The sequence below is a fragment of the Rhodococcus sp. 320_ES genome, from assembly GCF_059691855.1.
In genome coordinates this window covers 1111054-1341739 of the sequence record NZ_JCAWAG010000001.1, presented here as the reverse complement: position 1 = coordinate 1341739, position 230686 = coordinate 1111054, and the positions used below count along the sequence as shown (strand labels likewise).

193 protein-coding genes, 1 tRNA gene, 6 pseudogenes and 1 riboswitch (2 of these 201 running past the window's edge) are annotated in these 230686 nt (G+C 67.0%); of the genes and pseudogenes, 101 read left to right on the top strand and 99 right to left on the bottom strand.

Annotation, left to right across the window (positions count from 1 at the left end; genetic code table 11):
• Positions 1–1145 carry the 5' portion of a flavin monoamine oxidase family protein gene (locus tag AC59JP_RS06535; protein ID WP_497324799.1) on the bottom strand. It extends 190 nt beyond the left edge of the window, so only the first 1145 of its 1335 coding nucleotides appear in the window; its start codon is at positions 1143–1145; the stop codon falls past the left edge of the window.
• An 11-nt stretch (positions 1146–1156) separates the two neighbouring features.
• A complete protein-coding gene (locus AC59JP_RS06530; protein WP_497324798.1) occupies positions 1157–1702 on the bottom strand; it encodes an Rv1733c family protein in 546 nt (181 codons plus the stop codon).
• A 117-nt stretch (positions 1703–1819) separates the two neighbouring features.
• On the opposite strand from AC59JP_RS06530, the gene AC59JP_RS06525 reads away from it, so the two are divergent.
• Positions 1820–3100 carry a sensor domain-containing phosphodiesterase gene (locus AC59JP_RS06525; RefSeq protein ID WP_497324797.1) on the top strand — a complete coding sequence of 427 codons (1281 nt, stop codon included), beginning with the start codon at positions 1820–1822 and terminating at the stop codon, positions 3098–3100.
• A gap of 9 nt (positions 3101–3109) precedes the next feature.
• Here AC59JP_RS06525 and AC59JP_RS06520 read toward each other — a convergent pair whose 3' ends face one another.
• Together AC59JP_RS06520 and AC59JP_RS06515 are read right to left on the bottom strand one after the other, a co-directional pair.
• Positions 3110–3400, bottom strand: coding sequence for a DUF3263 domain-containing protein (locus AC59JP_RS06520; RefSeq protein ID WP_497324796.1), 291 nt, complete (start codon positions 3398–3400; stop codon positions 3110–3112).
• 191 nt (positions 3401–3591) lie between these two features.
• Entirely contained in the window at positions 3592–5433 is a 1842-nt protein-coding gene (locus AC59JP_RS06515; RefSeq protein ID WP_497324795.1) for an NAD(P)/FAD-dependent oxidoreductase, read from the bottom strand.
• Between the two features lie 191 nt (positions 5434–5624).
• Between AC59JP_RS06515 and AC59JP_RS06510 the strand changes: the two genes are divergently transcribed.
• The 10 genes and pseudogenes from AC59JP_RS06510 to gcvP all read left to right on the top strand — a co-directional run bounded on the left by AC59JP_RS06510 (position 5625) and on the right by gcvP (position 15820).
• Positions 5625–6671 carry a 2,3-butanediol dehydrogenase gene (locus AC59JP_RS06510; protein ID WP_497324794.1) on the top strand — a complete coding sequence of 349 codons (1047 nt, stop codon included), beginning with the start codon at positions 5625–5627 and terminating at the stop codon, positions 6669–6671.
• Between the two features lie 44 nt (positions 6672–6715).
• Entirely contained in the window at positions 6716–8017 is a 1302-nt protein-coding gene (locus AC59JP_RS06505; protein ID WP_497324793.1) for a GAF domain-containing protein, read from the top strand.
• A gap of 11 nt (positions 8018–8028) precedes the next feature.
• Positions 8029–8637: an NUDIX hydrolase gene (locus AC59JP_RS06500; RefSeq protein WP_497324792.1), complete on the top strand. Its 609-nt coding sequence runs from the start codon at positions 8029–8031 to the stop codon at positions 8635–8637.
• 49 nt (positions 8638–8686) lie between these two features.
• Positions 8687–9268: pseudogene (locus tag AC59JP_RS06495) on the top strand (CDP-alcohol phosphatidyltransferase family protein); the annotation flags it as partial.
• 33 nt (positions 9269–9301) lie between these two features.
• The gene (gene gcvH / locus AC59JP_RS06490; protein WP_497324899.1) at positions 9302–9778 is read left to right on the top strand and encodes a glycine cleavage system protein GcvH; all 477 of its coding nucleotides are present in this window, start codon (positions 9302–9304) and stop codon (positions 9776–9778) included.
• A gap of 208 nt (positions 9779–9986) precedes the next feature.
• Positions 9987–10481, top strand: a complete 495-nt coding sequence (gene garA, locus AC59JP_RS06485) for a glycogen accumulation regulator GarA (protein ID WP_497324791.1) — start codon at positions 9987–9989, stop codon at positions 10479–10481.
• A complete protein-coding gene (ftsR, locus tag AC59JP_RS06480; RefSeq protein WP_497324790.1) occupies positions 10478–11209 on the top strand; it encodes a transcriptional regulator FtsR in 732 nt (243 codons plus the stop codon). Before garA ends, ftsR begins: the two co-directional genes overlap by 4 nt.
• Positions 11210–11328: 119 nt before the next feature.
• The gene (locus tag AC59JP_RS06475) at positions 11329–11802 is read left to right on the top strand and encodes a bifunctional nuclease family protein (RefSeq protein ID WP_188545177.1); all 474 of its coding nucleotides are present in this window, start codon (positions 11329–11331) and stop codon (positions 11800–11802) included.
• Positions 11803–12059: 257 nt separating this feature from the next.
• The gene (locus AC59JP_RS06470) at positions 12060–12629 is read left to right on the top strand and encodes a MerR family transcriptional regulator (protein WP_229746022.1); all 570 of its coding nucleotides are present in this window, start codon (positions 12060–12062) and stop codon (positions 12627–12629) included.
• Positions 12630–12643: 14 nt separating this feature from the next.
• Positions 12644–12755, top strand: a riboswitch (glycine riboswitch).
• 182 nt (positions 12756–12937) lie between these two features.
• Positions 12938–15820, top strand: coding sequence for an aminomethyl-transferring glycine dehydrogenase (gene gcvP, locus AC59JP_RS06465; protein WP_497324788.1), 2883 nt, complete (start codon positions 12938–12940; stop codon positions 15818–15820).
• Positions 15821–15830: 10 nt separating this feature from the next.
• Here the strand turns inward: gcvP and AC59JP_RS06460 are convergent, their stop codons facing one another.
• The 11 genes from AC59JP_RS06460 to AC59JP_RS06410 form a co-directional block, all read right to left on the bottom strand.
• Positions 15831–17594 (bottom strand): substrate-binding domain-containing protein, encoded by a 1764-nt coding sequence (locus tag AC59JP_RS06460; protein WP_497324787.1) that lies wholly within the window; start codon positions 17592–17594, stop codon positions 15831–15833.
• A 3-nt stretch (positions 17595–17597) separates the two neighbouring features.
• Positions 17598–19772 carry a malate synthase G gene (locus tag AC59JP_RS06455; RefSeq protein ID WP_497324786.1) on the bottom strand — a complete coding sequence of 725 codons (2175 nt, stop codon included), beginning with the start codon at positions 19770–19772 and terminating at the stop codon, positions 17598–17600.
• A 65-nt stretch (positions 19773–19837) separates the two neighbouring features.
• Positions 19838–20734, bottom strand: a complete 897-nt coding sequence (locus AC59JP_RS06450) for a 3-methyladenine DNA glycosylase (RefSeq protein WP_497324785.1) — start codon at positions 20732–20734, stop codon at positions 19838–19840.
• Complete coding sequence (locus tag AC59JP_RS06445; protein WP_497324783.1) at positions 20731–21819, bottom strand: hemolysin family protein; 1089 nt, start codon at positions 21817–21819, stop codon at positions 20731–20733. The genes AC59JP_RS06450 and AC59JP_RS06445 overlap by 4 nt, the downstream gene beginning before the upstream one ends.
• A complete protein-coding gene (locus AC59JP_RS06440; protein ID WP_497324782.1) occupies positions 21812–23188 on the bottom strand; it encodes a hemolysin family protein in 1377 nt (458 codons plus the stop codon). Before AC59JP_RS06440 ends, AC59JP_RS06445 begins: the two co-directional genes overlap by 8 nt.
• Positions 23189–23437: 249 nt before the next feature.
• On the bottom strand, positions 23438–24874 hold the full coding sequence (locus AC59JP_RS06435; protein WP_497324781.1) for a GuaB1 family IMP dehydrogenase-related protein: 1437 nt from the start codon (positions 24872–24874) through the stop codon (positions 23438–23440).
• 28 nt (positions 24875–24902) lie between these two features.
• A complete protein-coding gene (locus tag AC59JP_RS06430) occupies positions 24903–25787 on the bottom strand; it encodes a DMT family transporter (protein ID WP_497324898.1) in 885 nt (294 codons plus the stop codon).
• Positions 25784–27232: an NADP-dependent phosphogluconate dehydrogenase gene (gene gnd / locus AC59JP_RS06425; protein WP_497324780.1), complete on the bottom strand. Its 1449-nt coding sequence runs from the start codon at positions 27230–27232 to the stop codon at positions 25784–25786. The genes AC59JP_RS06430 and gnd overlap by 4 nt, the downstream gene beginning before the upstream one ends.
• Before the next feature lie 110 nt (positions 27233–27342).
• Entirely contained in the window at positions 27343–28920 is a 1578-nt protein-coding gene (locus AC59JP_RS06420; RefSeq protein ID WP_497324778.1) for a DEAD/DEAH box helicase, read from the bottom strand.
• Positions 28921–29198: 278 nt separating this feature from the next.
• Complete coding sequence (locus tag AC59JP_RS06415; protein WP_497324897.1) at positions 29199–30149, bottom strand: M56 family metallopeptidase; 951 nt, start codon at positions 30147–30149, stop codon at positions 29199–29201.
• An 81-nt stretch (positions 30150–30230) separates the two neighbouring features.
• Positions 30231–30614, bottom strand: coding sequence for a BlaI/MecI/CopY family transcriptional regulator (locus AC59JP_RS06410; RefSeq protein ID WP_497324777.1), 384 nt, complete (start codon positions 30612–30614; stop codon positions 30231–30233).
• 117 nt (positions 30615–30731) lie between these two features.
• Here AC59JP_RS06410 and AC59JP_RS06405 point away from each other — a divergent pair, with 117 nt between their 5' ends.
• A complete protein-coding gene (locus tag AC59JP_RS06405; protein WP_497324776.1) occupies positions 30732–32015 on the top strand; it encodes an alpha/beta hydrolase in 1284 nt (427 codons plus the stop codon).
• The gene (locus AC59JP_RS06400) at positions 32012–34558 is read left to right on the top strand and encodes a bifunctional lysylphosphatidylglycerol flippase/synthetase MprF (RefSeq protein ID WP_497324775.1); all 2547 of its coding nucleotides are present in this window, start codon (positions 32012–32014) and stop codon (positions 34556–34558) included. Before AC59JP_RS06405 ends, AC59JP_RS06400 begins: the two co-directional genes overlap by 4 nt.
• Here AC59JP_RS06400 and AC59JP_RS06395 read toward each other — a convergent pair.
• Genes AC59JP_RS06395 through AC59JP_RS06385 form a run of 3 tightly spaced genes read right to left on the bottom strand, consistent with a single transcriptional unit; the run spans position 34536 to position 37947 of the window.
• Complete coding sequence (locus AC59JP_RS06395) at positions 34536–35393, bottom strand: ABC transporter ATP-binding protein (RefSeq protein WP_497324774.1); 858 nt, start codon at positions 35391–35393, stop codon at positions 34536–34538. The genes AC59JP_RS06400 and AC59JP_RS06395 overlap by 23 nt on opposite strands.
• On the bottom strand, positions 35390–36466 hold the full coding sequence (locus AC59JP_RS06390) for a FecCD family ABC transporter permease (RefSeq protein ID WP_497324773.1): 1077 nt from the start codon (positions 36464–36466) through the stop codon (positions 35390–35392). The genes AC59JP_RS06395 and AC59JP_RS06390 overlap by 4 nt, the downstream gene beginning before the upstream one ends.
• A gap of 14 nt (positions 36467–36480) precedes the next feature.
• Positions 36481–37947, bottom strand: coding sequence for a FecCD family ABC transporter permease (locus AC59JP_RS06385; protein ID WP_497324896.1), 1467 nt, complete (start codon positions 37945–37947; stop codon positions 36481–36483).
• 173 nt (positions 37948–38120) lie between these two features.
• Between AC59JP_RS06385 and AC59JP_RS06380 the strand changes: the two genes are divergently transcribed.
• From AC59JP_RS06380 to AC59JP_RS06340, 9 genes are all read left to right on the top strand, one after another.
• The gene (locus AC59JP_RS06380; protein WP_497324772.1) at positions 38121–38879 is read left to right on the top strand and encodes a hypothetical protein; all 759 of its coding nucleotides are present in this window, start codon (positions 38121–38123) and stop codon (positions 38877–38879) included.
• Positions 38880–39074: 195 nt separating this feature from the next.
• Positions 39075–39503 carry a PaaI family thioesterase gene (locus AC59JP_RS06375; protein WP_497324771.1) on the top strand — a complete coding sequence of 143 codons (429 nt, stop codon included), beginning with the start codon at positions 39075–39077 and terminating at the stop codon, positions 39501–39503.
• 26 nt (positions 39504–39529) lie between these two features.
• On the top strand, positions 39530–40765 hold the full coding sequence (locus AC59JP_RS06370; protein WP_497324770.1) for a DUF6986 family protein: 1236 nt from the start codon (positions 39530–39532) through the stop codon (positions 40763–40765).
• A 115-nt stretch (positions 40766–40880) separates the two neighbouring features.
• A complete protein-coding gene (locus AC59JP_RS06365) occupies positions 40881–41183 on the top strand; it encodes an urease subunit gamma (protein ID WP_497324768.1) in 303 nt (100 codons plus the stop codon).
• 7 nt (positions 41184–41190) lie between these two features.
• Complete coding sequence (locus AC59JP_RS06360; protein ID WP_497324767.1) at positions 41191–41502, top strand: urease subunit beta; 312 nt, start codon at positions 41191–41193, stop codon at positions 41500–41502.
• Entirely contained in the window at positions 41502–43223 is a 1722-nt protein-coding gene (locus AC59JP_RS06355) for an urease subunit alpha (protein WP_497324766.1), read from the top strand. The genes AC59JP_RS06360 and AC59JP_RS06355 overlap by 1 nt, the downstream gene beginning before the upstream one ends.
• A 28-nt stretch (positions 43224–43251) precedes the next feature.
• On the top strand, positions 43252–43896 hold the full coding sequence (locus tag AC59JP_RS06350; protein ID WP_497324895.1) for an urease accessory protein UreF: 645 nt from the start codon (positions 43252–43254) through the stop codon (positions 43894–43896).
• 39 nt (positions 43897–43935) lie between these two features.
• Positions 43936–44640 carry an urease accessory protein UreG gene (ureG, locus tag AC59JP_RS06345; protein WP_497324765.1) on the top strand — a complete coding sequence of 235 codons (705 nt, stop codon included), beginning with the start codon at positions 43936–43938 and terminating at the stop codon, positions 44638–44640.
• 1 nt (position 44641) lies between these two features.
• The gene (locus tag AC59JP_RS06340; protein ID WP_497324763.1) at positions 44642–45316 is read left to right on the top strand and encodes an urease accessory protein UreD; all 675 of its coding nucleotides are present in this window, start codon (positions 44642–44644) and stop codon (positions 45314–45316) included.
• 64 nt (positions 45317–45380) lie between these two features.
• Here AC59JP_RS06340 and AC59JP_RS06335 read toward each other — a convergent pair whose 3' ends face one another.
• Complete coding sequence (locus AC59JP_RS06335) at positions 45381–46916, bottom strand: NAD(P)/FAD-dependent oxidoreductase (RefSeq protein ID WP_497324762.1); 1536 nt, start codon at positions 46914–46916, stop codon at positions 45381–45383.
• 167 nt (positions 46917–47083) lie between these two features.
• Here AC59JP_RS06335 and AC59JP_RS06330 point away from each other — a divergent pair, with 167 nt between their 5' ends.
• Positions 47084–47956, top strand: a complete 873-nt coding sequence (locus AC59JP_RS06330) for an LLM class F420-dependent oxidoreductase (RefSeq protein ID WP_497324761.1) — start codon at positions 47084–47086, stop codon at positions 47954–47956.
• 12 nt (positions 47957–47968) lie between these two features.
• On the opposite strand, the gene AC59JP_RS06325 is transcribed toward AC59JP_RS06330, so the two are convergent.
• Positions 47969–48985, bottom strand: a complete 1017-nt coding sequence (locus AC59JP_RS06325; protein ID WP_497324760.1) for an LLM class flavin-dependent oxidoreductase — start codon at positions 48983–48985, stop codon at positions 47969–47971.
• 110 nt (positions 48986–49095) lie between these two features.
• Here AC59JP_RS06325 and AC59JP_RS06320 point away from each other — a divergent pair, with 110 nt between their 5' ends.
• Positions 49096–49752: a GNAT family N-acetyltransferase gene (locus AC59JP_RS06320; RefSeq protein WP_497324759.1), complete on the top strand. Its 657-nt coding sequence runs from the start codon at positions 49096–49098 to the stop codon at positions 49750–49752.
• A gap of 117 nt (positions 49753–49869) precedes the next feature.
• Here the strand turns inward: AC59JP_RS06320 and AC59JP_RS06315 are convergent, their stop codons facing one another.
• Positions 49870–50568: a FadR/GntR family transcriptional regulator gene (locus AC59JP_RS06315; protein ID WP_497324758.1), complete on the bottom strand. Its 699-nt coding sequence runs from the start codon at positions 50566–50568 to the stop codon at positions 49870–49872.
• 192 nt (positions 50569–50760) lie between these two features.
• On the opposite strand from AC59JP_RS06315, the gene AC59JP_RS06310 reads away from it, so the two are divergent.
• From AC59JP_RS06310 to AC59JP_RS06295, 4 genes are all read left to right on the top strand, one after another.
• Entirely contained in the window at positions 50761–52131 is a 1371-nt protein-coding gene (locus AC59JP_RS06310) for an SLC13 family permease (RefSeq protein WP_497324757.1), read from the top strand.
• Positions 52132–52247: 116 nt separating this feature from the next.
• On the top strand, positions 52248–53447 hold the full coding sequence (locus tag AC59JP_RS06305) for a CaiB/BaiF CoA transferase family protein (protein ID WP_497324756.1): 1200 nt from the start codon (positions 52248–52250) through the stop codon (positions 53445–53447).
• Complete coding sequence (locus tag AC59JP_RS06300) at positions 53444–54946, top strand: carboxyl transferase domain-containing protein (protein ID WP_497324755.1); 1503 nt, start codon at positions 53444–53446, stop codon at positions 54944–54946. The genes AC59JP_RS06305 and AC59JP_RS06300 overlap by 4 nt, the downstream gene beginning before the upstream one ends.
• A 134-nt stretch (positions 54947–55080) precedes the next feature.
• Entirely contained in the window at positions 55081–55788 is a 708-nt protein-coding gene (locus AC59JP_RS06295) for a GAF and ANTAR domain-containing protein (RefSeq protein WP_497324754.1), read from the top strand.
• 7 nt (positions 55789–55795) lie between these two features.
• Here AC59JP_RS06295 and AC59JP_RS06290 read toward each other — a convergent pair whose 3' ends face one another.
• Complete coding sequence (locus tag AC59JP_RS06290) at positions 55796–56455, bottom strand: TetR/AcrR family transcriptional regulator (RefSeq protein ID WP_497324753.1); 660 nt, start codon at positions 56453–56455, stop codon at positions 55796–55798.
• A 72-nt stretch (positions 56456–56527) separates the two neighbouring features.
• On the opposite strand from AC59JP_RS06290, the gene AC59JP_RS06285 reads away from it, so the two are divergent.
• Entirely contained in the window at positions 56528–57676 is a 1149-nt protein-coding gene (locus AC59JP_RS06285; RefSeq protein ID WP_497324752.1) for an FAD-dependent oxidoreductase, read from the top strand.
• Between the two features lie 59 nt (positions 57677–57735).
• The gene (locus tag AC59JP_RS06280; RefSeq protein ID WP_497324751.1) at positions 57736–58299 is read left to right on the top strand and encodes a dihydrofolate reductase family protein; all 564 of its coding nucleotides are present in this window, start codon (positions 57736–57738) and stop codon (positions 58297–58299) included.
• Positions 58300–58305: 6 nt separating this feature from the next.
• Here AC59JP_RS06280 and AC59JP_RS06275 read toward each other — a convergent pair whose 3' ends face one another.
• The gene (locus AC59JP_RS06275) at positions 58306–60504 is read right to left on the bottom strand and encodes a sensor domain-containing protein (RefSeq protein WP_497324750.1); all 2199 of its coding nucleotides are present in this window, start codon (positions 60502–60504) and stop codon (positions 58306–58308) included.
• Positions 60505–60726: 222 nt separating this feature from the next.
• On the opposite strand from AC59JP_RS06275, the gene AC59JP_RS06270 reads away from it, so the two are divergent.
• From AC59JP_RS06270 to AC59JP_RS06260, 3 genes are all read left to right on the top strand, one after another.
• Positions 60727–62361, top strand: coding sequence for a cation:proton antiporter domain-containing protein (locus AC59JP_RS06270; protein ID WP_497324749.1), 1635 nt, complete (start codon positions 60727–60729; stop codon positions 62359–62361).
• A 97-nt stretch (positions 62362–62458) separates the two neighbouring features.
• Entirely contained in the window at positions 62459–63490 is a 1032-nt protein-coding gene (locus AC59JP_RS06265; protein ID WP_497324748.1) for an ABC transporter substrate-binding protein, read from the top strand.
• A 180-nt stretch (positions 63491–63670) separates the two neighbouring features.
• Positions 63671–64300: a class I SAM-dependent methyltransferase gene (locus AC59JP_RS06260; protein WP_497324747.1), complete on the top strand. Its 630-nt coding sequence runs from the start codon at positions 63671–63673 to the stop codon at positions 64298–64300.
• A 9-nt stretch (positions 64301–64309) separates the two neighbouring features.
• Here AC59JP_RS06260 and AC59JP_RS06255 read toward each other — a convergent pair whose 3' ends face one another.
• Positions 64310–65137 (bottom strand): MerR family transcriptional regulator, encoded by an 828-nt coding sequence (locus AC59JP_RS06255; protein ID WP_497324746.1) that lies wholly within the window; start codon positions 65135–65137, stop codon positions 64310–64312.
• A gap of 150 nt (positions 65138–65287) precedes the next feature.
• Here AC59JP_RS06255 and AC59JP_RS06250 point away from each other — a divergent pair, with 150 nt between their 5' ends.
• The 3 genes and pseudogenes from AC59JP_RS06250 (at position 65288) to AC59JP_RS06240 (ending at position 68023) form a co-directional block, all read left to right on the top strand.
• Positions 65288–65632 (top strand): nuclear transport factor 2 family protein, encoded by a 345-nt coding sequence (locus AC59JP_RS06250; RefSeq protein ID WP_497324745.1) that lies wholly within the window; start codon positions 65288–65290, stop codon positions 65630–65632.
• Positions 65629–66468, top strand: a pseudogene (locus tag AC59JP_RS06245) (SDR family NAD(P)-dependent oxidoreductase). Before AC59JP_RS06250 ends, AC59JP_RS06245 begins: the two are co-directional and overlap by 4 nt.
• Before the next feature lie 135 nt (positions 66469–66603).
• Positions 66604–68023, top strand: a pseudogene (locus AC59JP_RS06240) (phytoene desaturase family protein).
• 16 nt (positions 68024–68039) lie between these two features.
• On the opposite strand, the gene AC59JP_RS06235 reads toward AC59JP_RS06240, so the two are convergent.
• Both AC59JP_RS06235 and AC59JP_RS06230 read right to left on the bottom strand, forming a co-directional pair.
• Positions 68040–68243 (bottom strand): helix-hairpin-helix domain-containing protein, encoded by a 204-nt coding sequence (locus tag AC59JP_RS06235; protein ID WP_497324744.1) that lies wholly within the window; start codon positions 68241–68243, stop codon positions 68040–68042.
• Between the two features lie 14 nt (positions 68244–68257).
• Complete coding sequence (locus AC59JP_RS06230; RefSeq protein ID WP_497324743.1) at positions 68258–69007, bottom strand: TetR-like C-terminal domain-containing protein; 750 nt, start codon at positions 69005–69007, stop codon at positions 68258–68260.
• Between the two features lie 125 nt (positions 69008–69132).
• Here AC59JP_RS06230 and AC59JP_RS06225 point away from each other — a divergent pair, with 125 nt between their 5' ends.
• From AC59JP_RS06225 to AC59JP_RS06210, 4 genes and pseudogenes are all read left to right on the top strand, one after another.
• On the top strand, positions 69133–70101 hold the full coding sequence (locus AC59JP_RS06225) for an enoyl-CoA hydratase/isomerase family protein (protein ID WP_497324741.1): 969 nt from the start codon (positions 69133–69135) through the stop codon (positions 70099–70101).
• A gap of 342 nt (positions 70102–70443) precedes the next feature.
• On the top strand, positions 70444–71199 hold the full coding sequence (locus AC59JP_RS06220) for an alpha/beta fold hydrolase (RefSeq protein ID WP_497324740.1): 756 nt from the start codon (positions 70444–70446) through the stop codon (positions 71197–71199).
• Positions 71192–72415: an FAD-dependent monooxygenase gene (locus AC59JP_RS06215; protein WP_497324738.1), complete on the top strand. Its 1224-nt coding sequence runs from the start codon at positions 71192–71194 to the stop codon at positions 72413–72415. The genes AC59JP_RS06220 and AC59JP_RS06215 overlap by 8 nt, the downstream gene beginning before the upstream one ends.
• A 5-nt stretch (positions 72416–72420) precedes the next feature.
• Positions 72421–72537 (top strand): annotated as a pseudogene (locus AC59JP_RS06210) (SDR family oxidoreductase); the annotation flags it as partial.
• Between the two features lie 425 nt (positions 72538–72962).
• Here AC59JP_RS06210 and AC59JP_RS06205 read toward each other — a convergent pair.
• Positions 72963–73322: an Rv2640c family ArsR-like transcriptional regulator gene (locus AC59JP_RS06205; RefSeq protein WP_497324737.1), complete on the bottom strand. Its 360-nt coding sequence runs from the start codon at positions 73320–73322 to the stop codon at positions 72963–72965.
• Positions 73323–73423: 101 nt separating this feature from the next.
• Here AC59JP_RS06205 and AC59JP_RS06200 point away from each other — a divergent pair, with 101 nt between their 5' ends.
• From AC59JP_RS06200 to AC59JP_RS06165, 8 genes and pseudogenes are all read left to right on the top strand, one after another.
• Positions 73424–73879 (top strand): ArsI/CadI family heavy metal resistance metalloenzyme, encoded by a 456-nt coding sequence (locus AC59JP_RS06200; protein ID WP_497324736.1) that lies wholly within the window; start codon positions 73424–73426, stop codon positions 73877–73879.
• Between the two features lie 16 nt (positions 73880–73895).
• A complete protein-coding gene (arsB, locus tag AC59JP_RS06195) occupies positions 73896–74954 on the top strand; it encodes an ACR3 family arsenite efflux transporter (protein WP_497324735.1) in 1059 nt (352 codons plus the stop codon).
• The gene (locus AC59JP_RS06190) at positions 74944–75369 is read left to right on the top strand and encodes an arsenate-mycothiol transferase ArsC (RefSeq protein ID WP_497324734.1); all 426 of its coding nucleotides are present in this window, start codon (positions 74944–74946) and stop codon (positions 75367–75369) included. The genes arsB and AC59JP_RS06190 overlap by 11 nt, the downstream gene beginning before the upstream one ends.
• A gap of 110 nt (positions 75370–75479) precedes the next feature.
• On the top strand, positions 75480–76997 hold the full coding sequence (locus tag AC59JP_RS06185) for an acetyl-CoA acetyltransferase (RefSeq protein WP_497324733.1): 1518 nt from the start codon (positions 75480–75482) through the stop codon (positions 76995–76997).
• A gap of 78 nt (positions 76998–77075) precedes the next feature.
• The gene (locus tag AC59JP_RS06180; RefSeq protein ID WP_497324732.1) at positions 77076–77273 is read left to right on the top strand and encodes a hypothetical protein; all 198 of its coding nucleotides are present in this window, start codon (positions 77076–77078) and stop codon (positions 77271–77273) included.
• Positions 77274–77397: 124 nt separating this feature from the next.
• Positions 77398–78978: a DUF2207 family protein gene (locus tag AC59JP_RS06175; RefSeq protein ID WP_497324731.1), complete on the top strand. Its 1581-nt coding sequence runs from the start codon at positions 77398–77400 to the stop codon at positions 78976–78978.
• 65 nt (positions 78979–79043) lie between these two features.
• Positions 79044–79303, top strand: a pseudogene (locus tag AC59JP_RS06170) (dihydrofolate reductase family protein); the annotation flags it as partial.
• On the top strand, positions 79209–79667 hold the full coding sequence (locus AC59JP_RS06165; RefSeq protein ID WP_497324730.1) for a GGDEF domain-containing protein: 459 nt from the start codon (positions 79209–79211) through the stop codon (positions 79665–79667). The pseudogene AC59JP_RS06170 and the gene AC59JP_RS06165, both read left to right, overlap by 95 nt.
• On the opposite strand, the gene AC59JP_RS06160 is transcribed toward AC59JP_RS06165, so the two are convergent.
• From AC59JP_RS06160 to AC59JP_RS06150, 3 genes are all read right to left on the bottom strand, one after another.
• A complete protein-coding gene (locus tag AC59JP_RS06160) occupies positions 79618–81090 on the bottom strand; it encodes an amino acid permease (RefSeq protein WP_497324729.1) in 1473 nt (490 codons plus the stop codon). The two genes, AC59JP_RS06165 and AC59JP_RS06160, sit on opposite strands and share 50 nt — an antisense overlap.
• A 147-nt stretch (positions 81091–81237) precedes the next feature.
• Positions 81238–82233, bottom strand: coding sequence for a phytanoyl-CoA dioxygenase family protein (locus tag AC59JP_RS06155; protein ID WP_497324728.1), 996 nt, complete (start codon positions 82231–82233; stop codon positions 81238–81240).
• The gene (locus tag AC59JP_RS06150) at positions 82224–83036 is read right to left on the bottom strand and encodes a class I SAM-dependent methyltransferase (RefSeq protein ID WP_497324727.1); all 813 of its coding nucleotides are present in this window, start codon (positions 83034–83036) and stop codon (positions 82224–82226) included. Before AC59JP_RS06150 ends, AC59JP_RS06155 begins: the two co-directional genes overlap by 10 nt.
• 73 nt (positions 83037–83109) lie before the next feature.
• Between AC59JP_RS06150 and AC59JP_RS06145 the strand changes: the two genes are divergently transcribed.
• Both AC59JP_RS06145 and AC59JP_RS06140 read left to right on the top strand, forming a co-directional pair.
• Positions 83110–83970, top strand: coding sequence for a class I SAM-dependent methyltransferase (locus tag AC59JP_RS06145; protein WP_497324726.1), 861 nt, complete (start codon positions 83110–83112; stop codon positions 83968–83970).
• An 81-nt stretch (positions 83971–84051) separates the two neighbouring features.
• Positions 84052–84480, top strand: coding sequence for a VOC family protein (locus AC59JP_RS06140; RefSeq protein WP_497324725.1), 429 nt, complete (start codon positions 84052–84054; stop codon positions 84478–84480).
• 4 nt (positions 84481–84484) lie between these two features.
• On the opposite strand, the gene AC59JP_RS06135 is transcribed toward AC59JP_RS06140, so the two are convergent.
• On the bottom strand, positions 84485–86869 hold the full coding sequence (locus tag AC59JP_RS06135) for an ATP-binding cassette domain-containing protein (protein ID WP_497324724.1): 2385 nt from the start codon (positions 86867–86869) through the stop codon (positions 84485–84487).
• A 49-nt stretch (positions 86870–86918) separates the two neighbouring features.
• On the bottom strand, positions 86919–87251 hold the full coding sequence (locus AC59JP_RS06130; RefSeq protein ID WP_497324723.1) for a hypothetical protein: 333 nt from the start codon (positions 87249–87251) through the stop codon (positions 86919–86921).
• A 154-nt stretch (positions 87252–87405) separates the two neighbouring features.
• Between AC59JP_RS06130 and AC59JP_RS06125 the strand changes: the two genes are divergently transcribed.
• The gene (locus AC59JP_RS06125; RefSeq protein WP_188545130.1) at positions 87406–87750 is read left to right on the top strand and encodes an RNA polymerase-binding protein RbpA; all 345 of its coding nucleotides are present in this window, start codon (positions 87406–87408) and stop codon (positions 87748–87750) included.
• Positions 87751–87851: 101 nt separating this feature from the next.
• On the opposite strand, the gene AC59JP_RS06120 is transcribed toward AC59JP_RS06125, so the two are convergent.
• The 7 genes from AC59JP_RS06120 to AC59JP_RS06090 all read right to left on the bottom strand — a co-directional run bounded on the left by AC59JP_RS06120 (position 87852) and on the right by AC59JP_RS06090 (position 108053).
• On the bottom strand, positions 87852–101375 hold the full coding sequence (locus AC59JP_RS06120; protein WP_497324722.1) for a non-ribosomal peptide synthetase: 13524 nt from the start codon (positions 101373–101375) through the stop codon (positions 87852–87854).
• A 257-nt stretch (positions 101376–101632) separates the two neighbouring features.
• The gene (locus AC59JP_RS06115) at positions 101633–102397 is read right to left on the bottom strand and encodes a polyprenol monophosphomannose synthase (RefSeq protein ID WP_497324721.1); all 765 of its coding nucleotides are present in this window, start codon (positions 102395–102397) and stop codon (positions 101633–101635) included.
• Positions 102394–103980: an apolipoprotein N-acyltransferase gene (lnt, locus tag AC59JP_RS06110; RefSeq protein WP_497324720.1), complete on the bottom strand. Its 1587-nt coding sequence runs from the start codon at positions 103978–103980 to the stop codon at positions 102394–102396. The genes AC59JP_RS06115 and lnt overlap by 4 nt, the downstream gene beginning before the upstream one ends.
• Entirely contained in the window at positions 103977–105554 is a 1578-nt protein-coding gene (locus AC59JP_RS06105) for an amidohydrolase (protein WP_497324718.1), read from the bottom strand. Before AC59JP_RS06105 ends, lnt begins: the two co-directional genes overlap by 4 nt.
• A gap of 46 nt (positions 105555–105600) precedes the next feature.
• Positions 105601–106116, bottom strand: a complete 516-nt coding sequence (locus AC59JP_RS06100) for an FxsA family protein (RefSeq protein ID WP_497324717.1) — start codon at positions 106114–106116, stop codon at positions 105601–105603.
• Between the two features lie 84 nt (positions 106117–106200).
• Positions 106201–106860: a response regulator gene (locus AC59JP_RS06095; RefSeq protein ID WP_497324716.1), complete on the bottom strand. Its 660-nt coding sequence runs from the start codon at positions 106858–106860 to the stop codon at positions 106201–106203.
• A gap of 23 nt (positions 106861–106883) precedes the next feature.
• The gene (locus AC59JP_RS06090; protein ID WP_497324715.1) at positions 106884–108053 is read right to left on the bottom strand and encodes a sensor histidine kinase; all 1170 of its coding nucleotides are present in this window, start codon (positions 108051–108053) and stop codon (positions 106884–106886) included.
• Between the two features lie 41 nt (positions 108054–108094).
• On the opposite strand from AC59JP_RS06090, the gene AC59JP_RS06085 reads away from it, so the two are divergent.
• Genes AC59JP_RS06085 through AC59JP_RS06075 form a run of 3 tightly spaced genes read left to right on the top strand, consistent with a single transcriptional unit; the run spans position 108095 to position 111802 of the window.
• The gene (locus AC59JP_RS06085) at positions 108095–108862 is read left to right on the top strand and encodes a TSUP family transporter (RefSeq protein WP_497324714.1); all 768 of its coding nucleotides are present in this window, start codon (positions 108095–108097) and stop codon (positions 108860–108862) included.
• 10 nt (positions 108863–108872) lie between these two features.
• Entirely contained in the window at positions 108873–110417 is a 1545-nt protein-coding gene (locus AC59JP_RS06080; protein WP_497324713.1) for a TldD/PmbA family protein, read from the top strand.
• Positions 110414–111802, top strand: a complete 1389-nt coding sequence (locus tag AC59JP_RS06075; RefSeq protein ID WP_497324712.1) for a metallopeptidase TldD-related protein — start codon at positions 110414–110416, stop codon at positions 111800–111802. The genes AC59JP_RS06080 and AC59JP_RS06075 overlap by 4 nt, the downstream gene beginning before the upstream one ends.
• A gap of 36 nt (positions 111803–111838) precedes the next feature.
• Here AC59JP_RS06075 and AC59JP_RS06070 read toward each other — a convergent pair whose 3' ends face one another.
• Complete coding sequence (locus AC59JP_RS06070) at positions 111839–112237, bottom strand: PPOX class F420-dependent oxidoreductase (protein ID WP_497324710.1); 399 nt, start codon at positions 112235–112237, stop codon at positions 111839–111841.
• 87 nt (positions 112238–112324) lie between these two features.
• On the opposite strand from AC59JP_RS06070, the gene AC59JP_RS06065 reads away from it, so the two are divergent.
• Positions 112325–114082: a TIGR03767 family metallophosphoesterase gene (locus AC59JP_RS06065; protein ID WP_497324709.1), complete on the top strand. Its 1758-nt coding sequence runs from the start codon at positions 112325–112327 to the stop codon at positions 114080–114082.
• Between the two features lies 1 nt (position 114083).
• Here AC59JP_RS06065 and cobN read toward each other — a convergent pair whose 3' ends face one another.
• On the bottom strand, positions 114084–117686 hold the full coding sequence (gene cobN / locus AC59JP_RS06060; protein ID WP_497324707.1) for a cobaltochelatase subunit CobN: 3603 nt from the start codon (positions 117684–117686) through the stop codon (positions 114084–114086).
• 148 nt (positions 117687–117834) lie between these two features.
• Between cobN and cobG the strand changes: the two genes are divergently transcribed.
• From cobG to cobJ, 3 genes are read left to right on the top strand one after another with little or no spacing between them, the layout of a single operon-like run.
• Positions 117835–118962 carry a precorrin-3B synthase gene (gene cobG / locus AC59JP_RS06055; RefSeq protein ID WP_497324706.1) on the top strand — a complete coding sequence of 376 codons (1128 nt, stop codon included), beginning with the start codon at positions 117835–117837 and terminating at the stop codon, positions 118960–118962.
• 23 nt (positions 118963–118985) lie between these two features.
• Entirely contained in the window at positions 118986–119612 is a 627-nt protein-coding gene (locus tag AC59JP_RS06050) for a precorrin-8X methylmutase (protein ID WP_497324705.1), read from the top strand.
• Complete coding sequence (gene cobJ / locus AC59JP_RS06045) at positions 119609–121102, top strand: precorrin-3B C(17)-methyltransferase (RefSeq protein ID WP_497324704.1); 1494 nt, start codon at positions 119609–119611, stop codon at positions 121100–121102. Before AC59JP_RS06050 ends, cobJ begins: the two co-directional genes overlap by 4 nt.
• Here cobJ and AC59JP_RS06040 read toward each other — a convergent pair.
• The 4 genes from AC59JP_RS06040 to dprE2 are packed head-to-tail and all read right to left on the bottom strand — an operon-like array spanning position 121053 to position 124550.
• The gene (locus AC59JP_RS06040) at positions 121053–121814 is read right to left on the bottom strand and encodes a cobalt-precorrin-6A reductase (RefSeq protein ID WP_497324703.1); all 762 of its coding nucleotides are present in this window, start codon (positions 121812–121814) and stop codon (positions 121053–121055) included. The genes cobJ and AC59JP_RS06040 overlap by 50 nt on opposite strands.
• A 59-nt stretch (positions 121815–121873) precedes the next feature.
• Positions 121874–122623 carry a precorrin-4 C(11)-methyltransferase gene (gene cobM / locus AC59JP_RS06035; RefSeq protein ID WP_497324702.1) on the bottom strand — a complete coding sequence of 250 codons (750 nt, stop codon included), beginning with the start codon at positions 122621–122623 and terminating at the stop codon, positions 121874–121876.
• Positions 122620–123807 carry a precorrin-6y C5,15-methyltransferase (decarboxylating) subunit CbiE gene (gene cbiE, locus AC59JP_RS06030; protein WP_497324701.1) on the bottom strand — a complete coding sequence of 396 codons (1188 nt, stop codon included), beginning with the start codon at positions 123805–123807 and terminating at the stop codon, positions 122620–122622. The genes cobM and cbiE overlap by 4 nt, the downstream gene beginning before the upstream one ends.
• Positions 123804–124550: a decaprenylphospho-beta-D-erythro-pentofuranosid-2-ulose 2-reductase gene (dprE2, locus tag AC59JP_RS06025; RefSeq protein ID WP_497324700.1), complete on the bottom strand. Its 747-nt coding sequence runs from the start codon at positions 124548–124550 to the stop codon at positions 123804–123806. The genes cbiE and dprE2 overlap by 4 nt, the downstream gene beginning before the upstream one ends.
• A gap of 30 nt (positions 124551–124580) precedes the next feature.
• Between dprE2 and AC59JP_RS06020 the strand changes: the two genes are divergently transcribed.
• The gene (locus AC59JP_RS06020; RefSeq protein WP_497324699.1) at positions 124581–124982 is read left to right on the top strand and encodes a PPOX class F420-dependent oxidoreductase; all 402 of its coding nucleotides are present in this window, start codon (positions 124581–124583) and stop codon (positions 124980–124982) included.
• Here the strand turns inward: AC59JP_RS06020 and AC59JP_RS06015 are convergent.
• Positions 124979–125731, bottom strand: coding sequence for a maleylpyruvate isomerase N-terminal domain-containing protein (locus AC59JP_RS06015; protein ID WP_497324698.1), 753 nt, complete (start codon positions 125729–125731; stop codon positions 124979–124981). The genes AC59JP_RS06020 and AC59JP_RS06015 overlap by 4 nt on opposite strands.
• Positions 125728–126840 (bottom strand): M24 family metallopeptidase, encoded by a 1113-nt coding sequence (locus tag AC59JP_RS06010; protein ID WP_497324697.1) that lies wholly within the window; start codon positions 126838–126840, stop codon positions 125728–125730. The genes AC59JP_RS06015 and AC59JP_RS06010 overlap by 4 nt, the downstream gene beginning before the upstream one ends.
• A 35-nt stretch (positions 126841–126875) precedes the next feature.
• Here AC59JP_RS06010 and AC59JP_RS06005 point away from each other — a divergent pair, with 35 nt between their 5' ends.
• Positions 126876–127826, top strand: a complete 951-nt coding sequence (locus tag AC59JP_RS06005; protein ID WP_497324696.1) for a 5'-3' exonuclease — start codon at positions 126876–126878, stop codon at positions 127824–127826.
• Between the two features lie 9 nt (positions 127827–127835).
• Here the strand turns inward: AC59JP_RS06005 and AC59JP_RS06000 are convergent, their stop codons facing one another.
• The 7 genes from AC59JP_RS06000 to pafA form a co-directional block, all read right to left on the bottom strand.
• A complete protein-coding gene (locus AC59JP_RS06000; protein WP_497324894.1) occupies positions 127836–128573 on the bottom strand; it encodes a DUF4333 domain-containing protein in 738 nt (245 codons plus the stop codon).
• 52 nt (positions 128574–128625) lie between these two features.
• The gene (locus AC59JP_RS05995) at positions 128626–131346 is read right to left on the bottom strand and encodes a DEAD/DEAH box helicase (RefSeq protein WP_497324695.1); all 2721 of its coding nucleotides are present in this window, start codon (positions 131344–131346) and stop codon (positions 128626–128628) included.
• Between the two features lie 61 nt (positions 131347–131407).
• On the bottom strand, positions 131408–132367 hold the full coding sequence (gene tatC, locus AC59JP_RS05990) for a twin-arginine translocase subunit TatC (RefSeq protein WP_497324694.1): 960 nt from the start codon (positions 132365–132367) through the stop codon (positions 131408–131410).
• Between the two features lie 21 nt (positions 132368–132388).
• On the bottom strand, positions 132389–132658 hold the full coding sequence (gene tatA / locus AC59JP_RS05985; protein ID WP_497324693.1) for a Sec-independent protein translocase subunit TatA: 270 nt from the start codon (positions 132656–132658) through the stop codon (positions 132389–132391).
• Between the two features lie 98 nt (positions 132659–132756).
• On the bottom strand, positions 132757–133719 hold the full coding sequence (locus AC59JP_RS05980) for a helix-turn-helix transcriptional regulator (protein WP_497324692.1): 963 nt from the start codon (positions 133717–133719) through the stop codon (positions 132757–132759).
• Entirely contained in the window at positions 133716–134714 is a 999-nt protein-coding gene (locus tag AC59JP_RS05975) for a helix-turn-helix transcriptional regulator (protein ID WP_497324690.1), read from the bottom strand. The genes AC59JP_RS05980 and AC59JP_RS05975 overlap by 4 nt, the downstream gene beginning before the upstream one ends.
• 24 nt (positions 134715–134738) lie before the next feature.
• On the bottom strand, positions 134739–136097 hold the full coding sequence (pafA, locus tag AC59JP_RS05970) for a Pup--protein ligase (protein WP_497324689.1): 1359 nt from the start codon (positions 136095–136097) through the stop codon (positions 134739–134741).
• 163 nt (positions 136098–136260) lie between these two features.
• On the opposite strand from pafA, the gene AC59JP_RS05965 reads away from it, so the two are divergent.
• Positions 136261–137703 carry a bifunctional phosphatase PAP2/diacylglycerol kinase family protein gene (locus AC59JP_RS05965; protein WP_497324893.1) on the top strand — a complete coding sequence of 481 codons (1443 nt, stop codon included), beginning with the start codon at positions 136261–136263 and terminating at the stop codon, positions 137701–137703.
• On the opposite strand, the gene prcA is transcribed toward AC59JP_RS05965, so the two are convergent.
• From prcA to dop, 4 genes are all read right to left on the bottom strand, one after another.
• Entirely contained in the window at positions 137679–138431 is a 753-nt protein-coding gene (prcA, locus tag AC59JP_RS05960; RefSeq protein WP_497324688.1) for a proteasome subunit alpha, read from the bottom strand. The genes AC59JP_RS05965 and prcA overlap by 25 nt on opposite strands.
• Complete coding sequence (gene prcB / locus AC59JP_RS05955; protein ID WP_497324892.1) at positions 138428–139228, bottom strand: proteasome subunit beta; 801 nt, start codon at positions 139226–139228, stop codon at positions 138428–138430. Before prcB ends, prcA begins: the two co-directional genes overlap by 4 nt.
• Positions 139229–139266: 38 nt before the next feature.
• Positions 139267–139461 (bottom strand): ubiquitin-like protein Pup, encoded by a 195-nt coding sequence (locus AC59JP_RS05950; RefSeq protein ID WP_497324687.1) that lies wholly within the window; start codon positions 139459–139461, stop codon positions 139267–139269.
• Positions 139462–139555: 94 nt separating this feature from the next.
• The gene (gene dop, locus AC59JP_RS05945; protein ID WP_497324686.1) at positions 139556–141055 is read right to left on the bottom strand and encodes a depupylase/deamidase Dop; all 1500 of its coding nucleotides are present in this window, start codon (positions 141053–141055) and stop codon (positions 139556–139558) included.
• Positions 141056–141120: 65 nt separating this feature from the next.
• On the opposite strand from dop, the gene AC59JP_RS05940 reads away from it, so the two are divergent.
• Entirely contained in the window at positions 141121–141627 is a 507-nt protein-coding gene (locus AC59JP_RS05940; RefSeq protein ID WP_497324685.1) for an NUDIX domain-containing protein, read from the top strand.
• Positions 141628–141649: 22 nt separating this feature from the next.
• Here AC59JP_RS05940 and arc read toward each other — a convergent pair whose 3' ends face one another.
• Positions 141650–143413: a proteasome ATPase gene (gene arc / locus AC59JP_RS05935; protein WP_497324684.1), complete on the bottom strand. Its 1764-nt coding sequence runs from the start codon at positions 143411–143413 to the stop codon at positions 141650–141652.
• Positions 143414–143624: 211 nt separating this feature from the next.
• On the bottom strand, positions 143625–144503 hold the full coding sequence (locus AC59JP_RS05930) for a tRNA (adenine-N1)-methyltransferase (RefSeq protein ID WP_497324683.1): 879 nt from the start codon (positions 144501–144503) through the stop codon (positions 143625–143627).
• A 65-nt stretch (positions 144504–144568) separates the two neighbouring features.
• Here AC59JP_RS05930 and AC59JP_RS05925 point away from each other — a divergent pair, with 65 nt between their 5' ends.
• Both AC59JP_RS05925 and AC59JP_RS05920 read left to right on the top strand, forming a co-directional pair.
• Positions 144569–145468, top strand: a complete 900-nt coding sequence (locus tag AC59JP_RS05925) for a RecB family exonuclease (protein WP_497324682.1) — start codon at positions 144569–144571, stop codon at positions 145466–145468.
• Positions 145465–146376, top strand: coding sequence for a thioesterase family protein (locus tag AC59JP_RS05920; RefSeq protein WP_497324681.1), 912 nt, complete (start codon positions 145465–145467; stop codon positions 146374–146376). Before AC59JP_RS05925 ends, AC59JP_RS05920 begins: the two co-directional genes overlap by 4 nt.
• Here the strand turns inward: AC59JP_RS05920 and hisG are convergent.
• Genes hisG through metH form a run of 4 tightly spaced genes read right to left on the bottom strand, consistent with a single transcriptional unit; the run spans position 146373 to position 151828 of the window.
• Positions 146373–147224, bottom strand: coding sequence for an ATP phosphoribosyltransferase (hisG, locus tag AC59JP_RS05915; RefSeq protein WP_497324680.1), 852 nt, complete (start codon positions 147222–147224; stop codon positions 146373–146375). The two genes, AC59JP_RS05920 and hisG, sit on opposite strands and share 4 nt — an antisense overlap.
• A 48-nt stretch (positions 147225–147272) precedes the next feature.
• Positions 147273–147554 carry a phosphoribosyl-ATP diphosphatase gene (locus AC59JP_RS05910; protein ID WP_497324679.1) on the bottom strand — a complete coding sequence of 94 codons (282 nt, stop codon included), beginning with the start codon at positions 147552–147554 and terminating at the stop codon, positions 147273–147275.
• 4 nt (positions 147555–147558) lie between these two features.
• The gene (locus AC59JP_RS05905; protein WP_497324678.1) at positions 147559–148218 is read right to left on the bottom strand and encodes an HAD family hydrolase; all 660 of its coding nucleotides are present in this window, start codon (positions 148216–148218) and stop codon (positions 147559–147561) included.
• 40 nt (positions 148219–148258) lie between these two features.
• Positions 148259–151828, bottom strand: coding sequence for a methionine synthase (gene metH / locus AC59JP_RS05900; RefSeq protein ID WP_497324677.1), 3570 nt, complete (start codon positions 151826–151828; stop codon positions 148259–148261).
• A gap of 168 nt (positions 151829–151996) precedes the next feature.
• Between metH and AC59JP_RS05895 the strand changes: the two genes are divergently transcribed.
• The 9 genes from AC59JP_RS05895 (at position 151997) to AC59JP_RS05855 (ending at position 164833) form a co-directional block, all read left to right on the top strand.
• Positions 151997–152878, top strand: a complete 882-nt coding sequence (locus AC59JP_RS05895; protein ID WP_497324891.1) for a PAC2 family protein — start codon at positions 151997–151999, stop codon at positions 152876–152878.
• Positions 152875–154035 carry an MFS transporter gene (locus AC59JP_RS05890; protein WP_497324676.1) on the top strand — a complete coding sequence of 387 codons (1161 nt, stop codon included), beginning with the start codon at positions 152875–152877 and terminating at the stop codon, positions 154033–154035. Before AC59JP_RS05895 ends, AC59JP_RS05890 begins: the two co-directional genes overlap by 4 nt.
• Before the next feature lie 56 nt (positions 154036–154091).
• On the top strand, positions 154092–154436 hold the full coding sequence (locus AC59JP_RS05885) for a molybdopterin oxidoreductase (protein ID WP_497324675.1): 345 nt from the start codon (positions 154092–154094) through the stop codon (positions 154434–154436).
• Entirely contained in the window at positions 154436–156919 is a 2484-nt protein-coding gene (gene nirB / locus AC59JP_RS05880; protein WP_497324674.1) for a nitrite reductase large subunit NirB, read from the top strand. Before AC59JP_RS05885 ends, nirB begins: the two co-directional genes overlap by 1 nt.
• Positions 156916–157230: a Rieske (2Fe-2S) protein gene (locus tag AC59JP_RS05875; RefSeq protein ID WP_497324673.1), complete on the top strand. Its 315-nt coding sequence runs from the start codon at positions 156916–156918 to the stop codon at positions 157228–157230. Before nirB ends, AC59JP_RS05875 begins: the two co-directional genes overlap by 4 nt.
• A gap of 157 nt (positions 157231–157387) precedes the next feature.
• Positions 157388–158926 carry a DUF2397 domain-containing protein gene (locus tag AC59JP_RS05870; RefSeq protein WP_497324890.1) on the top strand — a complete coding sequence of 513 codons (1539 nt, stop codon included), beginning with the start codon at positions 157388–157390 and terminating at the stop codon, positions 158924–158926.
• The gene (locus AC59JP_RS05865) at positions 158923–160236 is read left to right on the top strand and encodes a DUF2398 family protein (protein WP_497324672.1); all 1314 of its coding nucleotides are present in this window, start codon (positions 158923–158925) and stop codon (positions 160234–160236) included. Before AC59JP_RS05870 ends, AC59JP_RS05865 begins: the two co-directional genes overlap by 4 nt.
• Positions 160237–160244: 8 nt before the next feature.
• Complete coding sequence (locus tag AC59JP_RS05860) at positions 160245–164393, top strand: TIGR02680 family protein (RefSeq protein WP_497324671.1); 4149 nt, start codon at positions 160245–160247, stop codon at positions 164391–164393.
• A 77-nt stretch (positions 164394–164470) separates the two neighbouring features.
• A complete protein-coding gene (locus tag AC59JP_RS05855; RefSeq protein WP_497324670.1) occupies positions 164471–164833 on the top strand; it encodes a glyoxalase superfamily protein in 363 nt (120 codons plus the stop codon).
• A 28-nt stretch (positions 164834–164861) separates the two neighbouring features.
• Here the strand turns inward: AC59JP_RS05855 and mshC are convergent, their stop codons facing one another.
• On the bottom strand, positions 164862–166118 hold the full coding sequence (gene mshC / locus AC59JP_RS05850) for a cysteine--1-D-myo-inosityl 2-amino-2-deoxy-alpha-D-glucopyranoside ligase (protein WP_497324669.1): 1257 nt from the start codon (positions 166116–166118) through the stop codon (positions 164862–164864).
• Positions 166119–166216: 98 nt separating this feature from the next.
• On the opposite strand from mshC, the gene AC59JP_RS05845 reads away from it, so the two are divergent.
• Positions 166217–166690: a MarR family winged helix-turn-helix transcriptional regulator gene (locus tag AC59JP_RS05845; protein ID WP_497324668.1), complete on the top strand. Its 474-nt coding sequence runs from the start codon at positions 166217–166219 to the stop codon at positions 166688–166690.
• On the opposite strand, the gene AC59JP_RS05840 is transcribed toward AC59JP_RS05845, so the two are convergent.
• The 4 genes from AC59JP_RS05840 to AC59JP_RS05825 all read right to left on the bottom strand — a co-directional run bounded on the left by AC59JP_RS05840 (position 166641) and on the right by AC59JP_RS05825 (position 169783).
• Positions 166641–167453, bottom strand: coding sequence for an SCO1664 family protein (locus tag AC59JP_RS05840; RefSeq protein WP_497324667.1), 813 nt, complete (start codon positions 167451–167453; stop codon positions 166641–166643). The two genes, AC59JP_RS05845 and AC59JP_RS05840, sit on opposite strands and share 50 nt — an antisense overlap.
• Before the next feature lie 2 nt (positions 167454–167455).
• Positions 167456–168052, bottom strand: a complete 597-nt coding sequence (locus AC59JP_RS05835; protein WP_497324666.1) for a DUF3090 domain-containing protein — start codon at positions 168050–168052, stop codon at positions 167456–167458.
• Positions 168053–168151: 99 nt separating this feature from the next.
• Positions 168152–168865 carry a histidine phosphatase family protein gene (locus AC59JP_RS05830; RefSeq protein ID WP_497324665.1) on the bottom strand — a complete coding sequence of 238 codons (714 nt, stop codon included), beginning with the start codon at positions 168863–168865 and terminating at the stop codon, positions 168152–168154.
• Positions 168866–168937: 72 nt separating this feature from the next.
• Entirely contained in the window at positions 168938–169783 is an 846-nt protein-coding gene (locus tag AC59JP_RS05825) for an undecaprenyl-diphosphate phosphatase (protein ID WP_497324664.1), read from the bottom strand.
• Between the two features lie 163 nt (positions 169784–169946).
• Here AC59JP_RS05825 and AC59JP_RS05820 point away from each other — a divergent pair, with 163 nt between their 5' ends.
• Positions 169947–170879: an aldo/keto reductase gene (locus AC59JP_RS05820; RefSeq protein WP_497324662.1), complete on the top strand. Its 933-nt coding sequence runs from the start codon at positions 169947–169949 to the stop codon at positions 170877–170879.
• Here AC59JP_RS05820 and AC59JP_RS05815 read toward each other — a convergent pair.
• Positions 170876–171241, bottom strand: coding sequence for a hypothetical protein (locus tag AC59JP_RS05815; protein ID WP_497324661.1), 366 nt, complete (start codon positions 171239–171241; stop codon positions 170876–170878). The two genes, AC59JP_RS05820 and AC59JP_RS05815, sit on opposite strands and share 4 nt — an antisense overlap.
• A 167-nt stretch (positions 171242–171408) precedes the next feature.
• Here AC59JP_RS05815 and AC59JP_RS05810 point away from each other — a divergent pair, with 167 nt between their 5' ends.
• The 3 genes from AC59JP_RS05810 to AC59JP_RS05800 are packed head-to-tail and all read left to right on the top strand — an operon-like array spanning position 171409 to position 173747.
• Positions 171409–172416, top strand: coding sequence for an NHL repeat-containing protein (locus tag AC59JP_RS05810; protein WP_497324660.1), 1008 nt, complete (start codon positions 171409–171411; stop codon positions 172414–172416).
• Positions 172417–172431: 15 nt separating this feature from the next.
• A complete protein-coding gene (locus AC59JP_RS05805; RefSeq protein WP_497324659.1) occupies positions 172432–172671 on the top strand; it encodes a DUF5703 family protein in 240 nt (79 codons plus the stop codon).
• Positions 172672–172673: 2 nt separating this feature from the next.
• A complete protein-coding gene (locus AC59JP_RS05800) occupies positions 172674–173747 on the top strand; it encodes a quinone-dependent dihydroorotate dehydrogenase (protein ID WP_497324657.1) in 1074 nt (357 codons plus the stop codon).
• On the opposite strand, the gene AC59JP_RS05795 is transcribed toward AC59JP_RS05800, so the two are convergent.
• Together AC59JP_RS05795 and AC59JP_RS05790 are read right to left on the bottom strand one after the other, a co-directional pair.
• Positions 173744–174274, bottom strand: coding sequence for a YbhB/YbcL family Raf kinase inhibitor-like protein (locus AC59JP_RS05795; RefSeq protein WP_497324656.1), 531 nt, complete (start codon positions 174272–174274; stop codon positions 173744–173746). The two genes, AC59JP_RS05800 and AC59JP_RS05795, sit on opposite strands and share 4 nt — an antisense overlap.
• A 15-nt stretch (positions 174275–174289) precedes the next feature.
• Positions 174290–175615: pseudogene (locus tag AC59JP_RS05790) on the bottom strand (M20/M25/M40 family metallo-hydrolase); the annotation flags it as partial.
• 241 nt (positions 175616–175856) lie between these two features.
• On the opposite strand from AC59JP_RS05790, the gene AC59JP_RS05785 reads away from it, so the two are divergent.
• The 6 genes from AC59JP_RS05785 to AC59JP_RS05760 all read left to right on the top strand — a co-directional run bounded on the left by AC59JP_RS05785 (position 175857) and on the right by AC59JP_RS05760 (position 182651).
• Positions 175857–175942: transfer RNA gene (locus AC59JP_RS05785), tRNA-Leu, on the top strand.
• Positions 175943–176019: 77 nt separating this feature from the next.
• Complete coding sequence (locus AC59JP_RS05780; RefSeq protein WP_497324655.1) at positions 176020–177444, top strand: SDR family NAD(P)-dependent oxidoreductase; 1425 nt, start codon at positions 176020–176022, stop codon at positions 177442–177444.
• A 15-nt stretch (positions 177445–177459) separates the two neighbouring features.
• Complete coding sequence (locus tag AC59JP_RS05775) at positions 177460–178956, top strand: glutamate-cysteine ligase family protein (protein ID WP_497324654.1); 1497 nt, start codon at positions 177460–177462, stop codon at positions 178954–178956.
• A gap of 41 nt (positions 178957–178997) precedes the next feature.
• On the top strand, positions 178998–180272 hold the full coding sequence (locus AC59JP_RS05770) for a saccharopine dehydrogenase family protein (RefSeq protein WP_497324653.1): 1275 nt from the start codon (positions 178998–179000) through the stop codon (positions 180270–180272).
• Positions 180273–180304: 32 nt separating this feature from the next.
• Complete coding sequence (locus tag AC59JP_RS05765) at positions 180305–181579, top strand: CoA transferase (protein ID WP_497324889.1); 1275 nt, start codon at positions 180305–180307, stop codon at positions 181577–181579.
• A 13-nt stretch (positions 181580–181592) separates the two neighbouring features.
• Complete coding sequence (locus AC59JP_RS05760) at positions 181593–182651, top strand: nucleoside hydrolase (RefSeq protein WP_497324652.1); 1059 nt, start codon at positions 181593–181595, stop codon at positions 182649–182651.
• An 18-nt stretch (positions 182652–182669) separates the two neighbouring features.
• Here the strand turns inward: AC59JP_RS05760 and meaB are convergent, their stop codons facing one another.
• Genes meaB through AC59JP_RS05745 form a run of 3 tightly spaced genes read right to left on the bottom strand, consistent with a single transcriptional unit; the run spans position 182670 to position 187922 of the window.
• Positions 182670–183782, bottom strand: coding sequence for a methylmalonyl Co-A mutase-associated GTPase MeaB (gene meaB / locus AC59JP_RS05755; RefSeq protein WP_497324651.1), 1113 nt, complete (start codon positions 183780–183782; stop codon positions 182670–182672).
• Complete coding sequence (gene scpA, locus AC59JP_RS05750; protein WP_497324650.1) at positions 183739–186030, bottom strand: methylmalonyl-CoA mutase; 2292 nt, start codon at positions 186028–186030, stop codon at positions 183739–183741. The genes meaB and scpA overlap by 44 nt, the downstream gene beginning before the upstream one ends.
• The gene (locus AC59JP_RS05745; RefSeq protein WP_497324649.1) at positions 186027–187922 is read right to left on the bottom strand and encodes a methylmalonyl-CoA mutase family protein; all 1896 of its coding nucleotides are present in this window, start codon (positions 187920–187922) and stop codon (positions 186027–186029) included. The genes scpA and AC59JP_RS05745 overlap by 4 nt, the downstream gene beginning before the upstream one ends.
• A gap of 154 nt (positions 187923–188076) precedes the next feature.
• Between AC59JP_RS05745 and AC59JP_RS05740 the strand changes: the two genes are divergently transcribed.
• The 3 genes from AC59JP_RS05740 to AC59JP_RS05730 all read left to right on the top strand — a co-directional run bounded on the left by AC59JP_RS05740 (position 188077) and on the right by AC59JP_RS05730 (position 189942).
• Complete coding sequence (locus AC59JP_RS05740; protein WP_497324648.1) at positions 188077–188775, top strand: TVP38/TMEM64 family protein; 699 nt, start codon at positions 188077–188079, stop codon at positions 188773–188775.
• Positions 188776–188854: 79 nt separating this feature from the next.
• A complete protein-coding gene (locus AC59JP_RS05735) occupies positions 188855–189445 on the top strand; it encodes a hypothetical protein (RefSeq protein ID WP_497324647.1) in 591 nt (196 codons plus the stop codon).
• The gene (locus tag AC59JP_RS05730) at positions 189442–189942 is read left to right on the top strand and encodes a hypothetical protein (protein WP_497324646.1); all 501 of its coding nucleotides are present in this window, start codon (positions 189442–189444) and stop codon (positions 189940–189942) included. Before AC59JP_RS05735 ends, AC59JP_RS05730 begins: the two co-directional genes overlap by 4 nt.
• Here the strand turns inward: AC59JP_RS05730 and AC59JP_RS05725 are convergent.
• From AC59JP_RS05725 to AC59JP_RS05715, 3 genes are read right to left on the bottom strand one after another with little or no spacing between them, the layout of a single operon-like run.
• Positions 189939–191123, bottom strand: a complete 1185-nt coding sequence (locus tag AC59JP_RS05725) for an SPFH domain-containing protein (protein WP_497324645.1) — start codon at positions 191121–191123, stop codon at positions 189939–189941. The genes AC59JP_RS05730 and AC59JP_RS05725 overlap by 4 nt on opposite strands.
• A 7-nt stretch (positions 191124–191130) precedes the next feature.
• A complete protein-coding gene (locus AC59JP_RS05720) occupies positions 191131–191562 on the bottom strand; it encodes an NfeD family protein (protein WP_497324644.1) in 432 nt (143 codons plus the stop codon).
• Between the two features lie 9 nt (positions 191563–191571).
• A complete protein-coding gene (locus AC59JP_RS05715; RefSeq protein ID WP_497324643.1) occupies positions 191572–192411 on the bottom strand; it encodes a DUF3097 domain-containing protein in 840 nt (279 codons plus the stop codon).
• A 106-nt stretch (positions 192412–192517) separates the two neighbouring features.
• Between AC59JP_RS05715 and AC59JP_RS05710 the strand changes: the two genes are divergently transcribed.
• The gene (locus AC59JP_RS05710) at positions 192518–193588 is read left to right on the top strand and encodes a methyltransferase domain-containing protein (protein WP_497324642.1); all 1071 of its coding nucleotides are present in this window, start codon (positions 192518–192520) and stop codon (positions 193586–193588) included.
• 54 nt (positions 193589–193642) lie between these two features.
• Positions 193643–194458, top strand: coding sequence for an Rv1486c family protein (locus AC59JP_RS05705; protein WP_497324641.1), 816 nt, complete (start codon positions 193643–193645; stop codon positions 194456–194458).
• A gap of 21 nt (positions 194459–194479) precedes the next feature.
• Here the strand turns inward: AC59JP_RS05705 and AC59JP_RS05700 are convergent, their stop codons facing one another.
• The 8 genes from AC59JP_RS05700 to AC59JP_RS05665 form a co-directional block, all read right to left on the bottom strand.
• Entirely contained in the window at positions 194480–195541 is a 1062-nt protein-coding gene (locus AC59JP_RS05700) for a ferrochelatase (protein WP_497324640.1), read from the bottom strand.
• 31 nt (positions 195542–195572) lie between these two features.
• Positions 195573–196397: an NADH-dependent enoyl-ACP reductase InhA gene (gene inhA / locus AC59JP_RS05695; protein ID WP_497324639.1), complete on the bottom strand. Its 825-nt coding sequence runs from the start codon at positions 196395–196397 to the stop codon at positions 195573–195575.
• A gap of 53 nt (positions 196398–196450) precedes the next feature.
• Positions 196451–197194 carry a 3-oxoacyl-ACP reductase FabG1 gene (fabG1, locus tag AC59JP_RS05690; protein WP_497324638.1) on the bottom strand — a complete coding sequence of 248 codons (744 nt, stop codon included), beginning with the start codon at positions 197192–197194 and terminating at the stop codon, positions 196451–196453.
• Between the two features lie 61 nt (positions 197195–197255).
• Entirely contained in the window at positions 197256–198251 is a 996-nt protein-coding gene (locus AC59JP_RS05685) for a VWA domain-containing protein (protein WP_497324637.1), read from the bottom strand.
• A complete protein-coding gene (locus tag AC59JP_RS05680) occupies positions 198248–199204 on the bottom strand; it encodes a DUF58 domain-containing protein (RefSeq protein WP_497324636.1) in 957 nt (318 codons plus the stop codon). Before AC59JP_RS05680 ends, AC59JP_RS05685 begins: the two co-directional genes overlap by 4 nt.
• Entirely contained in the window at positions 199201–200388 is a 1188-nt protein-coding gene (locus AC59JP_RS05675) for an AAA family ATPase (protein WP_497324635.1), read from the bottom strand. Before AC59JP_RS05675 ends, AC59JP_RS05680 begins: the two co-directional genes overlap by 4 nt.
• Before the next feature lie 104 nt (positions 200389–200492).
• Complete coding sequence (locus AC59JP_RS05670; protein WP_497324634.1) at positions 200493–201962, bottom strand: NlpC/P60 family protein; 1470 nt, start codon at positions 201960–201962, stop codon at positions 200493–200495.
• A gap of 610 nt (positions 201963–202572) precedes the next feature.
• Positions 202573–203094: an Rv1476 family membrane protein gene (locus AC59JP_RS05665; RefSeq protein WP_497324633.1), complete on the bottom strand. Its 522-nt coding sequence runs from the start codon at positions 203092–203094 to the stop codon at positions 202573–202575.
• A 313-nt stretch (positions 203095–203407) separates the two neighbouring features.
• Here AC59JP_RS05665 and AC59JP_RS05660 point away from each other — a divergent pair, with 313 nt between their 5' ends.
• Positions 203408–206203, top strand: a complete 2796-nt coding sequence (locus tag AC59JP_RS05660; RefSeq protein WP_497324888.1) for an aconitate hydratase — start codon at positions 203408–203410, stop codon at positions 206201–206203.
• A gap of 79 nt (positions 206204–206282) precedes the next feature.
• Entirely contained in the window at positions 206283–206858 is a 576-nt protein-coding gene (locus AC59JP_RS05655; RefSeq protein ID WP_497324632.1) for a TetR/AcrR family transcriptional regulator, read from the top strand.
• 4 nt (positions 206859–206862) lie between these two features.
• Here AC59JP_RS05655 and AC59JP_RS05650 read toward each other — a convergent pair whose 3' ends face one another.
• Together AC59JP_RS05650 and AC59JP_RS05645 are read right to left on the bottom strand one after the other, a co-directional pair.
• Positions 206863–207087: a helix-turn-helix domain-containing protein gene (locus tag AC59JP_RS05650; RefSeq protein ID WP_497324630.1), complete on the bottom strand. Its 225-nt coding sequence runs from the start codon at positions 207085–207087 to the stop codon at positions 206863–206865.
• Between the two features lie 131 nt (positions 207088–207218).
• Complete coding sequence (locus tag AC59JP_RS05645; RefSeq protein WP_497324629.1) at positions 207219–208850, bottom strand: ABC-F family ATP-binding cassette domain-containing protein; 1632 nt, start codon at positions 208848–208850, stop codon at positions 207219–207221.
• 103 nt (positions 208851–208953) lie between these two features.
• On the opposite strand from AC59JP_RS05645, the gene AC59JP_RS05640 reads away from it, so the two are divergent.
• The 3 genes from AC59JP_RS05640 to ku are packed head-to-tail and all read left to right on the top strand — an operon-like array spanning position 208954 to position 211813.
• Positions 208954–209724, top strand: coding sequence for an SDR family oxidoreductase (locus tag AC59JP_RS05640; protein WP_497324628.1), 771 nt, complete (start codon positions 208954–208956; stop codon positions 209722–209724).
• Complete coding sequence (locus AC59JP_RS05635) at positions 209664–210869, top strand: lycopene cyclase family protein (protein WP_497324627.1); 1206 nt, start codon at positions 209664–209666, stop codon at positions 210867–210869. The genes AC59JP_RS05640 and AC59JP_RS05635 overlap by 61 nt, the downstream gene beginning before the upstream one ends.
• Before the next feature lie 2 nt (positions 210870–210871).
• Positions 210872–211813 carry a non-homologous end joining protein Ku gene (gene ku / locus AC59JP_RS05630; protein ID WP_497324626.1) on the top strand — a complete coding sequence of 314 codons (942 nt, stop codon included), beginning with the start codon at positions 210872–210874 and terminating at the stop codon, positions 211811–211813.
• Between the two features lies 1 nt (position 211814).
• Here ku and AC59JP_RS05625 read toward each other — a convergent pair whose 3' ends face one another.
• Genes AC59JP_RS05625 through AC59JP_RS05590 form a run of 8 tightly spaced genes read right to left on the bottom strand, consistent with a single transcriptional unit; the run spans position 211815 to position 218833 of the window.
• Positions 211815–212435, bottom strand: a complete 621-nt coding sequence (locus tag AC59JP_RS05625) for a hypothetical protein (protein ID WP_497324625.1) — start codon at positions 212433–212435, stop codon at positions 211815–211817.
• 1 nt (position 212436) lies between these two features.
• Positions 212437–212772 carry a metal-sulfur cluster assembly factor gene (locus tag AC59JP_RS05620; protein WP_497324624.1) on the bottom strand — a complete coding sequence of 112 codons (336 nt, stop codon included), beginning with the start codon at positions 212770–212772 and terminating at the stop codon, positions 212437–212439.
• A complete protein-coding gene (gene sufU / locus AC59JP_RS05615) occupies positions 212769–213236 on the bottom strand; it encodes a Fe-S cluster assembly sulfur transfer protein SufU (RefSeq protein ID WP_497324623.1) in 468 nt (155 codons plus the stop codon). Before sufU ends, AC59JP_RS05620 begins: the two co-directional genes overlap by 4 nt.
• Before the next feature lie 2 nt (positions 213237–213238).
• Positions 213239–214528, bottom strand: coding sequence for a cysteine desulfurase (locus AC59JP_RS05610; RefSeq protein WP_497324622.1), 1290 nt, complete (start codon positions 214526–214528; stop codon positions 213239–213241).
• Entirely contained in the window at positions 214525–215298 is a 774-nt protein-coding gene (sufC, locus tag AC59JP_RS05605; RefSeq protein ID WP_497324621.1) for a Fe-S cluster assembly ATPase SufC, read from the bottom strand. The genes AC59JP_RS05610 and sufC overlap by 4 nt, the downstream gene beginning before the upstream one ends.
• A gap of 24 nt (positions 215299–215322) precedes the next feature.
• Positions 215323–216507, bottom strand: coding sequence for a Fe-S cluster assembly protein SufD (gene sufD, locus AC59JP_RS05600; protein ID WP_497324620.1), 1185 nt, complete (start codon positions 216505–216507; stop codon positions 215323–215325).
• Between the two features lie 5 nt (positions 216508–216512).
• Positions 216513–217976 (bottom strand): Fe-S cluster assembly protein SufB, encoded by a 1464-nt coding sequence (gene sufB / locus AC59JP_RS05595; protein ID WP_497324619.1) that lies wholly within the window; start codon positions 217974–217976, stop codon positions 216513–216515.
• Positions 217973–218833, bottom strand: a complete 861-nt coding sequence (locus tag AC59JP_RS05590) for a helix-turn-helix transcriptional regulator (RefSeq protein WP_497324618.1) — start codon at positions 218831–218833, stop codon at positions 217973–217975. Before AC59JP_RS05590 ends, sufB begins: the two co-directional genes overlap by 4 nt.
• 122 nt (positions 218834–218955) lie before the next feature.
• On the opposite strand from AC59JP_RS05590, the gene mptB reads away from it, so the two are divergent.
• Genes mptB through AC59JP_RS05570 form a run of 4 tightly spaced genes read left to right on the top strand, consistent with a single transcriptional unit; the run spans position 218956 to position 223396 of the window.
• A complete protein-coding gene (gene mptB / locus AC59JP_RS05585) occupies positions 218956–220629 on the top strand; it encodes a polyprenol phosphomannose-dependent alpha 1,6 mannosyltransferase MptB (protein WP_497324887.1) in 1674 nt (557 codons plus the stop codon).
• Entirely contained in the window at positions 220626–221582 is a 957-nt protein-coding gene (locus tag AC59JP_RS05580) for an ABC transporter ATP-binding protein (RefSeq protein ID WP_497324617.1), read from the top strand. The genes mptB and AC59JP_RS05580 overlap by 4 nt, the downstream gene beginning before the upstream one ends.
• Positions 221579–222379: an ABC transporter permease gene (locus AC59JP_RS05575; RefSeq protein ID WP_497324616.1), complete on the top strand. Its 801-nt coding sequence runs from the start codon at positions 221579–221581 to the stop codon at positions 222377–222379. Before AC59JP_RS05580 ends, AC59JP_RS05575 begins: the two co-directional genes overlap by 4 nt.
• 48 nt (positions 222380–222427) lie before the next feature.
• Positions 222428–223396, top strand: coding sequence for a COX15/CtaA family protein (locus AC59JP_RS05570; RefSeq protein WP_497324615.1), 969 nt, complete (start codon positions 222428–222430; stop codon positions 223394–223396).
• 628 nt (positions 223397–224024) lie between these two features.
• On the opposite strand, the gene AC59JP_RS05565 is transcribed toward AC59JP_RS05570, so the two are convergent.
• Entirely contained in the window at positions 224025–224411 is a 387-nt protein-coding gene (locus tag AC59JP_RS05565) for a hypothetical protein (protein WP_497324614.1), read from the bottom strand.
• Positions 224412–224446: 35 nt separating this feature from the next.
• Here AC59JP_RS05565 and AC59JP_RS05560 point away from each other — a divergent pair, with 35 nt between their 5' ends.
• Complete coding sequence (locus AC59JP_RS05560) at positions 224447–225412, top strand: quinone oxidoreductase family protein (RefSeq protein ID WP_497324613.1); 966 nt, start codon at positions 224447–224449, stop codon at positions 225410–225412.
• A 51-nt stretch (positions 225413–225463) separates the two neighbouring features.
• On the opposite strand, the gene AC59JP_RS05555 is transcribed toward AC59JP_RS05560, so the two are convergent.
• On the bottom strand, positions 225464–226690 hold the full coding sequence (locus AC59JP_RS05555) for a cysteine desulfurase-like protein (RefSeq protein WP_497324612.1): 1227 nt from the start codon (positions 226688–226690) through the stop codon (positions 225464–225466).
• A gap of 227 nt (positions 226691–226917) precedes the next feature.
• Here AC59JP_RS05555 and AC59JP_RS05550 point away from each other — a divergent pair, with 227 nt between their 5' ends.
• Positions 226918–228180, top strand: coding sequence for a GNAT family N-acetyltransferase (locus AC59JP_RS05550; protein ID WP_497324611.1), 1263 nt, complete (start codon positions 226918–226920; stop codon positions 228178–228180).
• 30 nt (positions 228181–228210) lie between these two features.
• Here AC59JP_RS05550 and AC59JP_RS05545 read toward each other — a convergent pair whose 3' ends face one another.
• A complete protein-coding gene (locus AC59JP_RS05545; RefSeq protein WP_497324610.1) occupies positions 228211–229197 on the bottom strand; it encodes a heme o synthase in 987 nt (328 codons plus the stop codon).
• A 285-nt stretch (positions 229198–229482) separates the two neighbouring features.
• Between AC59JP_RS05545 and tkt the strand changes: the two genes are divergently transcribed.
• On the top strand, positions 229483–230686 hold the 5' portion of the coding sequence (gene tkt / locus AC59JP_RS05540) for a transketolase (RefSeq protein ID WP_497324609.1). It continues 896 nt past the right edge of the window; only the first 1204 of its 2100 coding nucleotides appear in the window; it begins with the start codon at positions 229483–229485; the stop codon falls past the right edge of the window.

The following is a 230686-nucleotide window of genomic DNA, read 5'->3' as shown; positions in this document are numbered from 1 at the left end:
CCCACGGACGGGTAGGAATAGGAGCCACGCGAGAACGGGTCGTCCTGCCAGCGCGTGACGTCAACGCGGTCCGGCGGTACGACGGCGTCTCCGTACAGTTCGCGGAGCGCGCTCAGGACGGAATCGCCGATCCGAGCGTCGGACCAACTCCTGGTCGCTCGGGCGCAGGGACCGGCTGCGAACGTCAGGAGGGTGGGCGACCCACCTTCCGCGCTCACGTCGTACCAGGAATGCCACCACCGGCCGGCATCACCCTGACGACGAAGGGCGTACACGCCGTCGTCCCAGAACTTGACGGGGAACCGGAGGAACACCTTCTCGAACGCGTTCATCTCGAGACGATCGAGGGCGCGCGCCATGGGATCCGGAAGCGCCGGTTCGATGACGAAATCCGGGGACTTCAGTACTCCGATCGGGACGGTGACGACGATCCGCGACGCATCGAAGACGCCCCGATCGGTCTCGACGGTGCCGCCGGTCGTCGACCACGAGATCCGCGTCGCCCGATGCTCCAGGCGTACGTCGAGTCCTTCGGCGAGATGCGCGGCGAGTTCGTCGTACCCGTCCGGAAACACCACCTCGTCGCCGGAGATCGCGTCGTCGTCGAGGCCGTGTGCGTCGAGGTCGTCGATGCACACACCCAGTTGTTCCTCGGTTCGGTGCTGCATGTACTCCCGCACACGGGCTCGCCGGCTCTCGTCCCAATCGCAGTGCGACAGAGCGGTTTCGACGCAGTCGGCGTACGACGTTCCGAGCTCGGAATCGGCGACGACTTCGGCCAGAATCCGGTCGACGGTGTGGACGTCCGACGCGAACTCACGGGCGTCGTCGTCGCCCAGTCGAGCGCCCGTCGGCGAGAAGTAGACGATCGGCCTACCGTCCGGCTGAAAGCTGCCGACCGTGAATTCCGTGGTGCGCAGTCCGAATGCATCGGCTGCGTCGGCCAATGGATTGTCGTCGATTCCGTGTATCCACGACGCGCCGTAATCGAGCACGTCACCGCCCCGGCGTACCGAGTGCAGGCGACCGCCCACCCGGTCGCGTGCCTCGAGAACGATCACGCGCCGGCCGGCTCCGGCCAGAAGGCGTGCCGCTGTCAGACCGGCGACACCGGCACCGATCACGATGGTGTCGACGTCCGTCACGCTGACGAACGCTAGCCGATGCGGCCGTAGAACAGTGCGATGTCGTGGTCCCACTGGCGATCGCGCTGCTCGTCGAAGCGACGACGCACGGCCATCCGGGCAGCGACGTAGACGGCGACCGTCAACGCGAGTAGTACGAATCCCGCGACGGTTGCCATCACACCCGCGCTTGCCGGGGCGGGTCGCTGGGAGACGGGTGCGCCGGTGGAATCGACGGTCAGCGGGACCTTCGATCCGGCCGGAGTGTTGGCCGGGACGGTGATCGTCCCCGTGCGCTCCACGCCGTTCCACGTCCAGCGAGCGGCCACGGTGGTCGAACCGTACGAACCGATGGCCGTCGAGCTGGGCGTCGCAGCACGGGTGGCTGCATCGGTCTGCGCGGTGACCCGACTGACGACAGGCGCCGGCGCGGATGTCGCGCTCGACTGACTGCCCATCCAGATCGACCCCCACACCACGGCGAGGGTTCCGACCACCACCGCGGTCAGAGTGAGGGCGCGCAGAACGCGCGCTTCGACGATGTCGACCCGTCGTGTGAGTGGTGGTTCCGCGCGCATGATCCCTATTCGAAACCACGACGTTTCAGGATGCTCGCCTGTGCGTCCCGAATTGCGCGAACCGAGTAACCTCCTTCGGGGTGGTCGGGTACTTGGGGTTGTCGAGGAGGTACACGGGTGCGCACCGACGACCACCGGCGCAGTGAATCCGCTCGCGAATACCTCGATTTCTCCGCCGTGACGCCCGCCCTGGAAGCAACGGTCGAAGTGACGGCCAAGTTGATGAACTTCCCGATCGCTCTCGTCAACATCATCGACGAGGACGACCAGTTCACCCTGGTCTCCTACCGCGCGGACGGCCTGCAGGGTTCGGTGGTGCCTCGCTCGCGCTCGGTCTGCTCGGTGGCGATCGAGACCGGACTCCCACTCGTCGTGGCCGACCCTCGCAGCTCCGATCCGGCCATCGTCGAGATGGCCGCGCGGATGGACGCCGCGTCCTACGGTGCGTACGTGTCGGTGCCGCTCACCGGGCGTGAGTCGCTGCCGATCGGAACTCTGTGCGTGTTGGACACCGTGCCGCGCGAGGCCGCCGCCGACGACTACGAGCTTCTGCGTCAGCTGGCCGTGGTCGTGGAGGAGCAGTTGGACGCCCAGAGGCGCCGCGACCGCATGCCCGTGGAGGCGGCGAGCGTGGGCGAACTGAAAGCGGCACTCGAATGCGGTGCGATCGTCCCGTGGTACGAGCCCATCGTCGACCTCGCCTCCGGTCGTGTGGTGGGAATGGAGGCGCTGGCTCGGTGGCACCACCCCGAGCGAGGGGTGCTGCGTCCGGGCGACTTCATCGCGCAGATCGAGGACAGTCACCTCATCGTCGACCTCGACCTCGCGATCCTGGAGAACAGTGTTGCCGACTTCGCGTCGTGGTTGCACCTGGATCCCGATCTACGGTTGTCGGTCAACGTGTCCGGGGTTCACTTCGGCCACGAGGACAGCGTCGGTCGCATCGCGGCGGTGGCCGAGGCTGCGGGCGTCGATCCACGTCGTGTAATACTCGAGATCACCGAAACCGCAATGGCCACAACGAACTCCAAGGTCGAGGCGAAGTTCGTGGCGGAGCTGCGCGAGCACGGCTTCGTGGTCGTGCTGGACGATCTCGGGGGCGGGTGGGCGCCGATGGACAGGTTGCTCAGCGTGCGCGTCGACGGGTTCAAGATCGACCGATCCATCACCCTCGCATTCGGAACCACAGTGGGAGAGGCCCTCGTCCGGGCGATGGCGGGTTTCGCCGCTGATCTGTCGATGATGCTCGTGATCGAGGGCATCGAATCCAGCGAACAGGCCGCTGTTGCCGCACGGTGGGGGTGCACGTGGGGGCAGGGGCATTACTGGTCGCCGGCCGTACCCGCGATCGCAGTGCCTGCCATGGTGGCCGCGCTCGACAGACTCGTCGTGTCGTAGGCGAGAGAGCTACTCGCCCAACCACAGACGCTTGCGGCAGACGGTCAGCATGTCGGCCACCACCGCGGGATCCATTCCGTTCTGCGTGGGGCCCTTCAGCAGTTTCTGCAGGCGACCGAAGAATTCGCCGGAGGACAGGCCGAACTCGACGAAGATGCTCTCCGCCGCGCCGCCTCCGAACGGGTACCACCGCTGACCGAAATCGATCAGCGCTGCGTCGTCGGCGAGCGACGACGGTTCCGAACCGGAAGCGGTCGGCTCGAAGTCGGATGGGATCAGCAAGGGGTCCGGTCGTGACACGCAGTCAAGTATCACCGGTATCGATGCCGATGAGGCGTTCCCCGGTAAACGCCCGATGAACTGGGGTAACGACTTCGTACCGACCGGTACGGACAGCCCGCACCGCGCCGAAGAGTCGAGCAATCGGTTTGAATGGCAACCGGACTCGGCCGCGAGCCCCGGAACCATCCCGGAGCTCGCGGCCGCCGCGCTCACGCCGTGTGGTGCACTTCCTGCAGCCCGTACACCGGAGTCGGAATTCCTTCGTACCGAGCCTTGATCTGCAGAGCCAGATACAGCGAGTAGTGGCGCGACTGGTGCAGATTGCCGCCGTGGAACCACAGGTTCTCCTGCTGCGTCGGCTTCCACATGTTGCGCTGCTCGCCCTCCCACGGCCCCGGGTCCTTGGTGGTGTCCGAACCCAGGCCCCAGCACTTTCCGACCTTGTCCGCGGTCTCCTGATCGACGAGATCGGCGACCCATCCGTTCATCGATCCGTAGCCCGTGGCGTAGACGATGAGGTCGGCCGGCAACTCGGTTCCGTCGTCCAGCACGACACCGGTCTTGCTGATCCGCTCGACCTGTCCGGCCATCAGCTTGATCTTGCCGTCCGCCACCAACTCCGAGGCGCCGACGTCGATGTAGTAGCCCGACCCGCGCCGCAGGTACTTCATGAAGAGCCCGCTGCCGTCGTCGCCGAAGTCGTGCTGGAAACCCGCCTTCTCGAGCCGGTCGTAGAAGTCTTTGTCCTGCTCCGCAATTCGTTGATACACCGGGATCTGGAACTCGTGCATGATGCGGTAGGGCAGCGAGGCGAACGTCAGGTCGGCCTTCGCGGTGGTCATGCCCGACTCGACGGCGCGCTCGGAATACAGGTCACCCAACGCGATTTCGCAGAGGGAGTCGGACTTGACGATGTGGGTCGAGGACCGTTGCAGCATGGTCACGTCGGCGCCGGTTTCGTACAGGGCCTTGCAGATGTCGTGTGCCGAGTTGTTCGACCCGACGACGACCACTCGTTTGCCCACGTACGCGTCGGGGCCGGGGTGTTCGCTCGAATGGTGCTGCTCACCCTCGAATTCGTCCATGCCGGGGAAATTCGGCACGTTCTTCTTCCCGGACATTCCGGTGGCCATCACCAGTTGCTTGGGCCGCAGAATCACCTCCTCGCCGTCCCGATCGACGACGACGGTCCATTCCTTCTTCTGCTCGTCGTAGGTGGCGGATTTCGCGGTGGTCTTGGTCCAGTACGGAACCTCCATCACCTTCGTGTACATCTCGAGCCAGTCGCCGATCTTGTCCTTGGGTGCGAAGACCGGCCAGTTCGGCGGAAAAGGAAGGTATGGCAGATGGTCGTACCAGACCGGGTCGTGCAGGCACAGAGACTTGTACCGGCCGCGCCACTGATCGCCGGGCCGCTCTGCGCGGTCCACCACGATGGCGGGAACACCCAGCTGCCGGAACCGCGCTCCGAGCGCGATCCCGCCTTGCCCGCCGCCGACCACCAGGACGTACGGCTGCGTTCCGTATCCCAGGTCCTTCTCCTCGGCTTCCTTGCGTTCGGCCCAGCTCTGGGTGTCGGCGTTCGATCCATGCACCGCACCCTTGATGCGTGAGGCGCCCAGTCGTTCCTCGAAGCCTTTCAACTCCTGCATGGTCGTCAGGAGCGTCCAGGCGAGGTCGTCGCCGGAGTCGGGGTCCGCGACCAGCCGCAGGTGGCCCTTGCCGCGGCTCGTGGCGGTTTCGAACTCGATCCAGGCGGAGACGACGCCGTCGGCTTCGTCTGGTTCCTCCGTGGTGTGAAACCCGCTGGGGTCGGTGTCGCCCAGTCGGTGCGTCAGCAGGTCGGCGACGCCGTCACGGCCTTCGACGGTCTTGATGTTCCAGGTGAACGTCACGAGGTCGCGCCAGAAGCTGTCGACGGCGAACATGCCGGCGGCTCGGTCGACGTCACGCGCTTCAAGAGCCCTCTCGAAGTCCGCGAGCCAGGTGTCGACGCGCTCCTGTGGAGTGCGGGTCCGTGCGGTCTCGATGGGATCCATCGTCTGGGTCATGCGTGCTCCCTCGTTGTTCGTGTGCTGATGATCTGTGACCCAGCACACTCCCCGTAGGAGGCGGCGTCGAGAGTTGCAACGGGTTGCAGCCGGCCCGACCTTCGCCATTGCAACGCGCTGCAACCCTGGCGGCTGTGCGGCGGGTCACATAGACCTGCGTACATACCGAATCGAGTCAGGAGCGAGAACCGATGCGCGCAGCTGTGTACTACGGACCGAACAAGCTGGAGATCACCGATGTCCCGGAACCCTCACCGGGCGCAGGGCAGGTCAAGGTGAAGGTGGGGTTCAACGGGATCTGCGGAACCGACCTCCACGAGTACTACGCGGGTCCGATCTTCATTCCCACCTCGCCGCACCCGCTGACCGGTCAGGAGTTGCCGTTGGTGATCGGGCACGAGTTCTCCGGAACGATCACCGAACTCGGATCCGGTGTGACCGGTATGGCGGTGGGGGACAGGGTTGCCGTCGAACCGCTGTACCGCTGCGGTCGGTGCGGACCCTGCAAGGCGGGCAACTACAACATCTGTGCGCAGATCGGCTTCCACGGATTGATGTCCGACGGCGGGATGGCCGAGTACACCGTGGTTCCGACCGACATGATTCACCTCCTGCCCGATTCCGTCTCCCTCGAACTCGGCGCCCTCGTGGAGCCGATGTCCGTCGCGTATCACGCAGCGACACTGGGCGATCCGAAGCCGGAGGACACCGCGATGGTGTTCGGCGCCGGCCCCATCGGCATCGGCCTGTGGTTCGCTCTGCGCGGCAAGGGAGTCGAGAACGTGTACGTCGTCGAACCGTCTCCCACGCGCCGAGCGTCGATCGAAGCGCTCGGTGCGTCGACCCTCGATCCCACGTCTGTCGACGTGCCGGCGTTCATCGCGGACCGGACCGACGGCCGCGGGGCGGACGCGATCTACGACGCCGCCGGCGTGCAGCCTGCGGTCGAGACCGCACTGGGATGCATCGGCGCCCGCAAACCTGTGGTGAGCGTGGCGATCTACGAGAAGCCGCTCACCACACCGCTGCAGAAACTGGTGATGAACGAATCGAGAATTCAGGGCTCGCTCTGCTACACCTCGGCCGACTACGAGGCGGTGATCGATCTGATGGGTCGAGGCCACTACGACACCGCCGGATGGGTCGAGACGATTGCTCTGGACGCGGTGATCGACGACGGTTTCGAGGCCCTTCACGCCGGAACCAAGATGAAAGTGCTGGTCGATCCCTCTGTCTGACCGATTCTTGCGCAGCCATGTGACCGAGCGCACACTCGGTGACGATGACTGAGAGCGCAAGCCCGGAGCCCGCGGTAGCGGCGGGCGAGGACCCCCGCCGCTACGCACGAATATTGACGGCGGTCTACGACGCGACGATGGCCGGCGACCGAACCCCGGCCAGACCGCGGGACGTGATCGGCGACTCCTGGCAGCGGCTGCGATCGCTCGGCGTCGATCCGGATCAGGCGCAGCCCCCGGACGAGATCATGGATGGATTCGACCTCGAGGTTTCGCGCCGAGAGTCCGGTCTCGAGGACATACTCGACGGGCTCACCGGTGGACTGCAGACGTTGACCGAGGGCGGCGACAACATTCTCGTCGTCGCCGACCACACCGGGCGGGTGCTCTGGCGCAGCGGCACACCCTCTGTCCTCACCCGTGCCGACCGGCTCGGGTTCGTCGAGGGTGCCAGTTGGGCAGAGGATTCGGTGGGGACCAATGCCATCGGCACGGCCCTCGTCTCGCGGAAATCGGTCCAGGTGTTCTCCGCGGAACACTTCGTACGCAGTCACCACGCCTGGACGTGCGCCGGCTCGCCCATACGGGACCCGCGGACCGGCCGCGTCATCGGCGCAGTCGACGTCAGCGGGCCCGCCGAGACAGTGCATCCGACGACGCTCGCCCTGATCGACACCGTGTCGCGACTGGCGGAGGCGCAGCTGCGAGAGCAACACCGGACGACCCTCGACCGCTTGCGTTCGGTGGCCGCGCCGATGCTCGCGAGGTCGACCCGGCCCGCTCTCGCCGTCGACCGACACGGATGGGTGGCGGCGGTCGAGTCGGTGCCGACACGCGCCCGGGTCGCGCTGCCCGACGAGGTGTCCGCGGGCACGTCGTGGTTCCCGTCGCTCGGCGTGTGCGACGTGGACCCACTGCCCGGCGGGTGGCTGGTTCGACCCGTCGAGCTCGGCGATGCCGAGGTCGTCGGCGAGAGCGGATCGACGACGCTCGGGATAGACCTGAGAGACCCGAAGCGGACCGTGATCACGATCCGGAGCCCGTTCGGCGACTGGACTCACGAGGCGACTCCGCGACACGCCGAGATTCTGTACGTCCTCGCCACGAACCGGGACGGACGCTCGGCCTCGCAACTGGCGACCGACCTGTTCGGCGATCAGGGTCGGGCCATCACGGTGCGGGCCGAGATGTCGCGACTGCGCAAGTATCTCGCCGGTGTCGTGCTCACCCAGCCCTACCGAATCGACGAGTCCACAACGATCGAACTCGGCCTGCCGGCCGATCCGAGCCGATTGTTGCCCCACTCGACCGCTCCTGCGATCAGAGCGGCGAGATTCGCCCGGTAGAACTGTCTGTCATGGACACCCGACTCGAGCGAGAGGCCGTCACCGCGGCGCTCCGGAACTTCGTCCCCTCCAACGTGGAGGAGCCGTCGGGCCGAGCCGCTGCGGTGGTCGTCGCTCTCGGCGGTGAGCCGGGGGACCGCCGGATGATCCTGACCAAGCGCCCGTCCCGCATGCGCGCGCACCCGGGCCAGTTCGCACTCCCCGGAGGATCCATCGACCCCGGCGAGACGCCCGAGGAGGCCGCGGTGCGCGAGCTCGCCGAAGAAGTGGGCGTCACGGTCGGGACGGATGCGGTGCTGGGCCGGCTCGACGACTACGTGACGCGATCGGGGTTCGTGATCAGACCCTTCGTCGTCTGGGTCGCGGACGCGCAGGACGAGCCGACGGCCAATCCCGACGAGGTCGAGTTCCTGTATTCGGTCACCACCGCCGAGCTCGACGTCGACGCGCGGTTCGTCGCGATCGAGGAGTCGCCGCGACCGGTGATTCAGTGGCCGTTCCGGCAGTCGTTGGTACATGCCCCGACGGGTGCGATCGTGCACCAGTTCCGTGAGGTGGTCCTGGCGGGTCGTCACACGCGGGTGGCCGAGTTCGAGCAACCCGTGTTCGCGTGGCGCTGAGTCGTTCTCGCCTCCCGTCGAAGCGCCCGCGGTATGGCAGGCTGACCGCATGATCGAGCCATCGCAGCCGGACCGGATCGTGACGGTTCCCAATGCGCTCAGCGTGCTGCGATTGCTGGGGATTCCGGTGTTCGTCTACCTGCTGCTCGGTCCCCGAGCAGACGGCTGGGCGCTGGCATTGTTGATGACCATCGGTGCAACCGATTGGCTCGACGGAAAGCTGGCCCGGCTGCTCGACCAAACGTCGCGGCTCGGAGCGCTTCTCGATCCGCTCGTCGATCGAGTGTTCGTCGTGACGACGTTGGTCGCCTTCGCGATTCGCGACATCATTCCGTGGTGGGTCGCGGTGGTGCTGATCGGCCGAGACGCCGTTCTGGGGTTGACGATGTTCGTCTACAAGCGCCGCGGGCTTCCCCCGCCCGACGTCATCTATCTCGGCAAGGCGGCGACCTTCGTCCTGATGTCCGCTCTGCCCATTCTGCTTGCTGCGCAGGGGGATTGGGCGATAGCGGTGGTGGCCGACCCGGTGGGTCACGCACTGCTGGTGTGGGGGACCGGTCTCTACCTCTGGACAGGTGCCCTCTACCTGATCAAGTCGATCAGGGTGGCGCGCGAGATTCCCGTGGCCGGCGGCCCCGCGGCGAAGCAGGGGTCGTCTTGCGGGATGGTGAAGTGCGCCAATACGCTCCCCGATGGGCCGACGGCCCGCGGACATGAACGAAAGGAACTGGTGAGGGTGAGCGAGACCGATATCCCGACCGAGTTGAAGTACACGGCCGAGCACGAATGGGTGCAGCGCACGGGGCCGACCGCGGTGCGGGTGGGTATCACGGACTTCGCACAGTCCCAGCTCGGTGACGTCGTGTTCGTGCAGCTGCCGACCGTCGACGAGGCCGTCGCATCGGGTGAGTCGCTCGGCGAGGTCGAATCGACCAAGTCCGTGTCCGACATCTATTCGCCCTTGTCCGCGAAAGTGGTTGCGGTGAACGGTGAATTGGACGGCGACCCGGAGCTCGTCAACACCGACCCCTACGGCGCAGGCTGGTTGGTCGACCTGTCGGTCGATTCCGAGTCCGAACTCGACGACCTCCTCGAGGCGATGCTGGACGCCGAGGCGTACGCGGCGATCACAGAGGCATAACGTATTGCCGCCGAACTACCTGTAAGCACCGCCATGCATACCCGCGCGCAAGGTACGGTCGGTAGGGTCCTCACGAGTGGTCACGACCGGACCTCGTGTCGCACCGGCATGGTTGACAGAGCACTAGCACGAGTCGGACGACCGTGACCGAGAATGTCCTGAATTGCCTTCCGCATCAGTCGGGGCAGTCAGATCGAGGAGGAGAAACGTGAGCGATAACGGCAACGATGGCGTGTACGGCGAGTCGCCCGCAGAGACGACGTCCGTCTTCCGGGCCGATTTCCTGAACGAGCTGGACAAGGCCGCTCCGTCGAACACCGAAGCTCCGGTGTCGGGTGTCGAAGGGTTGCCCGTCGGGTCGGCTCTTCTCGTGGTCAAGCGCGGTCCCAACGCGGGCTCCCGCTTCCTGCTCGATCAGCCGACCACCTCCGCCGGTCGCCACCCGGACAGCGATATCTTCCTCGACGACGTCACCGTCAGTCGTCGGCACGCGGAATTCCGTCAGGAAGAGGACGATTTCCAGGTCGTCGACGTCGGCAGCCTCAACGGCACCTACGTCAACCGCGAACCCGTCGACTCGGCCGTCCTCGCGAACGGCGACGAGGTACAGATCGGCAAGTTCCGTCTCGTGTTCCTCACCGGTCCCCGTGGCTCCGCGGGCAGCCAGATCGGTGAAGCGTCTGCAGGTGCAGGTAGCCAGTGACGGCGGTCGGGCAGCAGTCTCGCGGAGGGATGTCGATCGGCACCGTCCTCGATCGACTGCGGCCCGACTTTCCCGACGTCACCATCTCGAAGATTCGCTTTCTCGAGGCCGAGGGCCTCATCTCGCCCGAGCGAACGGCGTCCGGTTATCGCCGGTTCTCGATCGAGGACTGTGAGCGTCTGCGCTACGTGCTGACCGCTCAGCGTGATCAGTACCTACCGCTGAAGGTGATCAAGGAACAGCTCGAGGCGATGGACGAGGGGAGCGCCGCGGTGGCGCCCCCGGTGGCCCGTCGACCTCGGACCCTGGCCGTGGCTCCCGGCAGTGTGTCCCCGGACGAGTTCCTCGCGGACCCACAGACCCGGATGAGCAAGGCGGATCTGTTGGAGCGCGCGGGAATCGACGACGCGTTCCTGGCTCAGTTGCGTTCGGCCGGACTGGTGACCCCGGGTCCCGCCGGCTTCTACGACGACGAGGCAGTGGTGTTGGCCCGGACCGCGTCCGCGATGACCGAGTTCGGTCTCGAGGTGCGACACCTGCGTGCGTTCAAACTTGCCGCCGACCGCGAGGCGGGTCTCGTGGCCCAGATCGCCGGCCCGGTGGCGATGAGCCGGGACGCCGGCGCCCGCGACCGCGCCGAAGAGCTCGTTCGCGAACTCGCGGCCCTGTCGCTGATGCTGCACACATCCCTTGTCAAGCAGGCAGTTCGGGGCATGCTCGATCGGTAGACCCTCGGTGAGCACGGGCCGTGAACCCCTGCATCGCCGTCGGTGTGAATAGACTGGAGAGGCGGCCCTAGTGACCGCGAATGACGTCTCGGAGTAACACCAGGTGGGAGGCAGGCGCGATGAGCGAGATGCGCGTGATCGGGATCCGGGTCGAGCAACCGCAGAATCAGCCGGTGCTTCTTCTTCGCGAGTCGGACGGTGATCGGTACCTCCCGATCTGGATCGGCCAGACCGAAGCGAGCGCCATCGCACTCGAACAACAGGGTGTGCAGCCGCCACGTCCGCTGACGCACGATCTGATCCGGGACATCGTGACCGCACTCGGGCATACGCTCAAGGAAGTCCGCATCGTCGACCTCCAAGAGGGCACGTTCTACGCAGATCTGGTTTTCGAGAAGAACATCCGGGTCTCGGCGCGCCCCTCCGACTCGGTGGCGATCGCGCTGCGAGCCGGGGTGCCGATCTTCGCCGAAGAGGCGGTGCTGGCCGAAGCGGGGTTGATCATGCCCGACGAGAGCGAGGACGAGGTCGAGAAGTTCAAGGAATTTCTCGAGTCGGTGTCGCCGGACGACTTCAAGGCCACGGACGGTTGATAACAGTTCAGTCTCACCCTCGACTTGAGGTTGAGGTTTGGGCGTGGCGCGTTGATCCTGGTCGCTCGGACCCCTAGCGTTCGGTCCAGCAAGCGTCGAGGTCGTGCGAAGGACGTGTTGCCGGGTCGGTGGGGCTGTAGTCTTCAACTACTGCGTTCCCCGAGCGCCCGGCGGTACGGAACTCGTTGCCAGGACGCGCAACGGGAGATCCGAGAGGGAGTAATCACGTGGCAGATCAGCCGCAGGAGCCGGAGCAGATGACACTGCTCGCTCCGAACGTCGCCGACGTTCAGCCGGGCTTGTTCCCCGATGACTCCATCCCCGACGAACTCGTCGGATACCGCGTTCCCAGCGCCTGCCAGATCGCCGGAATCACCTACCGACAGCTCGACTACTGGGCCCGGACCGGCCTCGTGGTTCCGTCCATTCGCGGGGCGGCGGGTTCGGGAAGCCAGCGTCTGTACTCGTTCAAGGACATTTTGGTTCTCAAGATCGTCAAGCGACTTCTCGACACCGGCATCTCGCTGCAGAACATCCGCGTGGCCGTTGATCACCTGCGTCGCCGAGGTGTGGCCGACCTCGCTCGCATCACCCTCTTCTCCGACGGCACCACGGTGTACGAATGCACGTCCGCCGAGGAAGTGGTCGACCTCCTCCAGGGTGGGCAGGGAGTCTTCGGAATCGCGGTGTCCGGGGCGATGCGCGAACTCACCGGCACCATCGCCGACTTCCCGGCAGAGCGTGCCGACGGCGGCGAGAGCGAGCCCACACCCGAGGACGAGCTCGCGTCGCGCCGCAAGAACCGGTCCTCACGCAAGACCGGCTAGACTCGACTCTGCGTCGTAGTCGCACGGGAGAGTTCCGTAGCGCGGTGAACATCTGCCGCGGTGCGGACGCCGAAGGAGCAACACCTCTCCGTCAATCTCTCAGGCACCCAGGACCGTGCGGGCCCCGACGCCTCTGGAAAGTGGTGGATCCACCCACCCGCCCACGGTGAAAGGCGCCGACCGAACGGTCGGCAGCCGAATCTCTCAGGCGCCCGGAACCACGGGCAATCGACAGAGGGGGAGGCGCGAACGTCCGCCCGACTGCGGCGATCGTGCGGCTCGTCTCGGTTCGAGGTGTGGAGAACACTATGAGTCAGTCCCCAGTACGCACATTCGTCGATCGTCATGTCGGTCCGGACGCGTCCGACACCGAGAAGATGCTGGCGGTCATCGGCGTCGCAGACCTCGACGAACTCGCCGCGGCCGCAGTTCCGGCCACCATCCTCGACGGGTCCACGGACGGCATCGCCGACGGTCTGGACGTACTTCCGGCCCCGGTCGACGAGCACCGCGCGTTGGCCGAGCTGGCCGAACTCGCGAGCCGAAACACCGTGTCCACGTCCATGATCGGACTCGGCTACTACGACACGCTCACCCCGCCCGTGCTGGTGCGCAACATCCTGGAGAGCCCGGCCTGGTACACGGCCTACACCCCCTACCAGCCCGAGATCAGCCAGGGCCGCCTCGAAGCGCTGCTCAATTTCCAGACCATGGTCTCGGACCTGACCGGAATGGACATCGCCAACTCGTCCATGTTGGACGAGGCGACCGCGGCGGCCGAAGCGATGACTCTGCTGCGCCGGGCGAACAAGTCGAAGTCGCCTCGTCTGGTGATCGACACGGACCTGTTTCCGCAGACGAAGGCAGTGGTGGCGACGCGCGCCGAACCGCTGGGAATCGAACTCGTCGAAGCCGATCTGGCCGACGGGCTGCCCGACGGCGAGTTCTACGGCGTCCTCGCTCAATACCCGGGCGCCTCGGGCCGCGTGCTCGACCTCACCGGCGTCATCGCCGACGCGCACGAGCGTGGTGCGCTCGTCGCCGTGGGCGCCGATCTCCTCGCTCTGACTCTTCTGACGTCTCCCGGCGAGCAGGGCGCCGACGCCTGCTTCGGCACCTCGCAACGCTTCGGCGTGCCGATGGGCTTCGGCGGTCCGCACGCCGGCTACCTCGCCGTGCACTCCGCACGCGCCCGCCAGCTGCCCGGTCGCCTGGTCGGCGTGTCCGTCGACGCGGACGGCAACCCCGCGTACCGGTTGGCTCTGCAGACCCGCGAGCAGCACATTCGCCGCGAGAAGGCGACGTCGAACATCTGCACCGCGCAGGTGCTCCTCGCCGTGGTCGCGGCGATGTACGCCAGCTACCACGGAGCCGATGGACTCACCGCCATCGCGCGACGCGTTGCGAGCCGCGCGTCGAGTATCGGCGCAGGCCTCACAGCGCTGGGTGTCGACGTCGTGCACGAGCACTTCTTCGACACCGTCGTGGCGCACGTGCCCGGTGGTGCTGCCGACGTCGTGGCACAGGCCAAAAGCGCGTACGGAATCGACCTTCGCCTGATCGACGACGATCACGTCGGCATCGCGTGTGACGAGACGACCACGACGCAGACGGTCTCCGACGTGCTCGGCGCATTCGGGGCCGAGTCCACTGTCGACGCGGTGTCTGTCGACGCTGCGTCCGAACCGGCCATTCCCGCCGAGATGGCGCGGACGTCGGACTTCCTGACGCACCCCGCGTTCACCCGGTACCGCACCGAGACCTCGATGCTGCGCTACCTGCGTGCGTTGTCGGACAAGGACATTGCGCTCGATCGAAGCATGATCCCGCTCGGGTCGTGCACCATGAAACTGAACGCCACCGCCGAGATGGAGCCCATCACGTGGCCCGGCTTCAACCGGCTGCATCCGTTCGCGCCCCTGGCAGACGTTCCCGGAATGATGTCGCTGATCGACGACCTGGAGAAGTGGCTCGTCGCGGTCACCGGCTACGACTCCGTCAGCCTTCAGCCGAACGCCGGCAGCCAGGGTGAGTACGCGGGTCTTCTGGCCATCCGCGAATACCACCGCAGCCGCGGGGACGACCAGCGCGTCGTCTGCCTGATCCCGTCGAGCGCCCACGGCACCAACGCGGCGTCCGCGGTCATGGCCGGGATGAAGGTCGTCGTGGTCGCGTGCCGAGAGAACGGCGACGTCGACGTCGAGGACCTGCGTACAAAGGTCGACACGCACCGCGACACGCTGGCCGCGATCATGATCACCTACCCGTCCACGCACGGGGTGTACGAGCACGAGATCGCCGACATCTGCGCGGCGGTGCACGACGCCGGCGGTCAGGTGTACGTCGACGGTGCGAATCTGAACGCTCTGGTCGGCGTCGCCCGTCCGGGCCGATTCGGAGGCGACGTCAGCCACCTGAATCTGCACAAGACGTTCTGCATCCCGCACGGCGGCGGTGGCCCCGGCGTCGGTCCCATCGGGGTCCGGGAGCATCTCGCTCCGTTCCTCCCGGGTCACCCCTCGGTGCCGGGTCTCGTTCCCGGCGAGGGCGGCGGCGCCGGAGCGGTGTCGGCCGCGCCCTACGGCAGCGCCTCGATCCTGCCGATCACCTGGGCCTACATCCGCATGATGGGGGCGACCGGCCTGCGACGCGCGACGCTGACCGCCATCGCGTCGGCAAACTACATCGCCCGCCGGCTCGACGAGTACTTCCCCGTCCTCTACACCGGTGACCGGGCCATGGTGGCCCACGAGTGCATCCTGGACCTGCGGCCGATCACGAAGAAGACCGGCGTCACGGTCGACGACGTCGCGAAACGACTGGCGGACTACGGGTTCCACGCACCCACGATGAGCTTCCCGGTCTCGGGAACGCTCATGGTCGAGCCGACGGAAAGCGAGAGCCTGGAGGAGATCGACGCCTTCTGCGACGCGATGATCGCGATCAAGGGCGAGATCGACCGGGTCGGTTCGGGGGAGTGGCCCGTCGACGACAACCCACTGCGCGGCGCTCCCCACACGGCGCACGCGTTGGTGGCGCAGGAGTGGCCGCACCCGTATTCACGCGAGATCGCCGCCTACCCGCTCGGTACGACTCGGCCGAAGGTGTGGCCGAGTGTGCGGCGCATCGACGGTGTGCACGGCGACCGCAATCTCGTCTGCTCGTGCCCGCCCATCGAGGCGTTCGCCTGATCGGAGCGTCTCACCCTTCCTTCGCGAGCAGGCGGTCGACCGTCGCAGCGAAGGAAGGGTCCGACGACGTCGCCTCCACGAGCTCACCGCCGGTCTGTTGCGCCAGCGTGCGCAGCGTCGCGAGATCGGAGTTCGGCGCCAGGGAGACGACGTCGATGCGCACCGGCCGGGCCGGGTCGGGCCGAACGTTCGTGAGGAACGTCGCCGCCGTCAGCGAGGTGTCGTCGTTGGGGCCGTCGGTGATCAGCAGCAGCGAATTGCTCCGCCCGGCGTCCCAGTTGTCGACGGCCGCACGGTAGGCCGCCTGCACCGACACGTAGGTGGACGTGGCGGTGGCGGGACGCAGCGCGGACAGATCGGATTCGAGCGCCGATCGTCGACCGTCCGCTCCCAGCGGACCTGTCGGCTCCTCGACGCGGTACGCGGTGGTCCCGTCGAGATTGCGGCTGTAGACCCACAATCCGACGTCCGCCGAGTCCGGCCGACGGGCTATGCCCGCCGACAGTGCGCGGGTGGTGTTGGTGAGTCTCGACGCCGAGCCGTCGACGGTCTCCATGGACCCCGAGACATCGAGGAGCACGGTGGTGGTGTTGGGGGAGACGGGGTTCGCGAGAGTCGACGCCACGGCAGCGGACGCGCCGGCCGCAGGTGTCGGTGCAGGTTGTCCGATCGCCACGAACTCGAGTCCGTCGGAGTTGGCCGGCGCGACCGGCCGTCCGTCCGGTCCTGCGACTCGGAAACCGGCCTGCCCCAACACGTTCTGCTGCTGCGGGTTCAGAACGTAGTCCACGAACTCCGCCGAGGCGCTGCTCTGGGTCTCGTCGACGCCGGAGAGCACGACGGCTGGATGGTCGGCGATGGGTGTGGCCCCGGCCGGTCGGTAGACGGAGAGCGTCGAGCCTGCCTTGCGCGCGGCGTAGACCTGCTGCTCCGTGGCGGGGACCGCGTGGAACGTACCTTGCGCAGGATCGGCCTCCGACACGATCTGCGCGAGCGCGGCGGCCGTATCCGCGGGCGGCTCCGCTCGGTCGGCGAGAGCGAGTTGCGACAGACCGGCAACGACCGGCGCGGCGGACGCCTGCTCCGCGGTCAGCGGTTCGGTCGTCGCCCCGGCGAGCCCTATTGCTACCGCGTCCGTCGCGAGAGTCGTTGCGTCGGAACCCGGCCCGGTCGGCAGAGCCATGCGCAGCGCACCCCATCCGGCGAGGCCGATCGAGTCGAGCGAACCGGGGACCCCGGCCAGGCGTGGCAGGTCGGCCCAGCCCGCGGCAGCTCCGCCGAGGGCTGCGGTGAGCTGGGCGGGCGCGGCGAGGACCACCGGGCTCGATGCGAGAGTCTTCGGTGTGCCGTTGACCAGGCCGGTCTTCTCCACCACGGGGGCCGCTGCGGCCGAGCTGCTCGGTATCCACAGCGACGGGCGGGGCCCCGCAGTGGGCGAGTTCGCCAGAATGGCCGACGCCTCGGCCGCCGACGGCGCGCTGGTGACATCGAGCGTGATGCAGTGATCGCGCACCACCGGCGCCGTGTCGTTCCACCGTCCGGCGAGTTCGGTGATTCTGTCTGCGATGTCGGGATCGGCCGACACCTCGACGGTCATCGGCCCCTCGACGCATGTCTGCGCAGCTTCGGCTCCCTGATCGGAGATCTGGTTGCGAAGCTGGAACCATCCGAACACCATCGCGGCAACCACCACGAGAGCGACGACGGCGATGATCGGGCCCTTGCTGACGCCCCGACCTGCTCCGTCGTCGCTCTCGCGGCGGTGTTCGCCCATGATTTACGCGTTTGCGGCTTTGTACTCGCGGCGGCGCGCGTGCAGGATCGGCTCGGTGTAACCGTTCGGCTGCGACGTGCCTTCGAGGATGAGGTCACGCGCCGCGAGGAACGCGATGTTCGAATCGGGGTCGTCGGCCAGGTTGCGGTAGGTGGGATCGCCCTCGTTCTGCCGATCCACCACCGGCGCCATCCGCTTCAAGGACTCGACGACGTCACTCTCGCTCACCACACCGTGACGCAGCCAGTTGGCGACCAACTGGCTCGAAATGCGAAGCGTGGCACGGTCTTCCATGAGCGCGACATCGTTGATGTCGGGGACCTTGGAGCACCCGACGCCGTGGTCGATCCAGCGCACGACGTAGCCGAGGATGGACTGGGAGTTGTTGTCGAGTTCGTTGCGCTTCTCGTCGTCGGTCCAGTCGGTGGACGGAGCCAACGGGATCTCGAGGATGTCGTCGACGGACGCCCGCTTGGACTTCGCTATCTCCTCCTGGCGGGCGAAGACGTCCACCTGGTGGTAGTGCAGCGAGTGCAAGGTGGCTGCGGTCGGCGACGGAACCCAGGCAGTGTTCGCGCCCGCCTGTGGGTGCCCGATCTTCTGCTCGAGCATGTCGTGCATGAGGTCCGGCATCGCCCACATGCCCTTGCCGATCTGAGCCTTGCCCTCGAGCCCGGCGGCGAGGCCGGTGTCGACGTTGAAGTCCTCGTAGGCGGCAATCCACTTCTGCTTCTTCATCTCGGCCTTGCGCACCACCGGGCCCGCGAGCATCGAGGTGTGGATCTCGTCGCCGGTGCGGTCGAGGAAGCCGGTGTTGATGAAGACCACGCGTTCCTTGGCGGCCTGGATGCACGCCTTGAGGTTGACCGTGGTGCGGCGCTCCTCGTCCATGATGCCGACCTTGAGCGTGTTGGCCGGCAGACCCAGAACGTCTTCGACGCGTCCGAACAGTTCGTTCGTGAACGCGACCTCCTCGGGCCCGTGCATCTTCGGCTTCACGATGTACAGCGAACCGGTCCGGCTGTTCTTCAGCTTCGTGTCACCGCTGAGGCTGTGCATGCCCGTCAAGGACGTGAAGACGGCATCGAGGATGCCCTCGGGAACCTCGTCGCCGTTCTTGTCCAGGATCGCGTCGCTCGTCATCAGGTGGCCGACGTTGCGCACGAACAGCAACGACCGGCCGTGCAGCGTCAGCTCGGAGCCGTCGAGTGCGGTGTACGTGCGGTCGGGGTTCATCGTGCGGGTGAAGGTCTTCCCGCCCTTGGTGACTTCCTCGGCGAGGTCGCCGCGCATGAGGCCGAGCCAGTTGTGGTAGCCGAGCACCTTGTCGTCGGCGTCGACCGCGGCAACCGAATCCTCGAAATCCATGATGGCGGTGACGGCGGACTCGAGCACGACGTCCTTGACGCCGGCGGCGTCGGTCTTGCCGATCGAATCCTCCGGGTCGATCTGAAGCTCGAAGTGCAAACCGTTCTGCACGAACAGGATTCCGGTGGGAGCGCCGGCGTCGCCGGTGTAGCCCAGCAGCAGGCTCGGGTCGGCCAGGCCGACCGTCTCCCCGGAGGACAGCGTCACGGCGAGCGCGGACCCGTCGACGACGTACTTGGTCGCGTCCACGTGCGAGCCCGACGCGAGAGGCGCCGTGTCGTCGAGAAACTTGCGGGCGAAGGCGATGACCTTGTCGCCGCGCACCTTGTTGTACGAGGTGCCCTTCTCGGCGCCGTCCGTCTCGGGAATGGCATCGGTTCCGTACAGCGCGTCGTAGAGCGAACCCCAGCGCGCGTTGGAGGCGTTGATGGCGAATCGGGCGTTGAGCACCGGCACCACGAGCTGCGGCCCCGCGGTGGTGGTGATCTCGGTGTCGACGCCGTCGGTGGTGATGTGGAAGTCGGCGGGCTCGTCCTCGAGGTACCCGATTTCCTTCAGGAACGCCTTGTACTCGGACCGGTCGTAGCCCGTGCCCGGGTGCTCGGAGTGCCACGCGTCGAGCTTGCCCTGGATCTCGTCTCGCTTGGCCAGCAGTTCGCGGTTCTTGGGCGACAGGTCGTCGATCACCTTCTCGGTACCGGACCAGAACGCTGCGGAGTCGACACCAGTGCCGGGTAGAGCCTGCTTCTCCACGAAGTCGTAGAGCACCGTGGCCACCTGCAAGCCGCCGACCTGGACGCGTTCCGTCATGAATGCCTCACTTCGCTTCGTTCGTCACGGACGTTGCGCCCGCGCTGGACAGAAGTACATGTTACTTACCGGTAGCCGAGCAGCCGTCGGCAGAGCTGCGACACTTCGTCGCGGAGCGGTGCCGCCGCGGCCGACACCTCGGCCTGGGCCCGAACGTACTCGGCCCGGCCCGCCGCGGTCTCGATTTCGACCGGCGCGTATCCGAGGTCGCTCAGGTCGTAGGGGCTGGCCCGCATGTCGAGCTCGCGCGCCCGCAGGGCCAACTCGAAACACCGGAGAACCAGTTCCGACGGAACCAGGGGACCGAGTTTCGTGCACCACTTGTAGAGGTCCATGTTGGCGTGCAGGCACCCCGGTTGCTCGAGCGGAAGCTGATCCTCCCGGGCCAACTCACGGACGTTCAGCGGAGCGGCCTCGGGCGTGAAGAACCGAAACGCGTCGTAATGGGTGCACTTCAACTGAGCGGCCTCGACGACCCGGTCGGTTCCGGCCGACCCCAGCCGCAGTGGTGCGTCGTGCCGGATCGCGGCCGGATCGCTGCGGTAGACCATTGCCCACTCGTGCAGTCCGAAGCATTTGAGGACCGGCTCGCGTGCCGCGGTGACACGGGTCAGGCGCTCGACGAACTCGAGCGTCGAGCCGCGTCGGCGCAGGAACTCGTCGCACACGCGCACGGCTGTCGGCTCGAAGGACTCGTCTTCCTCGAAGCCGGTGGATCCGACGAATTCGCGAGCGGCCGCGCCGGTGAGGACGGTTCCGAAGCCCGGACTCCACCGGCGGAGCAGTCCAGGTTTCAGGTTGTAATAGGTGAAGAGGAAGTCCAGAACCGGGTGCGCACGTCCGTACTGTCGAGCCTCGGCGTACGACCCCACGAGTGCGTCCACGCGCTCGCGATGGTCGGTTCGCCTGGTGATCCACGCGGCCTCGTCGAGAACCTCGAACTGCACTTCGGTGACGCTCACGACTTCCGCGACCCCGGAACGTAGTCGTCGCCTCGGTGCGTTCCGTCACGCACGGTCCCGACGAACTCCTCCACGACGTCCTCGAGCGCGACGATGCCGATGGTGCCGACGCCGTTCTCCACCACCGCGCCGAGGTGCGCACGCTGGCGTCGCAGGGCGGACAACGCTTCGTCCAGCGGGGTCGAGACGTCGACGATGGGCAGCGGGCGGACGTCCGCCCGCGGAATCACCGAATCCGGGCCGGAGGATTCGTCGACCATCAGATCGAGAACGTCCTTGAGGTGCAGGTAACCGATGAGACCGTCGTTCTCGGCGCGAACCGGATACCGCGAGAAGCCGGTCTCGCGCACGGCCTCCTCGATGGCGCCCAGCGTCGGCCCGGACGGGCCCGTCACGATGGTCCGGGCGATGTCGAGCGGAATGAGCACGTCCCGCACGGTCCGGCCGGTGGTGTCGAGCGCCTGACGCAACCGCCGATGCTCGCCCTCGTCGATCAGACCCTCGGACCGCGACTCGCCGATCATCTCCGACAGCTCGGTCGCGGACACGCTCGAGCTCAGCTCGTCCTTGGCCTCGACGCGCAGGGCGCGCAGGACGAGGTTGGCGCTGATGTTGTAGAAGCCGATCAGCGGGTGCGCCACCTTGAGCCACACGAGATGGATCGGGACGAGCAGCATGGCCGTCTTCTCCGGCCCGGCGATGGCGATGTTCTTGGGCACCATCTCGCCGATGAGAATGTGCAGGACCACCACCAGTGCCAGCGCCAGCGCGAACGCGATGGGGTGCAGGAGCGCCTCGGGGACGTGGACGAGGTCCAGTGGGGCCTCGATCAGGTGGGCCACCGCCGGTTCGCCCACTCGGCCCAGCAGGATCGAGCAGATCGTGATGCCGAGCTGAGCGGCCGCGAGCATCAGCGACAGGTTCTGGCCCGCCTCGATGACCGTCTGTGCGCGCTTCTTACCTTGCGCCACAAGGTTTTCGAGCCGATCGCGGCGAGCGGAGATGAGAGCGAACTCGGCGCCCACGAAGAACGCGTTGAGCAGCAGCAGAACCGCGGCCAGAAGAACGCCGTAGAGATCATTCATCGGTGTCACCTGCCGCCGCGAGTTGCGCGAGCTCGTCCTGCGGAACCGGTCGAATGAGGATGCGATCGATACGGCGACCGTCCATTGCCATGACCGTGGCGATCCATCCACCGCTGCCCTCGGAATCGACGTCCCGCGGCGGCGGCAGAGCGACCTGCTCGCCCTCCTGCGGGATGCGTTCGAACTGCGTCAGCACCAAGCCGCCGAGGGTGTCGTACTCGCCTTCGGGCGCGGTGTAACCGGTGGCCACGTCGACCTCGTCGATGCGCAGCAAGCCCGAGCACAGCCACCCGTCGTCGGTGCGCTGGACGTCGATCTCCGGCTGATCGTGCTCGTCGCGCACGTCACCGACGATCTCCTCGATGAGGTCCTCCATCGTCACCATGCCCGCCGTACCGCCGTACTCGTCGACGACCAGCGCAACCTGCATGCCGTCGGCCCGCACCCGATCGAGCACCGTGTCGCCGTCGAGGCTGGCGGGGACGTTCGGGACGCGCTGGGCCAAGGTGCTCAGCTCCGTGGTGGGGCGTGCGTGCGCGGGAATCGTGAAAGCGTGCTTGATGTGCACGACGCCCAGCGTGTCGTCGAGGTCGCCCTCGACGATCGGAAATCGGGAGAAGCCCGTCCGGGCGGCGACGGCGATGAGGTCGGCGACGGTGTCGGTCGCGGCCAACGTCTCGATCTTGACGCGCGGGGTCATCAGTTCCTCGGCGCTGCGCTCGCCGAACTGCAGCGACCGGTCCACCAGCAGCGCCGTTCCCTCGTCGAGCGAGCCCTGCTCCGCCGAACTTCGAACCAGCGAACCCAGTTCCTGAGGTGACCGCGCCGAGCGCAGTTCCTCCGCCGGCTCGACGCCGAGTCGGCGCACGATCCAGTTGGCGGTTCCGTTGAGTCCGTTGATCGCCCACCGGAAGATCAACGAGAAGCCCGCCTGGAGGCCCGCCGTCGCGCGGGCGGTCTTCAGCGGCGCGGCGATCGCCAGATTCTTCGGCACCAGTTCGCCGAACACCATCGACACCGACGTGGCGATCACGAGCGCCAAGGCCAGGGCGATGCCACCGGCCAGGTCGTCGTCGGCGCCCAGGGCGGTCAGTCCCGGTGTGATGAACTGCGCCAGAACGGGTTCGGCGATGTATCCGGTGATGAGCGTGGTGATCGTGATGCCGAGCTGCGCGCCGGACAGCTGAAAGGACAGCGTCTTGTGCGCGTGCTGAACCTGCCGCGCGCGCCGGTCACCGTCACGCGCGTGCGAGTCGACGGTGCTGCGCTCGAGGGCGGTCAACGAGAACTCGGCCGCGACGAAGATGGCGGTGCCGGCCGTCAGTGCGACGAACCCGACGAGGCTCGCGATGGTGATCAGAACGGTCATCGGTCGTCACCGTGCGCGCAGAGTGACCGGGGCTGGGGTAGATCGCCGGGTTCGGGACCCGGCTCGGTAGAGGACCCCTCCGATGCGGGAGCTGTGAGAGTAGGTGCCGCGGGCACCGTGGTCCTTTCGGTAGAAAAATGCTGCAGATCGAAACAAGTGCACCGACGGCAAAACTGACCGTGCGGTGTGATCACTGTACCGGCGACGACCGACTTCGTGGACGTGCCGGGCCTCTCACCGCGTGTGATGTCACCAACCGGCAGGAAGGGGACGGCCTTCCGCGAAACCTGCTGCCGACTGCACTCCGAGCACGGCGTCGCGGTGCAGCTCTTCGAGCGAGCGCGCTCCCGCGTAGGTGCAGGTACTGCGCACACCGGCGCAGATGTGGTCGATGAGGTCCTCCACGCCGGGGCGTTCGGGATCCAGACGCATGCGCGAGCTCGAGATGCCTTCTTCGAACAGCCCTTTTCGTGCACGGTCGAAGGCGCTGTCGGCGGCGGTGCGGGCCGCAACGGCACGCTTGGACGCCATGCCGAAGCTCTCCTTGTAGGCGTTGCCCGACGAGTCCACCCGAAGGTCTCCGGGCGACTCGTAGGTGCCGGCGAACCAGGATCCGATCATCACGTTGGCTGCGCCCGCGGCAATGGCGAGGGCCACGTCCCGCGGATGGCGAACGCCGCCGTCTGCCCAGACGTGCTTGCCCAGTTCCCGTGCCGCCGAGGCGCATTCACGCACTGCCGAGAACTGGGGGCGTCCCACTCCGGTCATCATGCGGGTGGTGCACATCGCGCCGGGTCCCACACCGACCTTCACGATGTCGGCGCCGGCCTCGATGAGATCGCGGGTGCCCGACGCGGACACGACGTTGCCGGCCGCGATGGGCACGCCGAGACCGAGGTCGGCGACGGACCGAAGCGCCTCGAGCATCTTCTCCTGGTGGCCGTGTGCGGTGTCGAGCACGAGCAGATCGGCACCGGCGTCGACGAGCGCCTTGGCTTTGCTGCCGACGTCGCCGTTGATGCCGACCGCTGCTGCGATGCGCAACCGGCCGTTGGTGTCGGTCGCGGGGCGATAGATCTCGGCGCGCAGTGCCCCGGTCCTGGTCAGAACACCGGCCAGGGATCCGTCGCCGTGAGTGAGGACTGCGAGGTCTTCGTGCCGCTCCTCGAGCAGTTCGAACACTGCGCGTGGATCGGTGTCGACGGGCGCGGTCACGAACGCCGACGTCGCGACGGTGCCCAGCCGGGCGAAACGATCGACGTCGGTGCACGAGTTCTCGGTCACCACCCCGACAGGGCGATCACCGTCCACCACCACGACGGCCCCGTGAGCCCGCTTGTGCATGAGTGCGAGTGCGTCCGAGACCGACGCATCGGGCGCGAGGGTCACCGGGGTGTCCGCGACCAGGTGACGCGACTTCACGAACGCCACGGTCTCGGCGACGGCGCTGGTGGGGAGATCCTGAGGGATGACGACGATGCCGCCGCGGCGCGCGACGGTCTCCGCCATGCGTCGCCCGGAGACAGCCGTCATGTTGGCGACGACGATCGGGACGGTGGTACCGGAACCGTCGACGCTGGAGAGATCGACGTCGAACCTCGACGTCACGTCGGTCCTGTTCGGGACGAGAAAAACGTCGTCGTAGGTCAGGTCGTACGGCGGCTGAGGACCGGGGAGGAATTGCACGTTGTACGAGGGTACGCGGTTCGGGCCGTTATACGGAATCGATCGAATCGACGCCGACGTCGTCCGTGCCCACCACAGCCTGCTCTCGGGAGAGAAGGATCGCGCTCGCGATCATCGCCACGACGGCGGCGCCGACCACGACGAACCCCACCCCGCCGGTGCGCAGGCGTTCGTCGAGAACCGCAATTCCGAGCACCGCTGCGCCGATCGGTTCTCCGACCGTCACCGCGGGGAGGGACGCCGCGAGGGGACCGACTTGAAAAGCCTTCTGCTGCAAGTAGAACCCGGTGACCCCGGATGCGACCAGCGCCCAGGTCTGCCACGCCGAGACGGTCTGCAGCACACCGTCTCCGACCAGGTCGGTGACGTATTTGGTCAGTGCGACGGCCACTCCGAACAGAACGCCGCCGGCCGACCCGAGGAGGAGCGCACGCCAGCGCGGATCTCGACTGGCGAACGCCGCCGCCGTGGCCACGCCGCAGGCGCCCACGACCGCGCCCAGTGGAAGAGCCCATTGAGACCACGGTGCGTCGGTGTTGCCCTCGGTGGGGTTACCGACCGCCAGGAACACGACCAGAGACGCGGCGAGAAGGGACGCGAACACCCACGTCGAGCGGCGCATGGTGAGGCCGGAGAACCGCGCCGACAGGGGGAGTGCGAACAGGAGCATGGACACCAGCAGCGGCTGGACGATCAGGACCGACCCGACCGCGAGCGCGGCGACCTGAACCAGATACCCACCGGCGTCACCGATCAGCCCTGCCCACCAGCGTTTGCTGCTGATCAGTCCGGAGACCAGGGAGCGACCGTCCGGCACCGCGGACGCGGCGCTCTGCTGGGCGACGGCGCCGCACGCGAAGAGCAACGCCGCCACCAGCGAGAGAACGATCGCCGCGATCGGCACCGTCGTCAGGCTTCGACTTCGGACCTGTCGCCGCTCCAGAGCGTGTGGAACTTGCCCTCGGCGTCGATGCGCTCGTAGGTGTGCGCACCGAAGAAGTCCCGCTGACCTTGCGTCAACGCGGCGGGCAGCCGCTCGGCCCGCAGGGCGTCGTAGTACGAGAGTGACGACGCGAACGCCGGGACGGGGATGCCGAGCGATGCGGCCGTGATCACGACACGTCGCCAACTGTCGATGGCGTTCTCGATGGCCTCACGGAAGTACGGCGCCAGAATCAGGCTGGGCAGATCGGCGTCGTCGTCGTACGCATCCTTGATCCGGTTGAGGAACTTCGCCCGAATGATGCAGCCACCTCGCCAGATGGTGGCGAGGTCGCCGGGGTGCAGGTTCCAGTCGTATTCGGCACTGCCCGCGGCGATCTGGTCGAATCCCTGCGCGTACGCCACGATCTTGGAGGCGTACAGCGCGCGGGAGATGTCGTGGGTGAACTGCTCGGCATCGGACGGCTTCTCGGCCATCGAACCCGACGCCAGCCCGACGGCGGCCTTGCGCTGCCCACGCGCACCCGAGAGTGCGCGAGCGAACACGGCCTCCGCGATCCCGGTCACGGGGACGCCGAGATCCAGGGCGGCCTTGACCGTCCAGCGGCCGGTGCCCTTCTGCTCAGCCGCGTCGACGATGACGTCGACAAGCGGCTTGCCGGTCTTCGCGTCGACCTGCTTGAGCACCTCGGCGGTGATCTCCACGAGGTAGCTCTCGAGGTCGCCGGAGTTCCACTCGGTGAAGACGTCGGCGATCTGCGCGGGGGAGTACCCCAGAGCGTCGCGGAAGAGGTTGTAGGCCTCGCCGATGAGCTGCATGTCGGCGTACTCGATGCCGTTGTGCACCATTTTCACGAAATGGCCGGAACCGTCGGGACCGATGTGGGTGCAGCAGGGGGTGCCGTCGACCTTCGCGGAAATTTCCTCGAGGAGGGGGCCGAGTGCCTTGTAGGAGTCGACAGGACCGCCCGGCATGATCGACGGACCGTTCAGTGCACCTTCCTCGCCGCCGGAGATTCCCGCGCCCACGAACAGAAGGCCGCGGTCCTTCATGGCCGCCTCGCGCCGAATGGTGTCGGTGTAGAGGGCATTTCCACCGTCGATGATGATGTCGCCCTCCTCCATCGCGCCGGCCAGCTCCTCGATGACCGCGTCGGTGGGCTCACCCGCCTTGACCATGATCAGCACGCGACGCGGCTTCTCCAGGCTCGCCACGAACTCCTCGATGGTTTCCGACCGAATGAACGTGCCTTCGTCGCCGTGTTTCTTCAACAACGAGTCCGTCTTGGCGATGCTGCGATTGTGGAGTGCCACGGTGAAACCGTGATGGGCGAAGTTGCGGGCGATGTTGGAGCCCATGACCGCGAGGCCGGTGACACCGATCTGGGCGAGCGTGGACGAGTCCGAAGAAGTCATGACTACAGCTTTCCCTGCGAGGCGGGAATTGGAAACTCGGACAGCCCGTAACGAAGAAAAACGGGACATCGGCTGGTGCCGATGTCCCGTTTCTCGTCAACGGTCGATGCTCAGTCGGTGCTTCCCGCTGCGCGAGAGCGGAATCCGCCGGTTCGCACGGGGCTCTCCGACCGGCCCTGGTAGCCGCCGGTGCTGCGACGGTTCTCGTCGCGCCCTTGGTAGCCGCCGGTGCTGCGACGGTTCTCGTCGCGGCCCTGGTAGCCGCCGGTGCTGCGACGGTTCTCGTCGCGGCCCTGGTAGCCGCCGGTGCTGCGACGGTTTTCCTCGCGGCCCTGGTAGCCGCCGGTGCTGCGACGGTTTTCCTCGCGGCCCTGGTAGCCGCCGGTGCTGCGACGCGAGTCGCTACCGAATCGGCTGGGGCCGGTGGGACGTTCGCGGCGCGGTGCCTCGCGGATGGGGTCGCCGGTCGGTGCCTTGGCTCCGGTGATCGACATCAGCTCGGCCGAACCAGGGGCGACGTCGACTGATGTCACCTTCACTCCGGCCATACCGGTCAACTTGCTGATGGTGCGTCGCTGATTCGGCAACGCGATGGCGACGACGGTGCCGGCTGCGCCCGCACGTGCCGTACGGCCTGCGCGGTGCATGTAGTCCTTGTGGTCCGCGGGCGGATCGACGTGCACGACAAGATCGATGCCGTCGACGTGGATGCCGCGGGCGGCGACGTCGGTGGCGACGAGGACCGGCGTGCGGCCGGTCTTGAAGCGCTCGAGCACGCGGGTGCGCTGGTTCTGTGCCTTGCCGCCGTGCAGCGATTCGGCGTGAATGCCCACTGCGCGAAGACGATCGGTGATTCCTTCGCAGCCGAGCTTGGTGCGCGCGAACATGATGGTGCGACCCTCACGCGAACCGATCTCGGCGAGGACGATGTCCTTCTGACCGCGACCGACGTTGAGCACGTAGTGGTCCATCGATTCGACGGCGGCCTTGCTGTCACCGGTGGAGTGTTGCACGTGATCGGCCAGGAACTGCCGGACGAGAGACTGAACCTCGCGGTCGAGCGTCGCGGAGAACAGAAGACGCTGACCGTTCTGCGCGGTCTGGCCGAGGATGTCGCGCACCTCGGGCAGGAAGCCCATGTCCGCCATTTGATCGGCCTCGTCGAGTGCGGTGATCTCGACGTTCTCGAGGACACAGGTGCCCTGGCGCAGGTGGTCGTTCAGGCGGCCGGGCGTTGCGACGAGAACGTCGACGCCGCGTCGCAGCTGATCTGCCTGGCGGGAGAACGGTGTGCCGCCCACGGCGGGACGGACCGTCAGGCCGAGGGCCGACGCGTACGAGGTGAGGGAATCGACGACCTGGAATGCGAGCTCACGGGTCGGAACCAACACCAGGGCGCGGGGGCGCTTGGGGGCCGGTCGATCGTCGCGGCCGGCGAGGCGAGTGAGCATCGGAAGCCCGAAGGCGAGCGTCTTGCCGGACCCGGTCTGGGCGCGCCCCAACACATTTCGGCCCTGAAGGGCGTCGGCGATGGCCATCTTCTGGATCGGAGACGGGACGGTGATCTCGTTGCGGGCCAGTGCGGTGACGATGGCTGCGGGAAGTCCGAGATCAGCGAAGGTGGTCTCGGGGTCGACGAGGACGTTGGGGGTAACGGTGGGAGAAATCGTGGTGTCTGCGCTTGTCAACGCGGTGGTACCTCTCGGGTTGCAGGCGCGTCGCGAAGCAGCGACCTCGTGCGGTCGCGTGAGAGAGACGAGCCAGGGCACTCTTCACCTGGTCATCGATGCGCAAGCTGAGCTCGGGCGCAAATGGAAGGTGTCACAACACTGCAGTACTGATCTGTTGCAGCGCGTTATGTGCCATATCGAAAAATGGACGGTTCGGTTGTGAACCACAGGTAACACTACAGGGCGAGTGCACTTTCGTTCGACTCGTGTGAGCCAGTCGACTATTTCCGGGACCGTCAGCGGGTGAGGAGACGGGATAGTTCGGTGAGCCAGGGGACCGCGACGTAGACGGTGGGCACCACCAGGATTCCGGCTGCTGCGGTGTACGCGGCGATCGACGTGGCCCGGTCGGGGCCGGCGCCGCCGAGGCGCTGCACTCGTACGAGGGTGCTGGGACCGCCCGCCGCCATTGCCCCCTTGGGCGCCGCCGATCCCGCGCATGCGACCAGTGCTCGCGCCAGGGGGCGGGGACCGGTGACCTTGACGGCCGAGTCGTCGGCGAGAAGCTCGACCAGAAGTTGCACGGCGCCCAGCGCGGACTTGCTGCGCACGATCCGCGGGAATGCCTCGTTCACGGCCGTGAACGCCTCGAGCACCAAGTCGTGGCGAGCACGCAGGTGCGAGCGCTCGTGGCTGAGAATGGCCGTGAGTTCGTCGCGGTCGAGGCTGGCGAGAGTGCCCTCGGACAGGACGACACGCTGGCGAAGGCCCGGCAGACAGTAGGCGATCGGTTCGTTCGAATCGAGCACGCGGATGTCGGCGCCCTGGCACCCGGGCGTCGACGCCGATCCGCGGTCCAGCAGATCCACGAGCATCCGGTGGCGTGCGCGCCTGCGACGGGTCCGCACGGCGACGAGAGACGACGCGTAGATCAGTCGAGCGCCGATCACCAGCGTGATCGCGAGAACGACGACGTACAGGGTCCACAGCGGGACGCCGAGGGCGTCGATTTCGGCGGTCGGCGCGGTGGTCGGTCGGCCGTCGGCACCGGGAACGAGCAGCTGGCTCGCGATGGCCAGGCCGGAACTGAACGCGGAGAGCACCGCCGCCAGCGCGATTGCCTGCCAGAGCACCAACGCAGCCCGCGGCGTCCGGTGAGGCCATCGTGCGCGGGCGAGGAGGGCGGGGACGGGCCCGGCGAGGAGGAGCGCCAGCACTGCGAACACCAGCGCTGTCGCCCAGCTCACGTCCTCCATGACTGCTCACTCACTGTCGTGGTCCGGCTGTCGGCTCGCAGTATCCCTACCGGCCTCCGGCCTTTCGTGCGGTTATGCCTCCGGTCGATCCTTGGCTTCGAGTGCGGCCAGCGCCTCGCGGAGCGCGGCGGCTTCGTCCGCTCCCACCTGACCGACGAAGTGCACCAGTGCGGCTGCGCGCCCGCCGGAGCGGTCGGCTTGCTGCAGGGCGTCCACCATCAGAGAGGCGACCAGTTCTTCGCGCCCGTGCACCGGAGCGTACCGATGGGCGCGATCGTCCCGCTGCTGCGTGACCAACGACTTCTTCGCGAGACGCTGCAGGACGGTCATGATCGTGGTGTAGGCCAGCTCGCGGCGTTCGGCGAGTGCCTCGTGGACCTGGCGCACGGTCTGTGGCTCGTCGTTCGACCACAGGTGTTCCATGACTGCACGTTCGAGTTCGCCTAGGCCTGCCATGGAAAGCACTGTACTCAGACTCCGACACAACTGCGTACTACGTGCGGTAGCAGGGACTTCGGCGAGGAATCGCTATCGTGTTGCTGTGGTGGGAGTGCCGTGCTGACGGTTGCAAGAGTGTCGCTCATATCCGGTTGGCTGCCCGTCGTGGCCGCCGTGCTCGGTGTCCTCGGGGTGTGTTGGCTCGTCGCTGTTCGCTCGCGCCGGCACCTCGCTCTCGTCGTTCCCCTCTGCGTGGTGCTCGCAGCGGTGGTCACCGTCGTCGCGTGGTACGTGGTGGAGAAGGTGTGGCGACCGTTCCCGGACCCCATCGAGACCGTCATCTACGTGTGGATCGGTGTGGGACTGTTCGCTCTGTTCCTGCTGGTGCCGCGACTGCTCCGATCACGCGGATGGATCGGGCGCATCGTCACCGTCCTGGCCGTTGTCGCCGTGGTGTTGACGGCTTCTCTGCACGTCAACGCCAAGTTCGACGCGTACCCCACTCTGGGGACGGTCATCGGGGTCTCGGACGAGAACGCCACGGCCTTTGCCGACGTCCCCGGATTTCAACCCGATCCGGTGACGGGTGATCCCCTGGACACCGTGTGGAAGCCGCAGCAGGGTCAGCCCAGCGTAGGGAAGGTGACGTCGGTGGCCATCCCGAACACCGCGTCGGGCTTCACGGCGCGGGACGCGAAGGTCTACCTCCCACCGGCGTACTTCGCGAACCCTCGTCCACTGCTGCCGTTCATGGTTCTGCTCGCCGGGCAGCCGGGATCACCCGACGACTGGTTCAACGGCGGGAAGCTGGCCGAGACCATGGACACTTTCGCAGCTGCGCACGCAGGACTCGCACCCATCGTGATCGTCGCGGACGGCACCGGATCGGAAGTGGCCAATCCGCTGTGCGTGGACTCCCCGCTGGGCAACGTCGCCACCTACCTCGCGAAGGACGTTCCCGCCTGGGCGGTGGCGAACCTGCAGATCGACACGAATCCGAAGCACTGGGCGATCGGCGGCTTGTCCTACGGCGGTACGTGCTCGCTGCAGATGGCGACCAACTACCCCGACGTATACCCGACGTTCCTCGACCTCTCGGGTCAGCTCGAACCCACCCTCGGTGATCGCCAACGCACCCTCGACGCTGCGTTCGGTGGAAACGAGAAGGCGTTCGAGGCGGTCAACCCGGTGGATCTGATGAAGTCGAAGAAGTACCCCGACACCGCTGGAGTGTTCGTGGTCGGAGCGAACGACAACGATTACCGTCCGGGTGTGATGACCCTCCACGCCGACGCACTGGCAGCAGGAATGGACGTGAAGTACCTCGAACTTCCCGGCGCGCACAGCTTCCAGGTGTGGTCCGCCGGACTGGTCCAGGAGTTGGAGTGGTTGTCGCAGCGGATGGGGATCCTGTCGTGAACGCGGTAGTGCTGCGTATCCGTCGGCAACTCGTCCGGCTGGGCGCACTCGTGCGCTTCGGTGCCGTGGGTGCTCCGGTCAGCTTCTCCCTCCTGGCCATCATGTGGATCACCGGCATCGTGGGAATCATCGCCACGGACGATTGGTCGAGGTTCGTGGACCGGCACTTCGCCGTCGGCATCGTTCCGTTCGAGCACGGGCGCCTCTGGACCCCGCTGACGGCGGGCGTTCTGTCCGTCGGCGTCGCATCCTTCGTCTCGGCAACACTGCTGATCGTTCTCGTCGCCGCACCAATCGAGCATCGAATCGGTTGGCGGCGCATGGGGATTGCAATTCTGCTGACCCAGATCGCCGGGTCGCTGCTGGGAGTCGGCGCCGCGGCAGTGGCGAAACTGCTCGACGAGGACTGGGGCTTTCGTCTGCACCTCGGCGTCGCAGTCGGCCCCAACACCTGGATCGTCGGCGCCCTCATGGCGGCGACGGCAGGCATGGACACGTTGTGGCGCAGACGAATTCGCGTCGGCCTATTCGCGCTGCTGATCGTGCTCGCGCTCTTCGGCGGGCATCTCCAGGACGTCATCCGGCTCGCTGCGGCTGTCGTGGGTCTGCTCGCCGGTCCCGCCATCGTCGGAAAATCTCCTCGCGGATCGCGTCTGGCAGGCACTCAACGTGAGGGGCGAGTGCTGGTGGCCCTGGTGGTTGCCGCGACGACGCTGGGACCCTTGCTGGCCGCCTTCTCGCCCGAGGCCGTCGGCCCCTTCGCGGTTCTGCGTGATCTCTTCCGGTCCACTCCGCTGTCCGTGTCGGAAGTGCGCGACATCTGCGCCGACACACCGACCGCCGCGGAGTGCCGACGCGGGCTGCTCGAACTGCGGCTCAGCGGCGTCGGACCCACGATCCTGACCCTGATGCCGTCGATCTTCCTGCTGGTGCTCGCCGACGGATTGCGCCGCGGCCGCCGGTTCGCGTGGGCGGCCTCGGTCGCGGCCCAACTGCTTCTCGTCGTCCTGTCCGCCGCGAACTTCGCGATCCGCTTCATCGAGTCGGGCGACGACCAGTCGATCTTCTACGGTCTGGATTCGCCCACCTTCTATCGCACGGTAGTGCCGTTCCTGACGCCCCTGGCGGTGTTGCTGGTGCTGATCGCGACCCGGAAGTGGTTCGACGTGTCGGCGCCGCGCGGAACGTATCGCCGGTACTGGGCGACGATCGTTCTCGCCGCCGTCGTGCTCGGAGTCGTCTTCGTGGTCGGCGGTCTCCTCGCCGGAGGTGGATTCGACATGCCGCCCGGCGTGTTGGCGCTGATCGCGGAGTTCCCCGACCGCCTCGTGCCGCCGGTGTACCTGCAGTGGCTCGATCCGCAGTTCCTGCCCGACAGCGTCGTCACCACGCTTCTGTACGAGTGGGTGGGTGTGCTGTTCTGGGTCGTCGTCACGGTGGTGACGATCGGGACGTTCGTGAAGCCGGCCTTCGGAACCGAGACCGAAGCGGCCGAGCGAGCGCGCGAACTCCTCTGCGCCAGCGGCGGAAGCGCGCTCTCGTGGATGACCACCTGGCGCGGCAACCGGTACTGGTTCGCCCCCGACGGCCGCAGCTACGTCGCCTTCCGCGTGATCGCCGGCGTCGCGCTGACCACCGGTGGTCCCGTCGGGCCGGCGGATCGTCACCGTGACTCGGTGGTCGGGTTCGCCGAGTTCGCCGCGAGCAACGGGTGGGTGCCGTGCTTCTACTCGGTGACAGGCGACATCCGCGCCATCACGGACGATCTGGGCTGGTCGGGAATTCAGGTGGCGGAGGAGACGGTCCTTCCGTTGCAGAATCTCGCCTTCACCGGCAAGAAGTTCCAGGACGTCCGCACCGCGGTGAACCGCGCCAAGAAGGCCGGTGTCGAGGCCGAGTGGATCAACTTCGGCACGGCGCCGCTGGCGATCACGGACCAGATCACCGCCATCTCAGAGGAATGGGTCGCCGACAAGGGAATGCCCGAAATGGGCTTCACACTCGGAGGGCTCGAGGAGGTCGACGATCCGCAGGTGCGGTGCCTCGTTGCGGTGGACGAACATCGCACCGTGCACGGGGTCACGTCCTGGATGCCGGTCTATCGCGACGGACAGATCGTCGGATGGACGCTGGATTTCATGCGTCGACGGTCGGAGGGCTTTCGTCCTGCGATGGAATTCCTCATAGCCTCGGCCGCGCTGCTCCTGCAAGAGGAGGGGGCGTCGTTCCTCAGTCTGTCCGGGGCGCCGCTGGCCAAGATCGACGACCCGAACGATGCTGCGGACGCAGGTGCGGGCCTGACGCTGTCGACGATTCTCGAGCGACTGCTCGACGTCCTCGGTCGCACACTCGAGCCGGTCTACGGGTTCCGGTCACTGTTGGCCTTCAAGTCGAAGTTCCAGCCCGAGTACGAGCCCATGTACATGACGTTCGCGGACCCGGGCGCCCTGCCCAGCATCGGTAATGCGATCGGGCGGGCGTACCTGCCGGAGGTGTCGTTCGGTCAGAGCGTCAAGCTGATCAGGACGATGCTGGACCGCTGACGGCGACAGCGCCCTTCACGGGCCCGCCCACCGATCCGTAGACGTGGCGGGTGCCGATCGGGACGATCAGGGGGCGGTCCGAGACCGGATCGGCGATGACGGTGGCGTCGAGCCCGAACACGTCGCGCAGAAGTTCCTCGGTGATGACCTCGGCGGGTGACCCGGTCGCGACGATGCGTCCGGCCTGCATGACGACGAGCTCGTCGCTGTACCGCGCTGCGAGATTGAGGTCGTGCAGAACCATCACCACCGTGCGGCCCAGCTCCTCGTGCATCCGGTCGACCAGATCGAGGACCTCCATCGAATGCGCGAGATCGAGGTACGTCGTCGGTTCGTCCAACAGCAGAATGTCCGTGCCCTGAGCGAGCGCCATGGAAATCCACGCGCGTTGCCGTTGGCCGCCGGACAGCTGGTCGATGGGACGGTCGGCCAGGTCGGCGACACCGGTCAGTTCGAGTGCGCGAGCCACCTCGACCTCGTCGTCGCCGGACCACTGTCGGATCCAACTCTGATGCGGATTGCGCCCGCGCGCAACGAGATCGGCGACGCGCAGACCCTCGGGGGCGATCGGAGCCTGGGGCAGCATGCCCAGGATCCGCGCCACCTCTTTGGTCTTCATGGAGTGGATGGCTTTGCCGTCGAGCAGAATCTCTCCGGTTCTGGGCTTGAGCAGGCGGCCGAGCGACCGGAGGAGCGTCGACTTGCCGCACCCGTTCGGACCGATGACCGTGGTGATGACCCCGGTCTTGATCGACAGGTCGAGACCGTCGACGACGATGCGATCGCCGTAGCCCACGCTGACTGCGTTGGCGACGAGTCGTTCGTGACTACTCATGCCGACACCTTTCGATTGCTACGGACGAGAAGGTAGAGGAGGAACGGGCCGCCGAGCGCGGAGGTGACGATGCCGACCGGCAGCTCCACCGGCAAAATCGTTCGTCCGACGAAGTCCGCGAGCAACACCAGTATTGCGCCGCAGAGCGCCGAGCCGAGCAACGGTGGACCGGGCGTGCGCAGCAGCCTCGACGCCATCTGGGGTGCGGCCAGTGCCACGAAGCCCACCGGTCCGGCCACGGCGGTCGCGGCCGCAGCCAACACCACCGCGGCGAAGAGGAAGCCCGCCTGCGAGCGTTGGAGTCCGAGGCCGAGTGATCGGGCGCTGTCGTCGCCCAGCCGCAGAACGGACAGCCTCGTCGAACCGACGAGAAGGGCGCCGCCGACCACCACGACGGTCACGAGGATGGGCCAGACCTGCGCCCACGTGGTGGCGCCCAGCGATCCGGTCAGCCAGACCTGTGCGCGCGTGACGTCGGTGATGTCGGCGGAGACGAGCATCCACCCGATGAGCGCGATGAGAATGGCGTTGACGCCGATTCCGACCAGGACGAGCCGGAATCCGGACACGCCGCCGCGCCAGGAGAGCGAGTAGATCGCGATCGCGGCCAGCAGGCTGCCGATCAGTGCGGCCAGCGGAAGTCCCAGCGTGGCAAGGATTCCCACGAGTGTCCCGCCCCCACCGAGAACGATCAGCGCGACGGCAGCCGCGCTTCCGCCTGCGGTGATGCCGAGCAGATCGGGGCTCGCGAGCGGATTGCGGGAGACGGATTGGGTGACTGCGCCGGACAGGCCGAGAGCAGCGCCGACGAGCAGTCCCGTGAGGCTGCGGGGGAGACGCAGATCCATGACGACGAAGTTCTGAATTCGGGTGCCGCCGCCGAGCAGTACGTCGACCACCTGCGGTACGGACAGTGGATAGTCACCGCGACCGATACCGAGACAGAACACCAGAAACAGCACCACCGTCAGCGCCGCCGTCACGGCGATCATGAGGGGGCGGCGGACCATCGACACCCGGCCCACGCGCAGTGCCGGACGTGTCGGAACGCGGACCCTGTCGGAAACTGTCACTGCCTCGTCAAGTTTCACAACGTCACCAACTTCCGGCGCCTGATCAGTGCGATGAAGAAGGGCGCGCCGACGATGGCCAGAACGATTCCCACCTGAAGCTCGCCGGGGCGAACGAGCACCCTGCCGATCACGTCGGCGAGCACCAGGAGCAGACCACCGAGCAGACCGGCGTAGGGCACCAGCCATCGATAGTCGGGGCCCGTCATCGATCGAGCGATGTGCGGGACGACCAGACCGACGAAGGCGATCGGGCCACACGCCGCTGTGGCGGCTCCGGTCAGCAGCGTGATGGCCACGATGCCGAGCACGCGGGACAGACCGACGTTCGTGCCCAGGGATCGAGCGACGTCGTCACCGAGGCTCAGGCTGTTGAGGCTGGGTGTGCTGGCCAGGGCGATGACGATTCCCACGGCGATGAACGGGAGGACGGTCCACAGGACGTCCGTCCCTCGTCCGGCAACCGATCCGACGATCCAGAAGCGGTAGCCGTCGAGCGTCGTCTGGTCGAGCAGAACGACGGCATTCGTCATGGCCTGCAGAAAGAATGCGACCGCCGCTCCGGCGAGCGCCAGCGTGAGGGGACCGGCTGCACCCGACCCGATCGACGACAGACCGAACACGACGATGCTGGCCACCGCCGACCCCGCGAACGCGAACCAGAGGTAGTCGCCCGGCGACACGAGGCCGAAGAGGTAGATGCCCATGACGACGAAGAACGCGGCGCCGGCGTTGAGACCGAGAAGTCCCGCGTCCGCCAGGGGGTTTCGCGTGTGGCCTTGAATCAGTGCTCCCGCCACGCCGAGTGCGACGCCGACCACGAAGCCGAGTGCGGTACGGGGAATCCGAAGGGAGCGCACGACGGTATCGGTGTCACTACCGGTCGAGGCGAACAGTGCATGGAAAATTTCTGTGAAGGCGAGCGGGCGAGCGCCGATCGCGATGCTCATCGCGGCGACGACGACGAGCGCCACCGCGAGCGCGGTCAGTCCGATCAGGCGACGTCGCCGGACGGCGGCCACGGATCCATCTGGTTCGATCGGTAGAAATTCTTCGTGGGTCGCCGTCGCGCGGCGAACCACCTCGACCCCGGTGGTGCGAAGCGCCAGTGCGCGGCGCACACCGACGGCCGAGCGAGTCTCCTTGTCGCGCAGCACGAGTCCCACGATGTTCTTGCCGACCCCGGAGCCGGTTCTGCCGTCGCGGAAACCGCGGTTCCAGACCAGGGCGCACACGGCGATCACCACGGCGAGGCTGCCGAACACGACGCGGTCGGCTTGGCCGCCTCCGTTGTCCGCTCGCAGCGAGTCGACGACGAGGGTGCCCAGAATCAGGGGTAGCACCACCACCAGAGCGTCGATCGCGTCGGCGGTGAGTGTGAGACGCCGCGGAGCCGGTCCCGTCGGAACGACCGTGATGCCGTACCGGTCGTCCGGGGCTACGTGCGGACCCGACGACGGGTCGGGCAGGGCCGAGTCGGCCACGGATCGTGTCGTCACGCCTGAGCCCTCCTGCCTTGTCGTCGTGTAGTCCCTCCAGGTTACGGAAGGCTAACCAAATGGATCCTGCGGGTCGTCGTTCCGCACTTCGAATTCATCTGTGTATCTAGTCTGGTTAGGCTAACCTACATTCAACCCGGAACGATGGAGGTCGACCGATGACGGCAGTGCACGACACGTGGCTAGCGGAACGGATCGTCGACAAGGCTCTTCGCCAGACGGCCGCGTCCTCGGTTCTGGCGCAGAGCAACACTCGACTGCGCGCTCTCGATCCCGATCACCCACGTGTCTACGCGGTTGCCGACATGAGCACTCAGGGGAAGCGCCGGTGGTGGGCGCTGGCATCCGGGTCGGAGTCCGGACGGATCACCGCGCTGTGTGAACGTGCAGCGCAGGACACGGCTCGGCCGGAAGACGCCGCCGAACACGTGGCCACCGCATTGATCCACGCCGTCGTCGGGCGGTCGGCCGCCCTGCTCGCACTCGAAGCGCGAGTGTGGGACCCCGGAATCGACAATCTGTGGATACACCTCGACAGCGATGTCGGCATCGACTGGACGGGCGTGGCCGACCCCACGCTGCGCGTTCTTCCGGACGATGCGCACGCCGGTCGGCCCGGCGTCGTCACCGTGCCGTGCCTCGAGGCGTTGGTCGTATGGTGCGCGCACCGATGCCTGACGTCGTTGACCGAGATACGCACGGCCCTGACCGAATTCGCTGCCGTGGACAGCGACCGATTCTGGCGGTTGGTCGGCCGCGCTGTGGTCGGCGCGTCCTCGTTCGTCCCCATCCAGGGCGGATCCGATCGACGTGCGGCCTGGCTGCGTGGCCAGGAATTGCTCGACGCGTTCGTCTCCCTCGGGCAACCGGTGCGGGGCGAGTTGCGATCGACGCGGATGACCTGGGCAGTGACTTAGGGCAGCCTGTCCTATATGCTCCACGCAGAACACGAGACGACATCGGACCGGCCGAAGTCCTGAGGGCTGCAGTGACTCACGGTCCTTGCCACGACGGGCCCCGCACGCGAATGCGCCGTGTGGGGCCCGTCGATTTTCTCCTCTCGTAGTGTCGGTCCCGAACAACGTGCCAGTTCTACGGACAAGGGAGACACCATGGCTGACGTTCCGACCGGAGACGCCCTCGCAGAGATGCTCGCGACCGGATTCGACAAGGTGCTCGGACTCTCGTACACCGAGCTCACTCCCGACCGCGTGCGGGCGACGTGGACCGTCACGCCGGAACTGCTGCAGCCGTGGGGAATCGTCCACGGTGGTGTGCACTGCGCGGTCATCGAGTCCGTGGCCAGTGCCGCCGGCTCCGTATGGTTCGGCGACCGAGGTCACGTCGTCGGTGTCAACAACAGCACCGACTTCATCCGCGCCTGCCGATCCGGTGTACTCCGAGCCGAAGCGACTCCGATTCATCGAGGCCGCACCCAGCAGCTGTGGGCCGTGGTCATCACCGACGAGGAGGATCGCCAGATCGCACGTGGGCAGGTGCGCCTGCAGAACATCACCGACACGGCCGCGATCGGCAACTGACTCGGCAGTCTGGGAGACTTCGCCTCGTGATCGACCCACATCTGACCACCGCAGCGCTCGACCGCATCGACGCGATCCTCGATCCCGTCGATCGTCACCTCGAACGTCGGTATCCGGGTGAACGCATCGGCGGCCAGCCCGCGCACACGGTGTACGTCAGCGCCGCGGACGCCACCGACCGCACGACGGACGAGTGGGGTGCGGCCGCGGCGGAGCTGCTCGCCGCCAACACCGACCTGCTGTCGTCGCTCGCTGGAGACCACGTGGTCGAGCGGGTTGCGAACAGGCTGCTGCGCAACCCGATTCAGGATCTGCGTATCGACTTCGAAGACGGATACGGGTGGCGTGGGGATTCCGCGGAGGACGGCCACGCCCGCGCCGCGGGAGCGGTTCTCGCGCACCTCGCTGCGCGCACCGACGGTCCCATCGCGCTCGGAATCAGGGCGAAGGGTCTCGCGCCTCACGAACGCAGGCGCGGCATTCGCACACTCGAACTCGTGCTCGACGGTGCGGGCGGCGTACCCGACGGCTTCGTGTTCACGGTGCCCAAACTCCGTGCGGTGGAACAGGTGACCGCGGTCGTCGCTCTGTGTGAGGAGCTGGAGAAGGCGCACGGCCTCTCCGCCGGATCCTTACGTTTCGAGCTGCAGATCGAAAGCCCGCAAGCTGTGGTCGGAGCGGACGGTACCGCTACCGTGGCTCCCGCCATCCATGCCGCGGACGGTCGGTGCACAGGGCTGCACTACGGCACGTACGACTACAGCGCTGCGTGCGGCATCACGTCGGCTCAGCAATCGCTCGAGCATTCTGTGGCCGACCATGCGAAGAACGTCATCCTCGCCGCCGCCGCGCAGACCGGCGTCTGGATCAGCGACGGATCGACTCAGGTCGTTCCCAGCGGAGATCACGCGCAGGTGACCGAGGCGATTCGACGCCATTTCAGGCTCGTCACCAGGTCGCTCGAGCGAGGCTTCTATCAGGGCTGGGACATGCATCCCGGACATCTCGTCACGAGGTGGCTCGCGACGTTCTCGTTCTTCGGAGCAGCACTCGAGCCCGCAGCCGTTCGATTGCAGGCCTATCTCGACCGGCAGGCCGGCGCCGTGATGGACGAACCCGCCACGGCGCAGGCACTCGCTGCGGTGGTGATGCGAGGACTCGACACGGGATCCTTCGATCCGTCCGCCGTCGCGGCGGTGGCGCCCGCGGTCACACCCGAGGTGCTGCGGGGCTTGCTCGCTCGCCGAACCCCCGAGGACTGACGGTTTCGACCCGTTCGCTTGCACTGTCGGACTGTGCCGTTCGAGTTTTCGTGTCACCATTACCGGTGCGACCCACCGGGTCGGGCACCTTGCGGAACCGAGAAGGAGCGCGCCGATGCGTTTGTCACCGCACGAGCAGGAGCGGCTGCTGTTGAGTTACGCAGCGGAACTGGCTCGTCGGCGGCAGGGACGTGGGTTGAAGTTGAACCACCCGGAGTCCATCGCAGTGATCACCGATCACCTGCTCGAGGGAGCCAGGGACGGCAGATCCGTTGCCGAGCTGATGGTTTCGGGCCGTGAGGTGCTTTCCCGCGACGACGTCATGGACGGCATTCCGGAGATGCTCGTCGAAGTTCAGGTCGAGGCGACGTTCCCGGACGGAACCAAGCTCATCACCGTGCACAACCCGATCACATGAGGCGCGCATGATTCCCGGAGAAGTCATCACCGAGGACGGTGTCATCGAGCTCAATGCCGGTGCGGTCGTCACCGAACTGCACGTCGTCAACGACGGCGACCGCCCGATCCAGGTGGGCAGCCACGTGCACTTCGCACAGTCCAACGCCGCGCTGAACTTCGACCGGGTGGCGGCCCACGGGAAGCGGTTGGACATCCCGGCCGGAACCGCCGTCCGCTTCGAGCCCGGCATCGCGCAGGACGTCGTTCTTGTCGACCTCGGCGGAACCCGAGAGGTGCACGGGCTCAGCATGACACCACCCGGAAAGTTGGATTCCTGATGGCCGAACTGTCACGTTCCCGGTACGCGCAGCTGTTCGGGCCCACGACGGGTGACCGAATTCGCCTGGCCGACACCGACCTTCTCATCGAAATCACCGAGGACCGGTGCGGCGGACCGGGCCGCGCGGGTGAGGAAGCCGTGTTCGGCGGTGGCAAGGTCATCCGTGAGTCGATGGGACAGTCCCGCGCGACCCGCGCCGACGGTGCACCGGACACGGTCATCACCGGCGCCGTGATTCTCGATCACTGGGGAGTGGTCAAGGCAGACATCGGGATTCGTGACGGTCGCATCGTGGCGCTCGGCAAAGCGGGCAATCCCGACACGATGGACGGAGTACACCCGGACCTCGTGATCGGGCCGTCGACCGAGATCATCGCGGGCAACGGCCGCATCGTCACCGCCGGCGCCATCGACTGCCACGTGCACCTGATCGCGCCGCAGCTCATGGACGAGGCACTCGGTGGCGGCATCACGACCGTCATCGCCGGTGGCACCGGACCCGCCGAGGGAACCAAGGCCACGACGGTGACACCCGGTGCGTGGCACCTGGCACGCATGCTCGAAGCGCTCGACGGCTGGCCGATGAACATCGTGCTGCTGGGCAAGGGCAACACTGTCAATCCCGAGGCCATGTGGGAGCAATTGCGCGCCGGCGCATCGGGATTCAAACTTCACGAGGACTGGGGCTCGACCCCCGCGGCCATCGATGCGTGCCTGACGGTGTGCGATGCCGCAGGCGTGCAGGCAGCGTTGCACTCGGACACTCTGAACGAAGCGGGCTTCGTCGAGGACACCTTGGCGGCGATCGCAGGCCGCGGCATTCACGCGTATCACACCGAAGGCGCCGGAGGTGGTCACGCACCGGACATCATCACGGTGGCCGCCCAGCCGCACGTGCTGCCGAGTTCCACCAATCCGACGCGGCCGCACACGGTCAACACTCTCGACGAGCACCTGGACATGCTGATGGTGTGCCACCATCTCAGTCCGTCCATCCCCGAGGATCTTGCGTTCGCGGAGAGTCGAATTCGGCCGTCGACCATTGCGGCCGAAGACCTTCTGCACGACATCGGGGCCATCTCCATGATCGGCAGCGACTCGCAGGCCATGGGACGCATCGGCGAGGTCGTGATGCGGACGTGGCAGACCGCTCACGTCATGAAGAAGCGGCGCGGATTCCTGCCGGGCGACACCCGTGCGGACAACGAGCGGGCCAAGCGATACGTCGCCAAGTACACCATCTGCCCGGCGATCGCCCACGGCCTCGACAAGGAGGTCGGGTCGGTCGAACCGGGCAAGCTTGCCGATCTGGTCCTCTGGGAACCGGCCTTCTTCGGCGTGCGACCGCACGTGGTCCTCAAGGGCGGCATGATCGCGTGGGCGACGATGGGTGACGCGAACGCGTCCATTCCGACTCCGCAACCCGAGTTTCCCCGACCCATGTTCGGGGCCGCGCCGAAGGCGGCCGCCGCCACGTCGCTGCACTTCGTGTCCCCCCAGGCCATCGAGGACGGCCTGGCCGACCGGCTGGCCTGCGATCGAAAGCTCGTCGCGGTCGGCAACGTTCGGCGGATAGGCAAGGCCGACATGCCCAACAACGACGCCACGCCGAGCATCGAGGTCGATCCGGACACGTTCACCGTCCGCATCGACGGCGACGTGTGGACGGAGCAGCCGGCAACGGAACTCCCCATGGCGCAGCGGTATTTCCTGTTCTGATGGTATTTCCTGTTCTGATGAGCCCGGCCTGATGCAGCTGTCCGCTCTGCTCACGCTCGCCGATTCGCGACTGCCGATCGGCGGGCACGTGCATTCCGGTGGCGCCGAGGAAGCGGTGACGTCGGGGGTGGTGCACGACCTCGCGACGGTCGAGGCCTATCTTCTGCGCCGAATTCGATCGAGCGGTGCGGTGGCCGGTTCCATCGCGGCCGCCGTGGCGTCGGGCCTGCTCGATCCGCGCTCGGCCGACTTCGAAACCGACGCTCGTACACCCTCGCCCGCAGCACGATCTGCGTCTCGGGCGCAGGGCCGAGGCCTGCTGAGACTCGCGAAGCACACGTGGCCGCACCGTGACTGGTCGCTGCTGGGGCCACGTCCGCACCTGCCCGTGGTGTCGGGTGTGGTGGCCGAGGTGACCGAGCTGGGCACGCACGAGACGGCTCTGGTTCAGATCTACACCGCCATGACCGGGTCGGCCATCGCCGCCCAACGATTGCTTGCGCTCGACCCAGCCGACGTCGCTGCCTGCACCTTCCGATTGACCGCCGAATGCGATCGGACGGCCGAGGCGGTGGCCGCGCGCCTACCCGAACTGACGGACCTGTCCGATCCTCTTCTCGACTTTCTCGGCGAGAAGCACCTCCAACGTGATCGGCCCCTGTTCGTATCCTGAAGTCCTGCACCGCACGACCTTGTGAGAAAGAGAGTCTCCATGCCTCCGCATCTGATCGACGGCGAACCACATTCCCACGCACACGACCGGCCCAAGCGCACCCGCACGCCGGGCGAGGCATTGCGAATCGGAATCGGTGGACCGGTCGGGTCGGGCAAGACCGCGCTGGTGGCCGCGCTGTGCAGGGAACTGCGAGAAGAGCTTTCGCTGGCGGTTCTGACGAACGACATCTACACCACCGAGGATGCGGACTTCCTTCGTCGGCACGCCGTGTTGCCCGACGAGAGAATCACGGCCGTGCAGACCGGTGGCTGCCCCCACACGGCGATACGCGACGACATCACCGCGAACCTCGATGCCATCGACGACCTCGTGGAGCAGAACCCTCCGCTCGACCTCGTGCTCGTCGAGTCCGGGGGAGACAACCTCACCGCCACCTTCTCCTCGGGTCTGATCGACGTCCAGATCTTCGTGGTGGACGTCGCCGGGGGAGACAAGGTTCCGCGCAAGGGCGGTCCGGGCGTGACGTTCTCGGATCTGCTGGTCATCAACAAGACCGACCTCGCGCCGATGGTCGGCGCCGACCTCACGGTCATGGAACGCGACGCGGCCGCCGCGCGTGAGGACCGACCGACGGTGATGATCTCGCTGACGGAGGACCCGTCGGCGACGAAGGTGTTGCGTTGGGTCCGTGAGCAACTCGCCGTGGTCGCCGAGTCCGACGCGGCGCTCAGCAGCACGTAGGTTGCGTACCGAAGTTCGGGTCGTCGCATCGGCCAGCCGAAGTCCGCGCTTCGTGGCCGTCGGCGGCATCGCTGCTCGCCAGACGGGGCCCGACACCGTCCACCTGATCGGTACCGCCCAGACACCGCTCGGCGGCGACGAGATCTGCGTCGACGTTCGGGTCGAGGCCGGCGCGACCCTTGTGCTGCGCAGCGTGGCGGCCACGGTCGCCCTGCCGTCGCGAGAAGTGGATCTGTCCACCGCCACCTGGCGGTTCGACGTGGCCGACGGCGGATCCCTCGTGTTCGACCCACAACCGACCATCGTGGCGTCCACCGCAGACCACCGGACGGTCACGCACGTGCAGATGGCGCAGTCCGCGTCCGTCGTCCTTCGTGAGCGGGTACGGATAGGGCGATCGAACGAACACGCCGGGCATTGGTCGGGAACGTTGAATGTCGATGTGGGGGACCGGCCGCGATTGCGTCACCGGCTCGAACTCGGTCGCGGCGCGGCCGGACACGACGCACTGTTCGCGCCGGCCGCGCTGATCAGCACACTGCACATCACCGGTGCGGAGACGGAAGACACCGTGCTCGTGGACGGTGATCGCATGGACCGCGCCGGCGTTCGACTACCGCTCGTCGGTGGTGGTTCGCTGACCACCTGGATGGGCGACGATCTGCCGAGTTCCTGAACGCAAACGAAGGCCGACGATGCGGTAATCGCATCGGCGGCCATTCGCCGTTCCTGAGGGTCGGTCAGCCCGCGCGCGTGGCACCCGCGTTGTCGTGTTCGACATCCGTCGGCGCCCCGGACGCAGCGTCCTTCTCGGTGCTGTCGGACTGCTTGTCCTCACCCGCCTTGTCCATCGTCGCGCTGGTATCGCGGTTTCCGGACTTCGACGTCGCGTCGACGGTTCGGGTGGGGACGGCGATACCGTCGAGATTCTTCTCCTTGCCCAACGTGTGCAATTGCTCGATGGCGAGACGCGCGAACACCTGCTGTTCCGTCGACGCCATCTGCGCACGTCCACGTCCGAGGAACGTGACGAACCAGCTGATGATCGTCGTGAGGCGGTTGCGGTAGCCGACCTGATAGAACAGGTGCAGACCGAGCCACGCGATCCACGCGATGAATCCGCCGAACTCGAGCTTTCCGACCTTGGCGACCGCGCTGAAACGCGACACCGTGGCCATCGAGCCCTTGTCGAAGTAGGAGAAGGGCTTGCGCTGCGCCGGATCCTGGCCCGCCAGCGACCCCTTGATCTGTTTGACTGCGTACTTGGCGCCCTGGATGGCGCCTTGCGCCATACCGGGAACGTCCTTCACCGACATCATGTCGCCGACGACGAAGACGTTCGGGTGTCCCTTGACCGTCAGGTCGGGCTCGACGATGACGCGACCGGCACGGTCGACCTCGGTGCCGTCGGACTGATCGGCGAGCTGCTTGCCGAGCGGGCTGGCCTGCACACCGGCCGACCACACCTTGCACTGAGCTTCGATACGCCGCTCCGTGCCGTCCTTGTCCTTGACGGTGATCCCGTCGACGTCGACACCGGTGACCATCGCGTTGAGCTGAACGTCGACACCGAGCTTCTCGAGCCGACGCTGAGCTTTGAGGCCGAGCTTCTGGCCCATCGGCGGGAGCACGGCGGGCGCCGCGTCCAGCAGGATGACGCGGGCGTTCTTGGGGTCGATGTTGCGGAACGCCCCGTCGAGCGTGCGACCCGCGAGCTCGGAGATCTGACCGGCCAACTCCACACCGGTGGGACCGGCGCCGACGACCACGAAGGTCAGAAGGCGCTCGCGCTCCTGCGGATCGTTGGACAGCTCGGCCTGCTCGAACGATCCGAGGATGCGGCCACGCAGTTCGAGTGCGTCGTCGATCGTCTTCATGCCGGGCGCGAACTCGGCGAAGTGATCGTTACCGAAGTAGGACTGCTGTGCGCCGGCGGCCACGATGAGGCTGTCGAACGGGGTCACCGTGACGCGCTCGAGCAGGCGTGACGTGACCGTCTGCGCCTCGAGGTCGATGCTCTCGACGTCGCCCATCAAGACCTCGGCGTTCTTCTGCTTGCGCAGAATGACGCGCGTGGCCGGCGCGATCTCGCCGACGGACAGAATGCCGGTGGCCACCTGGTACAACAGGGGCTGAAAGAGATGGTGCGTGGTGCGCGCGATCAGCGTCACGTCCACGTCTGCCCGCTTCAGGGCTTGAGCTCCGAAGAGCCCTCCGAAACCCGAACCGATGACGACCACTCGGTGTCGCTTGTTTTCGACCGGTTGGACGCTCATATATCGCTCCTACATTACTGGGACTTGTCTACAACGGTAGTCGCCCTGCGTCGCAGCGTCTCGATGAGGCCCGGTCGAGATGGACAAATTGTTCCTCGCACCCGCGGCGAGAGCGCGCCTACTGTCGAGGTCGGTACCGGACCGGCCCGACCGAAGGTGACACAGTCATGCAGCTAGCCATCCACTTCGCCAATTTCACCCTTCCCGGTGGAACGCCGTCCCTCGCGTCCGCGCTGTCCGAGAGCGCCGTTGCTGCGGACGAGGGCGGGTGCTCCCAGTTCACGCTCATGGACCACTGGTTCCAGATGGAAAGTCTTGCCACCTCGTACGACCCGATGCTCGAGGGCTACACCTCGCTGGGCTTCCTGGCGGGACGGACGCAGCGGATCACGCTGGGCCTGTTGGTCACCGGCGTGACCTACCGGTACCCCGGCCTGCTGGCCAAGACGGTCACCACTCTGGACGTTCTGTCGGGTGGCCGGGCCCTGCTGGGTATCGGCGCCGCCTGGTACGAGCGTGAGCACCTCGGGCTGGGCGTGCCGTTCCCACCGATGGCGGAGCGCTTCGAGCGGCTCGAGGAGACCTTGCAGATCTGCAATCAGATGTGGAGCGAGAACGACGGGCCCTTCGACGGCACCCACTACTCGCTGGCCGAGACCATCTGTTCGCCCCAACCGATCAGTTCTCCGAGGCCGCGCATCATGATCGGCGGCAGTGGCGAGAAGAAAACGCTGCGCTTCGTCGCCAAGTACGGCGATGCCTGCAATCTCTTCGCACCGGATCAGCAGACCGTCGCGCACAAGCTGGAGGTGCTTCGAGGCCACTGTGAGACCGAGGGCCGCGACCCGTCGGCGATCGAGAACACGATCATTATCGGCTACGACCCGCTGGAGAACGTCGACACGTTTCTCACCGACATGGAGGGCTACGCCGCACTCGGGATCGACACCGTGTGCGTTGGTCCTGCCGGCGGCGATCCTGCTCGCTGGGTCAGTGAAATGACGGACAAGACCGTGAGCCGTCTCGCGGGCATGGGCTAGGTGTACTGACAGCTAGGCAGCGGGGCTCCACCCGAGTGCCGGCCCGAGACTGCCTGCGATGTCGCCGAGGATCTGCACGTAGTCCTCGTGATCGAAGCTGAAGGGAAGCGCGAAGGCCACCTCGTCGACTTCGAGGTAGCCGGCGTGAGAATGCAGCCGGTCCGCGATCTGCGCGGAAGTTCCGACTATGTCCGGGGAGAAGAGCATGCGCGCCGGCCCGACCGGCGCCGCCGTGCGAGGCAGGCGCGACTCGGCGTAGGCGAGGTACTTCGCACGCTGTGCGGGTGACGCCGAGTCGGTGGGGATGACCACCAAACCCTGTGACACGCGGGCGTTGTCACCGTCGGGGTGGTGCCGACGGAAAGTCGTGATGTGGGACTGCTGAATCTCCGCGAAGTCGTCCGATTCCTCGGCCTTCACGACGCTGCTGGTGAGAAAGTTCAGTCCGTTCTCCCCGGCCCACTGCGCCGACCGCAGACTTGCGCCGCCGTACCAGACGCGGTCCGCCAGACCGACCGCATGTGGCTGTACGCGATCGCTGAACACCTCGATGCCCTCGACGCCGCTGAAATCGCTCACCTTTTCCCCGCGCACTGCGCGCAGGAATCGTTGTACGCGTTCGTAATCGAAGTTCTCGGCGTCTGCTGTGTCGGGGTACAGAGCATCCTTGATCGTGTCCCAATGCATGGGCGGTCCGACGCTGATTCCGGGATTCATGCGGCCACCCGAGAGGAGGTCCACCGTCGCGTAGTCCTCGGCGAGCCGAACGGGGTTCTCCCACCCCATCGGGGTGACCGCGGTACCGAACTCGATTCGGCTCGTGCGCTGCGACGCAGCTGCGAGAACCGCGGCGGGGGAGGAGATTCCGTACTGCAGGTGACGGTGCCGGAGCCAGGCACTGTCGAAGCCCAGTCGCTCACCGAGTTCGATGATCTGCAGGGTCGATTCGTGACCGGCGGCGGGATCGTTCTCGTCGAACAGTCCGATGGTGAGGAATCCCAGCTTGCGGAGCGGCTTCGGCGTGGACACGCCGTTCACTGTAGGGCGACAGCCACCCCGAGGTGCCGACTCGACCTGCCGCGCGGGGAAAGCGGCGCTGCGCTTCTGGTTCGCGGGTGCACTGTTCTACGCTTGCGCCCATGACCGACCACGACCACGCCGCGACGCGCCGCGAGATCACCGATGCCCTGCTCACTGCACTAGAGCGCCGTCACGAGGTGCTCGACGTGATCGTCGAGGCCGACGATCGGCCCAGCGCTGTCGAGTCCATCGCAACGTTGCTCGGCACCTCGCGACTGGGGGGCGAGGCAGTGATGGGAATGTCGTTCGACCAGCTCACCAAGGACGCACGGCGCAAGAACCAGACCGAGCTCGAAGATCTCAACAATCAGCTGAGCTTCACCCTTGCCGAGCGACCGGCCAGCACCGGAGACACCCTGACTCTCGAGGCCTTCTCGGCGGAGTCGGACCGTGACATCTTCGCGGCTCGCCTCGAGGACGTGGGAGCTGCCGGAGACGGACTCGGAGGCGAAGCGGGCGACCTGGACGACGAGATTTCTGCTGCGCTCGCTCGCTTCCATCAGGAAGACGCGGTCTGGTACGTCGCTGTCGAGGGCACCAGGAAGGTCGGCATGGTGTTCGGAGAACTGGTCGACGGTGAAGTGGACCTCCGCGTGTGGATTCATCCCGACCACCGCAAGAAGGGTTACGGCACAGCAGCATTGCGCAAGTCGCGCTCCGAGATGGCCGCCGCGTTCCCGGCCGTGCCGATGGTGATCCGCGCACCCGGAGCCTGACCACGGTCAGCCGCGCAGCGCGCGAAGGCCGTCACGACCCGCAGTCGCTGAAGCGGGTCTGGCACTGCGTGGCGAGATTCGGTCGATCGACCTGATCTCGTTCAGCGCGAACGAAGTTCAGGCACCTTCGGAGCGCAGTATGGCGACGTCGGAGACCATACGAATGTGCTCGGCCATCGCTCGTCCTGCCTCCATGGGCTCCTGTCGCCGTACGGCCTCGGCGATCCGCCGGTGACCTTCGAGCGACGCTCGGGGGCGGTTCGACTGTGACAGCGATTCGATCCGCGTTTCGCGGATGAGTTCCGCGATCTCCCCCATGAGGCGACCGAGCAGAGGGGAGTGCGCTGCTTCGGTGATCGCGCGATGGAACAGCTCGTCCCCCGACACACCTCGCTCGCCCCCACTGATCTCCGACTCCATGACCGTCAGAGCGGCATCGATGGCGGCCATCTCGGCGTCGGACCGGCGTGCCGCGGCGAGCTCGGCGAGCTTCACCTCGAGCGCCTCACGGGCCTCGATGACCTCGGGGAGGCGGTCGGCATGTTCGCGGAGAGCTCGAATTGCCATGTCGCCCACAGGGCGTCGCACGAGGACCGCACCGTCGCCGTGCCGGACCGACAGGATGCCCTGCACCTCGAGTGCCACCAGCGCCTGGCTGAGCGACGCACGACTGACACCGAGTTGGCTTGCGAGTTCGCGCTCGGCAGGCAGGCGTTCACCGGGTTCCATCTTTCGCTGCGCGATGTGGTCGCACAGTTGCTCGACGATCACCTCGTACAGCCGGGGACGGGTCACCGGGCGAATTTGCTCAGCCACTGAATTACTCGCTCTCTCTGCCTCTGTTCCACTCAGCGTATCCGCACATAACAGGTAATCGACACCACATCTGCTCTTGACAGTGAGCCACTTCACTGGTTCAGTTTCAACTGACTCAGTGGACAGTCCAATTTGCCACTGATCATCGGAGCAACCGCTTCGCTGACACCGAACCCGAACCGGAGACTCACGATGTCGACCGAGTTGATCCCCATCTTTGCTTTGGTCGTCATGTTCCTTGCCGCGACCGTGTTCCCCGTGAACATGGGCGCGTTGGGGTTCGTGGCGGCCTTCTTCGTCGGAACCATCGCCGTCGGCATGGACACCGACGACATCATCGGCGGATTCCCGTCCAGCCTCTTCCTCACCCTCGTAGGTATCACCTACCTGTTCGCGATCGCGCAGAACAACGGCACCGTCGACCTACTGGTGCGCGGAGCGGTCCGGCTCGTGGGAGGCCGGGTGGCGCTGATCCCGTGGGTCATGTTCGGGATCACCGGCGTTCTGACGTCGATCGGTGCTCTCGGGCCTGCTGCTGTTGCCATCGTGGCGCCGATCGCTCTCGGCTTCGCTGCTCGCTACAAGATCAACGCGCTGCTCATGGGCATGATGGTGATCCACGGCGCACAGGCCGGCGGATTCTCGCCGATCAGCATCTACGGCGTGACCGTCAACAACATCGCCGAGAAGGCCGGGCTGGTCAACAGCCCGCTCACGCTGTTCCTCGGCAGTCTGCTGTTCAACGCCGCCATCGGCGTCGCGCTGTTCGTGTTCCTCGGCGGCCGCTCCCTGATCGGACGCAGTGTCCACGACGAAGACGGCGTCCGGCCCGACGGCGACAACAGCGGTGTCGGAGGAACCGGCTCCAGAACGGTCATGCGCGGCTTCGGGTCGTCCACCCCGAAACCGTCCGGCCAAGTGGTCACCGTCGAGGACGCGCCGCCGTTGGCCACTGCGGTCAAGGCCATCACCTTCGATCAGATCCTCACCCTCGTCGGACTGGTGTCGCTGGCCGTGTTCTCGCTCGTTCTCGATCTCGACGTCGGCTTCGTGTCGATGACCGTGGCCGTGATCCTCGCTCTTGCGTCGCCGAAGGCTCAGAAAGGAGCGATCAACCAGATCAGTTGGTCCACAGTCCTTCTCATCGGCGGTGTCCTCACCTTCGTCGGCGTCCTGCAGGAAGCCGGAACCGTCGAGTACGTCGGTGACGCGGTGGCCGGAATCGGTATCCCGCTCCTCGTTGCGGTCCTGCTCTGCTACATCGGCGCCATCGTCTCAGCCTTCGCATCGTCCACCGCCATCCTCGGTGTGACCATTCCGCTGGCGGTGCCGTTCCTCCTGGCCGGGGAAGTCGGAGCAGTGGGTGTCATCGTGGCGCTGTCGATCTCGTCCACGATCGTCGATGTCAGTCCCTTCTCCACCAACGGGGCGTTGGTGCTTGCCAATGCGCAGGGCGTCGACAAGGACGTTTTCTACAAGCAGATCCTGAAGTACAGCGCACTCGTCGTGATCGTGGGACCGCTGATCGCCTGGGGTCTGCTGGTCGTGCCCGGCTGGCTCTGACCCTCCTTGTTGACAACTCCTCGACCTTTCGGTTCACTTTAATTGGCTAGGCCAATAAGCCACTAAGCCGGTTTCGACGAATCGGTCGTTCACACCGACAGAAGGAACGTGACGCAATGACACTGAATACGACTGGACGAACCGGACCTCTGCAAGGCACCGTCGTGGTCGACCTCACTCGCGCGCTGGCCGGTCCACACGCTGCGATGATGCTGGGTGACTTGGGCGCCGACATCATCAAGGTCGAGACCCCCAAGGGCGGAGACGACACTCGCGGTTGGGGCCCGCCCTTCGTGACCCCGCGCGACGCCGAGCGTGAGTCCACGTACTTTCTGTCGGCGAATCGGAACAAGCGGTCCATTGCACTCGATCTGAAGACCGACGACGGGCACTCTGCACTCGAGCGCATGATCGAACGCGCCGACGTGCTTCTCGAGAACTTCCGCACCGGTGTTCTCGATCGTCTGGGATTCTCGCCGGAGCGACTCGCCGAGATCAATCCACGTCTCGTCGTTCTCTCGATCAGCGGGTTCGGCCACGACGGACCGGAAGGTGGCCGGTCGGGATACGACCAGATCGCCCAGGGCGAAGCGGGTCTCATGTCGTTCACGGGTTCCTCGCCCACGGACGTGCAGCGTGTCGGTGTTCCGATCGCCGACTTGCTCGCCGGCATGTACGGCGCCTTCGGCGTCCTGGCTGCGTTGCACGAGCGGGAGCGCACGGGACGCGGCAAGGTGGTGCGCACGTCGTTGCTCGCCAGCGTCGTCGGGGTACACGCGTTCCAGGGGACCAAGTGGACGGTGGCCGGTGAGATCGGGACGGCCCAGGGCAATCATCACCCGTCGATCTGCCCGTACGGACTGTTTCCGACTTCCGATGGTGCAGTGCAGATCTCGGTGGGCAGCGAGGGTTTGTGGCACCGGTTCTGCGAGGGATTCGGCATCGACCCCGACCTCGAAGGAATGGCGACCAATCCGCAACGCGTCGACAGTCGCGACGATGTCATCGAGCTCGTGTCGAAGATCTTCCGCACCTACGAGACCGAGCCGCTTCTGACACTTCTCGACGAGATCGGCGTTCCTGCAGGCAAAGTCCGCAACGTGCAGGAGGTCTACGAATGGGAGCAGACGAAGTCGCAAGGTCTGCTCGTCGACGTCGATCACGCAACCCTGGGCAAGGTCACGTTGCCCGGCCCACCGCTGCGGTTCTTCGAGGCCGACGGAACCGAGGTGACCGAGACCCGGCATCTGGCTCCTCCGGTGCTGGGCGCCGACGAGGATCTGGTCCTCGGCTGGCTGAACGAGTCGATCGCATGACCCGGATGACGGCGCTCGAGATTCTCGATCTTGTGATCGATCCCGACAGCTTCGAGTCCTGGGACGTTCCCGCGATCGAGTTCGCCGTCGACGAGCAGTACGCGGCCGAACTGGCCGGCGCGCGGGAGAAGACGGGCCTCGACGAGTCCGTGATCACCGGGTCGGCGACCGTTCGCGGACGCAGGGTGGCAATTCTGTTGTGCGAGTTCTCCTTTCTCGCCGGCTCGATCGGTGTCGCTGCCGGTGAACGGCTGGTTGCCGCCGTGCACCGCGCCACCGCCGAACGGATGCCGCTCCTGGCCCTTCCGACATCCGGCGGCACTCGGATGCAGGAGGGGACGGTCGCTTTCCTGCAGATGGTCAAGATCACTGCGGCCATCACCGCTCACAAGGCAGCCCACCTTCCCTACATCGTCTATCTGCGGAATCCGACGACCGGCGGGGTGTTCGCGTCCTGGGGCTCGCTCGGGCATGTCACCGTCGCCGAACCCGGCGCGCTCGTGGGGTTTCTGGGTCCGCGGGTCTACGAGGCGCTGTACGACGCCACGTTCCCGGTCGGCGTGCAGACGTCGGAGAATTTGCAGGCACACGGACTGATCGACGCAATTCGTCCCCCCGAGCAGCTGGGCGAAATCGTCGATCGGGCGTTGCGCATCATGACCGACATCCCGCGATGCCGAGGACGCTCGTCGGAGCCTCTCGAGTGGGAGATCGAGGACGTTCCGGCGTGGACCTCGGTCCTTGCTTCACGCCGCCAGGATCGCCCCGGGGTTCGGGAACTGTTGTTCAACACCGCCGCAGATGTGTTGCCGCTCAATGGAACCGGACAAGGAGAATCCGACCCCGGCTTGATCCTCGCGCTGGTCCGCTTCGGGCAGATGCCGTGTGTCCTTCTTGGGCAGGATCGCCGAGGGCAGACCGCGGAGACACCACTCGGACCTGCCGCGCTGCGGGAAGCGCGGCGTGGCATGCGGTTGGCCCAAGACCTGCAGCTGCCTCTCGTGACAGTGATCGACACCGCCGGCGCCGCCTTGTCGAAGGAGGCGGAGGAGGGTGGTCTGGCCGGGGAGATCGCTCGGTGCATCGCCGACATGGTCGATCTCGACACCCCGACATTGTCGTTGCTGTTGGGACAGGGGACCGGTGGCGGTGCGCTGGCGTTGGTACCGGCCGACCGTGTGCTCGCGGCCCAGCACGCGTGGCTGTCACCGCTCCCGCCGGAAGGCGCCAGCGCGATCGTGCACCGCGACACCGACCATGCGGCGCTCATGGCGACCAAGCAGGGGGTTCGGTCCCTCGACCTGTTTCGTGCCGGAATTGTGGATCTGATCATTCCCGAACGGCCGGACGCCGCCGACGAGGCGCAGCAGTTCTGCGACCGGGTCGGTGCCGTACTGCACCGTGAGCTCACGGACCTTCTGAATCAGGATCCGTCCATGCGCCGTATCGCACGGGAGAAGCGCTTCGATCGGATCGGCTGCGCGGCGGCGACCGGCTGACCATCGCGCCACGTAGGGTTGGCACTCACGACATCGGCTGGGTCGGCGCTTGACTGCGCCCGGATTTGATTCTAGAAGTGGATCGGCATGTCGAACGAGTTTGCCGTTGCACTGACGACAGGGCGGAGCCCGCGATGAACGACGATCACCCGGCGCCCGAGTTTCATCTCGGTCGAGCGTTGGCGGAGGCCACCCGAACCTTCTTCCAACCGAGCAGCATCGAGAACACCCTGTCCGAGGTCACCCGCAGCGCAACGGCTCTCATCGCGGGCGCCGACTGCGCCGACGTTCTGATCGTCAGCGGCCGTAAATCCTTCATGTCGCACGCTGCGACGAACGAGCTTCCCGAGCGGCTCGATCTGCTGCAGGCCGAGTTGCAGGAAGGTCCGTGCGTGGACGCGGCTCGTCGGGACATTCTCGTGCGTAGCAACGACTTCACGACCGACGAACGATGGCCTCGATTCGGACCGAGGGCCGCGGCGATCGGCGTTCGTTCCAGTTTGTCGTTTCAGCTCTATACCGGTGACGACACTCTCGGAGCCCTCAACATCTTCGCGCGCAACGCGAACGCCTTCGACGACGAAGCCGAAGAAATCGGAGCCATGCTGGCAACGCACGCTGCCGTCGCCCTGTACGCGGCCAAGAAGACCGAGCAATTCGACTCGGCCTTGGCGACGCGTGACGTGATCGGCCAGGCGAAGGGAATGCTCATGGAGCGCTACCGAATCGACGCCCTTCAGGCTTTCGCGTTGCTGTCGAAGTTGTCTCAGGATTCGAACACCCCGGTTGCTGCACTGGCCCGCGAACTCGTGGAGCTGGGGTCGGAAGCGCCGCCGACCTGACCATGGGTCACGTCCTGGTGCTGATTCCGGCGAGGATCAGCTCGAATCCGGCCATGAATTGTTCTCGATCGTCGTGCTGGGGGAGTAGTAACGCGATTCGGCGCACGAAGGGGAACTCGGCCGGATCCAACTCCCGCAGTCGGTCGGCCTCCAGAGTGAGGTGTTGTCGACGGTCGGTTCCTGGCGCCAACACCTTGGCCGCGGCAGCGTACTGGGTCGCGAGGCCCAGAACGTAGCTCATCAACGCGGTGGCGGAGTCGAACTGCTCGTACTCGGGGACACCCATCCGATCGAGTGCCGTTCCGATGCTCTCGAGGATTCGCATCGACGGGGTCTGCAACATGGTCCCGGTCAGCTGGGTTCCGACCCACCGATGGGTGTGAATGGCGTCGTACACGCCGAAGCCGATGCTGCGCAGTGCGTTTCGAGCGTCCAACGATCGGTCGACCTCGGCAAGAGCGCGGGCGACGATCACGTCCGTGGCTTCCGTGAGCAACTCGTCCTTGTTGGACACGTGGTGATATATCGCGCCACTGCCGGTCGACAGGTGCGTCGCGAGGGCGCGGAACGTCAACGCGTCGGCACCTTCTCTGTCGAGAATCTCGATGGCCGCGTCGACGATTCGAGTCTTCGACAACGCGTCCCCGCGCCGTGACCTGGTTGCCATGCCCTTCATCTTGACACAGATGGAACGGCGTTCCAATATGTTGGAACAGCGTTCCAACAAGAGGAGAGCATCATGGATTCATCCATCGCAATCGTGGGAGCAGGTCTGGGTGGCCTGGTCCTCGCACGCGTCCTCCATGTGCACGGCATCGAGGCCACCGTCTACGAAGCGGATGCGTCACCCGACGCGCGCACACAGGGCGGCCAGCTCGACATCCACGAGCACGACGGTCAGATCGCTCTCGCCGACGCCGGGCTCACCGCCGAGTTCCGCGCGATCATCCACGAAGGTGGGGAGGCGACGCGAATCCTCGACCCGCAAGGTCGGGCGCTGCTCGACGAGCCGGACGACGGCAACGGCGGCCGTCCGGAGGTGCTGCGCGGAGATCTTCGGCGAATACTGCTCGAATCCATACCGGACGGCACCGTGCGGTGGGGGCGCAAGCTCGACACGATCCAGGCGCTCGGTGACGGTCGTCATGCGCTGACCTTCGCCGACGGCACCACCGCCACCACCGATCTGCTGGTCGGTGCCGACGGGGCGTGGTCGAAGGTTCGTCCGCTGCTCTCGGACGCAGTACCCGAATATGCGGGAGTGGTGTTCGTCGAGACCTACCTCCACGACGTCGACCGTCGACACCGTGAGGCCGCGGCCACTGTCGGAGAGGGCGCCATGTTCGCATTCGTACCGGGCAAGGGCATCGCCGCGCACCGCGAAGCCGGCAACGTAGTGCACACCTATGTCGAACTGCAGCGTCCGCTCGAGTGGATGGACGCGACCGATTTCGGCGACCGTGACGCGGTGATCGCGGCCCTCGAGACCGAGTTCGACGGGTGGGCGAGTGGACTCACCGCCCTCGTCACCGACAGTGAGACAAACCCCGTGCCGAGGCCGGTGTACACACTTCCGAACGACCATCGGTGGGAGCGGCGTCCCGGAGTCACCCTCCTCGGAGACGCCGCGCACCTGATGCCTCCCTCGGGCGACGGGGCGAATCTCGCGTTGTTCGACGGCGCCGATTTGGCCAAAGCCCTTGTCGCACAGCCAACGGACCTGGACGCAGCGCTGACGCAGTTCGAGTCGGCCATGTTCACACGCAGCGCCTCCGTGGCACTCGAAGCGCACGACACCCTGGATCGATGCCTCGGCGATCGCGCGCCGCACGGACTCGTCGAACTGCTGACCGGCGCTGCTCGGGTCGGCTCCCTCGCCGTCGATTAGTTTCGACTCGCGTCGCGGTCCATTCTGTAGAGTTCGTCCACCGACCAGGGGAGTACACAGTGCGTACATTGATCGTTTCGGCCTTCGTCTCGCTCGACGGAGTGATGGAAGGGCCCGGAGGCGAGCCGGGTTACCGAAACTCTGGGTGGACCTTCAAGGACGTGGAATTCGACCCCGCCGCGTACGAGATCAAGGGCCGGGAGCAGACCGAAGCGTCGGCCATGCTTCTCGGACGCCGGTCCTACGAAGCGTTCGCGCCCGTGTGGCCCACGATGGACGAGTTCGCGCTGTACAACGCGATGCCCCGGTACGTGGTCTCGACGACGCTGCAGGCCGACGACAGCCGTTGGCCTGCAACTATCCTGAGGTCAATCGACGACGTGGCGGCGCTGAAGGCGACCGAGGGTGGCCCCATCTCCGTGCAGGGGAGCGCCCAGCTGGGGCAATCGCTCGCGGACGCCGGCCTGGTCGATCGGTACCACCTTCTCGTCTACCCGCTGCTGCTCGGCGCCGGAAAGCGACTGTTCAGCGAGAGCGACAAGGACACGACCAAGCTGACGCTCGTCGAACACGAGGTCTACGGCAACGGAATTCAGAAGCAGATTTTCGACGTCGTCAAATAGGGGTCGTCATCTCGGGATGCTGCGCAGCGAATCGGTGATCTGCTCGACGGGCGCCGGTCGTCCCAGGAAGAATCCCTGAGCCAGATCGCATCCTGTCGCGGCGAGGGCGTCGAGCTGTTCGCGAGTCTCGACACCCTCGCCCACCACGGTGACGCCGAAGGCCCGAGCGAGCGAGACGATCGCGGTGACGACCGCGCGAGCGCGAGGTGCAGGCAGCCGTTCGATGTAGGACTTGTCGATCTTGAAACTCTGAAACATGGGGTAGCGGTCGAGGTAGGACATCGAGCTGTGCCCCTTACCCATGTCGTCGAGCAACAGCGCTACGCCCATGGCATGCAACTCGGCGACGGTATCGGCTACCCGCTCCGTGTCGGAGACCCAGACGGTTTCGGTGACCTCGAGTCCGAGGGCGTGCGGCGGCAAGCCGGTGTCGTGCAGGATCCGGGCGACAACCGCCGGAAAGGACGGATCGCGAAGTTGGAGCGCGCTGACGTTCACCCGGACTGCGACGTCGCAGAATGTGCGCCACCGGACGGCGTCGGCGCACGCCGTGCGAAGTGCCCAGGCGCCCAACGTCATTGCCAGACCGGTTCGCTCCGCGACCCCCACGAACTCCGTCGGTTCGATGTTCCCGAGCGTGGGGTGCTTCCAGCGCGCGAGAGCCTCGACGGCCACCGTCCGCGCGGTCGCGATGTCCACGAGCGGTTGATACACCAAGGTGAGTTCGTTCCCGGCGAGTGCCCCTCGAAGGTCCAGCGACAGTGACCGAATGCGGTCGGCGTCGTACAGGTCGGTGGGGTCGAAGACCGCGTGACCGCCGGTGCCCCCGTCCTTGGCTCGGTACATGGCGAGGTCGGCTCGGTTGATGAGGTCGTGCCGGGTGGTCGTGGCGTCGGACACCGCGATGCCGATGCTGGCGCTCAGTGGAATCGGCACTTCGTCCGATGCGAACGGAGCCGTGATCGACGACGTGATGTGGCGCGCGATGTCCTCCGCGTGCGAGACGCTGTCCACCCCTTCGCACACGATGAGGAACTCGTCGCCGCCCAACCGTGCGACGGTGTCGTGCTCGCGGGTTGCGGACGTGAGCCGGTCGACGAACCGAACCAGTGCGCGGTCACCCGACACGTGACCCAGGCTGTCGTTGATGATCTTGAAGTCGTCGATGTCGAGCAACAGCAGAGCCACGGTGCTCGACGCCGACCGGGCGCGGTCGAGAGCCGCATCGATGACCTCGTACGCCAGTGTGCGATTCGGCAGTCCGGTCAGCGCATCGTGGGTGCTGCGACGACGGAGTTGGCCCTGGAGGTCGATGCGCCGCACGGCCGCAGAAAGAATGCCGGCCACCGAGTCCAGGAAGGACACCTCCTCGTCGTGATACCACCGGGCCTCTGCGCTGTGGGTGGACAGAACTCCCCACGCCGTGCCCTCCGCCGTGAGGATGGGGACCGCCACCCCGCTTTCGAGACCCAGATCCTTCATCGTCGTCGTGTCGAAGCGCGTCTCGACCGAAATGTCCTGGCACACCACTGCCTCGTGGATCGACAGCGCAAAACCCATGAGCGAATCGCGGCCGGCCGGGATGTCGTCTCTGGATCCGAGCGAACCGTTCGCGGCATCGACATGCAAGAAGGGGTCGTCGGGTGACCGGTAATGGGCAATGGCGGCGTGACCGCTACCGATCAGCGTTGCCGCCGCCGCGGTGGCGGCCACCAGAAGCTGCGGCAGTTCGGCATTCACGGCGATACGGCTCAGCTCCGCGAGTGCCTTCTGCTCCGACGCGTGGCGCCCGGCCTGAGCGGCCGAGGCCGCGATCTCGGTATTTACTCTTTCACCGCTACGTCGGTCGCGAAGCGTCGCCGCAATCAGGTCGGGTTTGCCGTCACCGCGCCGGAGAGCGAATGCCGACACCACGACCGGAATCCCGTCGCCGGTCGGCTGATGCCGAACTTCGCTGTATCCGCGCCATTTACCCCTCGACTCGAGCGCTGCACCGACATCGGACACGACGGTCATTCCGCGTTCGGTCAGGATTCGGGTCGCCGGTATGGCTGTGGCTTCCTGCACGCTCGACAAGCCCAGCATCTCGAGCCCCGCTGGGTTCACCCAGACAATTGCACCGGCAAAGTCCGCAATGGCGACGAAATCGGGTGACGATTCCACCAAGGACCGCAACAGCAGCGGGTCGTCGAGGGGGTCGATCATCGATTCTCCATTCAGAGCGACGTGGTCGACCGGCGCTACACAAACCTAGCAACGCCATTGTGTTTACAGCGGACAATGGACGGAGCCACCGAACGTGTCGATCGGTACGGCAGTCGCACTGTCCGCCCGCGCTGTGAGAAATGCCCTCTGCACGGATAATTGTCCGAATCCGGCACCAGCAGGGACCGGCAACGGCCCGTTCACGATCGGCAGGGGACCCGCATGACGGTTGTGGCACTTTATCTGGTGATCACGTTCGGCCTCGGCGGCCTTGCGATGGCGGTGCGCTTACCGCCCCTGGTCGGATTCCTGACCGCCGGGTTCGCCATCAACGCGTTGAACCTCGAGCAAGTGCCCGAACTCGACACCGTGGCCGATCTGGGTGTGACGCTGCTGCTCTTCGCGATCGGCCTGAAGCTGGACATCAGGATCCTGCTGCGACGCGAGGTCTGGCTCACGACGTCGGCGCACATGGTCCTCAGCGTCGTCTTCGGCTCCGTGGCAATGTGGGTCTTCGCCCTGCTCGGGGTGTCCATGTTGACGGGACAGAACGCGGAAACCATTGCGCTGCTTGCTTTTGCGTTGTCGTTCTCCAGCACGGTGTTCGTGGTCAAAGTTCTCGAGGAGCGGGGGGAGTCGCACTCGCTCTACGGCCGGGTGGCCATCGGCATCCTGGTGATGCAGGACATCGTCGCGGTGGTGTTCCTGACGGCCACGAGCGGCACGTTGCCGAGCCCGTGGGCTCTGTTGCTGGTGGGGTTGTGGCCACTGACCCGCGTGCTCCGCCGAGTGTGGAGCGGCCTCGGGCACGGCGAGATGCAAAGCCTGTTCGGCATCGTCATGGCGTTCGTGCCGGGGTATGCGCTGTTCTCGGCGCTGGGTCTCAAGGGCGACCTGGGTGCGCTGGTGATCGGAGTGCTGCTCGCCTCGCATCCGGCTGCGTCCGAACTGTCCCGATCGCTCTTTCACATCAAGGAACTCTTGCTCGTCGGGTTCTTCGTCTCCATCGGCCTGACGGGGTTGCCCGATCTCCCCACCGTCGGGGTGGCTCTCCTGATGCTCCTGTTCCTACCGTTCAAGGCGGGGGCGTACGTCGGGCTGTTCACACTCATGAAGTTGCGACACCGCACGGCGTTGCTCGCCGGTCTGTCGCTGATGAACTACTCCGAGTTCGGCTTGATCGTGGTCTCGGTCGGGGTGACCTCCGGCTTGCTGGAGCCGTCCTGGCTGGTGGAGATGTCGATTGCGGTGGCGCTGAGCTTCGTTGTATCCGCGCTGGTGAACGGACGCGGTCATCTCATGGTGGAGAAGATGGCAGCGCGACTGCCCGCCCAGAACGAGAAGAACCTGCACCCCGAGGAACGGCCCGGTGACGCCGGCGACGCCGAAGTTGTCGTGATCGGCATGGGGCGAGTCGGCTTCGCTGCCTATCAGAGGTTGACCGACCACTACGGGTTCCGGGTGGTGGGCGTCGACTACGACGGGCCGCGTATCGAACGGCTCGCCGAAGACGGGTTACGCGTGATCGAGGGCGACGCAACCGATCTCGACTTCTGGAACCAGCTCCGACGCTCCGAATCGGTCCGCATTGCGGTACTCGCGATGCCGCGGCACGGTGCGAACGTCACTGCGCTCGCGTGTCTTCGCGAGTCCGGTTTCAGCGGTCGCGTCGCCGCGGTGGCCCGCTACGAGGACGAGGTTCGCTGGGCCACCGAGCACGGAGTCGACATCGCGTTCAACGTGTATGCCGGTGCCGGTTTGGAATTGGCGGATCAGGTGGCCGGGGGACCGGTCGAGGGCGCCGAGGCGCCGTCCGTCACGCGCACCGATGCGCGGGGAGACTCCGAGGTCGAGTGACAGCCGTCCAACAGAAAGCTTCGCGATTTCACCACGAGGCAGCAGGTACTTCTCTAACCTGAAGTGAATTGACTTCAGCTACGAGGAGAAGGCGCGCATGCTCTCGAGACGATCGACCGTTGTAGCCATTGTGGTGGCGGCGCTGACTGCGGTGTCGGCGTGTAGCGCGCCCGAGCCGACCGGCCCTGTCGAGGGAAGCTGGGACGACATCGTCGCCGCAGCAACCAGCGAGGGCACGGTGCAGTTGTACTCCTCGCAGCACCCCGAAAACCTCGCGACGCTCAAGACCGCATTCGAGTCGGCCTACCCGGGCATCACCTTGCAGTTCGTGCGCGGTTCCGACGTCGAGCTGAACCCACGCGTCGAGGCGGAGGCCAAGTCCGGGCGCGGTATAGCCGACGTACACATGACCACCGACCCGGCGTGGATTCGCAATGCTGCGGAGTCCGGGTCGTACTCGACACCGGTAGTCGGGCCCGCGTTCGACGAACCCGAATACGACCGGTCGACGAACATCATGGGGGACTCGATGTTCCTCACCAGTGCCGCTCTGATCGCACTCGGTTGGAATACGAACGCGGTTCCCGGCGGGCTAAAGAAACCTACCGATCTCTTCGATCCGGAACTCCGCGGCCGTGTCGGTGTCGTCAACCCGGCGGGATTCGCCGCCGTCACGGATCAATACCGCTTCTTCGATGCGAACTGGGACCCCGCGTTCAACGACAAGCTCGCCGACATGCAGCCACAGATCTATCCGGGCGTCCTCGCCGTCGCACAGGGCCTCGGATCGGGTGAGATCGCCGCGACGCCCATGGTGGCTCCTTTGATTCGGGAGATTGCTGCCGGTGCGCCTGTCGACTGGGTCCTCCCGGACCCCGCGTGGGGCACCCCGTACTTCTCCCACGTTCTCGCGTCGGCGCCGCACCCGAACGCGGCACAGGTGCTCGCGAACTTCATGGTGGGGACGGCCGGTCAGACCGCGCTGTCCAAGGGGTACGCCAGTGTGCTGCCGGACATCCCGGGGTCGATCGGCCGCGCCGGCGACGTCAAGCTCCCGCAGACCGAGGATCTCGACAGTGATGCACTGGCACAGTTCCAGAAGAACTGGGAAGACCGCTTCATCGGCTAGCCATCATGTCGACGGTGGGTGTGGACAAAATCGGCCGGCAGATCTCGATGACCGATCCAAGATGATCGAGTGCACCGCGTTCACATCTGGAGCGACGCTTCTTCGCTACGAAGCACGCCGCCGATAGGATCGTGCATTGCGAGGGCGACCAGCGCGCCTCCAGGTTCCGGGATGTTGCACATGGGTTTTCAGCAGTTGCGGGACATCGTCGACGATGCGCGATCGCAGGGGGAGTACATCGAGGGTTCCGCGGACGCGACGGAGCTCGCGGCGCTGACGGAGCTCGCTCGTCGCCCGGGCATCAGGCGAGTGGTCGAGATCGGTTTCAACGCCGGATTCTCGTCCCACGCGTTCCTCAGCGCGCACGACGACGTGGTGGTGACATCGTTCGACCTGGGGGAGCACCGCTACGCATCGAGAGCCAAGGATCAGATCGATTCGGACTTTCCCGGCCGTCACACCCTCGTCGTCGGTGATTCGTTGATCACCGTTCCCGAGTTCGCAGAAGCTCACTCCGACAGCACGTTCGACCTGATCTTCATCGACGGTGGCCACAGTCACGAGGTGGCGAGCGCGGACATACGCAACATGAGACGCCTCGCCGGTCGGAACACCCTCGTCGTGATCGATGATCTGCTGCCGCACCGGATGTGGGGCGAAGGCGTTGTCAAAGCCTGGTACGAAGCCGTCGATGCGGGCGATGTCGTCCAGACGGGATTGTTCGCCGATGGGGTAGAGGTGCCCATCGTCGGACCGGACGCCTCCCGCGCATGGGCGGTGGGTCACTACCGCCGACGCCCGGATCAGTAGGCCGAAGACTCAGCGGGTCGTCGGGGTGGTGGAGAAGATCGGCCAGCAGATCTCGGTGGCGGTGAACGTCGTAGGAGCCGACGGTGTTCCGCCGAAGTAGTGCTCGCGGATCGGGCCGGGATTGCTGATCAGGTGCTCGTTCGCGTACACGCCCAGAGCGGCGTAACTGCGATCGATGCCCTCGTGACCACCGGGATGGGTGAGTACCGCGAATTCCGTCTCGGGCAGGACCTCGGCGCGGACGCCCGCAGGGGGCCGGCCGACCAACGGTGCAGGAACGAAAAGTGTGCAGTCACCGCGAGATTCGAGAAAGAGCGCGCGGTCGTAGAGACCGCCGGGAACGATGTCCGACGGAGCGTCGGCACTCGCGCCGAGCGCGCTGCGCAGTGTGTCCACCGACGCCGAGAACCAGCTCCCGAGCTCGGATTCCGCGAGATTGGCGTGGATGGACCACACCGGGAGCGCGGGTTCGTGCCGTACGGTCACCGAGGCGGGAACGTTGATCGGAGACAGCAGTTCGCGCAACGCGCCCACGGTGTCGCGGGTCTGCTGTAGCTGCTCCTCCATGTGTTCGAGGTGCGCGGTGATGATCTCGGCGCGCGCTCCCGCGTCGTCGGTGCTCAGCAGCGCCTTGATGTCGGGTATCGACATTCCGAGTGAACGGAATCGACGAATGATGTGTGCGTGATCCACCTGACCGGTGTCGTAGAAGCGGTAGCCCGTGTACGAGTCGATGTGCGCGGGCTCGAGAATGCCGATCTCGTGATAATGCCGCAGTGCTTTTCTGCTCAAGCTGGTCATCACTGCGAAGTCACCGATCGATACCTGTGTGCTCATCGCGTCCTCCTGTTCGACGGGCGACCTGCGTCTCCGTGCGAGGGCATGGTGCACCTTCCCCCTACGGCAAGGTCAAGGGCACGGTAGGAGATCGGCGACTTGCATTCCGGGACTTGACTTTCCCCTTGGGGGAAGGCTGACGGTTGTCTCATGACCACAGAATGGGACGCACTCCCCAACAGTGTAAAGACGTTCATGACCGCGATCGACAACCGAAAGGGCGACGAAGCACTCCCAACCCTCACCGCCGATGCCGAGGTGACCGACGACGGCCACCACTACACGAGCCGTGACGAAATCGAGGCCTGGCTCGAGTCGGCCGTCGACAACAGCGAGTTCACGTACACATCGAAGTTCGCCGGCGCAACGAGCACCGACGTCGGCGTCGACGTTCGGCAACACCTGGAAGGCGACTTTCCCGGTGGCTCCGTGGACCTGCACTACCGCTTCACGATGGACGGCGCGTTGATCGGCAAGCTGGTGATCGAGCCGTGACGCGCCGCTGGTTCATCACCTGAGGAACACCGGGGAACTTCGGAGTGGCGTTCGCCGAAGCCGCGCTGGAAGCGGGGGACAGCGTGGCGCTCACGTCGCGCCGGCCCCAGGAGTTGGCCACGTGGGCCGAGCCGTACGGTGAGCGAGTTCTTCTCGTGCAGCTCGACGTCACCGACGCCGAACAGGTCCAGCATGCGGTGAGGGCTGCCGAGGAACGGTTCGGCGGCATCGACGTACTGGTCAACAACGCCGGGCGCGGCTGGTTCGGATCCATCGAGGGCATGGACGAGGCGTCGGTGCGAAAGATGTTCGAGCTGAACTTCTTTGCCGTGTTGTCGGTGACTCGCGCGGTACTGCCCGGGATGCGTGCGCGTGGGAACGGATGGGTTGTCAACGTGTCGTCGGTGGCCGGTCTGGTGGCCGCGCCCGGCTTCGGCTATTACAGCGCGACGAAATTCGCCATCGAAGCCGTCACCGAGACGCTGCGGGAGGAGGTTGCGCCGCAGGGCATCTCCGTACTGGCGGTCGAGCCGGGAGCGACTCGCACGAATGCTTATGCCGGCTTCGCCGATGAGCCGGTTGCGGAACCGATTCCGGAGTATCACGGGCTGCTCGAACAAGTCCGGGACCTGTTCGTGGGCATGGACGGTGTTCAGCCGGGCGATCCGCACCGCGGAGCCCGAGCGGTGATCGCGGCGATGGCCCAGGACCCGCCCCCGAAGCGGCTCGTTCTGGGCAACAGCGGCTTCGACGCCGTCACCGACACGTTGGAGACGGCGCTGAAGGACATCCGCTCGAGTGAAAGGGTTTCGCGCAGCACGGATTTCCCGGACTGACGTGCTCCCGCAGGTCAGCGTAGGCGAAGCGCTTTCCTGGTGATCTTGGCCGTCGGCGCCGTCGGCGCCGTCCGCCGGTCCCATGGCCGAACCGCTCACATCCACGTCCACGGCACCTGCGGCAGACTCGGTGTTGTGAAAGCAACAGCAACAGTGGTCGGCAGCGGCCCGAACGGGCTGGCTGCCGCCCTGGCCCTCGCGAGAGCAGGGGCCAGGGTGACGGTTCTCGAAGCTCGGGACGAGATCGGCGGCGGCACCCGCTCTCATCGCCCGTTCACCGCCGCCGACCTCCTGGTCGATCACTGCGCAGGATTTCATCCGATGGCAGTGGGTTCGCCTGCGCTGGCCGGGCTGGAGGAGTTCGGGCTCGAATGGGCGTGGCCGCAGATCGATTGCGCCCATCCGCTTGCCGAGGACGCGGCCGGGCTGCTGTACCGGTCCGTCGAGCGCACCGCCGACGGCCTGGGGGAGGACGGGCGCCGCTGGAAAGCCATGTTCGGCTATACCTCCGGCAAGTTCGGTGTCCTCTCGGCGGATCTGCTCGGCCCTGTGGTGCACGTTCCCCGACATCCGCTGCTGCTGGCCCGCTTCGGTGCCCCCACAGCAATCCCTGCCGCAGCGCTGTCCCGATTGTTCTCCACACCGCAGGGCCGTGCGCTGTGGCTCGGGATAGCGGCACATGCGATGAGACCGCTGACCGAGGTGTTCTCCTCGGCGATCGGTGTCGGCATCGCCACGGCCGGCCATCACAACGGGTGGCCTGTGGCGGTGGGCGGCACCGCGGCCATTTCCCGCGCACTGCAGAACGCGCTGCTCGATCTCGGGGCAACGGTGGAGACCGGCATCACCGTCAGATCCCGCTCCGATCTACCCGCCGCGGACATCACCATGTTCGACACCAGCCCCACTGCGGTGGAATCGATTCTCGGACAGGCGCTACCGAAGAGGACGGCCACTTCCTATCGCGGGTTCCAGTACGGGCCGGCGGCATTCAAAGTCGATTACGCGGTGCGAGGAGGTGCCCCGTGGACGGACCCTCGAGTCGGAACAGCGGGCACGGTGCATGTCGGAGGAACGGCGGACGAAGTCGTCACCGCCGAAGCGGATGTCGCGGCGGGGCGGATGCCGCACAATCCGTTCGTGCTCGTCGGCCAGCAGTACGTGGCAGATCCGAAGCGAGCGGACGGTGACATCGTTCCGCTCTACGCCTACGCGCACGTGCCGACAGGTTCCGATGCCGACCTCACCGACGTGGTGACCGACCGGATCGAACAGTTCGCGCCCGGCTTTCGCTCCCCGTATCGTCGAAACCGTCACCACGACACCGCACGACTTCGCCGACGGCAACGCCAACTTCGTTCGAGGCGACATCCTGTGTGGCGCATCGACTCCGAAGCAGCTATTACTCGGTCCGAGGCCAGGGCGCGACCCTTACCGGACCGGTGCCGCCGGGTATTACCTGTGCTCGGCAGCAACACCCCCGGGCCCGGGCGCACACGGTATGGCCGGGCTGCACGCAGCGCAACGCGCCCTCTCGGACCTGCACAAGCGGTGAGCGGTGGGCTCGATGCCTAACTGGAGGCGGAGTTGCGCGCTTCCTGGAGGCGTCGCACCGCCGACGGACCCACACCGTGCAGGGTCAGTAGTTCTGCCAGGTCGTCCGGAAGGTCCCCGAGAGTCTGATAGCCGGCGTCCACCAGGGCGCCGGTGGCCGGCCGGCCGATCCGCACTCCGTCGAAAATCGGCCCGCGGTCGTTTGTGTGCTGCGCGTTCACAACGGTCGAGTTTCTCACAACGAAGGCGACGAGGTGCCGCCGATCGGAGGCGAATCGTCCTCATCTGGAGTCGCGAAGCGTGGATATCCAGATCGGCTGGCCGCTTCCCAGTTCCGGCGACCGAAGACATGCGATGCGACGGCAGCGTCGGGATCGTCGCCGGCGGCGACGACGAACTTGATCCCCATCGGGATGAACACCTCCGCGACGGGGTCGTCGAACTCGACGAAGTGACCTGCGACTTCCAGGGACACGAACCCGTGAACGATGCTCCACAACTGGGCGGTGATCGCCATGGCGGACTCCGTCACCCGTGGTCGCGCGGCGACGAGTCGCTCGGCGACGCCGACGACCAGGTCGTTGGCGGCAGCGAATGCTTCGGAGTGTCCGCTGCGTGAGCCCGTGTCGGCGACCGGGCGATACGACCGGACGGAGAGCCCGAACATCAGGTCGTAGAGATGTGGATTCCGCGTCGCGAACTCACGGCAGGCCAGCGCCTGGCCGAAGAGGTCGGCGACGGGATCGTCGGTGGGTGGGATCGATGTGAAAGCGTCACGGAGAGCGAGGAATCCACGTTCACGCACAGCATCGATGAGGCCGGGGATCCCACCGAACGTCGAGTACACCATCATCGTCGACATCCCGGTCGCCGCGGCGAGGCGACGCGCCTTGATCTCACCCGGGCCGTCCGTGGCGAGGATGTCGACGGCGGCGCCGAGCAGGCGATCCCGCGCGTCGGGGATCCGGGAGTTCTCGGTCGACATGGCGGCTGACGCTATCACCGGTCCGGATCCGACCGAGTTCCTTGCGAAGAACAAAATAACCAAGTTATTGTATGCGTCGCCACCCGCCGTCACCTCGACGTGGGAGCCCACGAGAGGGGTCAACGATGTCCGATCACTCCGACGGGACGTTGCTGGTCGACCAGCGCGGACCGGTCATGGTCGTCACGATCGACGGGGGCCGACATCAGCTTTTCGGCCTGGAGCTCGCGAATCAGCTCGACGTCCTCATCGAGCGGGCGGGCGCCGATCCGTCGATCCACGCCATGATCCTGACCGGCAAGCACCCCACCCGGTTCGCCAGTCACGCCGACGTCTTCTGGCTGCAGTCCGAGGGTGCCGCGACCCCAAAGCTGAGCCCGACGGTCGCATCGGCACTGATGCGGACGGCGAAGAACGCCGACCGCGGCCGAGTCCTCGAGGGAGTGGTGCGCAAGACGCCCATCTGGGGTGCAGTACAGCTCGACCGGTTGCACGCCACCTTCCTCAAGATGAACTCCAGCGGCGTGGTCGTGATCGGCGCTCTGAACGGATCGGCTCTGGGTCTGGGCGCAGAACTGGCGTGGGCCTGTGATCTCCGGGTCATGGTCGACGACGACTCGGTCATCGGTCAGCCGGAGGTGCTGCTTGGGTTCCCGCCCGGCGGCGGCGGAACCCAACGCCTCGCGCGCCTGATCGGTCAGCACCGCGCGCTCGCGGCGATCATGGAGGGTAAGCCGTTCACCCCGGCGACGGCGCTCGAGATCGGCGCGGTCGACGCCGTCGTGCCGCGTGATCAGTTGATGAAGACGGCGCTCGAGATGGCCGGCCACTTCGGCGCCCGCTCGAAAGAAGCCATCGGGGCCATCAAGCGGTCGATCTACCTCGGCGGCTCCCTGCCGCTCGAGGACGGACTCGTCAAGGAGAACGCCGAGTTCATCTCGCTCATGCCGTCGGCGCGCGCTCAGGAGCTGATGCTCGACTACATGGCGTCCACCGAGGCGCTCGGCGAACTTCCGCTCTACGACCCGGACATCTACGAGCAGGCTCTGGCGGCGGGTTACGTGCCCCGCCAGACCGCAGGCCAGAAGAGGTGACCACCGCGACGAGTCGCCCCTTGTAGAAAAAGGTTGGCGCGCAATGTGTTCCGCCGCCATAGTCGCAACAGATCGAGACACGCGATGACCAACGAGGGTCAACACCAGCGCCGCCCCCATTGATTACTCTCGACGATCAATCCAGCGAATCTGTGTCTTTGTGTGCGAAGAGTCGCCGTCTTAATGTCGAAGACATCACGACGGACGGAGGAATTTCCGAGCGACTGCACGAGATCTTCTGCGGTCTCCCCGACGTCACACCGGTCCGACATCGCCGCGGGCTCAGCCCGCGCCGACGTCCACGACGACCCAGTTCCACACAACGAGGTGAAGGACACCGACATGACCACATTCGTTCTCGTCCACGGCGCGTGCCACGGCGGCTGGACCTGGCGACCCGTCGCCGAGATCCTGCGCGAGCAGGGCCACACCGTCCACACGCCCACCCTGCCCGGACTCGGAACCGAGGACGAGCGGGCCGACGTCCGGCTCGAGCACTCCGTCGCCGCGCTGGTCGACTACATCGAGCACCGGGACCTGCGCGACGTCGTCCTGCTCGGCCACAGCTGGGGAGGCTTCGCGGTCTCCGGAGCGGCGCAACGGATCCCCGACCGCATCAAGCGGCTCGTCTACTGGAGTGCATTCGTGCCTCGCACCGGCGAGTCGCTGATCGACCTGTGCCCGCCCGCGTACGGGGACATGTTCCGCGGGTCCGCGCAGGCGTCGCGTGACAACTCGGTGATGTTCCCGTTCGAGGTGTTCGCCGCGGCCTTCATGCAGGATGCCTCCGAGGACGTACAGTGGGTGGTTCATCCGCTGCTGGAGCGCCAGCCGTTCCACACCATGGACGACTCGCTCGACCTCGAGGACTGGGCCCGACTGGGGTTGCCCTCGGTGTACCTCCTCTCCGATGACGACCTGGCGCTGCCGCCCGGCGAGTTCGGTTGGGACCGTTTCGTGGGACGACTCCCCGAGGGGACCCCTCTGCTGCACACCCCGGGCAGCCACGAGGCGCAGTTGACCACGCCCGAGACGCTCGCCGCTTCTTTCGTCGAGGCCGCAACGGTCGGTATTCCGGTCGCGAGCCGTCATGCATGATCTCCGGGTGGCCATCGTCGGGGCCGGCATCGGCGGGTTGACGCTGGCGCTGGCGCTGCGCCACCACGGGATCTCCTGCGACATCTACGAGAAGACCAGCGAGCTCGGCGAAGTCGGTGCGGCAGTCGCGCTGTCCGCCAACGCGACCCGGTTCCTCGAGGGCCCGTTCGGGCTCGAGGATCAGCTCGAAGTCGTGTGGGCCGACATCCCCGAACTCGTCTACCGCGACGTGCGGTCCGGCACGGTCATCGGCAGGCACTACGGCGGCAACAGCTACCGGCAGCGCTACGGCGCGACCTACGCCGGGATCCACCGCAAAGACCTGCAGTCGATCCTGTCGGGCGCCGTCGGAGACGACTCCATCCACCTCGGCAAAGCCGTCGTAGGGTGCGACGTCGGCAGCGTCGAAGACGGACGGGACGCGGTCCTGACATTCGCCGACGGCACCTCGGTCACGGCGGATTTCATCGTGGCGGCCGATGGCGCGCGATCGGTCCTGCGCCGGATGATGCTCGGCTACGACGACGCGCTGTACTCGGGGAGCTCTGCCTTCCGCGGTGTCGTCGACGGCGAACTTCTCCGCTTGCTGCCGGACCCACACGCGATCCAGTTCTGGATGGGCCCGGGCGGTCACCTACTGCACTATCCGAGCGGTTCCGGTGCGCAGAACTTTTTCCTTGTGCAACGAGGGCCCGCGCCGTGGTCGTCGACCGCGTGGACCGTTGAGGCGACCGCGGACGAACGCGACGCCCTCGTGGCCGACTGGCATCCCGCGATCCGGGAGATGGTCGACGCCGCACCGGTGGGGGAGCGCTGGGCGCTGATGCACCGGCCGCCCCTGGCGCGCTGGAACTACGGGCGCCTCTCACTGCTCGGCGACGCCGCTCATGCGCTGGTACCGCATCACGGACAGGGCGCGAACCAATCCATCGAGGATGCCGTCGTTCTCGCCGACTGCCTTGCCGACGCAACAGATCTCACGACCGCCCAGAGCCGGTACTTCGCGCTCCGCCACGATCGGACGCGGAAGGTGCAGTACGCCTCGATCACCACCGCCGACGTGCTGCATTTACCCGACGATTCACCGCTGCGGGCCGCACGGGACGCCCGGATGGCCGACGCCACGCTGCCCGACCGTCATCTCGACTGGATCCACGGTTTCGTCGCGAGCGACATGGAAAGTGCGCCCCGCACCGCACCCGCCGCCGCGAGCTGACCACCGGACACCAGCTGACCAAGATCGACGACATCGCCCCAATCGTGGAGTTCCTCGTCGACAAGGGATGGTGGATCACCGGTCAGACCATCTTCGCCAACGGCGGTTACACCACCCGCTGAGCAGGCGCGCAATCCGACAGTCAGGTCCGAATTGACATAATGTCGATTATCGGCAAAACGTGGACCAGCCAGAAGTTGCTGGCCGATGGTTCCGGCGGAGTCGGCTCGGTGGCCCGCACGACTCGGGCGGCCACTGTGTGCTCGTCACGCTGCATTCATCGCACACGTGCCGCACCGCGGTTTCGAGCCGCTGAGATTTCGAGCCTCCGATGCAGTCTCGTCCATGCGTCATTCGCGGCGCGAACCGAATCTCGCGCAGGGCTGGTCCGAACGGTTTCGGGCCTCCCAACTCGACCGCTCCTCGCGTTCGAGTTGCTCAACGGCGCCCCCGATCGTCGCCCCTGGTGGTCCACGTTGTCATGGGCCGATTCGTCACTGTGACGTAATGGCATGCGCCGCTGAGGTTTTCGATTCGCGCTGCCGCGTCAGGTACAGCAGTTCGGATCCAGCGCTACGCACAATGCCTGCAAGGCCTCCGGGCGGACCCGATGAAAAACGTTCATGCCACGCCGGTCCGAGGTCACCAACCCGGCCCGTCGCAGTTGGGTCAGATGATGGCTGACCGTGGACTCGGTCAATTCCAGTACGGCGGCCAGTTCACCGGAATTCTCCTCGCCGGCAGCAGAACTGAACAGGTACGACACGATCTTGACTCGCGCCGGATCGGCCAGCGCTTTGAGGCGCACGGCAATCTGTAACGCGTCGTCATCACTCATCGGGCCCGAGGCCACCGGAGCGCAGCACACCGGCGCCGAGGTGTCGATCACAGGTAGCGACTTCGGCATACAGTTACCTTGCCATAAGGATTGACATATATCAAAGAGGTAGACCATGCTGGCGACGTCGTTTGGTTCGACATATGTCTCACAACCTGGAAGGCGTCTCCGTGTCACGTGTCCAGCTCGCTATCAACGTCGACGACCTCGACGCCGCAATTGCTTTCTACTCAACGCTTTTCGGCGCCGAGCCGGCCAAGCGCAAGCCCGGGTACGCGAACTTCGCCATCGCTGATCCTCCGCTGAAGCTGGTGCTGTTGGAGAATCCCGGCGAGGGCGGCAGCCTGAACCACCTCGGGGTGGAGGTGGATTCGAGCAATACCGTCCACGCCGAGATCGCCCGACTGACCGAGGGCGGGTTGTTCACCGACGAAGAGATCGGCACCACGTGTTGCTTCGCCACCCAGGACAAGGTCTGGGTGACCGGGCCAGGTGGTGAGCGCTGGGAGGTCTACACCGTCTTGGCCGACTCCGAGACCTTCGGAACCACGCCGCCGGCACCGTCATGCTGCCGATCGCCGATCTCGTCGAACCGAGCTGGAGAACACGATGACCAACAACGCTGACGCTGAATCACCCTCGATGACAGCACTTTCCACACTCGATCGTCTGCTGCCGGTGTGGATCGGAATCGCCATGGCCGCGGGGTTGCTGCTGGGACGGGCGATCCCGGGGTTGAACACCGCGCTGGAGAAGGTGCAGCTCGGCGGCATCTCGTTGCCGATCGCCCTGGGCTTGCTGATCATGATGTACCCGGTGCTCGCCAAGGTGCGCTACGACCGCCTCGACACCGTCACCTCCGATCGCCGCCTACTGCTCAGCTCCCTGTTGCTCAATTGGGTTCTCGGGCCCGCGTTGATGTTCACTCTGGCCTGGCTGCTCTTGCCCGACCTACCCGAATACCGCACCGGGCTGATCATCGTCGGGCTGGCCCGCTGCATTGCCATGGTCATCATCTGGAACGACCTCGCCTGCGGAGACCGCGAAGCCGCTGCCGTTCTGGTGGCACTGAATTCGGTCTTCCAGGTGTTCATGTTCGCCGTGCTGGGGTGGTTCTACCTATCGGTGTTGCCCGGTTGGCTGGGTCTCCCCCAAACCACGATTTCTGCCTCGCCATGGCACATTGCTGCCTCGGTACTCGTATTCCTGGGTATCCCGCTGGCCGCCGGATACCTCTCCCGGCGCATCGGTGAACGAGCCAAGGGCCGCGAGTGGTACGAGCAGCGCTTTCTGCCGCGCATCGGGCCGTGGGCGTTGTACGGGCTGCTCTTCACCATCGTGATTTTGTTTGCCCTGCAAGGCGATCGAATCACTCAGCAACCCCTCGATGTCGTCCGTATCGCGCTGCCGCTGCTGGCCTATTTCGCGATCATGTGGGGCGGCGGTTTCCTCGTCGGGGCAGTGCTGAACCTGGGGTATCAGCGCACCACCACATTGGCGTTCACCGCGGCGGGCAACAATTTCGAGCTTGCCATCGCGGTCGCGATCGCCACCTACGGTGCCACCTCCGGCCAAGCTCTGGCCGGCGTCGTCGGCCCACTCATCGAAGTTCCGGTGCTCGTGGGACTCGTCTATGTTTCCCTCGCCCTGCGCCGAAAATTTCCCCAGACTGCCGATCCGGGAGCCGCACGTGTCCGATGAATCGTTCGCCGACGCCGCCACGCCCACTGTGCTGTTCGTGTGCGTCGGTAATGCCGGCAAATCCGTGATGGCACAAGGTCTCATGCGCCACCTGGCCGGTGAGCGTGTCCAAGCGCTGTCGGCGGGAACTCACGCCAAGACGTCGGTCAACTTCGTCTCCGTGCAGGTGCTCGCCGAAGTCGGCGTCGACATCGGTAGCCATACGCCCACTCAGCTCACCGCCGCCGCGGTAGACGCCGCCGACCTGATCGTCGTGGTCGGAACCCAAGCTCACCTCGAGCAGGCCGGCACTCCGATCGAGGTCTGGGAAACCGACGAGCCGTCGCTGCGAGGGATCGACGGCATCGAACGAATGCGTCTCGTCCGCGACGACATCGCCGCGCGTGTAAAGGAGCTGCACGATCGCCTCACGTAACCGTGCAACGGATCTCAACTGCCTGCTGTGCGCGAATTCCGCCCTTCCAGGGCACTAATTCGCGCACGGGTGGCGCAGCCGCCCTCGACGTCTGGAATACAGTCGGGCGCATGACTGATCCCCACACGGTCCCGGTGATCATCGGTGTCGGCGACCTGGCACACGGCCGCGCCGGGTCACCCGCCGAACCTCGCCAGCCGCTGGACCTGATCGCCGACGCGGTCGACCTTGCGCTCGCGGACACGGGAATTCAGGACGTCGGGTCTCGCGTCGACGCAATTCACACGGTCAAGACCGCGAGCTGGGCTCACGACGACCTGCCGGCGATGATCGCCGAGAGAATCGGTGCGCACGCCCCACGCACGACGACGAGCACCATCGGCGGACACTGGCCGGCCGCACTCCTGGATCGCATCGGGTCCGACATCGCGAGCGGGGCGTCGGCCGTCGCGCTCCTCGTCGGAGGCGAGGCTCAGGCCTCGGTGCGCGCGCTGACGAAGTCGGGCACCGACCCGGCTTCGGTGGGGTGGGTCGCCGAACCCGGTGGCCCACCAGCCTTTTCGCCCGACGACCTGGGCAGCGCAGCAATGCAGCGGGCCGGCGCCCACACCCCGACCCGCGTGTATCCACTGTTCGAGAACCGCCTCGGTCACGACACGGGCCAGACCCCGGCAGAAACTCTGGAGCGGTCTGCGCAGCTGTACGCGGCGTTCTCCGAGGTTGCCGCGTCGCACCCGGCCGCGTGGTCACCCGTCGCGCGAACCGCCGAGGACATCGCGACGGTCGGCCCGAGCAACCGACGGGTGAGCGACGCCTATCCCCTGTCGATGAACGCAATGCCCTTCGTGGACCAAGCCGCGGCCGTGGTCGTGTGCTCGCTCGCCGTGGCGGTCGAGTGGGGCGTCCCGGACGATCGACTGGTCTACCTCTGGGGTGGTGCCGGCGCATCGGACACTTCAGACGTTCTGGCACGCAACAACTTCGGTGAGTCACCCGCGTTGCACTCCGCAGTCGCGCGAACTCTCGACCGCGCGGGCGTCACCAGTGCGGCACTGTCGCTCGTCGACGCGTACAGCTGCTTTCCGGTCGTACCGAAGCTCCTCGTACGCACGCTCGGGTTGGGGCCGGACACCGTCCCCACCGTGCTCGGCGGGCACTCGTTCTTCGGTGGGCCGCTCAACAGCTACACGTTGCACGCGATCGTGGAGGTGACCCGATTGCTTCGAGCCGGCTCGGCGGACGACGTAGCGCTGGTCCACGCCAACGGCGGCTATCTGACTCACCAGCACACCGTGCTGCTGGCCCGCACGGAGCATCGCGGCGGGTACATCGGTGACCCGGTCCCGGTCGAGATCACTTCGGACGTACCGACTTTGGTTCACGACTACGTCGGTGATGTCGTGATCGACGCGGCCACAATCGAATACGATCGCAGCGGCCTTCCGGCGACGGCGCTGGTGATCGCGCACACTCCGGACGGGCGACGGGTGGCCGGGCATACGGGTCCTGAGGACGCCGCGACCCTGATCGGATACACGGACGACGGTCGGCGGTCTCTCGTCGGCGCCCCGATCCACGTGTCCGATCACGCAGGCTTGCTGGAGATCACGATCGACGAAAGTGCATAGCTCGGGAACATTCCGCCCCTGTGGACCCATCCAAGATGTGTGCGGCAATCGCCGCACTGTCGAGTGAAGGAGATTCACATGAGTATTCGCAAGCTTGCCGCCGGCGCTGCCATGATCGTCGTCGTGACGGGTGGAGCCCTCTCCGCGGGCGCCGGCGCCGCAGCCGCCGGCGCCCTCCCTCCTGGCGCCGCACCTCCGGCGCCCCCGTCGAACTGGTCGTACCCGGTGCTCGGCCCGTACCTTCCGGGCGAAGGTCCGCTGTTCAACCACTTCTGATCCGGTGTGACGATCGGTGGCCGCGTCCGACCGACGCGGCCACCGATCGATCGGGCCCTGCAAGTCCGTCGGAAGACGATGCACGCCCCTGGAAGCGCTTGCCGTCTCTGATTAGCATGCGTGAATGGACATTCCCGGCACGCCCACGCGTCGTTTCCTGGTCTGCCTCTTCGCGTTCGTCGCCGCGATCGGTGTGGTGGGATGCTCGGGCGACTCCTCGGCAGACGACCCGCCGTTCGACCCACTCGTTGCGGGACAACGTATCTACGACCAGACCGGGCGGTCGCTGGACGCGTCGCAGAGAGAGGACGTGCAGCAGCGGCTCGATCGGTTGAAGGAGGAGACCGGCGCCGACGTCATCGCCTACGTCCGGGAAGTGGACGCCGATTCCGACGCCACGCTGAAGCAGGTCGAGCAACTCCAGCAGCAATGGGTCGCGTCGGCGCGCGTGAACCAGGACACCGCCGGGGCCATTCTGATCAACCGGGAGCCCGGGTCGGACGACGAGGCACGGGCCGGAATCTACGTCGGATCCACCTACGACGACGGCAACGTCCCGTCCGACGAGCAGGAGGCGATCGTCGAGGACGCTCTGATCCCACCGCTCCGCGACGGTGACGTGGCGGGCAGCCTCGACGCGGGCATCGAGAGACTGAGTTCGTCCATCCGGAACGGTCCACCGGTCACCGCGCTGGACCGCCTCGCGGCCGGGCCGGGTTCGACCTGGATGCCCTGGACCGGACTGATCGTCTCGCTTCTGGGTATGGCCGGCGTCGTGTCGCTGTACCGGCGGCGGGCATTGCCGTCCATGACGAAGCAGCCACCGACCACGGTGCGCCCGGACCATACGACCGATCCGGCACTGGCGACGGCGCTGGTCCACGGGAGAGCTCAGGCCAGCGGTGTTCCAGCGGCGGTACTGGCGCTCGCCGCGTCCGACGCCCTTGCCTTCGAACAGGACAAGAAGCCCGGAAAATGGGACAAAGGATCGGTCCGAATCAGATTGCTCGACGCCGCGAAAGTGCGCGGCGAGGTGCAGCAATGCGTGTGGAACATGCTGCACGAAAGCGCCGACGCCGACGGCGTCGTGGAGGGCTCCGGCCTGAAGAAAATCGCGAGCGGACCCGGTGCCACGAAAGACCTCGTGGAGGAGCGCTTTCGCTCCGCGGGATGGTTGGCCGAGGGAAGCGGGACCACTCGCACCTGGTTGGCCGTCCTGTCGCTGCTGGGACTGATCCTCACCGTCGGCGGCATTGCACTGGCCACCAATGGGGCTCCGATCATGCTCCTCACGGTGGTTCCCGCTGCCCTCGTCTTCGTCGGGGGACTCGTCGGTTCCATCGCGTTTTCCCGCTTCTCGTCGGCCGGGCGGGATGCAGCGCTTCCGTGGGAGGCCTACCGCGACGGCCTGAAGCAAGCCGGGAAGGACCAACAGGAGACGGTGGATCTCGACGCTGCGCTGCCGGACATCGTGGCGCTCGGATTGGCGCCCACCTTCGCGAAGCAACTCGAGGCGGCCACCGATCCCAGCAGCGAGACCACTCTGCGAGCGTTCGTCGACCCGGCAGGTGCGCAGTACGCGTCGGGACCGGGTGTGCTCCCCTGGGCCGCGTTCTACGGAAGCTTCGGATCCGGATCCGGTGGTGGTTCGGTCACCTCCGGCGGCGGTGCGGGTGGTGGCGGCGGCGCGGCGGGCAGTACCTGACCGATGAGTTTCGGTGTTCGGCCCGGTCGGAGTCGCTGTCATACCGACACGACAGGAGACATGCCATGGGCACCATCACGATCGAAATGTTCACCACCCTGGACCTCGTAGGGCAAGCGCCGGGAGGCCGGAGGAAGATCCGGAGAACGGGTTCCCCTTCGGTGGGTGGCAGGCACCCCTGATCGAGGAAGTGTCCGGCGCCCAGGTCGACGCCGCCTACGACGGCACCGATGCGTTGCTGCTCGGCCGGCGTACGTACGACATCTTCGCCGCCTACTGGCCCACCGCCACCGGTGAATTCGCCGACTTGTTCAATCGCATCCCGGGGCGTCAACGACACCTTCGGCCATCACACCGGCGACGCGGTGCTCATCGACCTCGCTCAGCACCTACGCGCGCTCACCTCGAACTCGTGGGTGGCGGCGCGTCTCGGCGGGGACGAGTTCGCCTGTGTCACCGTGGGCGAGCCCGAGCCCACCCGAAAACGAGTCGACGATCTGGTGGCATCACTCCGGTCGGCCCGGATGATCTCCGGGCTGTCGGTGAGCGTGGGTTCCGCGAGCACAGACCTCGATCACGCCGACTCGGAGCAAGCGATCCTGCTGCTGCTCCGAGTCGCGGACGCGGAAATGTACCGGTTCAAGGACGGTCGTCGGGCGCGGCTCCGCCGAGACTCTGCGCGGGGCTGACCAAGCCGTCCTCGGTCGGTTCTGCGCTCTGGTCTGCGTCTGCCCGGTCTGCGTCGGTCTGCTCGATGGGACCGACGCCGCGGTAGCGATAGACGCCGATTCCGATGACGATCGCGGCCAGGGCCAACGAGACGTACATCTGGCTTCGGGTCTCGGGGAGCACCACCATGCCGATGCAGAGGGCGACGATCGAGACGATCGTGAGCCACGTCAGATACGGGAACAGCCACATCTTCAGCTCCAGCGTCCGGCCTTCGCGTTCGAGCTGTCGACGCATCTTCAGCTGCGACACCGAGATCACGAGCCATACGAACAGCGCGATCGCCCCCGAGGAGTTGACGAGGAAGAGGAAGACGCGGTCGGGTGAGATGTAGTTGAGGCCCACGGTGATGAACCCGACGACGGTCGACACGAGTACGGCTTGGCGCGGGACACCGGCTCCACTGATCGTCGCGAAGCTCTTCGGTGCGTCGCCGCGGCGCGACAGCGAGAAGATCATGCGGCTCGCGGTGTACAGCCCCGAGTTGAGGCACGACAGGACCGAGGTCAGGACGACGACGTCCATGATGGTGCCGGCGGCCGGGATCCCGTACGAATCCATCACGGCCACATAGGGACTCAGGGCGACCGACGCACTGTCCCAGGGAAGAAGGGTGACGACGACGGCGATGGATCCGATGTAGAAGACGAGGATGCGCCAGACGACGGACTTCACGGCGGTCCGCACCGCGGCAGCCGGGTTCTCCGACTCGCCCGCGGCGATGGTGGCGATCTCCGCCCCGAAGAACGAGAAGACGACCACGAGGATTCCGGCGAACACGGCTCCGTACCCGTTGGGGAAGAACCCGCCGTTACCCGTGAGGTTGGACATGCCGGGCGCTTCGACTCCGGGAAGGAGTCCGAGGATGGCCAGCACTCCGAGGCCGAGGAAGGCGACGATGGCCGCGACCTTGATGGACGCGAACCAGAACTCGAATTCGCCGAACGATTTCACCGACGCGATGTTGGTGAGGGTGAGCACGATCATCAGCACGAGCGCCCACGTCCACTGCGGCACACCCGGCACCCAGCGGTTCATGATGACGGCGCCGGCGGTTGCCTCGATGCCGAGCACGATGATCCAGAACCAGGCGTAGAGCCACCCGATGCTGAACCCGGCCCACCGGCCGATGGCGCGGTCGGCGTACGCCGAGAACGACCCGGTCTCGGGGTTCGCGGTGGACATCTCCCCCAGCATCCGCATCACCAGGATCACCACGATGCCGGCGAGCGCGTACGACACGAGAACGCCCGGACCGGTCTCCTGGATCGCAGCACCCGAGCCGACGAACAGGCCGGCACCGATCACGCCGGCGATGGCAATCATGGACAGGTGACGCTTCTTGAGCGTCTGCTGTAGCTCTGCGGGCGGGTTCGCGGCCACTGATGTGCTCCCTCGTGGGTCGAGCACGGTGGCTACCACCGTGCGGTAGGCCAAGTCTGTTGCAGCCGCGCAGCAGGGGGCTCACGCCACTGTGTACAAGAAGCGGCGCGCAGTTGTACGAAACGCCTTCCACAGATGTCTCGAAGGTCAGCCGATCCGGCTGCGTCGACCCACCACCGGGTTGAGCTCGGAGCGTGCCAGGCCACCGGGCTCGACACCCGGAAGGAACTCGCGCCAGGTGCCGCTGATCAATGTCGGCGACTCCACCACTCGCGCGCCGTCGGCGAAATAGGTGGTGGCCAGAGCCCGGCGCGGCTGTGTGGTCAGGTTGGGGCCGGCAGTGTGAAAACACAACGCGGAGTGAAACGACACGTCGCCGATCGCGAACGGCTCCGATTCCACTCCGACACGCAGGTCGGCAAAGCGCTGGGTGACGGCCTCGTCGTAGGACGTACCGACCTTGTCGAACTCCAGGTCGGACACCTTGCTCAGCACGTCGCGGCCGCGGGCGAAGGACAGTGGACCCATCCGGCCGGGGATCGCCGACATCGGCATCCACGCGGTGACCGCCTGCGTGGTCTGCAGCGGGAAGTGTTCGGCGTCGTGGTGCCACGGTGTACGTCCGCAGCCGGGTTCCTTCGACAGCGCATTGTCGTGATAGAGCCGGACTGCCGATTCGTCGAGGAGAGTCGCGGCCACGCCACCGATCCGAGGTGACAGCGCCACCGAACGCATCAGGTCGTCGTGCAGCCACATCTGTTCGAGAGCCGTGAAGCGACCGGACACGTTGTCGCCGTGCTCGGCGCGGAGCAGCTCGTCGAGACGTTCCGCGAGGCGTCGAACCACGGCCGGCGACAGTAAGCCGGGCAGCCGCACGAACGCGTCCCGCGCGAAGGCGTCGATCGCAGTCGCGTGGAGGTCGTAGGGCTCCGCGAGCTCACGTTCGACCTGCTCGTCCGACGCCGGCTCGACGTCGGGAAGGCCGGGGCCATCCACCAGCTCGACGGGCGCGTGGTCGTTGGCGGCCAGCGTGACGTACCAGTCCCACCAGTCCTGATCGTCGCCCGCCCACTCCTGCTCGAGGCCGCCGTCGCGGTTCTGTTCGGGGAGTCGATCGTTGGTCGGCGGGTTGGTCAGAGCCACAGCAAGGCCGCCTCGTGGGAGAATGTGTACGCCCCGGATTTGTCGCGGCAGGACGCCAGGTAGTCGCCCAACACGGGCGCCGCCTCCATTTCGTCCAGCGACACCGAATCGTCGAAGGCGCACCGCTGGAGGAAGCCCTCCGCTACTGCGCGATCCGACGTTCCGGTCGTGTACGTGACGCGCTGATCGCGCACGTCCGCGCCGGCGCGCATCAGCGAATCGCGTACCTGTTCGGCCGTCGTGTAGGGCGTTGCCTCGCGCACGCCGGTCCGGAACGCGTCGTAGAACGCCAGGTAGTGGGACGCTGCGGTGGCCTGCGCGACCAGGCCCAGACCGCCGGGGGCGAGTGCGGCCACGAATCGCTGCGCTGCGTGATCCAGTTCCGCGGGCGGAAGGGCGTAGAGAGCGTGGGTGGCCCACACGACGTCGTATCCGGAGTACTCGTCCGGGAGGTCCTGGAGGGTTGTCACCAGATCGTGTCGGGCCACGAAGGGCGTGGCCAGAACGCTGCGCGCTTCGGCCACCGAGAACTCCGACGGGTCGAGCAGGTCGTAGGCCACGTCGGGAACGGCGGACAGGTCGGTGTAACGGCTTAATGCGGTGGGAAACTTTCCGCTTCCGCAGGCCACGTCGAGCAACGACCAACCGTCGTGTGCGCGTTCGGCGAGAAGGGTGGGCCAGTCGGCGGCCTGAGCGAGCTGACGGTAGTCCTCGGTCGCCAGCGCGTAGAACGCTTCCATGCCTGTGCGGCCGGCCTCGCTCCAGTGCTCGAGACTTCGCTCGGCTGTGTCTCCGCTGCTCACACCGTTCCTCGTTTCTGCTTCGTCGAACCGACCGCGACGCACCGGGAAACGGCGTCGTGGTTCACTCGAACCAATGTCCAACGTAGCCCCGACGCCGTCGTCGGACACCGTCGCCGTACTTCTCGACGATCTGCGCGCCCGGCGGCTGAGCGCGCCGCGACTTCCGGGCCTCGAGCCCGAGACGTACGCCCGCGACCACGCGGCGTTCGAGCGGCTGTCGAATCAGCGCGATCTGATCGCGGATCACCTCGTCGGCCGACTGGCGGAGTTGCCGGACGGACCGGTGTCGGTTCTCTCGGTGGGGTGTGGTGACGGCTCTCTGGACGTCCGCCTCGCCGACGCTCTGTTGCGTGCGGCGCCCGGACGACGGGTGCGCTACGTCGGCATCGATCCCTGGTCCGGGAGCGCCGAGCAGTTCTCGGCGGCCATGGCCGGACTCGGGTCGGCCGAGCTCAGCGTCGAGGTGCATGTCGCATCCTTCGACGAGGCGCCCACGAACGAGCACTTCGACATCGTGCTGTTCGTGCACTCGATCTACTACGTCGTCGACGTCGGGCAGACTCTGCGCGCCGCCGTCGAACTCTTGCGACCGGGCGGTCGGCTGTGGGTCCTCAACGCACCGCTCGCCGCGCTCAATGCGTTGGTCGGAGTGCTGGCCCCGCCTCTCGAGGACCACCGTCAGTGGTTCAGCGCCGACGTGGAGAAAGCCTTCGTCGACGACGACATCACGCTCGACGAGGTGATTTCCCTGGATGCGTTCGTCGACCTCGCATCCGGAAGCGACGACGTACTCGATTTCGCGGTGCAAGCCCGCCTGACCCCCGATTTGCGAGGACCCGTACGGGCGTACCTCGATGCTGTATCCGTGCCCGGCGCCGATGGCGTTATCCGCGTGCCGCATCCGGTCGACGTGTTCACCACCACTCGTCGCTGACCGGTTTCGAATGCGGACCGTCTGCGTCCGCATTCGCCGTTAGAACTGGGTAGTTCCGACCCTACGAACCCGGGAGCGCTCATGCCGTCCACCGACTACCTCCGCGACAACTTTCAGGGCTCTCAGATCGACCACGTCAACGTCACGGTCACCGATGTTCGTGCCTCCACTGCTGTGTGGGAACCGGCGCTCGCGACGCTCGGCATCCGAAAACTGCTCGATTTTCCGGCGCCGGCCGACGGAAGCCGACCTCATATGACCGGTTTCGGGTCGGACCGTAAGCCCTCTTTCTGGCTGGTGGAAGGCGACACGATCGATCCGAACCTCCATATCGCGTTCGCGGCGCCCTCACGCGAGCACGTACGCCGCTTCCATGAGGCCGCGCTGAACGCGGGGGCACGCAACAAGCTCGATCCGGCAGTGCACACCGAGTATCACGAGAACTACTACGGCGGTTTCGTAACCGACCCCGACGGGATCAACCTCGAGGCGGTCTGCCACATCGAGTGACCGGTCATCGCACGTACGCGGCCAGGTGCTCACCGGTGAGGGTCGATTTCGCGGCGACGAGATCGGCCGGCGTTCCTTCGAACACCACTCGCCCCCCGTCGTGACCGGCGCCGGGGCCCAGGTCCACGATCCAGTCCGCGTGCGCCATGACGGCCTGGTGATGTTCGATGACGATCACCGACTTGCCCGAATCGACCAGGCGATCGAGCAGTTCGAGCAACTGCTGGACGTTGGCCAGATGAAGGCCGGAGGTGGGCTCGTCGAGCACGTAGATCTCGCCCTTGTCGGCCATCTGCGACGCCAACTTGATGCGTTGGCGCTCGCCGCCCGACAGTGTGGTCAGCGGTTGGCCGAGCCGAAGATAGCCCAGGCCCACGTCGACGAGTCGAGTCAGGATCTTGTGCGCAGCGGGGAGCTTGCCGTCGCCGTCACCGAAGAAGCTCTCCGCCTCGGCAACGGACATCGACAGCACCTCGCCGATGTTCCTGCCGCCGTAAGTGTAGTCGAGCACCTCGGCCTGGAAGCGTTTGCCTTCGCAGACTTCGCACGTGGTGGCCACTCCGGCCATCATGCCCAGATCGGTGTAGGTGACACCGGCGCCGTTGCAGTTGGGGCAGGCGCCTTCCGAGTTCGCGCTGAACAGTGCCGGTTTGACGCCGTTGGCCTTGGCGAAGGCCTTGCGGATCGGCTCGAGCAGGCCGGTGTAGGTGGCGGGGCTGCTCCGCCGTGATCCTTTGATGGCGGACTGATCGACGGACACGACCCCGTCGAGAGCGGCGACCGAGCCGTGGATCAGCGAGCTCTTTCCGGATCCCGCCACTCCGGTCACCACGACGAGCACGCCCAACGGAATGTCGACATCGACGCTGCGTAGGTTGTGCGCATCCGCTCCGCGGATCTGGAGCACCTCGGTGGCCTCACGCACGGTGGTCTTCAGCGACGCACGGTCGTCGAGGTGCCGCCCCGTCAGCGTTCCGCTGGTGCGGAGCCCGTCGACGGTTCCCTGGAACACGATCTCCCCGCCGTCGGAGCCGGCGCCCGGCCCGATGTCGACGACGTTCTCCGCGATCGCGATCGCCTCGGGTTTGTGCTCGACGACGAGGACCGTGTTGCCCTTGTCGCGAAGCTGCAGCAGCAGGGTGTTCATGCGCTCGATGTCGTGCGGGTGCAAGCCGATCGTCGGTTCGTCGAACACATAGGTCACGTCGGTCAGGCTCGACCCGAGATGGCGAATCATCTTGGTGCGCTGCGACTCTCCACCGGAGAGCGTGCCCGATCGTCGATCGAGCGAGAGGTACCCCAATCCGATCTCGACGAAGGAGTCGAGCGTGTGCCGAAGGCTGGTCAGCAGAGGGGCGACGGATGGTTCGTCGAGTTCGGACACCCAGGCGGCAAGGTCGCTGATCTGCATGGCGCACGCGTCGGCGATGCTGATGCCCGCGATCTTCGACGAGCGTGCGGCTTCGCTGAGTCGAGTGCCGTCGCAGTCGGGGCAGGTCGCGAACGTGACCGCCCGTTCGACGAAGGCCCGGATGTGGGGCTGCAGGGCGTCGACATCCTTGGAGAGATAGGACTTCTGAATCTGCGGTATCAGTCCGGCGTAGGTCAGGTTGATCCCCTCGACCTTGATCTTCGTCGGTTCCTTGTACAGCAGGTCGGCGCGTTCCTTCTTGGTGAACTTGGCGATCGGCTTGTCCGGGTCGAAGTAGCCGCATCCGCGATAGATGCGCCCGTACCACCCCTCCATGCTGTAGCCGGGGATGGTGATCGCGCCCTCGTTGAGCGACTTCGAATCGTCGAACAACGCGGTCAGGTCGATGTCGCTGACCGACCCACGACCCTCGCAGCGTGGACACATGCCACCGGTGACGGAGAACGTGCGCTTCTCGCGGACGGTCTGTCCCGAGCGCTGCACGGTCACCGCGCCGGCTCCGGACACGGACGCGACGTTGAACGAAAATGCTTGCGGTGAGCCGACGTACGGCTTTCCGAGCCGGCTGAAGAGGATGCGCAGCATGGCGTTGGCGTCGGTCGCGGTCCCGACCGTCGATCGCGGATCGGCGCCCATGCGTTCCTGATCGACGATGATCGCCGTCGTCAGACCTTCCAGCACGTCGACGTCGGGGCGAGCGAGGGTGGGCATGAAACCCTGCACGAAGGTGCTGTAGGTCTCGTTGATCATCCGCTGCGACTCGGCCGCGATGGTGCCGAAGACCAACGAGCTCTTCCCGGAGCCGGAGACGCCGGTGAACACGGTGAGACGGCGCTTGGGAATCTCGATGTCGACGTTCTTGAGGTTGTTCACGCGCGCCCCGTGCACCTTGATCAGGTCGTGGGCGTCGGCAGTGTGCGTCTGTGCCGGTGCGGACTTCGGAGACTTCTGTGCCATGGCGGACACCCTAGTAGCGGATTTCGGCGACGACTTCTCGATTTCCGACCTATCTCAGACGTTCGGCGTCCCGTGATCGCTCGACGAGATCGGCGCACAACCGGGCCAGTTCGTCCGCGCCCGCACCCTCCCCGACCGCGGTGGCGACGTCCTCGGCCAGACACCGCACCTCGAAGGCGCGATCCGCCAGCGCGGTGGCCTCGTCGGCCGTGAGAACGACCGCGTCGACGGGCACCGATGTGCCCTTGACCGCGGCGCGTTGTTCGTAGGCGCGCTGACGGCACGATTGCCTGCAGTACCGGCGGCGGCGGCCCATCCCCGAGTCGGGCACGGGCCGGCCGCACCACACGCACGTCGACGGACGCCGACTCCTCCCGGCCATGGTGACCAACCCTAGAGGCCGAGGCGGGTACGATAGCGCAGCAACACTCGCGCCCTGCACCAGCCGCGCTGCGGGAACGATGCACGACGTACCGACGTTGAACACACTGTCGGCGTGTCAGTGCACGCGGGTAACGATCAGAGAGGACTCCACCATGGCAGATCGCGTACTACGAGGTAGTCGACTCGGAGCGGTGAGCTACGAGACCGATCGTGACCACGACCTGGCTCCGCGCAGGATGGCCCGATACCGCACGGACAACGGCGAGGAATTCGACGTACCGTTCGCGGACGAGGCCGAGATCCCGGGAACCTGGTTGTGCCGTAACGGTCTCGAGGGTTCGCTCATCGAGGGCACCGCGCCGGAGGCCAAGAAGGTCAAGCCGCCGCGCACCCACTGGGACATGCTGCTCGAGCGTCGTTCCGTCGAGGAACTGGACGAGCTGCTCAAGGAGCGGATGGACCTGCTCAAGGCAAAGCGCCGGGGCGCCAACGCCTGAGCGCCGGGGCGCCAACGCCTGAGCGCCGGGGCGCCAACGCCTGAGTCGTATGCATACGGAAAAGCCCCTCGGAGAGTGTCTCCGAGGGGCTTTTTCGTGTCCTACCCCGTGCGTCGGGTCAATGCCAGATGCTTCTCGACGACGGGCCCGATCTCGGCGAGCGCGGCCGGTTCGGTCATCGCGACGTGGGCGCATTCGACCGCGTAGTCGAAGATGCCGCCTCCGACGTGCGCACGCCACGCGGACGCGTTGCGAGCGCTGTCGGCCCGATTGACCTCGTCGTCGACGGCGGTGAAGAACAAGACGTCGCCGTCGAACCGGCCCGGCCGGAACGTGTGCGCGAGTTCGGTGCCGTTGACGTACGCGTCGTAGAGACGCTCGAGGGTCTCCGTGGTCAACGCCGCCGCCGGCCCGCCCTGCGCACGCAGTACGTCCGCGGCGTCGGCGACGGTGGGATCGAGTCCCTCCGGCAGTACGTGCCCGGTGAACTCCTCGATCAGATCCCGCACCGACGGTGTGGCCGATTCGAGGTAGCGGTCGGCGAGGACGTAACTGTCGAGCATCGACACGAAGCCGACGACCTCACCGAGCGAACGCAGCTCGACCGCCATGGCGTGTGCGATCAGTCCGCCGAGGGACCACCCGAGCAGGTTGTACGGCCCGTGCGGCTGAATCGAACGAATTTCGCGCACGTAGTGGTGGGCGACGGCTTCGATCGAATCGAAGGGTCCGCTCTCCCCCGAGATCATCGGTGCCTGCAGGCCGTAGACCGGCTGTTCGGAATCCAGGTGCGCCAGCAGACCGGTGTAGCTCCAGGACAACCCGAACGCCGGGTGCACGCAGAACAGCGGTGAGTGCGATCCCTGCGGGCGAATGGGCAACAGTGTCTCGAACGAATCGGCAACGCTGGCAGCAACTTCCGCGCTGGTGAGGTTGCTCGACTCGTCGATGCGCCGAGCCAGCCCGGCGGCGGAGGAGTCCGTGAACAACCACTGCATCGGAACGTCGACGTCGAGGGCGTCCCGGATTTCGGTGACCACCCGAGTGCCGAGCAGCGACGTTCCGCCCAGCTCGAAGAAATTGTCGTCCACGCCGACCTCGTCCACGCCCAGCACCGACGAGAACGCCTGGCAGACCGCGACTTCCGTGGGCGTACCTGCGGAGCGGTAGGAAGTGGTCGCACTGAAGTCGGGTTCGGGCAACGCCGAACGATCGAGCTTGCCGACCGCCGTCAGCGGAAGCGACTCGAGCACGGTGATCGATTGCGGCACCATGTAGCTCGGAACGCGCGACCCGATGTGGCGGCGCAGGGCGTCGACGTCGAGGTTGGCGCCGGTCCGCGGGAGCACGTAGGTCACCAGTGCGGTGTCGCCGGACTCTCGGGCATGTCCCATCGTCACCGAGAACTCGGTGTCCACGTACGAGTCCACGGCGGCGTCGATCTCGCCGAGTTCGATCCGGAAACCGCGAATCTTGACCTGGTGATCGGAGCGTCCGACGTAGATCAGCTCGAGGTCGGAGCCGACTCGCGTCCAGCGCACGAGGTCACCGGTGCGGTACATCCGCTCCCCCGGCTTCCCGCACGGGTCGGCCACGAAGCGAGCTGCGGTCAGGCCGGTGCGGTCGTGGTAGCCGCGGGCGATCTCGGGTCCGGCCAGGTACAGCTCGCCCACGACACCGACCGAGACCGGATTGAGTCGCGAGTCCAGGACCAGCGCGGACACCCCACGAATCGGTCCACCGATCGTGACGGTCTCCCCCGGCGTCATCGGCGAGCCCATGGTGGCCACGATGGTGGTCTCCGTGGGTCCGTACACGTTGTAGAGGTTTCGGCCCGGCGCCCACTTCTCCACCACCTCGGGCGGGCACGCCTCGCCGCCCACGAGAACGTGCGTCAGCGAGGTCGCCGCAGTCGGATCCGCGGTCGCGAGTGCCGCGGTCGTGATGAACGCATGGGTGATGCGCTCGGAGCCGAACAACTCCGACAGTTCCGTGCCGCCGTACACGGCGGGCGGTGCGATCACCAGTGTGGCGCCGGCGCCGTATGCGAACAGCTGATCCATCACGGCCGCATCGAAACTCGGCGTCGCGAAGTGCAGGATCCGTGAATCCGGCTGCACCGAGAACCGATCCTTCAGTTCGGCGGCGAAGTTGGACAGACCCCCGTGCGTGACGACGACACCCTTGGGTGTGCCGGTCGACCCCGACGTGTAGATGACGTACGCGGGGTGCGACAAGGCGAGTGCGCCGGACCGGTCCCGGTCGGTGAGCGGATCGCGGGACTCGCGCTCGAGCGCGAACCGGGTCTCCTCGTCGTCGAGGGCGATCCACGTGGTGGACGTTCCCACCGCCACGGTGTCGCGATGAGCGGTCATCGTGATGCCCAGTGGCGCAGCCGAATCGGTGAGCATGTGTTCGATGCGTGCGCTCGGGTACGTCGGGTCGATCGGAACGAACGCGCCGCCGGCCTTCGTCACCGCGAGCACCGTCGTCACCGATTCGACGGACCGCGTCAGGGCCAGAGCGACGAACGTCTCCGGCCCGACTCCGCGCCGAATCAGCAACCTGGCCAACGCATTCGACCGTGCGTCCAGCTCGGCGTAGGTGAGCGACTCGCCGGCCGATTCCACCGCGACCCGATCCCGTGCGGTCGTCAGAGCCCGCGCGAACGCGACGGGCAGCGTGATGGCCGGATCTGGATCGGTGTCGGCGAGGCACACCGGGGAGAGCTCGCGGTGCTCGCAGCTGCTGAGCAGATCGATGTCGCCCACCGGCTTGGCCGGATTGGACGCAGCGGTGGACAGCACCGCCGCGAACCGTCGCAGCAGGTCCGTGGCAGTCGACCCGTCGAACAGGTCGGTCGAGTAGTCGAGCGCGACGGACAGACCGCCTGCGTTGTCCCGCTCGGTCACGGTGAACTGCAGGTCGAACTTCGCGATGCCTACCTCGATCTCGGCGGCCGACAGCTCGAGGCCTCCCGCGCTCGCCGACGTCACCGTGTCGGTGCGGTGCGAGAGCATCACCTGGAAGAGAGGGTGATGACTGGTCGACCGCGTCGGGTGGAGCACCTCGACCAGCCGTTCGAAGGCGACATCGGGATGCGCGTACGCGTCGAGGTCGACGCTGCGCACGCTCCTCAGCGCGTCCGTCACGGTGGCGGACGGCTCGATGCCGGTGCGCAGGACCAGAGTGTTGACGAACATGCCGATCATGCGGTCCAGCGCTTCGTCGCCGCGGCCGGCAACGGCCGTGCCGATGGAGATGTCGCTGCGGCCGGACAATCGGCCCAGCAGAACGGCGAGGGCGGTGTGCAGCACCATGAACAGGGTCGCGTTCTCGCCCTCTGCGAGGTCGAGCAGACGCCGGTGGACCGCGGGGTCGATGTCGAGGCTGGTGGAGCCGCCTCGGTACGACGGCATGCGCGGGCGGGGCCGGTCGGTGGGAAGGTCGAGCCGGTCGGGTGCCCCGGTGAGCGTCTCGGTCCAGAACGCCAGCTGCGACGCCGCGAGGCTGTCGGAATCGGCTTCGTCGCCCAGGCGATTCTGCTGCCAGATGCTGTAGTCCGCGTACTGCACCGGAAGGTCGGGGAGCGCCGGCACAGCTCCGCCGGCACGCGCGGTATACGCGGCGACGAGATCGGTGGTCAAGGGAGCAAGCGACCAGCCGTCGGCGGCGATGTGGTGAAGCGAGATCACCAGTACGTACTCGGAGCCACCGGTGCTGAGCAGATACGCACGCATCGGCGCCTCGGTGGTGACGTCGAATCCAGCCGACGCCAGTTGGCGCGTGCGGTCGGCCAGGTCGGCCCCCGCGACGGTCTCCACCATCAGGTTCGATTCGATCGTGTCCGCGTCGAGCACCACCTGATGCGGGCCGTCGGCAGAATCCGGGAAGACGGTGCGCAAGCTCTCGTGCCGGCGCTGAAGGTCGGCGATGGCCTCGCCCAGTGCCTCGACGTTCAGGTCGCCGGTCAGGCGTACCGCGAACGGAACGTTGTAGGCGCCGGAAGTGGCGTCGAAGCGGTTGAGGAACCACAGGCGACGCTGCGCGGCAGACAGCGGAATGTGCTGCGGCCGTTCCTGAACCGTCAGGGCCGGTCCCGAACTCACCGCCGAGGTGTCCACCAGTTCCGCGAGGGCAGCCACCGTCGGATGTTCGAACAGTGCCCGAACTCCGACGCGCACGTTCGTCGTCGTGGCGATGCGAGAGACGACCTGCGTGGCGAGCAGTGAGTTGCCGCCCAGCTCGAAGAAGTGATCGCCCCGACCGACGGTGTCGCGATCGACTCCGGTGACGTCGGCGAAGATGCCGGCGACGACGGACTCCATTTCCGTTGCGGGCGTTTCGAACTCGTGCCCGGTGGAGGTGAACACCGGCGCGGGCAGCGCCCGCTTGTCCAGCTTGCCCACGGGGGTGAGCGGCACGGCATCGAGGACGGTGATGGACGTCGGCACCATGTGCGGTGGGAGCACCGACTCGAGCGCAGTCGTCACGGAGTGCGGGGTGACGTCGGCGCCGCCGCGGGCCACGACGTACGACGCGAGTGCCCGTCCCTCGTGAACCACCGTGTGCGCGAACGTGATGTCGTCGATCGCGGTCAAGGCTGCGTCGATTTCACCGAGCTCGATGCGGAACCCTCGCAGCTTGACCTGATCGTCGGCGCGCCCGACGAACTCGAGTTCGCCGTTCGCGGTCCAGCGCACCACGTCGCCCGTGCGGTACATCCGCTCGCCGGCCGAGCCGTGCGGGTCGGCGACGAACCGAGATGCGGTGAGGCCGTGGCGATTCAGATAGCCGCGGGCGAGTCCGATGCCGAGGAGGTACAGCTCTCCCGTCACGCCGGTGGGCACGGGGGCGAGTCGAGCGTCCAGGACGGCGGCGCGGACGCCGCGAATGGGACGACCGATGGTCACGGGGTTTCCGGAGCGGAGCTCGGCGATGCTCGCGACGATGGTCGCTTCGGTGGGGCCGTATCCGTTGAACATGGCGCGACCCTCGGACCAGCGCGCCACCAGGTCGGCCGAGCAGGCGTCACCACCGACCACGACGGTGCGCAGGGTCGGGAGGTCACCGGGAGCGATGTCGACCGTCGCCAGCGCAGCCGGCGTGACGAAGGCGTGGGTGACACCGGCACGCTCGACGAGCTCGGCGAGTTCACGACCGCCGTAGACGTCGGTGGGTGCGATCACCAGTGTCCCGCCGGCGCGGATCGCGAGGAGCAACTCCAACACCGAGGCGTCGAAGCTCGGAGACGCGAAATGCAGCGTCTTCGAATCCGGCGTGACGGAGAACCGTTCCATCTCCTCGTCGGCGAAGTTCGCCAGGCCCGAGTGAGTGACGACCACGCCCTTCGGCACTCCGGTCGAGCCGGAGGTGTAGATGACATAGGCGGGGTTGTCCACCGCGGACCGGCCGGGAACGCCTGCGTCCGAACGGTGTTCGACGTCCGTGCGCACGGCGTGGTCGTCGAGAGCGATCCACTCGATGTCGGCCGGAAGGGTGTCGGCGTGAGCGGTGGTCGTGAGACCGAACGCCGCCCCCGAATCGGTCACCATGTGTGTGACACGCTCCGCCGGGTACGTCGGGTCCACCGGCACCCATGCCGCGCCCGACTTGGTGACGGCGACGACGGCGATCACGGACTCGACCGACCGTGACAGGCCCAGTGCAACAACGGTTTCGGGGCCTGCGCCTCGGTCCGTCAAGAAACGCGCGAGCTGGTTCGAGCGCTCGTCGAGCTCGCGATAGGTGAGCGCAACCTCAGCGTTCGGATCCTGTCCGTGCGACGGGTCGAACGTGACTGCGACGCCCAGAGGGTCGCGACGGGCAACGGTGTCGATCATCGACGCCAGCGTCTCGGCGGACGCGGGCGCGGGGCCGCGCCGGTTCACGAGGTCCGCCCGCTCGTCGTCCGTCAAGAGGTCGATGTCACCGACGACGACGGATTCGTCCGCGGCCACGGCGGTCAGCACGCGCACGAGGCGCGCGGCGACGGCGGCGATGGTCTCGGCGTCGTAGAGGTCGCGCGTGTATCCGAACTGGAACGACAGCGCGTCGCCGCGCTGGGAGACGCGCAGTTCGACGTCGAACTTGCTCTTCTCGATGTCGATCTCGGCCGCCTCGACGCTGAGCCCCGGAAGCTCGACGGCATTGTCTGCGGCCGTGGCGAAGGCCAGGACGACCTGGACCAGCGGGTGACGCCCTGTCGACCGCGTCGGCGACACGGCGTCGACGAGCCGTTCGAACGGCAGATCGGCGTTCGCGAAAGCGTCGAGATCTGCCCCGCGCGTGCGGGTGAGCAGCTCGGCGAAGGTGTCGTCCGGCCGAACCGTCGACCGCAGGACCAGAGTGTTGACGAACATGCCCACGAGGTCGTCGAGGCGTGAATCGCCACGCCCGGCGATCGGTGTTCCGATCGCGACGTCATCGGCGTCGGCGAGACGCGCGAGCAGGACGGCCAGTGCGGCGTGGACCACCATGAACACGCTCGTTCCGGTGCGCGCGGCCACCGCCGACAGACCCTCGATCACGTCCGAGTCGAGGTCGAACGGATGGGTGCCTGCGTCGTAGGTCGGGACGGCCGGGCGCGCTCGGTCGACCGGCAGGGTGATCTCGTCGGGCAGTCCGTCCAAAGCGGTTGTCCAGTACGCCAGTTGCTGCGCGGCGCGCGAGTCGGGGTCGCTCTCGTCCCCGAGCATCGTCCGCTGCCACAGGCTGTAATCGGTGTACTGCACCGGAAGCGGAGACCACTGCGGCGCGTCGCCGGCCGCACGTGCGGTGTAGGCCGTCATCACGTCTGTCGCGAGCGGGCCCAGCGACCAGCCGTCCGCCGCGATGTGATGGACGACGAATGCGAGAACGTGGCGATCCGCACCGATCGCGAACAACGCGGTGCGCAGTGGGGTGTCGGTGGTCAGATCGAAACCGGTCGAGGCGAAGTCGCGGAGGGCCTCCGAGAGATCTGCTTCGGGAACCTCGCGGCGCAGGAGGGTCGGTACGGCGTCGTCGAGGACGTCCTGACGGGGCCCGTGATCGCCGTCCGGGAACCGGGTGCGCAGCGTTTCGTGCCGGTTCACCAGATCGCCGAGTGCTGCCTCCATGGCCTCGATGTCGAGGGCGCCGGTCAACCGGACCGCGAACGAGATGTTGTACGCGCTCGACTCCGCGTCGAACCGGTTGAGGAACCACAGCCGCTGCTGAGCGAGCGACAGCGGAATCTCCGCGGGTCGCTCGTCGGCAGGCACCGCAGCGAGCGGCGTGCGCGAGCCGCTCTGCTCGAGCACGGACAGTCGCGACGCAAACGCCTCCACCGTCGGTGCCTCGAACAGAACGCGCACGGCGACGTCGGTGCCGAGCAGTGCGGACAGCTGCGCGGTGACCCGCGTCGCCATCAGCGAGTTGCCGCCGGATGCGAAGAAGTCGTCGTCCAGACCCACCTCGCTTATGCCCAGAACATCCCCGAAGACCTGAGCGGTCTGCTGCTCCAGTGTGCTCACGGGCGCGCGGTATTCGTGGTTCTCGGTAGCGAACACCGGCTCCGGGAGCGACTTCTTGTCGATCTTGCCGGCGGGTGTCAGCGGCAGGGTGTCCAGGACGGTGATCGACCCGGGAACCATGTACGACGGGAGCGCCGCGGCGACCCGGGCAGTGATCTCGTCGACGCTCACGGGGCTCGACACGCACACGTAGGCGGCCAGTCGGGTGACGCCGGCATCGGAGGTGTGCGCCGTGGTGAACGCGAAGGTGACGGCCGGCTCGCGCAGCAGGATCGCGTCGATCTCGGCCAGCTCGATGCGGTGACCACGGATCTTGACCTGATCGTCGCTGCGTCCGAGGTAGACGATCTCGTGCTCGTCGGTCACCGTGACGACGTCACCGGTGCGGTACATGCGCTCGCCGGTGTCGCTGTAGGGGTTGGCGACGAACCGCGCCGAGGTCAGCTCGGTACGGCCGAGGTACCCGCGTGCGAGGGCGGGGCCCGCGAGGTAGAGCTCTCCGCGCACCCCCACCGGGGTGGGATGCAGTCGGCGGTCGAGCACCAGTGCCGTGACACCGGGCAGAGGCGATCCGATCGTGACCGGCCGGTCGGAATCGAGCGGAGCAGTCATCGTCGCGACGACGGTGGCTTCGGTCGGTCCGTACAGATTGAGCATCGTGCGGCCCGGTGCCCAGCGGGACACCAGATCCGGGTTGCAGACGTCACCGCCGACGCCGACGAACGTGAGGTCGTCGAGGCCCGACGGGTCGCACGTCTCGAGTGCGGCCGGCGTGACGAAGGCGTGGGTGACGCGCTCGCGTCGGAGCAGTGTGGTGAGTTCGGCGCCGCCGTAGATCGTGGCCGGCGCGATCACCACCGCGGCGCCCGCGGCGAAGCCCATGAGCAGTTCCAGCATCGACGCGTCGAAGCTGGGCGACGCGAAGTGCAGGGTTCGGGACTCGGAGGTGATGCCGTACCGCTCCACCTGGGTAGAGGCGAGATCGGCGATGCCGCGGTGGGTCACCACCACCGCCTTGGGGACACCGGTGGATCCGGAGGTGTAGATGAGGTAGGCCGGGTTGTCCACTCGCGCAGCGGATTCGACCGTATCGGTCGATTCGTTGCCGATCGTCTCGGTCTCGATCGACTCGCTGTCGAGTTCGACCCAGTGCACCGCACCGGGCAGGTGGTCGGCGTGCTCGCGCACCGTCAGACCGATGCGCGCGCCACTGTCGTCGATCATGTGCGCGATACGGTCGGCCGGATAGCTCGGGTCGACCGGCACGAACGCTCCCCCGGCCTTCGCCACGGCCCACAGAGCCGTGATCGACTCCACGGATCGGCCCAGCGCGAGCAGCACCAGATCTTCCGGTCCGACACCGTGATCGACGAGGGTGCGTGCGAGTCGCGTGGACCGCTCGTCGAGTTCGCGGTAGGTCAGCGTGCGCGCACCGAAGACCACGGCGTCGGCATCGGGATGCGTGCGCGCCGTGTTCGTCAGCAGCTCGGCCAAGGTCGCGGGCTGCCCGGACGGGCCGCCGCCGAGCGGGGTCAGCGAGCTCGTCTCACGATCGGACAGCAGGTCGATGTCGCCGACTGCCACCTCCGGGTCTGCCCCGACGGTCCCGAGCACGGTGGTCAGCCGGGTGGCCATGGCGGCGATCGTCTCCGCGTCGAACAGGTCGACCGCGTACAGAAACGTCAGGGACAGGCCGGCCGGCCCGTCGGCGGACAGCGATTCCGTCACCGACACCGACAGGTCGAACTTCGCTGTGTCGGAGGCGATCTCGTCGACCTCGACGGTCATCCCCGGAAGCTCGACGTGGGTGGGCGCCGTGTTCTCGAACGACAGCGCGACCTGGAAGAGCGGGTGGCTTGCCGTCGATCGCGTCGTCGACACCGCGTCGACGATGCGCTCGAACGGAACGTCGGCGTGGGCGAACGCCTCGAGGTCCGTGTCCCGGATCTCGCGAAGGTGCTCGGCGAAGCTCACGTGCGGCACGGGTGCCGACCGCAGAACGAGTGTATTGACGAACATGCCGACGACACCGTCGAGGGCGCGATCGCCCCGGCCCGCGATCGGCGAACCGATGGTCACGTCGTCGGCGTCGGCGAGCCGGCCGATCAGGACCGACAGAGCAGCGTGCACGACCATGAACATGCTCGACGAGCGGTCGCCCGCCAGCGCAGTGAGCGACCGGTGCACGTCCGCACCGACGGTTACGGTGTGCCGCGCTCCGCGGTAGGACGGAGTCGGCGGGCGCTGCCGATCGGTGGGCAGGTCGACGACCTCGGGGATGCCGTCGAGTTGCGTCGACCAGTAGTCGATCTGCTTGCGCGCCGCGCTCGCCGGGTCGTTCTCGTCGCCGAGGCTCGCGCGCTGCCACAGGCTGTAGTCCGCGTACTGAACCGGAAGAGGTGCCCAGCCGGGCGCGTCGCCGGCCTTGCGGGCGGTGTAGGCCGTCATCACGTCGGTGGCGAGCGGGCCGAACGAGAAGCCGTCCGCTGCAATGTGATGCAGCACGATCGCCAGGACATGGGTGGGTGCGTCGGCGTCCTCGACACGCAGGAGGGTGACGCGGATCGGGCGGTCGACGGTGACGTCGAAGCCCACCGTCGCGGCCGCGATCAAGCGCACCTGTACGTCGGCCTCGCGCACGTCCTCGACCGCGAGAGCGGCGTCGTCCACGGGGTGGACGACCTGGTGCGGTCCGTCGGCGGAGTCTGGGAAGGTGGTTCGAAGAGACTCGTGGCGCTCCAGCACGTCGCGCAGCGCGGCAGCCAGCGCGTCCCGATCGACTTCGCCGGTCAGTCGGAGGGCGAACGGCATGTTGTACGCCGGGGACGCGGTGTCGAAACGGTTGAGGAACCACAGGCGTTGCTGTGCCGACGAGAGCGGAATGCGCTCGGGCCGCGGGCCGGCCACGAGAGCCGGACGGGTACCGGAATCGGTGTCGGTCGGCAGGCCGACACGCTCGGCCAACGCGGCAACCGACGGAGCCTCGAACAGATCCCGGATGGACACCTCGGTACCGAGGTCGCTGCTGAGGCGCGAAACGACCTGCGTTGCCAGAAGGGAGTTTCCGCCGATCTCGAAGAAGCTGTCGTGAACGCCGGGCTGCGGTACGCCGAGCACCTCGGCGACGGTGTCGGCGATCTGGCGTTCGACGTCGGTGCGCGGCGGAACCGACGGGACTGTCGACACCTCGCGGTGCGGCGCCGGAAGTGCCTTGCGGTCCACCTTGCCGTTCGCGCTGAGCGGCATCTCCTCGAGCACCATGAAGAGGGTGGGCACCATGTAGGACGGAAGCATCTGCGACAGCGCGCCGGTGAGTTCGTCCGTGTCGATGCGGTGGCCACCGACCGACGCCACGTAGGCGACCAGTTCGGTCTCACCTCGGTCGTCCGTGTGCGCCACGGCCACTGCGTGATCGACCGCGGGCTGAGCCATCAGCGCCGACTCGACTTCACCGAGTTCGATGCGAAGCCCGCGAATCTTCACCTGGAAGTCGGTGCGGCCGAGGTACTCCACGACGCCGTCGGCCCGCCACTTGGCGAGGTCGCCGGTGCGATACAGACGCTGGCCGCTGCGGCCGTAGGGGCTGGCGACGAACCGGTCGGCGGTGAGGTCCGGGCGCGCGACGTATCCGCGCGCGAGTTGTGCTCCGGCCAAATACAACTCACCCGGCACGCCGACCGGAACCGGTTCCAGCCGCGCGTCCAGGACGTACAGGGCGGTGTTCCACACCGGTGCTCCGATCGGGACCGTCGTGTCTCCCGGGCGGTACGTGTAGTGGCTGACGTCGACGGACGCTTCCGTCGGGCCGTAGAGGTTGTGCAGTTCGCGTCCGCCCAGCGCGGAGAACCGTGCTGCGGTGTCGGGAGCGAGCGCCTCGCCGCTGCAGAAGACGCGAGCGAGCATCGGCACTGCCTCGGCGGCAGCCGGTTCGGACACGAACGCGCTCAGCATCGACGGCACGAAGTGGGCCGTGGTGATGCTCTTGTCCGCGATCACCCGCGCGAGGTACCGCGGATCACGGTGGCCGTCCGGCGCGGCGACCACGAGACGGGCACCCACCTGCAGCGGCCAGAAGAACTCCCACACCGACACGTCGAACGTCGCCGGTGTCTTCTGCAGAACCGCGTCGGTGTGATCGAGCGGGTACTGCTCCTGCATCCAGATCAGACGGTTCACGATGCCCGAGTGCGGTACGGCAACGCCTTTCGGGCGCCCGGTCGATCCGGAGGTGTAGATGACGTAGGCGGTGTTGTCGCGGCGGAGCGGCGTGAGTCGCTCGTCGTCGGTGATGTCGGTGGTGTCGATACCGTCGAGCGGCACCGTGTCCACGTCGATGCGTGGGGTGGTGCCGGGCAACTGGAGTCCGTCGCGAGTGGACGTCAGAACGCAGACCGGGTCGGCGCTGTCCAGCACGTACGCCACGCGGTCCGCGGGGTGATCGGGATCGAGCGGAACGTACGCACCGCCGGCCTTGACCACCGCGTACATCGAGACGACGAGATCGAGCGAACGGCGCATGGCCAGTCCGACCGTCCGCTCGGGGCCGACCCCGCGGTCGATCAGGACTCGCGCGAGTGCGTTCGCGCGAGCGTCGAGTTCTGCGTAGGTGAGGGTCTCGTCGTCGAATTCGAGGGCGGGCGCGTGCGGCGTGCGCCGTGCCTGGGCCGCGAACAGGCCGGGGAGGGTCTGTGCCACGACACCGTGGGTCGTGTCGTTCCAGGTGTCGAGAACGAGTCGACGCTCGTCGGGCTCGATGACGTCCAGACCGGACACCCGCGACCGGGAACCACGCGTGAGGAAGTTCTCGAAGAAGGCGAGGAATCGACGGTGATGTCCGCGCAATTCGTCGGTGTCGTAGAGGGCGGGGTTGGCCTCGAAGTCGATGTTCAGCCGCTCACCGGCGTCACTGTTGTAGACGTTGAAGGTGAGGTCCTCGATGGGTCCGCTCGAGAGCAGATGCAGGTCGCCCCTCAGATCGCCGAGCTTGACTTGCCAGTCGAACAGCATGATGTTGACCATCGGCCCGAAGAAGCCGCGGTGAATCGACGCGGTTCCGTGGTCACGGCGGATGTCCTCGTGCCGGTACTTCTGATGGCGCAGGGCACCGGTGATGCGCAGCGTCACGGCCTCGACGAGATCGCCGAGGTTGGTGTCGGAATCGATGTGCAGCCTGATCGGAACGACGTTGGAGACCATGCCGCCCGAGCGGCGCAGCACGGCCGTGGTGCGCACCGACACCGGCAGGCTCAGGACCACGTCGGCCGATCCCGTGATGCGGTGCAGGTACGCCGCGAACGCCGCGGCCACGATCGCCGCAGCACTGGCGTCGAACCGTGACGCGGCGTCGGCGAGAAGTTCGTTGACTGTCGAATCCAGGGCTGCGTTCTCCCGCAAGCGATTCGGTTCCGCAGGTGCGGTTCGGTCCGACAGGCCGAAAGAGTCTGCAAGTCCGGAAACCTCTGCGGCCCAATACTCGCGGTCGGTCTCGAACCGAGCGGACTGACGGTACGCACGTTCGGATTCGTAGATCTTTGCCAGCGGAGACGCTGTGCACGTGGCGGATTCGCGGCCCTCGACGGCGTCGGTGTACAGCTCGGCGACGCGGTTCATGGCCGTCATGGCGCCGAAACCGTCGCCGGCGATGTGATGCATACGCGTGTACCAGAGGTAGTGATCGTCGGCGACACGGAGAAAGGCGTTGACGGTCAACGGATCTCGGTCGATGTCGACCGGTCGCCGCATCTCGTCCTGCATCCAGGCCAGGGCATACGCGACCGGGTCCGCTTCGCCGCGAACGTCCAGGTGCGTGGAATGGATGGACGTCTCGGGGTCGATGACCTGGTACGGCTGACCGTCGACCTCGACGAGACGGATACGGCCGGACTGCAATTCGGCCCCCGCTCGATCGCCGACGCGAGCGAGGAGGTCGACGTCGAGGTCACCGCGGATGTCGACGTACTGGGCCACGGTCAGCGGCACTTCCGGCGCCAGCTTCTGTGCGAACCAGAGACTGGTCTGTGCAGGCGAGAGTGGAATCAGGTCCAGTGTCGCTGCGTCGCTTGCGCTCTCGGCGTCGGTGGAGTGGCGGCGGGTGGTGGGATTGTTCTCGGTCTCCGCAGAAGAAGTCACCGTTCGCTCCGTTCGTGGCCGTCGATCGTTTCGGTCGCAGAAACGACGCACACATCGAACGAAAGCAGAACGTGGTGAAAGCTCGGCATGTGCACGAACTTTCGGATCGACCCTCGCAAGAAGGCCAATTCCCCTACGTGTGACGCTCGGTGTCCCCGACCGTGGTCGCACTGTTGTGGGTCATTCGCTTGTCGGGACCGTTTGGATTGGTCCGATCGTCTTCTTCTTCGCTGCCGAGAGCCGAGACGTTACGACCGTCAGCCGCGACGGGACGCTCCGGTGATCTTCTGCCAGCGGTTGCGCAGGCCCCACACCGTGACCTTGAGCAGGGCCTCGCGAACGATGTTGCCGCTCATTTTGGACTCGCCGCGCTCGCGTTCGGTGAATGTGATCGGTACCTCGTCGACCACGAAGCCCTCCTGGATGGTGCGCCACGCAAGATCGACCTGGAAGCAGTAGCCGTGCGATTCGATCTTCTCCAGCGGCAGCTTCTCGAGGACCTCCCGACGGTACGCGCGGTAGCCACCGGTGATGTCGCGCAGCTTGACCCCGAGAGCGAGCCTGGAATAGACGTTTCCGCCGCGGGAGAGCACCTCGCGGTGCTTGGGCCAGTTGACGACGGACCCGCCCGGCACGTAGCGGGACCCCAGTACGAGGTCGGCGCCGGCGTCCACCCGCGCGAGAAGCAGGTGCAGCTGCTCGGGGGCATGGGAGCCGTCGGCGTCCATTTCCACCAGGACGGTGTACGCACGCTCGAGGCCCCACCGGAACCCGGCGATGTAGGCGCCTCCGAGGCCGTTCTTCTCGCTGCGGTGCATGACGTGGATGCGGCCCGCAGCGTCGCCGGCCGCCAGCGAGTCGGCAAGATCGCCAGTGCCGTCGGGGCTGCCGTCGTCCACGATCAGTACGTGGGTGTCCGGGAGTGCGCGATGAAGCCGCTCCACGATCTGCCCGAGATTGTCGATCTCGTTGAACGTGGGCACGATCACCAAGGTGTGATCGCTCGGCTTCTCTGCCGTCATCGCGCGTCCTCTCCTCCGGCCGGTGGCCGGTTCGTTGATGTCCGGGCCGCGCGTCTGGTCGAGACCACGGCCACGGCGCCGGCAAACAGGGCAACGGCCACGAGAACGTATTCCGGAATCGCGCCGAGCCGGGTTGCCAGAGTAATACCCGATCGGACGCCCACCGACGACACGAGGAAATCGGCGTCGAAAAGATTGGTGCGTTCCGTCACGGTGCCGTCCGGTGCGACGATCGCGCTGACACCGGACGTCGCGGCGACGACGACGGTCCGTGAGTGCTCCACCGCCCGCACCCGCGACATCGCGAGTTGCTGATACGTCATCTCGGTGTCGCCGAACGTGGCGTTGTTGGTCGGCACCGCGATGATCTGCGCGCCCGACTCGACGGATTCGTGCAGCGCGCGGTCGAACGCGACCTCGTAGCAGGTGGCGACGCCGACGGCCAGGTCGGCCGGTCCGGACAGGTCGCGGGTGTCGTTGACGTGAACCACCCCGTTGCCCTGCCCGGGCACGAAGTTTCCGGCGGAATCCGCGTAGGAGGAGAAGAGACGGAAGAAACTGCGATACGGCAGGTATTCACCGAAGGGCTGAATGATCTTCTTGTCGTGACGCTCCCCTACGCTCCGCGCGCCGTTCCACACCAGTACGGAGTTGGTGGTCGTCCCGTCGGAGTTGACCAGAACGGCCCCGACCAGGATCGGCGCCCCGATTCGCTCCGACACGGCCGAGATCTCGGTCGCGGCGTCGGCGTTGCGCAGGGGGTCGATGTCGGAGGCGTTCTCGGGCCACACGACGACGTCGGGCCGCGGTTGCCGACCGGCGTCCACCTCGTCGGCCAGGCGCAGCGTCTCCTGGACGTGGTTGTCGAGCACCTTGCGACGTTGGGCGTTGAAGTCCAGGCCCAGCTTGGGAACGCTCCCCTGGATCGCCGCCACGGTGATGGTGCGGTCGCCGTCCGTGGGGCCGGCCAGCGTCGTCCCGACGATCGCCGCGACGACGGGCCAGAACACCGTCACCGCGAGCGCCCCGGCCAGAGCGCGCACGGTGCGACGCTCCGCCGACACGGCGCTGCGAACGAGCGCGGCCAGACCGGTTCCGGTGAGTGCGACGGCGAAGCTCAGCAGCGGAGCGCCACCGAGCTCGGCCACCGGCAACAGCAACGACTGCGATTGACCGAAAGCGAGACGGCCCCACGGGAAGCCGCCGAACGGGACGGAGCTGCGCAGCCACTCGGCCATCGACCACGCCGCGGCAATCCACAACGGCGCGAAGCGCAATCTGGCGACCAGGACGGCGAGGATTCCGAAGAGTCCGACGAACACCGCTTCCGCCACGCACAGAGCGATCCATGGCAGCGGCCCGACGTACACCCCGATCCACGGCAACAGCGGAAGAAAGAACCCCAGTCCGAAGAGGTACCCGTAGAGGAAACCGCCCTTCTTGCTCACCCCCGGCGCGGCGAGTACCGATGCGATGACCGCGATGGCGATCGGGGCGAGAAACCACAGCGGTCTCGGCGGGAACGAGAGGTACAGCAGCCCACCGGATCCGGCCGCGAGGACGAGGCGCAGAAGCACGATCACCGGGCGAAGACCGTCCGTCCGCGGTGGACGGTCCGCAGACAGGTCGGGTCCGTCAGTCCCGCGTCCATGCGCGGAAGCGCCGGAACCCGTGACCGCGGATCGGTGGACCAGCGCTGCACCGAGTCCTTCGGCGCGCTCACGACGAGTTCGTCCGCATCCCACACTGCGTAGGAGGCGGGCGCACCCGGCACCAAGGTTCCGGCCAACCCGTCGCGCACTCCCCCGGCCCGCCACGCGCCGCGCGTTGCCGCGGCGAACGCAGCGCGCGGTGAGATGGCCGATCCGGGTGTGCGGTGGTTGACCGCAGCACGGACGGCCGACCACGGGGACAGCGGTGTGACGGGCGAGTCGGTTCCGAACGCGAGCGAGACGCCCGCCGCGGCCATCATGGCGAGGGGATTGAGCTGCGCGGCCCGGTCGGCCCCCAGCCGCGCCGCGTACATCCCCGTCGGCCCACCCCACACGGCGTCGAAGCCGGGTTGCACACTGGCGATCACTCCGCGGGCGGCGAGCGTGGCGGCCTGGTCCGAGGTGACCATCTCGGCGTGCTCGACGCGGTGTCCTCTCGAGGCGAACGAGGGCCCACCCAGTTCGTCGACGACCGTGCCGACGGCCTCGACCACCGCGGCCATGGCGGCGTCCCCGATGACGTGGAACCCGGCTTGGATTCCGGTGCGGGTGCACGCCGCGAGGTGAGCGGCGATGGCGGCGACATCCAGGTAGCTCGAGCCGGTGTGGTCGGCGTCGGAGTAGGGGCTGGTGAGCCAGGCGGTTCTCGAACCGATGGATCCGTCCACGAACAGGTCGCCGCCCAACGCGTGAGCTCCGGTGTCGGCCAGCAGTGATCGGGCCTCGTCGTCGGTGGCGACGGCCTCACCCCAATAGCCGCGCACCTCGACACCGTGCTCGAGCGCGAGCAGAGCGGCGAAGTCCTCCCGCCCGCTGACGTCGGGCCCCGCGCACTCGTGCACGGCGACGATGCCGTTCTGCGCTGCTGTGTCGAGTGCGACCGAGCGGGCACGTTCCGCGTCACGCGCCGTCATCGCGTCTCGGACCGCACGCCGCACGGCGTGGTGCGCGTCGCCGACCACGGGCGCGTCGTCGACGGGGACACCCGCCATGGTCCGCAGAGCGGTGGAACACGCCGCCGAGTGCGCATCGATGCGGGAGAGGTAGACCGACCGCCCCGGTGCGGCGGCGTCGAGTTCGGCGGTCGTCGGCGCGCGGTGCTCGGGCCACGCCGATTCGTCCCAGTTCTGCCCCCACAGCACGTCGTCGTCGAGCTGCGCCGCGTGCGCGCGCAGGAGATCGAGACATTGTCCGAGCGAGCGGGCGTCGCTCAGGTCGAGACCGCCGAGTGCGAGGCCGGTGGCGGTGACGTGCACGTGGGTGTCGACGAACGCGGGTGCGACGAACGCGCCGTCCAGGCGCACGATCTCGGCGTCCGGATGCAGAGCCAGCGCGGGTCGATCCTCCCCGATCCACACGACGGTTCCGTCGGTGACGGCCATGGCGGTCGCGTCCGGTGCCGCCGGGCTGTAGATGCGGCCGTCGATCAGCAGTTGCGTAGTCACGGGAGTCGAGTCTGCCCGGTGTGCGGACCGGTGCGTGCGCCGCGGGTCAGTCGCGCGGCTTGCGCAGGTCGGGGCCCTCGATCACGGGGTAGGACTCGCGGGTGCGGGGTTCGGTCACGACCTCACCGTCGACGACGACGTGGCCCGACGCGAACGTCGGCCCGAATCGTCCACCCGCGGGAGCGAACCGACCGGCCGCCACGGCACCCCCGAGCCTCTTGCTCCCCACGGCGGCGACGATCGGACGGAGCAGGGCGCGCGTGAGCGGGAAGAGCAGCAGCAGCCCCAACGCGCTCGTGACCAAACCGGGAACCGCCATGAGGATCGAGCCCGCCGCCACCATGCCGCCGTCGGCGAGCGCACCGATCGGCGAGCGACCTGACGCGGACGCCGACCGCAGTTCGCCGAGCACCCGTCGACCCTGCGAGCGGACGAGGAGCAGGCCGAGAACGGACGTGAGCACGACGAGCAGAACGGTCGCCAGAATTCCGATGGTGCTGCCGAGCCACACGAGGGCGGCAATCTCCACCACCACGTAGAGGAAGAAGTACAGCAGTGCCATGACGAGTCCTTTCGCGGGTCTTGTCCGAATCAACGCGCGGCGCCGGCCTTTTTCTCCCGGAGCGGCGGCACTGTCAGCAGATTCTCAGCTGCCCGGGGTGACGACACCCGTCTCGTAGGCGAGGACCACGGCCTGCACCCGGTCGCGCAGATTCAGCTTGGTGAGCACCCGCCCGACGTGCGTCTTCACCGTCGCCTCGGACAGGAACAGCGTTCCTGCGATCTCCGCGTTCGACATTCCCGACGCGATCAGTTCCAGCACTTCCCGTTCGCGGTCGGTCAACGAATCCAGGATCGTCGCGTCGCGGGTCGGAACCGGTTCGTCGGTGATGAATCGGGACAGCAGGCGCCGGGTCACCCGCGGCGAGACCACCGCGTCCCCGGCGGCGACGCTGCGGACCGCCGAGACGAGGTCCTCCGGCGGGGTGTCCTTCAGCAGGAATCCGCTGGCCCCGGCGCGCAGGGCGCCCAGCACGTGCTCGTCCAGGTCGAACGTCGTCATGATCAACACTCGGACAGATTGCTGAGTGGACGTGATGCGCTCGGTCGCGGTGACGCCGTCCACGCCCGGCATGCGCACGTCCATCAGAACCACGTCGGGTTCCAGACGGGCAGCGGCGGCGATGGCCGATGCACCGTCCGAGGCCTCTCCCACGACGGTGATGTCGTCGTGCGCGTCGAGCACCATCGTGAGGCCCATGCGCATCAATTCCTGATCGTCCACCAACAACACCGAAACGGTCACCGCGAGAACCTATCGCGCGCAGATCACGAATCGAGGTCGAGCGGAAGCTCGGCCCGTACGGCCCAGGTTCCGTCGCGCCGTCGTCCGACGCTGAGGTCGCCGCCGAGGACGGCGACTCGCTCGCGCATTCCCAGCACGCCGTTGCCGGTCCCGTCGGTTGCGGAGACCGAGGCACCGTGGCCGCTACCCGAGCCGTCGTCCACGATCTGCACCAGGACGTCGCGCTCGCGGCGTGCGACGACGACCCGTGCACGCGGGGTGCTTCCGCCGTGGCGCAGCACGTTGGTCAGCGACTCCTGGACGAGACGGTGGATGCCGAGCGCGATCGCCGGTGGGAGTTCGTCGATGTCGCCGCTCTGTTCGAGTTGCACGGTCAGCCCGGCGCTGCGCATTCTCTCCACGATCTTCGCCAGCGCTGCGGTGCCGTACTGGGGAAGGCTGTCGTCCGGGTGCTCGGTGCGGAGCAGCGACACCGTTCTGCGTAGTTCCGACAGCGCCTGACGGCCCGTCGCGGAAATGTTGTTCAGCGCCGCTTCGGCGCGGTCCGGATCCCGTCGCAGCGTGTAGGACGCGCCGTCGGCTTGCACGATCATCACGCTGACCGCGTGCGCGACCACGTCGTGGAGCTCGCGTGCAATCCGAGTGCGTTCTGCTGCAACGGCTTCCACGGCGCGCCGGTCACGCTCGTCCTCCGCCACGAGCAACCGGGCCTCGACCTCCCGGTCGTAGGCACGTCGGGCACCGGTGAACTCGGCCGAGATCCACGCCAGCGAATAGGCGAGAAGGGACACCCCGATGTTCTCGACGAGCGATCGGTCCAGCAGCACCGCCGCGAACACGTCCGTGGCCAGCAAGACCACCAGATATAGGGCGCCGGGGAGTCGACCGAGGTAAGCGACCAGCGTGTAGAGCGCGGCGACGGTACCGATCAACCCGAGGTGGGCGGTGTCGTCACCGACCACATGGGACACGATCGCGGCGATCGGCGCCATCGACAGCGCTGCCCACGCCGATGCCAGGGGAAGCCGGCGACGCCACGGGATCGGTGCGCAGATCGCGACACCGACGAGCAGGTACGCAGTCTTGTTGTCCGCGTTGACGGTTCCGATCAACTCCAGTGCGAACAGAACGGCGGCGAGCACACAGTCGGCGACGAACGGCTGTTGCCGAAGCCACAGACTCAGCGCGCGCATGGGGTCAGCCTATTCGGATCACCCTGTGATCCACTGATGTCATGGGCGCTGCCGACTGGTCGATTCTTCTCGTGGCCGCGCTCGCCGCGGGCTGGGTCGACGCGGTGGTCGGCGGCGGCGGGTTGATCCTCATTCCGGCCCTCTTTCTGGTCGCGCCGACCTTGACCCCGCAGGCGGCGCTCGCGACGAACAAACTGGCGGCGGTCGCGGGGACGTCGGCCGCCGTGCTGACGTTCGCGCGACGACTGGCGATGAACTGGCGACTGCTCGTTCCCGCCGGCATCGCGGCAGGGTGCGCGTCTGCCCTCGGCGCGGCGACCGTGGCCTTGATCGACAAGGACGTGTTCGTCCCCGTCATCCTCGTCGTCCTGGTCGGTGTGGCCCTGATCGTCACGTTGCGACCCAATATCGGTGCGGTCTCGACCGCGCCACCGGCCACGCGCCGTCGACTCGCCTTGGTGGTGCCGGCCGCCGCGGTGGTGATCGGCTACTACGACGGTTTGTTCGGGCCCGGTACCGGCACCTTCCTGATCATCACCTTCGCCACCCTGCTCGGAACCGAATTCGTGGCGAGCGCCGCCATGGCGAAGGTTCTCAATCTGGGGTCGAATCTCGGTGCGCTGATCTTCTTCGCGGTCACCGGCAACGTCCTGTGGGCTCTCGGGCTCACGATGGCCGTCGCCAACATCGCGGGCGCAGTCGTCGGTTCTCGAATGGCGCTGACCAAGGGATCCGGGTTCGTGCGCATCGTGTTGCTCGTCGTCGTTCTCGCGCTCGTCGTCCGGTTGGGATGGCAGCAATTCGGCTAGCGTGAGCGCGGTGACCACGAACTCACCGCCGAGGTCCGTCGACGCGGACTTTCTCGCCCTGCCCCTGCGCACTCTGGCCGACGCCGCGCTGACCGTCGCCCGCGCCGCCGGGGCCACACATGCCGACCTCCGCGTACACCGCATCCGGACTCAGTCCCTCCGGCTGCGCGACGGCGCGGTTCAGTCGTCGGTCGAGAGCGTCGAACTCGGTGTGGCGGTACGCGTCGTCGTCGACGGGACGTGGGGATTCGCCTCGCACGCCGAACTCGGCGTCGACGTGGTGATCGAGACGGCGCACCGCGCCGTGCAGGTGGCACGCGCACTTCGATCTCTGAACCGGGACCCGGTGGTGCTCGCTCCGGAACCCGTCTACGAGGACGTCAGCTGGGTGTCCGAATACGCGGTCGATCCGTTCGACGTACCGACTCCCCACAAGATCGCGCTGCTGAGCGAGTTCTCCGCGCGCCTGTCCGCTTCCGACGGTGTCGACCACGTCACCGCGTCGGTGTTGCAGGTCAAGGAGCAGACGTTCTACGCCGACATGGCCGGATCGTCGGTGACGCAGCAACGCGTGCGGCTCCACCCGCAGATCGAAGCGACGGCCGTCGACTCGGCGGCAGGAACGTTCGAATCGATGCGCACGCTCGCTCCCCCGGTCGGCCGCGGCTGGGAGTACCTGGTGGGCACCGAGAACGGGGCCGAGGGTGGATGGGACTGGGATGACGAGCTGGCCCGGATCCCCGAATGGCTCGCCGAGAAGGTCAAGGCGCCGCCCGTGGTGGCCGGCCCGATGGATCTCGTGATCGACCCGACCAACCTCTGGCTCACGATTCACGAATCCATCGGTCACGCAACGGAATACGACCGCGCGATCGGATACGAAGCCGCGTACGCGGGTACCTCGTTCGCGACCCCCGACCAACTGGGCACGCTGCGGTACGGCACCCCGATCATGCATGTGACCGCCGATCGCACCGAGCCGCACGGACTGTCGTCCATCGGATGGGACGACGACGGTGTCGCGTCGCAGAAATGGGACCTCGTTCGCGACGGTGTGTTGGTGGGATACCAACTCGATCGAGTGTTCGCGCCGCGCCTCGGACTGCCACGATCGAACGGATGCGCCTACGCTGACTCGCCGCACCACGTGCCTATTCAGCGGATGGCCAACGTCTCGCTCCAGCCCGACCCGGTGACGGACACGACAACCGAAGATCTGATCTCGCGCGTCGAGAACGGGCTCTACGTCGTCGGTGACAAGTCGTGGTCGATCGACATGCAGCGCTACAACTTCCAGTTCACCGGGCAGCGATTCTTCAAGATCGAGAACGGTCGCCTCGCCGGGCAGGTGCGCGACGTCGCATACCAGGCCACCACGACGGACTTCTGGGGCTCGATGGAGGCCGTCGGCGGACCGTCGACGTGGCGCCTCGGTGGTGCCTTCAACTGCGGCAAGGCGCAACCGGGTCAGGTCGCGGCGGTGAGCCACGGTTGTCCGGCCGCGCTGTTCCGCGGCGTCAACGTACTGAACACGCGAGCGGAGGCGGGAGCATGATCGGGGCACACGAACTGGTCGAGAAAGCGCTCGCGCTCACCACCGTCTCCGACGCCGTCGTCATCGTGACGGACGCCGGCGAAGCCTCCCTGCGGTGGGCAGGAAATTCGATGACCACGAACGGCGTGTCCATCACCCGGTCGTGGTTCGTGGTCGCCATCGTGCGCGAGGGCGCCGAGGCCAGGGTCGGCACGGTCGCCTCCACGAGCACCGACCCGGACGACATCGCCGCCGTGGTCGCGGCCGCCGAGGACGCGGCACGCAGCGCTGAGCCGGCGGACGACGCGATGCCGCTGATCGACGGCTCCGGCGCCGGGCAAGACTGGGGCGCCGGGCACGACTGGGGCGAGGTGGCAGCGCCGACGGGAGTCGACGTCTTCGGCGCGGTCACCGACGACCTCGGTGCCGGATTCGACGGCGCCGATGCGTTGTACGGGTTCGCGTCTCATCGGGTCGCCACGACCTGGCTCGGGACCACCACCGGGCTGCGCCGCCGGTTCGTCGAACCGGTGGGGTCCATCGAGATCAACGGTAAGCGCGGCGGCCTGAACGGCGCGAGCGCCTGGGCCGGCACCGGAACGCGCGACTTCGCGGACGTGTCCGTCTCGTCGCTGCTCGGCGACATCTCGCGACGCCTGGACTGGGCCGCCCGGACGGTCGAGCTGCCCGCCGGACGGTACGAAACGCTTCTGCCGCCGTCCACCGTCGCCGACCTCATGATCTACCTGATGTGGACCATGGACGGTCGGGGCGCTCAGGAGGGGCGGACGGCACTTTCCGCGCCGGGCGGAACGCGCATCGGCGAGCGGCTCGGAACACTTCCCCTCACCCTCTTCAGCGACCCGTCCGCGGCCGGCCTCGAGTACTCACCGTTCGTGGTGGCCGGCTCGTCCAGCGATGCGGTGTCGGTGTTCGACAACGGCATGCCCGCCGAGCGGGTGGACTGGGTGCGCGGCGGCGTTGTGAACGCCCTCGCCTACCCGCGCGCGGCGGCCGCGGAGTTCGGCGCACCCGTTGCCGTGCCCGGCGAGAACCTGATCATGACCGGCGGATCGGGCGCGTCCATCGACGACATGGTGGCACGCACCGAGCGTGGCTTGCTGCTGACGACGCTCTGGTACATCCGCGAAGTCGACCCGACCACGTTGTTGCTGACAGGCTTGACCCGAGACGGCGTGTACCTCGTCGAGGACGGGCGAGTCACCGCCGCCGTCAACAACTTTCGGTTCAACGAGAGCCCGCTCGATCTGTTGCGGCGGGCAACCGAAGCGGGCGCCACGGCCGCGACGCTGCCACGCGAGTGGAAGGACTGGTTCACTCGCACGGCGATGCCGGCGCTGCGGATACCGGACTTCCACATGTCGTCGGTGAGCAAGGCACAGTAGGGGCGGCTCCGCCCCCTGTGCGCGATTTCCGGCCCCCTAGGGACGGAAATCGCGCACAGGGGTGACTGCAATCCCCACCGTGCTCGACTTGCCCTTGAACACCTGACTTGCGGTGACCAGGACACGGCCGACGATGCCGTACTTCGCCATGACCGCCTTGCGCGTCCGTTCGGTGCCGGCGTCGTCGAGAACCCGCGCGGTGGCCTCCTGCGTCGGGCCCACGTTCTTGCCCGCTCTGTCACAGGTGGCGAGGAGGACGCGCGGAGTGTTCCTGATGCGCTTGACCTTCCACGAGTTCGCCTGAGTCCACATCAGCAACTCCCCGTTGTCCAGCGCAGCCCAGATGGGCATGGGCTTCGGGGTGCCGTCCTTGGTGAAGGTGGTCAGCTGAACGTATTTCGCGGTACCGACGTCTCCGAAGGGATTGGTGCTCATGCGCTCAGCCTAGGCGCCGACGGGTACCGAGCTACTACTTCTCTTTCGGCAATCTCGAGACGCGGGTGGTTGTGAGGAGTACTAGTCATGATCGACGAAGGAGGCCTGCCAGCCGTGATCGAGTTTCCCCGACGCACGTTCTTCAAGACCGCAGGGATCGGTGCCGCAGTTCTGCTCGGCGCCACGAAGGGGGTTCCGCGCGCGTTCGCCGAACCGTCGTCCGTGCGGGGCTTCTACCGGGCCGGCACCACCTTGGACACCGTCGGCGTTCCGGCGGCGAGCGGACCGGGCGCCTATCGGTCCCTGGTCGCCGGTCCCGCCTGGCCGCTCGTCGTCCGCACCGAACTCGCTCAGCCACGTGCCGATCGGGATTCCCGCCGCACCGCTCTTGCGTCGATCGTCCAGACGACCGACGTGCATCTCGTGGACGCCCAGAGCCCGGTCCGCGCGGAGTTCGTGCGCACGCTCAATTCGTCGGCGTTCCGCTCGTTCGAGACGATGGGCACGCACGGTGCGGTGTCATTGATCGAGCGCATCAACGCACTCGAATCGGGCCCGTTCTCGGGCCGACGCTTCGACTGCGTGGTCAGCACCGGCGACAACACCGACAACCACGAGCACGCGGAACTGGACTGGTTTCTCACCGTGTTCGACGGGGGCACGCTGACCCCCAACACGGGTGATCCCGCCCGGTACGAGGGCGTGCAGACGTGGGGTTCGACGCTGTACTGGCAGCCCGAGTCGTCGGTTCCGGACGACTTCAAGCAGAAGGGTTTTCCGCAGATTCCGGGTCTGCTCACGGAGGTGCTGCGGCCCATCACCAGTCCTGGCCTGAACACGCCCTGGTACAGCGTTTTCGGCAACCACGACAACAGCGTGCAGGGCACTCTCCCCAGTGGGCTCGACCCGATCACCGCGCTGTACACCGGCACGATCAAGCTCGACGTGCCGACCGCTCAGCCCGACATCGACCGCATCGCCGCGGTGGTGCGCGATCAGCCGACGATGCTGCCCGCCGCTCTGGCGTCGGCGGCCGTGGCGGGGCCCGTGCGGACCGTCACCGGCGATCCGCGCCGTGCCCCGTTCACGATGCGTGAGTACATGGCTGCCCATCTCGCGCCGTCGGGCGGACCGGGGCCGGTCGGACACGGATTCGCGCCCGACGCACCGCAGACGGGCATCACCTACTACTCGTTCGAGATCGCGCCCGGCGTCGTCGGCATCTCGATGGATTCGACCAACCACGCCGGGTTCACCGACGGCTCGATCGGTGCCGGGCAGGCGCGATGGATCGAGAACCTCCTCGTTGCCGGCTCGAGTGCGTACTACGACGCGGCGGGAACGCGCATCACCCACTCGGCGTCGGACACCTTGTTCGTCGCGTTCAGCCACCACACGTCCACGTCTATGGAGCTGCCCATCCCGGATCCGGAGAACCCTGCCGAGCCGCGGTACACCGGCGGCTACCTGCTCGACCTGTTCGGACGGTTCCCGAACCTGGTGGCCTGGGTGAACGGTCACACTCACGACAATCGGGTGTCGCCGCACGCCGGTCCGACCCCGGACCGCAGCTTCTGGGAGATCAACACCGCCTCGCACATCGACTTCCCGCAGAACGCGCGCATCGTCGACGTCTGCGACAACGCCGACGGCACGCTCTCGCTGTTCTGCACGCTGATCGAATCGGCCGCCCCGTACACGGCGAACTTCGCCGACCTGTCGCGTGTCGGTCTGGCGTCCATGTACCGGGAGATGTCCTACAACGATCTCGGACGTGACCCCAAGCGCATCGGTACCGCGGGGGACCACAACGTCGAGCTGCTGCTGGTGTCGCCGTTCGCGTGACTCACGCGCCCTCGAGGTCACCTTCGCTCTCGAGGTACGCCGATCGGAGATCCGCCAGCAGCTGCGGATCGGGCTCGGCCCACAATCCACGTTCGACGGCCTCGAGCAGTCGCTCGGAGATTCCGTGCAGCGCCCACGGGTTGGACGTGGTCATGAACTTGCGGTTCTCTTCGTCCAACACGTATGTCTCGGTGAGCTTTTCGTACATCCAGTCCTGTACGACGCCGGTGGTGGCGTCGTAGCCGAACAGGTAGTCGACCGTCGCCGCCATCTCGAACGCACCCTTGTACCCGTGGCGCCGCATGGCCGTGAGCCAGCGAGGGTTGATCACTCGAGCACGGAACACCCGCGCCGTTTCCTCCGCCAAGGTTCGGGTGCGAACGGACTCGGGCCGGGTGCTGTCGCCGATGTAGGCCTCGGGCGAGGAACCGGTGAGCGCGCGAACGGTCGCGACCATGCCGCCGTGGTACTGGAAGTAGTCGTCCGAGTCGGCGATGTCGTGCTCACGTGTGTCGGTGTTCTTCGCCGCCACGGCAATGCGGCGGTACGCGGTGCGCATGTCGTCGGCCGCGGGAATGCCGTCGAGTCCGCGTCCGTACGCGAATCCACCCCACGTCGTGTAGACCTCGGCGAGGTCCTCGTCGCTCCGCCAGCTCTTGCTGTCCATCAACTGGAGCAGGCCCGCGCCGTATGATCCGGGCTTGGAGCCGAAAATGCGTGTGGTGGCGCGTCGTTCGTCGCCGTGCTCGGCGAGATCGGCCTGCGCGTGCGCGCGAACGAAGTTCTGCTCGAACGGCTCGTCCAGCGCGGCGACGAGGCGCACCGCGTCGTCCAGCATAGCCAGAACGTGCGGGAACGCGTCGCGGAAGAAGCCGCTGATGCGCACGGTCACGTCGATGCGCGGTCGGTCCAGCTCGTCGAGCGGGATCGCCTCGAGCTCGACGACGCGACGAGAGGCCTCGTCCCACACCGGCAGGACACCCAGAAGCGCGAAGACCTCGGCGACGTCGTCACCGGACGTGCGCATCGCGCTCGTCCCCCACACCGAGAGGCCCACGGACTGCGGGTACTCCCCGTGATCGGTCAGGTACCGGTCGAGCAGCGAGTCGGCCATCAGTTGCCCGGTCTCCCAGGCGAGTCGCGACGGAACCGCCTTGGGATCGACGGAGTAGAAGTTGCGACCGGTGGGCAGCACGTTGATCAGACCGCGCAGCGGTGACCCGCTCGGACCGGCCGGAATGAATCCGCCGGCGAGGGCGTGCAGGATGCGGCCTACCTCACCGTTCGTCTCGCGCAACCGCGGAACCACTTCGGTCGCAGCGAATTCCATGATGGCGGCTACCGTGTCGCCGTGTCCGGCGGTCACGGCCGGGACGGCGTCCACCGACCAGTCCGCCGCGGCCATGGCGGCCACGAGCGCCCGCGCATGAACCTCGATCTCGTCGACTCGGTCGCGTACCTCGTCGCCGTCCTCGCTGAGCCCCAACGCTTCTCGCAAGCCGGGGACGCTGCGCTCACCGCCCCACATCTGCCGGGCGCGGAGCATGGCGAGCACCATGTCGATCTCGGACTCCCCGCACGGCGCTTCACCGAGGATGTGCAACCCGTCGCGGATCTGCACGTCCTTGATCTCGCACAGCCAGCCGTCGACGTGCAGAAGCATGTCGTCGAAGACCTCTTCGGCGGGACGTTCCTCCAAGCCGAGGTCGGTGTGCATCTGCGCCGCAGTCATCAGCGTCCAGATCTGCTGACGGATCGCCGGCAGCTTGACCGGGTCCAGCGTGGTGATGTTGGAGTGCTCGTCGAGCAGCTGCTCGAGTCGGGTGATGTCGCCGTAGCTCTCGGCTCGCGCCATCGGCGGGATCAGGTGGTCGACGAGCGTCGCGTGGGCGCGGCGCTTCGCCTGCGTCCCCTCCCCCGGGTCGTTGACCAGGAACGGGTAGATGAGCGGCAGATCGCCGAGTGCTGCGTCGGTTCCGCACGACGCGGACATCGCAAGGGTCTTGCCCGGCAACCATTCCAGGTTGCCGTGCTTGCCCAGATGCACGACGGCGTCGGCGCCGAAACCACCGCGCTCCCGCGGCGCCGCCACCCACCGGTACGCCGCCAGATAGTGGTGACTCGGCGGCAGATCGGGATCGTGGTAGATCGCGATCGGGTTCTCACCGAAACCGCGAGGGGGCTGCACCATGAGAAGAATGTTCTCGAATTGCAGTGCAGCGATGACGATTTCGCCGTCCGGATCGGACGAACGATCGACGTACAGCGAACCCGGTGCCTCACCCCAGTGCGCGTTCACGCGATCGCGGAAGTCCTGCGGCAGCGTGTCGAACCATTCGCGATAGAGCGAGGCGGAGATGCGAACGGGGTTGGACTCCAACTGATCCTGCGTGAGCCAGTCGGGGTCCTGGCCGCCGGCGGCGATCAGGGCGTGGATGAGGGCGTCGCCGTCGTGCGCGGCGAGACCGGGCACCGCGTCCTCGCCGAACTCGGGGCCCATGCGGTATCCGGCGTCGCGCATCGCAGTCAGCAATCGGATGGTGCTGGCCGGAGTGTCGAGGCCCACCGCGTTGCCGATGCGCGCGTGTTTGGTGGGGTACGCCGACAGCATCAGCACCACGCGCTTGTCCTGCGGCTCGATGTGGCGCAGTCGGGCGTGACGTACCGCGATACCCGCGACACGTGCGCACCGCTCGGGGTCGGGGACGTACGTGCTCAGACCCTCGGAGTCGATCTCCTTGAACGAGAACGGAACCGTGATGATGCGGCCGTCGAACTCGGGAACGGCAACCTGCGTCGCCACGTCGATCGGGGTCATGCCGTCGTCGTTCGACGCCCAGGTGGCGCGGCTGCTCGTCAGGCACAGACCCTGCAGAATCGGCACGTTCAGCGCGGCGAGTTCGGCGACGTCCCAGGCCTCGTCGTCGCCTCCCGCGGACGCACCGGCGGGCTTGGTGCCGCCGGCCGCCAAGACGGTGACGACCATCGAGTCGGCCTGCCGCAGCGTCTGCAGCAATTCGGGCGGTGCCGCGCGCAGCGAGGCGCAGAAGATGGGAAGCGGGCGGGCGCCGTGCGCCGCGATGGCGTCGCACAGGGCGTGGATGTACGCGACGTTGCCCGCCAGATGCTGTGCGCGGTAGTACAGGACGGCGACAGTCGGGCCGTCGACCTCGTCGTGCCGCTCGAGCAGACCCCAGACGGGCAGGTGCGCGGGAGGCTCGAAACCGTGACCGGTCAGCAGGACGGTGTCCGACAGGAAGTACGCGAGCTGGGCGAGGTTCTCGGCGCCGCCCTCCGCGAGATAGTTGTGGGCCTCGGAGGCGACGTTGGCGGGAACGGTCGACAACTCCATCAGTGCGGCGTCGGGAGCCTGCTCGCCGCCGAGCATCACCAGCGGAACACCGGACTTCAGGACCGCGTCGACGCCGCGAGACCACATCTGCCGACCGCCGAGGATGCGCAGCACCACAACGTCCGCCTCGGCCAACATCGCCGGAAGGTCGTCGGTGACGCTGATTCGGTTCGGGTTGGCGAGCGAAAAGTCGCCGCCGGAGGCCTTGGCGCTCGACAGATCGGTGTCCGAGGTGGACATCAGCAAGATCACAGGTACTGCCTCCCATGGGGTTTCGCGCCCCGTCGGTCGCTCGCGGTGAGCGGCTCGGGTCTGACTTTCACAGTGGCGCGACCGTGCCGGAATCACACCGGCTTCCGCGCTGCTCTCGGCTGATCCTACGGGTCGTAGTCTGAAATGCATGGAACAGGACAGGACCGTCGCCGACGCGTGCCCTGGCGCGTTGCAGGTCCACCAGGCATCCGACGGCGCCCTGGCGCGGGTGCGGCTTCCCGGTGGAGTTCTGACGCCGACTCAGATGCAGGTTCTCGCGACAGCCTCGACCGAGCTGTCGACCGGCGAGCTGGAACTCACCAGCCGCGGGAACATCCAGTTGCGCGCCGTCACCGATCCCGACGACCTGGCCGAACGGCTCGCGGACGCCGGCCTGTTGCCGTCGGAGACACACGAGCGGGTGCGGAACATCCTCGCGTCCCCACTCGCCGGACGGGTGGGCGGGAAGTCGGTGTCGGGGCTGGTCGACGACCTGGACAGTGCACTGCGAGCCGACGCCGACCTCGCCGACCTGCCCGGGCGCATCCTGTTCACCGTCGACGACGGACGCGGCGACGTCTCCGGCATGGAAGGCGACATCGGCGTCCACGCCACGGGTGAGGACTACGCGCTGATTCTCGCCGGACGCGACACCGGTGTCCGGGTCCCTCGCGCGGGCGCCGTCGAGACGATGATCGACGCGGCGCGCGGATTCCGGGCCGTGCGCACCCGACACTGGCGCGTCTCCGAGCTGCCCGACGTCGAGGCGGTGCTCGCGCACACCGGACACGAGCCGACCGCGGAGCGCATCGATTTCGACGTCGTCGCGGCGGCGCCCGTGGGCTGGTTCGACCAAGACGACGGCAAGGTGGCGTTGGGCGCGGCCCTGGCTCACGGCCTGCTCCCCGCGCGTACCGCCGAGTTCCTGGCCGCGGTTGAGAAGCCGATCATCGTCACGCCGTGGCGATCGCTCGTTCTGGTCGACCTCGACGAAGGGGTCGCCGAGCAGGTCGTGCGGGTGCTCGCGCCGATGGGGTTGATCTTCGACGCGGAGTCGCCGTGGGTGACGGTGAGTTCCTGCGTCGGTTCACCCGGGTGCGCGAAGTCGCACACCGACGTTCGAGGTGACCTGGACGAGGCCGTCCTGAACGGCGACGTTTCGGCAGGCGAACGCCAACACTGGGTCGGGTGCGAGCGGCGGTGTGGCCGCCCCCGCGGAGACGTGACCGACGTGGTCGCCGGACCCGAGGGGTACACGGTGACACCGCCCGCGTGAACCGCTCCCCTAGGGTGAACCGCATGCACGACTACATCAGCGACGGCGCCGAGATCTATCGGCGGTCGTTCGCCACGATCCGAAACGAGGCCGATCTCTCCGCGTTCGCGCCCGACGTGGCGCAGGTCGTCGTCCGCATGATCCATGCGTGCGGTGAGGTGAATCTGGCTCAGTCGATCGCGTTCACACCCGGTGCGGTGAAGCGGGGGCGTGCGGCCTTGGAGGCAGGCGCACCCATCCTGTGCGACGCGACGATGGTCGCCGCCGGAGTGACTCGCCGCCGGCTGCCGGCAGACAACGAGGTCGTCTGCACCCTGAACGCCCCGACGGTCCCCGAGATGGCACAACGGTGGGGAATGACGAGAACCGCAGCGGCAGTGGACCTCTGGGTCGACAAGCTCGAGGGGTCCGTCGTCGCGATCGGAAACGCGCCCACCGCGCTGTTCCGTCTGCTCGAACTGCTCGCCGACGGCGCCCCCCGCCCGGCCGCCATCCTGGGCGGCCCGGTCGGATTCATCGGCGCGGTCGAATCCAAGGAGGATCTGATCGCGTCCGATCTCGGACTCGAGTACGTCGTGGTGCGCGGTCGCCGTGGAGGCAGCGCCATCACCGCCGCCGCAGTCAATGCTGTTGCGAGCGAAGAGGAATGACCGGGAAACTGTGGGGTGTCGGGATCGGGCCCGGTGATCCGGAGCTCGTCACCGTCAAGGCGGCCAGGGTCATCTCCGAAGCGGATGTAGTGGCCTTCCACAGTGCGCGGGGCAACAGCATCGCCCGCGCCACCGCGTTGCCGTACCTGCGCGAGGGCCAGATCGAGGAGCACCTCGTCTATCCGGTGACCACCGGCACGACGGAACACCCGCTCGGCTACGACGGTGCGATCGCGGACTTCTACACGGAGGCAGCCGAGCGACTGGCGGTGCACCTCGAGGCGGGACGCTCGGTGGCGCTACTGGCTGCGGGAGATCCGTTGTTCTACAGCTCTTATCAGCACATGCACATGCGGTTGGCGGATCGGTTCGAGACCGAGATCGTGCCCGGTGTGACATCGGTCAGCGCGGCGTCGGCGGCGCTGCAGGAGCCCCTTGTCGAGGACAAGGAGGTGCTGACGATCTTGCCGGGCACGCTGCCGGTCGCGGAGCTGACTCGCCGCCTGCGCGAGACCGACTCGGCCGCGATCCTCAAACTCGGCCGTACGTATCCGGCTGTGCGGCAGGCGCTTCGGGACTCCGGTCGCCTGTCCGAAGCGCGCTACGTCGAACGCGCATCGACGTCGACCGAGCGCGTCGTCGACGCATCCGACGTGGACGAGTCGTCGGTGCCGTACTTCTCCATCGCCGTCGTGTCGAGCCCGTCGTATGCCCCCGCCCCCGCTGCGGCGGGCGTCGGCGAGGTCGTGGTGCTCGGACTGGGCCCCGGGTCGGACGACTGGACCACTCCGCAAGCGCGAGCGGAACTGGCGAAGGCCACCGACCTCGTCGGCTACACCACCTACATCGACCGCGTGCCCGTGCGGGAAGGCCAGAACCGTCACGCCAGCGACAACCGGGTCGAGTCCGAACGCGCGGAGATGGCGCTCGACCTCGCGAGCCGCGGTGCCTCGGTGGCCGTGGTGTCCTCGGGTGATCCAGGTGTGTTCGCCATGGCCGCAGCGGTTCTCGAGGTGGCGGCCGAGGAACGCTGGCGCCACGTTCCGGTACGCGTGGTTCCCGGCATGACGGCAGCGAACGCGGTGGCGTCGAGAGTCGGTGCGCCGCTGGGCCACGACTACGCCGTGTTGTCCCTGTCGGACCGATTGAAGCCGTGGGACGTCGTGGAGAAACGGGTACGCGCGGTGGCGTCCGCGGACATGGCCATCGCCGTGTACAACCCGGCGTCGAAGACCAGAACGTGGCAGGTGGGCGCACTGCGCGACTTGGTGCTCGAACACAGATCCCCCGAGACTCCGGTGATCGTGGGCCGCGACGTCGCCGGGCGCGAGGAGGAGGTCTACGTGGTGACCTTGGCGGAGCTGGATCCGTCACGGATCGACATGCGGTGCCTGCTCATCATCGGGTCGTCGACGACCGTCGTGGCCGGTGACCGTGTGTTCACCTCGCGTCGGTACGCGTCAGATGGTGCAGAACCTCTGCCGCAGTAGCGAACTGGGCGCCCGTCGAGGTCGACGGTGGACGCTCGATCATCACCACCGGAACGTCGAGCTGCCGCGCAGCGACCAGTTTCGCGTGCGTCATGGCGCCGCCGCTGTTCTTGGTCACCAGGACGTCGACGGCCTGCTCGCACATCAGTCGCAGTTCGTCCTCGAGGTCGAACGGCCCGCGGGCGAGCACCACGGTCGACGAGCGTGGCATCGGGCCCTCGGGCGGGTCGATGGCGCGAATGACGAAGCGGTGAAGCTCGATTCCGGCGAAAGTGGCCACGTCCTGGCGCCCGGTGGTGAGGAAGACCGTGGCCGGTTCCGCAAGTGCGTCGAGGGCTTCGGCCGCAGCGGCCATTGTCGGCACCGGTTGCCACCGATCTCCCGCGACCGGCGTCCACGCGGGCCGGCGCAGAACAGCCATAGGGGTGTCGGTGCGGTCGCACGCACTCACCGCGTGCTCGGAGATGACGGCCGCGAAGGGATGCGTTGCGTCGACGACCTCGTCGATGCGGTTGTCGAGCAACCAGTTCCGAAGTCCGTCGACTCCGCCGAACCCGCCCGACCGGACGGTCCCGGCCGGTAGAGCGGGAGCATCCACGCGACCCGCGAGCGAGTAGACGACGTCGAAGTCCGGGCGGGCGGCGAGGAGGTCCGCGAGTTGGCGCGCCTCTCCGGTTCCGCCGAGGAGCAGGATTCGGCGCGGCGACGTCATCACACGATCATCTCAGAGGGTGTGTCGGTGGTGGTCGTAGGTATCACCCCGTCCGCCGGTCAGTGATCGAGTCGGCGGCGAGCGGCCGAGTACAGGAAGCTGTCGGGGAAACCCTCGGCAGACAACACGCGACCCACCACCACGACGGCGGTTTTGACGACGCCGGCGTCGTGCACCTGTGCGGCGATCGTGGACAGCGTTCCGCGGAGGACGATCTCGTCGGCGCGGCTCGCGAACGCCACCACCGCCGCGGGACAGTCGGCTCCGTAGGACGGGGTCAAGTCCTCGACGATCTGCTCCATCCGGCGCGCACCGAGGTGGATCACCATCGTGGCGCCGCTCCGCGCCAACGACGGCAGGTCCTCGCCCTCGGGCATGTCCGTCGACAGCGTCGACACCCTGGTGAGGACGATCGACTGCGACACACCCGGCACCGTCAGCTCGCGACCCAACGACGCTGCCGCCGCGGCGAACGCGGGCACGCCCGGCACGATCCGATAGTCGACGCCCGCGGCGTCGAGGCGTCGGGCCTGTTCCGCCACCGCGCTGTAGATCGACGGGTCACCCGAATGCAGCCGCGCCACATCGAGATCGGCTCGGTGCGCACGGATCATCTCCTCGACGATGTCGTCGAGCGTCATTCGTGCGGTGTCCACGACCCGCGCGTCGGGTGGGCACATCGCGACCAACTCGGCGGGCACCAGGCTGCCCGCGTACAGGCATACCGGGCTCGCCTCGACGAGCCGTGCTGCGCGCAGCGTCACCAGGTCCGCCGCTCCGGGGCCGGCGCCGATGAAATGGACCGTCACTTCGTCGCCACCCACTGCGCAACGGGGAGCTGTGGTCTGAAGGCCGTGAACGACCCCAACGCGTCGGCCCGGTACACCTGCAGCTTCCGCATGATCCCGCCATGCCTCGAATACCACTGCAGGATCTGGGATTCGGATTCGGCCGTGACCGCGTTGACCACGATGCGACCGCCCGGCGCGAGACGGTCCCAGCACGCGTCGAGCAGTCCCGGTTCCGTCACCCCGCCGCCGACGAACACCGCATCGGGAGGGGCCAGCTCACCGAACGAGTCGGGTGCTCGGCCGTGGATCCGCAACGCCGGGACGCCCAGCCGTGTTGCGTTGGTGGCGATGAATCGGGACCGTTCGGGATGCTGCTCGAAAATGTCGGCGCGGCACGACGAGTGCGTCCTCATCCATTCGATCGCGATGCTCCCGGATCCACCGCCCACATCCCACAACGTCTCCCCCGCCGCCGGCGCCAGCGCGGACAGTGTCTGCGCGCGGATCTCGTTCTTGGTCAGCTGCCCGTCGCCAGTGAATGAACTGTCGGGCAGGCCGGGCACCCTCGAGGTACGGGCTCCGACGACGTCGATCGCGACGACGTTCAGCGGATCCGTCGCGACTCCGTTCCACGACTCGGCCGTCGCGCCCACGATCTTCTCCTCCGGACCGCCCAGTTGCGCCAGCACGGTGACCGTCGATTGTTCGAAACCGTTCCGGCACAACAGATCGACGACGTCGACGATCGAGTGCTCGTCCTGGCTCAACACCAGCACACGCCGACCCCGAGTCAGTACCGGAATCAGCGAGGCCGTCGGGCGCGCAACGAGACTGACCACGTCGACGTCGTTCAGAGCCCACCCGAGCCGGGCGCAGGCCAGCGACGCCGACGAGGGATGAGACAGCACCCGAATGTTCCGCGCACCCAGCATGCGGGCGAGTGTGGTGCCAATTCCGAAGAACATCGGGTCTCCGCTCGCCAGCACGCACTGCCGCGAGTCGACGTGCTCGGCCAGCAGGCCGGCGAGAGCGGGCAGCAACGGACTGGGCCAGGCCACCCGGTGCCCCGCGCACTCGGTCGACGGCACCGAATCGAGTTGTCGAGCCGATCCGTAGAGGACCTCGGCGGACGCCACCGCCTGCTTCGACGCGTCGGCGAGCCCGCTCCATCCGTCGGCGCCGATGCCGACGACGTCGATCATCGCGGCATCCGTCGCCAGATCGCGCGTGGCAGCAACCGCATCACGAAGAACACCGGGCGCAGCCGACCCGGAACCCACACGACATCGCGGCGGCCTTTCAGCGCGCCGACCACGGCGTCTGCGACTTGGCCGGGTGTGCTCGACATGGGAGCGGGGTCCATGTCCTCGGTCATGCGGCCGATCACGAAGCCCGGACGAATCAGGATCAGACGCACTCCGCTGCCGTGCAGTGCGTCGGCGAGTCCGCTGGCGAATCCGTCGAGACCGGCCTTTGCCGAGCCGTAGACGTAATTCGCTCGACGCACGCGCACACCGGCGACGGACGAGAACACCACGATCCGTCCCGACCCCTGACTGCGCAACAACGTTGCGGCATGGGTCAACACGCTCACCTGCGCCACGTAGTCGGTGTGGACCACAGCCACCGCGTGGGCCGCGTCGACTTCCGCCACCGCCTGGTCGCCGAGAATGCCGAACGCCAACACCACGGTGTCCAGCGGACCGTGATCGCGGGCCACCGATGCGAGAACGTCGGCGTGCGTGTCGAGAGCGTCGGCGTCGAACTCCACGGTGTGCACGGCGGCGGCGCCCGCCGCGGTCAGCCGGGCGATCTCGCCAGTGAGCTCGTTGCTCCGCCGCGCTGCCAGCACCACGGTGTTTCCCGGCGCGAGGCGCTCGGCGATCTCGAGGCCGATGTCACTTCGCCCACCGAGGAGCAGAACGGTCGAGGATGCAGAAGTCACCGGCCCAGTGTCCTGGATTATGGTCGGCTCATGGCCTCCACCCCCTCGGATCTGAACGACGACGCCCTCCAGTTCCTGACCGAGCGCCATCTGGCGACTCTGGCCACGTCACGTCCCGACGGAACTCCGCACGTCGTGGCGGTCGGATTCACGTGGGATGCCGAGGCGCGTAAGGCGCGGGTCATCACGATGGAGGGGTCGCAGAAGGTCCGCAACGCCGAGCGCGGCGGGTACGCGGCCGTCACCCAGATCGACGGGCCGCGGTGGCTCACGCTCGAGGGCACGGCCCGCATTCTGCGTGACAGGGACAGCGTGGTCGACGCCGAGAACCGGTACGCCGCGCGCTACCGGGTGCCGCGGGAGAATCCGCGCCGCGTCGTCGTCGAGATCAGCGTGACGCGCGTGCTGGGTTCGCAGTCCCTGCGGAGTTAGAACCGCGCGACGTCGAGCAGACCGTCGACGATCGAGGTGTCCCCGAACGTCTCGACCGCGGTCGGCGGCCTTCGGCGCCACATGATGAGCAGCAGGTCCTGGACCGAACCCCGCAGGGCGACATCGGCTTTGGCGTGCGTCCGCTCGGCGGTCACGCGTCCGTCCTCGATGGTGAGCAGCCACTCCGCGTCGGGCACGTCGGTCCCGTGCAGATGGATCGTGCGTCCCGTCAGACGCGGGTCCATCTCGTCGTGTTTCACCCGGTGCAGCAGTTGCAGCTCGGTGAGCTCGTCGATTCCGTCCGCGCACGATGCCGGATCGGAGTCGACCGGTGGCGGGCCGCCGGCCGCGTGCACGGCGTCGGCCGCGTCGAATCGGTGGACGGTCGCCTCGTGTGCCTGCCGACGAATCCACCACCCGACGGTGGCGGGCCCGACGAAACTCGTTGCCTTCCTTGCGGGATCGAGGTTCTCGAGCCGGTCGAGCAGGCTGTCGAGCGACGACCGGTACTCCTCGAGGCTGCGCGGCCCGTGAGTCAGGGACTCGGCGCGGATCGTGGACAGATCGGCCGTCGGGCCCGCATCGAGAATCGCCGAGACCCACCGGTGCACCTTGCCGGTGTGCCGCACGACGTGCTCGAGCGTCCAGCCCGGCACGGTGGGAACGTGGGCGTCGAGCGCGTCGACAGGCATGGACGCGATGCGTCCGCCCTCGACGCGCAGCGTGGCCAGGAGCGCGTCCGGGGTCACAGAACCGTCAGTCCGTGGGGGCGGTTGTTGAACGACTCGCACCCGCCGGCGGTCACCACCACGATGTCCTCGATTCGGGCGCCCCATTCGCCCGCGAAGTAGATGCCGGGCTCGATGCTGAACGCCATGCCCTCCGTGAGCGGCATCGAGTTGCCCGCCACGATGTACGGCTCCTCGTGCACGGACAGCCCGATGCCGTGGCCGGTGCGGTGGACGAAGTAGTCGCCGAGCCCCTCCTGGATCAGGACGTCGCGACCTGCCGCGTCGACCGATTCCGCCGTGACACCGGGACGGACGGCGTCGACGGACGCCCGTTGTGCCCGTTCGAGAATGGCGTACTTGGCCGCGACGTCGGCGCTCGGCTCACCGATGCTGTACGTGCGGGTCGAGTCGGAGTTGTAGCCGGGCTCGACGGGGCCGCCGATGTCGACGACGACGACGTCGCCGGCTTCGATCACGCGGTCCGACACCTCGTGGTGGGGGTCGGCTCCGTGCGGGCCCGACCCGACGATGATGAACTCGGCGTCGGTGTGACCCTCGGCGACGATGGCGCTCCCGATGTCCGCGGCCACCTCCGCTTCGGTGCGTCCGGCGGCCAGGAACTCCCCCATCCGGGCATGCACTCGGTCGATCGCGGCTCCGGCGCGCCGCAGCGCCTCGATCTCGTCGGCATCCTTCGTCATGCGCAGTTCACGCAGCACGTCGGTCGCGAGAACCGGTGCCGTGCCCAGGCTTTCGGCGAGAGGAATCAGGTGCAGGGCGGGCATGGCGTCGGCGACGGCGGCGCGGGCGGGTGACGGGAGCATCGACGCGACCAGTTCGCGCGGACTCACTCCGTCGACCCAGTCCCTGATCTCGAGACCGAGATCGGCTGCTGCGGATTCGCGGAGCGCGGCGAGCTCGAGGCGTGGGATCACCACGGAGGCGGTGGAACCGTCGGCGGGAATCACGAGCGCGGTCAGTCGCTCGAACGACTGCGCACGAGAACCGATGAGGTACCGCAGATCCGGTCCCGGAGTGATCACGAGCGCGTCGAGCCCGGCCGTCCTCGCCAGTTCGGCGGCACGGCGGACGCGGGAGTCGTACACGGACGAGGAGAAGCGTGTCATGCAGATCAGGCTAGGTGGTTTGACAGTATGGGTCCATGACCGACGACCGCGGCACCGTATTGCTCCTGGACGCAGCCTCACTGTGGTTCCGCGCGTTCTACGCGCTCCCCGAATCCATCACTGCTCCCGACGGTCGGCCGGTGAACGCCGTGCGCGGATTCACCGACATGGTGTCGTCGCTGATCACTCGTACGAACGCGACACGGCTGGTGGTGTGCCTGGATCTGGACTGGCGCCCGACGTTTCGGGTGGACCTGGTGCCGTCGTACAAGGCGCATCGCGTTCTGAAGGAAGTGTCGACGGGGCCGGACACCGAGGAGGCACCGGACACGCTCGGCCCGCAGGTGGACCTGATCATGCAGGTGCTCGACGCAGCGGGCATCGCGGCGGCGGGGGCGGTCGGTCTCGAGGCCGACGACGTGCTCGGCACGCTGGCTGCGCGCGAGCGAACGGACAACGTGGTGGTGGTGAGCGGTGACCGCGATCTGCTGCAGGTGGTGTCCGACGATCCGGTGCCGGTGCGGGTGCTGTACGCGGGGCGCGGCCTGGCGAAGGCAGAACTCTTCGGTCCTGCCGAGGTGGCCGAGAAGTACGGCGTGCCGGAACACCGTCCGGGGCCCGGGTACGCCGAACTTGCTCTGCTGCGCGGTGATTCGTCCGACGGCCTGCCCGGTGTGAAGGGAATCGGCGAGAAGACGGCGTCGACGTTGATGCTGCGGTACGGCTCGCTCCAGGCCCTGATGGACGCTGCCCGCGGGTCGGACCGTGACCTGGCGGCCGGTGTTCGCGCGAAACTACTCGCCGCGCAGGACTACATCGAGGCGGCGCTGCCCGTCGTGCGGGTGGTCACGGACGCGGACGTGACCGTCTCGCGCTCCGACGAACTCCCCGACGAACCCGTGGACAACGATCTCATCGATCGCCTCGGCGCCGAACTCGGAATCGAGAATTCGATCTCGCGACTTCGAAAAGCGTTGGCGCGCTGACTTACTGAGTTATTGCGGCCTGCTGACCTCGTAGGTTCCGCTGTCGTCGGTGAATGTCACCGTGACCTCACGTGCCTGACCGTCCACCGTGAGCGAGCACGTGAACTCCTTGCCCGATTCCACTTTCTGCCCCGACGGGCAGGACACGTCGGTGACGTCGGTGGCGCCGTAGGACTCGGTGACGATCTTCTGAACGCCCGCTTCGGCGGCGGCTTGGTCGAGTTTGTCGCCCCCGACCACTCCTGTCAGCCCGAGAACGGCCGCGACGATCGCGATCAACGCCACCAGTCCGATGATGACGAACAGCGGCGCCTTGGACTTCTTGGCGGGCTGCGGCGCACCTGAGGCGTTCCACTGCTGATTGCCCTGCGGGTAGCCGTACTGCTGGTTCGGTTGCTGGCCGTAGCCCTGCTGCGGGTAGCCCGGCTGGCCGTACTGCTGTGTCGGTTGGCCGTACTGCTGTGTCGGTTGGCCGTACTGCTGTGTCGGTTGGCCGTACTGGGGCTGGCCATACGGCTGCTGACCATAGGGCTGCTGACCATAGGGCTGCTGACCGTAGGGCTGTTGATCGTGCTGCGGCTGCCCGTACTGGGGCTGCTGGCCGTACTGGGGCTGCTGGCCGTACGCCTGCTGACCGGCGTCGGGCGCGGGGGGAAAGGACTTGGTGAGATCCGGGGACGCCTGATTGTCGGCGTCACCCGATCCGGCTCCGCGCCACTGCTCGTTCGGGTCGTACGGGCCGGTCATCGTCGCCTCCAGATAGCCGTTGCTTCGGTCCACGAAATCTTACGTCTGAGCACTATGCGGCATCGACCGCGACAACACCACGCCGAATCGCCGATATGGCCTTGGTGGCGGCGTTCGTCACCTCGTCGTCGGGTGACGCCGACCGAATCTGGTCGAGCAGATCGATCACCTGCCGGCACCACCGGACGAAATCGCCTCCGGACAGCGCGCGACCCTGCTGACCTGCCGCCAACAGAACGTCCTCCAAGGACTCCTTGCGCGCCCATTTGTAGACCGCGACGACGAAGCCGTGGTCCGGCTCGCGGGTCGGGGGCAGCTTGTGCCGAATCTCGTCCGAGCGCAGCTCGCTCCACAGGTGAACGGTGCGTGCGAGCGCATGCCGGATGGCGCCCGTCGGTCCGTGCGGCGGCGCCGATTCACCGTCCTGACGCGACTCGTAGACCACCGACGACACCACGGCCGCGAGCTCCGCGGGCCCGAGGCCCTTCCAGACACCGGCCGCCAGGCACTCCGCCACGAGAAGGTCCGATTCGGAGTAGATACGGCCGAGCTTCGATCCGCGTTCGGTGACCTCCACGTCAGGGCCGTCTGTGAGGTACCCGCGCTCACCGAGCAGAGCGAGAATCCGATCGAACGTCCGCGCAAGCGAATTGGTCGTCGAGGCGACTTTCTGGCGCATCGACTCGGTTTCCCGCTCGAGCCGGTTGTACTTGTCCGCGAGCCGGGCCAGGTGCTCGCGGTCGGGCCACGAATGGCACGGGTGGGAGCGGACCGCGCGCCGCAGTGCACCGAGCTCGCGATCGTCGGCTGCAGTGGAATGCTGGCGTCGCCCGCGCCCCGGTGCGACGATGCCGGTTCCCCGCAGCGCCGACGCCAGGTCCCGGCGCGTGCGCGCGGTGCGGTGATCGACGTGGCGCGGAAGCCGCATGTGGCCGAGAGAGCTGACAGGAGTGGGGAAGTCGGCCGAGGACACCCGTCCGGCCCACTTGTCCTCGGTGAGGACCAGCGGCCGCGGATCGGCGGAATCGGTGTCGATCTCGAGTACCACGGCCAGCCCGGAGCGCCTGCCCGACGGAATGGAGATGACGTCACCGCGCCGCAGCGTCACGAGCGACTCGACCGCATCGTTGCGGCGGTCGGTGCGGCCTTGCTGTTCGAGGGTGCGTTCGCGCGCCTTCAGGCGGGCCTTGAGCATCGTGTACTCGACGAACGGCGAGTCCTCACCGCCCAACTTCTCCAACAGGTCCCGATGCGACTTCTCGTTGCGTTCGATTCCGCGGACGAGGCTCACCACCGACGCATCGGCCTGATACTGCGCGAAGGAACGTTCCAGAAGCTGACGCGACGCCGGGACGCCCATTCTGTCGACCAGATTGATGGCCATGTTGTACGACGGCCGAAAAGAGCTGCGCAGCGGGAACGTTCGGGTGGACGCGAGCCCGGCGACCTCGGTGGGTTCGACTCCGGTCTGCCACAGCACGACGGCGTGTCCCTCGACGTCGATTCCTCGCCGTCCAGCCCGACCCGTCAGCTGGGTGTACTCCCCCGCCGACAGGTTTGCGTGCGTCTCGCCGTTGTACTTCACCAGCCGCTCCAGCACGACGGTGCGCGCCGGCATGTTGATGCCCAGTGCCAGTGTCTCCGTGGCGAACACGGCTTTCACCAGGCCCTTGACGAACAGCTCCTCCACCGTGTGCCGGAAGACGGGAAGCATGCCGGCGTGGTGCGCGGCCAGTCCGCGTTCGAGCGCCTCGCGCCACTCCCAGTAGCCGAGCACTTCGAGGTCGCCGCGCGGGATGTCGGCCGTGTGCCGATCGATGATGTCGGAGATTTCCGAGGCCTGCTCGGGGGTCGTCAGGCGCAGTCCCGAGCGAAGGCACTGGCCCAACGCCGCGTCGCATCCGGCGCGGCTGAAGACGAACGTGATGGCCGGCAGCAACGCCTCTCGGTCGAGCAGCCGAATGACCTCGGGTCGTGGGATGGGCCGAGTTTCCGGCCGACCACCCCGCGACGGGCCGCCGCGTCCCCGCCCGCGCGGCTCCCACGAGCCGATTAGCTCGGCGGCGACGCGTTCCTTGACGTGCCGGGCCAGTTCCTTGTCGACGACGGTTCCCTGCGGCCCGTCCGAGCTCTTCACGTCGAACAGGTCGAACAACCTGTGTCCGACCAGGATGTGCTGCCACAGCGGCACCGGTCGCTTCTCGTCGACGACGACGGTGGTGTTGCCGCGGACGGTCTCCATCCACGCACCGAACTCCTCGGCGTTGCTGACCGTCGCGGACAGGCTCACCAGCCGCACGTCCTCCGACAGGTGCAGGATCACTTCTTCCCACACGGCGCCGCGAAAGCGGTCGGCCAGGTAGTGCACCTCGTCCATCACGACGTGAGAGAGGCCGCGCAGTGCGGGCGACTCCGCGTACAGCATGTTGCGTAGCACTTCGGTGGTCATGATGACGATGGGCGCGTCGGAATTGATGCTCTGGTCACCGGTGAGCAGACCCACGTAACCCTTGCCGTAGCGAGCGACGAGTTCGGCGTACTTCTGGTTGCTGAGCGCCTTGATCGGGGTCGTGTAGAAGCACTTGTTCCCCGACGTCAACGCGAGATGAACCGCGAATTCGCCGATGACGGTTTTTCCGGCGCCGGTCGGCGCGCAAACGAGAACACCGTGACCGTCCTCGAGAGCACTGCACGCGCGTTGTTGGAACGGATCGAGAGGGAACGGCAGGCCCTCCACGAATTCGGTGAGTTGGGGCCCGGCTTCGACTACCACCACTCCAGGTTAGAGGTTCCCGGCGTCAGAGGGTGTCGGAGAGTCGAAGGGTGTCGGAGAGTCAGAGGGTGTCGGAGTAGTCCGCGTCCGCGGTGTGCCGCACCGGAGCCGGGGCCTCGACGGGCGACGCCGATCCGAGAGGTGTTGCGCGAGTGTCCAGCGGTGATGCTTCGTCGTCGGAGAGTGCGCCCCACTCCTCGCCCGCTCGGCGCGCACGCCGCTTGTCGGTGATGCGCGCGATCTGCACGGCGAGCTCGAACAGAACCGTCAGCGCCAACGCGAGCGCCAGCATCGAGAAGGGGTCCTGGCCCGGTGTCGCGATGGCCGCGAAGACGAACAGCGCCATGATCAGTCCCCGGCGCCACGCCTTCAGTTTCGCGTAGCTCAGCACGCCGACCGCGTTGAGCGCCACGATCAGCAGCGGGATCTCGAAGCTGACTCCGAAGATGACCAGGAGGTTGATGACGAACCCGAAGTACTCGGCGCCGCTCAGTGCGGTGACCTGCACGTTGTCGCCGATGGTGAGGAGGAAGTGCAATGCCTTCGACACCACGACGTAGGCGAGGACGGCGCCCATGACGAACAGGACGGCCGCAGCGCTGACGAAGGCGATGCCGTAGCGGCGTTCCTTGGCGTACAGGCCGGGAGTGACGAAAGCCCAGATCTGATAGAGCCAGATGGGGCAGGCGAGCACGACGCCGGCGGTGATGCCCACCTTGAACCGCAGCATGAACTGCTCGAACGGGGCGGTGGCCAACAGGCGGCAGGAACCGTCGTCGGTCAGATACGCGCGGGACTCCGGTGGGAGGGAGCAGTACGGCCCGCGCAGCAGGTCACCGAGACTCTCGATGCCGAAGAGGCTGTGCGAGTACCAGAAGAACCCGACGATCGTCGTGACGAAGATGGCGAGCAGGGCCCAGAGCATGCGGGTACGCAGCTCGTAGAGATGCTCGACGAGGGACATGGTCCCGTCGGGGTTGACGCGTCGCTTGCGCTGCCGCGGATCCAGGGGAATTCGCACCGTGACGTACGCGTGAGCGGATCAGGCCGACTTGGACTCGGGATTGTGGGCGTTACCGGTGGTGTACGGCGCCTCGGCAGGGGGAAGCTGCGCGGGCGGGGTGACGGTGGACGCCTGCTCGGACGGTGCCGAGGTGTCCTTGCCGTCGTTCTGCATCTCCTTGACTTCGCTCTTGAAGATGCGCAGCGAACGACCGAGCCCGCGTGCGGCTTCCGGCAACTTCTTCGATCCGAACAGAACAACGATGACGATCAGAACGATCGCCCAGTGCCATGCGCTCAACGCACCCATAATCAAGACCTCCCAGATCAGATGACACTGATGCTACCGGAGACGGGTCCCCGTGACGTGCTCGCCTTTACGGCCGAAACGGACTGTTCGCACGATGTTCACGTCGCACTCGTATCGAATTCGTCGTACAGGGACAAGGCTTCGGCGGCTCGCGAACCGACCAGATCGACCAGCGTCGACGGTGCGAGCACCTGTACTCCCGCCCCGAATCCGAGGACCAGTCGTGCCATCCAGTCCTCGGTCGCGAAGCGCATGGTGACCTCCACCGATCCGTCTTCGCGGACTGCGGTCTGGGTCATCGGGTAGTAGTCGAGGATCCAGACGTCATCCGGCGCCACCGCCAGTCGCGCGAGTGGCAGAGCCGGATCGTCCCGGAACAGGTCCAGCGCGTCCTTCTCCTCCACCTCGCGCGGCGGCGCAGACGGCTCGTCGCGCTCGGTGGCGGCGTCGATGCGATCGAGCCGGAACAACCGAACACCTTCCGCGCTGCGACACCACGCCTGGAGGTAGCTGTGGTCGTCGACGAGAACGATCCGAATCGGGTCGACGGTGCGCTCGGAGACGACGTCCCGAGAGGCGGAGTAGTAGGTGATGTCGAGAGCGTGCCGCCGCGTGACCGCACCGCGGACCGCGGCGACCGTCGGACTCTCCTCGGCGGCGGCCGCCGTTCCGGCCTTCGACGCCGCCGCGCCCGCTGCCTGTTCGATTTTCGCGATGGCGTGCTGAGCGGCCGACGGGTTCACCATGCCCGGCATCTCGACGAGCGAGCGCAGCGCCACGAGGAGGGCGGTCGCCTCCGTGCTCGTCAGTCGCAACGGCCGGTCTATGCCAGCGGAGAACGTGACCTCGATGCTGTCCTCGGAGAACGACAGGTCGATGAGGTCACCGGGCCCGTATCCCGGCAAACCGCACATCCACAGCTGATTCAAGTCGTCCATCACCTGTTTGGTGGAGACGCCGAGCTCGGCCGCGGCGTCCGCTGCGCTGATGCCCGGATTGGCGATGAAGTACGGAACCATGTTCAGCAGCCGCGCCAGGCGCGACGACAACCTCGCCGTCATGCCGACCTCGAATCACGATGCAGTGCAGCAGAAGTCAGCTTCTCTCGGACGTCCGCGCGCAGCTCGGCGGGGTCGAGCACGACCGCGTCTGCGCCGTGACCGGTGATGACGCGCGCGATCCATTCCCACGACCGGACGGGGATGCGCACGACGACTCCGCCCCGGCCTCCGACGGACCTGCGTCCGTCGTCGGTGCCGAGTCGGCGCAGCTCCGCAGCTCGGCCGTCGGCGACCCACACGTGCGCCTCCCCCGCCACGTCGCCCGTACTCGCGACGCGCTCGACGATGGCCTGCAGATCGACGCCGTCGGGCTTCTTCACGCTGCCCGACTTTCCGAGCGCGGTGACATCGTCACCGATGCGCGACAGCCGGAACGTCCTCACTTCGGCCCGATCGACGTCGTGGCCCACGAGATACCAGCGGCCACCGTGCGTGACCACACCCCACGGCTCCACCGTGCGCGTGACCCAGTCGGACGTCGGCGACGAGCGGTGCGCGAAGGTGACGGCGCGTCCGTCGTCGATCGCGGTCAGGAGTTTGCCGAGGGCCGGTTCCGACCCGCGGGTGCGCGCGGGCACGGCCGTGATCGAGGCCGGGAGCTCCTCGGAATCGACCTGGACACCCGCCGCGCGCAGTTTGAGCAGAGCGCTCTGCGCGGCGGACGTCAGCTCGGGCGACTCCCACAGCTGGATCGCGACGGCAACTGCCGCTGCCTCGTCCTGCTCGAGGTCGATCTCGGGAAGTTCGTACGCGTCGCGGTTGATGCGGTAGCCCTCGACCGAGGAGAACTGCGAGGACATCGAGGTCTCCAACGGGATACCGAGATCGCGCAGTTCGTTCTTGTCGCGCTCGAACATCCGACTGAAGGCGTCGTAGCTCGCGGATTCGGAGTACCCCGCCACGGAATCGCGAATGCGTTCCGCCGTGAGGTACTGACGCGTCGACAGCAGGCAGATCACCAGGTTCATCAGCCGTTCGACTTTGGAGATTGCCACCACGAAACCTTAGCGGTAGCGAACTCACATGGAGGCGATGAGCCGTTCGACGCGCTCGTCCACCGACCGGAACGGGTCCTTGCACAGCACGGTGCGCTGAGCCTGGTCGTTGAGCTTGAGATGGACCCAGTCGACCGTGAAGTCCCGGCCCGCTTCCTGCGCCGCCGTGATGAATTCACCGCGCAGCTTTGCGCGTGTCGTCTGCGGCGGCGTGGTGACGGCCTCGTCGATCTGCTCGTCCTCGGTGATGCGCTTCGCAAGACCCTTGCGCTGCAGCACGTCGAAGACTCCGCGGCCGCGCTTGATGTCGTGGTACGCCAGGTCCAGCTGCGCGATCTTCGGATCCGACAGCTCCATGTCGTACCGGTCCTGATAGCGATCGAAGAGCTTGCGCTTGATGACCCAGTCGATTTCGGTGTCGACCTTGGCGAAATCCTGCGCCTCGACGGCGTCGAGAGTGCGTCCCCACAGATCGACGACCTGCTCGATCTGCGCATTGGGCTCACGCGTCTTCAGGTGCTCGACGGCGCGGGCGTAGTACTCGCGCTGGATGTCGAGCGCGCTCGCCTGCCGCCCGCCCGCCAAACGAACCGGACGCCGTCCCGTCAGGTCGTGGCTCACTTCGCGGATGGCTCGAATCGGGTTGTCGAGAGCGAAGTCTCGGAACGACACTCCGGCCTCGATCATCTCCAGAACCAGGGCGGCGGTCCCGACCTTGAGCATGGTGGTGGGCTCGGCCATGTTCGAGTCGCCCACGATGACGTGCAGGCGGCGGTACTTCTCGGCGTCGGCGTGCGGCTCGTCGCGCGTGTTGATGATGGGGCGCGAGCGCGTGGTCGCGGACGACACGCCTTCCCAGATGTGTTCGGCGCGCTGCGACAGGCAGAAGGTTGCGGCCTTCGGCGTCTGCAGAATCTTCCCGGCTCCACAGATGAGCTGACGGGTGACCAGGAACGGCAGCAGAACGTCGGAGATGCGCGAGAACTCTCCGGCGCGCACGACCAGGTAGTTCTCGTGGCAGCCGTACGAATTGCCCGCCGAGTCGGTGTTGTTCTTGAACAGGTAGATGTCGCCGCCGATGCCCTCTTCGGCGAGACGCTGCTCGGCGTCGATGAGGAGGTCTTCGAGTACCCGCTCGCCCGCGCGGTCGTGCGTGACGAGCTGAACGAGGCTGTCGCATTCCGCGGTCGCGTATTCCGGGTGCGAGCCCACGTCCAGATACAGGCGAGCGCCGTTGCGTAGGAACACATTGGAACTGCGTCCCCACGACACGACTCGCCTGAAGAGGTAGCGAGCAACCTCGTCCGGGCTCAGCCGGCGATGACCGTGAAAGGTGCACGTGACACCGAACTCGGTCTCGATACCCATGATTCGTCGCTGCACACTTCGACAGTACAACGGTGTGTCACGGTGCATCGGTCGGAAGCGAGCGCGCGTCGCCCACCGAGGCACCGCATAGGCTGGCCGCGTGACGCTTCGAACCTCGGGCCCCCGAAATCTGACGCCTCGAGCCCTGGCTCGGCGTACCCGCACGGCGGACCTTGCGATGGTGCGCGCGATCTCGCGATCGCGCCCCCTGCTCGGGGACACGGCACTGCGACGACTGTCCGACAGCGCGAACCACAGCAAGCTCTGGTTCACCGTCGCTCTGGTGCTCGCAGCGTCGGGCGGATCGAGGCGACGCGGCGCCGTGCGAGGAATATTGTCGGTGTTCGGCGCGAGCGGGTTGGCCAACGGTCTGCTCAAGCCTCTGTTCCCACGCGATCGCCCACCCGTCGATTCGGTGCCGGTGTTGCGTCGTGTCCTCGATCCGCCGATGTCGTCGTCGTTCCCGTCCGGACACTCGGCGTCGGCGGCGGCTTTCGCCGCAGGCGTTGCCATCGAGTCTCCCGCTGCCGGTCTGGCCATCGCCCCGCTCGCCGCTGCCGTGGCCTACTCGCGGGTGCACGTGGGTGTGCACTGGCCGTCCGACGTGATCGCCGGCGTCGCACTGGGCACGGGCGTGGCGCTGTCGACTCGTCGCTGGTGGGCCGTCCGGTCCGACGACCCGGCCGAACTCGCGCACGGAGGGCACGCGCCCGCTCTGAAGGGCGGCGAGGGCATGGTGATCCTCGTCAATCCCAGTGCCGGCATTCGGGACTCGGATCAGAACACCGCAGGGATCGTCGCGACGCTGGAGGAGCGTCTGCCGAAGGCCGTGTGGTTCGAGCCCGACGTCGACCGCGACTTCGCGGAGCAGCTCGTCGAACGCATCGGCACCGACACCCTGGCTCTCGGGGTGTGCGGCGGCGACGGGACCGTCGCGACCGCCGTCGGTGTGGCCATCGACAAAGGGCTGCCTCTCGCGGTGTTCCCCGGCGGAACGCTCAACCACTTCGCACGCGACACCGGACTGGTCGACGTCGAGGCCTGTGCCCGCGGAATCGAGTCCGGTGCAGCGGCGAACGCCGACATCGGCCACGTCAGCGTCGACGGCGAGCCGGGCCGATTCTTCATCAACACCGCGAGCATGGGCGGTTACCCCGACTCGGTGCTGTTGCGCGACGAGTGGGAACCGAAGATCGGCAAGTGGCCCGCAGCCGCCGCAGCGATGATTGCCGTACTGGCCAGTGCGAAACCGCTCGTCGTCAACATCGACGGGAGACTCGAATCGGTCTGGATGATCTTCGTGGGCAACGGAAAGTACGCCCCGGCGGATCAGGTACCCATGTCCAGACCGTCGATGTCCGGCGGCGTTCTCGACATTCGGTACCTGCGGGCGAACATGAAGCTCTCGCGCACTCGACTGTTGTTCGCGGCCCTGACCGGAACGCTGGGGTCGTCGCCCACCTACACGCACCTGCGCAAGCAGTCGATTCGCGTCGAGGATCTGCAGACGACGCTGACGGTGGCCGTGGACGGCGAGGTGTACGGCGAAGGCCGGACGTTCGAGTTCGACGCCCGGCCTTCGCTGTTGACGCTGTATCAGCCCGTCGGCAACAAATCCTGAAGCGCAGCGCCGGTGATCCGCCGGAACGCGCGACGCGGACGGGTCTGCTCGAGCACGGCAACCTCGAGTGCGGACACCTCGAGGATGCGCTTCTCCGGAGCCGTCTCACCGTTGCCGCCCCCGTTGGCGGGGACCGGCGCCGGTGCCGGTGACGTTCCGTCCTGCAACGCATTGACGGCCAACGCCACGGCGGCACCGAGGTCCAGACCGGTGCGGTACTGCTCCTTCAGCGCGGTGGAAATCGGTTCGGTGGCACCGCCCATGACGACGAACTCGGTCTCGTCGACGATCGACCCGTCGTAGGTGATCCGGTAGAGCTGCGACAGCGGCGGGTCGCCCGGGTTGCCCACCTCGGCAACGCAGATCTCGACCTCGTACGGCTTGAGCTGCTCGGTGAAGATCGTCCCGAGTGTCTGCGCGTACGCCTTGGCGAGCGACCGGCCGGTGACGTCGGCGCGGTCGTACGTGTAGCCCTTGGTGTCCGCGTGCACGATGCCCGCGCGGCGCAGATTCTCGAACTCGTTGTACTTGCCCACGGCCGCGAATCCGAGCCGGTCGTAGAGCTCGCTGACCTTGTGCAGCGCCGACGACCTGTTCTCGGCGACGAACAGGACACCGTCGGCGTACGTCAGCACGACCACACTTCGGCCGCGCGCAATTCCCTTGCGCGCGAGCTCCGAGCGATCGCGCATGATCTGTTCGGCAGATGCGTAGTACGGCATCGTCATCGCAGGTCACCCCCTCGGTTCGCACGGTCGGCCAAGACGGCGCGGGCCACTGCTTCGGTCCGCGACTGCGGCGCGAACTCCGCTCCCCCGGCACCGATGATCACGGCGGTCGGATAGATCCCGCGGACGATGTCCGGCCCGCCGGTGGCGGAGTCGTCGTCGGCCGCGTCGTAGAGCGCTTCGATGGCGACCCGAAGACCGTCGTCCTCGGACAGGCCGGGCGAATATAGCTTCTTCATCGCTGCCTTTGCGAAGAGCGAACCCGAGCCGACGGCGTGGTAGCCCGACACCTCCTCGTAGTGACCACCCACGACGTCGTAGGACACGATCCGGCCGGCCTTGCGGGCGTCGGCGGCGTCGAGGTCGTAGCCGACCAGCAACGGCACCACGGCGAGTCCCTGCATGGCGGCGCCGAGGTTGGCGCGCACCATCGACGACAACTTGTTGACCTTGCCGTTGAAGGTCAGGGACACGCCCTCGATCTTCTCGTAGTGCTCGAGCTCGACCGCGAACAACCGCACCAGTTCGATCGCCATGCCCGCGGTGCCCGCGATGCCGGCGGCCGAGTATTCGTCGGTGATGTAGACCTTCTCGACGTCGCGGCTGGCGATGAGATTGCCCATCGTCGCCCGGCGGTCGCCGGCGATGATCACTCCACCGTCGAAGGACAGCGCCACGATGGTGGTGCCGTGCGGCGCGATGTCCGAATTACCGGCTGCTTCAACGGCATTCATGAAACGATTTTCCGGAAGCAGTTCGGGTGCGTTCTTGCGCAGATGGTCCGTGAACGACGACATGTTCGAGCCGAAGGGCAACGCGAATTCCCGCTCCGCCGTCACTGGCCGCCCTTTTGCACGTAGGCGCGCACGAAGTCCTCGGCGTTCTCCTCGAGGACGTCGTCGATCTCGTCGAGCAGATCGTCGGTCTCCTCGGCGAGCTTCTCGCGTCGTTCCTGGCCCGCCGCACCGTCGCCACCGGTCGCGTCATCGTCGTCGCCCCCGCCGGAACGTGTGGTCTGCTCTTGTGCCATCGCCGATCTCCTTGTCCTACTTCGACCCGCAGACAATTTGCGCGAGCGGAATCCTCAGCCTACCGAGCCGGGCAGCCCGGAGGGGCGCAACACGTCAGTTGGTGAGCTGATCGACCAGTTCGGCGGCCGAATCGACCGAGTCCAGCAGTGCTCCGACGTGGGCCTTGCTCCCCCGCAACGGTTCGAGCGTCGGGATGCGCACCAACGAGTCGCCGCCGAGGTCGAAGATGACCGAATCCCAACTGGCCGCCGCGATGTCCTGACCGAAACGGCGAAGACACTCGCCGCGGAAGTAGGCACGCGTCTCGGTCGGCGGGTTGGAGATCGCGTCCAGCACCTGCTGCTCGGTCACCAGTCGCTCCATCGAGCCACGGGCGACGAGGCGGTTGTAGAGGCCCTTGTCGAGGCGAACGTCCGAGTACTGCAGGTCCACCAGATGCAACCGCGGCGCGGACCACCCGAGGTTCTCGCGATTGCGAAAGCCCTCCAGCAGACGCAGTTTCGCGGGCCAGTCGAGCAGGTGGGCGCAGTCCATCGGATCCCGCTCGAGCAGATCCAGGATCATCGCCCACTTCTCGATGATGTCGCTGACCCGCGGGTCGTCCTCGCCGCGCGACTCGAAGTACTTCGTCACCCGCTCGAGGTAGATCCGCTGCAGCGCAAGGGCGGTCAGTTCGCGGCCGTCGACCAGCGCGACCGTCTGGCGCAGCGTCGGGTCGTGACTGATCAGGTGCACGGCCGTGACGGGCCGCGCGAGCTGCAGATCGCTGAGATCGACGCCGGCCTCGATGGTGTCGAGCACCAGCGCCGTGGTGCCGACCTTGAGGTAGGTGGCCATCTCGGCGAGGTTCGCGTCACCGATGATGACGTGCAGTCGGCGGTACTTGTCCGCGTCGGCGTGCGGTTCGTCGCGGGTGTTGATGATCCCGCGTTTCAGGGTGGTCTCGAGTCCCACCTCGACCTCGACGTAGTCCGAGCGCTGCGACAGCTGGAATCCGGCCTCGTCGCCGGCCTGACCGATGCCGACTCGTCCCGAGCCGGTGATCACCTGACGCGACGCGAAGAACGGGGTCAACCCGGTGATCACCGCGGAGAAGGGCGTGTCCCGCGACATCAGGTAGTTCTCGTGCGTTCCGTACGACGCACCCTTGCCGTCGACGTTGTTCTTGTACAGCTGCAGCCGAGGGGCGCCCGGAACGCTCGACGCGTGGCGCGCGGCCGCTTCCATGACCCGCTCGCCGGCCTTGTCCCAGATGACGGCGTCCATCGGGTCCGTCACCTCGGGGGCGGAGTACTCCGGGTGTGCGTGGTCGACGTAGAGCCGTGCGCCGTTGGTGAGGATCATGTTCGCGGCGCCGACCTCGTCGGCGTCGATCACGGGGGCGGGTCCGCTGAACCGCCCGAGATCGAACCCGCGAGCGTCCCGCAGCGGCGATTCGACCTCGTAGTCCCATCGGGTGCGCTTGGCCCGCGGCACTCCGGCCGCTGCGGCATAGGCGAGCACTGCCTGGGTGGACGTCAGGATGGGGTTGGCCGAGGGTTCCGTCGGAGACGAGATTCCGTATTCGACCTCGATGCCGATGATCCGCTTCATCGCTCGAGCCTAGGCGATCGACCGGCGCGGGCTGCGGGCCCGACCCCTTCTGACACGATGCAGGGATGGACGAGACCGTTGCAGTGTTCGACGAGGCCGGAGCGGTCGTCGGGTCGGCGCCGCGCTCCCGCGTCTATCGAGAGGGGTTGTGGCACGGCAGCTCTGGGGTGCTTCTGCGGTCGACCGACGGCCTGCGCGTGTACGTACATCGCCGCACGAGCACCAAGGCCGTGTTCGCCGGAATGCACGACTGCATCGCCGGCGGGGTGATGGATCCCGGTGAAACGCCGCTCGACACCGCGCGCCGCGAGTTCGCCGAGGAATTGGGCGTCACCGGGTGCGACCTGACACCGTGCGCCACGGCTGCGTGGAGCGGACACTCGGGCGATCGCATCCTGCGCTGCCACCTCTTCGCGTTCGAGGCGTTCTACGACGGTCCGGTGCACCACCAGTCCACCGAGGTCGCCGAGGGGTGGTGGTGGACGAACGCCGAACTCGCAGCGCACCTCGCCGACCCCGAGTGGCCGTTCGTTCCCGACACACGAGAACTGCTCGCCACCCTCGAGTGGTGACGAGCAGTTCTCGGCGAAAGATCTACAGGTACTGGCCGGTATTGGCCTCGGTGTCGATGGCGCGGCTGGCGCTCGCGTTCTTGCCGGTGACCAGCGTGCGGATGTAGACGATCCGCTCGCCCTTCTTGCCGGAGATACGCGCCCAGTCGTCGGGGTTGGTGGTGTTGGGCAGGTCCTCGTTCTCGGCGAACTCGTCGACGATGGAGTCGAAGAGGTGTCCCACCCGCAGACCGCGGTTGCCCGACTCGAGCACCGACTTGATCGCGTACTTCTTGGCGCGGTCGACGATGTTCTGAATCATCGCGCCCGAGTTGAAGTCCTTGAAGTACAGGACCTCCTTGTCACCGTTGGCGTAGGTGACCTCGAGGAAGCGGTTCTCGTCGGTCTCGGCGTACATGCGGTCCACGACGCGTTCGATCATGGCCTTGATGCACGCAGTGCGATCGCCCGAGAACTCGGCGAGGTCGTCGGCGTTGATCGGCAGCGTCTCGTCGAGGTACTTGGAGAAGATGTCCAGCGCGGACTCGGCGTCCGGGCGTTCGATCTTGATCTTCACGTCCAGTCGACCGGGTCGCAGGATGGCCGGGTCGATCATGTCCTCGCGGTTGGACGCGCCGATCACGATCACGTTCTCCAGGCCTTCCACACCGTCGATCTCGGCGAGAAGCTGCGGAACCACGGTGGTCTCGACGTCGGACGACACGCCCGATCCGCGGGTCCGGAAGATCGAGTCCATCTCGTCGAAGAACACGATGACCGGAGTGCCCTCGGATGCCTTCTCGCGAGCACGCTGGAAGATCAGCCGGATGTGACGCTCGGTTTCGCCCACGAACTTGTTCAGCAGCTCGGGACCCTTGATGTTGAGGAAGAACGACTTCGCTTCCTTGGGATCGTCACCCTTCGCCTCGGCGATCTTCTTCGCCAGCGAGTTGGCAACGGCCTTGGCGATGAGCGTTTTTCCGCATCCGGGAGGCCCGTACAGCAGAACACCCTTGGGCGGGCGCAGCGAGTACTCGCGGAAGAGGTCCTTGTGCAGGAACGGGAGTTCGACGGCGTCGCGGATCTGCTCGATCTGGCGACCGAGGCCGCCGATGTCCTCGTAGCCCACGTCCGGGACCTCTTCGAGCACCAGGTCCTCGACCTCGGCCTTGGGAATGCGCTCGAACGCGTACCCGGCCTTGGTGTCGACCAGCAGGGTGTCGCCAGGCCGCAGGCGACGCGACGGGCCGTCCAGATCGTCGTCGAGTCGCTCGTCGTCCGCCATCTCCTGCAGCGGCTGGGCGAGCCAGACAACTCGCTCCTCGTCGGCGTGACCGACGACCAATGCGCGACGCCCGTCGTCGAGGATCTCGCGCAGTGCGCTGAGCTCGCCGACCCGCTCGTACTCCATCGCCTCGACGATGGTCAACGCCTCGTTCAGGCGGAGCGTTTGGCCGGGACGCAGAATCGACGTCTCGATGTTCGGCGAGCACGTCAGGCGCATCTTGCGGCCGGAGGTGAAGACGTCGACCGTCGAATCGTCGTACACCTTGACCAGAACGCCGTAGCCGCTCGGGGGCGCTCCGAGACGATCGACCTCCTCGCGGAGAGCGATCAACTGCTGACGCGCTTCCTTCAGCGTCTCCATGAGCTTGGTGTTGCGGATGGACAAGGAGTCCACGCGCGACTCGAGGTCACGAACACTGTCGGGTGAGTCGGACAGTTGGCGGCGAAGAACAGCAGCCTCGGCGCGCAGGGCCTCCAGCTCCGCTCGCGCGGCAGCATCCGATTTGTCTGTAGGGCTCATTGCGACTCCTCCCAGTACCGACGACACAAGTGCTGCGCCAACAACACTAGTGCGATTCGTTCAACGCTACCGGTCGAAACCGATCGGTGCGTGACGACCGTCCGTGGCGGTCGCGACGACTTGCGTTCGTAACACGCTCATTTCCCGGTAACCAAGGCTTTTCCGGTGGCCGGGTAGAGAAGATTCGGTGCAGTGAGTGTTCCGGACCGGCTTACGCCGTGGCGGGTGGGGTCTTGCCTGCGCGGCGTTGCGGTTTGGGTGTCACCGTTCCCTCGGCCAGTCGGCGCACGCTCACCAGAAATGCCGTGTGCCCCTGCATCCGGTGCTCCGGACGCACGGCCAGGCCGACGACGTGCCATCCGCGCACGATCGACTCCCACGAACGGGGCTCGGTCCAGCACTCCTGCTCCCGCAGCGCCTCGACGACCTTGGACAACTGCGTGACCGTCGCGACGTAGACCAAGAGGACTCCGCCGGGAACCACGGCGCGAGAGATCGCGGGCAGCGCGTCCCAGGGCGCCAGCATGTCCAGCACGGCGCGGTCGACCAGACCTTCGTGTGTCGCGACGTCGAAGTCGGCGACGTCGCCGAGCACGAGCTCCCAGTTGTCGGGCCGTCCGCCGAAGAATTGCTCGACGTTGCGCACCGCGTGTTCGGCGTGGTCGTCGCGCACCTCGTAGGAGATCACCTTGCCGGTCGGTCCGACCGCCCGCAGCAAGGAGCAGGTCAATGCACCGGACCCGGCGCCCGCCTCCAGAACGCGAGCGCCCGGAAACACGTCGCCCTCGTGCACGATCTGAGCGGCGTCCTTCGGATAGATCACCTGCGCGCCGCGAGGCATCGAGAGCACGTAGTCCACGAGGAGTGGGCGCAGGGCGAGGTAGGGCGTGCCGTTGGTCGACTTGACCACGCTGCCCTCGTCGACACCGATCAGGTCGTCGTGCCGGATCCCACCGCGATGGGTGTGAAACTCCTTGTTCTCCTCCAGGTTCACGGTGTAGTGACGGCCCTTGGCGTCCGTGAGTTGCACACGGTCACCGGCGCGAAACGGTCCGGTGGGTCGAGTGCCGTTGGTCGGCTGCACGGGCATCTTCTTTCCGTTCGTGGAACTGCGGTCGGGTCGCGACGCGCCGGTAACACTATGGGAGTGACGCGATGTTGTCGGACCGCGGGCATAGTGTGCCCACCGTGAGTACAGCAGTGGTCGACCTCGAAACTCCGGTTCGCCGCCGCCCGGCGCTGTCACCGTCGCGCGCGGGAGATTTCAAGCAGTGCCCGTTGCTCTACCGTCTGCGCGCGGTGGACCGCATTGCCGCGCCACCGTCGCGCGCTCAGCTCAAGGGCACCCTCGTGCACGCGGCTCTGGAGGCGCTCTACTCGCTTCCCGCGCCGCAGCGCGTGAGCGATCGCGCAGTGGCCCTCGTCGACGAAGCGTGGCGGACCATGCTCGCGGACAACGAGTTCGCGCGTGAGGTGGTGCCGGCCGAGGAGTCCGAAAAGTTCTTGACCGAGGCCAGGAACCTGGTCACCGGCTACTACGAACTCGAGGACCCGACCCGCTTCGAACCGCAGTCCTGCGAAATGCACATCGAGACCGAGCTGGAGAACGGCGTGGTGCTTCGTGGGTTCGTCGATCGGATCGATGTCGCCCCCACCGGGCAGGTTCGGGTGGTCGACTACAAGACCGGGCGCGCGCCGCGTGAGATGAGCGAATCCAAGGCGCTGTTCCAGATGAAGTTCTACGCGCTCGTCCTCCTGCGCACCCGTGACGTGGTGCCGACCCAGCTTCGGTTGCTCTATCTCGCGGACGGTCAGATCTTGACCTACTCCCCCGACCGCGACGAGCTGCTGCGTTTCGAGCGCACCCTTACCGCGATCTGGACGGCGATCCTGGAAGCCGGCCGCACCGGCGATTTTCGGCCCAAGACGTCGCGGCTCTGCTCGTGGTGCGAGCACAAGGATCTGTGCCCCGAGTTCGGTGGTACGCCCCCGCCGTACCCGGGGTGGCCGCAGGCGCCGGCGGAGGATGCGGTGTTCGAGGAGCCGCTCGAATGAACAGCGGGCAGGCCGGAGGCCGGTCGGAATTTAGCGGGCAGGCCGGAGGCCGGTCGGAATTTAGCGGGCAGGCCGGAGGCCGGTCGGAAGGCACAGGCCAGCTGTCCTATTTCGTTCCGGTGGAGCCGGTGCGGGAGGGATTCGAACGATTTCTCGCGACGTCGCACACGGTGAGCGTGTGGGCCGACACCATGCAGCACGGCGCACCCCCGTCGGCGCTTCTCACCCGCGCTCTGGAGCGGTGCTCGCCGCGGCCCGGGCAGCGGCTGAGCCGGATCACGGTGGAGATTCTCGGCCCGGTTCCCGTTGCGGAGATCGAGGCTCGGGCGTGGGTGGAGCGGCCCGGATCACGGGTCGAGATGCTGGCCGCAGAACTGATCGCGCGGCGGCCCGACGGATCCGACCGCGTCGTCGCTCGCGCAACGGGCTGGCGAATAGCGCTGTCGGACACGGCAACTGCCACGCACGACGCCGACCCGGCGCTCAGGCCCGGACCCGACGACTGCGAAGCCGGGTGGGGCTTCGCATCCGATTGGCACGGCGGATACCTCGACTCCCTCGAGATGCGTGGATCGCAAGCGCCCGACGCCACGCGGGGACCCGGCCGCGTGTGGGCCAAGCCGGTCGTGGCGCTGGTGGACGGCGAGGGATACACACCGCTCACCAGGCTGATGTCCGTCGCGGACATCGCCAACGGTGTCGGTGCCCGTCTCGACGCCGGTACGTGGACATTCCTCAACACCGACCTCTCGGTGCACCTCTACCGCGAGCCCGTCGGCGAGTGGACGGGCGTGCAGTCCGAGACGTCGATCGGACCGGACGGGGTCGGGATGTGCTCCGCCGTCCTTCACGACGAGGTGGGGCCGGTCGGCAGATCGGCGCAGATTCTCGAAATCCGCAGGCGTTAGAACGCCCGGCAGGACCGAATGTCCGACGCGAGAATGGCTTTGGCACCGAGGTCGGCAAGCTGGTCCATCACCGCGTTGTGTCCCTTGCGCGGAACCATGGCGCGGATGGCCACCCACGCCTCGTCGGCCAACGGCGAGAGCGTCGGCGATTCGAGCCCCGGTGTGATCAATACGGCCTCGTCGAGGATGGTCCGCGGGCAGTCGTAGTCGAGCATCAGATACTGCTGCGCGAACACCACGCCCTGGATACGGGCGATCAGCTGATTGCGCGCACGGTCGTCGGCGGGCGCCCCGACCTGTTCGATCAGCACCCCCTCGGAGTCGCACAGCGACTCGCCGAAAGCAACCAGGTTGTGCTGACGCAGCGTGCGGCCCGAGCCGACGACGTCGGCGATCGCGTCGGCCACGCCGAGCTGAATCGAGATCTCCACGGCGCCGTCGAGACGGATGACCGTTGCGTCGAGCCCCCGCTTCGCCAAGTCGGCCTTGACCAGATTCGGGTACGAGGTTGCGATCCGAAGTCCCGCGAGATCCTCCGGCGCCCAATCCTTTCCGGCCGGAGCGGCGTATCGGAAGCTGGAGCGACCGAAGCCCAGGGGCAGCCGTTCCGACACCGGCGCACCCGAATCGAGTGTCAGGTCACGCCCGGTGATGCCGAGGTCGAGTTCCCCCGATCCGACGTAGATGGCGATGTCCTTGGGACGGAGGAAGAAGAACTCGACGTTGTTCGACGGGTCGAGGACGGTGAGGTCGCGTGAATCGGTGCGGCGGCGGTATCCGGCTTCGCTGAGGATCTCGGCGGCGGATTCGGACAGCGAACCCTTGTTGGGAACGGCTACGCGGAGCATGGGTGAGTCCTTAGGGTGTCGGTCAGGTAGGCAGAGTCAGGGCGTGTGTCACAGATGTCGGTAGACATCGTCGAGCGACAGACCCTTGCCCACCATGAGCACCTGCACCCAGTAGAGAAGCTGCGAAATCTCTTCGGCGAGGGCGTCATCGCTCTCGTGCTCGGCGGCGATCCACACTTCACCGGCCTCTTCCAGAATCTTCTTTCCCTGCGAATGCACGCCGGCGTCCAGCGCAGCCACCGTTCCCGAGCCTTCGGGTCTGGTTGCGGCGCGGTCCGTCAGTTCGGCGAACAGGCTCTCGAAGTTCTTCACGGGTGGTGATTGTTCCACGGTCTCAGACCAGGGCCGCCTGCAGGTCGGACAGGGTCAGCCCGTCGAGCGTGGTGCGGAAGGTGCGTCGAGCACCCTCCGGAACATCTACGTCGGAGGGAACCACGACTACCGCGCAGCCCGCCGACGACGCGGATTCGGTTCCGGTCGGCGAGTCCTCCACCGCCACGCAGTGGGCCGCGTCGACCCCGAGCAGAGCCGCCGCGCGCAGGTAGGGGTCGGGAGCGGGCTTGGTCTCGGCAACCTCGTCGCCGCACACCGTGGCGTCGAAGTAGTCGCGGCCGATCGTGTCGAGCGCCATTTCGGTCAGGGCGCGCTCGGTGTTGGTGACCAGCGCGCACTTGAGACCGGCTTCGCGGACCAGATCGAGGGCATCCTGCGCGCCGGGCCGCCACGGCAGACCTTCGCCGAAGAGTTCTGCGACCCGCGCGTTGAGCCATCCAGCGCTGCCCGCGAGGGCCTCGTCGGTGGCTTCCACCCCGACGTGCGCGTACACCTTGCGCAGCGCCCCCATCATCGAGTTTCCGAGCGTGCTCTCCCGGACCTCGGGGGTCAGATCCTTGCCGAGGGCCGAGGAGAGCTCGAACACCGCGATGTCCCAGAGCTTTTCGGAATCGAGAAGCGTCCCGTCCATGTCGAACAGGACGGCAGTCAAATCAGACATCGAAGCTCTCAGACATTGAAGTTCTCAGACATTGAAGTTCTCAGACATTGAAGTATTTGGCCTCGGGGTGGTGGAGGACGAAGGCGTCGGTCGACTGCTCCGGGTGCAGCTGCAGTTCCTCGGACAGCTTCACTCCGATGCGTTCCGGCTCGAGCAGTGCGACCAGCTTGGCGCGGTCCTCGAGGTCGGGGCACGAGCCGTAGCCGAACGAGTAACGGGCGCCGCGGTATTCGAGCTTGAAGAACCCGTCCACCTCGGCGGGATCGTCCTCGGCCACCTTGTGGCCACCGGGAAGCAGAAGCTCTTCGCGTACGCGGCGGTGCCAGTACTCGGCGAGCGCCTCCGTGAGCTGAACCCCGATTCCGTGGACCTCGAGATAGTCGCGGTACGAGTCGGCGGCGAACAGCTCGTTCGCGAAATCGGCGATGGGCTGGCCCATGGTGACCAGGTTCATCGGCAGCACGTCCACCTGACCCGTCTCGCGGGCACGTTCACGGGATCGAACGAAGTCGGCGATGCACAGGAACCTGCTGCGGTCCTGGCGCGGGAAGGTGAACCGCAGGCGCTCTGGTGCGTCGGGCTCGGGCGACTCGAGCACGATCACGTCGTCGCCCTCGGACACGCACGGGAAGTATCCGTAGACCAGCGCAGCGTGCGCGAGGATCCCGTCGGTGCTCAGTCGGTCGATCCAGTAGCGCAACCGGGGCTTGCCCTCGGTCTCGACCAGATCCTCGTAGGACGGGCCCTCACCCGCACGCGCGCCGCGCAGGCCCCATTGCCCCAGGAACAGGGCACGCTCGTCGAGAAGGTTCGAGTACTCGGCCAGCGAGACGCCCTTGACGATGCGGCTGCCCCAGAACGGCGGTGTCGGCACGTCCAGGTCCGCGGCGACGTCGGACCGTTCCGGAATCTCGACCTTGACTTCCTCGGCCTTGCGCTTGGCCGCGATTCGCTGCGAACGTTCGTGACGCTCCTTGCGCTCGGCCGTCTTCTTCTTGGCAGCGAGCGCCTCCGGGCTGTCGGGGGCCGGCCCCGATCCCCGCTTGGTGCTCATGATGGAGTCCATCAGGCGCAGACCCTCGAAAGCGTCACGGGCGTAACTGACTTCACCGTCGTAGACCTCCGAGAGGTCGTTCTCGACGTAGGAGCGAGTGAGCGCAGCACCGCCGAGCATCACCGGGAACTGCTCGGCCACGCCTTTGGCGTTGAGCTCGATGAGGTTTTCCTTCATGACGACCGTGGACTTCACGAGCAGTCCGGACATGCCGATGACGTCGGCACGCTTGTCGATGGCGGCTTCGAGGATGGACGAGATCGGTTGCTTGATACCGAGATTGACGACCTCGTAGCCGTTGTTGCTCAGGATGATGTCGACGAGGTTCTTTCCGATGTCGTGAACGTCGCCCTTGACGGTGGCGAGCACGATACGACCCTTGCCGTCCTCGTCGCTCGCCTCCATGTGCGGTTCCAGATGCGCGACAGCGGCTTTCATGACCTCGGCGGACTGCAGCACGAACGGCAGCTGCATCTGCCCCGAGCCGAACAGCTCGCCCACGGTCTTCATCCCGGACAGCAGCGTCTCGTTGATGATCTCGAGGGGCGGCTTCTCCGTCATGGCCTCGTCGAGATCGTTTCCGAGTCCCTCGCGCTCGCCGTCGACGATGCGGCGCTCGAGCCGGTCGAACAAAGGCAGACCCGCCAGTTCCTGAGCGCGCGACTCGCGTGCCGACGCGGCCGACACGCCTTCGAACAGCGCCATCAGCTTCTGCAGCGGGTCGTAGCCCTCGCGGCGGCGGTCGTACACCAGATCGAGGGCGGTCTCGCGCTGCTCGTCCGGAATCTTGTTCATCGGCAGGATCTTCGACGCGTGCACGATCGCGGTATCCAGCCCGGCCTCGGTGCACTCGTGGAGGAACACCGAGTTCAGGACCTGGCGCGCAGCCGGGTTCAGGCCGAACGAGATGTTGGAGATGCCGAGCGTGAAATGCACCTCGGGGTGCGATTCATGCAGTCGCCGAATGGCTTCGATGGTCTCGATGCCGTCTCTGCGCACCTCTTCCTGGCCCGTGGAGATCGGGAAGGTGAGGGCGTCGATGATGATGTCCGACTCGGGCAGACCCCAGTTCTCGGTGATGTCGGTGATGAGCCGCTCGGCGATGCGCACCTTCCAGTCCGCCGTGCGCGCCTGTCCCTCTTCGTCGATCGTCAGTGCGACGACTGCTGCGCCGTGCATCTTGACCAGACGCATGATCTTCTGGAACCGCGAGTCCGGACCGTCGCCGTCCTCGTAGTTGACCGAGTTGACCGCGCTGCGGCCGCCCAGGTGCTCGAGTCCGGCCTGCAGCACGGCGGGCTCGGTGGAGTCGAGCATGATCGGCAGCGTCGACGAGGTGGCCAGGCGGCTCGCGAGCGCGGACATGTCCGCCGCGCCGTCGCGCCCGACGTAGTCGACGTTGAGGTCCAGCATGTGCGCACCGTCGCGGGTCTGATCCTTCGCGATGTCGAGGCACTTCTGGTAGTCCTCGGCCAGCATGGCGTCACGGAACGCCTTGGAGCCGTTGGAGTTGGTGCGCTCGCCGACCATCAGAATGCTGTTGTCTTGATCGAACGGCACAGCGGCGTACAGCGAGGAGACCCCGCGCTCGGGAACGGGCGAGCGATCGGCCTTGCGTGCGTCGTGCACGGCGTCGGCCACCTGGCGAATGTGCTCGGGCGTGGTGCCGCAGCAGCCGCCGACGAGCGACAGACCGAACTCGGTGACGAATCCGCTGAGCGCCTGCGCCAATTCCTCGGGCTGCAGCGGGTATTCCGCACCCTTCGGGCCGAGTTGCGGCAGACCGGCGTTCGGCATGACCGAGACGGGGATGGTGGCGTGCTGGGAGAGGTGGCGCAGGTGCTCGCTCATCTCGGCAGGCCCGGTGGCGCAGTTGAGTCCGATCAGGTCGACGCCGAGCGGCTCGATGGCCGTCAGTGCGGCGCCGATCTCGCTGCCGAGAAGCATCGTTCCGGTGGTCTCGACGGTGACGTGGGTGATGATCGGCAGTCGCCGACCGAGCTTCTCCATTGCGGCCTGGCTGCCGAGCACGGCCGCCTTGACCTGGAGCAGATCCTGGCACGTCTCGATCAGGATGGCGTCGGCGCCGCCGTCGATCATGCCCAGCGCGGCCTCGGTGTACGCGTCGCTGAGCGAACGGAAGCCGGCGTGGCCGAGGGTGGGCAACTTGGTTCCGGGACCCATGGACCCGAGGACGAAGCGGCCCATTCCGTCGCGACCCGGGCCCATCTCGTCGGCGACCTCGCGGGCGAGGCGGGTGCCCTTCTCCGACAGCTCACGGATGCGATCCGAGATGTCGTAGTCGGCGAGGTTGGGCAGGTTGCAGCCGAACGTGTTGGTCTCCACGGCGTCGGCGCCGGCTTCGAAGTACGCGCGGTGGATGTGGCGAAGCACGTCCGGCCGGGTGTCGTTGAGGATCTCGTTGCATCCCTCGAGGCCGAGGAAATCGTCCAACGTGAGGTCTGCGTCCTGCAGCATGGTGCCCATGGCGCCATCGCCGATCACAACGCGCTGTGCCAGCGCATCGAGCAGGGCGGAGTGGAAGTCTGCAGGCATGGCCTCCAGCGTAGTGGTCACGTCGGACACTGGGCCTCGTCGGTGGGGCGCGGGTCGTAGGCTGGGCGGGTGAGTGAGCCAGAATCGCCCCGAGTCGAGTCCACGCCGGACCCCGAGTCCGTGGATGTCGAGCCTGTGGAGACTTCGTCCCCGGACCCTGCGACCTCGATCGACGAATCGGACGACGACGCGATCCTGCCGTCACTGCGCAAGCCTGTCCTGGTCGCGGCGTTCGAGGGATGGAACGACGCGGGCGATGCAGCCAGTGGCGCGGTCGAACACCTCGAATTGATCTGGGACGCCAATCCGTTGGCCGAACTCGACTCCGAGGACTACTACGACTACCAGGTCAACCGCCCGACGGTGCGCCAGGTCGACGGCGTCACCCGTGAGATCGAATGGCCGTCGACCCGCCTGTCGGTGTGTTCTCCGCCCGGAAGCGACCGCGACGTGGTGCTGCTGCGCGGGATCGAGCCCAACATGCGCTGGCGCAGCTTCTGCGACGACCTCCTCGAGTTCATCGACCAGCTCGGCGTCGACACGGTCGTCATCCTCGGCGCGCTGCTGGCCGACACGCCGCACACGCGCCCGGTCCCGGTGACCGGAACCGCCTACAGCACCGAATCGGCCGAACAGTTCAACCTCGAACAGACGCGCTACGAAGGACCCACCGGCATCACCGGTGTGCTCCAGGACGAGTGCGTCAAGGCCGGAATCCCGGCCGTGTCGCTGTGGGCCGCGGTGCCCCACTACGTCTCCCAGCCCCCCAACCCCAAGGCCACGGTCGCGCTCCTGCAGCGCGTCGAGGACGTTCTGGACATCGAGGTCCCTCTCGGTGAACTGCCGACGCAGGCCGAGGACTGGGAGGAGGCGGTCACCGAGATGACGAAGGACGACGACGAGATCGCCGAATACGTGCGCACCCTGGAAGAACGAGGCGACGCCGAGGTGGACATGTCCGAAGCTGTGTCCAAGGTCGACGGGGACGCTCTCGCGGCGGAGTTCGAGCGCTACCTCAGGCGCCGGGGTCCCGGCAGCTTCGGCGTGTGACGAGTCCGCTCCGGTCACGTCTGCAGGTTTCTGCCCTCTACCTCGGCGGATTTCTCGGACCGTTCGGCGGCGCGGTCGTCGCGTCGATGCTCCCGGAAATGGGTTCAGGGCTCGGCGTGTCGCCGGGTTCCGCCTCGTCTTCGCTGACCGCGTATCTCCTTCCGTTCGCCCTGACGATGCTGGTGTCCGGCACGCTCGGCGCTCGCTGGGGCCGGCTGCGCACCGTGCGCCTCGCCTACGGCGTCTACCTCCTCGCGTCGATCGCGTGTGCCGTCGCGCCCGGTCTCGGGTTTCTCCTCGGCGCCCGCGTGGTGCAGGGATGCGCCAACGCGTTCACCACTCCCCTGCTTCTCGCGACACTCGCGATGATCACGCCCAAGGCTCGGCTGGGACGGGTGCTCGGCACGTTCGGCGCGCTGCAGGCGGCGGGTCAGACGAGTGCACCTCTGGTGGGCGGCATCGCCGCCGAATTCGACTGGCGTTACGCCTTCGTCGTGCTCGCGGTGGTGTCGGCGCTGCTCGGTGCCATCGGCTTGCCCGCGCAGGCGGCGGCCCCGGCTTCCGCAGCACCGGAACGACTGCGCGACGCGCTGACGGCGCGTGTGCTGCGTATCGGGGTGGTGGCGCTGCTGGGGTGGGGCGCCCTCGGCGGTCTGAGTTTCCTGCTGGCGTTTCGCGCCGAGGACGATTTCGGTCTGTCGCCCGGGCTGCGAGGCCTGCTGCTGACCGGATTCGGTGCGGCCGGGATCCTGGCCGCACGGCCCGTCGGCGCGCTCATCGACCGCATCGGGCCGCGGCGCACCATCGTGGTCGGCGCGGTGGTCGGTGCGGCACTCGTCGCCGCAGCCGGGACCCTGAACGTGGTGATCCTGGTGGGATTCGTGTGGGCCTTGGCGGGCGTGGCGTCGCAGTTCGTCCTGGTCGGGGTCAACGCGGCCGTGCTCGGGTCGTCCGGCCCGAACCGCGGGGGCTCGGTGTCGGTGGTGCAGTCGTTCCGGTTCACCGGTGCGGCGCTGGCGCCGTTGGCACTGACCCCGGTCTACAACGCTCACCCGGCAGCGGCGTTCCTGTTCCCGGCGATGTTGCTCGCGGTGGCCGCCCCGCTCGTGATGCCGTCTCCTGACACCGGGGCGGCGGGCCTCGAGAGGTCTTCCTGACGTCGCTGTAACCCGGCCGCAGCGTTCCCGTCACCGCGCCCACGGACAGTCGTGCCATGGCCAGCACACCGCAATTCCTCCAGGGCGTCTTCTCCTTCACCGGCCACGGGCTCGGCAAGCCGGAGCCCATCGACTCGATGTCCTACGTCGTGCCGCCGGGACTGACGGCGCAACCCCTCTACTTCCGCGGGGGCAACTCCTCCGACGAGCTCATCGTGGTGACGTTGACGCGCGACGGCGAATCGATGCGCGTGTTCCCGATGGGCGCCAAGAGCAGCGTCAACGTTCCGCTGCGCGTGGTCGAGGACGTCGATCCCGACACGACCCTGGAACTGGTGGTCGCCGCTCCCGAAGGCTGCTCGGGCGAGGTCGTCGTCGACTTCGGCATGGTCACCTTCTGATGTCTCGCCAACGACTGCTCGTCGTCGGCAACGGCATGGCCGGTGCCCGCACGGTCGAGGAGATCTTCGCCCGCGGGGGCGCCGAGAAGTTCGACGTGACGATGATCGGCGACGAGCCGTACGGCAACTACAACCGAATCATGCTCTCGCACGTGCTGTCCGGCGAAAGCTCTATCGACGACGACGATCTGATGCTCAACCCCATGGCCTGGTACCGCGAGAACAACGTGACGTTGTTCGTCGGTGACCGCGCGGTCAAGCTCGATCGCTTCGCGAAGGCGGTCACGTGCGAGAGTGGCCGGATCGTCGAGTACGACGTGCTGATCATCGCGACGGGAAGCAACACCTTTTTCCCGAACATGGACGGTCTGCGTGAGCCCGACGGCCGACTTGCCAAGGGCATCTTCGGTTTTCGCACCATCGAGGACACCAACGGCATGCTCCAGATGGCGCTGTCGGGCGACGACGTGCGCGCCGTCGTGATCGGCGGCGGGCTCCTCGGCCTCGAAGCGGCGTACGGCTTGCGTACTCAGGGTATCGACGTGGACGTGGTCCACTCCCCCGGACATCTGATGAACCAGCAGCTCGACGAGCGCGGCGGTCGGGTGCTGCGCAACAAGATCGAGGGGCTCGGCGTCGGCGTCCACACCAACAAGCGCACCACCTCGGTGTTGCGGGCCGAGGACGGTTCCGTGGCCGGCGTGGGGTTCGCCGACGGCACCACCCTGCCCGCGTCCATGATCGTGGTGACGGCGGGCATTCGGCCCAACGTCGAGCTCGCCCGCGGCGCCGGGCTGGTGATCGAGCGCGGCATCGTCGTGGACGATCAGATGCGTTGCGAGGACGAAGGGTCGATCTTCTCGGTCGGCGAATGCTGCCAGCACCGCGGCGAGGTCTACGGTCTGGTCGCGCCGCTGTGGGAACAGGCGGCGGTGCTCGCGGACGTCCTAACCGGCGCGAATCCCGCTGCCGCGTATCACGGTTCGCGCCTGACGACCAAGCTCAAGGTGGCAGGAGTCGACGTCGCGGCCATGGGTGTGAAGGGCCCGGAGCGCGACACCGACGAATTCGTCCAGTTCTACGAACCACGCAGCGGCACATACAAATCCGTGGTGGTCCGCGACAACAAGCTGATCGGCGCCATGCTGCTCGGCGACATCAGCAAAGTCAGCTTCCTGACCCAGGCGTTCGACGAGAAGGTGCCGCTTCCCGACGAGCGCATCTCGATGCTGTTCGACATGGGCACGCCCAGCGCCGAGACCGGTGCGGCCGAACTGTCGGACGACGTGAAGGTGTGCAACTGCAACGGCGTCACCAAGGGCGACATCGTGGCGTGCGTCCACGGCGGCGCCAAGACACTGGCCGACGTCGTGGCGAAGACCCGCGCAGGCAAGGGATGTGGCTCGTGTAAGGGCCTGGTCGGAGACGTCGTCGCGTGCGCGGCAGGCGGTGCACTCGAGGTCGACCCCGCAGCGAACTGGTACGTCCCGTCGATCCCGATGACCAAACCCGAACTGATCGACGCCATTCGCGAGCGTGATCTTCGCTCGGTCTCACAGGTGTTCGCCGAGCTCTCGACGGACGGCGTAGAGGACGTCGCGTCCAAGATGCCGCTCGCGTCGCTGCTGCGCGTGGTGTGGGGTCCGGACTGGGTCGACGAGCGAGGCGCGCTGTTCATCAACGACCGGGTGCACGCGAACATTCAGCGCGACGGGACGTTCTCCGTCGTCCCGCAGATGATGGGCGGCGTCACCACCCCGGATCAGCTGCGCACCATCGCCGACGTGGCGGACAAGTACAACGTTCCGCTGGTGAAAGTGACCGGCGGACAACGCATCGACCTGCTGGGCATCAAGAAGGAAGACCTGCCCAAGGTGTGGGGCGACCTCGACATGCCGTCCGGCTACGCGTACGGCAAGAGCATGCGAACTGTCAAAACCTGTGTGGGAAGCGATTTCTGCCGGTTCGGGCTCGGTGACTCCACCGCTCTCGGGATTGCGATCGAGCAGCGTTTTCAGGGTCTCGAGACGCCGGCCAAGCTCAAGATGGCGGTGGCCGGCTGCCCGCGCAACTGTTCCGAGGCGCTGTGCAAGGACTTCGGTGTGGTGGCCGTCGGAGACGGGCGGTGGGAAATCTACGTCGGTGGCGCCGCGGGTGCTCACATCCGCAAGGGCGACCTGCTGGCCACCGTCGACTCACCGGAGAAGGTTCTCGAGATCGCCGGGCGCTTCATGCAGTACTACCGCGAAGACGCGAAGTGGCTCGAGCGCACGTACGCCTGGGTTCCACGCGTCGGGCTGGGGGAACTGCAGGCCATCTTGATCGACGACCGCGACGGCATCGTCGCCGGTTTGGACGAGCGGATGCAGAGTTCCATCGACGGGTACACCGATCCGTGGAAAGAACGGGCCGCGCCCAAATCGCCCGCCCAGTTCCAGCCGTCGTTGCCGCTTCTCCCGCTGCCTCAGGTTCCGGTCCGATGAGCGCGGCAGTGGCAATGCCCGTCGGGCACGTCACCGACCTCACGCCGGGCGAGGGCCGGACGTACGTCGTCGACGGCCGGCAGATCGCGGTCTTCCTTCTCGGCGACGGAACGGTCCGGGCCACGGCCGCTCTCTGCCCCCACAAGGGCGGACCGCTGGCCGACGGGCAGATCGACGGGAGGGTCGTCATGTGCCCGCTGCACCAGTACCAGTTCTCGTTGACCGACGGCCACTGCACGTCGGACGGAATCGCGTCGGTGGACGTCTACGAGGCCTCGGTTTCGGACGGTCAGGTCTTCGTCAGGCTCTGAGGTGTTCGTCGAGCGCTGAGGTGTTCGTCGAGCGCTGAGGTGTTCGTCGAGCGCTGAGGTGTTCGTCGAGCGCTGAGGTGTTCGTCGAGCGCTGGGGTGGACCACCTACCCTGTTCGAGTGACCGCATCAGCCGACTCTTTTCTCGTCGACGACCGGATGCGGCTCTTCTCCTTCGCCACCGCGGAGAAGCGGTCGGACTACCTGCGTGTTCTCCGGGCGTTCGAGCAGGCGCGCACCGGGTACGTCGTGCTGCTCCACGCCGGCGAGGTGGCCGACCTCGTGTCCGGCGACGATCTGACGCGCATCGAGATCGCGCCTCTGCTCGAGCAGTTGCACTCCTGGGGCGTTCTCGAGCGCAGCTACGACGGCACCCGCGCGGCCACGCTCGCCGAGTACCGCAACCGCCACTACGTCTACCAGTTCGCCCGAGTCGGCTATCAGGCGTATCGCGCCGTCGAGGACGTTCTCGCGGCCCGGCCGGAGGACTCGTCGCTGTCTCGACTCGTGCTGCCGGAAATCCTGGCCGATCTGGACGACCTCGCCGCCGCGAACGCCGAGGGCAATGCCGACCTGGTCTATCGCAAGCTCAACCGTCTCGATGCCGCGCTCGGCGAGATGGCAATGCGCGCAGCGCATTTCTACCTCTCGCTCGGTGATCTCGTGCGGACCACCGAAGTCACCCCCGAGTCGTTTCTCACCCACAAGGACGCACTGCTCTCGCACATGCGCGAGTTCAGCCTCGACCTCGCACGGTTCGCGCCCAAACTCGCCGACGCCATCGGCCGGGTCGAGGCCACCGGCGTCGACGCGCTGCTCGACCGCGCCTCGCGGAGCGACGAGCGCGTCTTCATGACCCCGGACGAGCGTCGGGACGACTGGGAATCGCGGTGGACCGGTCTGGTCCACTGGTTCGTCGACTCCGCGGACGGCGCAGGCACGACTGGCGGGCAGGCCGGAGGCCGGTCGGGAACGACTGGCGGGCAGGCCGGAGGCCGGTCGGGAACGACTGGCGGGCAGGCCGGAGGCCGGTCGGGAACGGAGGCGGACCGACTGTCCGAGGGGACGATGAGCGCCATCGCGGCGGTGCTGTCGTTGCTTCGCCGCGTCACCGAGACCCGTAAGGGCGGCGTGAGCCGCGAGTCGCAGCTCCGCCACCTCGCTGGCTGGTTCGCGTCCACGCCCACCGAGGATGCCGCCCACGCACTGTTCGGGGCGGTGTTCGGGCTCGGCCGACCGCGGCACCTGTCGATGGCGCACCCCGACGACGACATCATCCCCGCCAACCGATCCTGGTGGGACGCCCCGCCGGTCGAGATCGCGCGCACCCTCGCCGAGACCGGCCGTACCCCGGCAACCGGTGCGCCGGCACGGGTGCAGCGCAACGATGCCGGTGTGCGACGCCTCCGTGAGAGCCAGCTCGAGGACCAGCGTCGACGCGCCGCTGCAGCGTCCTCGCTTGCCGCAGGCGACGTCTACGAGCGGGTCCTGACGGACGAGGAGACCGAGGTACTCCTGCGGCTGCTCACTGCAGCCATGTCCGCGCGTGTCCCGACGGTCGGCCGAGTGACCGACTCGTCGGCCACCGATTCGGGTGTGAAGCTGATCGTCTCGGACGGTGCCGGATACTCCGCGGTGCGCACCCGACGCGGGGTTCTGCACCTGGGCGATCAGCGTGTGCGGGTGGAACCGCTGTGAGGGCCCGCAGCATTCCGAGTCTGGCGCTCGATTCCTATCAACGCGCGGCGCGGGTGGCGTTGTCGAATCACCTTCTCACCCGCACCTATCCGGATCGCATTGCGCTGCCGCTGCTTCGGCGCTGGGCCACCGAGTTGCGCGAGGACATGCTGGAGCTGTTCGGCTACAAGCTCGAGGTCACCGAAACCACCGCGCGCCTCTATCCCGTACAGGATCGGCTGGACCCGACGCAGCCCGCGAAAACCTCGACCGACCGCGTCTTCGACCGTCGCCGCTACGCATTCCTCGCGTTGGCGCTGGCCGCACTCGGCCGGGCCGGCGACCAGATCACGTTGTCCGAGTTGGCCGATCACGTCGCCTCCGAGGCCTCCCAGGTGGTTGGAGTGGACCTCGACACCGAGCGCGCGGCCGATCGTGACGCGTTCGTCGACGCCGTCGGTTGGCTCGCTGCCCGCGGCGCCATCCGCCTCGCCGACGGCGACGCCGGTGGTTGGGTGAGCAATCCCGATGCGGGCGAAGCGTTGTACGACATCGACCGGTCCGTGGTGGTGGCGTTGTTCCGCCCGCCGCGGGCGCTGCAACATCTCCGCAGCGCAGCCGCCCTGCTGTCGACTCCGTCAGACGATCCCGGCGACATCGCCCGGCGCGCCCGACGCGCTCTGGTCGAACAACCCGTGGTCTACACCGCCGGCGGGCTCGACGCACGCTCGATCGACGACGTTCAACTTCTGACGGGCCTCGTGGTGGAACGCCGAGCGGAGGGCCTGGCGTTGATCGACACCTCGGGGCGGTTGTCCGACACCAGATTTCCGTCGACGGGCACCGTCGCGCAGGTCGCGCTGCTCCTCGCCGGTGAGATCGCCGATCGTGTCCTCGATCCGGACGCATCCGACGCGCGTGAGTACTCGGTCGACCTCGATCCGACGGCAGACCTGGTCGCCGCGCTGGACGGCGCCATTCCCGAAGCCGGCGTCTTCGACAGTCTGGTGGACGATCCGGACGACCCGGATGCGATCGACTCTGCGGGTGCCACGCTGTCGCAGGAGGAACAGCGACACCCGTTCGTGGCCGATTCGTGGATCGCCGACACCGTCGACGCGCTCGTCGACACCTACGGTCGCACGTTCGCCGCGCAGTGGCAGTCGGACCGCGCGGGTGTCCGCGCCGCGGCGGTTGCGCTGCTGGCCAAGCTGTCCCTCGTTGCCCCCGCCCCCGGTGGCGTGGTCGCCCTGCCCGCTCTCGCTCGTTATCGAGGCGTGGTCGTGACCGTGCGGGAACGCGTTACCGAGCCAGATCTGTTCGAGGAGTGAGACAACCGATGTCGACACGCAGCAGCCGCTTCCGTCCCACCCGAGCGGGGATCGTGAACCTGTGGGACTACCGCGATCAGGAGTTCTCGTTCGCCGACGGCAGGCTCGTTCTGCGCGGTCCCAACGGTTCCGGCAAGACCAAGGCGCTCGAGGTGCTGTTCCCGTTCGTGCTGGACGGTCGGATCGAGCCACGTCGGTTGAATCCGTTCGCCGGCGAGGAACGCACCATGAAGTCCAACCTGCTCTATCGCGGGCAGGACTCCGCACATTCCTACGTGTGGATGGAATTCGCCCGCGGTGACATGAACGATCCGGAGGCCGTGACCGTCGGAATCGGCATGCGCGCCACCAAGTCCGTGGACAAGGTGACGCGGTGGTACTTCGTCGCCGAAGGCCGTGTCGGCGTGGACTTCTCCCTGCTCGGATCGGACGACCGGCCGCTGACGAAAAAGCAACTGGCAGAACAGATCGGCACCGACTCCATCGTCGATCGTCCGCTCGACTACCGCGCGGCGATCGACGCCCGCCTGTTCGGGCTGGGCGCGGAGCGCTACGACCAGCTCATCAACTTGATCCTCACCCTGCGCCGCCCACAGCTGGCGAAGAACCTCGACCCGAAGGGTCTCTCCCGCGCACTGTCGGACGGACTGCGCCCCCTCGACGAGCATCTGGTGCTCGAGGCCGCGCGCTCGTTCAGCGACATGGAAGAGGTCGGAAGAGCGCTCGACGGACTGGTGCAGGCAGACCAGGCGGCAAAACGGTTCGTCGGCGTCTACTCCAAGTACATTGCCGTGCAAGCGAAGACGGATGTGGATCAGGTCACCCGCCGACTCGAGGCCGTCGACCATGCCACCGTCGCACTGTTCGCCGCGAAAGCGTTGCGCGAGCGACGGCGCATCGAGCGGGTGGAGGCCGAGCACCGCTTCGACGCCGCTGAGCGCGCGCTGGATCTGGCGCTGGCCGATCAGCAGACATTGCAGCGCTCGTCCGCCTACGAGGGCAAGCAGCAGCTCGACGACCTCGCCGACGCCGTGCGGGGCCTCGAGGTGTCCACGCAGCAGCAGGTCGAGAAAGCCCGTAAGGCAACAGAATCCGTCGATATCCGGCAGCGTGAGGCCGCCGAGGCGTCGACGAAGCTGCGCGTGGCCACCGCCGCCATCTCGCGTGCCGAGGACCAACTGCTCGCCGCCGCCGAAGACGCGGGCATCGCGTGGACGGCCCTGCCTGCGGACGCGCGCACCGAGCAGATCACTGCAGCCGTGCGTGGGCACGCCGAGGAGCGCGACGGTGACGTCCGGGCGGTCCGTGCCGCGATGTCCGTGGTGGACCGGGCAACAGCCGACCGCACCCGGACGGAGCGGTCGGCAACCCGGGCGCACGAACTGCACGACGCAGCGGCGATCGCCGTGCACCAGGCCGAGGTGGCCGTCGAGGCCGCGCGTGGGGCCTGCGCCGCCGACCTGCGCGCATGGTGGTCCGCCCACTCCGAGATGTTCCACTCGCCGTCACTGCTGGGCATGCTCGACGATGCCCTCGCCGTGGTCGGTGAGGACGACGCACCCACGCTCGCCGACGTGGTGAGCGAGGCGACACGCGACCCGCTCGACCAGCTGCGCGCCGGGGCTCAGGATGCGCAGCGCGAGATGGACACGGCCACAGCACGACTCGCCGAGTTGGCGTCCGAACGTGCGTCGATCGCCGAGAGTCACGACGACGCGCCGCCCGCGTTCGCGGCGCGCACCGCCGATCGGTCCGACCTGACCGGTGCTCCGCTGTGGCGTCTCGTGCGCTTTGCCGACGGCGTGTCCGAATCCGACGCGGCAGGCCTCGAAGCAGCACTCGAGGCGGCGAACATTCTGGACGGCTGGGTCACCGAGACCGTGCCCGGCGGCGCAATCTCCGATCAGTTCCTCACGGCCACGGACGCTCCCGCGTCCGGTCGCACCCTCGCCGATGTCCTCGTCGTGGAAGACGACATCGACGTGCCCACCGAGTTGGTACACGGCATTCTGCGGTCCATCTCGCTCGACGATCGAGGTGCCACTGTTCGCGTGGGAGTCGACGGAACGTTCGCCCAGGGCGTGCAACGCGGAGGTCACCTCAAGCCGGCAGCCGAATACATCGGCGCCACCGCACGAGCGCAGCGCCGAGCTGCCCGCATCGCGGCGATCGACACACTGACGCAGGAGATCGAGGAGAAGCGGGCCGAGTACTCACACCTCGCCGCGGACGCCCGCGACCGTATCGACGGCATCCGGCGAGCCGCGAAGTCGCTGCCCCGAACCACGTCGATCACCCACGCACTACGCAGTCTCGTCGACGCGTCCGGGGCACTGCGATCGACCACCGAGGCCGTCGCATCCGCCGATCGCGAACTCGACGTGGCCGTGGCCGAACTCTCCGCGGCCGAGCGGACGTTGCGCAGCGAAGCACTCGCGCACCGGGCACCGCATCGAGCGCGTGACCTCGACGCACTCGCCGCAGCCATCCGCCACTTCGAGAACATGGGTTCGTCGATCCTGCGGTACCGCAGCGACCTCGACCGTGCCTCGGAGCGCGGACGCGAGGCGCAGGCACGGCTCGACGAAGCTCGTTCCGTCGCCGAGGAATTGATGGAGGAAGCGGCGATCGCCGAGTCCGGGTATGAGCAGCAGGTCGGCAAACTAGAAACCTTGCGCGACACGATCGGGGCCAGCGCCGACAAGATCGACGCCGAGTTGGCAGCCGTCCGCCTTCGCATCGAAGAGTGCAAGAAGGAACAGCGCGCCGCCACGAAGGCCGATCGAGAGGCCGGTGAAGCGATCGGCAAGGCCGAGGGCGGGCACGAAACGGCCGTGGCCGGACTCACCACCGCACTCACCGAGACGATCGCCGACGCCGGTCGGCTGGCTCCGTATGCGCACCGCGACATCCTGGCGATCGTCGGTGCGGCGCAGGACTGCACGTGGCCCGCAAGCGATGCCGCCTGGTCGACGGTCGAGCAGTTGCTTTACCGGACGGAGGCGGCCGAGGGACCCGACGACGCGCCCGACGTCCTGCCGGCCGAAGTGCACCGGCTGCTGCGTGAGTTGGCGGCGGCCACCGACGCGGTGAAGGTCACCGATGCGTCGAGGAAGTCGACGCGTAGTGCGTTGACCGCAGCTCTGCAGGAGTTCGACGCGCAGCTCGCGGCCTCCGGCCAGGACTTCCGGCTCAGCTGGGACGCGGTCGACGGCGTCACCGTCGTGCGTGTGCAGGACGAGCAGGGATACTCGAGCATCGCGGACTTCGCCGATCGCATCGACGCGGCTCGGCGCGATCAGGAAACCCTGCTCACCGACGCCGAGCGCCGCATCCTCGAAGATGCGCTGCTCACCGGTCTCGCGCAGCAGATTCACGAGAGAACGGTCGACGCCAAGGAACTCATCGCGCGCATGGGATCGGAGATGAAGGCACGTCGAATGTCCTCGGGCAACACGATCGGCGTGCACTGGGTTCTGGCCGACACGTTGGACGACGACGCGCGTGCGGTGTCCAAACTGCTCGACCGCGACGCCTCGGCGCTCGGGCCCGACGAACTGTCGTCCATGCGGGCGCACTTCGCGTCGCAGATTCGGACCGCGCGCGCGGCGCATCCGGAGCGCTCGTATCCCGAGATCCTCACGTCGACACTGGATTACCGACAGTGGCGGGTCTTCGCGTTCACGCTCATCGGTGGTGACGGATCCGAGGACCGGCTCACGGTGGCGCGGCACAGCGCCCTGTCCGGCGGCGAGCAGTCTGTGTCGCTTCACCTTCCGCTGTTCGCCGCCGCGCACGTCATGCTGTCCTCGGCGGACCCGCATTCGCCTCGGCTGCTCGCGCTGGACGAGGCATTCGCCGGTGTCGACGACAACGGCCGGAGCGAATTGCTCGGTCTGAGTGTGCAATTCGATCTGGACCTGTTCATGACCGGTTACGACCTCTGGATCACGTACGCCGGCGTGCCCGGATGCGCGCACTACGATCTCGCGCACTCGACGGCCGAGAACACCGTCAGCGCAGCGCTTCTGGTGTGGGAGGACGGATCACTGCTCGCCGAGCACGACGGCTCGGACCTCGCTGCGGCTCTGGGATCCCCGCGGCGGCGCCGGGTGCCGACGCCGACGTCGGGTGGGCTCGACTTCGCCGAAGTGTGACAATGCTGAAGTATGACAGCGCAGAGGTATGACAGCGCAGAGGTATGACAGCGCTGAAGTCTGAGTAGCGTGTGCGCATGAGCATCGGAGCAGCAGTGCCGATCGTCCGCATCTTCGACGAGGCGATCGCGCGGAAGTTCTACGTCGACTACCTCGGTTTCACCGTGCAGTGGGAGCACCGGTTCGAGCCCGGACTTCCTCTCTACATGCGCGTCGCCCGCGACGCTTGCGTTCTGGATCTGTCCGAGCACCACGGCGACGGCACGCCGGGCACCGTGCTGTGGATCCCGGTCACGGACGTCCGAGAACTCCACGACCAGGTGCATTCCCGACGCCACCTGTTTTCGCTCCGGCCCGGAATCGATCCCGACGGGCCCGGCGGACCCACGATGGAGGTACCCGACCCGTTCGGGAACAGTCTCAGATTCGCTCAGCCCTGAAGCTGAAACTCCCTGAAGCCCAAACCCCCTAGAGCTGAACTCCCAGCAGCGCATCCACCGCGTCCGCGACCAACGTCGGCGCTCCGCTGTCCGAGCCGCCCGTCGACAGCGCATGCCGGGCCCACGCGTCGACGGCGTCGAGCGCTTTCGGAGAATCCAGGTCGTCGGCGAGGTGCTGACGCACCCGGGCCACCGTCTCGTCCGCGGACTGCGCCGACTCGAGCGCGATTGCTTTGCGCCACAATGCGACGCGCTCCTGCGCGGCCGCGAGCACCTCGTCGGTCCACTCACGGTCCTGTCGGTAGTGGCCCGAGAGCAGGCCGAGCCGGATCGCGGCGGCGTCGACTCCGGCGGCACGCAGTTTCGACACCAGAACCAGGTTGCCCAGGCTCTTCGACATCTTGGTTCCGTCGAGGCCGATCATTCCCGTGTGGACGTAGTGGCGCGCGAAGCGGTCCGCCCCCTGCGCAGACTCTGCCGCTCGAAGAGCCTCGGCGTGGGCTGCGGAGAACTCGTGGTGCGGGAAGATGAGGTCGCTGCCGCCGCCCTGGATGTCGAACCCGAACCCGATGCGGTTCAACGCGATTGCAGCGCACTCGATGTGCCAGCCGGGGCGCCCCGGGCCGAACGACGACGGCCAGGATGGCTCGCCCGGACGTTCGGCCTTCCAGATCAGAGCGTCGAGTGGGTTGCGCTTGCCGGGTCGGTCGGGATCGCCACCACGCTCGGCGAAGAAGTGGTCCATCGTCTCGCGGTCGTAACCCGATTCGTAGCCGAACTGCTCGGTGGCGTCGGCTCGGAAGTACACGTCGGGGTTCTCGGCGTCGTCGACGACGTATGCGGCGCCGGACGCCACGAGCTTGTTTACGAGCTCGGTCACTTCGTTCACCGATTCGACGGCTCCGATGTAGTCACGCGGCGGAATCACGCGCAGCGCGGTCATGTCCGAGCGGAACAGGTCGGTCTCGCGGTTTCCGAGGGCAACCCAGTCCTCGCCGTCGCGCTCGGCTCGCTCGAAGAGTGGGTCGTCGACATCGGTGACGTTCTGGACGTAGTGCACGTCGTGGCCTCGGTCGCGGAGGACCCGATTGACGAGGTCGAAGGTCACGTAGGTGGCGGCGTGTCCGAGATGCGTCGCGTCGTACGGGGTGATCCCGCAGACGTACATCGACGCGACGGGACCGGGTGTGACGGGCCTGACAGCACGGTCGGCGGTGTCGTACAGCCGAAGCGGAGGACCTTCGCCGGGAACGGAAGGGACAACGACTTCGGGCCACGACTGCATGGCGCGAGCCTAATCGAGACACCTCCGCGGTCCGGCGCGGGCGTCGCGCAAAGGACGAGCGGCCCTGCCACTACGCTGTGACACGAAACGAGGTGGCCATGACGAGCGAGGTCGACGGGTTCGACGAGTGGCCGACGGGTCGACTGCTCTCGACTGCCGCGCGTCTGGTCGAGCAATCGTGGAGCGAGCTGCTCGAGTCCCACGGCGTCACGCACGCGGGTTTGATTGCCCTGCACACGATTCGCAACGCGTCGCTGTCGCAGCGCGACATGGCACGGGCGAGCCGAGTCACCGATCAGACCATGAGTCGGACGGTGGAGAAATTGGCTCGTTCGGGGATGGTCGAGCGCAAGAGCGACCCGAGCGACGACCGTCGAGTCTTGGTATCCATCACAGACAGCGGCCGAGAGATGCTGGCGACGGTCATCGCATCCGAGCGGGAGGACAGCGCGCTTCATTCCGTGTCCGACCCGGACGCTCTGCGTGATCAGCTGCTGCAGCTCGTACGCGACCTGTCGGGTTCTAGAAAGCCGGCCACGGAATCGGGCGGTGTCGGTCCGGCTTCGGCATGACCGGCCGTGCGATCAACGTTGCCGTCCGCGCGATCAGGGCGTCGATCTCGTTGTCGGTGATGTGCGGGGCGAGCGTGTCGGCGAAGCCGGTGCCCAATTTCTCCGCGAAGGCGACGACGTCGGCCATCGCCCCGTCGTCGATCGCGCGGCCCGCCCAGCCCCACAGCACGGTGCGCAACTTGTCGTCGGTGTGCATGCAGATGCCGTGATCGACTCCGTACACCGATCCGTCCAGACCTTCGAGAACGTGCCCGCCCTTGCGGTCGGCATTGTTGACCAGCACGTCCAGCACCGCCATCCGCTGTAGACGCGGGTCGTCGGCGTGCACCAGCGACACCTCGTCCCCCACGTCGTCGTAGGCCTGCAGGACGGGGATGTATCCGCTGGGAATCATGTCGGGTCGGCACAGGTCGACCATGTCGATGCCCTCCCCGCGCTCCGGATGGTGCTCCGCGGTGTCGATCCATCTCTGCACCATGCCGGGTCCGAACGGTCCGTCGCGCAGGACCGTCGTCGGCACGACGCCCCAGCCGAGCGCCTCGGACACGAGGTAGGACGACACCTCGCGACCGGCCAGGGTGCCGTCCGGAAAGTCCCACAGTGGGCGTTCTCCGCGCACCGGCTTGTAGACGCACCGAAGCGGTGCCTCCTCGTCGGGGCGAGCGATCTCGCAGACGAGGGTGGCGTTGCTGGCGGTGGTGACCTGCCCGACGATGGCCAGTTCTCCGGTGGTCAGCAGATCGGTGTCCGAGGCTCCGCTCAAGATCAGTTCTCGTCGCCGAATTCGGTGGATTCGTCGCCGAGGACCGTTCCGCGGCGATATCCGTTCGTGCGGACACACATGTGTCCGGACGGGGTCAGCGGCTCACCGCACAGCGGGCACGGTGGGCGACCGGCTGCGATCACCCGTTCGCTGCGCGTCGCGAACTCGCGGGCCTGCTCCGGGCTCAGGAACACGCGGACGGCGTCGGGGCCTTCGTCGGTGTCGTCGAGGACGACGGACTCGTCGATCTCCGTCTCGGTGATCGCGAGCAACTCGACCACGACGGCGTTGGCGTCGGCGTCCCACCCGAGTCCCATGGTGCCGACCCGGAACTCGGCGTCGACCGGCATCACCAGCGGGTGGACGTCGCGCGGTTCGATTTCCTCCGGCGGCACGTCCGTGCCGAATCGGCGGTGAACCTCTTCGAGAAGAAGCCCGACCCGATCGGCGAGCACCTGCACCTGCTGCTTCTCGAGTGCGACGCTGACGATGCGAGTCTCGTGGACCGCCTGCAGGAAGAACGAGCGATCACCCGGCTCCCCCACCGTTCCGGCGACGAAACGATCAGGAGTGCGAAATACGTGAATCGCGCGGGACATGAGCACCTCCCTTGATCGCGCCGACGTTCGGAACTGTCATACCCATTATCCGCAGTATTGCGCGTGGCGGACGGTCGACGACGCAGACGGGGCCCGGAATCAGACTTCTCCGCCGGGCACGGCGTCGGACGAGGAGCGTTCCGGCTGGTCAGCGGCGGGCTCGGAGTCGGTCGGCGCGGTTTCGCCAGGAACGAACGCCGACAGATCCCCGCCCGTGTCACCCACTCGGTGCACGAAAGGACGCGTCTCGGTGTAGCGCACGATGCTGATGGACGCCGGTTCGATCATGATCCGCTGGAACTCGTCGAGATGACATCCCAACGCGTCGGCGAGCACCGACTTGATGACGTCACCGTGCGAGCACGCCACCCACAGAGCGTCGCGGCCCAACTCCTCGGCGAGTCTGCGGTCGTGGTCGCGGATGGCCTTGACGGCCCGCGCCTGCACGTCGGCCAATCCTTCTCCGCCGGGAAAGACGGCGGCCGACGCATGCTGCTGCACGACCTTCCACAGCGGCTCGGTGACCAGTTCCTTCAGCCCGCGTCCGGTCCACTCCCCGTAGTCGACCTCCACGATCCGGTCCTCGACCGTGGGCTCGAGCTCACGCGCCGTGGCCAGCGGCGCGACCGTCTGCTCACACCGAAGAAGAGGCGAGCGCACGATGGCGTCGATCCGGAGGCCGTCGAGCCGCTCGACGACCCGTTCGGCCTGAGCCACGCCCGTGACGTCGAGTTCGACGCCCGGGGTGCGGCCGGCCAGCGTGTGGGCCGTGTTGGACGTGGACCGCCCGTGCCGCAAAAGGATGACCGTCATGCTCCCAGCGTAATGACGACCGGCCTCCGGCCTGCCCGGAGGCCACGACCGGCCTCCGGCCTGCCCGGAGGCCTAGGTGGCGGCCACGACTCCCGTGCTCAAGAGGACGAGCACTGCTGCGCCGACGACGATGCGGTAACCGACGAACCAGTAGAGCGAGTGATTGGCGACGAACTTGAGCAGCCACGCGATGGAGGCGTAGCCGAGCACGAACGCGATGATCGTGGCCACGATCAGCTGCGCGCCCGACGCGTTGAGTCCCTCTCCCGCCGGCTCGAACGCGTCGGGAAGCGAGAAGAGGCCTGACGCCGTGACGGCGGGAATGGCGAGAAGGAACGAAAACCGAACGGCCGCTTCACGAGTGAGGCCCATGAACAGGCCCGCGCTGGACGTCGCTCCCGACCGGGACACACCCGGGATGAGCGCCAGACACTGCGCGGCGCCCATGACCAACCCGTCGCGCGTCGTCAGCTTCTCGATCGGCCGCGTCTGCCGACCCACCTTTTCCGCCACCGCGATGACGAGGGCGAAGACGATCAGCATCGTCGCGATGACCCAGAGATTGCGTGCGCCCGTGCGGATCTGGTCCTTCAGCAGATACCCGAGCAGACCGATCGGAATGGTGGCGATGATCACGTACCACCCGATGCGGTAGTCGAGGTTGCCGCGCTGCGACTTGTCGAACAGACCGCGGAACCACGCCGCGACGATGCGTCCGATGTCGCGGGCGAAGTAGATGAGCACCGCCAGCTCGGTGCCGAGCTGCGTGACGGCGGTGAACGACGCGCCCGCGTCGTCACCGAAGAACACCTGCGAGACGATCCGCAGGTGCGCCGAGGACGAGATCGGCAGGAATTCGGTGAGGCCCTGCACCGCCCCCAGAACGAGTGCCTGCAGCCAGGTCATGGACTCGATCACGCGCGTGGCCCCGTTTCGGATCGGGCCGGTGCGGTTCCGGTCGGAGCAGTGCGGCAGCAGCAGGAGGTGGTCACGGAGCGTGACCGTACTAGGGTTCTGCCGTCGGCGACCATCGCGGTGTGCAGGGGAACGGGACGAATACGACGATGATGTGGAAACGCCCATGATTGAACGGACGGTCGGACGCAGCGGCCTACGTGTGTCCAGGCTCGGACTCGGAACGGCCGACTGGGGCCGCGGTGTCGACGGCGACGGCGCCGCTGCGCAACTCGCCGCGTTCGTGGAGGCGGGCGGCACTCTGGTCGACACGTCGCCCGCGTACGGCGACGGCCGCGCGCTGCGTGTGCTCGCCGAGATCGTCGACGACGTCGTGCCACGCGTAGACCTCGTGATCAGTTCGGATGCCGGGGTGTCCACGCGCGACGGTGTCGCGCACACGGATTGCTCGCGGCGCGGGCTGCTCGACGTGCTCGATTCGACCCTGCTCGAGCTGGGTACGGACCACCTTGACCTGTGGAACGTGGCCGCGTGGGATCCCGGTACGCCCACCGAGGAGATCGCGGCCACCCTGAACTACGCCGTCACGTCCGGACGAGTGCGCTACGTCGGGGTTCGCGGATACCTCGGGTGGCAGTTGGCCACCGCGTGCGGCGCCGGCGGGTCCGTCGTGCCCGTCGCCGCGCAGGCGGAGTATTCGCTGCTGGCGCGCGACGTCGAGGACGAACTGATTCCGGCCGCCCAGCATCACGGCGCCGGCATCCTGGCGGTCCTGCCTCTGGCGGGCGGCGTCCTGACCGGCAAGTACCGCGACGGGATTCCGGCGGACTCGCGCGGAGCCGACGATGCGCGCGCTCCGGGCATCGAGCGGTACCGGACCAGAAGCGCGGCGAATGTGGTGGAAGCGGTTGCCACCGCCGCGGACGGGCTCGGCACGTCGCCCTTGGCCGTGGCGCTCGCCTGGGTTCGCGACCGGCCGGGCGTGTCGTCGGCCGTGGTCGGTGCACGCGACATCGGTCAGCTGACCGGAGTCCTGGCCGCCGACGATCTCGAGCTGCCCCCCGCCATCGTGTCCGCGCTGGACGACGTGAGCAGCTAGCCCGGATCGATCACGGAGCCGATGCGGGAGAGCACCGCGCGGATGCTCGACCCGTCGTTGGCGGGGCCGTCGACCGGCGTCGCCGACGCCACGGCGTCACGCACCGCGCCGACGAGGCTGCGTTCGTCGGCGAGATCGAGATCGACGACGGACACTTCCGCGGTGGCCTCGACGTCCCGTTCGTCGGGAACGGCCGAGGCGAGGTCGGCGCGATAGACGTCGACGAACATTCGATTGCCCCGTACCCGGAACGCATAGGTACGCCCGTCCTCGGTGTCGCCGAATCCGTGCGCGTACGCGCCGACCGAGATGTCGTCGACGGTGAACACGGGCGATGCGTCGGAGTGCTGGTGCTTCTCCACTTCTCTGCCCTCCCGATTCCTCGACTCCTGTCGACCCCCGACGCTACCGGCCGGTGCTCCCCGACCGCGCCCGCGCCACTCGTGGATGATCGAATTGATCCGCCCGACCCTGTAATGCCGACCCTGTAATGCCGACCCTGTAATGCCGACGAAAGTAGTGGACCCGAATGTTGTCACCAGTTGCCCGCCGTCACGCGATCACGGTCGGTCTTCTGGTTGCCGTCGCGGCCGGCTGCTCGTCCGGTGACGGCGGAACGAACCTCAACGTTCGCGAACCCGAGACTGCCGCAACGTCTCCCGAGGTGACGACAGCGCCTGCCGGCGTCGTGTCCGAGGCCGGAACGTCCGTCGATTCCATCACGTTCGACGCCGACTCGCGTACCGTCGCCGCCTTGACCGGCGATCGCACGACGCTGCTGCTGCAGTCCGCGTCGGGCGCCGATTCCCCCCCGCGGACGATCACGCTGCCCGAGGCCGGCAACTCTGTGACGGCGGACCGGGACGGAGCGGTACTTGTCACGACGAATTCGGGTGTGCTGCAAGTCGATTGCGCGTCCGGCGCGGTACAGGACATCACGGTCGACGGCGGCGCACTGTCCGCTGCGCCCTTCGAGGACGGACTGGCGGTCGGCAACGCCAGTGGTGAGATTCACATCCTGGATTCGTCCGGCGCGATCACGAAGACGATCGGCGGACTCGCGTCGGTGGACGCCCTGTCGTCGATCGACGGCCAGCTGACCGCTCTGGACACGAAGCAGACCTCGGTGACGTCGATCGACGCGGACGGCGGCGCCCTCGGACCGGCCTTGCGCGCCGGTGAGGGCGCGACCAATCTGGCGTCGTCACCGGACGGGCGCATCGCGGTCACGGACACGGCCGACGGCGAACTCCTCCTGTTCACCGACGACGACCTCATCCTGCGCCAGCGTTTCCCCGTCGCCGGGTCCCCGTTCGCAGTGGCCTTCGACACCACGTCGGGCGTCATCTGGGTGACGTCGACGAGTACCAACGAGGTGGTGGGGTACGACGTCTCCACCGGGCTCGGAGTCGAGACGGCCCGCTTCCCGACGGTTCGGCAGCCCGACTCGCTGGCCGTCGACTCGCAATCGGGCGATCTTTTCGTAGGCTCGTCCGACGGGCAAGGAATCCAACGTATCCAGTCCCGCAGTGAATGACGAGGTGACGAACAGATGAGCAGCGCCAAACGCACCCTGCCCTCGGGTTGGGAAAGCACATCCGACGACTGGGAATACGTCCCCTTGCGGCTTCCGCCGGACGTCACGCGAGTGAGCGCCTCGATGCGCCTCGCCATCTCCGCGGAGTTCGGCGGGTGGGAGCTCTCGCGGGTTCGGCTGTACACCGACGGCAGCCGCCGAGTGTTGCTCAAGCGGCGCAAGACGGCCACGCACGTGCCCGAACCCGGAATGTGAGCATGTCCCCGTACCAGTTGCTGCTCAGGGCAATGTTTCTCCTTCCGCCCGAACGTATTCACCACCTGTCGTTCACCGCGATGCGGTGGGTCACTCGGCTCCCTCCGACACGTGCCGTCGCGTCGCGAGTTCTCGTGTCCCGCGACCCTCTGCTGGCCAGCACCGTCTTCGGAGTTCGGTTTCCCTCCCCCGTCGGTCTCGCGGCGGGGTTCGACAAGGACGCCACGGGGGTCGACGCGTGGGGTCCACTCGGCTTCGGCTTCGCCGAAATCGGCACCGTCACAGCGCACGCGCAACCCGGCAATCCCCAGCCGCGCCTGTTTCGCGTCCCCGCGGACCGTGGCCTGATCAACCGCATGGGATTCAACAACCACGGTGCCGCTGCCGCCGCCGGCCGGTTGAGCCGCCGCCGCGGCGACGTCCCGATCGGCGCGAACATCGGCAAGACCAAGGTGACCCCACCCGAGGGTGCGGCCGACGACTACACCACCAGCGCTCGGCTGCTGGGTCCCGTCGCCGACTTCGTGGTGGTCAACGTCAGTTCGCCGAACACGCCGGGACTGCGTGACCTGCAGGCCGTCGAGTCGCTACGGCCTCTGCTGGCCGCGGTGCAGTCCGTCGTCGACAAGCCCGTTCTGGTCAAGATCGCCCCCGACCTCAGCGACGACGACATCGACGCCGTCGCGGATCTGTCCGTCGAACTGAATCTGGCCGGAATCGTGGCCACGAACACCACCATCGCCCGCACCGGTCTGCGCACGGCCAAGGCCGACGTCGACGCCATGGGCGCCGGCGGGCTGTCGGGCGCACCCGTCGCGGCGCGGTCCCTCGAGGTGCTGCGGCGCCTGCACAGTCGCGTCGGCGGGCGCATCGCGTTGGTGTCCGTCGGCGGCATCGAGACGGTCGATCAGGCCTGGGAACGCATCGAAGCCGGCGCATCCCTGATTCAGGGATACACCGGCTTCGTCTACGGCGGACCGTTCTGGGCGCGTCGGCTCAACGCGGGAATCGCGCGGCGTGCTCGTGCCGCCGGCTTCCGATCGTTGAGCGACGCGGTGGGGTCGGGCGCCCGCTAGTTCTGCTCGTACGTCCCGACGATCACCGCGCGTGCGATGGCGTGCGAGAAGAGGTTGAACCCCAGGTAGGCGGGGGTGGCCGTCTCGTCGATTCCCAACGACTCGACGTCGACGGCGTGGACCGCGACGAAGTAGCGGTGCGGACCGTGACCGGCGGGCGGAGCGGCGCCGATGAAGCGCGCCACGCCGGCGTCACCCTTCAACGTGATCGCGGACGTGGGCAGGCCGGTGCCGTGGTCGTCGCCCGCACCCGCGACCAGCGACGTGGTGGACGCGGGAATGTCCGCGACGGCCCAGTGCCAGAACCCGGAGGCGGTGGGTGCGTCCGGGTCGTAGACGGTGACGGCGAAACTCTTGGTTCCCTCGGGGAATCCCGACCAGGTCAGCTGCGGCGACTGGTCGTGCCCGCCGGCGCCCATGATTCCGCTGACCTGATCCTCTCTCAGCGGCCCGCCGTCGGTGATGTCCTCGCTCGTGAGCTCGAAGGACGGAAGATCGGGTAGCGCGGCGTACGGGTCGTACGACATGACGAATCCTTTCGGTCAGCTGTGCATCAGAAAATGCGCGAACACCTTGGTGCCGAACACCAAGGAATCGGTGGGTACCCGTTCGTCGACTCCGTGGAACAACGCCGCGAAATCGAGATCCGGCGGAAGCCTGAGCGGGGCGAATCCGAAGCAGCGGATGCCCAGCTTGGCGAACGCCTTCGCGTCGGTGCCCCCGGAGAGCATGTACGGGACGGTGCGCCCGTTCTCGTCGTGGGCGAGGATCGCGTCGTTCATGGCGTCGACGAGGGCGCCGTCGAACGTCGTCTCGTAGGAGTCGAGGTCGGTGATCCATTCGCGTTCGACGTGCGGGCCGATCAGCTCGTCGACCTCCTTCTCGAACGCTGCTTTCCGGCCCGGCACGATCCGGCAGTCGACGACGGCCGTCGCGGTCTGCGGGATGACGTTGGCCTTGTATCCGGCGGAGAGCATGGTCGGGTTCGCCGTGTCGCGGAAGGTGGCTCCGACGATGCGCGCAATGCTGCCGAGCTTGGCGAGCATCCCGTCGATGTCGGGCGACTCGGGATCGAAATCGATACCCGTCTCGTCCGAGACGGCGGCCAGGAACTCGCGCACGGAGTCCGACATGACGAGCGGGAACGTGTGATTGCCCAGTCGGGCAACGGCTTCCGCGAGGTAGGTGACGGCGTTCTCATCGTGGAGGAACGATCCGTGACCAGCTCGGGCCTTGGCGGTCAGGCGCATCCACGCCAGGCCCTTCTCGGCCGTCTCGACGAGGTAGAGCCGCTTCTCGGTGCCGTCCGGACGCGCGACGGTCAGCGAGAAACCGCCGACCTCACCGACCGCCTCGGTGACTCCGTCGAACAGGTCGGGGCGGTTTTCGACAAGCCAGTGCGAGCCCCACGTGCCGCCCGCTTCCTCGTCCGCCAGGAATGCGAACACCAGATCGCGCGGCGGGACCGTTCCGGACGATTTGAACTCGCGAGCTATGGCGAGTGCCATGCCGACCATGTCCTTCATGTCCACCGCGCCGCGGCCCCACAGGTAACCGTCCTCGACGGCCCCGGAGAACGGGTGCACGCTCCAGTCGGCGGGTTCGGCGGGAACGACGTCGAGATGTCCGTGTACGAGAAGCGCTCCACGTGTGGAGTCGGCGCCCTTCAACCGGGCGAACACGTTGCCGCGCCGCGGTTGTCCGGACTCGACGTACTCGGTCTCGTAACCGACCGCCTCGAGTTGGGCGGCAACCCACTCGGCGCACTCCTTCTCGCCGACCGTGGTGGCCAGCTCACCGGTGTTCGAGGTGTCGAAGCGGATGAGGGACGCGACCAGATCGACGACTTCGTCCACCGCCGCGGTAGGAGTGGAGCCTGCGGAACGACTCGGTTGATCTGGAGTGGAGCCTGCGGAACGACTCGGTTGATCTGGAGTGGAGCCTGCGGAACGACTCGGTTGATCGGTGTCAGTCACTCGTCTTTCCTACCAGGGCCCTGTGTGCCGTGCGTGCGACGTGCGGTTTTGTCTCGTGGGCAGTGATCGGCTAATGTTTGCCGTCGCACCGAGAAATCGGAGCGGCAGTTGCTGTTTGCGTGCAAACAGTGATGTCCGAGTGGCGGAATGGCAGACGCGCTAGCTTGAGGTGCTAGTGTCCTATTAACGGACGTGGGGGTTCAAGTCCCCCCTCGGACACGCACAGACCCCGATTCTCGCCGGAATCGGGGTCTTTTCTTTTGTCGTGACAGTGTTGCCGTGAGAGCCGAACGGAAGTGAGCAGCGTGACCATCGATCCGGACGATCTCGAGGTCTGTATCCGGGTACTCGCTCAGGCATCCGAACTGCACGACGAGCACCCCGATTCCGTTGCGCTGCAACGTGCTACGGCCCAGTTGTTCAAGTCGATCAAGAAGCGTCGCCGTATCGAGTCGCGCACCAAGGTCTCCGAAGCCGATCGGTCCGTCATCGCGAACACGGCCACGGGATCGCCCGAGCGCATCGACGACGAGACCGCCGGATTGGCGTTGACCTCCGGCGCGACCGGAGCGACGGCGGGCACGCTGCTGCGTGCTCGTCCCTGCTACATCTGCAAACAGCGTTACACAGTGGTCGACGCGTTCTATCACCAGTTGTGCCCGGCGTGCGCAGAGCTCAATCGAGACAAGCGAAACGCCCGGACGGACCTGACCGGGCGACGCGCGCTGCTCACGGGCGGCCGCGCGAAGATCGGCATGTACATCGCGTTGCGCCTCCTTCGCGACGGGGCGCACACCACCATCACCACCCGCTTCCCGGCCGACGCCGTGCGCCGGTTCACCTCCATGCCCGACAGCGCCGACTGGTTGCATCGACTGCGGGTGGTCGGCATCGACCTCCGTGATCCGGCGCAGGTGGTCTCGCTCGCCGACTCCGTCGCGGCGTCGGGCCCCCTCGACATCCTGATCAACAATGCGGCGCAGACCGTGAAGCGTTCCGCCGGATCGTATTCCGCGTTGATCGACGCGGAATCGCCACTGGTGTTGGAGGAAACGCCCGTCGAGGTGCTGACGTTCGGCAACACGAGCGACGCGCACCCCGCCGCGCTGGCGGGGTCCGTTCCGACCACTGCGCTCGAAGCGGTCTCGGCGCTGGCATTGGTGGCCGGCTCGGCGTCGCCGGAGCGCATCGAGATGGGCGTCGCCATCGACGCCGGTGGACTGGTGCCGGATCTCGCCGACACCAACAGTTGGGTTCACACCGTCGATCAGGTCGATCCGATGGAGCTGCTCGAGGTCCAGCTCTGCAACTCCGTTGCGCCGTTCATTCTGGTCTCGCGCCTGCGTCCCGCCATGGCCGCTGCGCAGGCCCGGCGCAAGTACGTCGTCAACGTCTCGGCAATGGAAGGGCAGTTCGGGCGCGGATACAAGGGGCCCGGGCACCCGCACACCAACATGGCCAAGGCTGCGCTCAACATGCTCACGCGCACCAGCGCCGGAGAGATGCTGTCCGACGGCATCCTCATGACTGCCGTCGACACCGGGTGGATCACCGACGAGCGCCCCCATCCGACCAAGATGCGCCTGGCGGACGAGGGTTTCCACGCACCGCTGGACCTGGTGGACGGGGCGGCCCGCGTCTACGACCCCATCGTGCAGGGCGAGGCCGGGCACGACATTCACGGCAAATTTCTCAAGGACTACGCCCCTTCGCCCTGGTAATGGTGAGATTGGCACATGGGCGATGAAGTCGAAGCACGGACATTCAGTCGTCAGGACCGACAGGAATTCCGGCGCAAGGTACAGCGGTGCCTGGACGCACTCGCGACGATGCTCGCGAACGACGAATTCAGTGTCGACGAGCCACGACTGGGTATGGAAGTCGAGCTGAACCTGGTCGACGACACGATGAAACCGGCGATGGCCAATGCCGCCGTACTCGAAGCCATTGCCGACCCCGACTTCCAGACGGAGTTGGGGCAGTTCAACATCGAGATCAACGTGGCGCCGAAACCGCTGAGCGCCAGCAACATGCGTTTTCTCGAGGCGGGACTGCGGGCATCGTTGGACTCTGCGGACGCACGCGCGAAGGAATCGGGCAGCCGACTGGCGATGATCGGCATGCTCCCCACGCTGACCGAAGAGCACTTCGCCCGGCACTGGTTCTCGTCCAATCCCCGATACGAATTGCTCGATCAGCAGATCTTCGCGGCGCGAGGCGAGGACATCGAGCTCTCCATATCGGGTGTTCCGCTGAATGACGAGATCAGCGTCGAAACCCTGAACATCATCTGCGAGACCATTCTTCCGGAGGCGGCGTGCACTTCTGTGCAGTTGCATCTGCAGGTCGCGCCGTTGGACTTCCCCTCGTACTGGAATGCGGCGCAGGCGCTTTCGGGCGTTCAGATCGCACTGTCGGCCAATTCGCCGTTCTTCGCCGGCAAGGCGCTGTGGCACGAGAGCCGCATCCCGATGTTCGAGCAGGCCACCGACACCAGGCCACAGGAACTCGTCAATCAGGGTGTGCGGCCCCGAGTGTGGTTCGGCGAGCGGTGGATCACCTCCATTTTCGACCTGTTCGAGGAGAACTCGCGTTACTTCCCCGCGCTGCTTCCCGTCGTCTCCGAGGAGGACCCCGTTCAGGTCCTCGCCGACGGGGGAACCCCGAAACTGACCGAACTCCGCATGCACAACGGCACCGTCTATCGCTGGAACCGGCCTGTCTACGACACGTCCGACGGCGGCCACCACATTCGCCTCGAGAACCGTGTGCTGGCCGCCGGTCCCACCGTCGTCGACATCATGGCCGACGCCGCCTTCTACTACGGAACGGTGCGCGCGCTCGTCGACGCCGACCGGCCGGTCTGGTCGCAGATGTCGTTCGACGCGGCCGAGGAGAACGTCCACGCCGCAGCACGCGGCGGTTTCGACGCCCGGCTCTACTGGCCCGAGGTCGGCTGGGTGGGCCCGCAGGAACTCGTCCTGCGCCGTCTGCTCCCCCTGGCCGACGCGGGCCTGCAGGCGTACGGAGTCGACGCGGACGTCCGCGATCGCTACCTCGGTGTCATCGAAGCCCGGTGCCTGGCGAGGCAATCGGGATCGGTGTGGCAACGAGCGTCGGTCGCAGCCCGAGAGAAAGCGGGAGACGATCGCCCCACGGCGCTCGCGGGCATGCTCGCCGAATACCTCGACCGCATGCACCAGGGCGATCCGGTGCACACCTGGACGGTGTGAGCGGCCGAAAGCCCGGGTTTCGAAGGACGTAGGGTTGGTGAATGGCTTCTTCCGAACAGCCCACGTCCGCTGCACAACGTCGCCGAGATTTCGACGTCATCGTCTACGGGGCCAGCGGCTTCGTCGGGGCACTGGTCGCCAAGCACCTGGCCGGCGCTGCACCCGAGGGAACTCGCATCGCACTCGCAGGGCGCTCGCAGAGCAAACTGGTGTCGGTCCGATCCACCCTCGGGTCTACCGCTGCCGACTGGCCGATCCTCGTGGCCGAGGCAGACGACACCGTTGCCCTCGACGCGCTTGCGGGCAAAGCGCAGGTGGTGATCACGACCGTCGGTCCCTACGCCAAATACGGCAAGGCACTGGCACATTCGTGCGCCGCAGCCGGAACGGACTACGTCGACCTCACCGGTGAGGTGCTCTTCGCCCGTGAAAGTGCCGACGAGAACCACGAGTTGGCGCACTCGACCGGCGCGCGCATCGTCCACTCGTGCGGGTTCGACTCCATCCCGTCGGACATCGGCGTGTTCGCACTCTACGAGAAGGTGAACCAGGACGGCGCCGGTGAACTCACCGACACCACGCTGGTCGTCACGTCGATGAGCGGTGGCGTCAGCGGTGGCACCATCGACTCGCTGCGCGGACAGATCGACGAGATCACGGCCAGCAAGAAGGCCCGGAAGATCGCGGTCAGCCCCTACTCGCTCAGCCCCGACCGCTCGATCGAGCCCGATCTCGGCCGCCAGAACGATGCGCCGATCATGAAGGGCTCGTCGATCCACCCGTCGCTGAAGGGCTACAAGGCACCGTTCGTGATGGCGTCGTACAACTCTCGGGTGGTCCGGCGGTCCAACGCCCTTCTCGGGTACGCGTACGGCAAGACGTTCAAGTACAACGAGGTCATGAGCGTCGGATCGTCGCCGCTGTCCCCCGTGCTCGCCGGTGCCGTGGCCGCCGGACTCGGCGCGGTCGTGGCCGGGCTGGCGTTCAAGCCCACTCGCTTCGTGCTCGACAAGGTGCTACCCAAGCCGGGCGAGGGGCCCAGCGAGAAGACCCAACAGAAGGGTCATTTCACCGTCGACATCTACACGACCACCACCACCGGTGAGCACTACGTCTCCCGCGTGAAGGCCAAGGGCGACCCCGGTTACGCGGCCACCGCGATCATGCTGGGCGAATCCGCACTCGCCCTCGCGCTGAACCGTGACCAGCTCCCCGGCCTGGGCGGCGGGGTGCTCACTCCCGCAACCGGTATCGGTGACGCCCTGATCACCCGTCTGCGAGACGCGGGAGTCGAGGTCTCGGCCCGAAAGGTGTAGTGGTGCACGAGCTTCTGCTGTCCGACTACGAGATCGCGCTCGACACGTCGAGCTCGATCTCGGTCGCGTCGGCGGCTCGTCCCTACCTGTCGGCACGCTTGCCCGTGGCGGCGCTGGCGACGGGATCGGTGGCCGCCTTCTGTAGCGCCGTCGATCGCTACCGGGCTGTTCGCGAACTCGACACGGCGCCATGGCGTCTCGACCCCGCCCGCATCTCAGCCTCCTTCTCCGGTGACAAGATGCTCCGAATCGACGGCGAACCGGTGAACGCTTTTGCCGAGCTCTCGGGCTTCTTCCCCGCGGCCGACGGATGGGTGCGCACCCACGCGAACTATCCGCACCACCGCAGCCGACTGTTGGAGGCTCTCGGTCTGCGGCACAGAGCATCTCGGGACGATCTCGCGACCGAGCTCGAACGCCGTTCGGGCGCTGACGTGGAGGATACGGTCATGGCGGCCGGCGGGCTCGCAGTGCGGGTGCGGACCGAACAGGACTGGGCCGCGTCCGAACCGGGGCGGCGTTCCGCATCGGGACCCCTGGTGTCTCGGACCATGCGACCCGACTTTCGCGATCCGTACGGTCCGCCTCAGGCCACGACCGTCTCGCCGCTGGCGGGCATTCGCGTACTCGACCTGACCCGAGTCATCGCCGGCCCCGTCGCGACCCGGGCGCTGGCGCTGCTCGGCGCGTCCGTGGTGCGCGTCGACCCGCCCCACCTGTCCGAGATCGCCTGGCAGCACCGCGAGAACGGCCAGGGCAAGCGTTCGACCCTTCTCGATCTCCGTGATCCGGACGACCGTCGACAACTCGACGCTCTCATGAGCGGCGTCGACATCGTGGTCACCGGTTACCGCCCCGGTGCACTGGATCTTCGGCTCGCGCCCGGGGTGGTCCACGGGCGAGTCAGTGCATGGGGCGAGCGCGGATCCTGGTCGCATCGGCGCGGGTTCGACAGCCTCGTCCAGGCGGCGTCGGGAATCGCGTCGATCGAGGGCACACCGGGAGCGCTTCCCGCCCAGGCGCTCGATCACGCCAGCGGATACCTGCTCGCCGCGGGTGTGGTGGACGCGCTGGCGGCGCAGCTTTCCGACGGGATCGGCCGCGACGTGACGGTGTCGCTGGCCCGTACCGCCGCGTGGTTGCTCGCCGCGCCCGGGCGAGCCGAGAACCCACCGTCCGCGGTTCTTCCCGACGACGACACCGTCTGCACACACGGCGCGATCACGGCGGCCAGACCCGCGCTCGCCGAATACGACGACTACCCGTTCCCCAGTCACGACTGGGGATCCGACGACGCGCGGTGGTGACACAATCGCTCGGGTGACCACGTTTCCGCAGAAGTTGATCGTCGACGTCGACACCGGAATCGACGATTCGCTCGCGCTTCTCTACCTCCTGGCCAGCCCCGAGGAAGCCGAGATCACCGTCCTCGCCTGCACCGCCGGCAACGTCCCGACCGCGCAGGTCACCGAGAACAACCTGCGCTGGCTCGACCTCTGCGGCGCACCGCTCATCGAGGTGGCGGTCGGCGCGGACGGACCGCTCGTGGCCCCGCTGATGACCACCGAGGACACTCACGGGCCGCACGGCATCGGGTACGCCGAACTCCCGGCCTCGTCGCGAACGGTCTCCGATCGCACCGCAGCGCAGGCGTGGGTCGCCGCCGTCCGCCAATACCCCGGAGAGATCGTCGGACTGGTCACCGGCCCCCTGACCAATCTCGCCCTCGCCGTCCGGTTGGAGCCCGATCTGCCGAAGTTGCTGCGGCGCTTGGTCGTCATGGGCGGATCGTTCGATCACCCCGGAAACACCACGCCCACGTCGGAATGGAACGTCGCGGTGGACCCCGAGGCGGCGAAGGAAGTCTTCGACGCCTTCTCCGTGGCGCTGCACCCGCCGATCGTGTGCGCACTCGGGCTTACCGAAACCATCGAGATGAAGCCCTCACACGTCGAGCGCCTGGCCGAACTGGCCGGCAGTCAACCGATCGAAACACTCTCCGCCGCAGACGAACCGGGTGTTCGCTCGACCGCGTCGAACCCGGTGGTGCGCCACTTCACCGACGCGGTTCGGTTCTACCTGGAGTTTCACCAGGCCCAGGGCGAGGGCTACCTCGCGCACATGCACGATCCGTTCGCCGCGGCGCTCGCCCTGCACCCGGAGTTCGCCGAGTACGAGCCCGCCACGGTCGACGTCGAGCTGACCGGAACCCTCACGCGCGGAACGACGGTGGCCGATCGGCGCGGTTTCTGGGGGCGCACACCCAACGCCGCGATCGCGGTGCGGACGGATCCCGACGCCTTCTTCGACCATCTGCTGGGGCGGGTCGGGGCGTTCGCGGCGCGGAGGTTTCCAGCCGACCAGCCCCTTCCCGACTGAGGGGCACATTCAGTCGATCTAACGGTGTGAGGGTGCCCCCGAGTCGGAAATGGGTCCGGTGTCGGACACAGGTCCGGTGTCCGACGAGGACGACGGACCGGTCCCGTCGAATGCCTCCACGATCTCCTTCGCCGCCAGCGCCGCGGTGAGTGTCCCCTTGGCCACACGCGCCTCGACGTCGTCGCGAATCTTCTTGACCGCTTCGTTTGTCGACAGTCTGCGCAGCAGTTGATCGTTGACCATCGTCCAGGTCCACTCGATCTGCTGCCGCCGACGCTTCTGCTCGAACTCACCCGCGTCCGCGAGTACGCGCTGGTGCTCGAGCACCGTGTCCCAGAACGTGTCCAGGCCGGTGCCTTCGATGGCGCTCATGGTCAGGACCTTCGGCTTCCAGAGCGCGTCGTGCGGGTAGATCAGGCGAAGCGCACCCGCGAGTTCGCGTGCGGCACCTTTCGCTTCGGTGAGGTGTTTGCCGTCCGCCTTGTTCACGGCCACCACGTCGGCGAGCTCGAGTACGCCTTTCTTGATGCCCTGCAACTGATCTCCCGTGCGGGCAAGGGTGAGGAAGCAGAAGCAGTCCACCATCCCCGCGACGGTGATCTCGGACTGACCGACGCCCACCGTCTCCACCAGGATCACGTCGTAGCCGGCGGCTTCGAGCAGGACGATGGTTTCGCGGGTGGCCTTGGCGACGCCGCCGAGCGTGCCCGACGTCGGCGACGGCCGAATGTACGCCTCGGGCGCGACCGACAGGCGGGCCATGCGGGTCTTGTCACCCAGAATGGACCCGCCCGTGCGAGTGGACGACGGGTCGACGGCGAGGACGGCGACGCGATGTCCGGCCGCGATGAGCTGCATCCCGAGGGCGTCGATGAACGTCGACTTACCCACGCCGGGTACGCCGGTGATGCCCACGCGGTGCGCTCCCCCGGCCTCGGGAAGCAGCTCGAGCAGCAGCTTCTGCGCCAGGTCACGATGGTCGGATCGGGTCGATTCGACCAACGTGATGGCACGCGCCAACCCGGATCGTTCGTTGGCGCGCACCGACGCGGCCAGGTCGGCGATGTCGATGGCGCGTGTGGGACGGTCAGACACCGGAAACAGACGGGAGGACCGGAGGCCGGCCGACATGTCCAGCCCCGTGTCCCAGCGATTCGGCGAGCTTCGTGACCAGGTCGGCTGCGGCGTCCGCGATCACCGTGCCGGGCGGGAAGATCGCGGCCGCGCCCGCGTCGTAGAGGGCATCGAAGTCACCGGGCGGGATGACGCCGCCCACCACGACCATGATGTCCGGCCGTCCGACGGCGGCGAGAGCGTCGCGGAGCGCCGGAACGAGGGTGAGGTGTCCCGCGGCGAGCGACGACACCCCGACCACGTGCACGTCGTTGTCGGCGGCCTGGTTCGCGACCTCTTCCGGCGTCTGGAACAGCGGACCGACGTCGACGTCGAAGCCGATGTCGGCGAAGGCGGTGGCGATGACCTTCTGGCCGCGGTCGTGTCCGTCCTGGCCCATCTTCGCCACGAGGATGCGCGGACGTCGTCCTTCGTCCTCGGCGAAGCGTGCGACGAGTTCGCTGGCGTGTGCCACGTTCTTCGCCTTTCCTGCCTCGTCGCGATATACCCCGCTGATCGTACGGATTTCTGCCTGGTGGCGGCCGTACACCTTCTCGAGTGCATCGGAGATCTCCCCGACGGTGGCCATGGCCCGCGCTGCGTCGACCGCCAGGGCGAGGAGGTTGTTCTCCATCCCGCCCTCGGTGGACGCGGCCGCACGGGTCAACGCCGCCAGTGCCGCTTCGACGGCGTCCGAATCACGCTCGGCGCGCAGGCGTTCGAGCTTGTCGATCTGCTCCTTGCGCACCTTGGAGTTCTCGACCTTGAGCACTTCGATGCTGTCCGGCTCGTCCGGCACGTACTTGTTGACTCCGACCAGCGGTTGGATCCCGGAGTCGATGCGGGCCTGCGTCCGCGCGGCGGCTTCCTCGATCCGCAGCTTCGGGATGCCCTCGCTGATCGCCTGCGCCATTCCGCCGGCTTCCTCCACCTCCGCGATGTGTGCGCGGGCGCGGTCGGCGAGCTGGGCGGTGAGCCACTCGACGTAGTACGACCCGCCCCACGGATCGATCGGGCGGGTGGTTCCCGATTCCTGCTGCAGCAGAAGCTGAGTGTTGCGCGCGATCCGCGCGGAGAAGTCGGTGGGCAGCGCCAGCGCCTCGTCGAGGGCGTTGGTGTGCAACGACTGGGTGTGCCCCTGCGTCGCGGCCATGGCCTCGATACAGGTACGCGGGGCGTTGTTGAACACGTCCTGCGCGGTGAGCGACCAGCCGGATGTCTGCGAATGTGTGCGCAGCGAACGCGATTTCGGGCTCTTCGGGTCGAACTTCTGCACCAATTCCGACCACAGCAGGCGACCGGCGCGGAGCTTGGCGACCTCCATGAAGAAGTTCATTCCGATCGCCCAGAAGAAGGACAGGCGCGGGGCGAACGTGTCGATGTCCATACCCGCGTCGAGGCCCGCTCGGATGTACTCGACGCCGTCGGCGAGGGTGTACGCGAGTTCGAGATCGGCTGTCGCACCGGCTTCCTGGATGTGATAGCCCGAGATCGAGATGGAGTTGTACTTCGGCATTCGCGCGCTGGAGTACGCGAAGATGTCGGAGATGATGCGCATCGACGGCTTGGGCGGATAGATGTAGGTGTTGCGGACCATGAACTCTTTGAGAATGTCGTTCTGAATGGTCCCGGCCAGCTTCTCCGGCCCGACACCCTGCTCTTCCGCGGCGGCCACGTACAGCGCGAGGATGGGCAGGACGGCGCCGTTCATGGTCATCGAGACCGACACGCTGCCGAGGTCGATGCCGTCGAAGAGCTGACGCATGTCGTAGATGGAATCGATTGCGACACCGGCCATTCCGACGTCACCCTGCACGCGCGGATGGTCCGAGTCGTACCCGCGGTGCGTCGCGAGGTCGAACGCCACGGACAGGCCCTTCTGACCCGCGGCGAGGTTGCGACGGTAGAACGCGTTGGATTCCGACGCCGTCGAGAAACCGGCGTACTGACGAATGGTCCACGGCTGGTTCACGTACATCGTGGGATACGGGCCGCGGACGAACGGCGCCTCGCCCGGGTAGGAATCGACCGGGTAACCCGCCGCGGCCACGGCGTCGCGGTCGGCGCCCGCGTACACGGACTTGACGTCGATACCCTCCGGTGTCGACCACGTCAGTTGCTCGGCCGTGTAGCCGTTCGCGGCGGCGCCCGCCGCGACGTGGGCGTCCACCTCGGCGGCGGTGGGTGACGGCGTCACCGGTTCGCCCGGCTCCGCCAGAGGGACGTCGGCGAAACTGCCGATCGTGTGCCCGATACGCCGATTCATGCCGGACTCCTGTCGAACGTGCTGGTCAGTTGGTCCATGAGTTCGGTCAACGCGGCGACGGCGTCGATCTTCGCCGTCAGATACCCGTCGGGTCGACCGTCGTCCGGTGCATCGGCGAAGACCTTCTCCGGGCCGGCGAGGAGGACGCGGTCGATGCCCGCGTTCCGGAGGGCGCGCACGGCGTCGACTCCCTCGTCCGCGTAGCGGCGGTCGGTGCCGCACAGGACGGCGATGGACGCGCCGGATTCGCGGGCGGCCGCGCCGAGGTCGGTGACCGCTCCGGGGTCGAGGGCCTCGATACCGCCGGAGGCCAACAGATTCGACGCGAACGTCGTGCGGACGTTGTGCTCGGCAACAGAACCCAGCGGAGCGAGGAAGATCTGCGGTCGTGAACCGGTCTGCTCGAGCACGCGGTCGCTGCGGTCTCGAAGCGCTTCGAACTGAGCGGCGTAGCGAGTCGTGCCGGCAGCCGGTGCAAGACCCTCGGGCAGCGCCTTCTCGGCGAGGTTCGGGAACTCGTTCACGCCGGTGACCGCGGTGCGGCGATGGGCGATGTCGGATGCGCGCTTCTCGCGTGTCGTCTCCACCGCGGTGTGCACGAATCCCGACTCGAGTGCCGCTGCGTATCCGCCCTCGGACTCGACGGCCTGCAACACCGACCACGCGGCCGCGGCCATCTCGTCGGTGAGGTCCTCGACGTACCAGGAGCCGGCGGCGGGATCCATCACCCGACCGAGGTGGGACTCCTCGAGCAGAAGCAGCTGCGTGTTGCGCGCGATGCGGTTGGAGAACGATCGCGACACCCCGAGAGCACCCGCCGGGAGCGACACGTCGAACGGAAGAACCGTCACGGAGTCGGCGCCGCCGACACCCGCGCCGAACGCTGCCAGGGTGGTGCGAAGCATGTTCACCCACGGATCTCGCTGCGCCATCATCGCGGCCGAGGTGACGGCGTGCTGTGGCGCGTTGCCGCTGCCGGGGGCGCCGCACACCTGCGCGACGCGCGCCCAGACTCGGCGGGCGGCGCGGAACTTGGCGATCGTGTCGAACTGACCGTCGGTGGCGGCCAGGCGAAACTCGATCTGGGACAAGGCCTGTGCGGCGCTCAGACCGGCGGCGGTGAGACTGCGGAGATACTCGAGTCCCGCAGCGGCGGCCAGGCCCACTTCCTGCGCGTCGGCGGCTCCCGCCTCGTGGAACACGGTGCCGTCGACGGTGATGGCGCGGACGGTCTCCGTTCGTTCGGAGGCTTTCTGCGCCAGCGCGATGGCGTACTCGACCGTGACGCCGGCCGAGTCGGCGAACCGGTCGGTGAGTGGCGACGCCGCCAGGCGAACGTCGACGGCCGAGCGATCGGCGATGTCGTCGGCCGAGTCGAGGTGATTCAGGAGCGCGTCCGCGAAGTCGACCAGTCGCTCACCGGCGTCGAGGGTGATCGGAGCGAGGTCGAGCAACACTCCGCCCAAAATCCTCGGGAGGTCGGCGGGCTCGACGGAATCGACACCGAGCCACAGTGCGCTGATGCCGTTCTCGAGGCCGTTCAGAATCAGGGAGTTGATCGCCGTGGGGTCCGCCTCCCCCACTCCGACGCTTCCCGCGACCAACCAGCCGCGAGCGACGTCGCGCGACGCGTCACGTCCACGGACGAAGGGAAAGGACCCGGGTAGCGGAACTTCGGGGCGGGCATCGCGAGGCCCGTAGAGGGCATTGATCGTGATGCCGTCGTAGGTCGTCGATGCGAGCAGTGATTCGGGGTGCTCCGGAAGGGTGTTCGCATCCACGCGACGGGATTTCGCGAGAACCCCCGCCACCGCTCCCTGCCACGCCGTGAAGGCCTCGTCCCCGTCCGAAATGTTGCCGTCGACACCTGTTTCCGGAGTGCTGTCCGCCATCGTTCCCTCTCGCCGAGTGACGCCTGTGTCCCGAGGCACCGTTCTCGTGATGCTAACCGCACCGATCGCTCGTTATCGTGAGGATCACCTCATCTTTCTGAGACGCCGGTCACATGTGACGGCGCTCGGCCGCTCGGCGGTACCGTTGAACCTCGTGAGCAGCGCGAGGACCCGGAAGTACGGACGAGGACTCCTTGCGATCGTGTTGGTGGCGGGGTTCGTGGCGGTCGCCGTTCTGGTGCCGCATCCGACCGTGGAGCAGTTGCGCGCGTGGGCGGCGTCGTGGGGACCCGGGTTTCCCATCGCGTTCTTCGTCGCGCACGTTCTGTTGACCATCACGCCGATCCCTCGGACGATCTTCACCATCAGCGCCGGTGTGCTGTTCGGCGCTGCGCTGGGCCTGCTCATCGCGGTGGCCGCCACCACCATCAGCGCAGTGCTGGCGTTGCTCCTGGTGCGGTGGGTCGGTCGCGACATCGTGGCTGCCCGTCTGACGCACCCCGCCCTCGCATCGGTCGACGCCAGACTCGCTCGTCGCGGGTGGTTGGCCGTCGGCTCTCTGCGCCTCATCGCCCCGGTTCCGTTCTCTGTCGTGAACTACTGCGCCGGGGTGTCCGCGGTTCGCGTGGTGCCGTTCGCTCTGGCCACTCTCGTCGGTGTCGTTCCGGGAACGATCGGGATCGTTCTGCTGGGAAATGCGCTGAGCGGACACACCGATCCGGCGTTGCTCGTCGTGTCGGGACTGTGCATCGCGCTGGGCGTGGTGGGTCTGGTGGTCGACGCTCGAACACCGGTCACCGCCCTCCCGTTGGCCGAGGCCACCGTGACCAGTCCGTCAAGTTCGGATGCTTGATTGGCCAGTATCCAGTTCCCATCCTTGCGTCAAGTCCAGATGCTTGATTACTGATTATCAAGTCACTAGACTTTACGCCATGTTCGTTCTGACCGTCGATCAACGTCGCAGTAGACGCGACATCGACCGCGTTCCCGACCTGCTCGACCGATACGCGACACGTCCGCTGAGTCGACGGTTCGAACGAACCGCCGGTGACGAGGTACAGGCAGTCTCCGACGATCCCGACCTCGTCGTCGACATCGCCCTGGACCTCGTGGACGACGGGTCGTGGAGCGTCGGCATCGGAGCGGGCAGTACCGAACAACCCTTGCCGGACGTCACCCGAGCCGGTCGAGGCGCGGCGTTCGAGGCGGCCCGCGACGCCGTGAACCGCGCGAAGACCGCCCCCGGGGCCATCGCTGTGGCCGGACCCGACGACGACACCGCCGCGGACGCTCAGGCCGTCCTGACGTTGCTGGCAGTACTGATCACACGCCGTTCCGACGAAGGCCGGTCGGCCGTCGCGACCATGCGGACCGCAGCCTCCCAGGCGGCCGCCGCGATCGAACTCGGCATCACCCGCCAAGCGATGTCGCAGCGACTGTCCGTCGCCGGCTGGCAGGCCGAACTGTCCGGACGAACCGCCGCCGTCAGACTTCTCGCCCGAGCAGACGGAGTTTCCTCGTGATCGTTACCGCACTCGTCGCCCTGGTCGTCGCAGCGTTCGCTCCGCTGCTGCCGGTCCGCCCGCTCCCCTGGCTGGGAAGCGCGATCGCCGCAGTCGGGACCGCCGTGGCCGGGGCCGTGGCCGCCGCGCTACCGAACCCGGTGACCGGTGTGCCGCTCGTTCTCGCTCTGGTGCTGTCGGTGATCGCGTCGGCGACCGGCGGGGTGCCCCTGGTTCCGCTCGCTTTCGGAATTGCGCGCCGACAGGACTCGGCCGGCCCAGAACCCGCTGTGCTGCACGGAGGTCTGGTCATCGGGGTTCTCGAGCGACTCGCCGTCGCCGTCTCCGTGATCAGCGGTTGGCCCGAGGGCATCGCCGTCGTGCTGGCAGTGAAAGGTCTTGCGCGCTACCCGGATGTCCGCGATGCACACGCGTCGGAACACTTCATCATCGGCACGTTCACGAGCGTGCTGTGGGCCCTTGCCTGCAGCGGTGTCGCTGCAGGCATCGCGCACTAGTTCTCGGGTTCCGGATCCACGGGCGCAGAGGTGGACGGAGCCGGCGCGGCCAGTTCGCCGACCGACGGCGAGTGTCCCAACGACGTGTCGACGGGCTTGCGCGCCACCGCTTCCGCCGCAGCAACCGCCTGCGCGATCACCGGATCGGTCTTGGTGTCGAACCAGCTCGCGACCTCGTCCGAGTCGTCCTCGGGCTTGGACCGAACATCGCCGTGATCACTCGGTTCGAACCGGAACACGCCGTCGTCGCCCTTCGCGCCGAGGTTCTTCGCGAAACCCTTCAGCGCGTCGCCGAAATCGCTGGGAACGATCCACGTCTTGTTGGCCGTACCTTCGGCCATCTTCGGCAGCGTCTGAAGGTATTGGTACGCGAGCAGTTCCGGTGTGGGCTTGCCGGCCTTGATGGCCTCGAAGACCTTCTCGATCGCCTTCGCTTCGCCTTGCGCCTGAAGGTATTTCGCAGCTCGTTCACCCTGTGCACGAAGGATGCGTGACTGCCGCTCGCCCTCGGCCGCGAGAATGGCGGCCTGCTTCGCACCTTCGGCGGAGAGAATTTGGCTCTGCTTCTCACCCTCGGCGGTCTTGATCGACGATTCGCGATGGCCCTCGGCCGTAAGGATGGTGGCGCGCTTCTCGCGGTCCGCCTTCATCTGCTTCTCCATCGATTCCTGGATCGACGGCGGCGGATCGATGCTCTTGAGCTCGACGCGCGCGACGCGCAGACCCCACCGGCCCGTCGCCTCGTCGAGCACTCCGCGAAGCTGACCGTTGATCGAATCACGCGATGTCAGAGTCTCTTCCAGCGTCATGCCGCCGACGACGTTGCGCAGCGTCGTGGTGGTGAGCTGCTCGACACCGACGATGTAGTTGCTGATCTCGTACACCGCCGCCTGCGGGGTGGTGACCTGGAAGTAGACGACGGTGTCGATGGAGACCGTCAGGTTGTCCTGGGTGATGACGGGCTGCGGCGGGAAGGACACGACCCGTTCGCGCAGATCCACTTTCGCGCGGACCCGATCGACGAACGGGACGAGGAACGCCAATTGACCCGAGATCGTTTTCGAGTACCGGCCGAGTCGTTCGATCACCGCCGCTTCCGCCTGCGGCACGAGGGTGACGGATTTGGCCACCACCACGACCACCAGAAGCACGATTACTGCGAGGACGATCAATGCCACCATGCGCTGTTCACAGACCTTTCCATACGACGGCGGTAGCGCCGTCGATCTTCATCACGGTCACGGTCGATCCTGCTGTGTACGTTTCGCTGGAATCGAGCGCTCGCGCCGTCCAGACGTCGCCGCCCAGTTTGATCCGACCGGAGTGACCGCCGACGTCTTCCAGGACGACGGCGGATTTACCCGTCAGCGCCTCCATCCCCATCGGCACAGCGGGCGGAGCCGCGAACTTGCGCAACAACACCGGGCGCACGGACAGGATCAGCAGGGCGGACAGCGCCGCGAACACGATCGCGTCGCCCCATACCGGCAGGTCGGTCACGGCGGACACACCAGCGGTCCCGAGTGCACCGCCCGCCAGCATCAGCAGGAAGAAATCACCCGTCAGCGCTTCGCCGGCGGCCAGCAACACCGCTCCGACAAGCCAGATGATTGCGACCACGTCTCCACACTACGTCGGCGAACCGTCCGGTTGGGTCACGAAATCGACAAGGCGTTCCACCGCACCGATCAGCGGAGCCTCGAGATCGCGAAAGCTGTTGACAGCGCCGTACACTCGCCGCCAACCGTCCTGTGGCGAACCCCACCCGAGCGCGCGGCACACGCCCGTTTTCCAGTCCTCGCCGCGCGGTACCCGAGGCCAGGAATCGATACCGACGGCCGACGGACGCACTGCTTCCCACACGTCGATGTACGGGTGACCCGTCACGGCGACGTGAGGTCCCAGCGATCGCGTCAACGCCGATTCCTTCGATCCGTCGACCAGATGGTCGACCAGCACGCCCACCCGCCGACCCGGCCCCGGTGAGAACTCGGCCAGCCGGTCCGCAAGGTTGTCCAGACCTTCGAGATGCTCGACGACGACGCCCTCCACGCGCAGGTCGTGGCCCCATACACGTTCGACGATGGCGGCGTCGTGAATGCCCTCCACCCAGATTCGGCTCGGCAGCGCCACCCGTGCACGCAGTCCCTCGACCTTGGTGGAACCGGACGCCGATCTGCTCGGCGTGCGCGCCGGAGCCGCCTTCGGTCGAACCAGGGTCACCGGGCTGCCGTCGAGGAGAAACGCCGCCTCCCGCATCGCGAACAGCCGAGTCCTGCCGCGGCCGTCCTCGAGCCGCACGAAGTCGCCGTCGTACGTGCGCTCGAAACCCACGACCGCGCCGCAGTAACCCGTGTCCGCGTCCTCGACCACCAGATCCCGCTCGGCGGCGACCGTCGGGTACTGCTTCTTGGCCTTGCGCGGATGTCCGGAAAGAATGTCTGCGCTGTACGGGTCGCGGAAAGTCACGAGGGTCGACGCTAGGTCAGTCCTTCCGGATCGGGCGTGACGCCACGCCGATCGAACTACGCTCGCGACCGGTGGGCCTCGTCTCGCCGGAGAAGGAGCCTCACCCATGACCACGTCGCAGCACGGGCTCACCACGGACGAGTTCGCGGACAAAATCTTCGACGTCGTCCGCGGTGCGGCGTCGGCCCAGGCGCTCTATCTCGGTGACCGGCTCGGGTGGTACCGCACGCTTGCGGACGAGGGCCCGTTGACGGCCGCCGAGCTGGCCGACAGGAGCGGCACCGACGCCCGATACGCCCGCGAATGGCTCGAGCAGCAGGTGGTGTCGGGTGTGCTGGCCGCCGACACCCACCAGGATCCGATTCGATTCGAACTGCCCCGAGCCCACGCCGCGGTTCTGGTGGACACCGAGAGCACGCAGTTCATGCTTCCGCTGGCACGTCTGTTCGCCGCTACCGGAGTTCGCCTTCCCGATCTGGTGCACGCATACCGCACCGGCGGAGGCGTCTCGTGGGCGCAGCTGGGCGACGATGCACGCGAGGCACAGGGCGCGATGAACAAACCCGTCTTCGCGACGCAGCTGACGTCCGAGCTGCTGCCACAGATTCCGGATCTGCATCGGCTGCTCACCGCCGGCGCGTCGGTGGCCGACATCGGCTGCGGCGAGGGATGGGCATCCATCGCTCTCGCCGTCGGCTACCCGTCCACGCGAGTGCGCGGAATCGACGTCGACGCACCGTCCATCGCGGCGGCGACACGCAACGCGGCGGCGGCCGGCGTCGACGAGCGGGTCACCTTCGACGTCGCCGACGCGTCGGACTCGGCCGCCGGGGCCTACGACGCCGTATTCGCCTTCGAGTGCATCCACGACTTGCCCGACCCGGTCGCCGTCCTGGCCGCCATGCGTCGCATGGCAGCGCCCGGCGCCCCGGTGATCGTGATGGACGAGCGCACCGCGGACGTCTTCACCCCCGACGCCGGACCGGTGGAAGAGCTGCTCTACGGCTACTCGATTCTGTGCTGTCTTCCGGACGGTATGTCGCACCCGGACACCGTCGCGACCGGAACGGTGATGCGCGCCTCGACACTGGATTCGTACGCCCGCTCGGCCGGCTTCACGGGTGCGACCGTTCTCCCGATCGATCACGACTTCTTCCGCTTCTACCGCCTGCAGTAGCGCTCTCTCGGCCGTCACGACCTGTGGCGGGCCGAGGACCTATGCTGGACTGTTGTGCCTTCATCTGCTGCCAGCCTCGCCCTGTGGACCGGTTCCTGGCTCGGGGGCGGCTCCTCACCCGACGACGTCATCGACGCCGTCTGCGCCCGCGCCCCGATGAACCTCGTGGTCGCGGGAGACGTCGTCACCGCCGACCGGTGCTCGCTGCCCTGGCCCACCCCGCGCGACCTCGGTGTCACCGAACTGCTGAGAGTCGTCCGAGAAGCGGCGACGTCCGCCGGTCCGGACGCCACGGTTCGACTGGTACTGCCCGCGCCCGGCGACGTGCGCGGGCTTCCCGTCGGCTCCGACTTCTCGACTGCCGCGGTGTTGTCGGGCGAAGGCGTGCTGGTCGGCGCGCCAAGCGTCGGCGGAATCGGCATCGTGCCGTCGGTCGAGGGCCCGGATGTGCTGCGCTGGACCGTGTTCGCGACGGACGTACCCGAGTTCGTACCGGATGCGTCTCTTCGCGAGATCGAGTACTCGATGCGGGAGACCGTGCGCGACGCCGCGCTGGCCCTGACTCGTCAACAGACCGTGGGAAGCGCCGCGGCGTCCGTCGATGCGCGGTCGGTCATCGACGCCCACATCGAGGAGGCGAACCGCCACGCCTATCCGCCGATGGACGAGCGCATCACTCGCATCCTCGACTCCGCCGATCGAGTGGCGGCCATTCTCGCTGTGGCAGAGAAGAGTTCACCGGCTCAGGGAACGACCGGGTCCGACGCGCTGGCCCGCGAGGAAGTGTTGAGACCGCTGTACGCCGCGGTGCGATCCGCCCGTCTCGTCGCCGTCGGGTCGGCCATCGACGACGCGCTCGAGCGACGTTGAAGACCTGGCTGCACTGACTGGTCAGCTGCGAGACGGCCTCTTGGCCGGTTCGCAACACCCGACGTTGCACGGCGATCCGTCCAGCGTGGTGCCGTAGGCGGGTTCGGAGCCCAGCCGCTTCGGAGTGCCACCGGTGTATTCCTCGACCAGAGTCCGCACGAGTGTGGCGAAACGCGGATCGTCGCCGGGGGTGCCGACCCGCACGTAACTCATGCCGAGTTCGGCTGCCTTCTCCGCGGCCTCGGTGTCGAGGTCCCACACCACCTCGAGGTGGTCGGAGACGAAACCGACCGGGCACACCAGCACTGCCTCGACTCCCGTGGCGGAGAGGGACTCGAGGTGATCGCAGATGTCGGGATCGAGCCATGGAATCTGCGGCGGGCCCGACCGCGACTGCCACACGAGGTCGAAGTCGTCGCCGCCGGCCGCCGCCGCGCAGAGCCTCGAAGCCTCGGCGACCTGGCGGCTGTAGAGCCGACCGCCGTCGCTCGGCGGTCCCGCGGTCGCGTCGGCCGAGACGGGTACGGAGTGTGCGGTGAACACCAATCGTGCACTCTCGCGGTGTTTTACGGGCAGACGACTGCGTGCAGCGACGATGGCATCGGCGAAGGACTCCACCAACAGGGGGTGGTCGTAGTACTGCCGGATCTTGCGCAGCGTCGGTGCGCCCGGCCCGTACGCCTCGCGCGCCCGAGCGATGTCCTCGTGATACTGCCGGCATCCGGAGTAGCCGCCCCAAGCCGATGTGGGGAAGACCAGAGCCGATCGGATGCCGTCCCTGGCCATCTCGGCGACGGTGTCCTCGACCATCGGGTGCCAGTTGCGGTTGCCGAAGTACACCGGCAATTCGATTCCGGTCAAAGCGAATTCGGCTTCCACCGCGGCAATGATCTCGCGGTTGAGCCGGTTGATGGGCGAGACCCCACCGAAGTGCATGTAGTGCTCGGCGACCTCGTCGAGGCGTTCCGGCGGCACCCCTCGACCGCGCGTCACGTTCTCCAGGAACGGCCTGACGTCCTCCGGTTTCTCCGGCCCCCCGAACGAGAGCAGGAGGAGCGCGTCGAAACCGGAGGGCGTAGTCATGCCTCCATTGTGCAGTGCCGGTTGTCAGGCCCTACATGTCGTCGGGGAACCAGGTGTTGTGGCTCGCGCCGCCGTCCACGTACACGATCGATCCCGTGGTTCCAGGCAGCCAATCCGACAGCAACGCGCAGATCGACTTGGCGACGACGGTCGGGTCGTCCACGTTCCACCCGATCGGCGACGCGCCGTCCCAGTACTCGTTGAGCTGGTTCATCTTCGTGGCATCACCGGTGGCGGTTCCGGCGATCGCCTTGGCCGCCAGAGTCTTGATCGGCCCTGCCGCAACGAGATTGGACCGAATTCCCTTGGCCTGTCCGACCTCGCGGGCGACGTACCGGTTCACCGATTCCAGGGCCGCCTTGGCGACGCCCATCCAGTTGTAGAACGGCATCGCCGTGCGCGGGTCGAAGTCCATGCCGACGATGGACCCACCTTCGTTCATCACGGGGAGTACGGCGCGAGCGAGCGACGCGTAGGTCCACGCCGAGATCTGGAACGCCGACGCGGCGTCGGGTCCCGGTCCTTCGAGGAACGGCTTGGCGTCCGGCCCCATCAACGTCCGGGGTGCGAACGCGATGGAGTGCAGAACACCGTCGATGCCCTCGGGCGCCACCGCCGTGATCTTTTCGGCCAGCGCTCCGAGGTGCTCCTCGTTGGTCGCGTCCAGCTCGATCGCCGGCGGAACCTCCTTGGGCAGGCGCTGGGCGATTCGGTCGATCAGCCGCAGCCGATCGAACCCGGTGATGATCACCTTGGCGCCCTGCTCCTGGGCCATGGCTGCCGCGTGGAACGCGATGGACGCATCGGTGATGATGCCGGTCACCAGGATCGTCTTGCCTTCGAGAATTCCGGTCATGAAAAGCGTCCCTCTTTCGAATCAGTATGAGTCAGAACAAAATCGGTGAGGGCTCAGTGGCCCATGCCCATGCCGCCGTCGACGGGAATGACCGCGCCCGAGACGTACGCCGAGTCCTCGGACGCCAGGAAGCTGACGACCGCCGCGACGTCCTCCGGCGTGCCGAGACGCTTGAGCGGGATGTAGTCGCGCGCCATGGTGCGGAGCTTCTCGTCGAGATCGGCCGTCATGTCGGTCTCGATGAAACCGGGTGCGACGACGTTCGCGGTGATGGAACGCGACCCCAACTCGCGGGTGATGGATCGAGCCATACCGACCACACCGGCCTTGGACGCGGCGTAGTTGATCTGTCCGGGGCCACCGGCCATGGCCACCACGGAGCCGAGGAACACCAGACGGCCCCACCGTGCCCGCAGCATCGCGCGGTTGGCTCGCTTGGCGACGCGGAACGCACCGGTCAGGTTGGCGTCGAGCACGCGGGTGAACTGCTCTTCCGTCATACGCATCAGCAGCGTGTCGTCGGTGATGCCGGCGTTCGCCACCAGAACTTCGACGGGACCCTGATGCTTCTCGACCTCGGTGAACGCGGCCTCGACGGACTCGGAGTCAGTGACATCGCACGTCACGCCGAACAGGCCCTCGGGTGCACCCGAGCCGCGGTGGGTGACGGCGACCTTGTGTCCGTCGGCGGCGAGGCGCCGCGCCACGGCGAGACCGATGCCTCGATTTCCGCCCGTGACGAGGACCGATCGGGACACGAAGTCGGGCTTGAGTGCCGTGGGCTGCTCCGGGGGCATAGAAAAAGTCACCTTTGCTGTAGCTGGTTCGAATAATCTCGGGAGATGTTACCGACGAGTGTCAGGGAAGTCGCTGACGCAGGCCCAACGCTGTGACAACTCCTGCCGCGGTCAGCAGAACTCCAGCGATCAACCAAGGTCTCGAGGCATCGCCCTTGGTGATCTCGAATCCGATCTGCTCCTCGAGCGTGTCGTAGACGCTGCGGAGTTCCTCCAGGCTCGACGCGGTGAAGAAGTTGCCACCCGAGAGGTTGGCGATCTCCTTGAGCGACGGATCGTCGACCGGGACCGGGACCCGTTCGGTGTTGCCCTGGTCGTCGGTGATGTCGACCGTGCCGTACGACGTTCCGAACGAGATGGTCGAGATCGGAATGTCCTTCGTCTGGGCCTCACGAGCTGCGGTGTATCCGCCACGCGGATCGTCCGGACTCTCCGGCACGGTCTGTTTGCCGTCGGACAGCAGCACGATGCGGGCAGGTGGCGCCGCATCTCCCCCGCCCAGGACGGCGCCGAGGGTGTCGATGGACTGCATCGCCGTGAAGATCGCTTCACCCGTCGCGGTGCGCTCGGCGAGTTGCAACTTGTCGATCGCGCTCTTCACCGCGTCTCGGTTCGTCGTGGGTGAGACCAGCACGGACGCCGTGCCCGCGAACGCCACCAGGCCGAGGTTGATGCCGGGAGTCAGCCCGTCCGCGAACGACTTTCCGGCTTCCTGGGCGGCCACGAGCCGATCCGGCGCGACGTCCGTCGCCTCCATGGACAGCGACACGTCGATGACCAGCATGACCGTTGCTCGGTTGCGTGGGACTCGCTGATCCGCGGTGGGACCTGCCAGCGCGACGGTGAGGAACATCAACCCGGCGAGGATCAGCGCGGTCGGCGCGTACCGGGAGATGCCGAGGCGGCGAGGCGCGACCTTCTCGAGCAGGTCCATGTTCGTGAAGCGCATCGTGTTGCGCTGCCGACGGCGAGCGGCGAGAACGAACCCGATCGCCATCGCCACGACAACCACCAGGAACAGCAGCCACCACGGTGAGGAGAAATCTCGAAAGCTCATGCGCCGGAACCGATGCTGTGTCGACGGCGCGAGACGAATCGGACGACGTCGGCGATCCAGTCACCGTCCGTGCGCAGGGTCATCCGAGGGCAATTGCACTGCCGCAGCACGCGTTCGACGTCGTCTCGGTGGTCGGCGGCCGCGCGGGCGAAGTCCGCACGCAACTGCGGGGTGGTCGTGAACTCGCGCGTGCGTCCGGATTCGGGGTCGTGCAGGACGATGTCGCCCACGTCGGGGAGTGTCAGATCGCGCGGATCGAGCACCTCGACGGCCAGCAGGTCGTGCCGCGCTGCGATGGCGCGCATCGGGCGCTCCCAGTCCAACGGCCCGAGGAAGTCGCTGATCACCACGGCCATCCCACGGCGCCGCTGCGGGCGGCGCAGCGAGTCGATGGCTCCGGCCAGGTCACCTCGCACACCGTCGGCGGCGTGGGGAGTCGTCGCGATTCGCCGCAACATCGACTGGGTGTGCACGCGTCCACCGCGGGCAGGAATGCGAACCACGTTCTCGCCGTTGGCAATCACCGCCCCGATGCGGTTTCCGCCGCCGCTCGTCAAATGCGTGATCGCAGCTGCAGCGGCGACGGCGAGGTCGCGCTTCTCGCACCCGGTGGTCCCGAAATCGAGACTGGCCGACATGTCGACGATCAGCCACGTCTCGAGTTCACGATCGGCGACCGATTGCCGTACGTGCGGGTGCGTGGTCCGAGCGGTGACAGACCAATCCATCTGCCGGACGTCGTCGCCGGGCTGATACTCGCGAGCATCCCCCGGTTCCGAACCCGGACCGGGAATCAGACCGAGGTGGTCACCGTGCAACACCCCGTCGAGCCGGCGTCGCACCGTCAACTCCAGCGTGCGGAGCGCGGCAGCGAGGTGCGGGTCCTCCAGCGACCCGGACCGGAACGAAGGTGGTCCGCCGCGACCGCGCCGTGGCTCGTCCGCGGACGTCACCGCGTCGGATCGGAGGCCGGGGTCTGCTTCTGCATGGCCGGTTGCTGGTGGGGACCGTTCGGTGCTTGCGGACCGTTCTGCTGATACCCGTTCGTCGGACCCTGCTGCTGAGGACCCTGCTGCTGAGGACCCTGCTGCTGGGGAGCCTGCTGCTGCGGCGGACCTTGCGGGCTGGGCGGAACCGGCTGCGCGCCGACCTGGGGCAGACCGACCGTCTGCAGAATCCGGGTGATCACCTGTTCGGGCGTCACCTCGTCGGCGAGGGCGTCGTACGACAGCACGAGACGGTGACGCAGAACGTCGGGAATGACCTCCAGGACGTCCTGCGGCACGACGTAGTCGCGACCACGGACGAACGCCAGAGCGCGCGAGGCCGCGATGATGCCGAGCGTCGCGCGAGGTGACGCTCCGTACGCGATCCAGCCGGCGACGTCGGTCAACCCGAGTTCCTCCGGCGTTCTGGTCGCGGCGATGACCCGCACGACGTAGTCGACCAGGGCGTGGTGGACGAACACCGTCGCGGCGACGTTCTGCAGACGCACCAACTCGACCGGATCGAGGATCTGCTTGGGCGTGGGCGGGGCGACACCCATGCGGTAGACGATCTCGCGCTCCTCCTCCACCGACGGGTAGTCGACGATGATCTTGAAGAGGAAGCGGTCGCGCTGAGCTTCGGGCAGCGGGTACACGCCCTCGTTCTCGATGGGGTTCTGCGTCGCCATGACCAGGAACGGATCGGGCATAGGGAAAGTGCGGCCACCGATGGACACGTGCCGCTCGGCCATCACCTCGAGGAGCGCGGACTGCACCTTGGCCGGGGCGCGGTTGATCTCGTCGGCCAGAACGAAGTTGGCGACGACCGGTCCGAGTTCGGTGTCGAACTCCTCTCGGCCCTGCCGGTAGATGCGCGTACCGATCAGGTCGGTGGGCACGAGGTCCGGGGTGAACTGCACGCGCGAGAAGGAGCCGCCGACGACAGTCGCGAACGTTTCGACGGCCAGCGTCTTCGCGACGCCCGGTACGCCTTCGAGGAGAACGTGTCCTCGCGCGAGCAGCCCGACGAGAATGCGCTCGACCAGTCGGTCCTGCCCGACGATGACCCTCTTGACTTCGTAGATGGCTTTCTCGAGAGTCTGTACATCGCTCGCGAGGTCAGCCGAATCGCCGTCCCGTGAAGTCACCAAGAATCCACCGCTTTCTCACCTGGGCCGAACATGTGTGCCGTATCTCGCTCCACTATTCCAGGTGTCGCGCAGTAGAGGTTCTACCGGCGTGGTCCGAGGGGAACTCAGTCCACCATTCGCACGACGTACGGCGTCATGCCGCTGTAGCGCACCGGCGAGACTTTCACCACGTCACCGGACTGCGGAGCCTCCAGCATCTTGCCGTCGCCGAGGTAGAGCGCCACGTGCTGACTGGCGTTCGGACCGTAGAAGATCATGTCGCCGCGCTTCATCTGGGCGGACGGGATCTGCGTTCCGGCGGTGTACTGGTAGCCGGTGTAGTGCGGCAGTTTGATGCCGAGCCCGCCGAAGGCGTACATCATCAGGCCCGAGCAGTCGAAGCCGACTTTGTTGTAGTCGCCGTAGCTGTCCGCAACACCGCCGTCCCGGATTCCCTTCGTCGGACCGTTCGCGTTGCCGCCGCCCCAGGAGTACTGAACTCCGAGCTGGGACATGCCGCGGTCGACGACCAGCTCGATGGCGGCACTGCCGGTCAGCGATGTGTCGACCTTGGCCGTCGTACTGGGCTTGGTCGTGCTGGGCTTGGTGGTGGTCGACGGGGTCGAATCGATATCGGTGTGGCTTCGCTCGTCGGCGGCCAGTGACGCGGCGAGCTGGTTGGCGGCAGTCTCCGCGGCGACGCGGGTCGCCGCTGCGGCTGCTGCCTCCTTGGCGGCTTGCTGCGCGGCGGCGATAGCAGCCTGCTCGGCCTGACGCTGCTGATCCCACTGGTTGTACTGCTCGCGCTGCCCTTCGAGGCCCGCGGCGGAACTACGAGCCTGATCGAGCTCGGCCTGTGCGTTGTTGCGGTCCGTCTCGATGGCGGCCTTCTGTGCCGCTTGCTCCTGCTGAGCTGCGACGGCGGCCTCGATGGCGTTCTGCGCCTCGGCCTTCTTGGCGTCGGCTTCCGCGGCGGCCTGGTCGGCCTGCTGCTTGCTCGCGCGGGCGGCCGAATCCTTGTTGGCTTGATCGGTACGCGCTCGCTGCAGGTTGTCGAGAACCGAATTCTGCTTGGACGCAAGCAGTTTGAGAATCTGAGCGCGATCGAGAACGTCCTGCGGCCCCTGCGCGCCGAGCAGCGACGTGATGCCCGCCGATCCGGTGCCCTTCACGTAGTCACTCACCGCGAACTGGTCGAACTTCTGCTGGGCCGCCGCGATCATGGTTCCCGCGTCGGCGAGCGCCTGCTGCGCCGCCGAGACGACTGCCGCAGCGACATCGGCCGCGTCGCGCGCATTCTGCAGGTCGACGAGAGCCTTGTTGACCTCTTCACGCTTGATCGCGACCTGATCGTCCAGCGCTGCGAGCTGCTGGTTGGCCGACGCCACGAGGTCGATGAGCTGGCCCACTCGGCCGGCCTGACTGTCGACCGCTGCGCCTGCGGCGGCGAGGTCGGAATCGGACGGATTGGGCGGTGGAGGCGGTACGGCTGACGCGAGGTTCGGGGTGGCGGTCACGATCGCTGCGATCATGCCCAGGCCGAGCAGTATCTGCACGCCACGGCGCTTGACCCCGCCAGTGGTACTTCGCCTCACGTATGTCTCCCTCGGTTTCGCGCCGCGGCCCCACCCGCGCCTGACGCAGGGAAGAACCCGCAGACCGAAACCAGCTCCGGAAACAACCGCACGAGCCGCATGAGCCCCACAGGTGTTTCCGGTCCCTCTGCGACACTCCTTCCCCAAGCAGTGCCATGCGAACCGTACGACACTTTGCACTCTTACGGAACTCCAGTCACAAATAACATCAAAGTAATTTCATGCGCAACTACTGCCTCGAGCTGCGGTTATGTGCCGAAATAGTCCTTTGGACTTTTTCCGGAGCGGCGCTGTGGGAGGTCCGGTTCGTGACGTTTTCTGCTGGCCGAGGCTTTGTCGGCTATTTGTGCACTCCGATTTGCTCCGGGCACGGCCGATTGCGAGCGCCTCAGGCAATCCGTGGTGCACGGAGTTGGAGCACCGCCGATTGCGGGTGCGCGAATGCTGAGCGTCAGCCGCTCGCGGGATTGCAGGCGCTTCGCGGGCTATGCGGCCGAAGCGTCGCCCAACGACCGCGCCGCCCTACGTGCACTCCCGTTCGCCCCAAGCACCGCCGATCGCGCGGGCCTCAGGCAATCCGAGGTGCCCGAACCTCAGGAAACCCCGGAGCTCAGGAACGCCCACCCGCAAATCGCCGCACGTGCGCGGCATAGGTGGCCGCCACTACGACGGCGACGATGAGGATCAGTACGACGGTGTATCCGGTCCACGGCGTGCCCGGGCCGGTGATCTCGTCGACGAAGTTGTCCGCTGCCACGACCGGGTTCCCGACGTAGGTCCGGTCCTGGCCTGCTTCCAGTACGACGCGGCTGATGCTGTCGCTGAACGACCCGACCTGCCCGGGACTGAGCACCAGGACGGTGCCGCCTTCGGATGCGCCGACCTGTGTCGCGAGGTCGCGGAGCTGCGAATCCTGACCCGGGTCCCGGTCCACCACCACGATGGACAGTGGTATTCCGTCGCTTTCGGCGCGGGCGACAGCGGCCGCCAGTCCGTCGACATCGGCTGCGGGGGCGGAGATCGAGTCGTCCTGCACGTCCGCGATCACTTCGGCGACGTTCACGCCGGCGGGGATCACGGCCGACACGGGCGTTGCCGCGGCGGTGGGCAGTGCAAGAAACGGTGTCGACATCGTCCATCCGTGATGTGAAGTGGGCCGGTGATGCCCAGACCCTACGTGACGGCTCGGACCGCGCCGGACCGACTCGCGCGAGTTCTCAGGTGCGTTGCGGAAGCGCTGTGGTTACGTGAGGATTCGAGAGGTACGCGCGTCGAAAATCTCACAGGACAAGCGTACTGTTAGAATCTGTAAGCGAGACACGGCGACGCTGCCGAACCCGAGAGTCCGCGACTCTCCGCGGCGGTGCGCACCGTTTCGTTAGGCCGTCGACACAGCCCCGTCGATGGCAGCCCTGAAGACGAGTGGAGCTGACGTGACCGCAAGTATCGATTCCTACGGTGCCAAGGGAACACTGGAAGTCGGTGAGAACTCCTACGAGATCTTCCGACTCAGTGCCGTACCGGGTACAGAAAAGCTTCCTTATGCGCTCAAGGTTCTCGCCGAGAACCTGCTGCGCACCGAGGACGGCGCAAACATAACCAAAGACCACATCGAAGCCATTGCACACTGGGATCCGTCCGCGGACCCGAGCATCGAGATCCAGTTCACGCCGGCCCGCGTGATCATGCAGGACTTCACCGGCGTTCCGTGCATCGTCGACCTCGCCACGATGCGTGAGGCCGTCACCGCACTCGGCGGCGACCCGGAGAAGGTGAACCCCCTCGCTCCCGCCGAGATGGTCATCGACCACTCGGTGATCATCGACGTGGCGGGCCGCGCCGACGCGTTCGAGCGCAACGTCGAGATCGAGTACTCGCGCAACGGCGAGCGCTACCAGTTCCTGCGCTGGGGCCAGGGCGCGTTCGACGACTTCAAGGTCGTCCCGCCCGGCACCGGCATCGTGCACCAGGTCAACATCGAGCACCTCGCTCGCACCGTCATGGTCCGTAACGGTCAGGCCTACCCCGACACCTGTGTCGGCACCGACTCGCACACCACCATGGTCAACGGCCTCGGTGTGCTCGGCTGGGGCGTCGGCGGCATCGAGGCAGAGGCGGCCATGCTGGGCCAGCCCGTGTCGATGCTCATCCCGCGCGTCGTCGGCTTCAAGCTGACCGGCGAGATCAAGCCGGGCGTCACCGCGACGGACGTCGTCCTCACGGTCACCGAGATGCTGCGTAAGCACGGCGTCGTCGGCAAGTTCGTCGAGTTCTACGGCAAGGGCGTGGCCGAGGTTCCTCTGGCGAACCGCGCGACCCTGGGCAACATGAGCCCCGAATTCGGTTCCACCGCAGCCATTTTCCCGATCGACGACGAGACCGTGAAGTACCTCGCGTTGACCGGGCGCAGCGAGGAGCAGCTGGCTCTGGTCGAGGCGTACGCCAAGGAGCAGGGCCTGTGGCACGACTCCGAGCACGAGGCCGAGTACTCCGAGTACCTCGAACTCGATCTCGGTGACGTGGTTCCGTCCATCGCCGGACCGAAGCGCCCGCAGGACCGAATCCTGTTGTCGGACGCCAAGACTGCGTTCCGCAAGGACATCCACAACTACGTCGGCGGCGAGGATCTCGACGGCGATCACAAGTCGAAGCTCGACGAGAACCTCGACGAGAGCTTCCCGGCATCGGATCCCGCGACGCTGTCCTTCGCGGACGACGACGCGGTGCCGCTGCACTCCGCGGCCAACGGCGCCGAAGGTCGGCCGTCGAAGCCGACCAAGGTGATGTCGGACGAGAAGGGCGAGTTCGTGCTCGACCACGGCGCCGTGGTGATCGCGTCGATCACCTCGTGCACCAACACGTCCAACCCGTCGGTCATGCTCGGTGCGGCTCTGCTCGCCCGCAACGCCGTCGAGAAGGGCCTCACGTCCAAGCCGTGGGTCAAGACTTCCATGGCACCGGGATCGCAGGTCGTCACCGATTACTACGACAAGGCCGGCATGTGGCCGTACCTGGAGAAGCTCGGCTTCTACCTCGTCGGCTACGGCTGCGCGACGTGCATCGGTAACTCCGGCCCCCTCGACGACGCCATCAGCAAGGCGATCAACGAGTCGGACCTGACGGCCACCGCGGTGCTCTCGGGCAACCGCAATTTCGAAGGCCGCATCTCGCCGGACGTGAAGATGAACTACCTGGCCTCGCCGCCGCTGGTCATCGCCTACGCACTCGCCGGAACGATGGACTTCGACTTCGAGCACGACGCCCTGGGTCAGGACGGCGACGGCAACGACGTCTTCCTGAAGGACATCTGGCCGTCGGCCAAGGAGATCCAGGAGACCATCAACTCCTCGATCACGCAGGAGATGTACGTCAAGGGCTACGCCGACGTCTTCAAGGGCGACGAGCGCTGGCGCGGACTCCCCACCCCCGAGGGCAAGACCTTCGAGTGGGCGGAGGATTCCACCTACGTGCGTAAGCCCCCGTACTTCGACGGCATGCCGAAGGAGCCGACTCCGGTCAGCGACATCAAGGGTGCACGCGTTCTCGCGCTGCTGGGCGATTCGGTCACCACCGACCACATCTCACCCGCCGGAAACATCAAGGCGGGCACCCCGGCGTCGCAGTACCTCGACGCCAACGGCATCGACAAGAAGGACTACAACTCCTACGGGTCGCGCCGCGGTAACCACGAGGTCATGATTCGTGGCACCTTCGCCAACATCCGTCTCCGCAACGAACTGCTGGACGACGTCTCGGGCGGCTACACCCGCGACTTCACCCAGGAGGGCGGCCCGCAGGCCTTCATCTACGACGCGGCGCAGAACTACCAGAAGGCCGGCATCCCGCTGGTCGTGCTGGGCGGCAAGGAGTACGGATCCGGCAGCTCGCGTGACTGGGCGGCCAAGGGCACCTCGCTCCTCGGCGTCAAGGCGGTCATCACCGAGTCGTTCGAGCGCATCCACCGCTCGAACCTGATCGGTATGGGCGTCGTGCCGCTGCAGTTCCCGGCCGGCGAATCCGCCGCCTCGCTGAAGCTGAACGGCACCGAGACCTACGACATCGTCGGTATCGAGAAGCTCAACGAGGGCACCACCCCGAAGACGATGAAGGTCACCGCGACGAAGGAAGACGGCTCGACCGTCGAATTCGACGCCGTGGTCCGCATCGACACCCCCGGTGAGGCCGATTACTACCGCAACGGCGGCATCCTGCAGTACGTCCTGCGCAACATGATCGCCTGATCGTTCGACCCCGGAACGCGCACGACCATCCGATCGCGATGGTCGTGCGCGTTCTGCGTAGTGCCGGAAGGAGGAACCCATGCCCAAGGTGAGCGAGGACCATCTGGCCGCTCGCCGTAGCCAGATTCTCGACGGAGCGCGCGCGTGCTTCGCCGAGTTCGGATACGACGGTGCCACCGTGCGTCGCCTCGAGGAGGCGACCGGGCTCTCGCGCGGGGCGATCTTCCACCACTTCAAGGACAAGGACGGTCTGTTCCTGGCCCTCGCCCGCGACGACGCTCTCCGCATGGCCGACGTCGCGGCCAATCAGGGCCTCGTCCAGGTCATGCGCGACATGCTGGCGTCGCCCGAGCAGTTTCACTGGCTCGGGACGCGTCTGGAAATCGCGCGACGACTGCGCACCGACGCCGAGTTCCGCGCCAGCTGGTCGGAGCGCTCGGCAGAGCTACAGGACGCCGTGCTGCATCGCCTCGAACGTCAGAAGACGGCGGGGCGCCTGCGCGACGACGTCCCGACGGAAGTGTTGCTCGGCTACCTCGACCTGGTCATGGACGGGTTGGTGGCCCGCATGGCGACCGGGCAGGGATCGGAGAACCTGTCGGCCGTGCTGGATCTGGTCGAAGCATCGGTGCGGACGCAAGCGTCGCGGACGTGACGGCTCAGGCCTTGCGGCGGTTCGCTCCCCCGCGTTTGCGCAGTTCCACATCGGTCTCGGCCAGCACGTTGTGCACGAAGCCGTAGGAACGCCCCATCGACTTGGCAATCGACCGAATGCTCTCGCCGCCCTCGTAGCGGCTCTTGAGCTCGTCGTGCAGACGATCGCGCTGGGCGCCGGTGATGCGGGCACCCTTGGTCATCGAGGTCGACTGGTTGGTCTCTGCCATGGTGCCTCCAGTCCGTAGGTCCGTCGAAAACGACAGAAACCGACGCCTGCCCGGCTTCTGGTCTCCAGCCCAGGTTAGAGCGCACACCAGGATGTGGGCAGCATTTTGGGACAATTCACACCCATCCCTGGTTATGCCAGCGTGATGAGCTCCAGGTAGTCCTGCGACCAATGGTCTTCGCTGCCGTCGGGAAGAAGAATGACGCGCTCGGGAGAAAGAGCCTCCGCGGCGCCGGGATCGTGTGTGACCAGCACCACAGCGCCCTTGTAGCTGCGCAGTGCGTCCAATACCTGCTCACGCGAGATGGGATCGAGGTTGTTGGTCGGCTCGTCGAGCAACAGGACGTTGGCCGCCGAAGACACGAGCCCCGCCAGCGCGAGTCGTGTCTTCTCACCACCGGACAGGGTGCCCGCCGGCTGCTCGAGTTGCGGCCCGGTGAACATGAAGGCCCCGAGCAGCGAGCGAAGTTCCTGCTCACCGGTGTCGGGCGCGGCGTGTCGAATGTTCTCCCACACGGTCGCCATGTCGTCGAGGGTGTCGTGTTCCTGTGCGAAGTATCCGACGCGCAGACCGTGGCCGGGCACCAGTTCGCCCGCGTCCGACTGCTCGGCGCCGGCGAGAATGCGGAGCAGAGTGGTCTTGCCCGCACCGTTGAGTCCGAGAACGACCACTCGGCTGCCGCGGTCCACCGCGAGGTCCACGCCGGCGAAGATCTCGAGCGAGCCGTACATCTTGGTGAGGTTCTTGGCCATGAGCGGTGTCTTGCCGCACGGAGCCGGTTCGGGGAAGCGAATGTGCGCGACGCGATCGGAGACGCGTTCGGCATCGAGTCCGGCCAGAAGCTTGTCGGCTCGCTTCGCCATGTTCTGTGCCGCAACGGCTTTGGTCGCCTTCGCACCCATCTTGGCCGCCTGGATGCGCAGCGCTCCCGCCTTCTTCTCGGCGTTCGCGCGCTCGCGGCGTCGACGCTGCTCGTCGGTGGCACGGGCGTCCAGGTATTTCTTCCAGTTCATGTTGTAGACGTCGGCTTCACCGCGGACGGCGTCGAGGAACCAGACGCGGTTCACCACGTCACCCAGCAGTTCCACGTCGTGGCTGATCACCACCAGCCCACCTTCGTGGCTCTGCAGGAATCCGCGCAGCCAGGTGATGGAGTCGGCGTCGAGGTGGTTCGTCGGCTCGTCGAGCAGCAACACGGTTCCCGAACGCCCGCCGCTGCCGTCGGACGCGGCGAAGAGGATCCGCGCCAACTCGACGCGTCGGCGCTGACCACCGGACAACGTACGAAGCTGCTGGCCCAGGATGCGATCCGGAAGGCCGAGGCTGTTGCAGATACGAGCCGCTTCGCTCTCGGCGACGTATCCGCCCAGCGAGGAGAACCGCTCCTCGAGCTCGCCGTACTTGCGCACGGCTTTGTCCAGCAACGCCTCGTCGGCGACCTCCGCCATGAGCGCCTGCTGCTTCTCCATGTCGTGCAGCAGTGTGTCGAGCCCACGGGCCGAGAGCACCCGGTCCTTGGCCAGCATCTCGAGGTTGCCCTCACGGGGGTCCTGCGGCAGGTAGCCGAGCTCGCCGGTCCGCACGACCTCCCCCGCGTACGGCTCACCCTCTCCCGCCAGGACGCGCAGCGTGGTGGTCTTTCCGGCACCGTTACGACCCACCAGACCGATCCGGTCGCCCGCCTGGATGCGCAGGGCCGGGCCGGGTGCGGACAGAAGCGTCCGTACGCCGGCACGAACCTCCAGGTCGGTGGCGGTGATCACTAAAGGGTTCTCCCAAAAGGTCGGAAACTAAAGCAACTTCGAATTTTACCGCGCCGCGCAAGCCGCTTCTCCCACTCTGCAGTGACTTGGCTAACCTTTGGCCATGACTGGAGAACAGGACCTCGCCGGACGAGCCGCGCTGATCACGGGCGCGAGCCGCGGCATCGGCAAGGCCATCGCAGCACAGCTTCTGGCCCGCGGCGCGGCCGTGACGATCACGGCGCGCAAGCCCGAACCGCTCGAGGAAGCAGCCGCCGATCTCCGCGCCGGCGTCGACGGTGGTCGGGTGCTGGCGATCGCAGGCAACGCGGCCGACGAACAGGCGCGAGCCGAGGCCGTGGACCGCACCGTCGCCGAGTTCGGATCGCTGGACATCTTGATCAACAACACGGGTATCAATCCCGTCTACGGCTCGCTGATGGAGGCCGACCTGGCCGGTGTCAGCAAGATCTTCGAGACGAACGTCGTCGCCACCTTGGGCTACATCCAGCAGGCGCACCGCGCATGGATGGGCGAACACGGCGGCGCCATCGTCAACCTGGCCAGCGTCGCGGGGCTGCGCTCCACCGGTGTCATTGCCGCGTACGGCGCCTCGAAGGCCGCGTTGATCCGCCTGACCGAGGAACTCGCCTGGCAGCTCGGACCGAAGATCAGGGTCAACGCCGTCGCCCCGGGCGTGGTGAAGACCAAGTTCGCCGAAGCGCTCGTCGCGGCCGGCGAGGACGAGGTGTCGAAGGGCTATCCCATGAAGCGCCTCGGCACGCCCGAGGACGTTGCGTCCCTGGTGGCGTTCCTCGCCTCCGACGACGCGTCGTGGATCACCGGCGAGACCGTGCGCGTCGACGGCGGTCTGCTCGCGACCGGGTCCCTCTGATTTCGTCCACCACGATCGTCGACCTCGCGGTTGTCGGCTGCGGCCCGGCGGGGCGCGCACTCGCCCACCGCGCGCTGGTACACGGCGCGTCGGTGGTCGTGGTGGATCCGCACCCCGATCGTCGCTGGACACCCACGTACGCGGCGTGGAGCGACGAGCTCCCGGCGTGGCTCCCCGCCGCCGCTCGGTCGACGGAAACTGCGACTCCCTCGGTGTGGGGCACGAGACCGCGCGTGCTCCACCGCCCCTACACCGTGCTCGATACCGCGGCACTCCAGGACCAACTTGTTCTCGACGGTGCCCAGCGAATCGCTTCCAGCGCAACGGAATTGACGCCGGAGCGCATCACGCTCGCGGATGGAACCACCATCCGTGCTCGTGTGGTGATCGACGCGCGCGGCACCCCACCCGGCGCGGGGATACCGGAGCAGACCGCCTACGGCATCGTCGTCTCGCCCGACGTCGCTCGCCGGGTGTCGGACGACGCTTCGGCATGGATCATGGACTGGCGCACCGACAACGGCACGACCGGCGCGGCATTGCCCAGCTTCCTGTACATCGTGCCGCTGAGCAACGATCGAGTGCTGCTCGAAGAGACGTGCCTGATCGGCTCGCCCGCACTCGATTTCGCAGTACTGCGCACCCGCCTCACGGCGCGGCTGTCCGGTCGCGGATACGAGGTCACGGGAGACGAACCCGTCGAGCGGGTTCGGTTCGCGGTTCGGCCGCCACCCGGCGACCGTTCCGGGGTGCTCAGGTTCGGCGCTCGCGGCGGGTTGATGCACCCGGCAACGGGTTACAGCGTGGCGGCATCGCTGTGTCTCGCCGATTCGATGGCCATCGACATCGCCGACGGGCGTATGCCGCGAGTCGGCTCGCGTCGAAGTTCCGCGGTGTCGAAGTTGCGCTCACTGGGTTCGTCGGCGTTGACCACGCTCCCCCACGACAGCGTCGCCACCTTCTTCGACGCGTTCTTCGACCTCCCGATCGAGCGACAACGGGCGTACCTGTCGGGGCGCGACGACCTGATCGGGGTCGGCGTGGCCATGGCGTCGCTGTTCGGGGGTATCGACACTTCGTCACGATTGGCGATCGTTAGGGCCGTGGGTGGTGGCAAACTGCTGACCCGTACACCAAGATTGTGATCATGCGGTCAATCTGGAAAGGCTCCATCGCCTTCGGTCTCGTCAACGTGCCGGTGAAGGTGTACACCGCGACCGAGGACCACGACATCAAGTTCCACCAGGTCCACGGCAAGGACGGCGGCCGGATCAAGTACGACCGCAAGTGCTCCGTGTGCGGTGAGTCGGTGCAGTTCGCGGACATCGACAAGGCGTACGAGTCGCCCGACGGTGACCGAGTGATCCTCACCGACGAGGACTTCGCGAAGCTCCCGGCGGCCGAGAAGCACGAGATTCCGGTACTGGAGTTCGTCCCGACGGACCAGATCGATCCGATCCTCTACGACAAGAGCTACTTCCTCGAGCCGGACTCCGCATCGCCCAAGGCGTACGTCCTCCTACGCGAGACGCTCGACGACACCGAACGCACGGCGCTGGTGCACTTCACTCTCCGACAGAAGACGCGTCTGGCCGCGCTGCGGGTGCGCGACGACATTCTGGTCATCCAGACTCTGCTCTGGCCGGACGAGGTACGTGCCGCCGAATTCGGATCCCTCGACGACGCACCGAAGCCGCGCCCGCAGGAACTGAAGATGGCGTCGACGCTCGTCGAGAGCATGTCGTCGGACTTCGATCCGACCGAGTTCACCGACGACTACCAGCTCGACCTGCGCAAGATGCTGGAGGAGACCATCGAGAACGGCGGCGAGAAGGTGGTGCACGCCGAACGCGACGACGAGGACGACTCGGGCGAGGACGCCGAGGTGGTGGATCTCGTTGCGGCGCTTCAGCGCAGCGTCGAAGCAGCCGGCCGCAACACCAAGACCGAGGGCAACACCACAGCCGCCACCGAGAAGGCGCCGGCCAAGAAAGCTGCTGCGAAGAAAGCTCCGGCAAAGAAGGCAGCCGCGAAGAAGGCACCTGCCAAGAAAGCGGCCGCGAAGAAGGCGGCGCAGAAGAGCGCGTGATCTAGTCGGCAGCAGCCTTTGCACGTCCGCGCTGGAAGAAGTCCGCGAGAGCACCTTTCTCGCCGACTTCGTCGATGGACCGGGCTGCGCCGAAGGAGGCGTTCCAGAACGTTCCGCTGCGCGGCGTCCACGGAGACACGTAGGCGTAGGGGCGTGGGGACGACGCGTCGCCCGGCGAGACACCGAAGGTGACCTCGCCGACACTGACGGCGAGGTCGAAATGCTCTGGCCACAACACGGGCGTCTCGTCCGGGGCAAACGATCGCAGTGCGCTGTCGCCCTGCTCGAGCCACTGGGCGATCAACGCGGCGCACTCCGCATCGAGTTCGAGCGGGTCGTCGTCGCCGAGTTCTGCCGTCGGCTCGTACAACGACGGCGGCTGCGCCGTGATCCCTGCAGCCGCGGCCACGGATCGGATCGACCCGGACAGCGGTATCCGCCCGTCCGCTGTCACGAGATCCGTCCCGTCGACGCCGATCGACGACGACACTCCGCGAAAGCCGCGCGGGCTGACTTCGAGACGAATCGTTCCCGACTCGGCGTACTGCGGTCCGGCGATCAGACGCTCGGCGACGGCGTGCAGCGACTTCCGCGTGGTGTCGAGAAGCTCGTTGTCCACCACGTCAGATGGTGAAGCCGAGTGCCCGCAACTGCTCGCGTCCGTCGTCGGTGATCTTGTCCGGGCCCCACGGCGGCATCCAGACCCAGTTGATCTTGAGTTCGTTCGCCAGACCGCTGCGAACCAGAGCGGTACGCGACTGGTCCTCGATGACGTCGGTCAGCGGGCAGGCCGCCGACGTGAGCGTCATGTCCAGCGTGACCACGGCGTCGTCGTCGATGTGGATGTCGTAGACCAGGCCGAGGTCGACGACGTTGATGCCGAGTTCGGGGTCGACGACGTCGCGCATCGCCTCCTCGAGGTCCTCGAGCACGTTGTCGGTGGTGGGTGTGTCGGTCATGTCTGTCCTCCGGTCAGGTCGAGCTCGTTCACCGTGAAAGTCTGCAGGGTGGCGTCCTTGAAGGCCATCCACCCGAGCAGGGCACATTTGACCCGTGCCGGGTATTTCGCGACGCCGGCGAAAGCGATACCGTCGCCGATCACGTCCTCGTCGCCCTCGACGGTTCCGCGGCTGCCGATCATCGCGTTGAACGCGTCGACGGTGGCCATCGCGTCAGTGACCGACAATCCCGTGACCTGGTCGGTGAGTACCGAGGTCGACGCCTGGCTGATCGAGCACCCCTGGCCGTCGTAGGAGACGTCGGTGACGATGCCGTCCTCGATCTGCACACGCAGAGTCACCTCGTCACCGCAGGTGGGATTGACGTGGTGCACTTCCGCGTCGAACGGTTCACGCAGGCCGCGCCCGTGCGGGTGCTTGTAGTGATCGAGGATCACCTCTTGATACATCTGCTCCATGCGCATGTTCAGACCTCCCCACTGACCCGACCGGCCTCCGGCCTGCCCGCCGTCCCGAAGAAACTCTGGGCGCGGCGGATCGCATCGGCCAGCACCGAGATCTCGTCGACGGTGTTGTAAAGAGCGAACGATGCTCGCGCCGTGGCTGCGACACCGAAGCGGCGATGAAGCGGCCACGCGCAGTGGTGTCCCACGCGGATGGCGACGCCTTCGTCGTCCAGGATCTGACCGAGGTCGTGGGCGTGAATGCCGTCGACCACGAACGCGACGGTGGCACCGCGAGCGGTGTCGTCCGTCGGACCGATGATGCGCAGCCCGTCGATGTCGCTCAGCGCCGCAACGGCTTCGACGCCGAGGGTGTGTTCGTGCTCGGCTACGGCGTCCATGCCGATCGCGTTCAAGTAGTCCACTGCGGCGCCCAGCCCGACGACCTGCGACGTCATCGGCACACCGGCCTCGAATCGCTGCGGCGGCGCGGCGAAGGTGGTCGCTTCCATCGTGACGGTCTCGATCATCGATCCACCGGTGATGAAGGGCGGCATGGCGTTCAACAGTTCGCGGCGGCCGTACAGCACGCCCACCCCGGACGGACCGAGCATCTTGTGTCCGGAGAACGCCGCGAAGTCGACATCGAGCGCGTGGACGTCGACCGGCATGTGCGGCACCGACTGGCACGCGTCGAGAACGACCAGTGCGCCGACGGCGCGCGCCCTGCGAACCAGCTCCTCGACGGGCGCGACGGCGCCGGTGACGTTGGACTGGTGGGTGAACGACACCACGCGAACGCGATCGCTCAACTCGAGCGAATCGAGGTCGATGCGGCCGTCGTCGGTCACGCCGTACCACCGCAGAACTGCGTCGGTGCGACGCGCAAGCTCCTGCCACGGAACAAGATTCGCGTGGTGCTCGAGCTCGGTGATCACGATCTCGTCACCGGGCTTCAGCGACTTCCCGAACCGGTCGTCCGCGAGCACGTAGGTGACGAGGTTGAGCGATTCGGTCGCGTTCTTGGTGAACACGATCTCGTCGGTGTCCGCGCCCACGAACGCGGCGATCTTCTCGCGCGCGCCCTCGTAGGCGTCGGTCGCCTCCTCGGCGAGTTGGTGCGCTCCCCGATGGACGGCGGCATTGCACGTGGTCAGGAAGTGGCGTTCGGCGTCGAGAACCTGAACCGGTCGCTGCGATGTCGCACCGGAATCGAGGTACACCAACGGCTTGTCGTCCCGCACGGTCCGGCCGAGGATCGGGAAATCGGCGCGGATGCGTGCGATGTCGAGCGTCGCGGCGCCGGCCGTCATGCCGGAGTCTCGGCCTTGGTGAAGCGCTCGTAGCCGTTGGTCTCGAGCTCGTCGGCGAGCTCGGCGCCACCGGACTCGACGATCCGACCCGCAGAGAACACGTGCACGAAGTCGGGCGCGATGTAGCGCAGGATTCGGGTGTAGTGCGTGATCAGCAGGATGCCGCCGCTCTCGCGTTCCTTGTACCGGTTGACGCCTTCGGAGACGACGCGCAACGCGTCGACGTCGAGGCCCGAATCGGTCTCGTCCAGAATGGCGATCTTCGGCTTGAGGAGTCCGAGCTGGAGGATCTCGTGGCGCTTCTTCTCGCCGCCGGAGAAGCCTTCGTTGACACTGCGATCGAGGAACTCGGGCTTGATCTCGAGCTCACCCATCGCCTCTTTGGCTTCCTTGACCCAGTGCCGCAGCTTGGGCGCCTCACCGCGCACGGCGGTCGCCGCCGTCCGCAGGAAGTTCGACATCGAGACACCGGGAACCTCGACGGGGTACTGCATCGCCAGGAACAGACCGGCGCGAGCGCGCTCGTCGACGCTCATGTCCAGCACGTTCTCACCGTCGAGGGTGATGGTGCCGGAGGTGACGCGGTACTTCGGATGACCGGCGATCGCGTAGGACAGCGTGGACTTGCCGGATCCGTTGGGACCCATGATCGCGTGCGTCTCGCCCGACGACACCGTCAGGTTCACGCCGGTGAGGATCTCGATGTGCTCGCCGGCAACGTCGGCATTGGCCACGTCGACGTGCAGATCGCGAATTTCGAGGGTGGACATGAAAGTTCCTTTACGTTGGTTCGGTCAGACGCCGGTGAGGGCGAGTTCGGCTTCGACGGCGAGTTCGAGTCGCTCGCGGATGGCCTCGACCGGGATCTTCTGGATGATCTCGTGGAAGAAGCCGCGCACGACGAGCCGTCTGGCCACGTCCTCGGGGATACCCCGGGCGCGAAGGTAGAACAACTGCTCGTCGTCGAATCGGCCTGTGGCGCTGGCGTGTCCGGCACCGACGATCTCGCCGGTCTCGATCTCGAGGTTCGGCACCGAGTCGGCGCGAGCGCCGTCGGTCAGAATGAGATTGCGGTTGAGCTCGAACGTCTCGGTCGCCTCGGCAGCAGCGCGGATGACCACGTCGCCGATCCACACGGTGTGCGTGTCGGGCTTCTTCGACGCCGGATCACCTTGCAGCGCACCCTTGTACACCACGTTCGACTTGCAGTGCGGCGCCGAGTGATCGACGAGCAGGCGCTGTTCGAGGTGCTGACCGTCGTCGGCGAAGTACAGACCCTGCAGGTCCGCGTCGCCGCCGGGTCCGGCGAACTTGACCACAGGAGTCAGGCGGACGAGGTCGCCGCCCAAGCTCACGGAGAAGTAACGCAACGTGGCGTCGCGTCCCACATGGGCGTGATGCGCGGCCACGTGCACCGCGTCGTCGGCCCACTCCTGCAGTGCGACCACGACCAGCTGGGCGCCGTCTGCGATCACGAACTCGACGTTCTCCGCGTAGGTGCCGCTTCCGCGCTGCTCGAGCACGACGGTCGCCTTCGCGAACGCCTCCACCCGAATCTGGATGTGGCCGAAGGCGGTCACGCCCTCGCCGGGCCCGTCGACCGACACGGTGACAGGTCCGTCGAGCTCGGCTTCCTTCGCGACCGTCACGACGGTCGCTTCGGTGAACGACGTGTACGCCTGCGCCGCAACACGATCCATCGGAACGCCGGCGGTGCCGAGTCGAGCGTCGTCGCGGCCGACCACCTCGACGGTGACCGACGGGTCCTCGGACACCGTCACCGAAGCTGCACCGTCGGCAACAGCCGAACCGTCGTGCAGGCCGCGCAGACGCCGCAGCGGGGTGAACCGCCAGATCTCGTCGCGGCCCGACGGGACCTCGAATGCGTTCACGTCGAACGAGGTGAACTGCGCACCCTTGTTCGCGACGATGTCCCTCTTGTTTTCGGACGCAACTGCGCCCTCGACACCAGAAGTCATGGGGTCTAGCCCACCGACCCTTCCATCTGAAGCTCGATGAGCCGGTTGAGCTCGAGCGCGTATTCCATCGGCAGTTCCTTGGCGATGGGCTCGACGAAGCCGCGCACCACCATGGCCATGGCCTCGTCCTCGGTCATTCCGCGGCTCATCAGGTAGAACAACTGATCGTCGCTCACCTTCGAGACGGTGGCCTCGTGACCCATCGTCACATCGTCCTCGCGGATGTCCACGTACGGGTACGTGTCGCTGCGGCTGATCTGGTCCACCAGCAACGCGTCGCACTTCACGGTCGAGCGTGAGCCGTGCGCGCCCTTGTTGATCTGGATCAGGCCGCGGTACGACGTACGGCCGCCGCCGCGGGCGACGGACTTGCTGACGATGTTCGACGACGTGTTCGGTGCGAGGTGCAGCATCTTCGAACCGGTGTCCTGGTGCTGGCCCTCACCCGCGAACGCCACGGACAGAACTTCGCCCTTGGCGTGTTCGCCGGTCATCCAGACCGCCGGGTACTTCATGGTGACCTTGGAACCGATGTTGCCGTCGATCCACTCCATGGTGGCGCCCGCCTCGGCCTTCGCCCGCTTGGTCACCAGGTTGTAGACGTTGTTCGACCAGTTCTGAATGGTCGTGTAGCGGCACCGGCCGCCCTTCTTGACGATGATCTCCACGACCGCCGAGTGCAACGAGTCGGACTTGTAGATCGGCGCGGTGCAGCCCTCGACGTAGTGCACGTACGCGCCCTCGTCGACGATGATCAGCGTCCGCTCGAACTGGCCCATGTTCTCGGTGTTGATGCGGAAGTAGGCCTGCAGCGGAATGTCGACGTGGACGCCCGGCGGGACATAGATGAACGAGCCACCCGACCACACCGCGGTGTTCAGTGCGGAGAACTTGTTGTCGCCGGCCGGGATGACCGAGCCGAAGTACTCCTTGAAGATCTCCGGGTGCTCGCGCAGACCGGTGTCGGTGTCCATGAAGATGACGCCCTGCTGCTCGAGGTCCTCGCGGATCGAGTGGTAGACGACCTCGGACTCGTACTGAGCCGCGACGCCGGACACCAGCCGCTGCTTCTCGGCCTCGGGGATGCCGAGCTTGTCGTACGTGTTCTTGATGTCGGCGGGCAGGTCGTCCCAGGTCGCCGCCTGCTTCTCGCTGGAGCGCACGAAGTACTTGATGTTGTCGAAGTCGATGCCGTCGAGATCGGAACCCCAGTTGGGCATGGGCTTGCGATCGAAGGTCTTCAGTGCCTTCAGTCGCGTCTCGAGCATCCAGTCGGACTCGCTCTTCTTCTGCGAGATGTCACGCACGACTGCTTCCGAGAGTCCGCGCTTGGCGCTGGCGCCGGCCACGTCGGAGTCCGACCAGCCGTACCCGTAGGTGCCCAGTGAGGCGATGGTTTCGTCCTGGGTCAACGGCGCTGCCGGGGTCGGCGATGCCTGGGGGGTGACCTGGTCTGGTGTGACGGTCATGCGTGCTCCTTCCGGAGGCGTTGCTGAGATTCATGGCTGCGAGAAATCCGACGCTGGGCGCTACGACGGGCTGGTGCGGTGGAGCTGGTTACATCTGGTCCGGCTACATCAGGTGCAACGCCGGACCCGACCTGGATATTCGATTCGGCCGAGGGAATACCGAGTTCGGTGGAGCCGAGCGGCACGTGCGTGGTGCATGCACAGTCGCCGTTCGCGATGGTTGCCAATCGCTGGACGTGCGTTCCGAGAAGTTCGGCGAACGCCTCACGCTCGGCGGTGCACAGCTCGGGAAACTCCGAGGCGACGTGCGATACCGGGCAGTGGTGCTGGCAGATCTGAACGCCGGTTCCGACGTGGCGCGTCGACGCCGCGAACCCGGCGTCGGTGAGGGCCTGCGAAATTGCGTCCGCAGTGGCCTCGACCGAACCGGGCGAGTCACCGTCGGCCGGAACCACGTCGGCCACGATCGACTGGATACGCCGACGAGCGAACGTCTCGATGGCGCCGTCTCCGCCGATCTCCCGCAACTGCCGCATCGCGGCGCCTGCGAGATCGTCGTACGAGTGTCCCAGCCGAGAGCGACCGGTGGCGGTGAGCTGGAAGAGCTTGGCCGGTCGGCCGCGACCCTTCTGCAACCGTCCGGGGGTGACCGTCGAGCGGGCCTCACCTGCGTCGATGAGCGCGTCGAGGTGCCGACGCACGCCTGCCGCACTGAGGCCGAGCTTGACCCCGATGTCGGACGCGCTGACGGGTCCGTCCTCGAGGAGAAGGGTGACGATGGCGGACCTGGTCTGGCCCTCCGGCGCAGCAGAGGACGCACCGGTGGACCGGTCCGTCGAGTCGGCTGTCGTTTTCACAACACCAGTGTGACGGAATTGCTGCAGGTCTTCCAGCAAGGGGACCCTGGCCTGATCGGGCGGGAAGTTCGTTTACGCTCCGACACGTGCCTCCACCCGCCGACGATCCGAGCGCTTCCGCGCTGACGCGGTATCGAAGGTGGGCAACGACACAGGTGCGCCGCGTTCTCGGTGTCGACGACACCCGGCCCCATACGACCGTCGCGGTCCTCAACACCGTGGAGCCGGACCGCCCCGGCCTCGACGCCGCCGAACACGTCTCGTTGCGCAACGTTCGGCTGTTCGGCGCGGTCGGTTCGGTGATGATGGCCGTCGGCGCTCTCGGCGCCGGTGCCCAACCGGTACTGCAGAATCCGCTCCAGGGCGTGCGCGTGCTGGGACTGTTCGCGCGAATCCCGACGTCGGCGCTGTCGGTGACGATGATCGGCACCGTCATGGTGGTGCTGTCCTGGCTGATGCTCGGACGCTTCGCCGTCGGGTCGTTCCGCGGCGGGTCACCTCGACGACTGAGCCGCTCGCAGCTCGACCGCACGCTGCTGCTGTGGATCCTTCCGCTGTCGGTGGCACCACCGATGTTCAGCAAGGACGTCTACTCCTACCTCGCCCAGAGCGAGATCACCGCGCGCGGACTGGATCCGTACGTGCTCGGCCCACGCGAAGCGCTGGGACTGGACAACGTTCTCACCCGGACGGTGCCCACGATCTGGCGTGACACGCCGGCGCCCTACGGCCCGTTGTTTCTGTGGATCGGGCGCGGCATCACCTGGCTCACCGGCGACAACATCGTCTTCGGCATCTTCCTGCACCGACTCGTAGCACTGGGCGGCGTGGCGTTGATCGTGTGGTCGCTCCCCCGCCTCGCATCGCGGTGCCGGGTGTCCAGCGTCGGCGCGCTGTGGTTGGGCGCGGCGAACCCGCTGCTCCTCTTCCACCTCGTCGCAGGTATTCACAACGAAGCACTGATGCTTGGCCTGATGCTCGCCGGCATCGAGTTGGCCTTGCGCGCAATCGAATCCACCGCACCGATCCGCGGCCCGTCGCTTGCGCTGCTGATCGGCGGCGCCGCGCTGATCGCCCTGTCCGCGACGGTGAAGATCCCGTCCCTGCTCGCTCTGGGATTCGTGGGTATGGCCTTGGCCCGGCGGTGGGGCGCAACCGCCAGATCCGTTCTGCTGTCGGCGTCGCTGCTGGCCGGTGTCGCGGCCGTGGTGATGCTGGTGATCAGTTTCGCGAGCGGACTCGGCTTCGGCTGGGTCAACACCTTGAACACCGCGAGCGCGGTGCGGAGCTGGATGTCGCTTCCCACTCTGCTCGGCATGGGAACCGGCCGCGCGGGCGTACTACTGGGCATCGGGGACCACACGACCGCCGTGCTGAGCCTGACTCGGCCGATCGCATCCGTCGTCGCCGGCGTGATCGCACTGCGCATGCTGATCGCCGTGCTGCGCGGTCGCCTACATCCGGTCGGCGCGCTCGGCGTCTCGCTCGGTGCCCTGGTCCTGCTGTTCCCGGTCGTTCAGCCTTGGTATCTGCTCTGGGCGGTCACTCCCCTCGCGGCGTGGGCCACTCGGGCGGAATTCCGCGTGCCCGTCATCTGCTTCTCGGCGTTCGTGAGCGTGATCCTGATGCCGAACGGCAGCGAGTACCAGCCTTTCGTGATCGTCCAGGCGGCCATCGCCACCATCCTGACTGTGATCGCACTCATAGCTCTGACTCGAAACCACCTGCCGTGGCGTGCACCCGATGGGGCGGAAACGGAGCACCCCAGGTCGGGCGCCTACTCTGGATCAATGTGACCGCACCACCTCTCTCCTCCTCCACCACAGTGACGACCCCTGCGGTGGCGTTGCGCGGGGTGCGTAAGAGCTACGGGGACGTCGCCGCCGTCGACGGTCTCGATCTCGTCCTCGAACGCGGGCGTGTCCTCGCGCTTCTCGGCCCCAACGGGGCGGGAAAGACCACCACCGTCGAGATGTGCGAAGGGTTCGTCTCGGCGGACTCGGGCGAGGTCCGCATCCTCGGTCTGGACCCGGCCACCCAGTCCGCGCAGCTGCGTCCGCGCATCGGCGTCATGCTCCAGGGCGGCGGCGCGTACCCCGGCTCTCGTGCCGGTGAAATGTTGCGGCTCGTGGCGTCGTACTCGGCCGACCCGATCGACCCCACCTGGCTGTTGGCCAGACTGGGCCTGACCGACGCGGTTCGAACCCCGTACCGCCGGCTCTCCGGTGGCCAGCAGCAACGACTGTCGCTCGCCTGCGCGCTGGTCGGTCGACCGGAACTCGTGTTCCTCGACGAGCCGACCGCCGGACTCGACGCTCAGGCGCGACTGCTGGTGTGGGACCTGATCGACGCTCTGCGCCGCGACGGGGTGAGCGTGCTGCTGACGACGCACCTGATGGACGAGGCCGAGCAACTCGCCGACGACCTGGTCATCATCGACCACGGCAAGGTCGTCGCCTCCGGAACTCCGAGCGAGCTCACGAGCCGCGGTGCCGAAGGTCAGCTGCGATTCTCGGCGCCCGCCGGACTGGATCTGACGCTGCTGCAGACCGTGCTGCCCGAAGGGTTCGACCCGATCGAGGCGTCGCCGGGGAACTATCTTCTCGAGGGCACCATCGACCCACAGGTTCTCGCGACCGTGACGTCGTGGTGCGCCCGACTCAACGTGCTCGCCACCGACCTACGCGTCGAGCAGCGCAGCCTCGAGGACGTCTTCCTCGAACTCACAGGACGGGAGCTTCGAGGGTGACCACGACCCGCCGAGCGGACGGAGTGGACAACCGATTCGAGCCGGGCACGTTCTCGCCCGACCCGCGACCGGCTCCGCGAACGTCCATGCTGATCGCGCAGTCCAAGCTCGAACTGACGCTGCTTCTGCGCAACGGTGAGCAACTTCTGCTGACCCTGTTCATCCCGATCACCTTGTTGATCGGCCTGTGCCTGCTCCCGTTCGGCGAATTGGGAACCGACCGCGTCGACACCGTCGTGCCGGCCGTGATGACCGTCGCCGTGATGTCGACCGCGTTCACCGGCCAGGCCATCGCCGTCGGGTTCGACCGGCGATACGGCGCACTCAAGAGACTCGGTGCCACCGCGCTTCCCCGCTGGGGAATCATCGCGGGCAAGTCGATCGCCGTGGTCATCGTGGTGGTTCTGCAGTCCGTGGTGCTCGGGGTCATCGGTGCGGCGCTGGGATGGCGGCCCGAAGCGGGCGGCCTCGCTCTCGGTGCGGTGATCATTGCTCTGGGCACGGTGACCTTCGCCGCCATGGGCCTCCTGCTCGGCGGAACCCTGCGGGCGGAAATCGTTCTCGCCCTTGCGAACATCCTGTGGTTCGCGATGCTGGGAGCCGGCAGCGTCATCTTCGCCACCGACGCGCTCCCCGCGGGAGTGCACACCGCGGCTCGGCTGATTCCGTCCGGCGCACTGGCCGAAGGGCTCGAGCGGGCCGTCGGCGGTTCGGTTGACGTGTTCGCGATCGTCGTCCTCGCCGTGTGGGCGCTCGTATGCGGATGGCTCGCGACGCGCAAGTTCAAGTTCGTCTAGGACGGGTCCACTACACGGCGTAGTTGGCCGGGGATCTACCATCGAGTCGTGCTGTATCGAGGGTTTCTGTCCGTGGTCGACCGCCTCCCGCTGCCCTCGCTCCGGGTGCAGAAGATCATCGCGTTCGTTGTGATCGTGACCCAAGGCGGTATTTCGGTGACCGGCGCGATCGTGCGCGTCACGGCGTCCGGCCTGGGTTGCCCCACCTGGCCGCAGTGCTTCCCCGGCAGCTTCACCCCGATCGGCGTCTCCGAGGTGCCGGTGATCCACCAGGCCGTGGAGTTCGGAAACCGACTGCTGACGTTCGCCGTGGTGCTCGCTGCAGCGGCCATCGTTCTGGCCGTCACGCGTGCGCGCCGGCGCCGGGAAGTACTCGTCTACGCGTGGCTCATGCCCGGTGGCACCGTGCTGCAGGCCGTTCTCGGTGGAATCACCGTTCTGACGGGTCTGCTCTGGTGGACCGTCGCGGTGCACCTGCTCGTCTCCATGCTCATGGTGTGGCTGGCCGTGGTGATGTACAGCAAGATCGATCATCCGGACGACGGCATCGCCGTGGCAGCCATCCCTGCGCCCCTGCGACTGCTGACTGCGCTGACCGGCGTCGTCCTCGGATTTCTTCTGGTCGCCGGAACGATGGTGACCGGCGCCGGGCCGCACGCCGGTGACGCGAGTATCGACAAGCCCGTCCCCCGCCTCGAGGTGGAGATCACCACGCTGGTGCATCTGCACGCCGATCTGCTGATCGGATACCTGGCGCTGCTGGTTGCCCTCGGATTCGGGTTGTACGCAGTCGGGGCCCCGGATCGAGTGAAGACGCGCCTGAAAGTCGTCGTGGTCCTGGTGATCGTGCAGGCTGGAGTCGGTGTCGTGCAATACATCACGAACGTTCCGGCCGCGCTGGTCGCCGTCCACGTAGCGGGCGCTGCGCTCTGCACCGCCGCAACCGCCGCGCTCTGGGCCGCGGGCCGCACGCGGGAGGCCGTGCCGGTGGACGAGAGGGCGCGGGCGGCGTCGTAGGGGCTTGTCTCTTTCGGAGTTTCGGGCACCTCGGATCGCTTCGGGCACTCGCGATCGGCGAGGCCTGGAGCGAAACGGGGTGCACGAAGCGGAGCCGTACGGCAATTCGAGGTGCGCCGAGCGAATGGGAGTGCCCGGAGCCCTGGGCACCTCGAATAGCTACACGCATCCGCAATCGGCAGTGCCCGAAGCGAACCGGCGTGCACGAATCGGGGCCATACCGCGGTCGGCAGTGCCCGAGGCGAAACGGGGTGCACGGAGCGGGGCCGTAGGACAATTCGAGGTGCGCCGAGCGAATGGGAGTGCCCGGAGCCCTGGGCACCTCGAATAGCCGCACGCATCCGCAATCGGCAGTGCCCGAAGCGAACCGGCGTGCACGAACCGGGGCCATGCCGCAATCGGCAGTGCCCGAAGCGAACCGGCGTGCACGAAGCGGAGCCGTACGGCAATTCGAGGTGCGCCGAGCGAATGGGAGTGCCCGGAGCCCTGGGCACCTCGAATTGGCCCACGCATCCTCAATTGGTGTCGCCCGGATCGAACCGGGGTGCACAAACCTAGGCGCGAACGCAGTCAGCGTTGCCCGAAGCGATCCGGGGTGCACGTAACGGTGCGCACCCCGCAAATGCAGCTAGCTGATCGGCTCGTTCCGCGCCTTCGGGAACTTCTTCTGCTTGGCGACCCATCCGGCCATCTGCGCGAAGTGGCCCTTTCGCGGCGTCACCACGCTGGTGAGATCACGATCCCACTCCGCGATCTCCACGCTGTCGATGCTCTCCACGACGTTCTGCGCCGTGGTCAGATCGGGAGCCACGCGATCACCGAGGATGCCGTCCGACCCCACCAGGGTGATGCGGACACCAGCGCGGCCCATCGGCTGCAGCACGGCCTTGGCCGAACCACCATGTGCCGCAACGAAAGACGTGATCGAACTCACCAGGTGCTTCGGCGGTGCCGCGGTCTCCGTATCGGTTCCCGGCTCGCCGAGGTCGGAGTTCTCGATGCTGTGGGTGGTCATGGCCAAACTTTACCGTGGCGTGCCAGACTCGATTCATGCACGCTGTCGTCGTAAACCGCACCGGTGGTCCCGAAGTTCTCGAGTACACGGAGGTGCCGGATCCCCAGCCGGGTGACTCCGACTTGCTTGTGAAGGTCGACGCGGCCGGCATCAACTTCATCGACACCTATTTCCGGCGCGGTATGTACCCGCGCCCGCTCCCCTACACCGTCGGCGACGAGGGCTCGGGCGTCGTGGAGTCGGTCGGATCGCAGGTATCGACGTTCACGGTGGGCGACCGCGTTGCCTGGTCGGCCGCGCCCGGTAGTTACGCGGACAAGGTCGTGGTTCCGGCCGACAAGGCACTGCGAGTGCCCGATCACGTGTCGGCGCCGGAGGCCGCATCCGTACTGCTCCAAGGAATGACCGCCCACTATTTGGCGAATTCCACCTATCCGATCCAGTCGGGTGACGTCGTTCTGATCCACGCCGGCGCGGGCGGCACCGGATTACTGCTCACACAGTTGGCTGAGGCCAAGGGGGCGACGGTGATCACCACCGTGTCCACCGACCAGAAGGAAGAGCTGTCCCGTGGCGCCGGCGCCGATCACGTGCTTCGGTACGACGCGGACGTGGCCGAAGAGGTTCGCAAACTCACCGACGGCGAAGGCGTGCACGCCACGTACGACGGTGTGGGCAAGTCGACGTTCGAGGCGTCACTGGCGGCGACTCGCATCCGCGGCACCGTCGCCTTGTTCGGCGCAGCCAGCGGACCGGTACCACCCTTCGATCTTCAGCGCCTCAACGGCCTCGGCTCGCTCTTCGTCACGCGACCGACCTTGGCGCACCACGTGCGGAACAGGGAAGAGCTGGAATGGCGCGGCGGCGAGGTGCTGGGTCTGCTCGCCGACGGAACGCTGTCGGTGCGGGTCGGGGCGCAATACCCGCTGGCAGAAGCGGCTCGGGCTCACACCGATCTGGAGGCGCGGGCGACGACGGGGTCGATCGTTCTGACTCCGTAACTCTCGCGAACGCTTCTCACGGACCTCTGGAATGTCCGAAAAAACCCCGACTCAGCCCCGCACGACCGTCGACAACGCCTCGAACAGTCGGTCGATGTCCTCGTCGGTGCTGTAGGGCGCAAGCCCTACCCGGACTCCTCCGTCGGCAGTCAACCCCAGGTGACGAGTGGCCTCGTCGCAGTAGAACGCCCCCGCGCCCACCGCGATTCTCTGTTCGCCGAGCCGAGCGGCAATGGTCGCCGCAGACACTCCGTCGACAGTGAACAGCAAAGTCGGCGTTCGATTCTGCGCACGTGAGTACATGCGTACGCCCGGTAGTTCACCGATACCCTGCTCGATCCGTGTGCGCAGCCGGCCCTCGTGCCGGTCGATCAGAGACATCGCCGCGAGAAGTGCGCTGCGCCGATTCTGTTGTGGCGCAACAGCAGCGACGAAGTCGATCGCGGCCGTGACACCGGCCAGCTGTTCGTAGGGAAGCGTGCCGAGCTCGAAGCGTTCCGGTACCGCGTTGCTCGACGGTTCGAGCTTCTCGGGCCGCAAACTTTCGAGCAGATCACGTCGACCGGTCGCAAATCCGCAATGAGGTCCGAGCAACTTGTACGGAGAGAAGGCGAAGAAATCGGCTCCCATCGCCTCGACGTTTACGGGGTGATGCGCCGTGTAGTGGACACCGTCGACGTACACCAGGGCGCCGACCCGGTGAGCCATCTCGGCTATGGCCGCCACGTCGGGAATGGTGCCGATGAGATTCGACGCCGCCGTCAACGCGACGAGCCGGGTCCTCTCCGACAGCAATTCTGCCACTGCCTCAGGGGTCAGCTCGCCGGTAGCGGGGTCGAAATTTGCCCATCTGAGGACAGCGCCGACGCGGCGAGCCGCCTCGATCCACGGCCGCACGTTGGAATCGTGGTCCAGGCGGGTCACGACCACCTCGTCGCCCGGTTGCCAGTCCTTGCTGATCGCCTGCGCCAGGTGGAAATTGAGCGCGGTGGCGCTGCGTCCGTGGATCACCAGATCCGACTCGACCCCGAGGAGGTCGCCCACGGCTGACCGGCAATCCAAGACGATTCGGTCGGCGTTGCGCGCGCCGACAGACGTGACTCCGCGGTTGGACAGTGGCGACATCAGTGCCTGCGCCATCGCGTCGCCGACCGGCGTCGGGGTCTGCGTACCGCCGGGACCGTCGAAGAAGGCCCACGAGTCGATAGCCAGCGAGGGGAAGAAAGACCGCAGGCGGTCCACATCGAGGTCCACTCCTGTTGCCGCGAACTCCTCCACGGTTTCCTCCTACCTTGCCGCGCCGTGGTGCCCCGGCCGACCCGTGCCACCACGTTCATATGACCGAAGGCCCCGAGTCAGCCTCCGTCAGTGACTATGCCGCAACGTTTCGAGACGACGGGACCGGGTCAGGCACGATTTTCGTGACGTCATGGACCGACGCCGTTACCTCGTCCGGCCCCTAAACCGGTGGCGCTCGGCGTCGACAGCGCCCTAACGTCGCGGTGATGACGACCGAACTCAGAACGCACCAGGCCCGCTCTCGCACGGTGGCCGACGAGCCTCAGACGGTCACATGGATACGAGCGGTCGTGTCGGGTTTCCATGAAGCCGAATACAGCGACGAGGGCATTGCACGATGGGTTGCCGGCTTCGTCGACCAGAACGCCCGCATGCGCGCTGTTCACGACTTCGACACCGGCGGAGTCCGCGACGCCGACGTACCGGTGGCGACGCTGGCCAGCTGGGACACGACCGTCAACGTCGGCGGAACGTTGCTGGCGGCCAACGCAATCAGCGACGTCACGACACGAGCGTCACATCGCAGGCGAGGCATGCTCCGTGAACTGATGACTGCCGACCTGAGCGAGGCCGCGGAACGTGGGCTGCCACTGGCCGCGCTGACGGTCAGCGAGTCGGGCATCTATCGCCGGTTCGGGTTCGGCCCGGCGGTCCAGGCCAATCAGATCCGCGTGCGAACAGACGCATCGTTTCGGGTCACGACGCAACCCGGCGGCCGTGTCGAGATTGTCGATCGCGGCGTGTACCTCGCCCGCACGCGCGCGTTGTTCGAGGAGTACCACCGCCGCACGTCCGGGTCCGTCGACCGATACTCGGCCCTCGACGACGCGCTCGCCGGCACGGATCAAAAGACAGGAAAGCCGCAGCCCGCTTTTCGGCACGCTTTGCACCTCGACGCCGACGGCCGGTGCGACGGCGCGGTCGCCTACAAGCTCCTCGAGGAGGACAACACGGCTGAGGTGCGCGACTTGATCGCGCCCGATCCCGCTGTGGGGGTGGCGCTGTGGGACTTTCTCGGGCACATCGACCTCGTCACGTCCGTCACGCAGCGACGCGCACGGGTCGACGATCCGCTCCGCTACGCCGCGGCGGAGCCGGACGTCTACACCGTCGAGAACCGTCGCGATTTCCTGTGGTTGCGCGTCCTCGACGTGGCGGCGGTACTGGGCGCCCGCTCGTACCTGACCGAGGGCGAGTTGACGCTGGGCGTGCACGACCAGCAGGGCTTCACCGAGGGCACCTACCGGCTGCTCGTGCGGAGTGGTGCGGGCAAGGTGGAACGGATCCACGATCACGCGGATGACAGCGCCGACGTCGTGATGGATGTTGCCGCGCTGGGGTCCACTGTGCTGGGTGGGATCAGTGTGCGGACCATCGCGGCGGCAGGACACATCCGCGGGGATCGCGTCGCGGACTTCGCGCGCCTGATGGTGTGCGCCGAGTGTCCCGCATCGATCACGCCGTTCTGAGAACCGCCGGTCGCACCCGAGAAGTACGGGTCAGGAGAAGAAGGACGCGATTGTGCCCATGTCGAGCACGGAATCGACGGCCAAGCCGATGAACACGACGGCCAGGTAGTTGTTCGACTGCAGGAAGAGGCGCAGGGGCTTCACCGGCTCGCCGCGACGGACACCCGAGTACAGCTGGTGCGCCATGAGCAGGAACCAGGCGCCGGCCACGAGGACCACTGCGGCGTAGACGACCCCGGTGGCGGGAACGAGCGCCAGGGTGGCTGCGACGGTGAGCCAGGTGTAGATCACGATCTGCTTGGTGACGACCTGCTCGGTGGCGACGACCGGCAGCATCGGCACGCCCGCGGCCTTGTAGTCGTCCTTGTAGCGCATGGCGAGGGCCCAGGTGTGCGGCGGCGTCCAGAAGAAGATGACCAGGAACAGGACGATGGCCTGCCAGCCGACGGTCCCCGTGACTGCCGACCATCCGACGAGAGCAGGCATGCACCCGGCCGCGCCGCCCCAGACGACGTTCTGCGAGGTACGGCGCTTGAGGCCCAGCGTGTAGACGAAGACGTAGAACAGGATCGTGGCGACGACCAGCAACCCGCTGAGCAGGTTCGCGGCCCACCACAGCCACAGGAACGACCCGATGCCGAGTGCGGTACCGAAGACGAAGGCGTGCGAGGTGGGCACGGCGGCGCGGGCGAGTGGCCGGCGCGCGGTGCGCTTCATCAACTTGTCGATGTCGGCGTCGGCGACGCAGTTCAGCGTGTTGGCCGACGCGGCGCCCATCCAGCCGCCGAAGAGCGTTGCGAGCACGAGCGGCAGATTCACGTTGCCGCGGTCGGCCAGCAGCATCGTCGGAATGGTCGCGACGAGCAGCAGCTCGATGACACGCGGCTTGGTGAGCGCGATGTAGGCGAGGGGCTTTGCGGTGATCCGCCCGATCCGCGACTGCGGTGCCGGCGTCGTCACGTCCGCTGCGGATGTGTCGGCGAACCCGTGTCCACCGGGGCGCTGCCCTATCCGCACTCGAATCTCCTGTGACTGTCGCAAACGAAGAACTCGACCTGAGCTCACCACTACTACAGCCGATGGTAGACGCCAGGAGGGGCGGTACCCCAATCGGTCATGGGTGACCCTCGCGACGTGTCGACTCGTACGCGGCGGGGCAACCGGGGACAGACAGGTCGCGGCAGCGGTCCAACCGGAACTAGGCTGGTCCGAAGATGTCCCACCGTCGGCAGGATTTCGTCTCGGGGTCTGCCCCGCGACGCGCTCCTGTCCCATCTTTCTAGTGTCAGGAGACCTCTCCTCGTGTCGATCACAGACGACATTTCCGTTCTCACCACGCCGCACCACCCCGACGGCTGGACCGATCTCGACACGCGCGCGGTCGACACCGTCCGCGTGCTCGCCGCCGACGCGGTGCAGAAGGTCGGCAACGGCCACCCCGGCACGGCGATGAGCCTGGCGCCTCTGGCGTACACGCTCTTCCAGCGCACCATGCGACACGACCCGTCCGACACCACCTGGATCGGGCGCGACCGCTTCGTGCTCTCCTGCGGACATTCCAGCCTGACGCTGTATATCCAGCTCTACCTCGGCGGGTTCGGCCTCGAGTTGATCGACATCGAGTCGCTTCGTACCTACAAGTCCAAGACCCCCGGCCACCCGGAGTTCCGCCACACCAAGGGCGTCGAGATCACCACCGGGCCGCTCGGGCAGGGTCTTGCTTCCGCCGTCGGCATGGCGATGGCGTCGCGGCGTGAGCGTGGACTGTTCGATCCGGAGCCCGCCCTCGGCGAGAGCCCGTTCGACCACTTCATCTATGTCGTCGCCTCCGACGGCGACATCGAAGAAGGAATCACTTCCGAGGCGTCGTCGCTGGCCGGAACTCAGCAGCTCGGCAACCTCATCCTTTTCTACGACGACAACAAGATCTCCATCGAGCACTCGACGGACATCGCGCTCTCCGAGGACACCGCCAAGCGCTACGAGTCATACGGCTGGCACGTCCAGGTCGTCGAGGGCGGCGAGAACGTCACCGGCATCGAGGAGGCCATCGAGGCCGCGAAGGCCGTGACCGACAAGCCGTCGATCATCTTGCTGCGCACCATCATCGGCTTCCCCGCACCGAACATGATGAACACCGGCGCGGTGCACGGAGCCGCTCTCGGTGACGACGAGGTGGCCGCGGTCAAGGAAGCGCTCGGGTTCGATCCGAGCAAGACCTTCGAGGTCTCCGACGAGGTCATCGCCCACACCCGCGCACTTCAGGAGCGCGGCGCCAAGGCGCACTCGGAATGGGACGCGGACTTCGCCGCATGGGCCGAGCGTGAGCCTGAGCGCAAGAAGCTGCTGGACCGCCTGACCGAGGGCACGCTGCCCGAGGGGTGGACGGATTCGCTGCCGACCTGGGAGCCGGGAAGCAAGGCGGTCGCCACTCGCGCCGCGTCCGGTGAGGTGCTCAACGCCGTCGCCGACATCCTTCCCGAGCTGTGGGGCGGCTCGGCCGACC

What these genes read in the sequence shown, in the direction of transcription:
- AC59JP_RS06165 (WP_497324730.1), top strand. Translation starts at nt 79,209, where the DNA reads ATGCGTTGCTGCTCGGCCGGCGTACGTACGACATCTTCGCCGCCTACT.
- AC59JP_RS06010 (WP_497324697.1), bottom strand. Translation starts at nt 126,840, where the DNA reads ATGACACGCTTCTCCTCGTCCGTGTACGACTCCCGCGTCCGCCGTGCC.
- gnd (WP_497324780.1), bottom strand. Translation starts at nt 27,232, where the DNA reads ATGACTTCTTCGGACTCGTCCACGCTCGCCCAGATCGGTGTCACCGGC.
- AC59JP_RS06335 (WP_497324762.1), bottom strand. Translation starts at nt 46,916, where the DNA reads ATGAGCGTCCAACCGGTCGAAAACAAGCGACACCGAGTGGTCGTCATC.
- AC59JP_RS06375 (WP_497324771.1), top strand. Translation starts at nt 39,075, where the DNA reads ATGGCTGACGTTCCGACCGGAGACGCCCTCGCAGAGATGCTCGCGACC.
- AC59JP_RS06360 (WP_497324767.1), top strand. Translation starts at nt 41,191, where the DNA reads ATGATTCCCGGAGAAGTCATCACCGAGGACGGTGTCATCGAGCTCAAT.
- AC59JP_RS05950 (WP_497324687.1), bottom strand. Translation starts at nt 139,461, where the DNA reads ATGGCACAAGAGCAGACCACACGTTCCGGCGGGGGCGACGACGATGAC.
- AC59JP_RS06445 (WP_497324783.1), bottom strand. Translation starts at nt 21,819, where the DNA reads ATGAATGATCTCTACGGCGTTCTTCTGGCCGCGGTTCTGCTGCTGCTC.
- AC59JP_RS05620 (WP_497324624.1), bottom strand. Translation starts at nt 212,772, where the DNA reads ATGACCGACACACCCACCACCGACAACGTGCTCGAGGACCTCGAGGAG.
- fabG1 (WP_497324638.1), bottom strand. Translation starts at nt 197,194, where the DNA reads ATGCCCCCGGAGCAGCCCACGGCACTCAAGCCCGACTTCGTGTCCCGA.
- AC59JP_RS05835 (WP_497324666.1), bottom strand. Translation starts at nt 168,052, where the DNA reads ATGTCCCGCGCGATTCACGTATTTCGCACTCCTGATCGTTTCGTCGCC.
- AC59JP_RS05980 (WP_497324692.1), bottom strand. Translation starts at nt 133,719, where the DNA reads ATGACGGCGAGGTTGTCGTCGCGCCTGGCGCGGCTGCTGAACATGGTT.
- AC59JP_RS05550 (WP_497324611.1), top strand. Translation starts at nt 226,918, where the DNA reads ATGACGACCGAACTCAGAACGCACCAGGCCCGCTCTCGCACGGTGGCC.
- AC59JP_RS06460 (WP_497324787.1), bottom strand. Translation starts at nt 17,594, where the DNA reads ATGGGCGAACACCGCCGCGAGAGCGACGACGGAGCAGGTCGGGGCGTC.
- AC59JP_RS06455 (WP_497324786.1), bottom strand. Translation starts at nt 19,772, where the DNA reads ATGACGGAACGCGTCCAGGTCGGCGGCTTGCAGGTGGCCACGGTGCTC.
- AC59JP_RS06090 (WP_497324715.1), bottom strand. Translation starts at nt 108,053, where the DNA reads ATGCGCGCGCTGAGTCTGTGGCTTCGGCAACAGCCGTTCGTCGCCGAC.
- AC59JP_RS06440 (WP_497324782.1), bottom strand. Translation starts at nt 23,188, where the DNA reads ATGACCGTTCTGATCACCATCGCGAGCCTCGTCGGGTTCGTCGCACTG.
- dop (WP_497324686.1), bottom strand. Translation starts at nt 141,055, where the DNA reads ATGAAGCGGATCATCGGCATCGAGGTCGAATACGGAATCTCGTCTCCG.
- AC59JP_RS06125 (WP_188545130.1), top strand. Translation starts at nt 87,406, where the DNA reads ATGGCAGATCGCGTACTACGAGGTAGTCGACTCGGAGCGGTGAGCTAC.
- AC59JP_RS05700 (WP_497324640.1), bottom strand. Translation starts at nt 195,541, where the DNA reads ATGACTACGCCCTCCGGTTTCGACGCGCTCCTCCTGCTCTCGTTCGGG.
- gcvH (WP_497324899.1), top strand. Translation starts at nt 9,302, where the DNA reads ATGGTGAAGTGCGCCAATACGCTCCCCGATGGGCCGACGGCCCGCGGA.
- AC59JP_RS05920 (WP_497324681.1), top strand. Translation starts at nt 145,465, where the DNA reads ATGAACAGCGGGCAGGCCGGAGGCCGGTCGGAATTTAGCGGGCAGGCC.
- AC59JP_RS05845 (WP_497324668.1), top strand. Translation starts at nt 166,217, where the DNA reads ATGACGAGCGAGGTCGACGGGTTCGACGAGTGGCCGACGGGTCGACTG.
- nirB (WP_497324674.1), top strand. Translation starts at nt 154,436, where the DNA reads ATGTCTCGCCAACGACTGCTCGTCGTCGGCAACGGCATGGCCGGTGCC.
- AC59JP_RS05685 (WP_497324637.1), bottom strand. Translation starts at nt 198,251, where the DNA reads ATGAGCTTTCGAGATTTCTCCTCACCGTGGTGGCTGCTGTTCCTGGTG.
- AC59JP_RS05655 (WP_497324632.1), top strand. Translation starts at nt 206,283, where the DNA reads ATGCCCAAGGTGAGCGAGGACCATCTGGCCGCTCGCCGTAGCCAGATT.
- AC59JP_RS06145 (WP_497324726.1), top strand. Translation starts at nt 83,110, where the DNA reads ATGTCCAACGTAGCCCCGACGCCGTCGTCGGACACCGTCGCCGTACTT.
- AC59JP_RS06225 (WP_497324741.1), top strand. Translation starts at nt 69,133, where the DNA reads ATGTCCGATCACTCCGACGGGACGTTGCTGGTCGACCAGCGCGGACCG.
- AC59JP_RS06505 (WP_497324793.1), top strand. Translation starts at nt 6,716, where the DNA reads ATGACTGAGAGCGCAAGCCCGGAGCCCGCGGTAGCGGCGGGCGAGGAC.
- AC59JP_RS06275 (WP_497324750.1), bottom strand. Translation starts at nt 60,504, where the DNA reads ATGATCGACCCCCTCGACGACCCGCTGCTGTTGCGGTCCTTGGTGGAA.
- gcvP (WP_497324788.1), top strand. Translation starts at nt 12,938, where the DNA reads ATGAGTCAGTCCCCAGTACGCACATTCGTCGATCGTCATGTCGGTCCG.
- tatA (WP_497324693.1), bottom strand. Translation starts at nt 132,658, where the DNA reads ATGGGTGCGTTGAGCGCATGGCACTGGGCGATCGTTCTGATCGTCATC.
- AC59JP_RS05640 (WP_497324628.1), top strand. Translation starts at nt 208,954, where the DNA reads ATGACTGGAGAACAGGACCTCGCCGGACGAGCCGCGCTGATCACGGGC.
- AC59JP_RS05725 (WP_497324645.1), bottom strand. Translation starts at nt 191,123, where the DNA reads ATGGTGGCATTGATCGTCCTCGCAGTAATCGTGCTTCTGGTGGTCGTG.
- AC59JP_RS06185 (WP_497324733.1), top strand. Translation starts at nt 75,480, where the DNA reads ATGACTGATCCCCACACGGTCCCGGTGATCATCGGTGTCGGCGACCTG.
- AC59JP_RS06305 (WP_497324756.1), top strand. Translation starts at nt 52,248, where the DNA reads ATGACACTGAATACGACTGGACGAACCGGACCTCTGCAAGGCACCGTC.
- AC59JP_RS05855 (WP_497324670.1), top strand. Translation starts at nt 164,471, where the DNA reads ATGAGCATCGGAGCAGCAGTGCCGATCGTCCGCATCTTCGACGAGGCG.
- AC59JP_RS05560 (WP_497324613.1), top strand. Translation starts at nt 224,447, where the DNA reads ATGCACGCTGTCGTCGTAAACCGCACCGGTGGTCCCGAAGTTCTCGAG.
- AC59JP_RS06260 (WP_497324747.1), top strand. Translation starts at nt 63,671, where the DNA reads ATGGGTTTTCAGCAGTTGCGGGACATCGTCGACGATGCGCGATCGCAG.
- AC59JP_RS06255 (WP_497324746.1), bottom strand. Translation starts at nt 65,137, where the DNA reads ATGAGCACACAGGTATCGATCGGTGACTTCGCAGTGATGACCAGCTTG.
- AC59JP_RS06515 (WP_497324795.1), bottom strand. Translation starts at nt 5,433, where the DNA reads ATGACCCAGACGATGGATCCCATCGAGACCGCACGGACCCGCACTCCA.
- ureG (WP_497324765.1), top strand. Translation starts at nt 43,936, where the DNA reads ATGCCTCCGCATCTGATCGACGGCGAACCACATTCCCACGCACACGAC.
- AC59JP_RS06075 (WP_497324712.1), top strand. Translation starts at nt 110,414, where the DNA reads ATGATCGGGGCACACGAACTGGTCGAGAAAGCGCTCGCGCTCACCACC.
- AC59JP_RS05930 (WP_497324683.1), bottom strand. Translation starts at nt 144,503, where the DNA reads ATGCCCGTGCAGCCGACCAACGGCACTCGACCCACCGGACCGTTTCGC.
- AC59JP_RS06130 (WP_497324723.1), bottom strand. Translation starts at nt 87,251, where the DNA reads ATGGCCGGGAGGAGTCGGCGTCCGTCGACGTGCGTGTGGTGCGGCCGG.
- AC59JP_RS05650 (WP_497324630.1), bottom strand. Translation starts at nt 207,087, where the DNA reads ATGGCAGAGACCAACCAGTCGACCTCGATGACCAAGGGTGCCCGCATC.
- sufC (WP_497324621.1), bottom strand. Translation starts at nt 215,298, where the DNA reads ATGTCCACCCTCGAAATTCGCGATCTGCACGTCGACGTGGCCAATGCC.
- AC59JP_RS06205 (WP_497324737.1), bottom strand. Translation starts at nt 73,322, where the DNA reads ATGCCGAAGTCGCTACCTGTGATCGACACCTCGGCGCCGGTGTGCTGC.
- AC59JP_RS05745 (WP_497324649.1), bottom strand. Translation starts at nt 187,922, where the DNA reads ATGGCGGACAGCACTCCGGAAACAGGTGTCGACGGCAACATTTCGGAC.
- meaB (WP_497324651.1), bottom strand. Translation starts at nt 183,782, where the DNA reads ATGTCGGCCGGCCTCCGGTCCTCCCGTCTGTTTCCGGTGTCTGACCGT.
- AC59JP_RS06300 (WP_497324755.1), top strand. Translation starts at nt 53,444, where the DNA reads ATGACCCGGATGACGGCGCTCGAGATTCTCGATCTTGTGATCGATCCC.
- AC59JP_RS06290 (WP_497324753.1), bottom strand. Translation starts at nt 56,455, where the DNA reads ATGGCAACCAGGTCACGGCGCGGGGACGCGTTGTCGAAGACTCGAATC.
- AC59JP_RS05885 (WP_497324675.1), top strand. Translation starts at nt 154,092, where the DNA reads ATGGCCAGCACACCGCAATTCCTCCAGGGCGTCTTCTCCTTCACCGGC.
- AC59JP_RS06395 (WP_497324774.1), bottom strand. Translation starts at nt 35,393, where the DNA reads ATGAGTAGTCACGAACGACTCGTCGCCAACGCAGTCAGCGTGGGCTAC.
- sufD (WP_497324620.1), bottom strand. Translation starts at nt 216,507, where the DNA reads ATGACTTCTGGTGTCGAGGGCGCAGTTGCGTCCGAAAACAAGAGGGAC.
- cobG (WP_497324706.1), top strand. Translation starts at nt 117,835, where the DNA reads ATGGAACAGGACAGGACCGTCGCCGACGCGTGCCCTGGCGCGTTGCAG.
- metH (WP_497324677.1), bottom strand. Translation starts at nt 151,828, where the DNA reads ATGCCTGCAGACTTCCACTCCGCCCTGCTCGATGCGCTGGCACAGCGC.
- AC59JP_RS06265 (WP_497324748.1), top strand. Translation starts at nt 62,459, where the DNA reads ATGCTCTCGAGACGATCGACCGTTGTAGCCATTGTGGTGGCGGCGCTG.
- AC59JP_RS06530 (WP_497324798.1), bottom strand. Translation starts at nt 1,702, where the DNA reads ATGCGCGCGGAACCACCACTCACACGACGGGTCGACATCGTCGAAGCG.
- AC59JP_RS06295 (WP_497324754.1), top strand. Translation starts at nt 55,081, where the DNA reads ATGAACGACGATCACCCGGCGCCCGAGTTTCATCTCGGTCGAGCGTTG.
- AC59JP_RS05770 (WP_497324653.1), top strand. Translation starts at nt 178,998, where the DNA reads ATGGCTTCTTCCGAACAGCCCACGTCCGCTGCACAACGTCGCCGAGAT.
- AC59JP_RS06050 (WP_497324705.1), top strand. Translation starts at nt 118,986, where the DNA reads ATGCACGACTACATCAGCGACGGCGCCGAGATCTATCGGCGGTCGTTC.
- AC59JP_RS05795 (WP_497324656.1), bottom strand. Translation starts at nt 174,274, where the DNA reads ATGTCGTACGACCCGTACGCCGCGCTACCCGATCTTCCGTCCTTCGAG.
- AC59JP_RS05565 (WP_497324614.1), bottom strand. Translation starts at nt 224,411, where the DNA reads ATGACCACCCACAGCATCGAGAACTCCGACCTCGGCGAGCCGGGAACC.
- AC59JP_RS05925 (WP_497324682.1), top strand. Translation starts at nt 144,569, where the DNA reads ATGTTGTCGGACCGCGGGCATAGTGTGCCCACCGTGAGTACAGCAGTG.
- AC59JP_RS06085 (WP_497324714.1), top strand. Translation starts at nt 108,095, where the DNA reads ATGGGCGCTGCCGACTGGTCGATTCTTCTCGTGGCCGCGCTCGCCGCG.
- AC59JP_RS06500 (WP_497324792.1), top strand. Translation starts at nt 8,029, where the DNA reads ATGGACACCCGACTCGAGCGAGAGGCCGTCACCGCGGCGCTCCGGAAC.
- cbiE (WP_497324701.1), bottom strand. Translation starts at nt 123,807, where the DNA reads ATGATCGACGTCGTCGGCATCGGCGCCGACGGATGGAGCGGGCTCGCC.
- AC59JP_RS05805 (WP_497324659.1), top strand. Translation starts at nt 172,432, where the DNA reads ATGAGCAGCGCCAAACGCACCCTGCCCTCGGGTTGGGAAAGCACATCC.
- AC59JP_RS06355 (WP_497324766.1), top strand. Translation starts at nt 41,502, where the DNA reads ATGGCCGAACTGTCACGTTCCCGGTACGCGCAGCTGTTCGGGCCCACG.
- AC59JP_RS06215 (WP_497324738.1), top strand. Translation starts at nt 71,192, where the DNA reads ATGCATGATCTCCGGGTGGCCATCGTCGGGGCCGGCATCGGCGGGTTG.
- hisG (WP_497324680.1), bottom strand. Translation starts at nt 147,224, where the DNA reads ATGCTCCGCGTAGCCGTTCCCAACAAGGGTTCGCTGTCCGAATCCGCC.
- AC59JP_RS06005 (WP_497324696.1), top strand. Translation starts at nt 126,876, where the DNA reads ATGACCGACGACCGCGGCACCGTATTGCTCCTGGACGCAGCCTCACTG.
- AC59JP_RS06100 (WP_497324717.1), bottom strand. Translation starts at nt 106,116, where the DNA reads ATGGCACTGCTGTACTTCTTCCTCTACGTGGTGGTGGAGATTGCCGCC.
- AC59JP_RS05940 (WP_497324685.1), top strand. Translation starts at nt 141,121, where the DNA reads ATGGACGAGACCGTTGCAGTGTTCGACGAGGCCGGAGCGGTCGTCGGG.
- AC59JP_RS05905 (WP_497324678.1), bottom strand. Translation starts at nt 148,218, where the DNA reads ATGTCTGATTTGACTGCCGTCCTGTTCGACATGGACGGGACGCTTCTC.
- AC59JP_RS06410 (WP_497324777.1), bottom strand. Translation starts at nt 30,614, where the DNA reads ATGGCAGGCCTAGGCGAACTCGAACGTGCAGTCATGGAACACCTGTGG.
- AC59JP_RS05800 (WP_497324657.1), top strand. Translation starts at nt 172,674, where the DNA reads ATGTCCCCGTACCAGTTGCTGCTCAGGGCAATGTTTCTCCTTCCGCCC.
- prcA (WP_497324688.1), bottom strand. Translation starts at nt 138,431, where the DNA reads ATGACGATGCCGTACTACGCATCTGCCGAACAGATCATGCGCGATCGC.
- AC59JP_RS05610 (WP_497324622.1), bottom strand. Translation starts at nt 214,528, where the DNA reads ATGACGGCCGGCGCCGCGACGCTCGACATCGCACGCATCCGCGCCGAT.
- AC59JP_RS05710 (WP_497324642.1), top strand. Translation starts at nt 192,518, where the DNA reads ATGACCACGTCGCAGCACGGGCTCACCACGGACGAGTTCGCGGACAAA.
- AC59JP_RS06115 (WP_497324721.1), bottom strand. Translation starts at nt 102,397, where the DNA reads ATGACGGCAGAGAAGCCGAGCGATCACACCTTGGTGATCGTGCCCACG.
- AC59JP_RS06510 (WP_497324794.1), top strand. Translation starts at nt 5,625, where the DNA reads ATGCGCGCAGCTGTGTACTACGGACCGAACAAGCTGGAGATCACCGAT.
- AC59JP_RS05875 (WP_497324673.1), top strand. Translation starts at nt 156,916, where the DNA reads ATGAGCGCGGCAGTGGCAATGCCCGTCGGGCACGTCACCGACCTCACG.
- AC59JP_RS05735 (WP_497324647.1), top strand. Translation starts at nt 188,855, where the DNA reads ATGTTCGTTCTGACCGTCGATCAACGTCGCAGTAGACGCGACATCGAC.
- AC59JP_RS06020 (WP_497324699.1), top strand. Translation starts at nt 124,581, where the DNA reads ATGGCCTCCACCCCCTCGGATCTGAACGACGACGCCCTCCAGTTCCTG.
- AC59JP_RS05820 (WP_497324662.1), top strand. Translation starts at nt 169,947, where the DNA reads ATGATTGAACGGACGGTCGGACGCAGCGGCCTACGTGTGTCCAGGCTC.
- AC59JP_RS06040 (WP_497324703.1), bottom strand. Translation starts at nt 121,814, where the DNA reads ATGACGTCGCCGCGCCGAATCCTGCTCCTCGGCGGAACCGGAGAGGCG.
- AC59JP_RS06470 (WP_229746022.1), top strand. Translation starts at nt 12,060, where the DNA reads ATGACACTGCTCGCTCCGAACGTCGCCGACGTTCAGCCGGGCTTGTTC.
- AC59JP_RS06135 (WP_497324724.1), bottom strand. Translation starts at nt 86,869, where the DNA reads ATGGCACAGAAGTCTCCGAAGTCCGCACCGGCACAGACGCACACTGCC.
- AC59JP_RS06250 (WP_497324745.1), top strand. Translation starts at nt 65,288, where the DNA reads ATGACCACAGAATGGGACGCACTCCCCAACAGTGTAAAGACGTTCATG.
- AC59JP_RS06380 (WP_497324772.1), top strand. Translation starts at nt 38,121, where the DNA reads ATGACGGCAGTGCACGACACGTGGCTAGCGGAACGGATCGTCGACAAG.
- AC59JP_RS05860 (WP_497324671.1), top strand. Translation starts at nt 160,245, where the DNA reads ATGTCGACACGCAGCAGCCGCTTCCGTCCCACCCGAGCGGGGATCGTG.
- AC59JP_RS06285 (WP_497324752.1), top strand. Translation starts at nt 56,528, where the DNA reads ATGGATTCATCCATCGCAATCGTGGGAGCAGGTCTGGGTGGCCTGGTC.
- scpA (WP_497324650.1), bottom strand. Translation starts at nt 186,030, where the DNA reads ATGAATCGGCGTATCGGGCACACGATCGGCAGTTTCGCCGACGTCCCT.
- prcB (WP_497324892.1), bottom strand. Translation starts at nt 139,228, where the DNA reads ATGTCGTCGTTCACGGACCATCTGCGCAAGAACGCACCCGAACTGCTT.
- AC59JP_RS06220 (WP_497324740.1), top strand. Translation starts at nt 70,444, where the DNA reads ATGACCACATTCGTTCTCGTCCACGGCGCGTGCCACGGCGGCTGGACC.
- AC59JP_RS05870 (WP_497324890.1), top strand. Translation starts at nt 157,388, where the DNA reads ATGCGGCTCTTCTCCTTCGCCACCGCGGAGAAGCGGTCGGACTACCTG.
- AC59JP_RS06320 (WP_497324759.1), top strand. Translation starts at nt 49,096, where the DNA reads ATGACCGACCACGACCACGCCGCGACGCGCCGCGAGATCACCGATGCC.
- AC59JP_RS06180 (WP_497324732.1), top strand. Translation starts at nt 77,076, where the DNA reads ATGAGTATTCGCAAGCTTGCCGCCGGCGCTGCCATGATCGTCGTCGTG.
- AC59JP_RS06310 (WP_497324757.1), top strand. Translation starts at nt 50,761, where the DNA reads ATGTCGACCGAGTTGATCCCCATCTTTGCTTTGGTCGTCATGTTCCTT.
- AC59JP_RS06365 (WP_497324768.1), top strand. Translation starts at nt 40,881, where the DNA reads ATGCGTTTGTCACCGCACGAGCAGGAGCGGCTGCTGTTGAGTTACGCA.
- AC59JP_RS05775 (WP_497324654.1), top strand. Translation starts at nt 177,460, where the DNA reads ATGGGCGATGAAGTCGAAGCACGGACATTCAGTCGTCAGGACCGACAG.
- arsB (WP_497324735.1), top strand. Translation starts at nt 73,896, where the DNA reads ATGACAGCACTTTCCACACTCGATCGTCTGCTGCCGGTGTGGATCGGA.
- AC59JP_RS05965 (WP_497324893.1), top strand. Translation starts at nt 136,261, where the DNA reads ATGGTGCGCGCGATCTCGCGATCGCGCCCCCTGCTCGGGGACACGGCA.
- inhA (WP_497324639.1), bottom strand. Translation starts at nt 196,397, where the DNA reads ATGACCGGAATTCTCGAAGGCAAGACGATCCTGGTGACCGGCATCATC.
- sufB (WP_497324619.1), bottom strand. Translation starts at nt 217,976, where the DNA reads ATGACCGTCACACCAGACCAGGTCACCCCCCAGGCATCGCCGACCCCG.
- AC59JP_RS06330 (WP_497324761.1), top strand. Translation starts at nt 47,084, where the DNA reads ATGCAGCTAGCCATCCACTTCGCCAATTTCACCCTTCCCGGTGGAACG.
- mshC (WP_497324669.1), bottom strand. Translation starts at nt 166,118, where the DNA reads ATGCAGTCGTGGCCCGAAGTCGTTGTCCCTTCCGTTCCCGGCGAAGGT.
- AC59JP_RS05810 (WP_497324660.1), top strand. Translation starts at nt 171,409, where the DNA reads ATGTTGTCACCAGTTGCCCGCCGTCACGCGATCACGGTCGGTCTTCTG.
- AC59JP_RS06065 (WP_497324709.1), top strand. Translation starts at nt 112,325, where the DNA reads ATGATCGACGAAGGAGGCCTGCCAGCCGTGATCGAGTTTCCCCGACGC.
- AC59JP_RS06270 (WP_497324749.1), top strand. Translation starts at nt 60,727, where the DNA reads ATGACGGTTGTGGCACTTTATCTGGTGATCACGTTCGGCCTCGGCGGC.
- AC59JP_RS06230 (WP_497324743.1), bottom strand. Translation starts at nt 69,007, where the DNA reads ATGTCGACCGAGAACTCCCGGATCCCCGACGCGCGGGATCGCCTGCTC.
- AC59JP_RS06000 (WP_497324894.1), bottom strand. Translation starts at nt 128,573, where the DNA reads ATGACCGGCCCGTACGACCCGAACGAGCAGTGGCGCGGAGCCGGATCG.
- ku (WP_497324626.1), top strand. Translation starts at nt 210,872, where the DNA reads ATGCGGTCAATCTGGAAAGGCTCCATCGCCTTCGGTCTCGTCAACGTG.
- AC59JP_RS06475 (WP_188545177.1), top strand. Translation starts at nt 11,329, where the DNA reads ATGAGCGAGATGCGCGTGATCGGGATCCGGGTCGAGCAACCGCAGAAT.
- AC59JP_RS06175 (WP_497324731.1), top strand. Translation starts at nt 77,398, where the DNA reads ATGGACATTCCCGGCACGCCCACGCGTCGTTTCCTGGTCTGCCTCTTC.
- AC59JP_RS06070 (WP_497324710.1), bottom strand. Translation starts at nt 112,237, where the DNA reads ATGAGCACCAATCCCTTCGGAGACGTCGGTACCGCGAAATACGTTCAG.
- AC59JP_RS06140 (WP_497324725.1), top strand. Translation starts at nt 84,052, where the DNA reads ATGCCGTCCACCGACTACCTCCGCGACAACTTTCAGGGCTCTCAGATC.
- AC59JP_RS05665 (WP_497324633.1), bottom strand. Translation starts at nt 203,094, where the DNA reads ATGTCGACACCGTTTCTTGCACTGCCCACCGCCGCGGCAACGCCCGTG.
- sufU (WP_497324623.1), bottom strand. Translation starts at nt 213,236, where the DNA reads ATGCGCATGGAGCAGATGTATCAAGAGGTGATCCTCGATCACTACAAG.
- AC59JP_RS05830 (WP_497324665.1), bottom strand. Translation starts at nt 168,865, where the DNA reads ATGACGGTCATCCTTTTGCGGCACGGGCGGTCCACGTCCAACACGGCC.
- cobJ (WP_497324704.1), top strand. Translation starts at nt 119,609, where the DNA reads ATGACCGGGAAACTGTGGGGTGTCGGGATCGGGCCCGGTGATCCGGAG.
- arc (WP_497324684.1), bottom strand. Translation starts at nt 143,413, where the DNA reads ATGAGCCCTACAGACAAATCGGATGCTGCCGCGCGAGCGGAGCTGGAG.